Annotated in this window: 151 protein-coding genes, 1 tRNA gene, 3 pseudogenes and 1 riboswitch (1 of these 156 cut by a window edge); of the genes and pseudogenes, 74 read left to right on the top strand and 81 right to left on the bottom strand. The window is 73.3% G+C overall.

Annotated features, from left to right (window positions below; all coding sequences use genetic code 11):
* Positions 1 to 242: 242 nt before the first annotated feature.
* Both ACZ7GJ_RS01215 and ACZ7GJ_RS01210 read right to left on the bottom strand, forming a co-directional pair.
* A pseudogene (locus ACZ7GJ_RS01215) lies at positions 243 to 707 on the bottom strand (SRPBCC family protein); the annotation flags it as partial.
* Between the two features lie 108 nt (positions 708 to 815).
* Positions 816 to 1,349 (bottom strand): type 1 glutamine amidotransferase domain-containing protein, encoded by a 534-nt coding sequence (locus ACZ7GJ_RS01210; protein WP_470748179.1) that lies wholly within the window; start codon positions 1,347 to 1,349, stop codon positions 816 to 818.
* A 110-nt stretch (positions 1,350 to 1,459) separates the two neighbouring features.
* Between ACZ7GJ_RS01210 and ACZ7GJ_RS01205 the strand changes: the two genes are divergently transcribed.
* Together ACZ7GJ_RS01205 and ACZ7GJ_RS01200 are read left to right on the top strand one after the other, a co-directional pair.
* Entirely contained in the window at positions 1,460 to 2,305 is an 846-nt protein-coding gene (locus tag ACZ7GJ_RS01205) for a ribonuclease BN (protein ID WP_470748177.1), read from the top strand.
* Between the two features lie 104 nt (positions 2,306 to 2,409).
* Positions 2,410 to 2,598, top strand: coding sequence for a DUF6381 family protein (locus ACZ7GJ_RS01200; protein WP_365925160.1), 189 nt, complete (start codon positions 2,410 to 2,412; stop codon positions 2,596 to 2,598).
* 27 nt (positions 2,599 to 2,625) lie between these two features.
* Here the strand turns inward: ACZ7GJ_RS01200 and ACZ7GJ_RS01195 are convergent, their stop codons facing one another.
* Genes ACZ7GJ_RS01195 through ACZ7GJ_RS01180 form a run of 4 tightly spaced genes read right to left on the bottom strand, consistent with a single transcriptional unit; the run spans position 2,626 to position 4,994 of the window.
* Positions 2,626 to 2,808, bottom strand: a complete 183-nt coding sequence (locus ACZ7GJ_RS01195; protein ID WP_470748176.1) for a hypothetical protein — start codon at positions 2,806 to 2,808, stop codon at positions 2,626 to 2,628.
* A gap of 34 nt (positions 2,809 to 2,842) precedes the next feature.
* On the bottom strand, positions 2,843 to 3,877 hold the full coding sequence (locus ACZ7GJ_RS01190) for an NAD-dependent epimerase/dehydratase family protein (protein WP_470748175.1): 1,035 nt from the start codon (positions 3,875 to 3,877) through the stop codon (positions 2,843 to 2,845).
* 15 nt (positions 3,878 to 3,892) lie between these two features.
* Positions 3,893 to 4,450, bottom strand: a complete 558-nt coding sequence (locus ACZ7GJ_RS01185) for a hypothetical protein (RefSeq protein WP_470748174.1) — start codon at positions 4,448 to 4,450, stop codon at positions 3,893 to 3,895.
* A gap of 1 nt (position 4,451) precedes the next feature.
* Positions 4,452 to 4,994 carry a hypothetical protein gene (locus tag ACZ7GJ_RS01180; RefSeq protein WP_470748172.1) on the bottom strand — a complete coding sequence of 181 codons (543 nt, stop codon included), beginning with the start codon at positions 4,992 to 4,994 and terminating at the stop codon, positions 4,452 to 4,454.
* A 118-nt stretch (positions 4,995 to 5,112) separates the two neighbouring features.
* On the opposite strand from ACZ7GJ_RS01180, the gene ACZ7GJ_RS01175 reads away from it, so the two are divergent.
* Positions 5,113 to 5,352 carry a DUF6479 family protein gene (locus ACZ7GJ_RS01175; RefSeq protein WP_470748170.1) on the top strand — a complete coding sequence of 80 codons (240 nt, stop codon included), beginning with the start codon at positions 5,113 to 5,115 and terminating at the stop codon, positions 5,350 to 5,352.
* An 81-nt stretch (positions 5,353 to 5,433) separates the two neighbouring features.
* Here ACZ7GJ_RS01175 and ACZ7GJ_RS01170 read toward each other — a convergent pair whose 3' ends face one another.
* From ACZ7GJ_RS01170 to ACZ7GJ_RS01135, 8 genes are all read right to left on the bottom strand, one after another.
* Positions 5,434 to 6,435, bottom strand: a complete 1,002-nt coding sequence (locus ACZ7GJ_RS01170) for a TIGR03842 family LLM class F420-dependent oxidoreductase (protein WP_470748168.1) — start codon at positions 6,433 to 6,435, stop codon at positions 5,434 to 5,436.
* Between the two features lie 22 nt (positions 6,436 to 6,457).
* Positions 6,458 to 7,858, bottom strand: coding sequence for a dihydropyrimidinase (hydA, locus tag ACZ7GJ_RS01165; RefSeq protein WP_470748166.1), 1,401 nt, complete (start codon positions 7,856 to 7,858; stop codon positions 6,458 to 6,460).
* A gap of 17 nt (positions 7,859 to 7,875) precedes the next feature.
* Complete coding sequence (locus tag ACZ7GJ_RS01160) at positions 7,876 to 9,171, bottom strand: aspartate aminotransferase family protein (protein WP_470748164.1); 1,296 nt, start codon at positions 9,169 to 9,171, stop codon at positions 7,876 to 7,878.
* Positions 9,168 to 10,010, bottom strand: coding sequence for a nitrilase-related carbon-nitrogen hydrolase (locus ACZ7GJ_RS01155; protein ID WP_470748162.1), 843 nt, complete (start codon positions 10,008 to 10,010; stop codon positions 9,168 to 9,170). The genes ACZ7GJ_RS01160 and ACZ7GJ_RS01155 overlap by 4 nt, the downstream gene beginning before the upstream one ends.
* Positions 10,011 to 10,182: 172 nt before the next feature.
* Positions 10,183 to 11,790 carry a hypothetical protein gene (locus ACZ7GJ_RS01150; protein WP_470748160.1) on the bottom strand — a complete coding sequence of 536 codons (1,608 nt, stop codon included), beginning with the start codon at positions 11,788 to 11,790 and terminating at the stop codon, positions 10,183 to 10,185.
* A gap of 165 nt (positions 11,791 to 11,955) precedes the next feature.
* Positions 11,956 to 12,348, bottom strand: a complete 393-nt coding sequence (locus tag ACZ7GJ_RS01145; RefSeq protein ID WP_470748158.1) for a PPOX class F420-dependent oxidoreductase — start codon at positions 12,346 to 12,348, stop codon at positions 11,956 to 11,958.
* 10 nt (positions 12,349 to 12,358) lie between these two features.
* A complete protein-coding gene (locus ACZ7GJ_RS01140; protein ID WP_470748156.1) occupies positions 12,359 to 12,529 on the bottom strand; it encodes a hypothetical protein in 171 nt (56 codons plus the stop codon).
* A gap of 72 nt (positions 12,530 to 12,601) precedes the next feature.
* A complete protein-coding gene (locus tag ACZ7GJ_RS01135; RefSeq protein WP_365925631.1) occupies positions 12,602 to 12,853 on the bottom strand; it encodes a helix-turn-helix domain-containing protein in 252 nt (83 codons plus the stop codon).
* A gap of 64 nt (positions 12,854 to 12,917) precedes the next feature.
* Here ACZ7GJ_RS01135 and map point away from each other — a divergent pair, with 64 nt between their 5' ends.
* Positions 12,918 to 13,685 (top strand): type I methionyl aminopeptidase, encoded by a 768-nt coding sequence (gene map, locus ACZ7GJ_RS01130; protein WP_470748154.1) that lies wholly within the window; start codon positions 12,918 to 12,920, stop codon positions 13,683 to 13,685.
* Positions 13,686 to 13,694: 9 nt separating this feature from the next.
* On the opposite strand, the gene ggt is transcribed toward map, so the two are convergent.
* Positions 13,695 to 15,494 carry a gamma-glutamyltransferase gene (gene ggt / locus ACZ7GJ_RS01125; RefSeq protein WP_470748152.1) on the bottom strand — a complete coding sequence of 600 codons (1,800 nt, stop codon included), beginning with the start codon at positions 15,492 to 15,494 and terminating at the stop codon, positions 13,695 to 13,697.
* A 111-nt stretch (positions 15,495 to 15,605) separates the two neighbouring features.
* Between ggt and ACZ7GJ_RS01120 the strand changes: the two genes are divergently transcribed.
* Entirely contained in the window at positions 15,606 to 16,331 is a 726-nt protein-coding gene (locus tag ACZ7GJ_RS01120) for a hypothetical protein (protein WP_470748150.1), read from the top strand.
* Here ACZ7GJ_RS01120 and ACZ7GJ_RS01115 read toward each other — a convergent pair.
* From ACZ7GJ_RS01115 to ACZ7GJ_RS01055, 13 genes are all read right to left on the bottom strand, one after another.
* Positions 16,291 to 17,571 carry a cytochrome P450 gene (locus ACZ7GJ_RS01115; RefSeq protein WP_470748148.1) on the bottom strand — a complete coding sequence of 427 codons (1,281 nt, stop codon included), beginning with the start codon at positions 17,569 to 17,571 and terminating at the stop codon, positions 16,291 to 16,293. The two genes, ACZ7GJ_RS01120 and ACZ7GJ_RS01115, sit on opposite strands and share 41 nt — an antisense overlap.
* Before the next feature lie 145 nt (positions 17,572 to 17,716).
* The gene (locus ACZ7GJ_RS01110; RefSeq protein WP_470748146.1) at positions 17,717 to 18,451 is read right to left on the bottom strand and encodes a tyrosine-protein phosphatase; all 735 of its coding nucleotides are present in this window, start codon (positions 18,449 to 18,451) and stop codon (positions 17,717 to 17,719) included.
* 33 nt (positions 18,452 to 18,484) lie between these two features.
* Positions 18,485 to 22,165 carry an SAV_2336 N-terminal domain-related protein gene (locus tag ACZ7GJ_RS01105; RefSeq protein ID WP_470748144.1) on the bottom strand — a complete coding sequence of 1,227 codons (3,681 nt, stop codon included), beginning with the start codon at positions 22,163 to 22,165 and terminating at the stop codon, positions 18,485 to 18,487.
* A complete protein-coding gene (locus tag ACZ7GJ_RS01100; protein WP_470748142.1) occupies positions 22,162 to 23,289 on the bottom strand; it encodes an AAA family ATPase in 1,128 nt (375 codons plus the stop codon). Before ACZ7GJ_RS01100 ends, ACZ7GJ_RS01105 begins: the two co-directional genes overlap by 4 nt.
* Positions 23,290 to 23,361: 72 nt before the next feature.
* Entirely contained in the window at positions 23,362 to 25,419 is a 2,058-nt protein-coding gene (locus ACZ7GJ_RS01095) for a VMAP-C domain-containing protein (protein ID WP_470748140.1), read from the bottom strand.
* The gene (locus ACZ7GJ_RS01090) at positions 25,416 to 26,651 is read right to left on the bottom strand and encodes a hypothetical protein (protein ID WP_470748138.1); all 1,236 of its coding nucleotides are present in this window, start codon (positions 26,649 to 26,651) and stop codon (positions 25,416 to 25,418) included. Before ACZ7GJ_RS01090 ends, ACZ7GJ_RS01095 begins: the two co-directional genes overlap by 4 nt.
* A gap of 112 nt (positions 26,652 to 26,763) precedes the next feature.
* Positions 26,764 to 27,432 (bottom strand): O-methyltransferase, encoded by a 669-nt coding sequence (locus ACZ7GJ_RS01085; protein ID WP_470748136.1) that lies wholly within the window; start codon positions 27,430 to 27,432, stop codon positions 26,764 to 26,766.
* Positions 27,429 to 28,358: a hypothetical protein gene (locus ACZ7GJ_RS01080; RefSeq protein WP_470748134.1), complete on the bottom strand. Its 930-nt coding sequence runs from the start codon at positions 28,356 to 28,358 to the stop codon at positions 27,429 to 27,431. The genes ACZ7GJ_RS01085 and ACZ7GJ_RS01080 overlap by 4 nt, the downstream gene beginning before the upstream one ends.
* Positions 28,352 to 29,632, bottom strand: coding sequence for a cytochrome P450 family protein (locus tag ACZ7GJ_RS01075; protein ID WP_470748132.1), 1,281 nt, complete (start codon positions 29,630 to 29,632; stop codon positions 28,352 to 28,354). The genes ACZ7GJ_RS01080 and ACZ7GJ_RS01075 overlap by 7 nt, the downstream gene beginning before the upstream one ends.
* Positions 29,629 to 31,971: a beta-ketoacyl synthase N-terminal-like domain-containing protein gene (locus ACZ7GJ_RS01070; RefSeq protein ID WP_470748130.1), complete on the bottom strand. Its 2,343-nt coding sequence runs from the start codon at positions 31,969 to 31,971 to the stop codon at positions 29,629 to 29,631. The genes ACZ7GJ_RS01075 and ACZ7GJ_RS01070 overlap by 4 nt, the downstream gene beginning before the upstream one ends.
* Complete coding sequence (locus ACZ7GJ_RS01065; RefSeq protein ID WP_470748128.1) at positions 31,968 to 33,521, bottom strand: AMP-binding protein; 1,554 nt, start codon at positions 33,519 to 33,521, stop codon at positions 31,968 to 31,970. The genes ACZ7GJ_RS01070 and ACZ7GJ_RS01065 overlap by 4 nt, the downstream gene beginning before the upstream one ends.
* Positions 33,518 to 33,814 (bottom strand): hypothetical protein, encoded by a 297-nt coding sequence (locus ACZ7GJ_RS01060; RefSeq protein WP_470748126.1) that lies wholly within the window; start codon positions 33,812 to 33,814, stop codon positions 33,518 to 33,520. Before ACZ7GJ_RS01060 ends, ACZ7GJ_RS01065 begins: the two co-directional genes overlap by 4 nt.
* Positions 33,811 to 35,352 (bottom strand): HAL/PAL/TAL family ammonia-lyase, encoded by a 1,542-nt coding sequence (locus ACZ7GJ_RS01055; protein ID WP_470748124.1) that lies wholly within the window; start codon positions 35,350 to 35,352, stop codon positions 33,811 to 33,813. The genes ACZ7GJ_RS01060 and ACZ7GJ_RS01055 overlap by 4 nt, the downstream gene beginning before the upstream one ends.
* Before the next feature lie 265 nt (positions 35,353 to 35,617).
* Here ACZ7GJ_RS01055 and ACZ7GJ_RS01050 point away from each other — a divergent pair, with 265 nt between their 5' ends.
* On the top strand, positions 35,618 to 37,939 hold the full coding sequence (locus tag ACZ7GJ_RS01050; RefSeq protein WP_470748122.1) for an immune inhibitor A domain-containing protein: 2,322 nt from the start codon (positions 35,618 to 35,620) through the stop codon (positions 37,937 to 37,939).
* On the opposite strand, the gene tsaD is transcribed toward ACZ7GJ_RS01050, so the two are convergent.
* Together tsaD and ACZ7GJ_RS01040 are read right to left on the bottom strand one after the other, a co-directional pair.
* Entirely contained in the window at positions 37,936 to 39,006 is a 1,071-nt protein-coding gene (gene tsaD / locus ACZ7GJ_RS01045) for a tRNA (adenosine(37)-N6)-threonylcarbamoyltransferase complex transferase subunit TsaD (protein ID WP_470748120.1), read from the bottom strand. The genes ACZ7GJ_RS01050 and tsaD overlap by 4 nt on opposite strands.
* Positions 39,007 to 39,062: 56 nt before the next feature.
* Positions 39,063 to 40,082, bottom strand: coding sequence for a phosphatidylinositol-specific phospholipase C domain-containing protein (locus ACZ7GJ_RS01040; protein ID WP_470748118.1), 1,020 nt, complete (start codon positions 40,080 to 40,082; stop codon positions 39,063 to 39,065).
* A gap of 262 nt (positions 40,083 to 40,344) precedes the next feature.
* Here ACZ7GJ_RS01040 and ACZ7GJ_RS01035 point away from each other — a divergent pair, with 262 nt between their 5' ends.
* Positions 40,345 to 41,283 (top strand): trypsin-like serine peptidase, encoded by a 939-nt coding sequence (locus ACZ7GJ_RS01035; RefSeq protein ID WP_470748116.1) that lies wholly within the window; start codon positions 40,345 to 40,347, stop codon positions 41,281 to 41,283.
* Positions 41,284 to 41,777: 494 nt separating this feature from the next.
* On the opposite strand, the gene ACZ7GJ_RS01030 is transcribed toward ACZ7GJ_RS01035, so the two are convergent.
* Complete coding sequence (locus ACZ7GJ_RS01030; RefSeq protein ID WP_470748114.1) at positions 41,778 to 42,710, bottom strand: oxidoreductase; 933 nt, start codon at positions 42,708 to 42,710, stop codon at positions 41,778 to 41,780.
* A gap of 94 nt (positions 42,711 to 42,804) precedes the next feature.
* Positions 42,805 to 43,794 carry a winged helix-turn-helix domain-containing protein gene (locus tag ACZ7GJ_RS01025; RefSeq protein ID WP_470748112.1) on the bottom strand — a complete coding sequence of 330 codons (990 nt, stop codon included), beginning with the start codon at positions 43,792 to 43,794 and terminating at the stop codon, positions 42,805 to 42,807.
* A gap of 127 nt (positions 43,795 to 43,921) precedes the next feature.
* Between ACZ7GJ_RS01025 and ACZ7GJ_RS01020 the strand changes: the two genes are divergently transcribed.
* Genes ACZ7GJ_RS01020 through ACZ7GJ_RS01000 form a run of 5 tightly spaced genes read left to right on the top strand, consistent with a single transcriptional unit; the run spans position 43,922 to position 48,426 of the window.
* Positions 43,922 to 45,163: an MFS transporter gene (locus ACZ7GJ_RS01020; protein WP_470748110.1), complete on the top strand. Its 1,242-nt coding sequence runs from the start codon at positions 43,922 to 43,924 to the stop codon at positions 45,161 to 45,163.
* Between the two features lie 6 nt (positions 45,164 to 45,169).
* Complete coding sequence (gene cbiE / locus ACZ7GJ_RS01015) at positions 45,170 to 46,438, top strand: precorrin-6y C5,15-methyltransferase (decarboxylating) subunit CbiE (protein ID WP_470748108.1); 1,269 nt, start codon at positions 45,170 to 45,172, stop codon at positions 46,436 to 46,438.
* Positions 46,435 to 47,184, top strand: coding sequence for a precorrin-4 C(11)-methyltransferase (gene cobM / locus ACZ7GJ_RS01010; protein ID WP_470748106.1), 750 nt, complete (start codon positions 46,435 to 46,437; stop codon positions 47,182 to 47,184). Before cbiE ends, cobM begins: the two co-directional genes overlap by 4 nt.
* Positions 47,174 to 47,935 carry a cobalt-precorrin-6A reductase gene (locus ACZ7GJ_RS01005; RefSeq protein ID WP_470748104.1) on the top strand — a complete coding sequence of 254 codons (762 nt, stop codon included), beginning with the start codon at positions 47,174 to 47,176 and terminating at the stop codon, positions 47,933 to 47,935. The genes cobM and ACZ7GJ_RS01005 overlap by 11 nt, the downstream gene beginning before the upstream one ends.
* Positions 47,935 to 48,426 carry a hypothetical protein gene (locus tag ACZ7GJ_RS01000; RefSeq protein WP_365925754.1) on the top strand — a complete coding sequence of 164 codons (492 nt, stop codon included), beginning with the start codon at positions 47,935 to 47,937 and terminating at the stop codon, positions 48,424 to 48,426. Before ACZ7GJ_RS01005 ends, ACZ7GJ_RS01000 begins: the two co-directional genes overlap by 1 nt.
* A 308-nt stretch (positions 48,427 to 48,734) precedes the next feature.
* On the opposite strand, the gene ACZ7GJ_RS00995 is transcribed toward ACZ7GJ_RS01000, so the two are convergent.
* Genes ACZ7GJ_RS00995 through ACZ7GJ_RS00985 form a run of 3 tightly spaced genes read right to left on the bottom strand, consistent with a single transcriptional unit; the run spans position 48,735 to position 52,104 of the window.
* On the bottom strand, positions 48,735 to 50,222 hold the full coding sequence (locus tag ACZ7GJ_RS00995; protein ID WP_470748102.1) for a precorrin-2 C(20)-methyltransferase: 1,488 nt from the start codon (positions 50,220 to 50,222) through the stop codon (positions 48,735 to 48,737).
* Entirely contained in the window at positions 50,219 to 50,866 is a 648-nt protein-coding gene (locus ACZ7GJ_RS00990; protein WP_365925759.1) for a precorrin-8X methylmutase, read from the bottom strand. Before ACZ7GJ_RS00990 ends, ACZ7GJ_RS00995 begins: the two co-directional genes overlap by 4 nt.
* Complete coding sequence (locus ACZ7GJ_RS00985; protein ID WP_470748100.1) at positions 50,863 to 52,104, bottom strand: cobalamin biosynthesis protein CobG; 1,242 nt, start codon at positions 52,102 to 52,104, stop codon at positions 50,863 to 50,865. Before ACZ7GJ_RS00985 ends, ACZ7GJ_RS00990 begins: the two co-directional genes overlap by 4 nt.
* Before the next feature lie 200 nt (positions 52,105 to 52,304).
* Positions 52,305 to 52,432, top strand: a riboswitch (cobalamin riboswitch).
* 38 nt (positions 52,433 to 52,470) lie between these two features.
* On the opposite strand from ACZ7GJ_RS00985, the gene cobN reads away from it, so the two are divergent.
* From cobN to ACZ7GJ_RS00955, 6 genes are all read left to right on the top strand, one after another.
* Positions 52,471 to 56,088, top strand: coding sequence for a cobaltochelatase subunit CobN (gene cobN, locus ACZ7GJ_RS00980; protein ID WP_470748098.1), 3,618 nt, complete (start codon positions 52,471 to 52,473; stop codon positions 56,086 to 56,088).
* Positions 56,089 to 56,107: 19 nt separating this feature from the next.
* A complete protein-coding gene (locus ACZ7GJ_RS00975) occupies positions 56,108 to 56,581 on the top strand; it encodes a hemerythrin domain-containing protein (RefSeq protein WP_470748096.1) in 474 nt (157 codons plus the stop codon).
* Positions 56,582 to 56,689: 108 nt separating this feature from the next.
* Positions 56,690 to 57,493 (top strand): hypothetical protein, encoded by an 804-nt coding sequence (locus ACZ7GJ_RS00970; protein ID WP_470748094.1) that lies wholly within the window; start codon positions 56,690 to 56,692, stop codon positions 57,491 to 57,493.
* The gene (locus ACZ7GJ_RS00965; protein WP_470748092.1) at positions 57,493 to 58,422 is read left to right on the top strand and encodes an ROK family protein; all 930 of its coding nucleotides are present in this window, start codon (positions 57,493 to 57,495) and stop codon (positions 58,420 to 58,422) included. Before ACZ7GJ_RS00970 ends, ACZ7GJ_RS00965 begins: the two co-directional genes overlap by 1 nt.
* Positions 58,423 to 58,472: 50 nt before the next feature.
* Entirely contained in the window at positions 58,473 to 59,207 is a 735-nt protein-coding gene (gene aroD / locus ACZ7GJ_RS00960; RefSeq protein ID WP_470748090.1) for a type I 3-dehydroquinate dehydratase, read from the top strand.
* A gap of 23 nt (positions 59,208 to 59,230) precedes the next feature.
* Complete coding sequence (locus ACZ7GJ_RS00955; RefSeq protein ID WP_470748088.1) at positions 59,231 to 60,046, top strand: sugar phosphate isomerase/epimerase family protein; 816 nt, start codon at positions 59,231 to 59,233, stop codon at positions 60,044 to 60,046.
* A gap of 24 nt (positions 60,047 to 60,070) precedes the next feature.
* Here ACZ7GJ_RS00955 and ACZ7GJ_RS00950 read toward each other — a convergent pair whose 3' ends face one another.
* Positions 60,071 to 60,454, bottom strand: coding sequence for a hypothetical protein (locus ACZ7GJ_RS00950; protein ID WP_470748086.1), 384 nt, complete (start codon positions 60,452 to 60,454; stop codon positions 60,071 to 60,073).
* 189 nt (positions 60,455 to 60,643) lie between these two features.
* Between ACZ7GJ_RS00950 and ACZ7GJ_RS00945 the strand changes: the two genes are divergently transcribed.
* A complete protein-coding gene (locus tag ACZ7GJ_RS00945) occupies positions 60,644 to 62,875 on the top strand; it encodes a terpene synthase family protein (RefSeq protein WP_470748084.1) in 2,232 nt (743 codons plus the stop codon).
* On the opposite strand, the gene ACZ7GJ_RS00940 is transcribed toward ACZ7GJ_RS00945, so the two are convergent.
* The 7 genes from ACZ7GJ_RS00940 to ACZ7GJ_RS00910 form a co-directional block, all read right to left on the bottom strand.
* A complete protein-coding gene (locus ACZ7GJ_RS00940; protein WP_470748082.1) occupies positions 62,872 to 64,110 on the bottom strand; it encodes a GNAT family N-acetyltransferase in 1,239 nt (412 codons plus the stop codon). The two genes, ACZ7GJ_RS00945 and ACZ7GJ_RS00940, sit on opposite strands and share 4 nt — an antisense overlap.
* A gap of 83 nt (positions 64,111 to 64,193) precedes the next feature.
* Positions 64,194 to 65,465, bottom strand: a complete 1,272-nt coding sequence (locus ACZ7GJ_RS00935) for a YncE family protein (RefSeq protein ID WP_470748080.1) — start codon at positions 65,463 to 65,465, stop codon at positions 64,194 to 64,196.
* A 127-nt stretch (positions 65,466 to 65,592) separates the two neighbouring features.
* Positions 65,593 to 66,744 (bottom strand): XdhC family protein, encoded by a 1,152-nt coding sequence (locus ACZ7GJ_RS00930; protein ID WP_470748078.1) that lies wholly within the window; start codon positions 66,742 to 66,744, stop codon positions 65,593 to 65,595.
* A gap of 79 nt (positions 66,745 to 66,823) precedes the next feature.
* Positions 66,824 to 68,287 carry an NCS2 family permease gene (locus tag ACZ7GJ_RS00925; RefSeq protein WP_470748076.1) on the bottom strand — a complete coding sequence of 488 codons (1,464 nt, stop codon included), beginning with the start codon at positions 68,285 to 68,287 and terminating at the stop codon, positions 66,824 to 66,826.
* Between the two features lie 361 nt (positions 68,288 to 68,648).
* Complete coding sequence (locus ACZ7GJ_RS00920) at positions 68,649 to 71,054, bottom strand: xanthine dehydrogenase family protein molybdopterin-binding subunit (RefSeq protein WP_470748074.1); 2,406 nt, start codon at positions 71,052 to 71,054, stop codon at positions 68,649 to 68,651.
* 2 nt (positions 71,055 to 71,056) lie between these two features.
* Positions 71,057 to 71,662 carry a (2Fe-2S)-binding protein gene (locus ACZ7GJ_RS00915; protein ID WP_257553638.1) on the bottom strand — a complete coding sequence of 202 codons (606 nt, stop codon included), beginning with the start codon at positions 71,660 to 71,662 and terminating at the stop codon, positions 71,057 to 71,059.
* 2 nt (positions 71,663 to 71,664) lie between these two features.
* On the bottom strand, positions 71,665 to 72,561 hold the full coding sequence (locus ACZ7GJ_RS00910) for an FAD binding domain-containing protein (protein WP_385226450.1): 897 nt from the start codon (positions 72,559 to 72,561) through the stop codon (positions 71,665 to 71,667).
* A 254-nt stretch (positions 72,562 to 72,815) separates the two neighbouring features.
* Here ACZ7GJ_RS00910 and ACZ7GJ_RS00905 point away from each other — a divergent pair, with 254 nt between their 5' ends.
* The gene (locus tag ACZ7GJ_RS00905; RefSeq protein ID WP_365926330.1) at positions 72,816 to 74,495 is read left to right on the top strand and encodes a PucR family transcriptional regulator; all 1,680 of its coding nucleotides are present in this window, start codon (positions 72,816 to 72,818) and stop codon (positions 74,493 to 74,495) included.
* 166 nt (positions 74,496 to 74,661) lie between these two features.
* Positions 74,662 to 75,447, top strand: a complete 786-nt coding sequence (locus ACZ7GJ_RS00900) for a hypothetical protein (RefSeq protein WP_470748071.1) — start codon at positions 74,662 to 74,664, stop codon at positions 75,445 to 75,447.
* Positions 75,448 to 75,507: 60 nt separating this feature from the next.
* Here ACZ7GJ_RS00900 and ACZ7GJ_RS00895 read toward each other — a convergent pair whose 3' ends face one another.
* Positions 75,508 to 76,185 carry a GntR family transcriptional regulator gene (locus ACZ7GJ_RS00895; protein ID WP_470748069.1) on the bottom strand — a complete coding sequence of 226 codons (678 nt, stop codon included), beginning with the start codon at positions 76,183 to 76,185 and terminating at the stop codon, positions 75,508 to 75,510.
* Between the two features lie 109 nt (positions 76,186 to 76,294).
* Between ACZ7GJ_RS00895 and ACZ7GJ_RS00890 the strand changes: the two genes are divergently transcribed.
* Entirely contained in the window at positions 76,295 to 77,155 is an 861-nt protein-coding gene (locus ACZ7GJ_RS00890; RefSeq protein WP_470748725.1) for a (2Fe-2S)-binding protein, read from the top strand.
* 195 nt (positions 77,156 to 77,350) lie between these two features.
* Positions 77,351 to 78,424 (top strand): DUF2637 domain-containing protein, encoded by a 1,074-nt coding sequence (locus ACZ7GJ_RS00885; RefSeq protein ID WP_470748067.1) that lies wholly within the window; start codon positions 77,351 to 77,353, stop codon positions 78,422 to 78,424.
* A 65-nt stretch (positions 78,425 to 78,489) separates the two neighbouring features.
* Here ACZ7GJ_RS00885 and ACZ7GJ_RS00880 read toward each other — a convergent pair whose 3' ends face one another.
* From ACZ7GJ_RS00880 to ACZ7GJ_RS00865, 4 genes are all read right to left on the bottom strand, one after another.
* A complete protein-coding gene (locus ACZ7GJ_RS00880) occupies positions 78,490 to 78,870 on the bottom strand; it encodes an ATP-binding protein (protein WP_470748723.1) in 381 nt (126 codons plus the stop codon).
* Positions 78,871 to 79,063: 193 nt separating this feature from the next.
* Positions 79,064 to 80,806: a pyruvate dehydrogenase gene (locus tag ACZ7GJ_RS00875; protein ID WP_470748065.1), complete on the bottom strand. Its 1,743-nt coding sequence runs from the start codon at positions 80,804 to 80,806 to the stop codon at positions 79,064 to 79,066.
* A 78-nt stretch (positions 80,807 to 80,884) separates the two neighbouring features.
* Positions 80,885 to 82,441, bottom strand: a complete 1,557-nt coding sequence (locus tag ACZ7GJ_RS00870) for a protein phosphatase 2C domain-containing protein (protein ID WP_470748063.1) — start codon at positions 82,439 to 82,441, stop codon at positions 80,885 to 80,887.
* Positions 82,442 to 82,543: 102 nt separating this feature from the next.
* Entirely contained in the window at positions 82,544 to 86,320 is a 3,777-nt protein-coding gene (locus ACZ7GJ_RS00865) for a S8 family peptidase (protein ID WP_470748061.1), read from the bottom strand.
* A 196-nt stretch (positions 86,321 to 86,516) separates the two neighbouring features.
* On the opposite strand from ACZ7GJ_RS00865, the gene ACZ7GJ_RS00860 reads away from it, so the two are divergent.
* The 3 genes from ACZ7GJ_RS00860 to ACZ7GJ_RS00850 all read left to right on the top strand — a co-directional run bounded on the left by ACZ7GJ_RS00860 (position 86,517) and on the right by ACZ7GJ_RS00850 (position 88,517).
* Positions 86,517 to 87,494, top strand: coding sequence for a helix-turn-helix domain-containing protein (locus ACZ7GJ_RS00860; protein WP_470748059.1), 978 nt, complete (start codon positions 86,517 to 86,519; stop codon positions 87,492 to 87,494).
* Between the two features lie 24 nt (positions 87,495 to 87,518).
* Positions 87,519 to 88,001 carry a DUF456 domain-containing protein gene (locus ACZ7GJ_RS00855; RefSeq protein ID WP_470748057.1) on the top strand — a complete coding sequence of 161 codons (483 nt, stop codon included), beginning with the start codon at positions 87,519 to 87,521 and terminating at the stop codon, positions 87,999 to 88,001.
* Between the two features lie 138 nt (positions 88,002 to 88,139).
* A complete protein-coding gene (locus ACZ7GJ_RS00850) occupies positions 88,140 to 88,517 on the top strand; it encodes a PPOX class F420-dependent oxidoreductase (protein ID WP_470748055.1) in 378 nt (125 codons plus the stop codon).
* Positions 88,518 to 88,628: 111 nt separating this feature from the next.
* Here the strand turns inward: ACZ7GJ_RS00850 and rsgA are convergent, their stop codons facing one another.
* Complete coding sequence (rsgA, locus tag ACZ7GJ_RS00845; RefSeq protein ID WP_470748053.1) at positions 88,629 to 89,735, bottom strand: ribosome small subunit-dependent GTPase A; 1,107 nt, start codon at positions 89,733 to 89,735, stop codon at positions 88,629 to 88,631.
* A gap of 311 nt (positions 89,736 to 90,046) precedes the next feature.
* Between rsgA and ACZ7GJ_RS00840 the strand changes: the two genes are divergently transcribed.
* Entirely contained in the window at positions 90,047 to 90,445 is a 399-nt protein-coding gene (locus ACZ7GJ_RS00840; protein ID WP_470748051.1) for a VOC family protein, read from the top strand.
* Here the strand turns inward: ACZ7GJ_RS00840 and ACZ7GJ_RS00835 are convergent.
* Positions 90,379 to 91,110, bottom strand: a complete 732-nt coding sequence (locus ACZ7GJ_RS00835) for a helix-turn-helix domain-containing protein (protein ID WP_470748049.1) — start codon at positions 91,108 to 91,110, stop codon at positions 90,379 to 90,381. The two genes, ACZ7GJ_RS00840 and ACZ7GJ_RS00835, sit on opposite strands and share 67 nt — an antisense overlap.
* A gap of 23 nt (positions 91,111 to 91,133) precedes the next feature.
* Complete coding sequence (locus ACZ7GJ_RS00830; RefSeq protein WP_470748047.1) at positions 91,134 to 92,249, bottom strand: YihY/virulence factor BrkB family protein; 1,116 nt, start codon at positions 92,247 to 92,249, stop codon at positions 91,134 to 91,136.
* Positions 92,250 to 92,266: 17 nt separating this feature from the next.
* On the opposite strand from ACZ7GJ_RS00830, the gene ACZ7GJ_RS00825 reads away from it, so the two are divergent.
* From ACZ7GJ_RS00825 to ACZ7GJ_RS00755, 15 genes are all read left to right on the top strand, one after another.
* On the top strand, positions 92,267 to 93,922 hold the full coding sequence (locus ACZ7GJ_RS00825; protein ID WP_470748045.1) for an acyl-CoA dehydrogenase family protein: 1,656 nt from the start codon (positions 92,267 to 92,269) through the stop codon (positions 93,920 to 93,922).
* 338 nt (positions 93,923 to 94,260) lie between these two features.
* Complete coding sequence (locus ACZ7GJ_RS00820; protein ID WP_470748721.1) at positions 94,261 to 95,523, top strand: GAF domain-containing protein; 1,263 nt, start codon at positions 94,261 to 94,263, stop codon at positions 95,521 to 95,523.
* Positions 95,524 to 95,528: 5 nt separating this feature from the next.
* Positions 95,529 to 96,092, top strand: a complete 564-nt coding sequence (locus tag ACZ7GJ_RS00815) for a GNAT family N-acetyltransferase (RefSeq protein ID WP_470748043.1) — start codon at positions 95,529 to 95,531, stop codon at positions 96,090 to 96,092.
* Between the two features lie 109 nt (positions 96,093 to 96,201).
* Positions 96,202 to 96,285, top strand: coding sequence for a putative leader peptide (locus ACZ7GJ_RS00810; RefSeq protein ID WP_312847410.1), 84 nt, complete (start codon positions 96,202 to 96,204; stop codon positions 96,283 to 96,285).
* Between the two features lie 204 nt (positions 96,286 to 96,489).
* A complete protein-coding gene (locus ACZ7GJ_RS00805) occupies positions 96,490 to 98,202 on the top strand; it encodes a nitrite/sulfite reductase (RefSeq protein WP_470748041.1) in 1,713 nt (570 codons plus the stop codon).
* Complete coding sequence (locus ACZ7GJ_RS00800; protein WP_470748039.1) at positions 98,199 to 98,378, top strand: hypothetical protein; 180 nt, start codon at positions 98,199 to 98,201, stop codon at positions 98,376 to 98,378. The genes ACZ7GJ_RS00805 and ACZ7GJ_RS00800 overlap by 4 nt, the downstream gene beginning before the upstream one ends.
* A complete protein-coding gene (locus ACZ7GJ_RS00795; protein WP_365926295.1) occupies positions 98,375 to 99,106 on the top strand; it encodes a phosphoadenylyl-sulfate reductase in 732 nt (243 codons plus the stop codon). Before ACZ7GJ_RS00800 ends, ACZ7GJ_RS00795 begins: the two co-directional genes overlap by 4 nt.
* Positions 99,106 to 99,687 (top strand): adenylyl-sulfate kinase, encoded by a 582-nt coding sequence (gene cysC, locus ACZ7GJ_RS00790; RefSeq protein ID WP_470748037.1) that lies wholly within the window; start codon positions 99,106 to 99,108, stop codon positions 99,685 to 99,687. Before ACZ7GJ_RS00795 ends, cysC begins: the two co-directional genes overlap by 1 nt.
* A complete protein-coding gene (gene cysD / locus ACZ7GJ_RS00785; RefSeq protein ID WP_470748035.1) occupies positions 99,684 to 100,622 on the top strand; it encodes a sulfate adenylyltransferase subunit CysD in 939 nt (312 codons plus the stop codon). The genes cysC and cysD overlap by 4 nt, the downstream gene beginning before the upstream one ends.
* A gap of 2 nt (positions 100,623 to 100,624) precedes the next feature.
* Positions 100,625 to 101,983: a sulfate adenylyltransferase subunit 1 gene (locus ACZ7GJ_RS00780; protein WP_470748033.1), complete on the top strand. Its 1,359-nt coding sequence runs from the start codon at positions 100,625 to 100,627 to the stop codon at positions 101,981 to 101,983.
* 195 nt (positions 101,984 to 102,178) lie between these two features.
* Positions 102,179 to 103,297, top strand: a complete 1,119-nt coding sequence (locus tag ACZ7GJ_RS00775; protein WP_470748032.1) for an ABC transporter substrate-binding protein — start codon at positions 102,179 to 102,181, stop codon at positions 103,295 to 103,297.
* Positions 103,298 to 103,332: 35 nt separating this feature from the next.
* Positions 103,333 to 104,127, top strand: a complete 795-nt coding sequence (locus ACZ7GJ_RS00770) for an ABC transporter ATP-binding protein (protein WP_470748031.1) — start codon at positions 103,333 to 103,335, stop codon at positions 104,125 to 104,127.
* Complete coding sequence (locus tag ACZ7GJ_RS00765; protein WP_470748029.1) at positions 104,114 to 104,998, top strand: ABC transporter permease; 885 nt, start codon at positions 104,114 to 104,116, stop codon at positions 104,996 to 104,998. The genes ACZ7GJ_RS00770 and ACZ7GJ_RS00765 overlap by 14 nt, the downstream gene beginning before the upstream one ends.
* 5 nt (positions 104,999 to 105,003) lie before the next feature.
* Positions 105,004 to 105,759 (top strand): sirohydrochlorin chelatase, encoded by a 756-nt coding sequence (locus tag ACZ7GJ_RS00760; RefSeq protein WP_470748027.1) that lies wholly within the window; start codon positions 105,004 to 105,006, stop codon positions 105,757 to 105,759.
* 91 nt (positions 105,760 to 105,850) lie between these two features.
* Positions 105,851 to 106,147 (top strand): WXG100 family type VII secretion target, encoded by a 297-nt coding sequence (locus tag ACZ7GJ_RS00755; RefSeq protein WP_470748026.1) that lies wholly within the window; start codon positions 105,851 to 105,853, stop codon positions 106,145 to 106,147.
* Between the two features lie 19 nt (positions 106,148 to 106,166).
* Here the strand turns inward: ACZ7GJ_RS00755 and ACZ7GJ_RS00750 are convergent, their stop codons facing one another.
* The gene (locus ACZ7GJ_RS00750) at positions 106,167 to 107,168 is read right to left on the bottom strand and encodes a ketopantoate reductase family protein (RefSeq protein WP_470748024.1); all 1,002 of its coding nucleotides are present in this window, start codon (positions 107,166 to 107,168) and stop codon (positions 106,167 to 106,169) included.
* A 44-nt stretch (positions 107,169 to 107,212) separates the two neighbouring features.
* Here ACZ7GJ_RS00750 and ACZ7GJ_RS00745 point away from each other — a divergent pair, with 44 nt between their 5' ends.
* Complete coding sequence (locus ACZ7GJ_RS00745) at positions 107,213 to 108,070, top strand: aldo/keto reductase (protein WP_470748022.1); 858 nt, start codon at positions 107,213 to 107,215, stop codon at positions 108,068 to 108,070.
* Here ACZ7GJ_RS00745 and ACZ7GJ_RS00740 read toward each other — a convergent pair.
* The 7 genes and pseudogenes from ACZ7GJ_RS00740 to ACZ7GJ_RS00710 form a co-directional block, all read right to left on the bottom strand.
* Positions 108,063 to 108,722 carry a DUF4360 domain-containing protein gene (locus tag ACZ7GJ_RS00740; protein WP_470748718.1) on the bottom strand — a complete coding sequence of 220 codons (660 nt, stop codon included), beginning with the start codon at positions 108,720 to 108,722 and terminating at the stop codon, positions 108,063 to 108,065. The two genes, ACZ7GJ_RS00745 and ACZ7GJ_RS00740, sit on opposite strands and share 8 nt — an antisense overlap.
* Before the next feature lie 58 nt (positions 108,723 to 108,780).
* Complete coding sequence (locus ACZ7GJ_RS00735; RefSeq protein WP_470748020.1) at positions 108,781 to 109,425, bottom strand: DUF4360 domain-containing protein; 645 nt, start codon at positions 109,423 to 109,425, stop codon at positions 108,781 to 108,783.
* A 278-nt stretch (positions 109,426 to 109,703) separates the two neighbouring features.
* The gene (locus ACZ7GJ_RS00730) at positions 109,704 to 110,258 is read right to left on the bottom strand and encodes a DUF1697 domain-containing protein (RefSeq protein WP_470748018.1); all 555 of its coding nucleotides are present in this window, start codon (positions 110,256 to 110,258) and stop codon (positions 109,704 to 109,706) included.
* A pseudogene (gene mgt, locus ACZ7GJ_RS00725) lies at positions 110,255 to 111,525 on the bottom strand (macrolide-inactivating glycosyltransferase). The gene ACZ7GJ_RS00730 and the pseudogene mgt overlap by 4 nt, the downstream one beginning before the upstream one ends.
* Before the next feature lie 14 nt (positions 111,526 to 111,539).
* Entirely contained in the window at positions 111,540 to 112,838 is a 1,299-nt protein-coding gene (locus ACZ7GJ_RS00720; protein ID WP_470748016.1) for an ABC transporter substrate-binding protein, read from the bottom strand.
* Complete coding sequence (locus tag ACZ7GJ_RS00715) at positions 112,838 to 113,701, bottom strand: carbohydrate ABC transporter permease (protein WP_470748014.1); 864 nt, start codon at positions 113,699 to 113,701, stop codon at positions 112,838 to 112,840. The genes ACZ7GJ_RS00720 and ACZ7GJ_RS00715 overlap by 1 nt, the downstream gene beginning before the upstream one ends.
* A gap of 20 nt (positions 113,702 to 113,721) precedes the next feature.
* On the bottom strand, positions 113,722 to 114,726 hold the full coding sequence (locus ACZ7GJ_RS00710) for a carbohydrate ABC transporter permease (protein ID WP_470748716.1): 1,005 nt from the start codon (positions 114,724 to 114,726) through the stop codon (positions 113,722 to 113,724).
* 95 nt (positions 114,727 to 114,821) lie between these two features.
* Between ACZ7GJ_RS00710 and ACZ7GJ_RS00705 the strand changes: the two genes are divergently transcribed.
* Complete coding sequence (locus ACZ7GJ_RS00705; RefSeq protein ID WP_470748012.1) at positions 114,822 to 115,682, top strand: phosphotransferase enzyme family protein; 861 nt, start codon at positions 114,822 to 114,824, stop codon at positions 115,680 to 115,682.
* Positions 115,683 to 115,730: 48 nt separating this feature from the next.
* On the opposite strand, the gene ACZ7GJ_RS00700 is transcribed toward ACZ7GJ_RS00705, so the two are convergent.
* On the bottom strand, positions 115,731 to 116,450 hold the full coding sequence (locus tag ACZ7GJ_RS00700; protein WP_470748010.1) for an exonuclease domain-containing protein: 720 nt from the start codon (positions 116,448 to 116,450) through the stop codon (positions 115,731 to 115,733).
* Positions 116,451 to 116,555: 105 nt separating this feature from the next.
* A complete protein-coding gene (locus ACZ7GJ_RS00695) occupies positions 116,556 to 117,815 on the bottom strand; it encodes an SAV2148 family HEPN domain-containing protein (RefSeq protein WP_470748008.1) in 1,260 nt (419 codons plus the stop codon).
* 306 nt (positions 117,816 to 118,121) lie between these two features.
* On the opposite strand from ACZ7GJ_RS00695, the gene glgX reads away from it, so the two are divergent.
* Positions 118,122 to 120,236 (top strand): glycogen debranching protein GlgX, encoded by a 2,115-nt coding sequence (gene glgX / locus ACZ7GJ_RS00690; protein WP_470748006.1) that lies wholly within the window; start codon positions 118,122 to 118,124, stop codon positions 120,234 to 120,236.
* Here the strand turns inward: glgX and ACZ7GJ_RS00685 are convergent.
* Positions 120,221 to 121,504 (bottom strand): MFS transporter, encoded by a 1,284-nt coding sequence (locus ACZ7GJ_RS00685; RefSeq protein WP_470748004.1) that lies wholly within the window; start codon positions 121,502 to 121,504, stop codon positions 120,221 to 120,223. The two genes, glgX and ACZ7GJ_RS00685, sit on opposite strands and share 16 nt — an antisense overlap.
* Positions 121,505 to 121,613: 109 nt before the next feature.
* On the opposite strand from ACZ7GJ_RS00685, the gene treY reads away from it, so the two are divergent.
* Positions 121,614 to 123,860 carry a malto-oligosyltrehalose synthase gene (gene treY / locus ACZ7GJ_RS00680; RefSeq protein ID WP_470748002.1) on the top strand — a complete coding sequence of 749 codons (2,247 nt, stop codon included), beginning with the start codon at positions 121,614 to 121,616 and terminating at the stop codon, positions 123,858 to 123,860.
* Here the strand turns inward: treY and ACZ7GJ_RS00675 are convergent.
* A complete protein-coding gene (locus ACZ7GJ_RS00675) occupies positions 123,843 to 124,715 on the bottom strand; it encodes a LysR family transcriptional regulator (protein WP_470748000.1) in 873 nt (290 codons plus the stop codon). The two genes, treY and ACZ7GJ_RS00675, sit on opposite strands and share 18 nt — an antisense overlap.
* Positions 124,716 to 124,799: 84 nt before the next feature.
* Here ACZ7GJ_RS00675 and lpdA point away from each other — a divergent pair, with 84 nt between their 5' ends.
* Both lpdA and ACZ7GJ_RS00665 read left to right on the top strand, forming a co-directional pair.
* Positions 124,800 to 126,233 carry a dihydrolipoyl dehydrogenase gene (gene lpdA / locus ACZ7GJ_RS00670; protein ID WP_470747998.1) on the top strand — a complete coding sequence of 478 codons (1,434 nt, stop codon included), beginning with the start codon at positions 124,800 to 124,802 and terminating at the stop codon, positions 126,231 to 126,233.
* Positions 126,234 to 126,440: 207 nt separating this feature from the next.
* Complete coding sequence (locus ACZ7GJ_RS00665; protein WP_470747996.1) at positions 126,441 to 127,697, top strand: M14 family zinc carboxypeptidase; 1,257 nt, start codon at positions 126,441 to 126,443, stop codon at positions 127,695 to 127,697.
* Here ACZ7GJ_RS00665 and ACZ7GJ_RS00660 read toward each other — a convergent pair.
* Positions 127,687 to 128,151, bottom strand: coding sequence for a GNAT family N-acetyltransferase (locus ACZ7GJ_RS00660; RefSeq protein ID WP_470747994.1), 465 nt, complete (start codon positions 128,149 to 128,151; stop codon positions 127,687 to 127,689). The genes ACZ7GJ_RS00665 and ACZ7GJ_RS00660 overlap by 11 nt on opposite strands.
* Positions 128,152 to 128,228: 77 nt before the next feature.
* Entirely contained in the window at positions 128,229 to 128,792 is a 564-nt protein-coding gene (locus tag ACZ7GJ_RS00655) for an FHA domain-containing protein (RefSeq protein ID WP_470747992.1), read from the bottom strand.
* A gap of 112 nt (positions 128,793 to 128,904) precedes the next feature.
* Here ACZ7GJ_RS00655 and treZ point away from each other — a divergent pair, with 112 nt between their 5' ends.
* Positions 128,905 to 130,662 (top strand): malto-oligosyltrehalose trehalohydrolase, encoded by a 1,758-nt coding sequence (treZ, locus tag ACZ7GJ_RS00650; protein WP_470747990.1) that lies wholly within the window; start codon positions 128,905 to 128,907, stop codon positions 130,660 to 130,662.
* Positions 130,663 to 130,683: 21 nt separating this feature from the next.
* Here the strand turns inward: treZ and ACZ7GJ_RS00645 are convergent, their stop codons facing one another.
* A complete protein-coding gene (locus ACZ7GJ_RS00645) occupies positions 130,684 to 131,811 on the bottom strand; it encodes a M24 family metallopeptidase (protein ID WP_470747988.1) in 1,128 nt (375 codons plus the stop codon).
* Positions 131,801 to 132,664: a LysR family transcriptional regulator gene (locus tag ACZ7GJ_RS00640; protein ID WP_470747986.1), complete on the bottom strand. Its 864-nt coding sequence runs from the start codon at positions 132,662 to 132,664 to the stop codon at positions 131,801 to 131,803. Before ACZ7GJ_RS00640 ends, ACZ7GJ_RS00645 begins: the two co-directional genes overlap by 11 nt.
* Before the next feature lie 95 nt (positions 132,665 to 132,759).
* Between ACZ7GJ_RS00640 and ACZ7GJ_RS00635 the strand changes: the two genes are divergently transcribed.
* From ACZ7GJ_RS00635 to ACZ7GJ_RS00605, 7 genes are all read left to right on the top strand, one after another.
* Complete coding sequence (locus ACZ7GJ_RS00635) at positions 132,760 to 133,584, top strand: CTP synthase C-terminal region-related (seleno)protein (protein WP_470747984.1); 825 nt, start codon at positions 132,760 to 132,762, stop codon at positions 133,582 to 133,584.
* Between the two features lie 74 nt (positions 133,585 to 133,658).
* A tRNA-His gene (locus tag ACZ7GJ_RS00630) sits at positions 133,659 to 133,731 on the top strand.
* 103 nt (positions 133,732 to 133,834) lie between these two features.
* On the top strand, positions 133,835 to 134,986 hold the full coding sequence (locus ACZ7GJ_RS00625) for a sensor histidine kinase (protein WP_470747982.1): 1,152 nt from the start codon (positions 133,835 to 133,837) through the stop codon (positions 134,984 to 134,986).
* A 5-nt stretch (positions 134,987 to 134,991) separates the two neighbouring features.
* Positions 134,992 to 135,687: a response regulator gene (locus ACZ7GJ_RS00620; protein ID WP_470747980.1), complete on the top strand. Its 696-nt coding sequence runs from the start codon at positions 134,992 to 134,994 to the stop codon at positions 135,685 to 135,687.
* Between the two features lie 465 nt (positions 135,688 to 136,152).
* Complete coding sequence (locus ACZ7GJ_RS00615; RefSeq protein ID WP_470747978.1) at positions 136,153 to 138,237, top strand: RICIN domain-containing protein; 2,085 nt, start codon at positions 136,153 to 136,155, stop codon at positions 138,235 to 138,237.
* Between the two features lie 106 nt (positions 138,238 to 138,343).
* On the top strand, positions 138,344 to 138,979 hold the full coding sequence (locus tag ACZ7GJ_RS00610) for a hypothetical protein (RefSeq protein WP_470747976.1): 636 nt from the start codon (positions 138,344 to 138,346) through the stop codon (positions 138,977 to 138,979).
* A 191-nt stretch (positions 138,980 to 139,170) separates the two neighbouring features.
* Positions 139,171 to 139,659, top strand: a complete 489-nt coding sequence (locus ACZ7GJ_RS00605; RefSeq protein WP_470747974.1) for a TIGR00645 family protein — start codon at positions 139,171 to 139,173, stop codon at positions 139,657 to 139,659.
* A gap of 13 nt (positions 139,660 to 139,672) precedes the next feature.
* On the opposite strand, the gene ACZ7GJ_RS00600 is transcribed toward ACZ7GJ_RS00605, so the two are convergent.
* Positions 139,673 to 140,428 carry an alpha/beta fold hydrolase gene (locus ACZ7GJ_RS00600; RefSeq protein ID WP_470747972.1) on the bottom strand — a complete coding sequence of 252 codons (756 nt, stop codon included), beginning with the start codon at positions 140,426 to 140,428 and terminating at the stop codon, positions 139,673 to 139,675.
* A gap of 72 nt (positions 140,429 to 140,500) precedes the next feature.
* Between ACZ7GJ_RS00600 and ACZ7GJ_RS00595 the strand changes: the two genes are divergently transcribed.
* Positions 140,501 to 141,223, top strand: a complete 723-nt coding sequence (locus ACZ7GJ_RS00595; protein WP_470747970.1) for a hypothetical protein — start codon at positions 140,501 to 140,503, stop codon at positions 141,221 to 141,223.
* Here the strand turns inward: ACZ7GJ_RS00595 and ACZ7GJ_RS00590 are convergent.
* From ACZ7GJ_RS00590 to ACZ7GJ_RS00570, 5 genes are all read right to left on the bottom strand, one after another.
* Positions 141,210 to 143,270: a phosphocholine-specific phospholipase C gene (locus ACZ7GJ_RS00590; protein WP_470747968.1), complete on the bottom strand. Its 2,061-nt coding sequence runs from the start codon at positions 143,268 to 143,270 to the stop codon at positions 141,210 to 141,212. The two genes, ACZ7GJ_RS00595 and ACZ7GJ_RS00590, sit on opposite strands and share 14 nt — an antisense overlap.
* A gap of 241 nt (positions 143,271 to 143,511) precedes the next feature.
* The gene (gene msrB / locus ACZ7GJ_RS00585; protein WP_470747966.1) at positions 143,512 to 143,919 is read right to left on the bottom strand and encodes a peptide-methionine (R)-S-oxide reductase MsrB; all 408 of its coding nucleotides are present in this window, start codon (positions 143,917 to 143,919) and stop codon (positions 143,512 to 143,514) included.
* 22 nt (positions 143,920 to 143,941) lie between these two features.
* The gene (gene murC / locus ACZ7GJ_RS00580; protein ID WP_470747964.1) at positions 143,942 to 145,336 is read right to left on the bottom strand and encodes a UDP-N-acetylmuramate--L-alanine ligase; all 1,395 of its coding nucleotides are present in this window, start codon (positions 145,334 to 145,336) and stop codon (positions 143,942 to 143,944) included.
* A gap of 43 nt (positions 145,337 to 145,379) precedes the next feature.
* Entirely contained in the window at positions 145,380 to 145,847 is a 468-nt protein-coding gene (locus ACZ7GJ_RS00575; RefSeq protein WP_470747962.1) for an indole-3-glycerol phosphate synthase, read from the bottom strand.
* Positions 145,848 to 145,978: 131 nt separating this feature from the next.
* Positions 145,979 to 146,773, bottom strand: a complete 795-nt coding sequence (locus tag ACZ7GJ_RS00570) for a pyrimidine reductase family protein (RefSeq protein WP_470747960.1) — start codon at positions 146,771 to 146,773, stop codon at positions 145,979 to 145,981.
* Between the two features lie 84 nt (positions 146,774 to 146,857).
* On the opposite strand from ACZ7GJ_RS00570, the gene zapE reads away from it, so the two are divergent.
* The 5 genes from zapE (at position 146,858) to ACZ7GJ_RS00545 (ending at position 152,258) form a co-directional block, all read left to right on the top strand.
* The gene (gene zapE / locus ACZ7GJ_RS00565; protein WP_470748714.1) at positions 146,858 to 147,913 is read left to right on the top strand and encodes a cell division protein ZapE; all 1,056 of its coding nucleotides are present in this window, start codon (positions 146,858 to 146,860) and stop codon (positions 147,911 to 147,913) included.
* A gap of 62 nt (positions 147,914 to 147,975) precedes the next feature.
* Positions 147,976 to 148,404: an OsmC family protein gene (locus ACZ7GJ_RS00560; RefSeq protein ID WP_470747958.1), complete on the top strand. Its 429-nt coding sequence runs from the start codon at positions 147,976 to 147,978 to the stop codon at positions 148,402 to 148,404.
* Positions 148,405 to 148,634: 230 nt separating this feature from the next.
* A complete protein-coding gene (locus ACZ7GJ_RS00555) occupies positions 148,635 to 149,996 on the top strand; it encodes an alkaline phosphatase PhoX (RefSeq protein WP_470747956.1) in 1,362 nt (453 codons plus the stop codon).
* A gap of 433 nt (positions 149,997 to 150,429) precedes the next feature.
* Positions 150,430 to 151,320: a polyphosphate kinase 2 family protein gene (locus ACZ7GJ_RS00550; RefSeq protein ID WP_470748712.1), complete on the top strand. Its 891-nt coding sequence runs from the start codon at positions 150,430 to 150,432 to the stop codon at positions 151,318 to 151,320.
* A gap of 17 nt (positions 151,321 to 151,337) precedes the next feature.
* A complete protein-coding gene (locus tag ACZ7GJ_RS00545; RefSeq protein WP_470747954.1) occupies positions 151,338 to 152,258 on the top strand; it encodes a polysaccharide deacetylase family protein in 921 nt (306 codons plus the stop codon).
* Between the two features lie 43 nt (positions 152,259 to 152,301).
* Here the strand turns inward: ACZ7GJ_RS00545 and ACZ7GJ_RS00540 are convergent, their stop codons facing one another.
* The 3 genes from ACZ7GJ_RS00540 to ACZ7GJ_RS00530 all read right to left on the bottom strand — a co-directional run bounded on the left by ACZ7GJ_RS00540 (position 152,302) and on the right by ACZ7GJ_RS00530 (position 154,172).
* Positions 152,302 to 152,502: a hypothetical protein gene (locus tag ACZ7GJ_RS00540; protein ID WP_470747952.1), complete on the bottom strand. Its 201-nt coding sequence runs from the start codon at positions 152,500 to 152,502 to the stop codon at positions 152,302 to 152,304.
* 74 nt (positions 152,503 to 152,576) lie between these two features.
* A complete protein-coding gene (sigJ, locus tag ACZ7GJ_RS00535; RefSeq protein ID WP_470748710.1) occupies positions 152,577 to 153,482 on the bottom strand; it encodes an RNA polymerase sigma factor SigJ in 906 nt (301 codons plus the stop codon).
* Positions 153,483 to 153,497: 15 nt separating this feature from the next.
* Positions 153,498 to 154,172: an AIM24 family protein gene (locus tag ACZ7GJ_RS00530; protein WP_470747950.1), complete on the bottom strand. Its 675-nt coding sequence runs from the start codon at positions 154,170 to 154,172 to the stop codon at positions 153,498 to 153,500.
* Between the two features lie 71 nt (positions 154,173 to 154,243).
* Between ACZ7GJ_RS00530 and ACZ7GJ_RS00525 the strand changes: the two genes are divergently transcribed.
* The 5 genes from ACZ7GJ_RS00525 (at position 154,244) to ACZ7GJ_RS00505 (ending at position 160,101) form a co-directional block, all read left to right on the top strand.
* Positions 154,244 to 154,993, top strand: coding sequence for an aminoacyl-tRNA hydrolase (locus tag ACZ7GJ_RS00525; protein WP_470747948.1), 750 nt, complete (start codon positions 154,244 to 154,246; stop codon positions 154,991 to 154,993).
* A gap of 162 nt (positions 154,994 to 155,155) precedes the next feature.
* A complete protein-coding gene (locus ACZ7GJ_RS00520) occupies positions 155,156 to 156,460 on the top strand; it encodes an MbnB/TglH/ChrH family RiPP precursor modification enzyme (protein WP_470747946.1) in 1,305 nt (434 codons plus the stop codon).
* Positions 156,457 to 157,500, top strand: a complete 1,044-nt coding sequence (locus ACZ7GJ_RS00515) for a TIGR04222 domain-containing membrane protein (protein WP_470747944.1) — start codon at positions 156,457 to 156,459, stop codon at positions 157,498 to 157,500. Before ACZ7GJ_RS00520 ends, ACZ7GJ_RS00515 begins: the two co-directional genes overlap by 4 nt.
* 84 nt (positions 157,501 to 157,584) lie before the next feature.
* On the top strand, positions 157,585 to 158,370 hold the full coding sequence (locus ACZ7GJ_RS00510; RefSeq protein WP_470747942.1) for a TIGR04222 domain-containing membrane protein: 786 nt from the start codon (positions 157,585 to 157,587) through the stop codon (positions 158,368 to 158,370).
* An 81-nt stretch (positions 158,371 to 158,451) separates the two neighbouring features.
* A complete protein-coding gene (locus ACZ7GJ_RS00505) occupies positions 158,452 to 160,101 on the top strand; it encodes an alpha/beta hydrolase (RefSeq protein WP_470747941.1) in 1,650 nt (549 codons plus the stop codon).
* 99 nt (positions 160,102 to 160,200) lie between these two features.
* Here the strand turns inward: ACZ7GJ_RS00505 and hemQ are convergent, their stop codons facing one another.
* Positions 160,201 to 160,914 carry a hydrogen peroxide-dependent heme synthase gene (gene hemQ, locus ACZ7GJ_RS00500; protein WP_243331434.1) on the bottom strand — a complete coding sequence of 238 codons (714 nt, stop codon included), beginning with the start codon at positions 160,912 to 160,914 and terminating at the stop codon, positions 160,201 to 160,203.
* Between the two features lie 23 nt (positions 160,915 to 160,937).
* On the bottom strand, positions 160,938 to 162,410 hold the full coding sequence (hemG, locus tag ACZ7GJ_RS00495; RefSeq protein WP_470747938.1) for a protoporphyrinogen oxidase: 1,473 nt from the start codon (positions 162,408 to 162,410) through the stop codon (positions 160,938 to 160,940).
* Between the two features lie 140 nt (positions 162,411 to 162,550).
* On the opposite strand from hemG, the gene ACZ7GJ_RS00490 reads away from it, so the two are divergent.
* Together ACZ7GJ_RS00490 and ACZ7GJ_RS00485 are read left to right on the top strand one after the other, a co-directional pair.
* Positions 162,551 to 163,579, top strand: a complete 1,029-nt coding sequence (locus ACZ7GJ_RS00490; RefSeq protein WP_470747936.1) for a DUF4349 domain-containing protein — start codon at positions 162,551 to 162,553, stop codon at positions 163,577 to 163,579.
* A gap of 323 nt (positions 163,580 to 163,902) precedes the next feature.
* Positions 163,903 to 165,225, top strand: a pseudogene (locus ACZ7GJ_RS00485) (FAD-dependent oxidoreductase); the annotation flags it as partial.
* Positions 165,226 to 165,325: 100 nt separating this feature from the next.
* On the opposite strand, the gene hemE reads toward ACZ7GJ_RS00485, so the two are convergent.
* Complete coding sequence (gene hemE, locus ACZ7GJ_RS00480) at positions 165,326 to 166,390, bottom strand: uroporphyrinogen decarboxylase (protein ID WP_365920630.1); 1,065 nt, start codon at positions 166,388 to 166,390, stop codon at positions 165,326 to 165,328.
* Between the two features lie 91 nt (positions 166,391 to 166,481).
* Between hemE and ACZ7GJ_RS00475 the strand changes: the two genes are divergently transcribed.
* The 5 genes from ACZ7GJ_RS00475 to ACZ7GJ_RS00455 all read left to right on the top strand — a co-directional run bounded on the left by ACZ7GJ_RS00475 (position 166,482) and on the right by ACZ7GJ_RS00455 (position 173,160).
* Positions 166,482 to 167,138 carry a DUF3000 domain-containing protein gene (locus tag ACZ7GJ_RS00475; protein WP_365920628.1) on the top strand — a complete coding sequence of 219 codons (657 nt, stop codon included), beginning with the start codon at positions 166,482 to 166,484 and terminating at the stop codon, positions 167,136 to 167,138.
* A 321-nt stretch (positions 167,139 to 167,459) separates the two neighbouring features.
* The gene (locus tag ACZ7GJ_RS00470) at positions 167,460 to 168,122 is read left to right on the top strand and encodes a helix-turn-helix transcriptional regulator (protein ID WP_069922445.1); all 663 of its coding nucleotides are present in this window, start codon (positions 167,460 to 167,462) and stop codon (positions 168,120 to 168,122) included.
* A 157-nt stretch (positions 168,123 to 168,279) separates the two neighbouring features.
* Positions 168,280 to 169,563: an HRDC domain-containing protein gene (locus ACZ7GJ_RS00465; protein WP_470747933.1), complete on the top strand. Its 1,284-nt coding sequence runs from the start codon at positions 168,280 to 168,282 to the stop codon at positions 169,561 to 169,563.
* Between the two features lie 244 nt (positions 169,564 to 169,807).
* Positions 169,808 to 171,034, top strand: coding sequence for a thiolase family protein (locus ACZ7GJ_RS00460; protein ID WP_365920624.1), 1,227 nt, complete (start codon positions 169,808 to 169,810; stop codon positions 171,032 to 171,034).
* Entirely contained in the window at positions 171,031 to 173,160 is a 2,130-nt protein-coding gene (locus ACZ7GJ_RS00455) for a 3-hydroxyacyl-CoA dehydrogenase NAD-binding domain-containing protein (protein ID WP_470747931.1), read from the top strand. Before ACZ7GJ_RS00460 ends, ACZ7GJ_RS00455 begins: the two co-directional genes overlap by 4 nt.
* Before the next feature lie 75 nt (positions 173,161 to 173,235).
* On the opposite strand, the gene ACZ7GJ_RS00450 is transcribed toward ACZ7GJ_RS00455, so the two are convergent.
* The gene (locus ACZ7GJ_RS00450) at positions 173,236 to 174,201 is read right to left on the bottom strand and encodes an endonuclease/exonuclease/phosphatase family protein (RefSeq protein ID WP_470747929.1); all 966 of its coding nucleotides are present in this window, start codon (positions 174,199 to 174,201) and stop codon (positions 173,236 to 173,238) included.
* Positions 174,198 to 175,656: the 3' portion of a PIG-L family deacetylase gene (locus ACZ7GJ_RS00445; RefSeq protein ID WP_470747927.1), read on the bottom strand. Its footprint extends 509 nt past the window's final position; only the last 1,459 of its 1,968 coding nucleotides appear in the window; its start codon lies off the right edge, out of view — the gene reads right to left on this strand; it ends in the stop codon at positions 174,198 to 174,200. The genes ACZ7GJ_RS00450 and ACZ7GJ_RS00445 overlap by 4 nt, the downstream gene beginning before the upstream one ends.

The following is a 175,656-nucleotide window of genomic DNA, read 5'->3' as shown; positions in this document are numbered from 1 at the left end:
TGCCCCCTAAATGAAGCGTCCCCCCCCCCCCCCCCCCCCCCCCCCCCCCCCCCCCCCCCCCCCCCCCCCCCCCCCCCCCCCCCCCCCCCCCCGGGGCGGCGGAGGGGTCAGGCGCGGCCCGTGTCGTCCGGGTCGGTGAGGGGCACCTCGGCCGTCGTACCCATGGGGGTGCGGCCGGACGGCGTCGGCATCTCGGGCGGTCCGGCGCCGCGCCGCAGTCCCGCCCCGCCGGAGGTGGACCCGCCCGCGTCCGCGGGGGTGATCCGCCCGCGCCAGGCGCCGCTCTCCCGGCCGCGCTCCTCGATGAAGCCCTTGAACCGCTTGAGGTCGCCCTTGACCCGCCGGTCCAGCACTCCCATCGCGTCCCCGGCCTTCTCCGCCATGCCCTGGGGATCGAAGTCCATCGCCAGGCTGACCCGGGTGTGGGCGTCGTCCAGGCGCTGGAACGTCACGACCCCCTTCTGGTGCACGTCACCGCTCACCGAGCGCCACGAGATCCGCTCGTCGGGCAGCTGGTCCACGATCTCCGTGTCGAATTCGCGTGCGGCACCCGCCACCTTGGTACGCCAGTGGCAGTGGCTGTCGTCGATCTGGCGGACCTCCTCCACGCCTTCCATGAAGCGCGGGAATTCCTCGAACTGCGTCCACTGGTTGTAGACGCTGCCCACAGGAACATCGATGTCGATCGTTTCCTTCACCATGCTCACGGGGTGTCATCTCCCTGGGATCGGGCCGGCCGCTCGCCGGCCGAAACGCGCCTGCCCGCCCTGCCCCGCTTCAATCCGTACCGGGCATCGCACGCCCGTAGCGCAGCGTCAGGCGCCGAAGACGGTCAGGAACGCCTCGCAGAACGCGTCCAGGTCGGCCGGCCTGCGGCTGGTGACCAGGGTGCTGGGGCCCGCCCGGCAGACGTGGACCTGCTCGTCCACCCAGGTGCCGCCCGCGTTGCGGATGTCGGTGGCCAGGCTGGGCCACGAGGTCAGCGTCCGGCCACGGACGACATCGGCCTCGACCAGCAGCCAGGGCGCATGGCAGATCGCCGCCACCGGCCGGCCGGCCTCGAAGAAGCCGCGCGTGAAGTCGACCGCGGTCCCGCTCATCCGCAGCGCGTCGGGGTTCGCCAGTCCCCCCGGCAGGACGAGGGCGTCGAAGCTCTCGTCCGTACGGCCGGTCAGGACCCGGTCGACCGGGTACGTGCCGGCCTTGTCCAGGTGGTGCATCGCCTGGACCTCCCCCGGTTTCGTCGAGACCAGCCGCGGGGTCCAGCCGGCCCCGAGGACCGCCTTCCAGGGCCTGGTCAGTTCGACCTCCTCGACCCCTTGGGGCGCGGTCAGAAATGCGATGCGCACCGTACTCACGTCCCTTCCCATCGCGCCTGCCCGGTCCGTCCGGCTCCATGCCGGACGGACGAAGGATGTCCGGCGGGTTTGGGACGGCAGCTCCGGGACAGCCGCCAGGCATGAGTGCCGCAACGAGCGGCCCCGAGGGGCCCCGGTGGCTGTCGCCGGTCAGGCGGGTGCTCAGCGTGGTCCGCCGTACCCGGGCCGGCCGCCGCTGGGGGCGTGTGCGCGAACTGGCGCTGTGGCAGCGCTCGCTCGGGTTCGCCGCCCTCGGGTTCCTCACGCTGGTGCCGCTGCTGATCGTCGTATCGGCGGCCGACGCAGCCAACGGGCAGGGTTTCGCGCAGTGGCTCGGGGACGGGCTCGGCGTATCGGAGTCGGCCCGGCTGGAGATCGAGCGGCTCTTCGCCCTGCCCGGCCAGGCCTGGCGGACCACGACGGCGTTCGGCCTCGCGTTGCTGACCCTGTTCGGCCTGTCCTTCGGGACCGCTCTGCAGAACGGCTACGAGAGCATCTGGGACCTGCCCCCGGCCCGCTGGCGGGCCGGGTGGCGCCACGTGCTGTGGCTCGGCGTACTGATCGGAGTGCTCTACCTGTCGGCGGTCTCCCCGCCCTGGCGCGACTCCCCCGCCCGCGGCTTCGTCACGGTCGTGATCGGCACCCTGTTCTTCTGGTGGTCCCAGCACCTGCTGCTGGCGGGCCGAGTGCCCTGGCCGGCCCTGCTGCCCGGCGCGGTCGCCACCATGCTCGGACTGTTCGGCCTGCGGGTCTTCTCCCGCCTCGTCTTCTCGCCGCTGATCGCGTCCAGCGCCGTCACCTACGGTCCCTTCGGCACGGTCCTCGTCATCCAGTCCTGGCTCCTCGCCGTCGGCGTGGTCGTGTTCGGCGGCGCGCTCGTCGGCAGGCTGCTGAACGACGAGCGGGCGCGACGCCCGACCCCGGCGGCGGCGGACCGGGACGGCTGAGGCCCCTTCGCCCCGGCTGGACGGCCTGGGTGGCGGGCCCGACCGGGTGCTGTTTGGCTTGGGGTGACCACACTTCCCCCCCCACCCCCACCCGAGGACCGGTCATGAGCAACAACAGCGGGCCGAGCGAACGAGCCCGGGAGATGCGCGACAAGGCCGAGGAGCTGGAGCAGGCGGCCCAGCGCGCGACGGATCCCGCGGAACGGCAGCGGCTGAGGGACAAGGCCATGCGCATCCGTGAGAAGAGCGAGCAGCAGAACGGCCCGGGCAGCGGGACCATGGACCCCATGTAGGGCCCGTGTAGGGCCGCCCGGCCGTCATCACGTGTCGTCGTCGTGCTCGCGGGTCATGGCCCGCTCCTGCCGCCGCCTCAGCTCCTCGGGGGTCCGTCCGGGCACCGGCTTGCTGGCCTCGGGGTGCACCGGGTCCGGGCCGGGGTGCTCCTGCACCTGCTCCTCGCGGCCGATACCGGGCTCCTGGCGCTTGTGATCCATACCCTTCATGGCAATTGCTCCTTCGGTCGACGGCTACGCCCGCTCACGCTGCCGCGGGGGCCAGGGGCGGGGTATCGGCACCGGCTCCGCGGTGGAGGCCTTCGAGGAACTCCGCGACGGCCTCGGTGGCGGTGGTGGACGGCGCCCAGCCCAGTTCCTCGCGTGCCCGCCCGGCGTCGAGCAGGGGCAGGCGCAGGACGGCGTCGAGCAGTCCGGGGGCGGCCGGAACGAGGTGCATGCGCCAGGCCGCGGCGAGCGCGGCGCGGGCGGCGCCCGCGGGGAGCGGCACCGTACGGGTGTGCAGGAGGCGGGCGATGGCGGCGGTGTCCAGCACCGGGTCGGCCACCAGGTTGAACGGGCCGCGGACCGGGCGTACGACCGCTGCGCGGTAGGCCTCGGCGGCGTCGTCGGTGTGCAGGGCCTGGAACCGCAGGCCGGACACGGCGGGGAGCGCGGGCAGCAGGCCCGGCCGGATCAGGCGCCAGGGCAGGAGCGGGCCGGCGAAGATCCGGCGCTGTTCGCTCGCCGACTCCTCCTTGAAGAGGAACGCCGGTCGCATCCGGACCAGCCGGATGTCGGGGTGGGCGAGCTGGAAGCCGTCCAGGTAGCGCTCCAGGTAGGCCTTCTCGCGGGTGTAGGCGGCGCCCGGCCAGCCGTGGGTGGGCCAGGACTCGTCGACGGGGCGTCCGTCGTCGGGGCCCGGTGAGTACGCGCCCACGGACGAGGCGTGCACCAGGACCCGTACGCCGGCCCGGGCGCAGGCCTCGAAGACCCGGATGCTGCCCAGCACGTTGGTCCGCCAGGTGGCGACCGGGTCGTGAGTGGGCTGGAACCTCCAGGCGAGGTGGACGACGGCGTGCGCGCCCTCGAAGAGCTCGGTCAGCCCGCCGCGGCCGGGGTCGATGTCGGCCGCGGCCCAGCGCACGCCCGGGATGCGCAGGTCCGGCAGCCTGCGGGCGACGCCGAGTACGTCGGTGATCGTGGGGTCGGCTGCCAGGGCCCGTACCACGCTGGTGCCGGCGTTGCCGGTGGCTCCGGTGACGACGACCGCTCCCGGGCCGTTGAGGTGGGCGTTCATTGCGCGTCCGATCCGCTAGGTGGCCAGCAGGCGGTTGAAGAACGACCGGTACTGCTGGAGCGCGAGGCGCAGGTCGTCCGTGGCCGCATGGCCCTGGCTCCACTGGCCCTCCAGTTCCTGCTTGCGGGTGGAGAAGGTTCCCGCGAGCGTCTGCATCACCTCGGCGACGAGCTGGTCGGCCGAGCTGACGGCCGCCTGCGGGTCGTCCACGAACCGGCCCTGGACCTCGCTCCAGCGGCGGCGCAGCTCTTCGGCCTCGCCGGCGGGCAGCAGCGGTTCCTCGTCGGCCGCGGTGTCCTGGGCGGCCTCGCGGGTCTCGTCACCCTCGCGGACGTCGTCACCCTCGCGGACGTCGTCGCCTTGGCGGACGTCCTCGCCTGGGCGCATGTCCTCGCCCACGTCCTCCCGCTCGTCCTCCCGCTCGTCCCCGGAGTTGTCGTCCCAGTCGGCGGTGGCGTCGCCCGGGTACACGGCCGGCTCACGGGGCCGGCCGCCGCGGGCCAGGCTCTCGGTGGTCGGGCCGTCTCCCTCGCCGGTCCGGCTGATGCCCTGGTCGTTCTCTCGTTCCTGCATGTCATCGACCTCCTTGGGGGGCGAGCAGCTCCTCGAACAGGGCCCGGTAGTGCACCATGGCCCCGCGCAGCTCCTCCGTCGTGACCTGTCCGTCGCCGGTGCGCACGTTGACGTCGTGAGCGGCCCGGTAGTGCTGGAGCGTGCGGCCGTGGTCGACCGAGAGGTCGCGTACCCGTCCGCCGTAGTTCTCGGCGGGGTAGCCGCGTTCGCGCATCAGGCGGGACACCAGCTCGTCGGCCTGGGCGACCGCCCCTTCCGGCCGGTCCACGAAGCGTTCCTGCACCGCGTGCCAGTCGCTGGCGTACCGGGCCCTGCTTTCGGGGGACAACTCCTTGATGTCGAAGGAGTCGTGGCGCTGCTCCCGTGCGCGCAGCTCCTGGTCGGCGGCCATGTGCCCGCCTTCCGCTTCGACGGCGCGGTCGTATTCGGGACCGAACCGGCGGCGCAGGTGCCGTCGGCGCGAGAGCATCCACAGTCCGACCACGAGGGCGGTCAGTACGAGCGCCGACGGGACGAGGATCGCGACGAGCGTGCTCGTTGACATGGCGGGCCTCCACTTCCGGGGCCGTTGCATCGGCTCTCCGATTCGGATGGCGCGTGCCCGCGACCGCCCGCCACAAACCCCGGGGTGCAAAGCCCGGGACCGCGGGTAGACGCGGCCCGTGATCGCCTCACTGCCCCTCGCGGCCTCCGGTTCCCCGTCCCTCTTGCTGATCCTGGCCGGCGTGGTCGTCGCCGCGCTGCTGATCTGCGCGTTCTGGTACGGCAGCAGGCGCGCGGCGGCCCGCAGGGACCCTGGCGCGCAGCCCTCGGACCAGAACCCCGCGGCCCGGGCCCGCCAGGGTTCCTGGCAGACGCCCGACGACCCCGCGAACGGCCCCGACACCCGCCCGCGCCCTTGACCGCCACCCGCCTGAGACACCCGGCAGCACACGCGTCAGCGGCCCGCCGGGGTGTCCCGCGAGCCGTCGGGGCCGGCGGCGTCAGGCGTTGAGCGCGGGGATGATGTCGGCCCCGTACGCGTCGATCGTGGCCTCCTTCGCGTCGTGCATGTCGTAGACGGCGAACTGGTCTACGCCGAGGGCGCGCAGGGCGCGGAGCTTCTCGATGTGGGCTTCGGCGGGGCCCAGGAGGCAGAAGCGGTCGACGATCTCGTCGGGGACGAAGTCGGCCGAGGGGTTTCCGGCGCGGCCGTGGTGGCTGTAGTCGTAGCCCTGGCGGGCCTTGACGTACTCGGTGAGCTCGTCCGGGACCATGGAGGAGTGCTCGCCGTAGCGGGAGACGAGGTCGGCGACGTGGTTGCCGACCATGCCGCCGAACCAGCGGCACTGGTCGCGGGCGTGCGCGAGGTCCTCGCCCACGTACGCCGGGGCCGCCACGCAGATGGTGATCGCGGCGGGATCGCGGCCGGCTTCCACGGCAGCCTGCCGGACCGCCTTGATCATCCACTCCGTGAGGTAGGGGTCGGCCAGCTGGAGGATGAACCCGTCCGCCTTCTGCCCGGCCAGGGCCAGCGCCTTCGGCCCGTACGCCGCCATCCAGACGGGCAGTTTCCCGTCCTTGATCCACGGGATGCGGATCGGGTTGCCGTCCACCAGCGCCTCACGGCCCTCGGCGAGGTCGCGGATGACGTCGATGGCCTCGCCGAGGCGGGCGAGGGTGTTCGGCGCCCTCCCGGCCACCCGCATCGCCGAGTCCCCGCGCCCGATCCCGCACACCGTGCGGTTGCCGTACATGTCGTTCAGGGTCGCGAAGGTGGAGGCGGTCACCTCCCAGGTGCGGGTGCCCGGGTTGGTGACCATCGGGCCGACGTGCAGCTTCTGCGTGTTGGCCAGGATCTGGCTGTAGACGACGAAGGGCTCCTGCCACAGCACGGCCGAGTCGAAGGTCCAGCCGTAGCGGAAGCCGTTGCGCTCCGCGCGTTTCATGAGGCTGACGACCTGGGAGGCGGGCGGGTCGGTCTGGAGGACGAGGCCGAAGTCCATGCGGGCGGCTCCTATCGCGTGCTTACAGGTACTGGCAGGTGGAGCGGTGGATGAAGGCCCCGTGCCCGGCCCGGCCGGTGTACTCGCGCCGGTCGACGACGAGTTCGCCGCGCGAGAGCACGGTGTCGACGCGTCCGGTGATCCGCTTGCCCTCGTACGCCGAGTAGTCCACGTTCATGTGGTGCGTCTCGGCGGAGATGACCTGCTCGGCGTGCGGATCGTAGAGGACGATGTCGGCGTCGGAGCCCGGCGCGATCGTGCCCTTCTGCGGGTAGAGGCCGAACATCCGGGCCGGGCTCGCGCAGGCGATCTCGATCCAGCGGCGGCGGCTGATGTGCCCGTCCAGGACGGCCTGGTGGAGCAGGTCCATGCGGTTCTCCACCCCGGGGAGACCGTTGGGGATCTTGGAGAAATCACCCCGGCCCAATTCCTTCTGGCCGCGGAAGCAGAAGGGGCAGTGGTCGGTGGAGACCACCTGGAGGTCGTTCGTCCGCAGGCCCCGCCACAGCGCGGCCTGGTGCTCGCGCGGCCGCAGCGGGGTGGAGCAGACGTACTTGGCGCCCTGGAAGTCCGGCTCTTCGAGGTTGTCCGTGGAGAGGAAGAGGTACTGCGGGCAAGTCTCGCCGAAGACCGGCAGGCCCTTGTCCCGGGCGGCGGCGAGTTCGGCGACCGCCTCTTGCGCCGAGACGTGGACCACGTACAACGGGGAGCCGGCCACGCGCGCGAGCTGGATCGCGCGGTGGGTGGCCTCGGCCTCCAGGAGCACCTTGCGGACCTCGCCGTGGTGGCGGGGGTCGGTCTCCCCGCGCGCCAGGGCCTGTTCGACGAGGACGTCGATCGCGATGCCGTTCTCGGCGTGCATCATGATCAGCCCGCCGTTGTCGGAGGCCCGCTGCATCGCGCGCAGGATCTGGCCGTCGTCCGAGTAGAAGACCCCCGGATACGCCATGAACAGCTTGAAGGAGCTGACGCCTTCCTCGACGAGGAGGTCCATCTCCTTCAGGGTGTGCTCGTTGACGTCCGAGAGGATCATGTGGAAGGCGTAGTCGATGGCGCACTGGCCGTCCGCCTTGGCGTACCAGGCGTCGAGCCCCTCGCGCAGCGAGCGGCCGACGCCCTGCACGGCGAAGTCCACGATGGTGGTGGTGCCGCCCCAGGCGGCGGCCCGGGTCCCGGTCTCGAAGGTGTCCGAGGCGGAGGTACCGCCGAAGGGGAGCTCCATGTGGGTGTGCGCGTCGACCCCGCCGGGGATGACGTACTTCCCGCTCGCGTCGATCGTACGATCGGCCGTCCAGGCCGCGGCGGCGGCCGAGCCGTGCGCGGCGAGAGCGGCCACGCGTCCGTCCTCGATCAGGACGTCGGCGTGCAGTTCGTCGGCGGCGGTGATGACGAGACCGCCGCTGATCAGGGTGCGGATGCTCATGTTCGGCTCCCCCGTGGCTAGTTGAGGACGCTCAGGGCCTGTTCGAGGATCTCGGCGCCCTCTTCCGCCTCGGCGACGGTGAGGGAGAGGGGCGGCGCGATGCGCAGCACGCTGGTGTTGTGCCCGCCGCCCTTGCCGAGCAGCAGCCCGCCCGCGCGGGCGGCCTCCAGGACGGCGGCGGCCGCGTCCGGGTCGGCCTGGTCGGTGCCGGGCCGGGTCAGCTCCAGTCCGGCCATCAGGCCCCGGCCGCGGACCTCCCGTACGCCGGGCACGGTGGCGGCGATGGCGCGCAGCCGCTCCAGCAGCAGGCCGCCGACGCGGCGGGCGTTGCCCTGGAGGTCGTGCTCCAGCAGGTACGCCAGGTTCGCGACGCCGGCCGCCATGGTGACCGGGGAACCGCCGAAGGTGGAGATGGAGTTGGAGTCCAGGCAGTTCATCACCTCGGCGCGGGCCACGACCCCGCCGATGGACATGCCGTTGCCGATGCCCTTGGCGAAGGTGAGGATGTCCGGCGGGCCGTTCTGGGCGTGTGCCTGCCAGCCCCAGAAGTTGTCGCCCGTGCGCCCCCAGCCGGTCTGCACCTCGTCGCTGATCCAGAGGATGCCGTGCCGGTCGAGCACCTGGCGGAACGCCCCGTACAGGCCGTCGGGCGGCGAGGTGAAGCCGCCGACGCCCTGGATCGGCTCGGCGATCAGCGCGGCGACCCCGCCGCGGGCCTGGCCGAGGACGTCTTCCAGGTCCGCGACGGCCGCGGCGGTGAACTCGGCGTCGGACAGCGCCGCGAAGGGCCCCCGGGTGCGCACACCGCCGTGGACGTAGTACGTCTGGAGCGGCGACAGGCTCGTAGGGGACCAGCCGCGGTTGCCGGTGATGGAGACGGTGGAGAAGGACCGGCCGTGGTAGCTGTTGCGCATCGCCAGGATCTGGTTGGAGCGGCGGTACGTCGTCGCGAGCAGCAGGGCGGTGTCGTTGGCCTCGGTGCCGGAGGTGGTGAAGAAGACCCGTGCGTCGGGGATCCCGGACAGCGCGGCGACCCGCTCGGCCAGCTCGATCATCGGCCGGTTGAGGTAGAGCGTCGAGGAGTGGATGATCCGGCCGGCCTGTTCGGCGACGGCCTTGGTGACCTCGGGCAGCGCGTGCGCGGTCATCGTGGTGAGGATGCCGCCGAAGAAGTCGAGGTAGCGGTTGCCGTCGGCGTCCCAGACGTGGCGGCCCTCGCCGTGGGTGAGCTCGATGGGACGGTCGTAGTAGAGCGCGAGCCAGTCGGGCAGGACGGAGCGGTGGCGACTGTGCAGGGGAGTCGGGTTGGTCACGGCTGTACGAGCCCTCCGTAGGCGTCGGGGCGGCGGTCGCGGTAGAAGGCCCACTGGTCGCGGACCTGCTTGATCAGGTCGAAGTCGAGGTCGCGGACGAGGAGTTCCTCCTCCTTGTCGCTGGCGACGTCCCCGACGAACTGGCCGCGCGGGTCGACGAAGTAGCTGGTGCCGTAGAAGTCGTTGTCCCCGTACTCCTCCTGGCCGACCCGGTTGATGGCCGCTACGAAGTACTCGTTGGCGACGGCGGAGGCGGGCTGTTCCAGCTGCCACAGGTACGCGGACAGGCCCCGGGAGGTGGCGGAGGGGTTGTAGACCAACTGGGCTCCGGCGAGGCCCAGTGCGCGCCATCCCTCGGGGAAGTGGCGGTCGTAGCAGATGTAGACGCCGATGCGGCCGACGGCGGTGTCGAAGACGGGCCAGCCGAGGTTGCCCGGGCGGAAGTAGTACTTCTCCCAGAAGCCTTTGACCTGGGGGATGTGGTGCTTGCGGTACTTGCCCAGGTAGCTGCCGTCGGCGTCGATGACGGCGGCGGTGTTGTAGTAGAAGCCCTCGGACTCCAGCTCGAAGACCGGGACGACGATCACCATGCCGGTCTCGCGGGCGAGTTCCTGCATCCGCCGGACGGTCGGGCCGTCGGGGACGGCCTCGGCCCAGCGGTAGTGCTCGGGCTCCTGGACCTGACAGAAGTAGGGGGCGTTGAACACCTCTTGGAACCCGATGACCTTCGCGCCCTGGGCGGCCGCCCGGCGGGCGTGCTCCTCGTGTTTGGCGATCATCGACTCGGTGTCTCCGGTCCAGGTGGCCTGGACCAGTGCGGCGCGGACGACTTGGGCCATGAGCTGCTCCTCGCGACGGGAACACCGACTTCTACGCACGTAGACGGTGTGCGTAGGGAGTAGAACGTAGGCCTCGCCACGGCGTGGGGCAAGAGCGCCTTGCGCGGTTGGAGTAGTCGATCACGATACGACCGCGCGCCGACGTTTCAGGTCGGGACGCGGTCGTATCCGGTCAGGAGGAGGGCGGTTTCGCGACCCGCAGGGCGTGCACCAGGTCCCGGTGGTGCGTGCCGGGGAGGGCTTCGGCGGCCCGGAGCAGGCGGGGCCCGAACCACTGCGGGTCGCGGCGGGCCAGCCGGGCCGACTCCTCCGCGGTGCGCAGCCGTACGAAGGCGCCGAGCAGGGCGTCGGCCTCCTGGGTACGGCCGGCCGCGCCGAGCGCGAGGACGGCCTCGGCGATCTCCGCGGGGGGCCGGGCCGCGCCCTGGCGCAGCAGCGCGTCGCAGTCGGCGGCGCGGCCAGCTCCGCCGAGGACGGCGGCGGCCGCGGCGAGGTGCTCGGGCGGGAGGGAGGCCACCTCCCAGAGCAGGGTGGCCCAGTCGGCCGCGAGCCCGGCGCGGGCCAACTCCGCGGCGAGGGCAGGCAGTCGGCCGGCCGGCCAGGCGGCGGCCACGCAGAGCAGCGCGTGCGCCTCGCCGCTGCGCCCCTGGGCCCGTAGCGCGACCAGCCGGGCGACGAAGTCCCCGACGGCGGCGGCCGGGGGCGGTTCCGCCGGGTCCGGGGCGGGTTCGGGCTCCGCGGCCCGGGCGTGCCATGGCGCTGCCCCGCGCGGGGTCGAGTCGTGTTCGGGCCGGCCCGGTGCCTCTTGCTCCGCCCGGGGGCGGCCGAAGCGGGCCCCGCGCGGGGCCGCGGCGTGGCCCGGGCCGACCGGCGGCGCGGGGTCGGCCGGCGCCTCGGGGGCCGCGGCCCCCGCGTACCGGGCGCCGCCGACCCGCCGCGCCCCGCGCAACCACCGCCCCTCGGCCCGCCCCACCGGCTCGGCGCCCGCGGGCCCCCCTGCTTCCGGCCGGGCCGACTCACCCCCGTCGGGACCCGCCGGACCGGGCGCTCCCGCGCCGGCCCCGGGCCCAGGACCCACCGGGGCGGCCTCCCACGCACCCCCGGAGGCCGAAACCCCCGGCACCGGACCCGACTCCCACGCTCCCCCGGCCGGGACCGGGGTCCAGCCGTCCACGTCCGTCGGGGCCGCGCCCCACGGCGGGGCCGCCGGGGCGGGACTCGCGGCGGCGGGGTGGCCCACCGGCTCGGGCGCCGCCGCGCCGTGGTCATGCGCCGGCGCGGGCGTCGCGGCGGCGGGGAACGGCGGCGCGGGCGCGGCCGGGGCGGGGACCGGCGCCGGGATGGCTGCGCCGGGGCGCTGGCGCGGTACGCCGGTCAGGGGTTCGATGCCCGGCGGCGCCGCGAGGACCGTGGCCAGGCGGGCCGAGAGGTCCTGGTGCCGGGCAGCCGCGCGCAGCGCGTCGTCCCGGGTCCAGGACAGCTCCCGGGCCACCGCGTCGGCCTGCGCCCGGTCGGCCGCCTCGGCCAACTGCACGGAGAGCACGCGCAGGGCCGTCTCGGAGGCGGCCCGTTGCGCGGCGGCCGCCGACAGCAGGGTCCACAGCTCCTCCACCCCGCCCGGCAGCCGGTCCCACACCGCGACGGCGGCAGCCCGCAGCCGGGCCGCGTGCCGCGCCTCCCGCTCCGCGAACTCCGCACCCCGCGCGGCCGCGAGGTCGGCCAGTAGTGACTCCAGCACGTCCCACGGCGGCATCGCGGCGCCGTCCAGGCAGGCCCGCATACCTTCCGGGTCACGGCGCAGGAATTCCCCGTACCAGCCTGTCCCGGGATCCAGTCTTTGCGTCAACCCTTGCATATATCCAGCGAGTTGACCGATCACGAGCGAGGTCGCCGTCTCCATCCCCGCATTGCATCCCACCCGTGTTACGGGCGGGCTACGGGAGTCTCAAAGGTTGACGGCGAGTGAGACACCGATCGCGGTGTGCGGCCGCTTGCCCCGCCGGGCCACGGCGGCCGGCACGTCCACCGCCCAGAACTGCCAGGTGTACTTGCGGGACATGAGCCGACGCACCCGCAGCAGCCCCGCCTCGTCGAGCAGCCGGGCCTGCCCCTCCTCCACCGGCGCCCCTTCCACCGGGCGCCCGCGTACGTCGCAGGGGGCGACGGTGACCCGCCCGTTGTTGCGGATCCGCTTCACCTTCCAGGAATCGCTGCGCGTCCACACGTACAGCTCGCCGCCGTCCGCCACTGCCCACACCGGCGTTGCCACGGGCGTGCCGTCCTTGCGGAAGGTGGTGAGACTGACGTACCGCGCCTTGCCGAGTTCCTCAAGCGTCATGGCGCCGAGCCTAGGCGCCGCGCCCGCGCCGCCTCCCCTCGGGTCCACGCCTCCCGCTCCACGAACAAGGGTTGTCCGTCCCGGCCGGCGGCGTCTTCTCGACCAGCTCGCGGGTGTACGGGAGTTCCGCGCCCGTCCGCACCTCGCAGTGGTGCGCGGCCACCTCCAGGTCGGGCCCCATGGCCCGGAGTCGAAGGGGGCAGGGCGCCACGTCGGCCGCACTTCCGGCCCGGGCCCGCCCGAGCGGCGGGCCTCAGGCCGGGACGAAGGCGCAGCGGCGCATGACGTCGTCCAGGGAGAGCCCGAGGGCCTCGGCGAGGGCGGCGACGGTGAAGAAGGCGGGGGTGGGCGCCCGGCCGGTCTCGATCTTGCGCAGGGTCTCGGCGGAGAGCCCGGCGCCCGCCGCGACCTCGACCATGCTGCGGGCGCCGCGGGCCTCGCGGAGCAGGGCGCCGAGCCGCTCGCCGCGCTCGCGCTCTTCGGGGGTGAGGGGGGTACGGACCATGCCGCCATCCTACCCCGTACCCCAATAACTATCCCGGTAAAGTTATACCGGTATAGTTATTGGAATGGTGGAACTGAAAACGGAACAGTCGATCGACGAGATGCACGCCGCCGGCCGGGTGGTCGCCCGCGCCCTGGCCGCCGTACGGGAGAGCGCGCGGGTCGGGGTCTCCCTGCTGGAACTCGACGGGGCGGCCCGCGCCGTCCTGCGCGAGGCCGGCGCCTCCTCCCCCTTCCTCGGATACCGGCCGGAGTTCGCTCCGGTGCCCTTCCCCGCGGTGATCTGCGCCTCGGTCAACGACGCGATCGTGCACGGCATCCCCGACGCCTACCGGCTGCGCGACGGCGACCTCGTCAGCATCGACATCGGGGCGGAGCTGAACGGCTGGGTCGGCGACGCCGCCGTCAGCTTCACCGTCGGCCGGCCCGGCCCGGCGGACCTGCGGCTGATCGCCGCCGCCGAGGCGGCCCTCGCCGCCGGCATCGCCGCCGCCGTGCCCGGCAACCGCATCGGCGACATCGCCCACGCCGTCGGCACCGTCTGCCGCGCCGCCGGATACGGCATCCCGGACGGGTTCGGCGGCCACGGCATCGGCCGCACCATGCACGAGGACCCGGGCGTCCCCAACGAGGGCCCGCCGGGACGCGGCATGAAGCTGCGCCCCGGCATGGTCCTGGCGATCGAGCCGATGGTGATCGCGGGCGGCACCGACGACTACACCTGCGACCCCGACGGCTGGACCCTGCGCACCACGGACGGCACCCGCGCCGCCCACGCGGAACACACGGTGGCCATCACCCCGAAGGGCCCACGCATCCTCACCGCCCTCTAGAACCGACCCTCAGTACCTGCCGTGCGGGTGCACCACCATGGCCGAGCCGCCGCCGCGGCGGGCCGGTTCGGCGGCGGCGAGCCAGCGGCCGTCCGGCAGCCGCTGGACGCCGGTGGCCGCGCCGATCTCCGGGTTCTGGCGGAAGCCCTGGCCGAGGGCTTCCAGTTCGGCCCGGAGCGGGCTGTTCCACAGGCCCGGCTCCAGCTCGGTCGTCGTCTGGTTGCGCTGGCTGGCCCGCGGCGCGGCGATGGCGTCGCCCAGCGGCAGGCCCCGGTCCAGGTGCCCGAGCAGGGTCTGGAGCACGGTGGTGATGATGGTGGCACCGCCCGGGGAGCCCACCGCGAGGACCGGGCGCCCGTCCTCCAGCACGATGGTCGGGGACATCGACGAGCGCGGCCGCTTGCCGGGGCCGGGCAGGTTCGGGTCCGGTACGCCGGGGGCGGCCGGGGCGAAGGAGAAGTCGGTCAGTTCGTTGTTGAGCAGGAAGCCGCGGCCCGGGACGGTGATCGCGCTGCCGCCGGTGGACTCGATGGTCAGGGTGTACGAGACCACGTTGCCCCAGCGGTCGGCCACCGTCAGGTGCGTGGTGTTCTCCCCCTCGTAGGTGGTCGGGGCCGCCTGCCCGGTGTTCCCGCAGGGCACCGGCTCGCGCGGATCGCCCGGAGCCAGCGGGCTGGTCAGCGCCCGGGCCGGGTCGATGAGGCACCCGCGCGTGTCGGCGTACCGCTGGGAGAGCAGTTCCCGGGTCGGGACGGACTCGGCCGCCGGGTCGCCGACCCAGCGGCCGCGGTCGGCGAAGGAGATGCGCGAGGCCTCGATGAAGCGGTGCAGGTACTGCGTCTCGGACAGCTTCGAGACGTCGGTGCGTTCCAGGATGTTCAGCGCCTCGCCGACGGTGGTGCCGCCGGAGGAGGAGGGCGCCATGCCGTAGACGTCCAGGCCGCGATAGCTCACCCGGGTCGGGGCCTGCCGCTTGGTCCCGTACGCGCGCAGGTCCTCGGCGGTCAGGTCGCCGGGCCGGACGTTGCGGGTGGCCGCCGGGTTCACCGGGGGTTTGCGGACGGCGCCGACGATGTCCTCGGCGATCGGGCCGCGGTAGATCGCGGCGGGGCCCTTGCGGCCGATCTCGGCGTACGTGGCGGCCAGGTCGGGGTTCTTGAAGGTGGAGCCGACGACGGGGAGGGCGCCGCCCGGCAGAAACAGCTGCGCCGTGGCCGGGAAGTCCTTGAACCGGTCCTGGTTGAGCTCCGTCTGGGCCCGGAAGGTGCTGTCGACGGTGAAGCCGTCGCGCGCCAGTTTCTCGGCGGGCTTCAGGAGCGTGCGCAGCGGGCGGGTGCCCCAGGAGTCGAGTGCGCTCTGCCAGGTCGCCGGGGTGCCGGGGACGCCGACGGAGCGACCGCTGGTCTGGCCCTCGGCGAACGGGATGGGGACGCCGTTCTCCTGGAAGAGGGTGGCCGTGGCCGTCGCGGGGGCGGTCTCCCGGCCGTCGATGGTCTGTACGCGGCGGGACTTGGCGTCGTAGTGGACGAAGTAGCCGCCCCCGCCGATCCCCGCGGAGTAGGGCTCGGTGACGCCGAGCGCGGCCGCCGTCGCGACGGCGGCGTCCACGGCGTTGCCGCCCGAGCGCAGCACGGCGATGCCGGCCGCGCTGGCGTCGGCGTCGACGCTGGCGACGGCCCCGCCGTAGCCGACGGCGACCGGGACCTTGGCGGGGGTGGTGGCCGCCGGGGGCGGGGCCGCCGCGCCGGTGGTGACGAGCGCGGCGGCGAGCGCGAGCAGGGGTAACGTGCGGGCGGCGGGACGGTGCATCCGGACCTCCAGTCGCGGCCTGCCGGACCGTGCGTCAGGCCTAGGCTCGGCACTGTAACTTCCGTGCACCCCCCGCGTCAGGAGCACCTGGTCCGGGCTACCATCCGGCGCATGAACGACGACGTGCGCAACATCGTGCTCGGGGTGGTGGCGACGGCCGTCAGCGGTGGTTTCGGGTGGTTCACGCGGACCTACCTGTGGCGCCGCGCGCTGCGTCGCAAGCAGGCCTTCTTCGGGCTGCCGACCGGATCCGACTGCCTGTTCGTGGTCAACCGCCAGATGGGCGGGACCGATTCGTCGCTGCACCGCAACGACGCCTTCGCGCTGCTGGAGATATCCGCCCTGATCAAGGACTGCGGGGCGAACGTCCAGATCGTCACGCACGACACGGCCCGCCAGGGCTTCGGCGAGCGGGCCGAGTTCTGTATCGGCGGGCCCGTCTCGAACGCCCGCACGACGGCGCACCTGATGTCCATGCTGCCGGGCGTGCGGGTCGACGTCTCGTCCGAGCCCGGCCCGGACCGCGGGTCGATCGGCGTCGGCGGGGAGACGTACCGCTGGGAGAAGGGCACGGTCGAGTACGTGCTGCTGGCCCGGCTGACGGCGGGGCCGCGGACCCGGCCGGTGTTCCTGCTGTCGGGGCAGACCGCCAACAGCAATCAGGCCGCGGCCCGTTACCTGGCGCGGCACCACGAGCAGCTCGCCCGGAAGTACGGCGGCGACTCCTTCTGCGTCATGCTCAAGGTCGTCAACTCCGATGCCTACGGGCCGGACGTGACGGAGCTGGTCGCGGACGTCACGCGGGCGGCCCGGACACCCGCAGCGGCAGCCGTGTGATGCCGTTGATGAAGTTGGAGACCAACCGACGGGGTTCCCCGGTGAGTTCGGGGGCCGGCATGGCGGCGCACCACTCCTCGTAGAGGGTGCGCAGCTGGAGCCGGGCGAAGTGGGCGCCGAGGCAGACGTGCGGGCCGTCCCCGAAGGAGACGTGCGGGTTGGGCGTGCGGCCGAGGTCCAGGTGTCCGGGGTCGGTGAAGACGCGCTCGTCGTGGTTGGCGGAGGCGTGGAAGACCACCACCTTTTCCCCGGCCCGGATCCGCCGGCCGGCCAGCTCGGTGTCGGCGGCGGCGGTGCGGCGGAAGCTGAGCACCGGCGGGTGGACGCGCAGGAGTTCCTCCACGGCCCGGTCCATCGGGGCGCGCCCCTGGGCGAGTTGCCGGTACGCGTCCGGGGTGCGGGCCAGCGCGAGCAGGCCGCCGGGCGCGGCGGAGCGTACGGTGTCGTTGCCCGCGACGGTGAGCAGGAAGAAGGACATCTCCAGCTCGGCGGGTTCCAGCGGGGCGAGTGCGAGGGCGGTCATCACGTCCTCGCCGGGGTGGGCCCGCTTGTACGCGGCCAGTTCCCGGGCGTACCCGAACATCTCGCCGAGCAGGGCCGGGGAGCGCGGGTTGAGCGGTTTGCCGTCGGGGCCGGTCGGCGGGGTCGGGGCGTCCTCGGGGTCCTGGTAGCCGATGACCCGTACCGTCCAGTCCAGCAGCAGCCCCCGGTCGGCGGCCGGGATGCCCAGCAGGTCGGTGAGGTTCAGCAGCGCGTACTCGTCGGTGACGGTGCGCACCAGGTCGGCGGTCCCGTCCCGGGCTCCGTCGCGGGCGGCGCGCAGCAGCGTACGGGCCCGCTCGCGGACCCGGCCGGCGAAGGCGTCGACGCGCGCCGGGGTGAAGGCTCGGGAGACGAGCCGGCGCAGCCGCCCGTGGTCCGCGCCGGCCCCGCCGGGGTCCTGGTTGAGCATGGTGCGCCGCAGGAACGGCAGGTCGGCGGGGTCGGGGTCGCGGATCTGGGTGGCGCCGAGCCAGGAGGAGTACGTGCGGTGGTCGCGCAGGACGCGTACGACGTCGGCGTGCCGGGTGACGGCCCAGAAGCCGGGCCCGGCGGGCCAGCCCAGGACCTCGGGTTCGGGCTGCCAGGCCGCCGGGCGCGTGTCGCGCAGCAGGCGGTAGCGCTCGTGCGGGATGCCCCCGGCGTAGAGGCGCGGGTCGAAGACGTCGGGGGCGGAGGGGGCATCCGCGGCGTGGTCCATGGGGCCACGGTGACCGCGCCGGGCCCCGGCGGCAAGACGGCGTGCCCGACGCGGCACCGGGCGCGACGGGCGAACACTGCCCGGCCCGGCACTTGGGGGTGTCTGGCGGGTGTCCGCGACGCCGCGGACGCCCGCCAGACACCCCCTACGCGAGCAGCCGGGCCCTGAGCCGTTCCGTCGTCTCGGGGGTGATGCCCACGCGCTCGGTGAGGTACCGCGCCGGGGACCCGTAGCGCGCGGTGAGGTCCGCGAGGACGAGGGAGAGTACGGTCTGCGGCGCGCGGCCGTAGGCGGGCCACCCCAGCGTGCGATCGGGGTTGGCCGCCTCCCAGTCGGCCCGCAGCCGGGCGGTCGCGAGCTCCGTGAGGGCGAAGTCGGCCAGGATCTGCTCCTCGGGAACCCCGAGCAGGGTCAGGACGAAGGCGGCGATCAGCCCGGTGCGGTCCTTGCCGGAGGTGCAGTGGAACACAGTGGGGCCGGCGTCGGAGGCGATCAGTTCGAGGGCCTCGCGGATCTCCACCACGCCGTCCTCGACGACCTCGGCGAACCGGTCGGCGAGGTAGCGCCAGGGGTCGATGTCCGGGTCGATGGCGGCCTGGTCGTACGGCCGGTGCTCGATGCTGTGGTTGGCGTACGTGAACCGCTCCGCCTCCGGAACCCGGCCCTTGGCCTCGATCTCCCAGGGGTAGCGCAGGTCGATGACGGTACGGATGCCCAGCGCGAGGAAGCGGTCCCAGTCGGCGCCGCGCAGCTTGCCCAGCGAGTCGGCCCGGTACAGCGTGCCCCATGCGACGGTCCGGCCGTCGTCGGCCCGATAGCCGCCCAGGTCACGGAAGTTGTGCAGGTACTCGAACTCGACGTGGCGCTGACCGGCCGACATGTGCCCTCCCCGGGTATCGACCGTCACCGTATCTCACGCCTCGGGCGGCTCCTCATCGAGGAGCCGCAGGCTGCTGGTACCCGTGCGGGAGGTGAACGGCTCCCAGGTTCCCGGGAGCTCGGGGCGCCGCGCGAACCTGACGTCGGCGAACTGGGCGGACCCGGCGAAGCGTGCTTCGCGGAAGGTCGCCTCGCCCTCGAAGCCGGTGTCGGTGAAGGAGACGGAGTCGGCGAAGGCCGCCCGTTCGAAGGTCACCGTACGCTCGAACCGGGCATGGTCGAAGTGCACTTCGCCGTCGAATTCCGCATGGCTGAAGCCGACCGGACCTTCGAAGCTCGCGTCGCGCCACGACATCCGCTCGGCGAAGGTGGCGAAGTCGAAGTTCACAAGCCCCCCGAACCCGGCGGCCGTTGATGTGAGCGCCCGCTCCCAGCGGGTGTGCGCGAAGGAGGCGTCACCCGCGAAGAGGGTGCCCCGCAGGTCGGCCGGGCCGCGGAAGACGGCGCGCCGGAATCCGGCCGCCCGCACGAACCGGCTGCGGTCGAAGACGCATTCGTGATGGAACACGGCGGAGTTGAAGGTGGCCTGCCCGCTGAAGGTGGCCGCGGCGAAGACCGTGCGGCCCCCGAACTCGGCCCGATCGAAGGAGACCCGGTCGCCGAAGTAGGCCTCCACCGTGATCCAGTCGTCGGCGAAGTAGGCCTGGTCGAACTCCGCCCCGCCCGTCCGGATGACTCCGGTCACCGGGTCGAGCAGGGCTTCCAGCAGCCGCCCGAGCAGCCCGTCGTCGAAGGTGGTGCCCCGCAGGTCCACCGGCGAACCCGGTCCGAGCGTCTCGAAGTACGCCTCCTGTTCCTGCGCCTCCAGATGGGCCAGGCACCGGGTGTGTCCCGGCAGTTGGATGCCGATGCACCCGGTCGGATCCGCCTCCGAGGCCCCCTCACCGCAGTGCCGCCAGCCGAGGGCCTCCCGTTCGGGGAGCGCGTCGGCGTCCACCATGGCCCGCCCCACATCGCCGGGCCTGCCGAGCCACAGCCACCCGGGGGGCCCGCCCCCGTCCGGCTCCAGCCGGCGCATCAGGCCGGCGCCGAGGCGGCCGTCGCCCAGCCCGTTCAGGGGCTCGCCCAGCACGAGGTACACGCTGCCCGGCGCGGTCGGCCCCCGCAGCCGGTCCGTGAGCTGCGGATGCCGGGCCAGGCGGCGGGCGTCGGACACCGCCTGCCCCCTCGTGGCTTCCGCGTCGGCCCGGAGGTCACCCGTGGCGACGGCCGCTCCCAGGACGAGCGCCCACTGGTCACGCACCAGCCTCTCGACGATCGCCGGCAGTTCGGACACCATCCGCCCCGCTACGCCGAGAGCCCGGGGCCCGGTCATCGCGACGATCACGTCCCCGTCCTCCAGGGTGACCACCGGACTGGGCACGGCCGTCGCGGACACCACCCGGAGCAGTTCCATGAAGATGTCGTTGGTCACCAGACGACCGACCGGCCCCATCGAGACATCGGGGCGCAGCACCAGGCAGACCCCCGTCCCCGGGCCCCCCGCCCGGGGACGGTCGACGCGTTCCGGCACGGGCGGGGCCATGGCCGCGCGGAAGTCCGGCCGCTCCAGCAGCGCCCGCCCGGTGAGGTAGACCATGCGGTCGGGCAGGACACTGTGCACGATGCCGACCAGTTCCCCGCCCAGGGAGACCGGGGCGCCCGCGTAGTGGGTCCAGGGGTCCGGTTCGGCCGAGAGGCGGATGAGCTCGCCGTTGCGCTCGCCCGCGTGCGGGAGCGCCGCGCCGAACAGTGCGACGGGCTCCCCGTGGTCCGTCCATCCGTCGACGCGCAGCCGCACGAGCTGGTCCGGCGCTTCCGACTCTTCCGGCTCCGCCGCCCACACCGGATCCGACCAGGTCCCCGGATCGGCCAGGTCCTCCGAGGCCAGCAGCAGGAACACCCGGGGTGTCGCCTCGTCCCACCACACGGCGCGGCATGCGGTCTCCCGGTCGCCCGAGCGGACCCATGCCACGGCGCCCCTGCCCAGCCGGGCGTCGCCGACCGTCAGGACCATGCGGGGTGAGAGCAGTACGCCGACCTCCTGCGGCTCGGGCGCCGGCTCGAAGCGGACGCGCACCACCCCGTGCCGGGGGCCCGGGTCCGCGGCTGCCGGGCCGCCCGCCACGGCGAACGGCTCGGCCCCGGCGGGAACTTGGCGCCTGCCCCCGGCACCGTCGGTGACCCGGATCCCGTGGAAGTCCCGGACGGTGTCCCGGTTGCGGGACATGTACTCCCACACCCGGCGCCTGACCAACTCCCGTACCGCGGCCACGTCCCCGCGCAGCTGGGACCCGAGCAGGACTTCCCGTACGCCCGGCAGGAACTCGAACTCGGCGTCCTCCACCGCCTGCTCGGCGCCCCACGGGGCGAACAGCCCCCCGAGGGCGACCTCCGCGAGGTGCCCGTGCTCCGACTCCCGCAGCAGGGAGCGGCGTACGAGGGTCATCACCGGCAGGGTCAGCGGTACGGCGGCCAGGTGCGCGGCGAGTTGCTGCGCTGTCGGGGAGGCGCTCCCCCGGAAGCGTTCCACCACCTCCAGGGGGCTCTCCCGGTCCTGTGCCGGATCCGGGTCGCCCGGCGGGTTCTCGTACGTCGACCCCTGCGCGGGTTCCGCGTCCAGCCGCAGGCAGGCCAGCCGCCGCCACCGCCCGTCCCCGGAGACCACCCGTACCAGCCGGGCCAGGCTCCCCGAGGCGATCCCCACCACCGGAACCACGGGCCCGCCCCTGCGTGCGCGGCGGGCCACCGGGACCCGCTGCCAGGAGCGGGTGGCGGCGGCGGGCCGGTCCGCCCGTACGGCGAAGGGCACGGGCCGGACCGCGCCGCGCGTCCAGAGCCGCTCGGGCAGCACGTTCAGCACGGCCACGGCGTTGTGCGCGCACCAGTGCCGGAGCAGGCCCTGCAGCGGTGCCTGGCGCCAGCCTCCCGCCACGGTGTCGGAGAGCACGAGGATCAGCCGGCGCCCCGCCGGGTCGGACAGCTCCAGGGGGTTGCGGGGCGGGCCGCCGCGGCCGCGGGCGACCATCGGGGTGCCGCCGGGGGCGGTGCCCGTGAGCTGCCAGGTGCGCACGTCGCGGAAGACGCCGCTGCGGGTGAAGACCCCGCGCAGCTCCTCGACCAGGTCGGCCCAGAGCAGCATCGAGTGGTGGGTGTCGACGACCAGGGCCAGGTCCAGCCAGCGGCTCTCGGCCGGGCGCAGGACCGGGGTGGGCACCATCCGCTCGATGCTGCGTTCCACGGTGAGCTGCTCGTCCAGCTCCTCCCCCGGGCCGCCGATGGCGCGTCGGCCGACGGGGCGCAGGGAGCGCATCAGGCCGAGGGGGGCGTCGAGGGCGGCGGCGCGGGGCAGGCGCAGGGGCGAGCCCCGGCGCGTCCCGGCCGCACCGGCCGCGGTGTCGGCCGTGTCGGTGCCGGCCTGGACGACTCCGATGCCCGGGAAGAGCTGGACCAGCGGGTCGCCCTGGGTGACGGCGCCGGGCAGGTCACCGGAATTCCCGGCCTGTTGCCGGTAGGTGGAGGGGGCGTCGGCCGCCGGCGGCTCGGGTCCGACGGCAAGGGGATCCACCCGGGTGGCCAGCCACAGGATGTCGGCGATCTCCTCCGCCCCGACGCCGGGCCGCCGGCCCCCTTCCAGGGCGTCCTCGGCGAACGCCGCGAGCAACTTCTCGATCACGCGGAGGGTCCGGTGAGGTGGTGCATGACGGTGGCGAGGAAGCGTTCGCGGTCCCCGGGGGCCGACCAGGCGCCGGCCAGGCGGAGTTGGATGGCGTTGAGGAGCTGGTCGGTGGCCAGGTCGCCGTCGTCCGCGCGTTCGAGGAAGCTCTGGACGAGCTCCTGGTACTCCTCGTTGCCCTCGATGTCCACGCCGAGTCGGCCACGCACGATCCGGGCCAGCTTGTCCGGTCCCGGCGGGTCCAGGTGCAGGCGGACGCAGCGGCGCAGGAAGGCGGGCGGGAAGTCGCGCTCGCCGTTGCTGGTGAGGACGATGACGGGGAAGTAGCCGCACTGGACGCGGCCTTGGGTGATGCGGACGGCGGCGTCGGGGTCGTCGTCGGTGCCGATGGCGACGGTGGGGTCCTCCTTGGCGAGGCGGGCCAGTTCGGGGATCACGAATCCGCCGTCCTCGAAGACGGTGAGGAGGTCTCCGGGCAGGTCGATGTCGCTCTTGTCGATCTCGTCGACGAGCAGGACGCGCGGCCGGTCCTGCGCCAGCAGTGCGGTGCCCAGCGGGCCCAGACGCAGGTAGCGGGCGATCGAGGAGCCGCCCCCGGGCGGGACCCGGTCCGGGGCGGCCGCCGGATCGAGGGCCGTGGCGACAGCGCTGACGGCGCCGACAGCCGGGGCGGCCGCCGCCGCGCTGCCGGCGGCTGCCGACGGGGTGCGCAGCTGCTCCAGTCCCGCCTCCTGGAGCCGCCCGATGGCGTCGTACAGGTACAGCCCGTCGCGCAGGACGGTCCGGCTGGTGATGGGCCAGTGCAGTACCGGACCGAGGCCCAGGTCGGCGGCGATGCTGTACGCGAGCGTGGACTTGCCGACGCCCGGCTTGCCGGTGATGAGCAGCGGCCTGCGCAGGTGCAGGGCGGTGTTGACGACGTCCTTCTCCGGGTCGTCCGGTACGTATCCCTCGCCGCGCCGCCGGGTGCGCTCCCAGGCCGGCCCCTCGCACCCGGGCGGCGCGTAGCCCGGGTCGGGGATGCCGGCGAAGTCCCGCCAGGGCGGCGGCGGTCCGGCCTCCAGCCTGGTGCGGCGCTCGGCGGCCCCGCCGGTCCCGTGGTACAGCCACCAGTCCTTCGCCACTGCCTCTTCCTCCATCGTCGGGTGTAGCGGTCGGGATAGGGATAGGGATAGGGATCGGGGCCGGGATCGGTGTCAGGACAGGGGCCGGAGGGTGAGCTTGTCGTCGGGATCGTCCCACAAGAGCACCAACCGGTCTGCCCCCGGCGCCTGTTGACCGGTGTCATCGGCGCCCGCGGCGGCTCCGGCGGCCGCCCGGCGCACCTCCCGCACCCTGCCGGGCAGCGCGAGCACGTCCAGCGCGCCGGGTTCGGGGCGGCCGTCCGGCGCGAGCAGCTCCGCCAGTCCGCCGGCCGGGGCCGCGCCCCCGCCGGGCCGCCACACCATCACCGGTACCCCGCCTTCGAGTACGGCCTCCACCACCGCGCCGGTCCGCGCGGCGGTCGAGGTGTGCGCGAGGACGCAGGCGGGTGCCGCCCCGGCGCCCAGCTCCATCCCCAGGGCGTCGGTGGCCTCCGCGTCGGCGACCACGCGGACGGCTTCGGCGTGCCGGCCGCCCTGCGTGCACAGCCAGCGCCACTTCGTCCGCCACTCGGCGGCGCTGTCCTCGCGCTCCTGCGGGCAGCGCACGACCACCTGGTAGAGCTGCCCGAGGGCCCGGGTCCGCCCGGGTCCCCGGCCGCGCGGGACCGGCCACAGGTCGAAGTCCAGCTCCAGCAGCTCGTACGGCACGTGGAACTCGATCCGCTCCACCGCGTCGTACGGCCGCCCGGCCTCGGCCTCGCCGCCCAGGGCTCGCCCGACGCAGGCGAGTTGGCGTACGAGCTCCGCCCGTACGGACTCCAGCCGGACCGGCTCTCCCCCCGACTCCCAGATGTTCTCGGTGACTTCGCGCCGCAGCCACATCCGCGCCAGGAAGCCGTCCTCACCGCCCGGCGGGGTCTCCAGCCTGACGTGCAGGGTGGTCCGGCGCGGCGGCGGGGGCGGCGGCGGCAACGCGGGCAGGGCGAGCCGCTCGCGGGTCGCGTTCACCCAGCCGCCCAGACGGTCCGCCCAGACGGCGTCGGCCGCCCAGGCCCGCGCGGCGAGGAAGCGCACGAAGGGCACCGCGAGCGGCAGCCCGTCGCGGCCGCCCTGGCGCTCGTCGAGGTCCTGGGCCACCTCCAGCAGGGTCTCCCCCGGCAGGCCGCCGCGCACCGGCGTCGTACAGCCGGCCACCTTGAAGGCCCACGCATAGGCCTCGTAGGCGCATCTGGGCAGGTCACGGCCTAGGAAGAGGCCGCCGAGCTCGTCCCAGGCCCGCTGGTCCAGCCGGGCCGCGCGCGGCAGCGCGGCCCCGGGCAGGTCCTCGTCGAGGAAGGAGCAGGCGTCCCAGTCCCGGTCCACCAGGAACTGCGGCAGCTGCCAGCCCTCGCCGCGCTCGCGCAGCTCCTGGAAGCTGCGGTGGATGGACCGGGCGGCGTCGGCCAGCCCGGTGACTCCCTCGCGGACGGACCGCTGCCCGAGTTCGCCGAGCAGTGCCTCGGTGAACCGGCCGGCGGCGCGCTCGGAGTCGTTCTGCGCGGCCTCGCCCTCACGGGAGGCGTAGAGGCGGAACTGCCGGCGCCCCGGGACGGTGGCCCCGCCCCCGTAGTCGGTGCTGCCGAAGTTCAGGCGGGTGTCGCGGGGCGCGTCGACGCGGCAGGCGTCCACCAGGGCCGCCTGGAGCGGGAACCGGCGGCGGGTGACAAGGTCGGTGCGCCACCAGCGCAGCGCGGAGTCGAGGTTGAGGTGGCGGATCTGGCCGGGCAGCGCGTCGGCGCACGGCAGCATGAGCTCCCGGCTCCGGCCCAGATAGCCGTGGCCGGCCCAGAAGATCCACAGCAAGTCGCCGTCGCACTTGGGCAGTTCGTCGAGGAGCACCGATTTCACGTTCGCCTCGGTCGCCGGACGGTACGTGCCCTTCAGCGCGGCCAGGCCCGGTGAGGCCGCCCAGTCGAGCGTGTCGGGGTCGTCGAGCGGGGCCAGCAACAGCCGTACGTGGTCGGGCGGCACCTCGCCCGGCCCGGTCAGCCACTGGGCGAAGCGCAGGGCGTCGCGGGCCGGGCCGCGCAGGTTCCAGCCGTGGCCGATGTCATAGCTCTCGACCCCGGCGACCAGCGCGAAGGTGCGCCCGGGCCCCAGGTTCGGGGGCAGGAAGTCGGCCGGCCTCACCCGATCTCCGCCTCGGCCACCGCCTGTTCGATCCGCTCGTAGAGGGCTGCCTGTTTCCAGTAGGCGCTGTGGCAGGCGGGGAACGGCTGCCGACTCGTGATCCGGTGGTCGCTGACGCGGGGGTCTCCGGGGAAGACCGGGCTCGCGAGGTACGAGAGCAGGTCGTGGCGGTCGTAGACGTTGAGCCAGCGCGGGAAGGCGTACGGGAGTTTGGTGCCCGGCGAGATCCCGGTGAGGGCGCCGAGCTCGTAGAGGAAGGGAGCCTGCGAGCCGACGGTGACGAGGAGCCCCACTCCGGGGACGGGCTCCCCGCGGGCGGCGGCGAGGGCGAGCAGGTCCACGAGGGCGATGCCGCCGAGGCTGTGGCCGATGAGTACGGTCGGCCCCGGCTCGGCGCAGATCCGCGCGTGCAGGAACTCCCGCAGCTCCGCGCCCCGCGCCTGGTAGCGCAGGATGTCGCCGAGCGCAGGGGTGGCGTCGGCGGTGAGGGAGGGCCGCCAGGCGTTGAGGAGCGGCTGGGTGGTGACCCGCATGGCGAGCCGGCCCAGCACCGCGGCGGCGCGGGCGCCGGGCACCCGGGCGTCACCTCCGAGGCGGGTGGTGAGCAGTTCGACGAGCCGGTCGCGCTCCACGCCGGTGCAGTCGGCCTCGGCCCCCGCGGAGGCGAGTGCGGCTGCGGTCACGGCGCGGGCGAGGGCGGTGGCCAGCTCCCGGGCCTGCGGCTGCCCGGTGGCGCGCTCCCCGGCCCGGGCCGCCTCGGCCGAGGCGGCGGTGGCCTCCAGGGCGGCGGGGAACCCGGCGGCGAGGCCGGTGCCGTGCAGCAGCGCGGCCAGCTCGCCGCCCTCGGACGTACCCGGAGCCCCCGTCCCGCCCGGTAACTCCGCGAGCCGGTCCAGTAGTTGGAGCACCTGGATCCCGGCCGGCCGGACGCCGGGCATGTCGAAGCCCTCGCCGTCGGCCGGCCCGTCGTCCCAGCCCGCCTCGGCCAGCACCCGTACCTCGCACAGCGGGTCGGTGAGCAGCAGCGCCCATTCGGCGGTCTCGGCGTCCGCCGGATCGGGCGCGCCCGGACCTTCGGGGGCGCCCATGCCCGGTACGGAGCGGCCGCCGGCGCTCAGGGTGGCCCCGAACCGGTCGCCCCAGAAGCAGGAGTCCACGGCCGCGCCGGGGAACCGGGCGGTCAGGCCCGCCTTGACCAGCGCGAACAGCGTTTCGTGCCGATCGCGCCGCACCCCCGTACCGTGAACGAACAGAAAACGCATGGCGGCCCCGCCCCCTCGTACGCTCTTCCCCCGCTCGGCACGATAGCGCCGGACGGCGAATGGGGGGCGGGTATCGGCGAGTTCAGATCTTGCGGGCGATGGTGAGGCCGTCGGCGATCGGGAGCATGACGGACTCGACGCGGTCGTCGGCGCGGACGTGCGCGTTGAACTCCCGAATGGCCAGGCCGTTCCCGGTCGCGTCCGCGCGGACCGCCTCGCCGCCGTACAGGACGTTGTCGGCGAGGAGCAGCCCGCCGGGGCGCACGCGCGGTACGAGCTGGTCCCAGTAGGCGCGGTACCCGGTCTTGTCGGCGTCCAGGAAGACCAGGTCGACCACCGGTTCGGCCGGGAGCGCGGTGAGGGTCTCTAGGGCGGGGGCGATCCGCAGGTCGATCCGGTCGGCGACCCCTGCGGCCTTCCAGGCCTCCTGGGCGATGGAGGTCCACTCCTCGGAGATGTCGCAGGTGAGGACCTGGCCGCCGGGGGCGAGCCCCTCGGCGAGCGCGAGGGTGGAGTAGCCGGTGAAGGTGCCGATCTCCACGATCCGGAGGGCGCCGGTGAGCCGGGCCAGCAGGGTGAGGAGTACGCCCTGTTCGTGCGGGATCTGCATCTCGGCGGGGCCGCCCAGCGCGCGGGTGCGCCGGATCAGCTCCGTCTGCACCTCGCTCGGCGGCTCCGCCTGGGCGACCAGGTAGGAGTACACCTCGGGGGTGAGGGGCACGGTCTTGACCTCGTCCGCGGACCTGCTCATGTGTTGCGTCCCTTCGGGGGCTCGGGAATCCGGTGGATCTGGGGCGGTTCCTCGCAGACCGCCACCGCCACCAGGCGGGCGAGCGCCTCGCGTCCGAAGCGCTCGGGGCAGCCGTCGGGGAGGCTACCCAGGCCGTGCGCGCCGATGTCGGCCACACAGCCGGCCAGCAGGCGGACCAGTTGCGCCCGGTGGGCCGGACGGCACACGGGCCGCCGCTCCACCTGGAAGTGCGCGTCGTACAGCGCCTGTTCGGCTTCGGTCGGACGGTGTCCGGCGCTGCGGCCGGACTGCTGGAGGAGGGAGGCACCCTCGGGCACCAGGCGGCGGGCCACCGCCATGTGCACCCGCTGGTTGTCCCGGACCGCGCCGCCCAGCAGGGCGAGCAGGTGGGCCGGGTGACTGTCCCGGACGGCGCGCAGGGCGTCGGACACGGGGGCGTGGTCACGGGCCCATTCGCCGCTGAAGGCGGGATGGGCGGCGGCCATCCCGGGGCGCACCAGGGTGGCGTACTGCTCGGGGGTGCAGCTGCCGGAGTACAGGAACAGCACGGAGTAGACGTCGTACAGGGCTGTGGTCCAGGCGAGCAGCCGGGTCGTCGCCCGCTCCGTTGCGGCGGCCAGCGCGTGCAGTCCGGGCGGGAGCAACTGCCATACGCAGAAGGCCGCATGGTGGCCTGTGAGCCACCGGTGGCGGACCCGGTCGGCCTCGTCTGCGGGGGGCAGGCAGCCGTCGGGCGGGTTGCCCGAGAGGATAGCGCGCAGGGCGTCGAGTTCGGCGTCCAGCCGCTCCTGGCAGGAGGTGCGGCCGCAGGGGGCCGGGGCCTCCCCCGGCAGGGGCAGGATCAGCGGCACGTTCCCGCCCCCCGCCCCCGCGCAGCGGGAGTGCGGCAGGGCGGCGCGCAGGGCCTCGGTGGACGGCGTCACCACAGCGTGACCGGCAGGGATTCGAGCCAGTTCATGGTCATGCTGGGGCGGCGCCGGATGTCCTCGGCCGGTACGGCGAGGCGCATGTCCGGGAACCGGTCCAGGAGCTTGTCGTACGCGATCTCCAGTTGGGCGTACCCGACCTTCGAGCCCACGCAGCGGTGGGCGCCGTGGCCCATGCCGAGGTGCTGGCGGTCGGTGCGGGTGATGTCGAAGCGGTGCGGGTCGGGGAAGCGGCGCGGGTCGCGGTGGGCGGCCTGGAGCGCGAGGAGCAGGAACTCGCCCTCGGGGACGGTGGTTTCGCCGAGCTTCACCGGCTGGACGGTGTAGCGGGGGCCCACCGCCCGGAAGGAGCCGTCGTAGCGCAGGGTCTCCTCGACGGCGCCGGGCAGCAGGGAGCGGTCGGCGTGCAGCGCGGCGAGCTGTTCGGGGTGGCTGAGCAGCGCGAGCATCCCGTTGGCGAGGGCGTTGGCGCTCTCCATTCCGGCGATGAGCAACAGGAAGACGGTGGAGGCCAGTTCGTGCCTGCTGAGGGGGCTCGGTCCGGCGCGGCCGGCCACGAGCGTGGAGATCAGCCCGTCGGAGTCCGACGGGGCCGGGGGGCGGGAGCCCTGTTCGGCGATCCGGCGGTCCACGACGGCTTCGGCGTAGTCCGCGATGGTCGCGGACACGTCCCGTACCGACCGGGCACTGCCCTGGACCATCAGGAGCTCGAACCAGGCGCGGAAGTCCGAGCGTTCGCCCTGCCCGAGGCCGAGGACATGGGTGATGGCGTCGATGGCGAGGGGGTAGGTGAAGTCCGCGCGCAGGTCGAGCGGGCCGGGGCCGGCGGCGCACAGCGCGTCGAGCCTGCGGTCGGCGAGTTCGGCGAGGTGCGGCCGCAGGAGTTCGGTGCGCGCGGGGCTGAGGGCCTGCTGGGTTCCGTTCCGCAGCCGCTGGTGCTCGGGCCCATCGGAGTTGATCATGTTGTTGCGGATCCGGATGTTCACGTCCCGGCGCCGCTCGGGGTCGATCTGGTGGCGCTCGCGCAGGTCGGGGCGGCGCCATTCGTCCTTGCGGACGCCGGGGTGGGTGAGGGCGGCGCGGACGTCCTCGTAGCCGGGGACCACCCAGATCCGCTGCCCGCTGAAGCCGGTCACCGGGGTGGCCGGACCCAGGGCGCGCAGGGCGTCGAAGCGGGGGTGCGGGTCGTGGAAGAACTCCGGGGTGAAGAAGGCCGGTGGCGGGGCCAGGAGTGGCGCGGTCGGAGGTGACGCCGTCGGGGGTGACGCGGTCATGGTCGGGCCGGTGCCTTTCGATCGGTCGCGGCGCGTACGGCGACGGCCGCGCAGGTGCCGCCCCGGCTGCCGGCGGCGACGAGAGCGGACGCGGGGGCTTCGGTACGGGTGGTGGTCCCGGTACGGGCGAGCTCGGGGAGCGGGCGGCGGGTCCCGGTGAGCGGCCGGAGCCCGACGGCGGGGTCCGCGCACGCCTCCAGTGCCGCGAGTACGGCGAGCAGCGCGCCGGCCGCCTGGGTGTACCCGGTGGCGCCGCTGATGTTGGCCAGGGGCCCCGGGAGACTGGCCAGCGCGCGGGCCTCGGCCGCGTCGCCCGCGGGGTGGCCCCAGGCGGTGCCGTACAGGTGGCACGGCCGGCCGGCCGCGAGCCCGGAGCGGTGGGCGGCGCCGGCGAGGGCGCGCACCAGGGCGACGCCGGAGGCCTCCACGGCGCCGGGCCCCACGGGGGCTCCGCCGCCGCAGTGCCCGAGGACCCGGCCCAGCACGCGGGCGCCTCGGCGGGCGGCGTGTTCGGCGGACTCCAGCACCAGGGCGACGCCGGCGGGGGTGAGGACTCCCCCGTCGGCGTCCACGTCGTAGGGGCGGCCGGCGTCCTTGGAGAGCAGCCCGTGGTCGGCGAAGGCGGCGTGCAGGGCGGGGGCCGCCTCGTCGGCGGCGATGACGTACACCGTGTCGGCGCGGCCGGCGCGGATCAGGTCGGCGGCCTGGCCGAGGGCGAGGAGCCCGGAGGCGTCCCCGGCCGAGAGGACGGCGGCGGGGCCTCGGGCGCCGAGCGCGAGGGCGGCGTACCCGGCGGGCACGCCGGCCACCGAGTTGGGGGCGAGCAGCGGGCTCGGGGGCTGCCCCTGCGCGTGCAGCGCTGCCATGGCGGTGTGGGTGGTGACCGGGCCGGAGGCGGTGGCGATGACCAGCCCGGTGCGATCGGGGTCCGGGCGGTGCGCGAACCGCGCGTCGGCCTCGGCCTGCCGGGCGGCGGCGAGCACGATCCGCCCGAAGGGGTCGAGCCGGGGCCAGTCGGCGGGGTCGATGAGTGCCGCCAACTCGCCCTCGTCCAGCCCCACTCCACCCGGTACGGCCGCTCCGCTGCGCAGGTACGCGAGGAACCCGACGCGCCCGCACCCCGCCGGATGCACCACCCCGCCGCCGGTGACGACCACGTCCGCGGCGGGGGCCGTTGCCGCGGACCGGGGGGCCGTGGCCGCGGACCGGGGGGCCGCGGGTGCGTCGGCCGCCGCGAGGACCAGGGCGGCGTTCTGGCCGCCGAAGCCCGCCGAGGTGCTCACCGCGTACCGCAGGCCGGGGGCGGGGCGGGATGCGCCGGGGACGATGTCCCAACCGCCCTGCCGCTCCGTGGCGTTCAGGGTCGGCGGGAGGGTGCCGTGCCGGAGCGCGAGGAGGGTGATCGCCGCCTCCAGGGCTCCGGAGGCGCCCAGTGCGTGGCCGGTCTGCGATTTGGTGCTGCTGACCGGGGGCCGGCGGTCCCCGAACACCGCCTCCAGGGCCAGCAGTTCGGCGTGGTCGTTGGCGCGGGTGCCGGTGCCGTGCCCGTTGACGTAGCCGATCTCGTCCGGGTCCAGCCCGGCGTCGCCGAGGGCGAGGGCCACCGCCCGCCGCAGGCCCTCGCCCTGCGGGTGCGGGGCGGTGATGTGGTGGGCGTCGCCGGTGAGGGCGTGCCCCAGCAGGTACCCGTACGGCTCGGCCCCGGCGCGCCCGGCCGGCTCCAGTACGAGGAAGGCCACGCCCTCGCCGAGGCTGGTCCCGGCGCTGCGTCCGTACGGGGAGCAGGGACCGCGGTCCAGGGCCCGCCAGCTGTCGAAGGCGGCGAGCACGGAATCGTCCAGCAGGTTGACCCCGCCGGCCAGCACCGCGTCGGCCCGGCCGGTGCGGATCAGTTCGGCCCCGTGCGCGAGCGCGCAGGCCGAGGCGACGCAGCCGTTGACGAACACCTCCCGCGGCCCGGTCGCGCCGAGCGCCTCGGCGATGGCGTCGGCGGCGGTGTGCGGCCTGGACAGGGCCCGGTCGCGGTGCGCGGCGAGGTGGTGCGCGAAGTCGGGCGCCCCCCAGTCGGTGGAGCCGACCACGACGGCGACCCGCTCGCCCGGGGGCCCCGCCAGGTGCAGGCCGGCCGAGGCCCAGGCGGCCGTGGCGTGGTGGACGGCCAGCCGGACCGCCGCGTCGGGGCCGCCCTGGCGGGCCTGGTCGGGCAGCAGGCCGCACGTGTGGCGGGGCCCGCGGGCGGTGAGGCCGGGCGCACCCGCCGCGACGGCGGCCCAGACGGCCCCGGGGGTGTCCCCGAGGGAGCAAGCCAGGTGCATGCCGGTCACGGCCACCGTGCTCACGCCGTCACCCCCGACCCGGCGAGCGGCTTGCCGAGCGGCCCGCGCGGGATCCGGTCGACGAACCGGATCTGCCGGGGCGCGGCGCCCAGGCCGCGCGCGGTGGCCCGTACGCCGTCCTCCGTGAGCGGGCCGCCTCCGGCGACGAGCACGTCGTACGTCTCCCCGCGCAGCGGGTCGGCCGCGCGTACGCACGCCACGTCGGCCCCGGGCAGCGCCGCGCGCAGCCGGGCCGCGATGCCGTTGAGGTCGTGGCGAACCCCGTTGACCTTGACCAGGTGGGCGCGGCGGCCGAGGCGCAGGAAGCGCCGCTCGTCCAACGGCCGGACCAGGTCGTCCATCTCGTGGCTCGCGGGGTGGCTGCCGTCGGGGAGGGCGGACAGCCGGGGCCCCGACACGGTGAGCGGGACCTCCCCCGCATGGCCCTCCGGCCCCGCGAAGGTGACGTCGTCGAGCAGCGTCCACGCCCCGGCCGGGTCCCAGCCGGCCCGGTGGGCGACGGCGCTGGTCTCGGTGGAACCGAGCACCTCGACCATCGTGGTGCGCGAATCGTCCCGCAACGCCCATGCCTCCGGCGGGAGTTCGGCCGAGCTGTGCAGGAAGACGATGTGCTCGAAGGAAGCGAGCCAGCGCGGGTGCCGGGCCAGGATCCGGAAGGTCCACGGGATGGCGACGACCGCGATGCGGCGGGCGCCGGTCCGCGGCGGCGGGCAGTCGAAGGACGGCCAGAACCACACCGGCAGACCGGTCACGGCGGGCAGCAGCATGGTCGCCGAGGCGCCGTAGGCGTGCCGCGGCGGGGCGAAGCTCACGATGGCTCCGGGCTCGTACGGGCCGATCAGGCGGGCGAGTTGCTCGCTGTCGGCCCGCAGCCGGGCCCCGGCGAGGGTGCGGCGTACGGGGGCGCCGGTGGAGCCGGAGGTGTGGAAGACGTAGTCCCGCGCGACGAGCCCGTCCCGCACGGCGGCGGCCTCGGCGGGTCCGAGCCGGTCCCAGGGCAGATGCCACGGCAACTGCCCGCCCGCGCCGGCCGGTTCGGCCGCACGGACCGGGTCGACCGCACCGCCCGCGACGGCTGCACGGGCCGAGTCGGCCGCACCGACCGCGTCAGCCACACCGACCGCGTCAGCCGCACGGACCGGGTCGACCGCACGGGCCGCGTCGGCCGCACCGACCGCGTCAGCCGCACCGACCGCGTCAGCCGCACAGGCCGCGTCAGCCACACGGGCCGCGTCAGCCGCACAGGCCGCGTCAGCCGCACGGACCGGGTCGACCGCACGGGCCGCGTCGGCCGCGCGGGCCGAGTCGGCCGCACAGGCCGCGTCAGCCGCACGGGCCGGGTCGGCCGCACGGGCCACACCGACCGCGTCGGCCGCGCGGGCGGCTCCGACGGCACCGGCCGGCGGCGCCGGGGCCCCGTCCGCGGGGCTCCCGTCAGCCGGGGTCCCGCCCGCCGGGCTCGCATCCGCCCGGGAGCCGATGCCCGGTCGCTCCCACAGTGCGTCGAACGCGAGCGTCTCGTACGCCTGCGCGGCCCGCCCCGCCCCGCTCACCGCGCGCTCGCGGCCGGGCCCAGCAGCTCGGCCAGCCGGGCCGTCGCCGCGTCCAGGCTGGTGACGTCGGCGGTGTCCAGCGCCCCGACCTCCAGCCCGAACTCCTTCTCCAGCCGGGTCACGGCCTCCAGCTGCATCAGGCTGTCGTACGCCGCCGCGGGGAACTCCGCGAGCGGGGCTCCTCCCGCCCAGTCGGCGAGGGACTGCCCCAGGGCCCCTTCCAGCACGCGACGCACCCGCGGCGCCAGGTCGACGGCTCCCGCGGCGACGGCTGCGGCTTCGGCTTCGGTCATGGCTGCTGCTCCTCGAACTCGTCGGCGGACTCGTCGCCGAGGCCGTCCAGTACGTCGGCCGCCCGGCGGACCTCCTCGTCCAGCGCCCGGTCCGGGTCGACGGGCGCGATCACGGCGGCGAGCCGTTCCAGCACGGCCGCGCAGCGCGGGGCGCTCGGCCCGCGCCCGGAGCCCCGTACGGACAGGAAGGCGGCCTGCCGCAGGGCGACGGCCAGCGAGCCGTGCAGCCAGCGCAGCCGCTCCGCCTGGGCCAGTGCCGTCAGGGCGGCCTGGGTCCCGAAGGGGACCACGTCCTGGTTGTGGCCGTTGGTCGGCAGGCTCTGCACGGACGCGGGGACGGCCTCGCGGCGCATCGCGGCGACGGTGGCGGTCGCGGCGAGCTGTACGCCCTGCACCCCGTGCTGGCGGCCCGGTTCGGCGGCCAGCATGGGCGGGAGTCCGCCGTTGCGGTGCGGGTCGACGAGGAGGTCGAGCTGGCGTTCCGCGAGGTTGCCGAGCTGCGTCGCGGTCATGGACAGCAGGTCGGCGGCGAAGGCCACGGGCTGCCCGAAGAAGTTGCCGCCGTGCGCGACGAGGTCGTCCTCGGCGAAGAACAGCGGGTTGTCGCTGATCCCCGCGAGGTCGTCGCCGACGACCCGGCCGGCGTGGCCGAGCGAGGCGGCGGCCGCGCCGAGCAGTTGCGGGGTGCACCGGATGCTGTACGGCTCCTGCAGCGGCCTGCCGGGGGCGGGGACGGTGCCCGCCATGAGCTCGCGCAGGTCCGCGGCCGCCCGTACCGCGTCGGGGTGGCCGAAGGCGCGCAGCAGTTGCGGGGCGAGGAAGGCGGGGGCCGCGCCGAGCAGGTCGGCGAGGCAGGCGCTCAGCGTGAGGGCGGTGCGGTACGAGCGGTGCAGCCGGGCGGTGGCCAGCGCGGCCGCGGCGGCGGTCACCGAGGTGCCGTTGACCAGGGCGAGCGCGTCGCGGCCGTCGAGCTCCAGCGGGGTGAGCCCGGCCCGGCGCAACGCCTCGGCGGCCGGGAGGCGTTCGCCGCCGAGGTAGGCGTGGCCGTGGCCGCGCAGCGCGCGGGCGGCGTGGGCGAGCGGGATGAGGTCGCCGCTGGCGCCGACCGAGCCGTAGGTGGGGACGGCGGGCGCGAAGGAGGTGCGCAGGGCGGCGCGGAGTGCGTCCACCACCTGGGGCGAGACCCCGGAGCGGCCCTGGCACAGGGACCACAGGCGGACGGTGAGGGCGGCGCGGACGACGGCGGGCGGGAGGTCCTGGCCCTGGCCCGCCAGCAGGTGGTTGATCGCGTTGTCGCACTGGCCGGCGTGGTCCTCGCGGCCGGGGAAGGCGACGAGCGGTCCGAAGCCGGTGGTGGCGCCGTACACCTCGCGGCCGTCGTCCATGGTCCTGGCGGTGTAGTCGCGACACTCGGCGATCCGCCGGCGGACCTCGTCGTCGAGCACGAACTCGACGGGCCTGGCGGCCCGTTCGAGGGTGCCGGGGGTGAGCCGGCCGGCGAGCGGGATCGCGGGCCGGCGGGCGGAGTCGAGGAGCATCGCTCATCCCTGCGGGTCGGTCGGGAACGGCGTGTGGGGCTCACGCCGCGGGGCCCCTGGCCTGGGCGGACTGCCGTCGCCCGCGTCCGGGATCACCCGGCTGAATCAACGACGGTGCGGCCGGGGGGAAACGGCGCCGTGGCGGTGGTGTGACGCGCGGCCGCGCGGGCGGGGCGGGACGTCCGATCCGGACCCCTATCCATGACCTGTCACATGTGAAATATTACCGACGCTTCGACCCGAACTCCCGGAAAGGCCAGCCACCTTGCGCAGACTCGCTGCGGTGGGCGCGGCGATATCCCTCGCCCTCCTCGCCGCCCCCGCGCTCGCCGCCACCACTCCCCCGACCCCGCCCCCCGGCGGGCAGCAGCAGGCCGAGCACGCCGCCGCCCCGCCGCCCGCACCCCTGGAACTCCAGCGCCAGGCCCTGCGCCGCCAGGCCCTCGAATCCGTCGCGGCCGGCGGCCCCGAAGGCCTGCGGGCCGAGGCCGACGGCACGCTCCCGCGTCAGACCAAGGTCGGCAAGCGGTACGTCGAACTGGCCCAGGAGCGCAAGGACAAGGTCTTCGTCATCCTCGCCGAGTTCGGCGACCAGGTGGACACCACCACCGAGTTCGAGGGCAAGCCCCGGTTCGGCGGTACGCCGGGGCCGCTCCACAACACCATCGGCAAGCCCGCCAAGGAGGACAACCACACCCTGTGGCGCAAGGACTTCGACCGGTCCTACTACCAGCGCCAGTTCTTCTCCACCGAGCCGGGCTCCGCATCGCTGCGGGCCTACTACCGGCTCCAGTCGTCCGGCCGCTACGACATGGACGGCACCGTCACCGACTGGGTCAAGCTCCCCTGGAACGAGGCCCGTTACGGCACGGACAACTGCTCCGAGCCCGGCCAGTGCCGTACCAACTGGGACATGATCCGGGACTCCACGGACGCCTGGTACAAGTCCGAGCGCGCGAAGGGCCGTACGCCCGAGCAGATCAAGGCGCAGCTCGCCGAGTACGACGTGTGGGACCGCTACGACGCCGACCACGACGGCAACTTCGACGAGCCCGACGGCTATCTCGACCACCTGGTGGTCGTCCACGCGGGCAAGGACCAGACCTGGGGCGGCGGCACGCAGGGCAAGGACGCCGTCTGGGCGCACCGCTGGTTCGCCTACTGGAACCAGGCCGGCAGCGCGGGCCCCGCGGGGAACAAGGCGGGCGGCACCCCGGTGGGCGACACCGGCATCTGGGCGGGCGACTACCTGACCGGCGGGGAGAACAGCGGAGCCGGCCTGTTCGCCCACGAGTTCGGGCACGACCTGGGCCTGCCGGACATGTACAGCTCGGACGGGGACAACAGCGTCAACTTCTGGTCCCTGATGTCCTCGGGCTCCTACCTGGCCAAGGGGCCGGGCACGACGGGCGAGTTCCCGGGGGACCTCGACCCGTGGAGCAAGCTGCAACTGGGCTGGCTGGAGTACACGGAGGCCGACGCGGGCCGCAGGACGCGCGCCACGCTCGGGGTCTCCGCGTACAACACGGAGGATCCGCAGGCCCTGCTGGTACACCTGCCGCCCACGGTGACCAGGACCGACCTGACCGAGCCGTACGAGGGCTCCTCCCAGTGGTGGAGCGGCACGGGCGACTTCATGGACAACACCCTCGGCCGTACGGTGGACCTCACGGCGGTGGCCCCGGGCGACGGGGCGGCCCGGCTCGACGCACGGGTCTGGTACGACATCGAGCAGGACTTCGACTACCTGACGGTGGAGGCCTCCACCGACGGCGGGACCGTCTGGACGGCGCTGCCGGGCACCGTGAACGGGACGCCCATCGCCCCCAAGGGCGTGACCGGAACCTCGGCCGGCTGGACCCGACTGTCGGTCCCGCTCGACCGGTTCGCCGGCACGGCCGTCCAACTGCGGCTGCGCGTCACCTCGGACAGCAACACCCACGGCAAGGGCGTCACCTTCGACGACATCCGGATCACGGCGGGCGAGCAGGAGCTGCTGCGCGACGGCGCGGAGCAGGGCGCGAACGGCTGGACGGCCGTCAAGTGGTCGCGCACGGAGGGCCGTACGGGCAGCGAGCAGCACCCGCAGGCGTACTTCGTGGAGAACCGGCGCTACACCGGCTACGGGGCGCAGCTCAGGACCGGCCCGTACAACTTCGGCTTCACCGGGGACAAGGTGGAGTTCTACCCGTACCAGCAGGGTGTGCTGATCTGGCTCTGGAACACGGCGTACAGCGACAACACCACCAAGGCGCACCCGGGCGGCGGGATGCTGCTGCCGGTCGACGCCCGGCCCGAGCCGCTGAGGTTCGCGGACGGGTCGCTGCTCAACGCCCGCGCCCAGACCTTCGACGCCACGTTCTCGCTGCGCAGGAGCGACCGGATCGTCCTGCACAAGGCCGGCGTCCCGCTGGTGGTGCCGGCGCGGCCGGGGGTCTCCGTCTTCGACGACCGCCACGGCTCGTACTGGAACGCCGAGCTGCCGCAGGTCGGCGTCAAGGTCCCGGACACGGGGACCCGCATCACGGTACTGAAGGAGGCCTCGGGCGGGGCCCTGACCACCGTGCAGGTGAGCCCGTCCCCCTAGACCAGTGACGGCGTCGTCCGCGCCGCCGGGTTGAGCGAGGCGAACTCCAGCGGCGCGGACGGGTCGATGGTCAGGGCGTGCGGGGCCGGCTCCACGCCGGCCCGCACGAGCAGGTCGCCGATGGCCGCGATCATCGCCCCGTTGTCGGTGCACAGGGTCATGGGCGGCACCCGCAGCTCGATGCCGGCCGAGGCGCAGCGCCGTTCCGCCAGCTCGCGCACGCGCGAGTTGGCCGCGACCCCGCCGACCACCACCAGGGTACCGACCCCGTACTCCTTGCAGGCGGCGACCGCCTTGCGGGTGAGCACGTCGGCGACCGCCTCCTGGAGCGAGGCCGCACCGTCGGCGACCGGCGGCTCCTCGCCGCGCAGCCGGTGGCTCTCGGCCCAGCGGGCGGCGGCCGTCTTGAGCCCGGAGAAGGAGAAGGAGTAGGCGTACGGGTCCTGCGTGCGCGGCCCGCCGGTCAGCGGGCGGGGGAAGGTGACGGCCTTGGGGTTCCCGTCCCGGGCGGCGCGGTCGATGGCCGGCCCGCCGGGGTAGGGCAGGCCGAGGACGCGGGCCACCTTGTCGAAGCACTCGCCGGCCGCGTCGTCCAGGGTGTCGCCGAGGTGCAGGATCGGCTCGCGCACCAGGTCGCGTACGAGCAGCAGGGAGGTGTGCCCGCCGGAGACGATCAGCACCATGCAGGGCTCGGGCAGCGGCCCGTGCTCCAGGGTGTCGGCGGCGACGTGACCGGCCAGGTGGTGGACCCCGTAGAGGGGGATGTCCAGCGAGTAGGCGAGGGTCTTGGCCCCGGCCAGTCCGACCTGGAGTGCGCCGGAGAGCCCGGGGCCGGTGGTGACGGCCACCGCGTCGAGCTGGTCCATCCGCAGCCCGGCCTGGTCGAGGGCCTGGCGGACGACCGGGTTGAAGGCGTGCAGGTGGGCGCGGGCCGCGATCTCCGGGACGACCCCGCCGAAGCGGGCGTGCTCGTCCATGCTCGACGCGACGACGTGCGCGAGGAGCTTGCCGTCCCGCACGATGCCCGCGCCGGTCTCGTCGCAGGACGACTCGATTCCGAGCACCACCGGAGATCCCACCACAGCACCCTCACCCTTATTGCGACCAATGCGCAATAAGGGTACTAGCCGCGAGGCAGGACGGTGGCCAGGACCGAGGGCAGCGGGTACCAGTCGGCCGAGGCGATGGACGCGTGGCGCCCGGCCATCAGGGCCACGCGCTCGCGCGCCTGGGCCTCGGTGGGCCGGGTGCCGTCGATGGCCGGGGCGACGTTGTGGGCGTCGGTGGCGATCAGCAGGTAGTGGTTGCGGTCGTACCAGGCGGTGTCGATCGAGCCCCCCGCGTACGCGCTCGCGTCCCCGTCGAAGACCACGAACCAGGGCCGGATCGAGGCGTCGGCGTAGCGCCCGCGCGGGTCCCCCGCCTCGGCCCGGTGCACCGCCGGGAAGGCGGCGGCCTGGCCGAGACGGCCCGAGCCGGCGAGGGAGCGCAGGTGCTCGGCGTACTCCCGGTCGGTCCACAGCTTGTCGGCGCTGTTGCCCTCCTCGACGGTGCCGGGGATCAGCTCCACGAGGAACTTGCCCGCCATGTCGGCGCGGCCGGGCCAGGCGCCGGCGCGCGCGGCGGCGTCCAGGTCGGGGTACCCGGCGGCCAGCTGCCCGGGCCGGTAGAGGGCGTCGCCGAGCTTGGAACCGAGCAGCGCGTCGAGGTCGGCGGGGCCGCGCCCGAGGTTGGCGGCGAAGCCGTCCTTGAGCTCCATCTTGAGGATGACCGGGCGGTGGCCGGGGTGGGCGTCGTGCCAGCTGCGGATGTCGGAAAGGCATCCGGCGAGGTTCTGGTTGCGGGACTTGGTGCGCAGCTGGGCGGGGGTGGTGGCGTTCTCGCAGTTGTTGTCGTTGCCGAACGGGTTGTTGTGGGAGACCCGCCAGGAGCTGCCGAAGAAGTTGGTCCACACGTCGAGTTCGAGCATGGCCGCCCCGGAGTCCAGCGCGTCCGCGAAGTAGGGGTACTTGGCCTTCTCGTAGGCGTTGTGCACGCCGACGCCGGTGGATCCCGCGTAGGAGAGCCCGTCCGCCGCCCCGGCCGGGGCCGCGCCCAGCGCGAGGGCCACCGCCGCCAGACCTGCCGTTACCGCGCTCGTCATCCGGTTCCGCAATCTCATACTTTCGGCTCCCGTCGATCCCGTTGCCCCGGTCGGGCTCAAGTCGCCTGGAGAGTAAGCCAGTTGGGTGACACACGGAAGGACGGGGGATGGCGGCCGCGCGACTGTGAGGACGAACACGTTCCGCTTCCGGAACCTGTGTCTCCGCCGACCGCGTCGATCCGGGAAGATCGAACAAGGAGTCGGATCCGACTCCGCACCAATAGCCGAAGCCATGAGCCAGTCGCCGGAACGGGAGTGCCGCATGTCCACCAAGCCCCGCGGGCGGGCCGTGCGGGCCTCCCTGTTCGCCGGCATCTGCTGCGTCCTGCTCCTCGGCGGCGCCGGCTACGTGTGGGAGCTGCGCAGCATCGCCGCCTTCCTCGACGCCGGCGATCCCGCGACGGGCAGCTACCGGCAGGACCCCGGCGCCGCCGACGGCGCGGCCTCCGCCGTCCTGGACGGACTGGCCCAGGAGGGCCTGCCCCCGGGCGACGGCGATCCCGGCGGCTCCCCGGCGCACCGGGGTACCGCGCGGTGGCAGCCCTCCGCGCCGCTGGAGGCCCGGCCCGCCCCGGCCGAGCCCGCCGTCGGCGCGCTGTTCTCCCCCGGCGAGGACGGCGACCCCGACCACCACTGCTCGGCGAGCGTGGTCCACTCCCCCGGCGGCGACCTGATCGCCACCGCCGCCCACTGTGTGCACGACGGCGGCTTCCGCACCAACCTCGCCTTCGGGCCGGGCTACCGCAACGGCTTCCTCCCGTACGGGATCTGGGTGCCGACCCGGATCGAGGTGGACCCGCGCTGGGTGGCCCACCGGGATCCCGACCACGACGTGGCCTTCCTGCGGATGCGCCGCCCCGGACACGCCGGGCAGCGGCTGGAGGATGCCGTCGGGGCCGCCGAGACCATCCGCTTCGGCGCCGCACTGCCCGCGCCCGCCCGGCTGATGGGGTACCCGAACACGGCCGAGGAGCCGCTCGACTGCCGCAACACGGCCGTCGCCGACGGGCCCGCGCAGCTGCGGCTGGACTGCGCGGACGTACCCAACGGCACGAGCGGCGGGCCGGTGCTGACGGACGACCGCACGCTGATCGGGGTCATCGGCGGCCGCGACGGCGGGGGCGACGAGTGGACCTCGTACAGCAGCCGCTTCGACACCGCCGTCCGCGACCTCTACGAGCGCGCCGCCCGCGGCGGCTAAGGGGTGTCTGACGGATGTCCGTGGGGAAGGAGCGGCGTCCGGTGCGTGCTCTCGGCGTGCCGACCGGAAGCCCGCGTACTGGCCGTACTCGGGCTTCCGGTCGGTGCGGCGAGAGCGCGTGCCGGGCGCCGCGACGCCACGGACATCCGCCAGACACCCCCTAGTCAGGCCGGCGGTCGGGTCCGGCGGCGGCTGGGTGGTTGTCCGTATCGTCGTCCATGCCGCCGAGTCTCCCCGACCCCCCGGCCGCAGGTCGGCCCCCACCCGGGGCGCCCCGAGGCACCCCGGGGGCGGACGGGCTCACAACGGGGCGCCCGAGGCGGGCCCTCACGGGCGCACGAGGTCGACGAGGGTGGCACGCCCTGATCCTCCACACGCACCTGTACCCGTCCCTGTGCGGCCGCCCGGGCCGGACCGTCTCCGAGGTCGGCGCGGCGGAGGAGCGGCGGCCCGAGCGGGGATTCGTCATGGCGTGCTGGGCATGGCCTGGGGCCTCAGGGGGACAGGGGCGCGTACCGGACTCCTGTGAGCTTCTCGGAGGCGGCCCAGAGACGTTCGCCGGACTTGTCGTCCAGGGTCCACTTCGCCCGCCAGGAGCGCACGGGTGCCCCGCGCCAGCCGAGGCGCGGGCCGAAGAACTCGTCGGGCCGGACCCCGGGCGCGGTGGCCGCGTAGAGGGTGGGCAGCGCGCCGGAGTCCGCGGGCTGGGCGATGACGGAGTTGCCGAGCGCCATCGCGCGCGACAGGAGGGTGCGGCCCTCCTGCCGCGAGGCCCCGGAGTGCAGGTTGGTGGAGGCGTAGCCGGGGTGGGCGGCGGCCGTGACGAGGCCGTGGCCCGCGGCGGCGAGCCGGCGGGACAGCTCGTGGGTGAAGAGGAGGTTGGCGGTCTTGGAGCGGCCGTACGCCACCCAGCGCCGGTAGTTCCGTTCGCTGTCGAGGTCACTGTGGTCGATGTCGCCGAGCGCGTGGAAGCCGCTGGAGACGTTGACGACGCGGGCCCCGGGGGCCGCGGCCAGCAGGAGCGGCAACAGCAGTCCGGTCAGGGCGAAGTGGCCGAGGTGGTTGACCCCGAACTGCGTCTCGAACCCGTCGGCGGTACGCCCGAACGGCAGGGCCATCACCCCGGCGTTGTTGACCAGCAGGTCCAGGGCCGGGCGGCGCTGTCCGCAGTTCTCCGCGAACTCCCGTACGGAGCCCAGGTCGGCGAGGTCCAAGGACACGAACTCCACCTCGGCGCCGGGCACTTCGGCGCGCAGCCGGACCACCGCGGCCCGGCCGCGGGCGGCGCTGCGGCAGGCCAGCAGCACGTACGCGCCGCGCCGCGCGAGCTCCCGGGCGGCGATGTAGCCGATCCCGCTGTTGGCCCCGGTGACGACCGCGGTGCGGCCGCTCTGGTCGGGTATGTGCTCGGCCTTCCAGCCCGGCATGACCACTCCTCGCTGCTCGCTGCGCCTAGGGGGGTCTGACGGATGTCCGCGGCGTCGCGACGCTCCTTCCCCACGGACACCCACCAGACGCCCCCTAGTCGGCCTGTGCGTCCTCGCCCTGCTCGCTTCCCGTCGCCGCCGACACCAGTACGTCCCCGGCCGCGACCCGGCTGTAGAGCACCGTACGCCCCGTGCGCCGGCGCAGTACCAGCCCGGCGGCCAGGAGCACCTTCAGCTGTCCGGCCACCGTGCCCAGGCTCAGCCCCGTCAGCGCCACGAGCTGGGTCGTCGACTTCGGGCTCTCCAGCAGCACCAGCACCCGCGCCCGTACGGGGCCCAGCAGCCGGACCAGCGCGGCAGGCGCCCCGGCCGCGGCCGGCTGCGCGAGCTGCCCGTCGCACGGGTAGACCAGGGCGTGGCGGTGCCGCCCGGCCCACGAGACCCACCCGTGCCGGGTCGTCACCGGTACGAAGACCAGCCCGGCCTCCCCCGACAACTCCCGCGGCGGCCGGTCCTGCAGGTTGATCCGCAGCCTGCCCCCGCCGAGCCACGCCATGCCCGGCCGCATCCCGGACAGGGCCGCGGCCCATCCGCCGCTGCTCAACTGCGCCGTGCGGACCAGGATGTCGGCCTCGGCGACCCGGCGGCGGCGCTCCCAGTCGGGGCGCACGGCCTCCTGCCACACCCACTCCAGCAGCTCCGCCGTCCGCGGCCCGAGCCCCCGGGCGCGGGCGAGGGACTCCGGGAGCGCGGAGGCCGCGCGCAGGTCCGTACGGACCACCGCGTCGGGAGTGGCGCGGATCTGCGCGACCGCCTCCTCGAAGGGCCGCCCGTCCGGCGGCGGGGTGAGGAACCCGGCGAGCCACTGCCGCCCGAGCGCCGCCCGTACGAGCGCTGCGGTGGCGGGTTCCGCCGCCAGGTGGGCGCGGTAGTGCGGGAGCCGGTCGGCGAGCCAGGCCCGCTCGGCCGGGTGCGCGGGGCTGCGCCGCTCCAGCGCCATGAGCGCGGCCGTGGTCTCGGCGAGCGCCGACACCACGAAGCGGCTGCCCGCGAGCGCGTCGCTGTCGATCCGCCACCACCCCATGCCGCGTCCCGCCCTTCCGCCCGCACGCCCTGGCGTTCCGCCCGCCCCGATGCTTCGCCTGCGCCCTGAAGTTTCGTCTGTGCGCGAAAGATTAGGCGGCCCGCGGGCTGCGCCGGAAACTCCGCGCATGCCCCGGACCTACCGCGCCCTCGCGCGCACGCCCGAATTCACGCCCTTCTTCCTGGCCGCCGCCCTGCGCGTCGGCGCTTCCACCGTCAGCGGGCTGGCCCTCGCCGTCCTCGTCTACGACCGCACCCGCAGCCCGCTGCTCGCCGCGCTCAGCATGTTCGGGCCGTCCTTCACGCAGTTGCTCGGCGCGACCGTGCTGCTGTCCGCCGCCGACCGCACGGAGCCGCGCGCGGCCCTCGGCCGGCTCGCGGTGCTCACCGCGCTCGGCACCGCCCTGACGGCCGCGCCCGGCCTGCCGCTGTGGGCGGCGTTCGCGGTGCTGCTGGCCCAGGGGCTCGCCGACTCCCTCGCCGGCGGGGTCCGGTACGGGCTGCTCACCGAGATCCTGCCGCCCGAGGACTACCTGCTGGGCCGCTCGCTGCTCGCCGTCTGCACCGGGGTGACGCAGATCGCCGGGTACGCCCTCGGCGGGGTGCTGGTCACCGCGCTCTCCCCGCGCGGCGCGCTGCTCGCGGCCGCCGGGCTCTCGCTGGCCGCGGCGCTCGCCCTGCGGCTCGGCCTGCGCCGACGCCCGCCGCGCGCGGCGGGCCGGCCGTCCGCCGCGCAGACGTGGCGTACCAACGTCACCCTGTTCTCCGACCCGTCGCGGCGCACGCTGTACCTCGCGATGTGGGTGCCCAACGGACTGATCGTCGGCTGCGAGTCGCTGTTCGTCCCCCTTGACCCCGGGCACGCGGGGCTGCTGTTCGGCTGCTCGGCCGCCGGCATGCTCGTCGGGGACACGGTCGCCGGACGCTTCCTCGCGCCGCGGTGGCGGGCCAGGCTCGCGTCACCGCTGCGGCTGCTGCTCGCCGCGCCCTACCTCGTCTTCGCCCTGCACCCCGGCCCCTTCCTCGCGGCGGCCGCCGTCGCCCTCGCCGCCGTCGGATACAGCGCCGGGCTCCTGATGCAGGAGCAACTCGTCACCCTGATCCCGGACGGTACGCAGGGCCAGGCGCTCGGACTGCACTCGGCCGGGATGCTGACGGCGCAGGGGCTCTGCGCGGCGCTCGCCGGGGCGGTCGCCCAGTACACCTCCGCCTCCGTGGCGATGACCGCGCTGGCCGCGGCCTCGATCGTGGTCACCCTGCTCCTGGAGCGGGGACTACGGGCCAGTAGGCTGCGGGTCCGCTCCCTTCCTTCCCCGAGTGCTTCGGCGGATCCGTCCCCGAGCCGCTCTCCGAACCCTTCCCCGAGGTAGCCCGCAGTGAGCTCCGCACCACCCTCCCCACCCGTCACGGTCGTCGGCCTCGGCGCCGACGGCTGGGCCGGGCTCACCTCCGCCGCGCGGGCCGCGCTGGTCGGCGCGGAGGTCCTCATCGGCGGCCCCCGGCAGCTGGACCTGCTGCCGCTCGGGGAGTGCGCCGGTGAGCGGGTGGCGTGGCCGAGCCCGCTGCGGCCGGCCGTGCCGAAGCTGGCCGCGGAGCACGCGGGCCGCCGGATCGCGGTGCTGGCCAGCGGCGACCCGATGTTCTACGGGATCGGCCGCGCCCTGTCCGAGGAGCTCGGGCCGGAGCGGCTGCGGGTGCTGCCGCACCCCTCGTCCGTGTCGTACGCGTGCGCCCGCCTGGGCTGGCCCGTGGAGGACACCGAGGTGGTCACCGTGGTCGGCCGCCCGGTGGCCCGGCTCGCGGCCGCGCTGTACGAGGGCCGGCGGGTGCTGGTGCTGAGCGCCGGAGCGGCGACCCCGAACGAGATCGCCGCTCTGCTTCGAGAGCGGGGCTTCGGCCCCAGCAGGATGCGGGTGCTGGAACAGCTCGGCTCCGAGCGCGAGGACTCGTACGAGGGCCACGCGGACAGCTGGAACCACGCGCCCGGCGACCCCCTGAACGTGGTGGCCGTGGAGTGCCGCCGGGACCCCGCCGCCGGGGTGCCGCGGCTCGGCGCCGCCCCGGGGCTGCCCGACACCGCGTACGAGCACGACGGCCAGCTCACCAAGCGCCACGTCCGCGCCGCGACCCTGTGCGCCCTGGCCCCCGCCCCCGGCGAGCTGCTGTGGGACATCGGCGGCGGCTCCGGCTCCATCGGCATCGAGTGGATGCGGACGCACCCCTCCTGCCGGGCCGTCTCGGTGGAACGCAACCCCGAGCGGGCCGCGCGGATCTCCCGTAACGCGGCGGCGCTCGGCGTCCCCGGCCTGCGCGTGGTCACCGGCCCCGCGCCCGGGGCCCTCGCCGGACTGCCCGCGCCCGACGCGGTGTTCATCGGCGGCGGGCTGACCGCTCCGGGCCTGCTCGACGCCGTCTGGGCGGCGCTGCCCGCCGGCGGCCGGCTCGTGGTCAACACCGTCACCCTGGAGTCGGAGGCGGTCCTCACCGACCGCTACCGGCGCCACGGCGGCGAACTGGTGAAACTGGCCGTCGCGCACGCCGTCGCGGTCGGCGGTTTCACGGGCTGGCGGCAGGCGATGCCCGTCACCCAGTGGTCGGTCACCAAGCCCCACCCCAGCGAAGACGAAATGGATCAGACGATATGACCGTGTACTTCATCGGTGCGGGCCCCGGCGCCTCCGACCTGATCACGGTGCGCGGTGCGCGGACCCTCGCCGCGGCGCCGGTCTGCCTGTACGCGGGCAGTCTCGTACCGCGCGAGCTGCTGGCCGAGTGCCCGCCGGACGCCCGCCTGGTCGACACCTCGCAGCTGAACCTCGACGAGATCATCGCCGAGTGCGTACGGGCGCACGCGGCCGGCCAGGACGTGGCGCGGCTCCACTCCGGCGACCCCTCGATCTTCAGCGCCGTCGCGGAGCAGATGCGGCGCCTCGACGCGGCCGCCATCCCCTACGAGGTCGTCCCGGGCGTCCCGGCCTTCGCCGCGGCGGCGGCCGCGCTGAAGCGGGAGCTGACCGTCCCCACCGTCGGCCAGACCGTCATCCTGACCCGGATCGCCCAGCAGGCGACCCCGATGCCGCCCGGCGAGGACCTGGCCACGCTGGGCCGCAGCGGCGCCCTGCTGGTGCTGCACCTGGCCACCCGCTACGTCGACCGGGTCGTGGACGAGCTGCTGCCGCACTACGGGGCCGAGTGCCCGGTCGCGGTGGTCGCGATGGCCAGCCGCCCCGACGAGCTGATCCTGCGCGGCACGCTGGCCGACATCGCCGCCCAGGTGAAGGAGGCGGGGCTGGTCCGCACCGCCGTCATCGTGGTGGGCCGCACCCTGGGCGCCGAGCAGTTCCGCGACAGCCACCTGTACTCGCCCGAGCGCGACCGGCATGTCTGCTGACCCCGACCGCCCGCACGTCCTGATCCTGGGCGGCACCACGGAGGCCCGCCGCCTCGCGGAGGCCCTGGCACCGGGCCCGTACCGCGTGACGACCTCGCTGGCCGGGCGGGTCGCCTCGCCCGTGCTGCCCCCCGGCGAGATCCGGATCGGCGGTTTCGGCGGCGCCGAGGGCCTGGCCGCCTGGATCACCGGCCACCGGGTCACGCACCTGATCGACGCCACCCATCCCTTCGCGGAGCGGATGAGCTTCAACGCGGCCGGGGCGGCGGCGCTCACCGGGGTGCCGCTGCTGGCGCTGCGCCGCCCCGGCTGGGTCCCGGAGCCGGGCGACGACTGGACCTTCGCGGATTCGCTGGCCGAGGCGGCCGCCCTGCTGCCGGGGCTCGGGAGCAGGGTGTTCCTGTCCACCGGCCGGATGGGTCTGCACACTTTCGCGCACCTCACGGACACGTGGTTCCTGGTGCGTTCGGTGGACCGGCCGGACGCCCCGGTGCCGCCGCGCCTGGAGGTCGTGCTGGCGCGCGGCCCGTTCACGCTGGCCGACGAGCGCGAACTGCTCGCCCGCCACCGGATCGACGTACTCGTGACCAAGGACAGCGGCGGATCGGCCACGGCCCCCAAGCTGACCGCGGCCCGGGAGGCGGGCGCAGCGGTCCTCGTCGTCCGCCGCCCGCCGGTACCGGGGGGTGTCCAGGAGGTGGACTGCGTTCAGTGTTCCCAGCACTGGCTACAGGGCTCTAGGCTGCACTAATGCGCATACGTCTCTCGCTCGTCCTCGTCCTCGTCGCCGCCGCGCTCGTCACCGGGTGCGGAGAGAAGGCGTCGCCGAGCGGTTGGCAGCCCGACGACGCGCTGCAACGGGCCGACGAGGCCCTGGAGAAGGACGACGTGGCCCCCACCGTGAAGGTGCGTGGCACCGGCTTCCTCGCCGGCGGCCTGGACAAGACGCTGGAAACGGCCGGTGAGAGCCCGTTCCGGTTCGACATCACCTGTGACAGCGAGGAGAGCTCGCAGGTGAAGCTGACGATCTCCCGCGAGGGCGATCCGCGCTCGCGCTCGGTCGACGTGTCCTGTGCGGGCGAGGTCACCCGCCTGAACGTTCCGGCGGGCGAGCCGCTCGTGGTGCACGTCGAGCCGGCCGCCAAGGAGGGCTCGGCCCCGGCGGGTGTGATCGCCTGGCAGTTGGGGACCATCGCCCCCAAGGGCGTCAAGGGCTGCGCGGACGACGTGAAGGGCTGCTGAGCGGCTACTGAAGGGCTGCTGAGGGCTCACAGGACGGCGAAGGCCCCGGGGCAGTGCCCCGGGGCCTTCGCCGTGCCGGTGGCGCCGTCGGCGCCGTCGGCGCCTGTGCGCGCCCTTCAGTGCCGTCAGCGCCGCAGGTGCCCGTCAGCGACCGTCGGTGCCGTCAGCGCCGCAGACGCCTCTCGGTGCCCGTCGGTGCCTGTGCGCCCGTCGGTGCCTCAGCGCGTCCGTCAGGGGTGGCGGCGGCCCGTCAGCGCCCCAGGCGTCCGTCAGCGCCGCAGGTGCCGTCGGTCCCGTCAGCGCGTCCGTCACGGGTAGCGGCGCGGCGTCCAGGTGATCCTCGACCCGTCGGCGCGCTCCGTGATCCGGGTCTGCGAGGACCCGATCAGCAGGATCGTCCGCATGTCCACCTCGGACGGCTCCAGTTCGGCGAGCGTGACGACGCGGACCGACTGCGCCGGGCCGCCCACGTCCCGCGCGACGACCACCGGGGTCTGCGGGGAGCGCAGCTCCAGCAGCAGTTCGCGGGCCTGCGCCACCTGCCAAGTGCGGCTGCGCGATCCCGGGTTGTACAGGGCCAGCACCAGGTCGGCCGAGGCGGCCGCGCGCAGCCGCTCCGCGATGACCTCCCAGGGCTTGAGCCGGTCGGAGAGCGAGATGGTGGCGTAGTCGTGGCCGAGCGGGGCACCGGCCGCGGCGGCCGCCGCGTTGGCGGCGGTCACCCCGGGCAGAACGCGTACCGGGACGTCCTGGTACTCCGCCTGGGCGGACACCTCAAGGACCGCCGTGGCCATGGCGAAGACCCCGGGGTCGCCGCCGGAGACCACGGCCACCCGCTTCCCGCGCCGGGCGAGGTCGAGCGCGAACTCGGCGCGCTCCGACTCCACCTTGTTGTCGGAGCCGTGCCGGATCTGGCCCGGCTTCACCGGGACCCGGTCCAGGTACGTCGTGTACCCGACCAGCACCTCGGCATCGGCCAGCACCCGCCGGGTCTGCGGCGTGAGCCAGAGCGGCCCGGCCGGGCCGGTGCCGACGACCGCGACCTCGCCGGGCCCGGACGGCACGCTGCCCGGGTTGCCGATCCGGCTGGGCACGACGGCCACGGCGAAGTAGGGCACGCTGTCGGGGTCGACGTCCGCGAGGGAGCCGGTGCGCTCCCCGGCCATGGTGGCGCGCTCGACGTAGCGGGCCTCGGCGAGCCGGCCGCTGCTCTCCATCGCCCGCCGCACGGCGGGGAAGGTGCGGCCGAGCTTCATCACGACCGCCGAGTCGGTGGCGGCGAGGCGCGCGGCGAGCTCCTCCTCGGGCAGGGTGCCGGGCAGGATCGTCAGCACCTCCTCGCCCTCCACGAGCGGGGTGCCGAGCCGGGCGGCGGCGGCGCTCACCGAGGTCACCCCCGGGATCACCTCGGCCTCGTAACGGTCCGCGAGCCGCTTGTGCATGTGCATGTACGAGCCGTAGAAGAGCGGGTCGCCCTCCGCGAGCACGGCGACGGTCCGGCCGGCGTCCAGGTGTGCGGCGAGCCGGGCGGCGGAGGCCTCGTAGAACTCCTCCATCGCGCCCTGGTAGCCGCCCGGGTGGTCGGTGGTCTCGGTGGTGACCGGGTAGACCAGCGGCTCCTCGATGTGGTCCGCGCGCAGGTGCTTCGCGGCGATGGAGCGGGCGATCGAGCGGCCGTGGCGGGCGCTGTGGTACGCGATGACGTCCGCCTCCGCGATCACCTCGACGGCACGCAGCGTCATCAGGGACGGGTCGCCGGGGCCGAGCCCCACTCCGTACAGGCGTCCGGCGCTCATTCGGCCACGCTCGCGATGGCGTTGACGGCCGCGGCGGCCATGGCGCTGCCGCCGCGCCGGCCCCGGACGATCAAGTGGTCGAGCCCCGAGGGGTGTTCGGCCAGGGCGTCCTTGGACTCGGCGGCGCCGATGAAGCCGACCGGGACGCCGATGACGGCGGCGGGGCGCGGGGCGCCCTCCTCGATCATCTCCAGCAGCCGGAACAGCGCGGTCGGCGCGTTCCCGACGGCGATCACCGAACCCTCCAACAGGCCGCGGTCCCGCCAGACTTCCAGGGCCGCGGCGCTGCGCGTGGTGCCCATCTTCGCGGCGAGCTCCGGCACGGCCGGGTCGGACAGGGTGCAGATCACCTCGTTGTCGGCGGGCAGCCGCTTGCGGGTGACGCCGCTGGCGACCATCTGCACGTCGCACAGGATCGGCGCACCCGCCTCCAGTGCGGCCCGTGCGCGCAGCACGACGTCGGGGGTGTAACCGAGGTCCCGGGTCAGGTCGGTCATCCCGCAGGCGTGAATCATGCGCACCGCGACCTGGGCGACCGAGGCGGGCAGCCCGGAGAGGTCCGCCTCGGCGCGGATCGTGGCAAAGGACTGGCGGTAGATCGCGGCGCCGTCCTTCTCGTACTCGAACACGGTGTACTCGCTCATTTCTTCACTGCGTCTTCGGACACTCGGGGTTGGCTGCGCGCGTCGGCCAGGGCCGCGGCGAGTTCGTTCTGCGGCACCGGGCGCCCGTCGAGCAGGTACCCGTCCGGGGTGGCTACGAGATCGGCCCACGCGGTGCCGCGCGGATGCCCGCACCGGCGCTCGCACCCGGACCAGTGCACGGGCAGGGGTCCGCGCGCCCGTTCCGCGACGGCTCGCGCGTCGGCGCGTACGTCGGCGAGGGACTTGGCGCAGCCGGGCCTGCCGGTGCAGGCGGTGACGGACTCCCAGGGGCTGTCGGGCGAGGTGACCAGCCCGGCGGCGCGGGCGGCGGCGCCCGCGCCGGCATCGACGTCGATATCGGCACCGGCGGTGACGAGGATGCTGCGCCACGGCGTGATCCGCAGGTCGCCGGGCAGCTCGCGCCACTGGCCGGTGGCGAGCCGGCCGAGCGGGATCAGTACGCAGAGCGCGTCCGCGTGCACCCCGGGAGCGGGCGGGTCCGCGTACGGGCGGGGCGCGTCGGGCACGTGCCGGGCGCGGATGCCGCGCTCCTCCAGGCGGGCGGCGAACTCACGGGCGTCCAGGGCGTGTTCGGCGGGGAGTTCGGCGATCCGCCAAGCCCGGGTACCGGCGCCGGCCGCGGCGTCGAGGAAGTGCAGGGCCGCTTCGAGTCCGGCCGCCGCGGCGTCGGCGGCGGCCACCTCCACCGCGTCGGGCGCCGCGCCGAGCCGGACCAGGACCCGGCCGCCGGGCTGCGCGAGCAGGGCCACGTCGGGGTCGAGGGCGGCCACGTCCCCGCGCCCGTCGTCGACGGCGAACAGGAACCGGCCCGACAGGGCCGCCGCCTTGGGGTCCGCGCAGAGCGCCGCGTCCAGCGCGCGTACGGGAGCGGGGTCCGCCAGCGGGGTGGCGACGATGTTCCGGATCCGCTCGTGCGAGGGCGCGGGCAGCAGTCCGGCCGTGCCGAGCAGTTCGGCCAGCCCGGCGGCGCAGCCGTCGGTGAGGCCGCGCAACTGCACGTTGCCGCGCGAGGTGAGCTCCAGGTGCCCGTCCCCGAACCGGTCGGCCGCGTCCGCCAGCACGGCGGCCTGCGCGGCGCTGAGCAGCCCGCCGGGAATCCGTACCCGCGCGAGGAACCCGTCGTCCGCCGCGTGCAGGCGCAATGCGCCGGGGCAGGCGTCGCCGCGGTCCCGTATGACGGGTTCGTCCCGCGATGCGGCGGAGGGGGGCTGGGGCATGGCGGCGAGCATACCCACGATTCTCCGCCGGGCCCCTGTGTCGATCACCACCCCGAACCGGCCACGACCGGTCCCGCCGGTGTTTGCGGCGCGGGCTCCGGGGCAGAGGCCGGGACAAAGCCCCGGCGAGGGCGCCGCGGCCGGGCACCCCCGCTCCCGGCCAGGGCAAAGGCCCCCTAGGATGACCACCGGCGGCGCCGTACGGCCCGTCAATCGCCGAGGACGGCGACATGGGAGGAAGCCCGGTGCGAGTCCGGCGCGGTCCCGCCACTGTGAACCCCGCGGAGCGATCCGGGGGGTGAGTCAGGAACTCCCGCTGTCCTCACTGCCCGGGGCGCGGAAACCCCGAGGAAGGCCTGCCGCCGCATGATCCTGCTGCTGTCGACGTCCGACACCGATCTGCTCAGCGCCCGCGCGGCGAACACGGCGGACGGCCCCGTCCCGTACCGGTTCGCGAACCCCTCCCGCCTTCCCCTCGAAGACCTCCCCGGCCTCCTCGACGGAGCCGACCTGGTCGTCGTACGCCTCCTCGGCGGCCTGCGCGCCTGGCAGGACGGCCTCGACCTCCTGCTGGCCCCCGGCCAGACCCGCCCGGTGGTGGTACTGACCGGTGAACAGGCCCCCGACGCCCAGCTGATGGAGGCCTCGACGGTCCCGATCGGCATCGCGGCCGAGGCCCACGGCTACCTCGCGCACGGCGGCCCGGGCAACCTGGACCAGCTGGCCCGCTTCCTGTCCGACACCGTCCTGCTGACCGGCCACGGCTTCGAGCCGCCCGCCGCCGCCCCCACCTGGGGTCCGCTGGAGCGCACCGCGCGGAGCACCGCGGGGCCGCGGATCGCGGTGCTCTACTACCGCGCCCACCAGATGAGCGGCAACACCGCCTTCGTCCACGCGCTGTGCGAGGCCGTCGAGGCCCACGACGCGCAGGCCGTCCCGCTGTACGTGTCCTCCCTGCGGACCCCCGAGCCGGAGCTGCTGGCCGCGCTCGAAGGCGTCGACGCGGTCGTCACCACCGTCCTCGCGGCCGGCGGCACCCGCCCCGCGACCGCCTCGGCGGGCGGCGACGACGAGTCCTGGGACGCGGGCGCGCTCGCCTCGCTCGGCGTCCCGATCCTCCAGGCCCTGTGCCTGACGGGCTCGCGCAGCAACTGGGAGGAGAACGACGAGGGCCTCTCCCCCCTCGACGCCGCCACCCAGGTCGCCGTGCCCGAGTTCGACGGCCGTCTGATCACCGTCCCGTTCTCCTTCAAGGAGTTCGACGCGGACGGTCTGCCCGCCTACGTCGCCGACCCCGAGCGGGCGGCCCGGGTCGCGGGCATCGCCGTACGCCACGCCCGGCTGCGGCACATCGAGCGCCGCGACAAGAAGGTCGCGCTGGTCCTCTCCGCGTACCCCACCAAGCACTCCCGCATCGGCAACGCGGTGGGCCTCGACACCCCCGCCAGCGCCGTGGAGCTGCTGCGCACCCTGATCGCCGGCGGCTACGACTTCGGGCCCGTCGAGGACGTCCCCGGCCTGGTGTCGGGTGACGGCGACGAGCTGATCCGCGCCCTGATCGAGGCCGGCGGCCACGACCAGGACTGGCTCACCGAGGAGCAGTTGGCCCGCAACCCCGTCCGCATCCCGGCCGCCGACTACCGGCGCTGGTTCGCCCAGCTGCCGGCGGAGCTGCGCGAGAGCGTGGAGCAGCACTGGGGCGATGCCCCGGGCAACATGTTCGTGGACCGCTCGGCCAATCCCGAGGGCGACATCGTCCTCGCGGCGCTGCGCCGCGGGAACCTGCTCATCCTGATCCAGCCGCCGCGCGGCTTCGGCGAGAACCCGATCGCGATCTACCACGACCCGGACCTGCCGCCCTCGCACCACTACCTGGCCGCGTACCGCTGGATCCAGGCGCGTGCCGAGGACGGCGGCTTCGGCGCCGACGCGATGATCCACCTGGGCAAGCACGGCAACCTGGAGTGGCTGCCGGGCAAGAACGCGGGCCTGTCCGCGGCCTGCGCCCCCGACGCCGCGCTCGGCGACCTGCCCCTGATCTACCCCTTCCTCGTCAACGACCCGGGCGAGGGCACCCAGGCCAAGCGCCGCGTGCACGCCACCCTGGTCGACCACCTCGTCCCGCCGATGGCGCGCGCGGAGTCGTACGGCGACATCGCGCGCCTGGAGCAGCACCTGGACGAGTACGCCCAGATCTCGGCGATGGACCCGTCGAAGCTGCCGGCCATCCGCGCCCAGATCTGGACCCTGATCCAGGCCGCGAAGCTCGACCACGACCTGGGGCTGGAGGCGCGCCCGGACGACGACGGCTTCGACGACTTCCTGCTGCACGTCGACGGCTGGCTGTGCGAGGTCAAGGACGCCCAGATCCGCGACGGCCTGCACGTCCTGGGCGGCGCTCCGACCGGCCCGGCCCGGGTCAACCTGGTCCTGTCCATCCTGCGCGCCCGCCAGATCTGGGGCGGTACGACGGCCCTCCCGGGCCTGCGCGAGGCGCTGGGCCTCGACGAGTCCGCGGCCACCCGTACGACGGCCGACGAGGCGGAGGAGACGGCCCGCGCGCTCGTCCAGGCGATGGAGGACGCGCACTGGTCCCCCGAGGCGGTCGCCGCGGTGGCGGCCGGCCACTCGGCGGACGTCGCGGCGGTGCTGGACTTCGCGGCCCGCGAGGTCGTCCCGCGTCTGGCGGGCACGACCGACGAGATCGCCCACGTCGTCAGCGCCCTGGACGGCTCCTTCGTCCCGGCCGGTCCCTCGGGCTCCCCGCTGCGCGGCCTGGTGAACGTCCTGCCGACCGGCCGCAACTTCTACTCGGTGGACCCGAAGGCCGTTCCCTCCCGCCTCGCGTGGGAGACCGGCCAGGCCCTGGCGGACTCCCTGCTGACCCGCTACCGCACGGACAACGGCGAATGGCCGTCCTCCGTCGGGCTGTCCCTGTGGGGCACGAGCGCGATGCGCACCTCGGGCGACGACGTGGCGGAGGCGCTGGCCCTGCTCGGCATCCGCCCGGTCTGGGACGAGGCCTCGCGCCGGGTGACCGGCCTGGAGGCGATCCCGCTCGCCGAACTCGGCCGCCCCCGCATCGACGTGACCCTGCGCATCTCGGGCTTCTTCCGCGACGCGTTCCCGCACGTGATCGGCCTGTTGGACGACGCGGTCCGGCTGGCGGCGTCCCTGGACGAGCCGGCCGCGGACAACTTCATCCGGGCCCACGCCCAGGCGGACCTGGCCGAGCACGGTGACGAGCGGCGCGCGACCACCCGTATCTTCGGCTCGCGCCCCGGCACGTACGGCGCCGGCATCCTCCAGCTGATCGACTCCCGCGACTGGCGTACGGACGCCGACCTCGCGGAGGTCTACACGGTGTGGGGCGGGTACGCGTACGGCCGCGGCCTGGAGGGCCGGCCGGCCCGCGCCGAGATGGAGACCGCCTACAAGCGGATCACGGTGGCGGCGAAGAACACGGACACCCGTGAGCACGACATCGCGGACTCGGACGACTACTTCCAGTACCACGGCGGCATGGTGGCCACCGTCCGCGCGCTGCGGGGCACGGCCCCCGAGGCGTACATCGGCGACTCCACCCGCCCCGAGACCGTCAAGACCCGCACCCTGGTCGAGGAGACCAGCCGCGTCTTCCGCGCCCGCGTCGTGAACCCGAAGTGGATCGAGGCGATGCGCCGCCACGGGTACAAGGGTGCCTTCGAGCTGGCGGCGACCGTGGACTACCTCTTCGGCTACGACGCGACGACGGGTGTGGTCGCGGACTGGATGTACGACAAGCTGACCGAGACCTACGTCCTGGACCCGGAGAACCGCGCCTTCCTGGAGGAGGCCAACCCCTGGGCCCTGCACGGCATCGCGGAGCGCCTGCTGGAGGCGGAGTCGCGCGGGATGTGGGAGAAGCCGGACCCGCAGGTCCTGGAGGCCCTGCGCCAGGTGTACCTGGACACGGAGGGCAACCTGGAGGGCGAAACCGACTGATCCGTCCAGACTTGACCGCATGTGCCACTACTGCGGTTGCCGCGAGATCCCACTGGTCAAGGAGTTCATCGCCGAGCACGAGGCGGTGACGAACGCGGCGGGTGACGCGCTGCGCGCCCTGGACGCGGGTGACCTGCCCAGGGCGCGCGCCCTGGTGTCGGACATGACGGCCGTCCTCCTCTCCCACTGGAAGGGTGAGGAGGACGGCCTGTTCGACGTGATGAAGCAGGACTCCGAGTACGCCGGATACATCGCCGACCTCGTCGAGGAGCACCGCGAGCTGGCGGCGTTCCTCGCCGGTGCGGACCTTGCGGACCCGGCGGACGCCACCGCGCTGCGCAAGGCGGTCGACGAGCTCCACCACCACATCGCCAAGGAGGAGGACGGCCTCTTCCCGGCCTCCCTCACCGCGCTCACGGGCGACGAGTGGGACACCTCCATCGCGGCCTGGCGCGCGGCCCACCCCGGGCGCGATCTGCGCCCGGCGGGATGACCGTCCCGCCGGGGCTCCCACCTGGGAGGTCCTGCCGTAGCCAACTCCCGTACGCCTGACTATTGTTGCGGACGTCGACACGAGTGGATCTTCTGAACGGGGCGGGCGATGCGGGGGCAGCCGGAGGACGACGGCGAGTCGGCGGTCGAATGGCTCAAGCTGGTGCTCGCGGTGGTCACCCTCGCGGCCCTCACCGTCATCTACTTCCTGCTGCCGCCGCCGGAGAGGTCCGGTGCGGGCGTCGACTTCGTCAGGGCCTGCCTCCCCAACGTCATCACCGCGCTCGTGGTGTTCCCCGTGCTGTTCGTCGTGCTCCGCCCGATCCGCCGGCGCGACGAGGACCGCCTGACCCGGGTCATCCAGAACGGCATCGGAGCCACCGAGGCGGGCATCAAATTCCCGGACGATGTGAGCGGGACCGTCGATTTCATTCGCGAGATCGTCTCCAAGGAACCGTCGCAGCGGGTGGTGGACATCGAGATACTCGCCTTCACCGGCGGTACGTTCACCACCGCCCTGCTCAGGGACCTCGTACAGCAGAACCCGAACCGGCTGAACATCACGATGCGGTCGATCGACTTCTCGCTGGCCGACGGATCGCAGTTCCCGGCCCACTGGGAGCGGGAGGAGGCCGAGACGGTGGAGCGGCTCAAGGCGCTGTGCCGGGGAAAGTCGGGGCTGCAGATCTGGCACTATCCTTCCTTTCCCTTTCTGCTGGGTCTCGCGATAGGACGGTCCCACCTCCTCGTGACCTTCCCCTCCTGGGACCTGCGAACGGGGCGGCTGGCCGACAAATCGCTTGAATACCGCTACTACGGCCGGAGCTCGCGCACGGAGCACCTCTTCGAGCTCTTCGAGAACTGGAGCCGGCAGCCGGGCCAGGTCCTCGTGCACGAAGAACCCCAGGCGTAGTGCCGCGCGACGCAATGGTGATCTCGGTCGACGCCGGCAAGACGAAATTCCTCGTCGGCGCATTCACCGGGGCACTGGAGGAAGTCGAGCGGCGGCGCATCGCGGTGACCACGGCCGCCGAGACCGTGGCCGCCCTGGAATCCCATCTCGCCGCTCTCTTCGAACGGCATGCCGTGGCCGGTATCGGCCTTTCCGTTTTCGGCCCGCTGGAAACGGATCCGGGCCGCGCGGAATTCGGTGCGATCGTCGGGAGTTCCGAACCGCAGTGGTCCGGCGTGAACCTGCCGGCGCTCCTGTCCCGGAGATTCCGGGTGCCGGTGTACTTCGACTTCGACGTCGCTGCCGCCGTATCGGCGGAAGCGCGTCATCAGACGCCCGAGTCCGACGGATTCGTCTACCTCTCGATCGGAACCGGGATCGGCGGGGCCTTTTGCCCTCCCACCGGAGCCGCCGCCCCCGCTCCCGGCGTCCGGACCGATCCCCCGCAGCTCGGTCACATGCAGCTGGCACGGGAATCCGACGATCCATATCCAGGCAGCTGCCGATTTCACGGAAGTTGTTTCCAGGGGCTTGCCTCCGGGCAGGCAATTTTCGGCCGCTGGCAGGTACCGGCGGACGAGCTTCCCGCTCATCACCGGGCGTGGGACCTCCAGGCGAGATATATTGCGCGGGCCTGCACAAACCTTGTATACTCCTCCCCGTTCACCACGGTTCGCGTCGGATCAGGTATCTCGCAAGTACCCGGACTGATCGCCCGATCGAATGATTACCTCCGCAGATTCATGAACGGTTTCCCGGAAACCCTGTGCAGGGAAACATTCGGAAGTGATGTCATCCAGCGCGCGGTGACCGCTCCCGATTCCTCACTCATCGGTGCTGCAATCCAGGTCACCGAAGGGAGCGGATTGAAATTCGCTCCCCCTCGGTGATCGGTGACGTACGGGACATGTCCAGGAATTGCAAAGGCTGTGACGAGAAAATGAACACCATGCGGAACCTGCTCGACGCCGAGATCCCCCTCGTCGCCGTGAGCTTCGGGGACGAGGACTCCGAGCGGCTCGCGCAGGAGGCTCAGGCCGCCGGCGTCGATGTGGCGGAACTGCGCGTCGACAGGTTCTCGCGGACGGACCCGGGCCACGTCCTGGAGCAGGTGCGCGCCTTCAAGTCCATGCCGATCCTGGCCACCCTGCGCTCCCGGCACGAAGGCGGCGAGTGGGACGGCAGCGAAGAGGAGCGCCTGGAACTCTTCCGCGCCGTCGCCCCCGAGGTCGAGGCCGTGGACATCGAGCTGTCGTCCCGCGGAATTCTGCCGGACGTCATTGCCTCCGCCCACGAGAACGACGCCCTCGCGATCGTCTCGTACCACAACTTCGAGTTCACCCCGGAAACCGAGGAACTCGAAACCGTCATCGCCGAGGCGAAGAACGCCGGCGCCGACGTCGTCAAGGTGTCCACGATGGTGGCCTCCGAGAGCGATGTGAAGCGCCTTGCTTCGCTGCTGCTGAAGGCGGGCGCCGACACCCGGCTGATCGTCATCGCGATGGGCCCGGTCGGCGCCGTCTCCCGGGTCTTCTTCCCCGCCCTCGGCTCCCCGATCACCTACTCCTTCATCGGGACCAGTTCCGCCCCGGGCCAGCTCGACTTCTCCGAGACCTTCCGGCTGCTGCGCACCTTCTACCCCGCTTTCGACGAGCGGAAGACCGCCCTGTCGTAGGCGCTGAAATGTAGGCATCGACCATGGGAGCTGTCGTTATCCGTCCACTGACGATCAGTTCGCTCACGCTCGGCGAAGCCCCTTTCCGGGAGCGGATCCGGGCGGCCGCCTCGGCGGGTTTCAAGGCCGTCGGACTCAGTGTCGAGGCCTACCGCGAAGCCCGCCGCAGCGGACTCGGCGACGATGCCATGCACGCGGTTCTCGCCGAACACGGGATCGCGCTCGGCGAGGTGGAATTCCTCAGCGACTGGGCACCCGGCACCGGTGCGGACATACCCTCGGCGAAGGAGCGGACCGCCTTCCACATCGCCCGGACCTTCGGCGCCGACCACATCAACGTCGGCCTGTTCGAGCCGACGCCCATGGAAGTCATGGCCGACGGCTTCACGGCACTGTGCGAGCGGGCCGGCGCCCTGCGGATCGCCCTGGAGTACATGCCGTTCGGCTCGGTCCCCGACCTGCCCACCGCCTGGGAGCTGGTACGCCGGTCCGGCCGGCCCAACGCCGGTCTCGTGCTGGACGTATGGCACTGGGTGCGCGGTGCGACCCGCGCCGAAGACCTCGCCCCCGTGCCGCCCGGGCGGATCTTCACGGTCCAGCTGTGCGACGTGGGTCCCGATCCGCTGGCCGACATGCGCCAGGAGTCCCTCCACCTCCGGCTGGTTCCGGGCAGCCGCACCCGGGCCGCGCAGGACCTGCTGGCGCTCCTGGCCCGGCACGGCGTCAGGACCGGGATCTCGGCCGAGGTGATGTCCGACGCCCTGCTGGCCCAGGGCACCGAGGCGACGGCCCGCGCCGTGTTCGCCGGAACCCGCGCGGTGCTGTCCGGCCGCTCCTGAGCACGCGCGCTCCTTCGCGCCGCGCTACACGTGCCGGACGACCCGATAGATCGTCTGAGAAGCGGGTGCCGGGTGCGGGGCCTTGTTCCAGCCGATCTCCTCGGCGCGCTTCTCGATCGCCTCGTGTGCGGCGTGAGCTGCGGCTTCGTCCTCGAAGAAGGCGACAGACAGTCCGTTGCCAGTGACGGGATCGACAAGGTGATACGCGCCATGGACGCCGGGTACGGCGGCTGAAGCATCCAGCACCCAGTCACGGTCATCAGTCGGCATCGGTTCCCACACGGCCACCCTCGCGATCATCACTGCCTCCGTCTCGCTGGTCTGAGCCTCCAGGATGAAGCAACCTTCGTGAGAGCGCTCGATCGCGACATACTTCTTGGCTCCGGGCCGAGCAGGTTCACCGATCACGCGCCGATCATGCCATCAGGCCCCTGAACAGGCAGATTGCCCGACAGCCCTTAGCCCCCGTCGGGCCTGCACGTAGCAGAACGCTGCCTGCATCACCTGAAGCGGTGAACTCCCCCATATCCCGGGGCCACCGGGGGTAGTGGCCATGCTGATCTCAGCGAGACAGACGGACGAAAGGCCGACCCCGCCGTGACGCAGCCGTTCCAACTGCCGGATTTCTACGTGCCCTATCCGGCGCGACTCAACCCCCACCTGGAAGACGCACGCACCCACACCAAGCGGTGGGCGCGCGACTTCGGGATGCTGGAAGGTTCCGGCGTCTGGGAGGAGAGCGACCTCGACTCGCACGACTACGCCCTGCTCTGCTCGTACACCCACCCCGACTGCGACAGCCGGGTGCTGTCCCTGGTCACCGACTGGTACGTGTGGGTGTTCTTCTTCGACGACCACTTCCTGGAGACGTACAAGCGCTCCCAGGACCGCCGGGGCGCCAAGGCGTACCTCGACAGGCTCGCCGCGTTCATGCCGATGGACCTGGCGGACGGCTTCCCCGAGGCCACCAACCCCGTCGAGGCCGGGCTCGCCGACCTGTGGGCGCGGACCGTGCCGGCCATGTCGACCGCTTGGCGGGAACGATTCTCCGAGTCCACGAAGAACCTCCTCAACGAGTCGATGTGGGAGCTCGCCAACATCGACATCGGGCGGGTGGCCAACCCCCTGGAGTACATCGAGATGCGCCGCAAGGTGGGCGGCGCCCCCTGGTCCGCCGGCCTCATCGAGTACGCGTCCGCCGAGGTCCCGGCGCGCGTCGCGCACTCGCGCGCGCTCGGCGTGCTGCGCGACGCCTTCTCCGACGCCGTGCACATCAGGAACGACATCTTCTCCTACCAGCGCGAGGTCTCCGACGAGGGTGAACTCTCCAACGCCATCCTGGTGTTGGAGACCTTCCTCGGCTGCACCACCCAGGAGGCCGCAGAGGCCTCCAACGACCTCCTGACCTCCCGGCTCCAGCAGTTCGAGCAGACCGCGCTCGTCGAACTCCCCCAGCTCTTCGCCGACCACGCGATGGACCCGGCGGAGATCGCGGCCGTCCTCGCCTACACCAAGGGCCTCCAGGACTGGCAGTCCGGCGGCCACGAGTGGCACATGGTCTCCAGCCGCTACATGAACGAGGGGGCCCGCGCCACCGCGCCGCTCAGGCTGCCCTTCCTCCCGGCCGGACCCGGCACCGCCGCCCTCGACATCCGCTCGCTCCTCGCCCCCCGCGCCCTGGACCTGCGCCGCCGGTCCTTCACCCACGTCCCGTTCGAGCGCACCGGCCCGTCCGTCATCCCGGACATCCGCATGCCGTTCGCCCTGCGGATCAGCCCGCACCTGGACACCGCCCGCGAGGGCTCGGTCGCCTGGGCCCGCCGGATGGGCCTGCTCGACCCGCAGCCCGGCGACCCCGGCTCCGCGATCTGGAGCGAGGCGAAGCTGCGCGGCTACGACTTCGCGCTGTGCTCGGCGGGCATCGCCCCCGACGCCGCCCCGGAGGCGTTGCTGCTCAACGCCTGCTGGCTGACCTGGGGGACGTACGCCGACGACTACTACCCGGCGGTCTTCGCCCGGTCCGGGAACCTGACCGCCGCCAAGGCGGCCACCGCACGGCTCATCTCGATGGCCCCCGTCGACCACTCGGAACAAGCGGTCCCGGTCACCGCGATGGAACGTTCACTCGCCGACCTGTGGGTGCGTACCAGCCAGGACATGGCCCCGCCGGTACGCGCCGAGTTCCGGGCCACACTCGTGAGCATGCTGCAGAGCTGGGTGTGGGAGATGGAGAACCAGATCCACCACCGCATCCCGGACCCGGTGGACTACGCCGAGATGCGCCGCCACACCTTCGGCTCCCACCTCACGATGTACCTGTGCCGGCTCGGCAAGGCGGGCCGGGGCATCCCGGACGAGATCTACGCCTGCGGCACCATCCGCTCCCTGGAGAACGCGGCGGCCGACGCCGCCTGCCTGATCAACGACATCTTCTCCTACCAGAAGGAGGTGGAGGTCGAGGGCGAGGTGCACAACCACGTGCTCGTCACCCGGAACTTCTTCGACATCGACTACCCGCAGGCCCTGCACATCTGCCACTCCCTGATGGCCCGGCGCATCGAGGAGTTCGAGCACATAGCCGCCGGCCAGCTGCCGCTGCTCTACGACGACTGGCAGCTGGGCACCGCGGGGCGGGCCGGAATCGACGCGTACGTCGGCGAGTTGCGGGACTGGCTCGCCGGGATCCTCAACTGGCACGAGAAATGCCACCGTTACCGCGAGGAGGACCTGTACCCGTCGAGTGACCGGCTTTCCACCGCCGTATGGAGCTCCGGCTTCGGCATGTCGGCGGCCAGGATCCCGCAACTCGCCCGACGCTGGGGGCGCTAGAACTCGTCCGAGGTGTGCGGCAGCGGACCCCCGCCCAGGGCGTCGTCCAGCGCCGCCGCCGCGCCGGGCGTGTGCTCGGCCACCAGCCCGGCCGCGACCAGGTCGGCGGCCCGGGTCCCGCCGAGGTAGCAGGCCGCGAGCTCCCGTACGTCCAGGGACAGGTCCGGGCTCTGCCCGGCGGGCTCGTACACCGCCCCGTGGGGCCCCGCCTTCAGCCGGTAGCGCCCCGCGTTGGCGGGCAGCCGTACGTCGGTCAGTTCCAGTACGAGTTCCACGGGCGCGGCCCACGAGCGCGCGGTCAGTGCTGCCCGTACGTCGACCAGGCGCAGCCACAGCGCCGGGTACGCGCCGGTGACCCGTACCTGGTCCCGGTCGGCGGCGAAGTGCAGCAGCGGGTCGTCGGCCGGGCGTCCCCACGCCAGGACCCTGCCGGTGAGGTCGAGGGAGGCCAGGCAGTCCCACAGGGCGGCGGCCACCTGCGGGCTGTCCGCCTCCAGCTCCTCGACCCGGACCAGCCCGGGGGTGTGCCCGGGCCCCGCCGCGCTCCCGGACTCCGGCTTCGTCCGGTACAGCGCGTAGCCCGCGATCGGCCGGCCCGGGTCCCCCAGGGCGATGATCCGGGGCGGGCTCAACTCCTCGTCCTCCTCGTCCTGTTCGCACAGCCAGGCCTCGGTCCAGCGCGCGGCGTCGCGGGTGGGCCGGCCGGCCCGGGCCGAGCGGGCCGCCTCGTGGTACGGGCCGATGACCGCGAGCGCGGCCTCGGGGTCGACCAGCCGCAGCGGGCGCCGGTCCCGGTCGATGCGCAGGGCCAGCGGCCGGGTGGAATCGATCTCGACGGTGACGCCCTGGGTGGCCGACCCGTAGCCGAAGCGGCCGTAGATGGCGGCCTCGGAGGCCCACAGCGCGGCGATGGGGCTGCCCGCGGCCCCGGCGCCGCGCAGCAGCTCGCCCATCAGGCCGGTCAGCACGCCGCGGCGGCGGTGCGTGGGGGCGACGGAGACGAAGGTGACCCCGGGGCAGGACAGGTCCGCCCCGGGCACCGACAGCCGGAAGTCGTGCGCGGCCATGAAGCCGACCAGTGCGTCCGCGTCGTAGGCGCCGATGCGCGTGCAGGTGCGGAGCATCGCACGGTGCCGCTCGCGGACCTCCTTCTCGGGACGATGGTGGAAGACCAGGTAGGCGAGCTCCAGAGCGCGGTCGATGTCTGCCTCGGGTACCTCACGGATGTCCACCATGATCGGCAGACTAATCGGTCATCGCGGACCGGTCACCTCATAATGGCCCGATCCGCATGGCCCGATCTGCCCGAGTGATCTGTTCAGCGCCCGCTCACCGGGCCGGTCCAGCCGGCCGGAACGTGGCCGATGCGGATCCGCTGCGGATGGTCGCCGACGGGTACGGAGACCCGCTTGGTCCCGGTGGCGAAGTCGATGGCGGTGATCTGGTCGGTGCCGCTCTCGGAGATCACGCAGCCCGTGCCGTCGCCGTCGACGGTGGCCCAGTACGGCTTCGAGGCGGGCACCAGCGGCCCCTCGGTGAGGGTGGCGCGGTCCACGACGGTGACGTAGTCGTCCATGGTGCCCGCGATGCAGAGCTTGACGCCGTCCGGGCTCATGGACATCCCGTGGTGGCGGGAGTCGTTGACCCAGGTGGTGCGGTCGGCGCTGGTGGCGGGGTTCTGGGGCAGGGTCTTGATCCGGGTGATCCGGTCGGCGGCGACGTCGTACTCGACGAACCCGCTGAAGAACGACACCTGGAAGTAGAGCTTCGATTCGTCGGGGCTGAAGGAGACGGGCCGCACCGCGTCGGACAGGTCGGAGCGGCCGAAGGCGTTCAGCCGCTCGCGCATGTCGAGCACCCGGACGGTGCGGAAGGTCTGCGCGTCGACGACGGTGATCTTCCGGTCGCCCTTCGTCCAGTCCAGCCAGGGCGCGTCGAGGGCGGAGGTGACGTCACCGATGGAGCTGTTCCACAGGAAGCGGCCGTCGCGGGTGAAGGTGTTCTCGTGCGGCTTGTCGCCGGTGGCGAAAGAGCCGACCTGGCGGCCGGTGGCGATGTCGAGGACGTGCACGGTGTTGGCGGTGGAGGCGGAGACGGCGACGCGGGCGCCGTCCGGGGAGACCGCCATGTGGTCGGAGCGGTAACCGGACACCGGGAAGCGCCAGTTGATGCGACCCGTCCGTACGTCGATGGAGACGACGTCGGCGAAACTGGGGCGGGAGGCCACGACGGCGGAGCCGTCCGGGGTGGTGTACATGTCGTCCACGAACTGGTCGTGGCCCTCACCGGCGGTGGCGCGGATGCCCAGGAAGTAGCCGAGCTTGATGGGGTTGAGGTAGATCTCCCGCAGCCGCTCGTCCTTGTCCGGGATGACGTTGATCCGGCCCACCTTGGCGAGGTCCCCGGTGGAGGCCACGACATCCGCGGTGCCCTCCCAGTTGTTGCCGACGAACAGCACCTCGCGCAGGCCGGGGGCCTCGCCCGGCGCGGGGTCCGGCGCGGGGCCTGCCGCGAGGGTGCCCGCGGCCAGCGCGCAGACGGCGAGAAGCAGGCGCAAGGGGGTGCGGGGCGTGCGTAAGGTCCGGGACATCCGCTCAACTCCGTTATCAAGAAGCGCTGTTACCGGCCGGTAAAATAGACGGGACAGCTGAAGGGCGCAACCCTCACGGGGTGCGCCCTTTGCTCACTTCTTCACCGCGCTACGGCAGCGGACCTCTTCAAGCGACGGAGCCGATCCGGCTGACGGCCGTGTTCGCGGGGTCCGGGTGGATCGGGATGTGCGCGCCGGTCAGGGCGGCGCCGCTGCCGCCGCGCCGGTTGGCGACGATCTCGGCCGCGATGGACAGCGCGGTCTCCTCCGGGGAGCGGGCGCCGAGGTCCAGGCCGATCGGGGAGCGCAGGCGGGCCAGCTCCAGCTCGGTCACGCCGACCTCGCGGAGCCGCTTGTTGCGGTCCTCGTGGGTGCGGCGGGAGCCCATGGCACCGACGTAGGCGACAGGCAGCTTGAGGGCCATCTCCAGGAGCGGGACGTCGAACTTGGCGTCGTGGGTGAGCACGCACAGGACGGTACGGCCGTCGACCTCGGTGCTCTCCAGGTAGCGGTGCGGCCAGTCGACGACGATCTCGTCCGCCTCGGGGAAACGGTTCTTCGTCGCGAACACGGGCCGCGCGTCGCACACGGTCACCCGGTAGCCGAGGAACTTGCCGATCCGCACCAGGGCGGAGGCGAAGTCGATGGCGCCGAACACGATCATCCGCGGCGGCGGGACGCTGGATTCGACCAGCACCTTGAGCGGCTCTCCGCAGAGCCTGCCGTCGGCCCCGATCTCCAGTACACCGGTCCGGCCGGCGTCGAGCATGGCGCGGGCCTCTTCGGCGATGGTGCGGTCGAGCTCGGGGTGTCCTCCGAGTCCGCCCTCGAAGGCGCCTTCGGTACGGACGAGCACCGCGCGGCCCATCAGCTCGGCCGGGCCCTCGGCGATCCGGGCGACCGCCGCCGCCTCCCCGCGGGCGGCGGCGGCGATGCCCGCCGCGAACACCTCCCGTTCGGGAGAGCCCACGGGGACCGGGGTGACGAGGATGTCGATGATCCCGCCGCAGGTCAGGCCCACGGCGAAGGCATCGTCGTCGCTGTAGCCGAAGCGCTCCTGGACGGTCTCGCCGTCCTCCAGCGCCTGGCGGCACAGCTCGTACACCGCACCCTCCACGCATCCGCCGGAGACCGAACCGATCGCGGTGCCTTCGCCGTCGACGGCGAGCGCCGCCCCGGGCTGCCGGGGCGCGCTCCCGCCGACCGCCACGACCGTGGCGACGGCGAAGTCACGTCCCTGCTCGACCCACCGGTTCAGTTCCTCGGCGATGTCCAGCATTGCGGCCTCCTCGGAGGGTTCGGTCTCCAGTATCGGATACGTGGAGGGTGCGGTTTGGTACGGATCAGGTCCGCCCGGGTCAGCCGACCCCGAGCCAGCCCTCGATCGGGTGCAGGGCGTAGAAGACCACGAAGATCGCGGTCAGACCCCACATGAAGGCGCCGATCTCACGGGCCTTGCCCTGAGCGATCTTGATGGCGACGTACGCGATGACACCGGCGGCGACACCAGCGGTGATCGAGTAGGTGAACGGCATGATCACGACGGTCAGGAAGACCGGGATCGCGGTCGCGCTGTCGGCCCAGTCCACGTGGCGGGCGTTCTGCATCATCATCGCGCCGATGACGACCAGGGCCGCGGAGGCGACCTCACCCGGGACGATCTGCGTGATCGGGGTGAAGAAGAGGCAGGCGGCGAAGAACAGGCCGGTGACGACGGAGGCGAGACCGGTACGGGCTCCCTCACCGACGCCGGTGGCGGACTCGACGAAGACGGTCTGGCCGGAGCCGCCCGAGATGCCACCGATGGCGCCACCGGCACCGTCGATGAACAGGGCCTTGGACAGGCCCGGCATGCGGCCCTTGTCGTCGGCGAGCTTGGCCTCGGTGCCGACGCCGATGATGGTGGCCATCGCGTCGAAGAAGCCGGCCAGGACCAGGGTGAAGACGATCATGCCGACCGTCATGTAGCCGACGTCGCCCCAGCCGCCGAAGGAGACGTCACCGAAGAGCGAGAAGTCCGGCATCGAGACCGCGGAGCCGCTGAGCTCCGGCGGGCCGCTGCGCCAGGCCTTCGGGTCGATGTCCGCGATGGCGTTGACGATCGCGGCCAGAACGGTTCCGCCGACGATGCCGATCAGGATCGCGCCGGGAACCTTGCGTGCCTGCAGCATGAAGATGGCGAGCAGGGTCAGGCAGAAGATGAGGACGGGCCAGCCGGCGAGCTCGCCGACGGAGCCGAGCTGGACAGGGGGACCGAATTCCGGGCCCCGGCCCACGAAGCCGGCCTTCACGAGGCCGATGAGGGCGACGAACATGCCGATGCCCATGGTGATGGCGTGCTTGAGCGCGAGGGGAATCGCGTTCATGATCATCTCTCGGAGGCCGGTGACGACCAGGAGACAGATCACGACGCCGTAGACCACGCACATGCCCATGGCCTGCGGCCAGGTCATCTGGGGGGCTACCTGCGAGGCCAGCACGCCGGACACGGAGAGGCCGGCGGCGAGCGCGAGCGGCACCTTGCCGACGAAGCCCATGAGGAGCGTCGAGACGGCCGCGGCGAACGCCGTGGCGGTGATGATCGCCGAGGTGGCCATGGTGGCACCGTCGACGTCCTTGCCCGAGAGGAGCAGGGGGTTGAGCAGGAGGATGTACGCCATGGCCATGAAGGTCGTGATACCGCCACGGACCTCGTTGCCGACGTTGGAGCCTCTGTGCGTTATGTGAAAGTACCGGTCGAGCCAAGATCGGCCTGCGGGGGTACGAGAGCCGTCGCCGGCCTCTTCCGCACTGGTCTTGGGCTCCACAGACGATTGGGTCATGGTGCCTAACTCCCAAGGTTCAAAGGGGCACCCGCATAAAGATTGGAGACGCGGGATTTGGGAAACTGCGTTTGGCTGCACGACCCGGGGTGACGGCCCGAGGCGACGCGAATGTTCACTGCGTGTACTGCGGGTACTGCGGGGGTTTTGCGGTACTGCCGGCGGCACCGGGGGTGTTGGGTGCCACCAAGGGTTGTTGCGGGGGTACTGCCGGTGAAACGGACCGCGAGCGGTGCGGTACTTCGAACTCCGGACTTCGTGCTCCGGGCGGTGGGACTGGCAAGTGTGACGTTCCCGTGTCACACCGCCCGGAGAGTCTTTGGGGGGTCCGGGGGCCTCTCGGCCCCCGGACCGCGCCGTCCTAGAGGGTGCCGGTGAGGGCTTCCGGACGGATCGGCGTCTTGTTGAGCTCCAGACCGGTCGCCTGCCGGATCGCCGCGAGGACGGCCGGGGTGGACGAGAGGGTCGGGGCCTCGCCCATTCCGCGAAGGCCGTACGGCGCCTTCGGGTCGGCGAGCTCCAGGACGTCGACCGGGATGGTCGGGGTGTCGAGGATGGTCGGGATCAGGTAGTCCGTGAAGGAGGGGTTGCGCACCTTCGCGGTCTTCGGGTCCACGATGATCTCTTCCATGATCGCGACGCCCAGGCCCTGGGTGGTACCACCCTGGATCTGGCCGACCACGGAGAGCATGTTCAGCGCCTTGCCGACGTCCTGGGCGGTCGCCAGCTCGACGACCTTGACGAGGCCGAGCTCGGTGTCCACCTCGACGACCGCGCGGTGCGCGGCGAAGGTGTACTGGACGTGGCCGTTGCCCTGACCGGTGACCAGGTCGAACGGGACGGTCGGGTGGTGGCGGAACTCGAGTTCGAGGTCGATCGCCTCCTCGCCCTCCAGGATGTCGGCGATGTCCGCGAGGACCTCGCCGCCGTCGGTGACGACCTTTCCGCCTTCGAGCAGCAGCTCGGCGGTGGCCCAGGCCGGGTGGTACGAGCCGTTCTTGCGACGGCCGATCTCCAGCAGGGCCTCGCGGACGGCCTCACAGGTGTTCTTCACCGCGCCACCGGTCATGTACGTCTGCCGCGAGGCGGACGTGGAACCGGCGGAGCCGACCTGGGTGTCGGCCGGGTGGATGGTCACCTGCGTGACGCCCAGCTCGGTACGGGCGATCTGCGCGTGGACGGTGATACCGCCCTGGCCGACCTCCGCCATGGCCGTGTGGACCATCGCGACGGGCTCGCCGTTGATGACCTCGAGGCGCACGCGGGCGGTCGAGTAGTCGTCGAAGCCCTCGGAGAAGCCGACGTTCTTGATGCCGACCGCGTAGCCGACGCCGCGGACGACGCCCTCACCGTGGGTGGTGTTGGACAGACCGCCGGGCAGCGCGCGGACGTCCGCGCCCTCGCCGGCCGACTCCCACTGGCGCTCCGGCGGCAGCGGGCGGGCCTTGACCCGGCGCAGCAGCTCGGCGACGGGCGCCGGGGCGTCCACGACCTGGCCGGTGGGCATGATCGTGCCCATCTCCATGGCGTTGAGCTGGCGGAACTCGACCGGGTCCATGCCCAGCTTCGCCGCGAGCTTGTCCATCTGGGCCTCGTACGCGAAGCAGGCCTGGACGGCGCCGAAGCCGCGCATCGCGCCACAGGGCGGGTTGTTCGTGTAGAGCGCGATCGCCTCGATGTCGACGTCGTCGATGACGTACGGGCCGACGGAGAGGGAGGAGGCGTTGCCCACGACCGCCGGGGAAGCGGACGCGTAGGCGCCGCCGTCCAGGACGATCTTGCACTTCATGTGCGTGAGCTTGCCGTCCTTGGTGGCGCCGTGCTCGTAGTAGAGCTTCGCCGGGTGGCGGTGCACGTGGCCGAAGAAGGACTCGAAGCGGTTGTAGACGATCTTGACCGGCTTGTTCGTGGCCAGGGCCAGGAGGCAGGCGTGGATCTGCATCGAGATGTCTTCGCGGCCACCGAACGCGCCACCGACGCCGGAGAGCGTCATGCGGACCTTCTCCGGCGGCAGGCCCAGGACCGGGGCGATCTGCTGGAGGTCCGAGTGCAGCCACTGGGTGGCGACGTACAGCTCGACACCGCCGTCCTCGGACGGCACGGCCAGGCCGGACTCCGGGCCGAGGAAGGCCTGGTCCTGCATGCCGAAGGTGTACTCGCCCTCGACGATGACGTCGGCGCGCTTGCGGGCCTCTTCCACGTTGCCGCGGAGGATCGGCTGGCGGTGCACGATGTTCGGGTGCGGGACGTGACCGATGTGGTGGTCGTCGCGGCCCTCGTGGATCAGCGGCGCGCCCTCGGCGAGGGCGGAGGCCTCGTCGGTGACGAGCGGCAGCTCACGGTAGTCGATCTTGATCTTGGCGGCCGCGCGGCGGGCGGTCTCCGGGTGGTCGGCGGCCACGAGGGCGACCGGCTCACCGTGGTGGCGTACCCGGCCGTTGGCGAGAACCGGGGTGTCCTGGATCTCCAGGCCGTAGTTCTTCATCTCGGCCGGCAGGTCGTCGTACGTCAGGACCGAGTACACGCCGGGCATGGCGAGCGCCTCGGAGATGTCGATGGAGACGATCTCGGCGTGGGCGACGGTGCTGCGCAGGGTCTGGCCCCACAGCATGTCCTCGTGCCACATGTCCGAGGAGTACGCGAACTCACCGGTGACCTTGAGGGTGCCGTCCGGGCGGAGCGTGGACTCGCCGATGCCGCCCTTGGTGTGCTTCTGGCTGACGTTCGTGGGAGCGCCTGCGGGCACGGTACGGGTGTTCTGGGCCATGGTCAGACCGCCTCTGCCTGACGGGCGGCCGCGAGGCGGACCGCGTCGAGGATCTTCTCGTAGCCCGTGCAACGGCACAGGTTGCCGGAGAGGGCCTCACGGATGTCCTGGTCGGACGGGGAGGAGTTCTCCTCCAGCAGCGCGTCGGCCTGGACCAGGAGGCCCGGGGTGCAGAAACCGCACTGGACGGCGCCGGCGTCGATGAACGCCTGCTGGATGTTGGAGAGCTCGACGCCCTCGCCGGTCTGCGAGTCGCCCGGCTTGGCCTGCCACTGCTTGGCCGCGTCCAGGGACACGCCCTTGCTGCCGCAGCCGCCGCCGGTGCCGCAGGCACCGCCGTGGCCGTGCTCCTCGCGCTGCTTGGCGAACTCCGCCAGGCCCTCGACGGTCACGACGTCGCGACCCTCGACCTGACCGGCCGCGACCAGACACGAACAGACCGGCACGCCGTCGAGGCGGACGGTGCAGGAACCGCACTCGCCCTGCTCACAGGCGTTCTTCGAACCCGGCAGGCCCAGGCGCTCGCGCAGGACGTAGAGAAGGGACTCGCCCTCCCACACGTCGTCGGCTTCCTGCTGGCGACCGTTGACAGTGAAATTGACGCGCATGATTACGCAGCCCCTTCAAGCGAGCGGCCGTTGTTCGAACCGCGGTACTGCTCCCACGTCCAGACCAGCTGGCGGCGAGCCATGATGCCGACCGCGTGGCGGCGGTACTTCGCCGTGCCGCGGACGTCGTCGATCGGGTTGGCCGCGCCGGAGGCGAGGTCACCGAACTGCTTGGCGATCGACGGGGTGATGACCTTGCCGGACTCCCAGAAGCCGCCCTCTTCGAGCGCGGCGTTGAGGAACTCCTCGGCGGCCTTCGCACGGATCGGGGTCGGCGCGGCCGAACCGATGCCGGTACGGACCGTCCGGGTCTCGGGGTGCAGCGCCAGGCCGAAGGCGCAGACGGCGATGACCATCGCGTTGCGCGAGCCGACCTTGGAGTACTGCTGCGGGCCGTCCGCCTTCTTGATGTGGACGGTCTTGATGAGCTCGTCGGCGGCCAGCGCGTTGCGCTTGACGCCGGTGTAGAACTCGTCGATCGGGATCAGGCGAGAACCGCGTACGGACTCCACCTCGACCTCGGCACCCGCCGCGAGCAGCGCCGGGTGGGAGTCGCCGGCCGGCGACGCGCAACCGAGGTTGCCGCCGACGCCGCCGCGGTTGCGGATCTGCGGAGACGCGACCGTGTGCGAGGCGAGCGCGAGACCGGGCAGCTCCGTGCGGAGGTTTTCCATGATCTGCGTGTACGGGACGGAGGCGCCCAGACGGACCACGTCCTCGCCGACCTCCCACTCCCGCAGCAGACCGATGCGGTTCAGGTCCAGGAGGTACTCCGGCCGACGGTGGTCGAAGTTGATCTCGACCATTACGTCGGTGCCACCCGCAATCGGCACAGCTGTGGGGAACTCGGCCTTAGCGGCGAGCGCCTCCTCCCAGCTGGCGGGGCGAAGGAAGTCCATGTGCGGCTCTCTTCTTCTTAATCGGGTCGTTCACTTCAAGCCAGTGGGCCCAAAGGCCCTCGACTGGTCGTTCACGTGCTGTTAACGCGGTGTGGAGTCAGTACACAAGCCGCGCGTCCCCCGGGTGCAGTCACCGAAACCATGAAGGAGTTGGCTGGCGACCTCCCTCGTCTTGTAGATTCGTATGAAAGGCAGGATGCAACGACCTGCCCGATTTCCAACGGCAACATTCGAGACAGATCGGCGGCGACATCATGCGGCTGCGCGCACTGCTGGAAACCGAGGCGCTGGGGCTGCGGCTGCTGGGCGGCGAGGACGAACTCGACCGGACGGTCCGCGGGGTCATGACGACCGACCTGAGGGATCCCAGCCGATACCTCACCGGGGGCGAGCTCGTCCTCACCGGCCTGGCCTGGCGGCGGAATTCAGCCGACTCCGAGCCGTTCGTACGAATCCTCGCGAGCGCGGGCGTCGCCGGCTTGGCGGCCGGCGAGGCGGAGCTGGGAGACATCCCCGACGATCTGGTATCAGCCTGTCGGCGCAATCGGCTGCCGCTGTTCGCCGTCAACGAAGACGTTGCATTCGCCACCATCACCGAGTACGTCGTGCGGCAGGTCTCCGGCGAGCGCGCGGGCGATCTCGCGGCCGTCGTCGACCGCCACCGGCGCCTGATGACCTCCGGTCCTGCCGGTGGCGGACCCGACGTCGTGCTGGATCTGCTCACCACGGACCTCGATCTGCGGGCCTGGGTGCTGTCCCCCACCGGCCGCCAGATCGCCGGAGCGGGTGAACCGCTGGCACCGGGCGTGTGCGCGGCCTTGGCCAGTGAGCACCTCGCGGCGGTCCGGACGGGCCGCAGGGGGCCGCACAGGATCTCCATCCAGGGTATTACCTACTCGCTCTTCCCGATCAGGGGACATGGCCGCGGCCCGGCCGCTCCGGCCTCCCGCGACGTGCGCGAGAGCGTGCTGTCGGACTGGCTGCTGGCCGTGGAGGCCGACGCCGGGGACTGGCCCGCGGAGCGGCTGGACCTGCTGCAGGGCGTGACCCAGCTGATCGCCGTCGAGCGGGACCGGCGCGACGCCGCCCGTACGGTGCGGCGCCGGCTCGCCCAGGAGGTGCTGGAGCTGGTCCAGACGGGTGCCCCGCCCGCCGAGATCGCCGCCCGCCTGCGGGTGGCCGCCCCGGTGCTGCTGCCCGGGCTGGGCGCCGCCCCGCACTGGCAGGTCGTGGTGGCCCGGGTGGACTGGGACGGCGGGGACATCCCCGGCGGCCCGGTGGCCCAGTCGCTGCTGGAGGAGATCCTGGTCGACCCGTCCGTCTCGGGGCCGGAGCCGTCCGACCGGATCGCGGTGGCCCATGCGGGTGACGAGGCCATCGCCCTGGTGCCGCTGCCCTCCCTGTCCGGGGACGGCGGCGAGGACAAGGGCCCGGACTCGGCGCTGCACGCCGACGAGCTGCTCGCGTCCGTACGGGAGCCCCTGCAGGCCGGTCTCGCCGACGACGGCCGGCTCACCCTGGGCGTCAGCGCGGCGGTGCACTCCGCCGAGGGGCTGCGCGGGGCGCTGGAGGAGGCCCGGCACGCCCGCCGGGTCGCCGCGGCCCGTCCGGGCCGGGTCTGCGCGGCCGGGCACCACGAGCTCGCCTCGCACGTCCTGCTGCTGCCGTTCGTGCCGGACGACGTGCGCCGGGCGTTCACGGCCCGGCTGCTGGACCCGCTGCGGGACTACGACCGCCGCCACCGGGCGGAGCTGATCCCGACGCTGGAGGCGTTCCTCGACTGCGACGGCTCCTGGACCCGCTGTGCGACGCGGCTGCACCTGCACGTCAACACGCTGCGCTACCGGGTCGGGCGAATCGAGCAGTTGACGGGACGTGACCTGTCCAGACTGGAGGACAAGCTCGACTTCTTCCTGGCACTGCGCATGAGCTGAGAAGATCCCGCTGCGGCGCGGACGGGGGTCGGGCAGGGGCGGCTGATGATCCGTCCGGACTTTGTGAAAGAGTTCACCCGACCCCTTGGCCGAAGCCGCCGATCCGTGCTCTCATTTCGCCCCAGGGCTCAACGACGTGCTGCTTGGTTGCTTTGGGGAGGGCAATGTGGCGGATACCGCCATGTCCGGTGCCGGAACTACCGGGGGAGACGACCCCCTCCAGCGGGCGATATGGCGGCTGCGCTCCCGCGGCTGTTGGACCGACGCGGCGGCGCTGCTGACGCCGCACATCGGCAATGCCGCCGACGCGGGCGCCGCGGTCCAGCGCACCGCGCTGCTGGTCGAGCGGTGCCTGTTCACCGGCCAGGGCTGGGCCGAGGCGGAGGATGCCCTGCGCGTCGCCGAAGCGGTGGCCACGAGCGACGACGAACGCGGTGCGGCCGCCTGCGAGCGGGGCCACCTGGCGTACGCCGCCACCGTGCTCGGCGTACGGGACCGGGCCGACGAGGCCCGCTCGGCCCTGGGCAGGGCCGCGGCGCTGCTGTCGCCGGGGTCCCGCACCAGGCCGCTGCTGGACTTCCGCCGGGGCCTGGTCGCGGAGCACCTCGCCGACGCCCCCCAGTCGGCGCTGCCGGCGTACCGGCGGGCGCACGCGGGGGCGGCCGCGCACGGCGACACCCTGCTGCTGTCCTTCACCTGGCGCCACCTGGCCGCGCTCGCGTTGCGGGACGGCGAGGTCGCGGAGGCGCGCAAGGGCTTCGCGGAGTCCCTCCGCATCCGGGAGGACCTGGGCTTCCTGGTCGGCACGGCCCCGGCGCTGGCCGCCCTGGCCGAGGCCGAGCCGGAACCGGAGGCGACGCGGCTGCGCGCCGAGGCCCGGCGCCTGTTCCACCTGCTGGGAGGCATCCCGACCTGGCTTGCGGACCAGCTGGCCCCGTCGCCCGCCGCCTAGGGAGCGTACGTGCCAGGCCCCGCCGGCCAGACGGGACTTTGACGACACGACCTGGGCGGCTCAGGCGCAGACGCCCCGGAAGTGCTCCCGTACGAGGGATTCGACCACCGGGAGGTCGCGGGCGACCAGCGCCTCCAGCAGCGCCGCGTGCTCGGCCGCATCGGCGACGAGGTCCGCCCGCCGCACCCGCGGGGTGCCCGGGAGGGGCCACTGCGCCCGCCGGTGGAGCTCCTCGGCCACCTGGACCAGCTGCTGGTTGCCCGCCAGGCTCAGCACCGCCCGGTGGAAGGCCCGGTCCGCCTCCGCGTACCCCGCCAGGTCCCCCGTCGCCGCCGCCTCGGCGGTGGCGGCGGCCGCCGGGCGCAGGTCCGCCCAGGTCTCGGGGGCGACCGTACGGGCCAGCCCGAGCATGACCGGGACTTCGAGCAGCGCCCGTACCTCGGCCAGTTCCGCCAGCTCCCGCGCGGTCCGGACCAGTACGCGGAAGCCGCGGTTCGGGAGGCACTCCACGGCCCCCTCCAGCGCCAGCTGCTGCATCGCCTCGCGCACGGGCGTCGCGGAGACCCCGAAGCGCTCGCCGAGCGCCGGGCCCGAGTAGACCTCCCCCGGCACCAGCTCGCCGTCGACCAGCGCCGCGCGCAGGGCGTCGAGGACCTGCCCGCGCACCGAATGGCGCACCACTTTGCGGGTCTGTGCCGGTACCCGGGCTCGGGCCGTGTCGTGCACTCGGTCCTCCAACGGGTCTCGACCTGCTCCGAGGATACGGCCTGACCGAGATCGGGTAAGGTAAGGCTAACCTGTTAACGATCGCGTGATTCGGTGGTCCGTCATGGCCGTCACGACCGTCATGGCCGTCAGCACGTCCGCCCCGGCCGGCTCTCCGGTGGCGGACGCGTACGCGCGCCTGACCCTGGCGTACAGCGGCCTGCGGGTCGATGAGCTCTCGGCGCACGAACCCTCCCCTCGCGGTGCGGGGTGGGTCGGCGCGGACGAGCTCGCGGCCGGCGGCGCGGCGCTGGACGCCTTCCTCGACTGGGACGACGCCCAGGTCCTGCGGGACTACGGCAGCCGGGCCCGGCCCGACGTGGTCGCGGGCTTCGGCCTGCACCGCTACGCGTGGCCGGCCTGCCTGCTGATCACCGTCCCGTGGTTCCTGGCCCGGCGCGTGCCGCGGCTGCCCGCCGCCGACGTCTCCTTCCACCGGACCCTCGGCCGGATGGCGGTCCGCCCCGGCACCTTCGCCTGCCTCCCGGACGACCCGGCGGCCGGCCTCCCCGGGGCCCGGGTCGTGCCCGACGAGGAGGCCCTGCGCGCCGAGGTGCGGGCCGCGGTGGCCGAGCACCTCGGTCCCGTGCTGGAAGGTTTCGCCCCGCGCATGCGGCGCGGGCGGCGCGCACTGTGGGGCATGGTGACCGACGAGGTCGTCGAGAGCCTCTGGTACGTCGGCCACCTGCTGGGCGACGGCGAGGAGGCCCGCGCCGTGCGGGAGCTGGAGCTGCTGCTGCCCGGCGCCACGGCCCCGTACACCGGCGGCGCGGGCTTCCGCACGCTGCCGGGCCCCGACGACCGCGGGCTGTCCACCCGCGACCGGGCCGCCTGCTGCCTCTTCTACACGATCCGCCCCGAGGACACCTGCGTCACCTGCCCGCGCACCTGTGACGCGGACCGGATCTCCCGGCTCACGGCCGCCACGGCCGCCACGGACTGAACCCACCCGTACGGCTGACCGTAATCGAACTCAACCCGGCCTCTACGAGCGGGAGTTCGAACCACAACACCCTATCCGGCGGGCCCCGCCCCCCGATGGCGTCCACTTGGCCCGAAACCCGCATGCGGCGGCGACCGGCTGCGCCACTATGGCGCCGGAAGGCCGCATACGCGAGGCAGAGGCAGGGACATCCGCATGAGACTGACCGACATATCGCTGGACTGGCTGCTGCCCGGCAGCCTGCTGATCCTGGGCGTACTTGCGGCAGTGGCGGTACTGGCCCGGGGCAAGCGCGAAGGCGAGAAGGCCGCGGTGGCCGAGGACAGCTGGGAGCGCAGCGAGGAACGGCGGCGGCGCAAGGAAGCCGTCTACGGAACCGCCTCGTACGTGCTGCTGTTCTGCTGTGCGGCGGTCGCCGCCGCACTCTCCTTCCACGGACTGGTCGGCTTCGGCCGGCAGAACCTCAACCTCTCCGGGGGCTGGGAGTACCTCGTCCCCTTCGGGCTCGACGGCGCCGCGATGTTCTGCTCGGTGCTCGCCGTCCGCGAGGCCAGCCACGGCGACGCCGCCCTCGGCTCGCGCATGCTGGTCTGGCTGTTCGCGGGCGCGGCCGCATGGTTCAACTGGGTGCACGCGCCGCGCGGCGTGGGACACGACGGGGCCCCGCAGTTCTTCTCCGGGATGTCGCTCTCGGCCGCCGTGCTCTTCGACCGGGCACTCAAGCAGACCCGCCGGGCCGCGCTGCGCGAACAGGGCCTGATCCCGCGGCCGTTGCCGCAGATCCGGATGGTCCGCTGGCTGCGCGCTCCCCGGGAGACCTTCGGCGCGTGGTCACTGATGCTGCTGGAGGGGGTGCGCACCCTCGACGAGGCCGTGGACGAGGTACGCGAGGACAAGAAGGAGCGGGAGCAGGACCGCCACCGCAGGCGCGAGCAGCACCGCCTGGACCGCGCGCACATCAAGGCACTGGGGCGGCAGAACCGGGCGTTCGGCCGCGTGGGCCGGGGCCGTCAGGTCGACATGCCGGGGCTGGCCCCCGGAGCGGGCTCCGCGCCGGTCGGCGCGGAGCCGGCCATAGCGGAATCGGGACAGCTGCCCCTTCGCCGCCGGCCCTCCCTGCAGGCCGTGACCGGAACCGAATCGGCTGACGTGACGGGTCTGACGGGTCCCCGGACGGTGGACCTCACCGCCGAGGACGACACGCAGACGCTTCCCCGACTCGACTCCCTGGAGCGCAAACTCAAGGACCTGGAGCAGCAGTTCGGCTGAGCCGGCGCTGGTCCGGCCCTGGTCCGGCCCTGAGCCGGAACGACCCCGCGGGGCCCGCCTGCCAGTCAGGCGGGCCCCGCGTCGCACGCGCCGTCCAGCTCGAACCACACCACCTTGCCGCCGCCCATCGCGAGCGCGTCCACTCCCCACGCGTCGGCGAGCGTCTGCACCAGTACCAGCCCCCGGCCGTGCGTACCGTCGTCGGCGGACGGTACGTGCTGCCGGGGGCGGCGTGCGGCGTAGTCCCGGACCTCCACTCTCAGCCGGTCGGCGGCGAGCCTCGCGGACACTTCCGCCCCCTGGTCGGTGTGGACGAGCGCGTTGGTCACGAGTTCGGTGATGAGCAGCTCCGCCACTTCGGCGGCATCGGCCCGGCAACGATGTCGCATCAACTCCCGTAAGGCCCGTCGCACTTCGCCCACCGCCTTCAGGTCGGCCCGGCGCACGCTGCGGATGATCTCCAGCGCGTCCACCGGCCCGCCGTTCCCTCCGGACGGTTCGCGCTGCACCGGCCGCCCCCTTCCCCAGAGCTTCCCGCTCTTCGCCCCCACCCGCACGGCGATGTACCTCCCGTGTGCATTGCTCTCGAACAGGCCTACGGGATGCATGCCCGCCGGGGGAATCCGCACTCCTGCGGGCTTATGGGCGCGGTACGTTGCGGAGGTTGGATCGAGCCATCTGGATCATCCGGCCCACCCCGCCGTCCAGCACGATCTTGCTCGCGGACAGTGCAAAACCGGTCACCATCTCGGCACTGATTTTCGGGGGGATGGACAGGGCGTTGGGGTCCGTCACCACGTCCACCAGGGCGGGCCCCTTGTGCTTGAAAGCGTCCTTCAAAGCCCCTGTGAGCTGCTTGGGCTTCTCCACGCGGACCCCGTACGCCCCCGCCGCGCGCGCGATGGCGGCGAAGTCGGGGTTCTTATTCGTCGTTCCGTACGAAGGCAGGCCGGAAACCAACATCTCCAGCTCGACCATGCCGAGGGATGAGTTGTTGAAGAGGACCACTTTGACGGGCAGGTCGTACTGCACCAGGGTGAGGAAATCTCCCATCAGCATGGAGAAACCACCGTCGCCCGACATCGACACCACTTGACGACCGCGGTCGGTGAACTGTGCGCCGATGGCCTGCGGGAGGGCATTGGCCATGGAGCCATGGCTGAAGGAGCCGATGATGCGCCGCTTACCGTTCGGGGAAAGATAGCGCGCCGCCCACACGTTGCACATGCCTGTATCCACGGTGAACACCGCGTCCTCGTCGGCCAGTTCGTCGAGCACCGCGGCCACGTACTCGGGATGGATCGGCGTGTGCTTCTCCACCTTGCGCGTGTAGGCCCTCACCACCCCCTCCAGTGCGTCCGCGTGCTTCTTCAGCATCCGGTCGAGGAAGCGGCGGTCAGTCTTGGCCTTCACGCGGGTGTTCAGGGCGCGCAGGGTCTCCCGTACGTCGCCCCAGACCGCGAGGTCGAGCTTGGAGCGGCGGCCCAGGTGCTCGGGCCGGATGTCCACCTGCACGATCTTCACGTCGTCGGGGAGGAAGGCGTTGTAGGGGAAGTCCGTGCCGAGCAGGATCAGCAGGTCGCACTCGTGGGTGGCCTCGTAGGCCGCGCCGTAGCCGAGCAGCCCGCTCATGCCGACGTCGTACGGATTGTCGTACTGGATCCACTCCTTGCCGCGCAGGGCGTGCCCCACCGGGGCCTTGATCCGGCCGGCGAACTCCATGACCTCGGCGTGCGCCCCGGCGGTGCCGCTGCCGCAGAACAGGGTGACCTTGTCCGCTTCGTCGATCAGCCGGGTCAGCTTCTCGATCTCGCCCTCGCCGGGCCGCACCGTCGGCCGCGCGGTCACCAGCGCGTGCTCGACCGCCTTGTCCGGCGCCGGCAGGGAGGCGATGTCGCCGGGCAGCGAGACCACGCTGACCCCGCTGCGGCCGATGGCGTGCTGTACGGCGCTCTGCAGGAGCCGGGGCATCTGCTTGGGGTTGGAGATCAGCTCGCTGTAGTGGCTGCACTCACGGAACAGCTGGTCGGGGTGGGTCTCCTGGAAGTAGCCGAGGCCGATCTCGCTGGAGGGGATGTGCGAGGCGAGCGCGAGGACGGGGGCCATGGAGCGGTGGGCGTCGTACAGGCCGTTGATCAGGTGGAGGTTGCCGGGGCCGCAGGAGCCCGCGCAGGCGGCGAGGCTGCCGGTGATCTGCGCCTCGGCGCCGGCCGCGAAGGCGGCGGTCTCCTCGTGCCGGACCTGGATCCACTCGATGCCACCCGTCCGGCGGATCGCGTCGACGACCGGGTTCAGGCTGTCCCCGACGACTCCGTACATCCGCCGCACGCCCGCGCGCACGAGGATGTCGACGAACTGCTCCGCCACGTTCTGTTTGGCCATGGAGGGGGCGCCCTTTCCGGTCCGGCTGTGCGGCTGCCTCTGCCGTGTGCGCCTCCCATCCACGCATGCCCCGGGCGGTTACGCCTCCCAGACCGCGGCGGCCGTCCGGTCGTCGGCGTACCCCTTGAGCCGGAGCTGGGCGTCCGCGAGGAAGGCCGCGAGGCCCGGCGGCTCCCCCTCGGACCAGCGCGCCGCGAGCTCGGCGGCGAGCAGCCCCTCCTCGCGCATGGGGTCCGCGAGACCGCCCGAGCAGAGCAGCACGGTGTCGCCGGGGCGGGCCACCGAAGCCCGGAAGAGGAACGGGATCCCGCCCTCCGCGCCGGTGGCCTCCTTGCCCGGGTCCTCGTCCGGGCCGGCCGGCTCCAGGTCCTGCCAGCGCCCGTCGCGCAGCCGGAACAGCCCGCCCGCGCCGGCGCCGAAGGCGACCCGGGTGCGGCACTGCGGGTCCACCGGCAGCAGCAGCCCGCGCAGCCCCGCGGTGTACGCGGCCTCCTCCAGGCCCAGCTCGGCGGCGCGGGCCCGCAGCCGCCCGTAGCCCCGGTCGGTGAGCCGCTGGAGCCCGGAGCGCAGGGCATCGCGCCGCCCGGCCCGGATGTCGTCGGCCAGCCGCTCCTGGCTGCGGCCGACGGCCGCGGCGACCGTACGGCACACCTCGGCGGCGGCCGCCGCGGCCCCCGGGGCGGCCCGGTCGCCGCCGGCCAGCGCGACCAGGACCAGGGCGTCGGGGCCGCTGCCGAAGCGGGCGGTGAGCAGGAAGTCCCGGCGGGCCTCGCCCCGGAAGCGGGCGGAGTCCCCGCGCAGGGAGGCGGCGCGCAGGGTGTAGCTGCCGTAGCGGGCGCCCTCCAGGACCGTGTCGGGGGTCATCGCGTCGAGCGCGGCCGGGTCGGCGGCGGGCAGGGCCCCGGGCTCGGCGGCGTAGGTCGGGGCGCGGTCGCCGAGGTGGCGCACCTCGGGGCGCTCGCGCGGGTCCGGCGGCGGCTCGGCGGGGGCGGCGGGAGCCGTCGGGGCGGCGGCCGGGGGCGGGACGGGCACCGCGACCGTCTCGGCTTGGGGCCGGGTCGCGGGAGCCTCGGGGGCGGCAGCAGCAGCGGGCGGCGGCGGATCGGCGGCCCCGGCGGGCTGCCCGGGCGGCGGCCCCCAGCTCCACACGGGCAGTTCGGCGGGGGCGGCGGGCGGCTCGGGCTCCTCCACGGACGGCGCCGGCGGAACCGCCACGTCCCCCAGGGCGTACCACGTCGGCCCGCCCTCGCGCGGGTCCCGCGGCGGCGGCAGCAGCGGCCCGGGCGGCGGAGGCGGGGACGGAGACGGAGACGGCGGGGGCGGTACGGCCTCCTGCCGGGGCCCCGGCAGCACGGACCCGGCGCGCCACCGGTCCGCGGCCCCGGTTGCGGCCGCCGGTGGCGCTCCCGCTGGAGACTCCGGTCGCGCTACTCCTCCCGCCACTGCGGCGTCCGCGGAGTCCGGCGCGGGTCCCGGCCCGGGCGCCGGGTCCGTCACCAGCACCGCCGCCGAGCGGAAGCGGTGGTCCAGGGTGTCGGTGTCGCCCGGGTCCCCGGGGGCGGAATCCGCCCCCGGGTCCGGGTCCTCATAGAGCTTCTGCCACCAGTCGTCCGCGCCCGCGCCCTGCTGACTCATGCCCCTATTGTCGGCCTCCGACCCGGGCGGAAAACGCCGAATGCACGAAAAGGGGCCACCGGACCGCCGTCCGGTGGACCCTTCCCGCTCCAGTCGTACGACCTAACGGATGTCGTACGCCCGCGCTACCGTCTGGGTGACGGAAGCGCCGTTCGTGTCGGTCAGCTCGACCTTGAGCGTGACCGGCTTTCCGGAGGCGCCGGCGTGGTCGACGGTCGCGGTCCACTTGCCGCCGCGCTCGCTCACCTTCGCCTCGGTCCAGTTCTCACCGTCGTAGGAATACGACAGCTTCGCGGACTTCAGCGCGCCGGGCGCGTAGCCCGCGTGCCCGGTGGCGCTCAGGCCGATGCTCTGGCCGTCGGCCGCCGCCACCGTCTTCATGCCGTCCAGGGGGGCCGCGTACCGCGGGAAGAGGACCGGCAGACCCTGGGAGTACGCCGACGCGTCGAGCTTCGAGGTGAAGCCCCAGGTCGTCTGTACCGCGGTGGACCGCTGCCAGACGCGCGACGGCGGGCCGATCTTCTCGATGGACTGGGTCAGTTCGTACCGGCTTTCCTCGGCCGGTACCTCGAAGACCCCGAACGGGTACCAGCTGTCCCCGATGACCTCGCCGTTGCGCTTGAGCTGGAGCCCGCCGATGTCGCCGAAGGAGCCCGGCTGCGCGTAGTGGCCCGAGTCTCCCCACATGGCGGGGGCGAAGCCGATCAGGCCGCCCTGCCGCTCGGCCGCCAGGGCCTCCTTGCCGGTGCGGTCGCGCGGGGCGACCGGCCCGGTCACACCGTCGTACCAACTGGCCCTGCTCTTCTGGCCCTTGGTGTAGGTGCGCTGCTCCCCGGTCATGAACTCGCCCCAGGGGAAGCTGCTGGAGAGGATCTGGTCCCAGGCCGTGTCCCCGGCGGTGTAGTACTCCGTCCGCCTGCCGGGGGCCGCGACGGTCTCGATGCTGCCGAAGTAGACCGCGCTGCCGATGGGCCGGTAGGCGGCGGCCAGGTCGACGAAGTCGGCTGCCACGCCCATGGAGTTGTAGGTGGACTCCACCTGTCCGAGCTCGCGGTCGCGCACCTTGTAGGTGTGGTCGCCCTGTACCTGCCCGGTCTCCGGGAAGGCGAGGGAGTAGACGTACGGGCTCTTCGCCGTGCCCTTCCAGGACAGCGAGACCTTGCCCGCCGCCAGCCTGTCCAGCAGGGCCCTGCCCTCGGCGGCCTCGACGGCCAGCGCGGGCAGCACGCTCGCGAAGCCGGTGGAGGGGACCCAGCGGCCCGGGGTCTCGCGGTGGGCGAGCACCGCCTTGGCACCGGCCGCCTTGGCGTTCTGGGCCACCTCGTAGAGCGCGCCGTCCGCGGCCTTGACCAGGGCGATCGCTCCCCGGGCGCCGGCCGCGGCCAGTTCCTCGGGGGTGCCCGCGCCGGCGTCGACCAGGGGCGCGGTGCCGGTTCCGTCGAGGTTCTCGCTGCCGGTGGTCGCGGTGATCGGGTGCAGGACCGGGCCCCCGACGGCCTTCAGCTCGGTGAGCACCGGCGCCGCGGCCCGCCAGTAGCTGCCGAACTCGAACTCGCCCTCCTTGGCTCGGCCTTCGACCGAGGCGTAGTAGCCGCGGATGGTCCGGCCGCCCATGGCGGTGCCGGCGTGCAGCCACACGCCGTCCCAGCTGCGGGCGAAGCCGAGGGTGGTGTTGCGGGCCTCCAGCGGCTTGTCGCCCTCGATGCCCAGGCGCCCGGCCTTGCGGGCGTCCAGCACGATCACGGTGTCCTTCTTCACCTCCACCTGCGGTCGGCCCAGGTAGGTGATCGAGTCGAACATCGGGTACTCGCCGCTCTCGCCGGCGTCCGGGGTGCCGACGAAGGCGGAGAGGAAGTACGAGCCCGGGCGCACCCGGTAGACCTGGTCCGCGGCGCCGTCGTTGAAGCGGCGCTCGCCGCTGGCGTCGTCGGTGCCGATGACGTCCAGGGACGAGGGTCCGGCGGCCGGCCTGCCCGCGCGGTCGACGAGCTTGACCCGCAGGGTGACCGTCTGCGGCTCCACGTAGAGGGAGAAGGGGGTGGAGACGCGCACGCCGTTCGCCGTGGCGACGACGCGGCCGGTGACGTCCCCGTACTGGGAGCGCTCCAGCTTCGCGGACGGGTCGAGGGCGAGCGGCACCTTGAGGGTGGCGCCGGCCGGGACGGTGACCGTCCGCTTGTCGAGCCGGGCGACCTGGCTGCGGACGGCCGAGCCGTCGTTGCCGGTGACCTTCTCCACGGAGAGGTTCAGCGTGACCGGCGCCTTGCCCGTGTTGGTGTAGGGCACCTCGACGCTCGTGCGGTCGCTGCGGTCCTGCGGCCAGTTGTACGTGCCGCCCTGCACGGCGGGGGCGCCGGTGACCGTGGCGTCGAGGGCGGCCCTGACGTCGAGGCGGCCGCCGCCGGTCTCCCGTACGTCACCGGGGACCGCGGTGTTCGCCGAGCCGACCAGGGCGGCCTTGACCTGCTGCCCGGTCCAGTCGGGGTGGCGCTGCTTGAGGATGGCGGCGGCTCCCGCGACGTGCGGGGTGGCCATCGAGGTGCCGGACATGCCCTGGTACGCGTACACCCCGCGGCCGCCCATGGCGGCGGCCGAGATGCCGACGCCGGGGGCGGCGATCTCGGGCTTGAGGGTGTGCTGGAGGCCGGCCGGGCCCCGGCTGGAGAAGACGGCCGTGGTGTCGTCCCGGTCCACGGCGCCCACGGTCAGCGCACTGGCCGCGCAGCCGGGCGAGGAGACCGTGTTGTTGCCCGGGCCGGAGTTGCCGGCGGCGATGACGAACAGCGGGCCCTGCTGGGACAGCTTCTCGGCGGCCGCGGCGAGCGGGTCGTCGCAGGCGGTCTGGGAGGGGTCGCCGAGGCTCATCGAGACCACATCGGCCTTGGCCTCGACGGCCCACTCCATGCCCGCGATGATCCACGAATCCAGGCCGTAGCCCTGGTCGTTCAGGACCTTGCCGCTGAGCAGCTCGGCGCCGGGGGCGACACCCTTCTTGGCGCCGCCGCTCTCCGCGCCGGATCCGCCGACGGTGGAGATGGTGTGGGTGCCGTGGCCCTGCCGGTCGGCGTCGGTGTCGGAGTCGGTGAAGTTCTTCGACCCGGCGACCCGGCCCTTGAGGTCGGGGTGTTCGAGGTCGGTGCCGGTGTCGAGGACGGCGACCTTGGTCCCCTTGCCGTCGTATCCGGCGGCCCAGGCGGCAGTGGCGTTCACCTGCTTGGTGGACCGCTCCAGGTTCGCCTGCACCTTGCCGTCCAGCCACAGCTTCTTCAGCCCGCCGGGCGCCGCGGAGCGGGCGCGGGCGTCCACGGCGGCGCCGGTGACCTCGGCCCAGAAGTCCGCGGCCCGCTCCTTGTCGGCGGCGAGCGCTACACCGCCGATGGAGCCGAGGACGCGGGTGCGCTCGGCGCCGCGGGGCGCGGGCGGGGCGCTGCGCGCGAGGTTCACCGAGCCGTCGTAGACCGCGATGAGCGGGAGCTTCTTGGCGTGCGCGTCGTCGTAGCCCTGCCGGATCAGGCCGGTGACGTTGAAGAGCTCCTCGTCCACCCTGCCCGCGGCGAGGGCCTTGGCCGCGCTCTGCGGGTAGACGTAGAGGTCCTTGCCCGACTGGCGGGTCTGCACCAGCGGCTGCGAGCCGTCCTCGCGGGGCATCGCCGTGGCGGCGGTGCGTCCCGCGGCGTCGGTGGAGACCAGGATCCGGTCACCGGTGACCAGCGTCACCGTGACGGGCGCGGAGGGCTGCTTTCCAGCCGCCTCGCTGCCCACGACCGGTCTTCCGTCCGGCGCTCCGTCGCGCGGCTGTGCCGCGGACGGGCCGATGGCGGTGACGGCCAGGACGGCCGAGACGGCCGCTCCCAAAGCCGTACGCGATATCGGACGCATCGCTCTCCCCAGGTGAATTCCGGCCAACTACTGCATTGCACGGCAAAGGCGCCGCGTAAATGGCTTCTGGCCAGCGGATGTTGGTGCTGCGGTGGCGTCACCTTGGCAGAGAGACGGGGGGTGCGGCGATGATGTCCGCGGCGGGTTTGCGCCGTGGCCGCTTCCCGCCAGGAACGGTCGAAAGGTGGGGGGACGGATGCTGAGCGCGATAGGCCTCGACGAGGGCCAGGAGTCGGCGTACCGCGCGCTGGTGGCACTGGGGGCGGCGGAGGTGCCCGACCTCGCGCACCGGCTGGCCCTGCCGGTGCCGCAGACGGAACGGGCCCTGCGGCACCTGGAGCGGCAGGGGCTCGCGGCGCAGTCCTCGGCCCGGCCGGGCCGGTGGGTGGCGGCCCCTCCCGCGGTGGCGCTGGGCGCGCTCCTGACCCAGCAGCGGCACGAGCTGGAGCAGGCGGAACTGGCGGCGGTGCTCCTGGCGGAGGAGTACCGGGCGGAGGCGGCCGAGCCGGCCGTGCACGACCTGGTGGAGGTCGTGACGGGCGCGAGCGCGGTGGCGCACCGCTTCCACCAGCTCCAGCTCGGCGCGGTCGAGGAGGTGTGCGCGCTGGTCACCGGCCGGCCGCAGGTGGTCACGGGTACGGACAACGAGGCGGAGGACCGGGCCGCCGTACGGGGCGTCGCGTACCGGGTGGTCATCGAGCGCGAGGTGCTGACGACGCCCAGCGGGATCCGGGAGGCTTCCACGGCGCTCGCCCGGGGGGAGCGCATCAGGGTGACGGGGCAGGTGCCGACGAAGCTGGTGATCGCGGACCGGACGCTGGCGATGGTGCCCCTGACCGCGCGGGGCGCGGAGCCGGCGGCGCTGGTGGTGCACGCGTCGGGGCTGCTGGAATCGCTGATGGGCCTGTTCGAGGCGGTGTGGCGGGAGGCGCTGCCGCTGCGGCTGGGTTCCACGGGCCACGCGGAGGAGGGCGACGGCGGCCCGGACGAGACGGACCTGGAGGTCCTGTCCCTGCTCCTGGCGGGGATGACGGACGCGAGCGTGGCGAAGCACCTGGAGCTGGGGCTGCGGACCGTACAGCGTCGGGTCAAGGGCCTGATGGAGCTGTCCGGGGTGACGACGCGGCTCCAGTTGGGCTGGCACGCGTACGAAAAGGGCTGGGTGGCCCGGTAGCCGCCGGTCGGGCAGGCTGGGCAGATGGGTCTGCCTCAGCTGCTCCTGGTGGGGCTGGTGCTGCTGCTCGGGGTGGTCGGGGTCCTGGTCCCGGGTGTGCCGGGGACCTGGCTGGTCTGGGCGGGGCTCATGTGGTGGGCGCTGCACGAGCGGTCGGAGGTGGCGTGGATCCTGCTGGTCTCGGCGACGGCCCTGCTGCTGGTGGTCCAGGCGGTGAAGTGGCAGCTCCCGCCGAGGCGGCTGCGCGGCGTCGGCGTCACCCCCCGGATGGCGGCGTACGCGGGTGCGGGCGCGGTCCTGGGCTTCGTACTGGTGCCGGTCGTGGGGGCCGTGCCGGGCTTCGTCGGCGGCATCTACCTGTGCGAGCGCCTGCGCCTGGGCACGCACGGCGAGGCGCGGGCGTCGGTCCGCACGGTGATGCGGGCGGTGGGCACGAGCGTACTGGTGGAGCTGTTCGCGTGCCTGCTGGCGGTCGGGGCGTGGGTGGGCGCGGTGGTGTGGTCGTAGGCGATCGCCCTGGGGAGTGTCGTCAAAGTGGCGTCGGCCGCCCGAAGGACGGGGCCGCCGGCCAGACGGGCCTTTGACGACACGACCTAGGACCCGCGCCCGATGCGCGGGGCCGGGGCGGCTGCGAGGGTGGGCGGTATGACGGACTTCAAGGGGTTCAGCGAGACGGAGCTGGCGTACCTGCGCTCCCAGCATCTGGGGCGGCTGGCGACGGTGGACGCGGCCGGGCAGCCGCAGGCGAACCCGGTGGGGTTCTTCCCGCAGGACGACGGGACGGTCCTGGTGGGCGGGATGGCGATGGGCACGACGAAGAAGTGGCGCAACCTGGCCGCGAACCCGCGGCTGTCCCTGGTCGTGGACGACCTGGTCAGTACCCGCCCGTGGCGTGTCCGCGGGATCGAGATCCGCGGCCGCGCCACGCTGGAGGTCGGCCCGCACACCCTGGGCCCGCACTTCAGCCCGGAGGTCATCCGCATCCACCCCGACCGCGTCCTGTCCTGGGGCCTCGACACCTGACGCTTGCGGAAAGGCCGTGTCCGGGGAAAGGCCGTGTCCGGGGAAAGGCCGTGTCCGGGTGCCCGCCGGGGCGGCCTGAGCCGCGCCGGCGGGCACCCCGGACGGGTCGGGTCAGGCGCGGCCGTTGCGCTTGGCCGCGTAGTTCGCGCGGCCTTCCGCCGACTTCATGCGCCAGTCCCGGGCGAGCTCCGCGCGCAGCCGCGCGTCCGTCTTCGCGACGATCCGCTGGTTCTCCCGGAGCAGCTTGCGGTAGCTCTCCAGCCGCCGCTCGGGCAGTTCGCCCGAGTCCAGGGCCGCCAGCACCGCGCAGCCCGGCTCCGCCTCGTGCGCGCAGTCGTGGAAGCGGCACTGCTCCGCGAGGTCCTCGATCTCCGAGAAGACCTGCCCGACGCCCGCCTCCGCGTCGTAGAGCCCGACGCCCCTCAGCCCGGGGGTGTCGATCAGGACGCCGCCGCCCGGCAGGACCAGGAGGTTGCGGGTCGTCGTGGTGTGGCGGCCCTTGCCGTCGACCTCACGGGTCTCCTGGACCTCCATCACGTCGTCCCCGAGCAGTGCGTTGGCCAGCGTGGACTTGCCCGCGCCGGAGATGCCGAGGAGCACGCTCGTACCGCCCGAGACCACCGCGGCGAGCACGTCCGTGCCCTCCCCGGTGTGCGAGGAGACGGTGAGCACCTGGACGCCCGGCGCGGCCGCCTCGACGTCCTGGACCAGGTGCCCGAGGGTGACCGGGTCCGGGACGAGGTCCGCCTTGGTCAGGACGACCAGCGGCTGCGCCCCCGATTCCCAGGCGAGCGCGAGGAACCGCTCGATACGGCCGAGGTCCAGTTCCACGGCGAGCGACACCGCGATGATCGCGTGGTCGACGTTCGCGGCGAGGATCTGCCCCTCGGACCGCTGGGATGAGGTGGACCGTACGAAGGCGGTCCGGCGCGGCAGGTACACCTTCACGTAACGCGGATTGCCGTGCGCCTCCACCACCGCCCAGTCTCCGGTGCAGATGACCCGGAGCGGGTCGTGGGGGGTGACGAAGGCGGTGTCGGCGCGGACGATTCCGTCCGCCGTCATGACGTCGCACTGGCCGCGGTCGACCCGTACCACCCGGCCGGGCACGAGGCCCTGCTCGGTGTACGGGGTGAACTCGGACTCCCAGGCGTCGTCCCAGCCGAAGGGGGCCAGAGCGTGCGAGAGGGAAGCCTGCGGGAAAGAAGAGAAAGACAAGGGAAACCCTTCACAGGGTGGCCCCGGCGGCGTGCGCTGCTACAGAGCGCGAAAGAAGAGAGAGGTCAGCCGGAGACCACAGAAGTGACATTGATGGTCTTCTGAGTGCGGGCAACGCCCTGCGCCATGACAGTCATCAATGAACTCACCTCCGGGTCGTACGACGTGCCGACCGATGTGCCGACATGCGGTTCCGCGCCGACCGGCGGGAACGACCACACCGTAACAAGCCCGTTGGGACGGACGCCACTTCTTTTTCCACGTCCGATTCCTTCAAGACCTGCGGCCGTCCCCGCTCCTAGCCTGGCGGCATGACTCCCCGACTCGACATGATCGGCCTGGTCGTCTCCGACATGGCCGCCTCGCTCGCCTTCTACCGCCGCCTCGGGCTGGACGTCCCGGCCGAGGCCGACGCCCAGCCGCACGTCGAAGCCGTACTGCCAGGCGGGCTGCGGATCGGCTGGGACACGGAGGAGGTCATCCGCTCCTTCGACCCGTCCTGGACCCGGCCCGCCGGTGACGGCCGGGTGGGACTGGCCTTCCTGTGCGACTCCCCCGCCGAGGTGGACGCCCTGTACGCCGAGCTCACCGCCGCGGGGCACGCGGGCCACCTCAAGCCCTGGGACGCCTTCTGGGGCCAGCGCTACGCCGTCGTGCTGGACCCGGACGGCTGCGGGATCTCGCTGTTCGCGGCGCTCGCCGCCGCGTAGGCCGCCGGCGTGGTCCCGGCCAGCGCCCGCACCTCGCGGGTGTAGTGCGCCTGGTCGGCGTACCCGGCGCGGTGCGCGACCTCCGCCGGGGGCAGCCCTCGGCGGGCCAGGGCCAGCGCCCGCTGGAGCCGCAGCACCCTGCCCAGGGTCCGCGGGCCGTACCCGAACGCGTCGAGCGAGCGCCGGTGCAGCTGGCGCTCCCCGAGGCCGACCGCCGCGGCGACGGCGGCGACCGCCTCCCCCGCGCCGAGCCTGGCCGCCACCTCCGCGGCCAGCGGGTCGGGCGGTCCGCTCAGCGCGGTGCGGGCGCGGGCCAGCTCCTCCAGTCCCGCGCGGGGGTCCCCGTACGAGGCGATCCGCTCGGCGAGGCGCCGTACCTCGGGGCCGGGCCACAGTTCGGCCAGCTCCACCCGCCGGTCGCGCAGTTCCCGGGCCGGTACGCCGAGCAGCGCGGGCGCGGTACCGGGAGCGAGGCGGACCCCGGCGAAGGCGGAGCCGGGCACCTCCCCGGCGGGGTGCGGCCCGGTGTCGGGTCCGGCGACCAGCAGCCGCCCGTCCACCCAGAGCAGGTCCATGCACCCGTCGGGCAGCACCACGCCGCCCGCACCGCCGGCGCGCCACAGCACGGCCCCGGGAACCAGGCGCGAGCGGTGTTCCTCGTACACGGACATCACGCTACGCCGCGGTATCAGTGCTTGCGCAGGCGCGAGTGGTAGTCCTCGGGCGGAAGGAAGTTCGACCAGCGTTCGGGGAACTCCGAGGGCATGCCGCCGTCCTCGTCGTCCTCCGACTCGCCCTCGGCCAGGGCCCGCCAGGCGGCGGCCCGGGCGACGAGCTGGGCGGCCTCGGCCTCGCGGGCGCGCTCGTTCGCCTCGCGCGCCGCGGCCGTGGCGACCGAGGGCCAGACCCGGTCGATCGCGGCGTTGACGGCGGCGCCGACGAGGACCGCGAAGGCCGAGATACCGATCCACAGCAGGACGGCCACCGGCGCCGCGAGGGAGCCGTAGATCGTCGGCCCCTCGACGGTGTTGGTGAGGTAGATCCGCAGCAGGAACGAGCCGAGCACCCACATGGCGAGGGCCACGAGCGCGCCGGGCACGTCCTCGATCCACGGCGAGCGCACGGGGACGGAGACGTGGTAGAGCGTCGTCAGGAAGACGATGGACAGCAGGGTGACGGTCGGCCAGTAGAGCACCGCGATCACGCTGGTGCCCCAGGGCACCAGGCGTACGACGGCGTCGGGCCCCACCACCATCAGCGGCAGCACGACGGCGCCGATCACCAGTGCGACCACGTAGAGCACGAAGGCCAGCAGCCGGGTCTTGACGATGCCGCGATGCCCGTCGAGCCCGTACATCACGGTGATGGTGTCGATGAAGACGTTCACGGCGCGGGAGCCCGACCACAGGGCGAAGGCGAAGCCGAGCGAGATGAGGTCGGGGCGTCCGCGCCCCGTGACGTCGTCGAGCATCGGCCTGGCGATGTCGTTGACGCCCCGGTCGGACAGCACCGTGCCGACCGCCCCGAGGATGTTCTCCTCGATGCTGGCCACCGTCGTCTTGCCCGTCCAGCCGTCCACGTAGCCCAGCAGGCCCAGCAGGCCGAGGAAGAGCGGGGGCAGCGAGAGGAGCGTGAAGAAGGCGGCCTCGGCCGCGAGCCCGAGGATCCGGTACTCGATGCACGAATTGACGGTGTCCTTCAGCAGCAGCCAGCCCATCTTCCGCTTCGAGACGTTGCGGTAGAGGGCGCGGGCCCGATGGAGCCGTCCTGGGATCCGCTCGGGTGTTTCTTTTGCTGGCTGCACGTCCTTACGGTATCGGCATGGCAGCCACCACCCACACAGTCACCAACCAGGCCCCACCCCTTGTGGGCTACGACGTCTACGCAGGCGACCGGGCCCTCACCGAGGGCGTGGAGCGGCATCTCGCGGGCGCGGACCCCGAACTCCTCGGCGGGGTAAGGCAGGAGCTCACCGACCTCGGACGGGCCGCGGGCTCCGCGCAGGCTCAGCTCTGGGGTGCGCAGGCGAACGAGAATCCGCCCAAGCTGCGCACGCACGACCGTTACGGCAACCGGATCGACGAGGTGGAGTTCCACCCGGCCTGGCACCGGCTGCTGGGGCACGCCGTGTCGGCGGGGCTCACCGACGCGTGGGGGCGGCCGGCCGGTCATCTGCGCCGCGCGGCCGGGTTCTTCGTGTGGTCGCAGGCGGAGGCGGGGCACGGCTGTCCGGTCTCGATGACGCACGCGGCGGTGCCCGCTCTGCGGACCGATCCGGAGCTGGCCGCCGAATGGGAGCCGCGGCTGACCTCGCACGTGTACGAGGAGGGCCTGCGGCCGGCCGGGCAGAAGGCCGGGGTGCTGTTCGGCATGGGGATGACGGAGAAGCAGGGGGGCAGCGACGTACGGGCGAACACGACGGCGGCGGTGCCGCTGGACGCTCCGGGCGAGTACCTGCTGACGGGTCACAAGTGGTTCTGCTCCGCGCCGATGTCGGACGGGTTCCTGGTGCTGGCGCAGGTCGCTCGGGGCGGGAAGGACAACCTGACGTGCTTCCTGGTGCCGCGGGTGCTGCCGGACGGGACGCGGAACGTGTTCGCGATCCAGCGGCTGAAGGACAAGCTGGGCAACAAGTCGAACGCTTCGAGTGAGGTGGAGTTCGACGGGACGTGGGCGCGGCGGGTGGGCGAGGAGGGCCGGGGGGTGCGGACCATCATCGAGATGGTCGCCGCGACCCGGCTGGACTGTGTGATCGGTTCGGCCTCGCTGATGCGGCAGGCGCTGACGCAGGCCGTGCACCATGCGGAGCACCGCTCTGCTTTCGGAGCACCGCTCATCGACCAGCCGCTGATGCGCAACGTGCTGGCCGACCTCGCCCTGGAGTCGGAGGCCGCCACCACGCTGACCCTGCGCCTGGCGGCCGCGTACGACGCGGGGACCGAGCAGGAGAAGGCCTTCCTGCGGCTCGCGGTGCCCGCCGCGAAGTACTGGGTGACCAAGCGCTGTACGCCGATGGTCGCGGAGGCCCTGGAGTGTCTGGGCGGCAACGGCTACGTCGAGGAGTCCGGCCTGCCCAGACTGCTGCGCGAATCCCCGCTGAACTCCATCTGGGAGGGTTCGGGCAACGTCCAGGCCCTGGACGTACTGCGCGCCCTCCAGCGGGAGCCGCAGGCGCTGAACGCGTTCCTCCAGGAGGTCGGGCTGGCCCGGGGCGCCGACCACCGGCTGGATTCGGCCATCAAGAACCTGCTGACGGAGCTCGCCGATCTGGACGGCATCGAGGCGCGGGCCCGCCGGGTCGTGGAGCGCATGGCGCTGGTGCTGCAGGGCTCGCTGCTGGTGCGCTGGGCCCCGCCCGAGGTGGCGGACGCGTTCTGCGCCTCACGGCTGGGCGGCGACTGGGGCGCGGCCTTCGGCACGCTGCCGCACAGCCTCGATCTGGGGGCGGTGGTGGAACGGGCTCGGATCACGGGCTAGCGGAAGTCCCCAAACCGCCACGAGCCGGGATCCGGACCCGTTGACCTGGAGCAGAGGTGGCGCCGCGCCGACTCGGCACCACCCCTGATCCGAGAAGCCCCGAGGAGGAGCTGCCACGCCGCTCAGCGACGTCCGGACAGTTTCGGTCGACCGACCGGGACTTGGCGAGAGTTGCATACCGTTGCAACCTTTGAGTCGGAACCACCCGCCGTTCGTGCCAGGGAAGCGGCACGAACGGACCGCCCGGGCGGCATCCGCTGTAGGTCCTTGTTCCGCACGGGGAGGTTCCGGTGGCCAACACCGCACACAACGCGGTCGATGTGGCGCGCATCTCGGCCATGGACGCGCGGGAGGCCGCGCGTCTGCTCAAGGGAGTACGGGCGGCCGCGCTGGCGGGCTGCCGGCCTCCGGCGGCCCCGCGGCCGGAGATCGCCGAGTCCTGGCGCCGCATGCTGGCAGGCGGGGTGCACCCGGACCGTGACGCGCGCTCCCGGCTGCTGTCCGCCGCCGAGACCGAGGAGCGGCGGCAGACCTCGCCGCTGCGCGACCTCCTGCCGGTGCTGCGCGAGGGGCTGCTGCCCGAGCTGGACGATGCCCTGCACATCATGGTCGTCGCCGACGCGGACGGCCGGCTGCTGTGGCGGGAGGGGCACTCCTCGATCCTGCGCAAGGCGGACCGGCTCGGCTTCGCGGTGGGCGCCGACTGGGACGAGGCGGTGGTCGGCACGAACGGGGTGGGCACCGCCCTGGTGACCCGGCGGCCGGTCCAGGTGTTCTCGGCGGAGCACTTCGTCTCCAGCCACCACGACTGGACCTGCGCGGGGGCTCCCGTACGGGACCCCAGGGACGGGCAGCTGCTGGGCGTGATCGACGTCAGCGGGCCGCTGGCGACCATGCACCCGGCGACGCTGGCGTGGGTGAGCTCGGTGGCCCGGCTCGCCGAGCGGGAGCTGCGGGTGCGGCACCTGGAGTCGCTGGAGCGGCTGCGGTGCGTGGCGGCCCCGCTACTGGCCCGGTTCCCGGGGCGGGCCCTGGCGGTGGACCCGAACGGCTGGACCGCGGCCGTGACGGGGCTGGCTCCGGCGGACCGGATCCCGCTGCCGAAGTCCTTCGGGCCGGGCCGGGTGTGGGTGCCGCAGCTCGGCGACTGCCTGGTGGAGCCCCTGCCGGGCGGATGGCTGCTGAGCGTGACGGAGGAGCGCCGGGACGCGGCGGCCGCGCGGGTGGTGCTCGACCTCAGCCGGGCCGGGTCCTGCTCGGCGACGGTGTACGGGGCGGCCGGGAGCTGGTCGCAGGAGCTGAGCCCGCGCCATGCCGAGCTGCTGTTCCTGCTGGCGGAGTCGCCGCGGGGGCGGTCGGCGGCGGAGCTCTCCGCGGAGCTGTTCGGCGACCCGACGCGCACGGTGACGGTGCGCGCGGAGCTGTCGCGGGTGCGCCGCCACCTGTCCGGGGTGCTGACGCACCGGCCGTACCGCTTCGCGGAGGACGTGGAGGTGGAGCTGATCCGCCCCGAGGACCCCGCGGCCCTGCTGCCGCACTCCACGGCGCCCGCGGTGATCAGGGCCCGCCTGGGCCGGACGGGGCCGGGCATGATTCGCTGAGCTCCATGAGCACCATCACCCTCACCACCTGGTCCCTGGAAATGACCTCGCCGCAGGACCTGGTCCCGGCGGCCGTTCCCGGCCCGGAGATCACCGTCGCCCGGGCGGAGGTCCCCTCGCCCGAGTTCAGCCGCTTCCTCTATGCCTCGGTGGGCGGCGACATCCACTGGACGGACCGGCTGTCCCTGACCCGGGCGCAGTGGGTGGAGCAGCTGGGGCGGCCCGGCGTGGAGACGTGGGTGGCGTACGACCGGGGCACACCGGCCGGGTACGTGGAGTTCGACCCGCAGCCGGACGGTGTGGTGGAGATCATGTACTTCGGCCTACTGCCGGACTTCCGGGGGCGCCGGATCGGCGGGCACCTGCTGTCGGTGGGCATCGCCCGGGCCTGGTCCCTCGCAGAGCGCTGGCCCGAGCTGGAGCCGACCCGGCGGGTGTGGCTCCACACGTGCAGCCAGGACGGCCCGACGGCGATGGACAACTACCTGCGCCGCGGCTTCAAGCTGTTCCGTACCGAGACGGAGCCCAAGGAGGACACCCCCACCCCCGGCCCCTGGCCCGGCGCGTAGGGCCCTCCAGGGGGTGACCCCCGTCACCCCATCCCATGATCCGAGACGACATCGTCCGCATCATGGACAGTAGTGGACTCCTCCAATCGCCCCATGACACGCTTCCGCCATGAACGGAGCTGGAATTGCCTTGGTGAGTCGGCGGCACGTCGACCTCGGCCGCATGTCCAGCGCCATCTGTCCGGCGCGCTGACGGAACCAGCCACCGCCGCACAGCGCCTCCACGCAGCCGTCGTGGACGCGCCACCACTCGCAAGCCCCCTGTAGGCCGATCACCGCCCTGAGCACCGGCACAACCGGAAAAAGCGGCGGCGATCAGCCACACCCGCTCCGCGCCCAGGGGTCACGCCGCCCTCCCCTGCCCCCGCCTTGAGCCGCCGAAGAAGGACGTACCGCCATGGCCGCCACCACCGAACCGACCGCAGCAGCCGCGCCCGCAGCCGCCGCCGCGCGCCGCAAGACCGGCCGTCACCGCGGTGAGGGCCAGTGGGCCGTCGGACACCACACGCCCCTCAACGGCAACGAGCAGTTCAAAAAGGACGACGACGGTCTCAACGTGCGGACACGCATTGAGACGATCTACTCCCAGCGCGGGTTCGACTCGATCGACCCCAACGACCTGCGCGGCCGCATGCGCTGGTGGGGCCTCTACACCCAGCGCAAGCCCGGGATCGACGGCGGCAAGACCGCGATCCTGGAGCCGGAGGAGCTGGACGACAAGTACTTCATGCTGCGCGTGCGCATCGACGGCGGCCGGCTGACCACCGAGCAGCTCCGCGTCATAGGCGAGATCTCCGAGGAGTTCGCGCGCGGCACCGCCGACCTCACCGACCGCCAGAACGTGCAGTACCACTGGATCCGGATCGAGGACGTCCCGGAGATCTGGCGCCGTCTGGAGGCCGTCGGCCTCTCCACCACCGAGGCCTGCGGTGACACGCCCCGCGTCATCCTCGGTTCGCCCGTGGCCGGCATCGCCCAGGACGAGATCATCGACGGCACGCCCGCCATCGATGAGATCTACCGCCGCATCGTGGGCAACAAGGACTTCTCGAACCTGCCCCGCAAGTTCAAGTCCGCGATCTCCGGCTCGCCGCTGCTCGACGTGGCGCACGAGATCAACGACATCGCCTTCGTCGGCGTGAACCACCCCGAGCACGGCCCCGGCTTCGACGTCTGGGTCGGCGGCGGTCTCTCCACCAACCCCAAGCTCGGCGTGCGCCTGGGCACCTGGGTCTCGCTCGACGAGGTCCCGGACGTGTACGAGGGCGTCATCTCGATCTTCCGCGACTACGGCTACCGCCGGCTGCGCACCCGCGCCCGCCTGAAGTTCCTCGTCGCCGACTGGGGCCCGGCCAAGTTCCGCCAGGTCCTGGAGGACGAGTACCTGGGGCGCAAGCTGACCGACGGCCCCGCGCCCGAGCAGCCCAGCGGCCAGTGGCGCGACCACGTCGGCGTCCACCAGCAGCAGGACGGCCGCTTCTACGTCGGCTTCGCGCCCCGCGTGGGCCGCGTCGACGGCGCCACCCTCACCAAGATCGCGGACGTGGCGGAGCAGCACGGCTCCGGCCGCCTGCGCACCACGGCCGAGCAGAAGATGGTCGTCCTCGACATCGAGGCGGACCGCGTCGACTCGGTCGTCGCGGCCCTGGAGGCGCTGGACCTGCGGGTCAACCCGTCCCCGTTCCGCCGCGGCACGATGGCCTGCACCGGCATCGAGTTCTGCAAGCTGGCCATCGTCGAGACGAAGGCGCGCGGCGCCTCGCTGATCGACGAGCTGGAGCGCCGCCTGCCGGACTTCGCCGAGCCGCTCACCATCAACATCAACGGCTGCCCGAACGCCTGCGCACGTATCCAGGTGGCGGACATCGGTCTCAAGGGCCAGCTGGTCCTGGACGACGACGGCAACCAGGTGGAGGGCTACCAGGTCCACCTGGGCGGCGCCCTCGGCCTGGAGGCCGGCTTCGGCCGCAAGGTCCGCGGCCTCAAGGTCACCTCGGCCGGTCTGCCCGACTACGTCGAGCGGGTCGTCAAGAGCTACGAGGAGCAGCGCGAGGACGGCGAGCGCTTCGCGGCGTGGGTCGCCCGCGCGGACGAGAAGAGCCTCTCGTGAGCGAGCGCGCCGCACCGTTCTACTGCCCGTACTGCGGCGACGAGGACCTGTTTCCCAACGAAACGGGTCACGGCGCGTGGGAATGCCGGGCCTGCAACCGAGCCTTCCAGCTGAAGTACCTCGGACTACTGGCCCGGGGCGTTCAGTCCAACAGCGCGGGAGGGGACGAGATATGACGACGACTCAGGAAACCCGGGAAGAAGTTCACGGGAGCCGGGGGACGCGCGACCTCAAGGCACTGGCCGAGCAGGCGGGCCGGGACCTGGAGGACGCCTCCCCCCTGGAGATCCTCACCTGGGCCGCCGAGACCTTCGGCCGGAAGTTCGCCGTGACCTCCTCCATGGAGGACGCGGTCGTCGCCCACCTGGCCTCCCGCGCCTTCCCCGGCGTGGACGTGGTCTTCCTCGACACGGGCTACCACTTCGAGGAGACCATCGGCACCCGCGACGCGGTCGAGGCCGTGATGGACGTCAACGTCATCACGCTCACCCCGCGCCGGACGGTGGCCGAGCAGGACGCCGAGTACGGCCCCAAGCTGCACGACCGCGACCCCGACCTGTGCTGCGCACTGCGCAAGGTCAAGCCCCTGGAAGAGGGCCTGACCGCGTACGAGGCGTGGGCGACGGGGCTGCGCCGCGACGAGTCCCCGACCCGGGCGAACACCCCGGTGGTCGGCTGGGACGAGAAGCGGCAGAAGGTCAAGATCTCCCCGATCGCCCGCTGGACCCAGGACGACGTGGACGCCTACGTGCTGGAGCACGGGGTGCTCACCAACCCGCTGCTGATGGACGGTTACGCCTCCGTCGGATGCGCGCCCTGCACCCGCCGCGTCGCGGAGGGCGAGGACGCACGGGCCGGCCGCTGGGCCGGTCGGGCCAAGACCGAGTGCGGACTGCACGGCTGATGACCGAACTCGACGAATCTACGGAGACACAGCAGATGAGCGTGAGCGACCAGGGCGCCACCGTGTGGCTGACCGGGCTGCCGAGCGCGGGCAAGACCACCATCGCCTACGCGCTGGCCGAGCGGCTGCGCGCCGAGGGCCACCGCGTGGAGGTCCTCGACGGCGACGAGATCCGCGAGTTCCTCTCGGCCGGCCTCGGTTTCAGCCGCGAGGACCGGCACACCAACGTGCAGCGGATCGGCTTCGTCGCCGAACTGCTGGCGAGCAACGGCGTCAAGGCCCTCGTGCCGGTGATCGCGCCGTTCGCGGACAGCCGCGAGGCCGTCCGCAAGCGGCACGCCGCCGAGGCCACCTCGTACCTGGAGGTCCACGTGGCCACCCCGGTCGAGGTCTGCTCGGAGCGTGACGTGAAGGGCCTGTACGCCAAACAGGCGGCGGGCGAGATCTCCGGTCTGACCGGGGTCGACGACCCGTACGAGGCACCGGAGTCCCCGGACCTCCGTATCGAGTCGCACACGCAGTCCGTGCAGGAGTCGGCCTCGGCCCTCCACGCGCTGCTCACCGAGAGGGGTCTGGCATGACGACCACCGTCGCCCACCTGCACGACGAGACCGACGCGCCGTACGCGCTGTCGCACCTCGACGCCCTCGAATCCGAGGCGGTGCACATCTTCCGCGAGGTGGCGGGCGAGTTCGAGAAGCCGGTGATCCTGTTCTCCGGCGGCAAGGACTCCATCGTCATGCTGCACCTGGCGCTCAAGGCGTTCGCGCCCGCACCGGTCCCCTTCACGCTCCTGCACGTCGACACCGGGCACAACTTCCCCGAGGTCCTGGAGTACCGCGACCGCACCGTCGCCAAGCACGGCCTGCGCCTGCACGTCGCGTCCGTCCAGGACTACATCGATGCCGGCAAGCTGCGCGAACGCCCCGACGGCACCCGCAACCCCCTCCAGACCGTCCCGCTCACCGAGGCGATCCAGCAGCTGAAGTTCGACGCCGTCTTCGGCGGCGGCCGCCGCGACGAGGAGAAGGCCCGCGCCAAGGAACGCGTCTTCTCCCTGCGCGACGAGTTCTCCCAGTGGGACCCCCGCCGCCAGCGCCCCGAGCTGTGGCAGCTCTACAACGGCCGCCACGCCCCCGGCGAGCACGTCCGCGTCTTCCCCCTCTCCAACTGGACCGAGCTGGACGTCTGGCAGTACATCGCCCGCGAGGGCATCGAACTGCCCCAGATCTACTTCGCCCACGAGCGCGAGGTGTTCTCCCGCAACGGCATGTGGCTCACCGCCGGCGAATGGGGCGGCCCGAAGGAGAACGAGACCACCGAGACGCGTCTCATCCGCTACCGCACCGTCGGCGACATGTCCTGCACCGGCGCCGTCGACTCCGACGCCGCCACGCTGGACGCCGTGATCGCCGAGATCGCCGTCTCCCGGCTCACCGAGCGGGGCGCGACCCGCGCCGACGACAAGATGTCCGAGGCCGCGATGGAAGACCGCAAGCGCGAAGGGTACTTCTAGAAATGACCAGCACCACCGAGCAGTTCGCCGATCTCTCGGCGACCACCCTGCTGCGCTTCGCGACCGCCGGTTCCGTCGACGACGGCAAGTCCACCCTGGTCGGGCGGCTGCTGCACGACTCCAAGTCGGTCCTGACCGACCAGATGGAGGCCGTCGAGGCGGTGTCCCAGGCCCGTGGCCAGGACGCCCCCGACCTCGCGCTGCTCACCGACGGCCTGCGGGCCGAGCGCGAGCAGGGCATCACCATCGACGTCGCCTACCGCTACTTCGCCACCGCGCGCCGCCGCTTCATCCTCGCCGACACCCCCGGGCACGTGCAGTACACCCGCAACATGGTCACCGGCGCCTCCACCGCCGACCTGGCCGTGGTGCTGGTCGACGCCCGCAACGGCGTCATCGAGCAGACCCGCCGGCACGCGGCCGTCGCCGCGCTGCTGCGGGTCCCGCACGTGGTCCTGGCCGTGAACAAGATGGACCTGGTGGGCTACCAGGAGTCCGTCTTCGCGGCCATCGCCGAGGAGTTCACCGCGTACGCCTCAGACCTGGGCGTCCCGGAGATCACCGCCATCCCGATCTCGGCCCTGGCCGGCGACAACGTGGTGGACCCGTCCGCGAACATGGACTGGTACGGCGGCCCGACGGTGCTGGAGCACCTGGAGACCGTCCCGGTCAGCCACGACCTCACGGCCTGCCCGGCGCGTTTCCCGGTGCAGTACGTGATCCGGCCGCAGACCGCCGAGCACCCGGACTACCGCGGCTACGCCGGCCAGATCGCCTCGGGCGTGCTGCGCGTCGGCGAGGCCGTGACCGTCCTGCCGTCGGGGCGCACCTCGGTCATCGAGGGCATCGACGCACTGGGCACCGGTCTCGGGTCGAGCACAGCCGTGGACATCGCATGGGCCCCGCAGTCCGTGACGGTGCGTCTGAAGGACGACATCGACATCTCGCGCGGCGACCTGATCGCGCCCACCGCGAGCGCCCCGGCCACCACGCAGGACGTCGAGGCGACGGTCTGCCACGTGGCGGACCAGCCGCTGGCCGTCGGCGCCCGGGTGCTGATCAAGCACACGACGCGCACGGTCAAGGCCATCGTCAAGGAGATCCCCTCGCGGCTGACCCTGGACGACCTCTCCCAGCACCCGAACCCGGGTCAGCTCGTGGCCAACGACATCGGCCGCGTGGTCGTCCGTACCGCCGAGCCGCTGGCGCTCGACGCGTACGCCGACTCGCGCCGTACCGGGTCCTTCCTGCTGATCGACCCGGCTGACGGAACCACCCTGGCGGCGGGCATGGCGGGCGAGTCCTTCGCCTCCAAGGCCGAGACCACCGTTCAGGCGGACGAAGAAGGCTGGGACTTCTAGTCATGCTTGCCGACATCTACTCGACCTTCGCCAAGGAGGGCGGCCGCGTAGGCAGCGGCCACCTGGGCAGCGGCCAGGGAGGGGTGGCGCGATGTGCGCGATGACCGCCCCCGCCCCCGACGAGCCGTACCTGCCCCCGTCCCCCAGACGAAGCCCCGCGCCGTAGACCACGGCGCGCCGAGAGGAAGTCCTCCCGTGCCTGCCACCCGTACCACCCTGCGCCGCGGTCTCGCCGCAGTCGCCGCCCTGCCCCTCCTGATCGGCGTGCTCGCCTCCTGCGGCTACGGCTCCCAGGCGGAGGACAAGGGCGACAAGAAGTCGAACGCCCCCGCCACCGACGGCAAGAAGCTGTCGGCTTCCGAGGTGCGCATCGGGTACTTCCCGAACCTGACCCACGCGACCGCGCTCGTCGGCCTCCAGGAGGGCCTGATCGAGAAGGAGCTGGGCGGCACCAAGGTCAAGCCGCAGTCCTTCAACGCCGGTCCGTCCGAGATCGAGGCCCTCAACGGGGGCTCTCTCGACATCGGTTTCATCGGCCCCTCCCCCTCGATCAACGGCTACGTGAAGTCCAAGGGTCAGAATCTGCGGATCATCTCCGGCTCGGCCTCCGGCGGCGTGAAGCTGGTCGTGAACCCGGACAAGATCAAGACCCTGGACGATCTCAAGGGCAAGAAGATCGCCACTCCGCAGAAGGGGAACACGCAGGACGTCGCGTTCCTCAACTGGATCTCGGAGAAGGGCTGGACGGTCGACTCGGAGTCCGGCAAGGGTGACGTGTCCGTCGTGCGGACGGACAACAAGGTGACCCCGGACGCCTTCAAGCAGGGCTCGATCGACGGGGCCTGGGTGCCCGAGCCCACGGCCTCCAAGCTCGTCTCCGACGGCGGCTCCGTCCTCCTCGACGAGACGGCGCTGTGGCCCGACAAGAAGTTCGTGATCACGAACGTCATCGTGTCCCAGAAGTTCCTCAAGGAGCACCCCGACGTCGTCGAGGCCGTACTGCGCGGCACGGTGAAGACCAACGAGTGGATCAACGCCAACCCCGACAAGGCCAAGGCCTCGGCGAACGCCAAGCTCGCAGCCGAAGGTGGCAAGCCGCTCGACGCGAAGATCATCGACCCGGCGTGGCCGAGCATCGCGCTCACCGACGACCCGCTGGCGGCAACGCTCAAGACCCAGTCGGAGTGGGCGGTCAAGGCCAAGCTGATCGAGCAGCCCGACCTGGCCGGTATCTACGACCTGACGCTCCTGAACAAGGTCCTCAAGGCCGCGGGCAAGCCCGCAGTCTCCGACGCCGGCCTCGGCGCCAACTAACCCCTCAGTCCAGCACATCCCAGGAGGTGACGACCATGGCCACGACACTCGCCAAGGCTGCCGAGACCGCCGTAGCGCAGCATGCGCACGCCGCCCGGATCGAGCACGTCTCGAAGTCCTTCACGGGACCGGCCGGATCGCAGCTCGTCCTGGACGACATCAGCCTCGATGTCGCTCCCGGAGAGTTCGTCACCATCCTGGGGGCCTCCGGCTGCGGCAAGTCCACCCTGCTCAACCTGGTCGCGGGACTGGACAAGCCGTCCGCGGGATCCATCCAGACCCCCGGCGGGCGTCCGGCGCTGATGTTCCAGGAGCACGCGCTGTTCCCGTGGCTGACCGCGGGCAAGAACATCGAACTCGCCCTGCGCCTGCGCGGGGTGACCAAGACGGACCGCAAGGCGGAAGCCGAACGCCTGCTGGAACTGGTCCGCCTCGGCGGCGCCTACGGCAAGCGGGTCCACGAGCTGTCGGGCGGTATGCGCCAGCGCGTGGCCCTGGCCCGGGCGCTGGCCCAGGACAGCCAACTCCTGCTGATGGACGAGCCGTTCGCGGCCCTGGACGCCATCACCCGCGATGTGCTGCACGGTGAGCTCACCCGTATCTGGGACGAGACGAACCTCTCCGTCCTGTTCGTCACCCACAACGTGCGCGAGGCCGTGCGCCTGGCCCAGCGCGTGGTCCTGCTCTCCTCACGCCCCGGCCGGGTCGCCAAGGAATGGACCGTGGACATCCCCCAGCCGCGCCGCATCGAGGACGCGGACGTCGCCGAGCTGTCCCTTGAGATCACTGAACACCTGCGTGGGGAGATCCGCCGCCATGGCCAGCACTGACACAAAGGCGAAGACCGAGGACCTGGCCGGTCTCGAAGCCGGCCTCGACGCCCTCGACGCCGTCCAGACCCACCGCACCCCGATCCGCGAGGTCCTCGTCAAGAAGGTCCTCCCCCCGGTCCTGGCCGTCGGCCTCGTGCTGCTGGTGTGGCAGGTCCTCGTCGCCGCGAAGGTCACCGAGGAGACCAAACTGCCCCCGCTGTCCGCGGTGTGGGACAGCCTGACCACCATGTGGCTCCAGGGCACCCTCCTCGACGTCATCTGGACCAGCGTCTCCCGCGGCCTGCTCGGCTTCCTCCTCGCCCTGGCCATCGGCACCCCCCTCGGCCTGCTCGTCGCCCGCGTCAAGTTCATCCGCGCCGCGATCGGCCCCATCCTCCAGGGCCTGCAATCCCTGCCGTCGGTGGCCTGGGTCCCGCCCGCCGTCCTGTGGTTCGGCCTGAATGACGCGATGATGTTCACCGTCATCCTGCTCGGCGCCGTCCCCTCCATCGCCAACGGCCTGGTCTCCGGCATCGACCAGATCCCCCCGCTCTACCTCCGCGCCGGACGCACCCTGGGCGCCACCGGCCTGCGCGGCGCCCGACACATCGTCATGCCCGCCGCACTGCCCGGCTACCTCGCGGGCCTGAAGCAGGGCTGGGCCTTCTCCTGGCGCTCCCTGATGGCCGCCGAGATCATCGCCTCCTCCCCCGACCTCGGCCTGGGACTCGGCCAACTCCTGGAGAACGGCCGCAACAACATCGACCTCCCCGGCGTGTTCCTCGCCATCATCCTCATCCTCGTCGTCGGCATCGCCATCGACCTCCTCATCTTCAGCCCGATCGAGCGGTGGGTCCTGCGCAGCCGCGGCCTCCTGGTCAAGAGCTGAGTCCCGTGTCCCGCGCACTTCTGGTCATAGCCCACGGCAGCCGCGACCCGCGGCACGCCGCGACCGTGCACGCCCTCACCCGGCGGGTCCGGGCGCTGCGGCCGGGGCTGCGGGTCGAGACGGCCTTCCTCGACTTCAACACCCCGACGGTGGGGCAGGCCCTGTCCTCGCTCCACCTGTCGGGCGTACGGGAGGTCGTCGCCCTCCCGCTCCTGCTGACCCGGGCCTTCCACGCGAAGTCCGACGTCCCGGCGGTGCTGGCCGAATCGGCCGCCCGCCTCCCGGGCCTGTCCGTCGCACTGGCGGACGTACTCGGCCCGTCCCCGCTCCTGGTCTCGGCCCTGGAGCGCCGCCTCGCCGAGGCGGGCATCACAGCGGCGGACCGCGCCACCACCGGTGTGGTGCTCGCGTCCGCCGGATCCACAGACCCGGAGGCGATCGCAGTGATCGCTGAAATCGCGCGGGAGTGGCGGCACACCGGTTGGTGCGCCGTGCGGCCTGCGTTCGCCTCCGCTGCCCTTCCCCGTACTGAGGACGCCGTACGGGCCCTGCGCGCCGAGGGCGCCCGCCGCGTGGCGGTGGCCCCGTACGTCATCGCGCCCGGCCGCCTTCCCGACCGCATCGCGGCTGGCGCGGCCGAGGCGGGCGCCGATGTGGTGGCCGGTGTCCTGGGGCCCTCCCCGGAACTGGCCCGGCTGCTGCTGCGCCGCTACGACGCGGCGCTCGCGGCGCCGGCCCGCCTCCCCGCCCTGGTGGCCTGATCCCGATTCCGCATGTGCCGACCCCCCTCCGCGAATCGAGCACGCGCGCCATAATGGCCCGCACGTACGGGAGTCGGAGCCGGGGGCGGGCATGCAGAACGCTGATCTCTCCGTGGTGGCGGACGAGCTGACGAAGCTCGCCGATGCCCTCCACGTCATGCAGGGCCGCCTGGAGAAGCAGACCGAGCGGACGGACGCCGTCGTCGCCGGGATCGGTGCGGGCTGGGGCGGGCCCACCGCCACCGCCTATGCCCGGCTGCACCAGGGCGTGGCCGAGGACGCCGTCCGGATCCGCCAGGTACTGGTGCTGCTCGAACAGGCCACCCGGCTCGGCCGCGACGGGTTCACGGAGCAGGAGCTCGACGTGCTCGCGAGGGACCTGGCCTGACCCGGCGGGACGCCCCCTCCTACGCCCTGGCCTCGGCCTCGTCGGCCAGGGCCGTCAGGTCGGCGATGGACATCGCACCCGGCGGCAGGGACTCGCGGGCGAAGATGTTCGCCGCGTGGCGCAGGACGTCGTTCACCGGGGTCGCCACCCCGTGCAGGCGGCCCAGCAGGCAGATCTCCCCGTTCAGGTAGTCCGCCTCGATCGAGCCCGTGCCCCGGTACAGGGACTGCCACGAGGAGCCGCCCCGGATGCCCGGCGGCGGCTCGACCTTGCCGCCGCGGGCCGCCGCCTGCTCGGCCTCGGAGACGTAGTCGATCCCGGCGGCGTCGAAGGCGGCCTTGCCCTCCCGGATCGCCCGCAGCAGCAGCGCCGCCTTCGCCGGGTCGGGCTCCGGGCCCGTGGTCGCCTGGATCGCGTTGCTCAGGTTGCCGAGCAGCTTCGCGTACTTCCACCGCATCACGTCCTCGACCACCGGCGCCTCGAACCCGGCCTTCTCCAGGTCGGCCGAGATGGCCCGGGCCCGCGCGTCGGCGCCGCCGGCGGCCAGTCCGATGTGCAGGATGCCCGTCAGCGGGGCGCACTTCGCGGAGACCACCCCCGGCTCCAGGAAGTCCGCCGGCAGCCATACGCAGAGCCCGTACACGCGCGCGAAGCGCCGTAGGGCGAGCCGTTCGCTCTCCACGCCGTTCTGCGCGCACAGCACCGGCAGCCGCTGCGCGGCCGTGCCGCCGCCCGCGACCTCGGCGTCGCCCCACGCGTCGAGCGCGGCGACGGCGTCCTGGGTCTTCACGGCGAGCAACAGCACGTCGTCGGGCCGCAGTTCGCCCAGCTCGGCCGGATCGGCCACCACGGGCAGCCGGTGTACGGAGGTCCCGTGCACGGTCGTGAGGCGCAGCCCGTCGGCGCGCAGGGCCTGCGCGTGTGCGCCGCGCGCGACGAGGACGACCTCGGCGCCCGTCTCCGTGAGCCGTCCGCCGATGCTCGCGCCGATCGCACCGGCGCCGATGATGATGTAACGCATACCCGGAGCCTGGCACATCCGCGGCCGCGGGTTACCTTCGGGCCATGGCTGATCTCAACGAGATGTACCTCCTCGGCGGCGACCTCCCCGTACGGCGGCTCGGGCTCGGCACGGGCGGCCTGGTGGGCGCCGGCTACTGGGGCCCGCGCGGCAGCCGCGCCGAGGCCGGGGCCGTGTTGCGCACGGCGGTCGAGCGGGGCGTGACCCTGATCGACACCGCCGACAACTACGGCCCCGACCTGGCCGAGGAACTCATCGCCGAGTTCCTGTACCCGTACGGGGACCAGCTCGTGGTCGCCACCAAGGGCGGGGTGGTGCGCACCGGCCCCGACCAGTGGCACGTGGCGGGCCGGCCGGAGCAGTTGCGCGCCATGTGCGAGGCGAGCCTGCGCCGGCTGCGGGTGGACCGGATCGGCCTGTACCAGCTGCACCGCTTCGACGGGTCCGTCCCGATGGCCGAACAGCTGGGGGCGCTGGCCGAGTTGCGGGCGGAGGGCAAGATCCGGCACATCGGCCTCGACACGGTCACCGCGGGCGTGCTGCGGGCGGCGCTGGAGCTCGTACCCGTGGCCGCGGTGCAGAATCCGTACAACCTGCTGGACCGCTCGTCGGACGAGGTGCTCGCGCTGTGCGAGGCCCGGGGGATCGCCTTCCTCCCGTACTACCCGCTGGGCAGCGGCGCCCTGACCCGGGATCGCGCGGCGGCCGTGACGGCCGTGGCGGCGGAACACGGGGTCGGTCCCGGCCAGATCGCCCTGGCCTGGCTGCTCCACCGCTCCCCGGCCCTGTGCCCGACCCCGGGCACCGGCTCCCCCGCCCATCTGGCGGAGAACCTGGACGCGGCCACGGTCCGCCTCACGCCGCGCGAGCTGGCCCTGCTGGACGCGCTGGGCACTACCTAGGAGGCGGGCACACCTGCCAGGCGAGGTGGTAGAGGGTGCTGACACTGGCGTCGGTGGAGTCCATGGCCATGAAGCTGGTGGCCGCCGGGCCGGAGGTGCCCGCATTCACGCGCAGTTCGGTATTGATGTTGAAGTTGCGCTTTTCTCCGCAGGGCGCCCAGACGAGATCGGCGTACTCCGTCTTGTCGCTCGTTTGCCAGCTGTCATTGAGCGGACCGTTGAAGTGGTGGGTCCGCTGGGAGGTCTGGGGCATTCCCTGGAAATAGTAGTTCGCCCGTTCCTGACCCCATGCCCCCCGCTGGAGGAATGCGAATCCGCGGTAGTCCGCCTGGAGGATGGCGTAGGTGAAGCCCGAGGGTACGTGAACGCGGAGATTGAGCTGGCAGTTCTTGCGGAACGCGGTGGGCGGGGCGCCGGGGCCGACCTGCGCGAGGTATTCACTGTAGGTGACCGTGAAGGCGGTGTTGTCCGGGGCGACGGCCACCTGGGCGGTGCCTTCGCGGCAGCCGGATCCGTTCACCGTGGCGAGCTCGATCACGATCTTGTCCGGCGGCACGGTGATCAGCGGGCCGGGGCCGCCGGCGGCTCCGGCCGGCGTCGCCGTGCCGATCAGGGCGGCGGCGGCCGCGGCGGTGAGCAGGGTACGGGGCAGGGAAGGGGACATCGTTGTCACTCCTGGCCATGAGTCGGGTTCCTGCGCTCGCTCGGTGTCAGACGGCGGTGCATTGCCTCCAGGCGAAGTGGTAGACCGTACTGACGCTGCCGTCCGTCGAGTCCATGCTCATGAGGCTCAGAGCCTGCGGGTTCGACGTGCCCGCGTAGACGCGCAGTTCGGTGTTGACGTTGAGGTTGCGCTGCTCACCGCACGGCGCCCAGGCCAGGTCCTCGTACTCCGTCCGGTCGGTCGCCTGCCAGTTGTCCGTGTACGGGCCGTTGAACTGGTGGGTCGTGCGGGCCGTCTGGGCGGAGCCCTGGAAGTAGTAGTTCGCGCGTTCCTGTCCGAAGGCCCCGCGCTGGAGGTGCGCGAAGCCGCGGTAGTCGGCGCGGGCGATGGCGTAGGTGTACCCCTGGGGGACGTTGATCCGGAGGGCGAGCTGGCAGTTCTTGCGGAACTCGGCCCCGCCCGCGCCGGCTCCTGCCTGCGCCAGGTAGTTGCTGTAGGTGACCGTGAAGGCGGTGTTGTCGGAGGCCGCGACCACGTCCGCGGTCCCCTGCGGACACCCCGAGCCGTTGATTGCGACCACGTCGACCGTAATTCTCCCGGGCGGCAGGTACGCGGCATCGGCCTGGGCGGGTGCGGCCAACGCCGCTAATGCCGCCACCACCGCGCCGACGGTCAGTCTGCGGAGCGCCATAGTGTTTTCTCCATTCGTGCGGACGGGCACCGAATTCGGCATGCACATGCCACCACGAACGGAGCGGGACCGGTAAGGACGTGATACGGCCAACGGCCCCCCGCCGCATTTCCTGGCCTGTTCCCGCAAGGCCCGCGACCGGGCGGCCGCCCCCTCAACAGCCCGCCTGCGGTCCGGACGCCCGCCACCGGCCGGCCTCGGGGCGGGAAGATGACCGGAATGCTGGCCTCAGGGGCGCGGGCCGGGCGGGGAACCTCGCGCGGCACCGCGCGCGGCGCTCAGGCCCCCGTCAGCTCGACGAGCTTGACGACCGTGTTCCAGTTGCGGGTCGTCACGTCGAGGCCCTTCACCAAGGCCGGTTTGGCCAGCGCCTCGCCCAGTTTGGAGCGGCCGAGGCCGTCGGGGGCGTAGAGGTAGAGGACGCGGTCGCCGAGGCGGAACTCCTCCGGGAGGAAGTCCGCCGCGGCGAGCGCGGCGAAGCGGTCCGCGCCGGGCGGTTCGGAGAAGAACGTGGCGTGCAGTTGTCTGCCCTCCAGTTCGGCGGCGGGGAAGGGGCAGGCGTCGGCGACGGCGCGCAGGTGGTCCCCGTCCACCACCAGGCACGGCACCGGGAAGCCGAAGTGCGCCTCGATGGCCGCTTCCAGCTCCCGGGCCAGCGCCGTCGGGTCGGCGTTCGTACTGCTGAAGACGGCGTTGCCGCTCTGCAGGTACGTCTGCACGTCGCCGTGGCCGAGCGCCTCCAGTACGGAGCGCAGTTCCGCCATGGGGACCTTCTTGTGCCCGCCGACGTTGATGCCGCGCAGCAGTGCCGCGTATTTCTTCTTGTTCGTCATGGCCGCACACTAGGGCGCGGCCATGACAGTTCGGCCTCGATGAGGTCTGCGGCCCGGCGCGTGCCGCCCTCGGCGGCCATCTGTGCGCGGATGGCTTCGGAGCGGGCGGCGATCTCGGGTTCGGCGACCAGTTCCAGGACCGCCGCCCGCAGGGTCGCGGCGTCGGCCTCCTCCATGGGGACCTGCCGGGCCACGCCCAGCGAGACCAGCATCTCGGCGTTGCCGAACTGGTCGACGGCCTGCGGGACGGCGACCATCGGGGTCCCGGTGGCCAGCCCCTCCTGGCTGCCGCCGGCGCCCGCGTGCGTGATGAAGGCGTCCGCCTGGCCGAGGATGTCCAACTGGGGAACCCAGCGGTGGACCTCGACGTTGGCGGGGATCGCGCCCAGATCGGCCTCGTCCGTGAACTTGCCGATCTGCAGGACGACGTACCAGTCGGGGAGGTCCGCGAAGGCGTCCATGCAGGCCCGGTAGAAGGCGGGCTGCTTGGTGAAGGCGGAGCCGAGCGAGACGAGCAGCAGCTTCCTGCCCTCGGCGGCCGGCGGGCGCTGCCAGGTGCCCTGCGTCGCGCTGCGGTCGCCCTGGCAGGACCCGACGAAGGTGTACACGGACCGGTCGACCCGGTCGGCGTTCGGCTGGAGCACCTCGGGGATCAGGACGATGCTGCGGCGCGGGCGGCCCTGGAAGCGGTCCACCTGGTCGTCGAGGCCGTTCGCGGTGAGCCAGGCGGCGAAGTCGGCGTAGTACGCCTGCCCGCGCTCGGAAGCCTTCAGCTCGGCGAACATCGGTCCGGCCACCTCCTCCTCGTACCCCTCCCAGGCCACCAGGTTCGGGGACAGGGAGACGGCGGGGACCCCCCAGCGGTGGGCGAGCACGGGAGCCGGGTAGGCGGTGATGTCGTGGATGACGAGGTCGGGTTCGTCGCCCTGGAAGGCGGCCGCGAGCTGCGGGAGCGCCTGGCGGGCGTCCTTCAGGAAGGGTTCGAGGTGGTCGATGAGCTCGCTGCCCCAGGCCTCGGGGTCGTCGTCCGTGGGGAGGATGGAGTTCCAGATCACCGGCTCGGCCCCGGTCTCCGCGATCTTCTCGGCGAAGGCGGCGGGGATGGCGTAGCTGACCCGGTGGCCGCGGGCGACGAGTTCCCGGATCACTTCGATGCTCGGGTTCACGTGCCCGTGGGCGGCGATGGAGAACATGGCGATGTGCGCGGGCTTGGCAGAGGCTGTGGTCATGCCGCGACTGTAACGAGACGATACGTCTCGTGCAACATTATTTCCTGGCCCCCTACCGCTGATACCGGGCCAGCACCCGGTTGCCGTCCTTGACCAGGCGTTTCTCCAGTTCTCCGAGGTTGATGGCGCCGCTGTAGAACTCCTGGAGCGCCGGGGTCGCCACCTTGTCCTTCCATTCCGGGTAGCCGCGGACCGACTGCGCGGGCGCCGGGTGCAGCCGGTCGGCCAGGGCCGCGCCGGTCGCCCAGCCCAGCTCCGGGGTGCGCAGGGCGGGGTCGGCCAGCGCCTGCGTACCGGTGGGCAGCATCCAGTCGCCGCGCGCGAGGCGGACCATGTTCGCGGGGCGCAGCAGGAAGTCGATGAAGGCGGCGGCCTCCTTCTTGTACGGGCTGTCCTGCGCGATCGAGAGGGTCTGCGGGCTCACTCCCTGGGCCGTCCCGTCCACACCTGCCGGGGGCGGCAGCACCTGCCACGCGAAACCGGGCGGGGCCTGCCGGACGATCTGCTGGCGGTAGGAGAAGCCGAGCGGCACCATCGCGTACTTGCCGCCGAAGAAGCCGGGCAGCGTGTCGGAGCCGCCCATCCCGAGGGTGGCGCGCGAGGCGCTGTGGTCGGTGTCGACCTGCGCCCGGATCGTCTCCGGGACCACGGCGTCGCCCTCGGCCCAGCGGATGTCGACCTTCCCGTCGGGCCCGCGTACGAAGAGCCGGCCGCCCGCGGACAGGCTCAGGTTGAGGGTGGCGGAGACGGGGTCCTTGAGCGGCCAGGCCACCCCGTACCGCCCCTCTGCGGTGAGCCGTTTCGCGGCCGTGCGGAACTCCGCCCAGCTCCAGGGGGCTTCGGGGGTCGGGATGCGGATGCCGGAGTCGCGCAGCAGCGCGGTGTTGGCCATCAGGACCCGGGGCTCCTGGAGGAAGGGCACCCCGTAGACCCCGCCCGCCACGGTGGTGGACTCCCAGCTGCGGGCCGGGATGTCGGACTTGAGGCGTTCGGAGAGCAGCGGCCGCAGGTCGGCGAGGTAGCCGCCGTACGCGAAGTCGGCCAGGTCGTCGGAGGCGTCGTGGATGACGTCGGGGGCCTCGCCTCCCTCGAAGGAGGTCAGCAGTTGGTCGTGGACGCTGCTCCAGCTGCCCTGGACGTACTGGACCTGGATGTCGGGGTGGGCGGCGTTCCATTCGGCGACCAGGGCCTTGTTGGCTTCGACGGACTCCTTCTGCCAGGCCAGCGACTGGAACCGGATCCTGATCTTCCCGTCGGCCCCGGTACGGGCGGACCCACCGCCGGAGCAGCCGGCCACGAGCAGGAGCAGCCCGGCGACGGATGCGGCGAGGGCCTTGCGGAAGCGGGCCATCAGTTCTTCACCGCCCCGGCCAGCATGCCGCCGGCGATCCGCTTCTGGATGATCGAGAAGATCACCAGCGACGGCAGGGTCGCGAGGAACGCGGCCGCGGCGAGCGGGCCGAGGTCGGCGGCCCCCTCCGCGCCCAGGAAGTGGGTCAGGACCACCGGCAGGGTCTGCCGGTCGGGGGTCTTGAGGAGGACGAGGGCGAAGAAGAACTCGTTCCACGCGGTGATGAACGAGAAGAGCGCGGTGGCCACGATCCCGGGCGCCAGCAGGGGCGCCACGACCGAGACCAGCGTGCGCAGCCGCCCGGCCCCGTCCATCGCGGCCGCCTCCTCCAGTTCCGGCGGCACGGCCCGGACGTACCCGGTCAGCATCCACAGCGCGAACGGCAGCGACCAGACGACGTAGACGAGGATCAGCCCCGGCACCGAGTTGATCAGGTGCAGGTTCTTGAGCACCAGGAACAGCGGAATGATCACCAGCACGAAGGGGAAGGCCTGGCTGACCACGACCCAGCCGGTGGCGGCGGTGGCCAGCCGGCCCCGGTGGCGGGCCAGCACGAAGGCCGTCGGGGTGGCCAGCAGCACGGCGACCAAGGACGCGCACACGGCGGCGAGCAGGCTGTTCAGCGCGGCCTGCAGCAGCGGCTGTTCTGCGAAGGCCTGGCGGAAATTGCCGAGGCTCGGATCCTTCGGGACCCAGGTGGGGTGCAGGCTGCCCAGCTCGCGCGGTGGCTTGAAGGCCGTCGAGAGCAGCCAGAGGAAGGGGAAGGCGAGGAAGACGAGGTAGGCGGCGAGCGCCAGGTACTGGGCGGCGCGCGCGGAGCGCCCGCGGCGGGTGCTCGCCGCCCTGTTCACTCCTCTGTTCACTCCTCTGTTCACCGCTCTGCTCACTGCTCGTCCCCTCCCTTCAGCCGGCCCGCGAGGTACACGGCGAGCAGGACCGAGATCACCGCGACCATGACGCAGCCCATGGCGGCGGCGTATCCGAACTGGCCGTAGCGGAAGGCCTCCTCGTACGCGAAGAGCATGGGCAGCCGGGTGCGGCCGCCGGGCCCGCCGCCCGTCAGCACGTAGACCAGGGCGAAGGAGTTGAAGTTCCAGATGAAGTTGAGGGCGGTGACGGAGAGCGCCACCGGCCTGATCGCGGGCCAGGTCACGGTCAGGAAGCGGCGCCAGGCCCCGGCGCCGTCGAGGGCGGCGGCCTCGTGGAGTTCGTGCGGGGTGTTCTGCAGGCCCGCGAGCAGGGCGACCGTGGTCTGCGGCATGCCGGCCCAGACGCCGACGACGATGACGGCGGGCAGGGCGGTGGCCAGACCGCTCAGCCAGTCGGTGTCCCCGCCGAGGCCGAGGCCGGACAGCGTCCCGTTGAGGACCCCCGCGTCGGGGTGGTAGACGAGCCGCCACATGATGCCGACGACCACCTCGGGCATCGCCCAGGGGATGATCGCCAGCGCCCGGGCCAGGCCGCGCAGGCGCAGGTTCTGGTTGAGCAGCAGCGCGAGGCCCAGCGCGAGGAGGAACTGCGGCACGGTGACGCCGATGGCCCACACCAGGCCGATCCGGAAGGACTCCCAGAAGAGCCGGTCGTGCAGCAGGTCCTGGAAGTTGAGGCCCCCGACCCACTGGGTGGGCGAGGTGCGGCCGGACTGGGAGTCGGTGAAGGCCAGGGCGATGCCGTAGAGGAGCGGGCCGACGCTGAGGATCAGGATCGGGATGAGCGCGGGCAGGACGAGGAACCAGACCCCGTGATCGGCGCGAGCGGCGTCACCGCGCGGCCGGCGGCCCCGGCCGCTTCCGGTCTTGCGGTCGGCCCGGCGGCGCGCCGGGTCCGTGACGGCTGAGGCCACATTTAACCGCCTTCCGGGTGGATCATCCGGATCCGCCCCGATCATCGTGCGCAGGGCCTGACGGCGCGTCAAGACAGCGCACACCAGGATGCGAGACTTGGCGGATTCACGACGATCGGGCGAAGGGCGGGGCGGGCGGCATGGACGAGGCGCAGGCCAGGGACGTACTGACGGCGGCGGGCCTGACCGGCGGCTCCGCGGCACCCGAGCTGATCGCCTTCGGCGAGAACGCCGTCTTCGGCGTCGGCGACCTGGTGGCGAAGGTCGGCCGGGAAGCGTCCCTGCTGCCCCGCGCCGAGCGGGAGCTCGCCGTGGCGGGCTGGCTCGCCGGGTCCGGGGTACGGGCGGTCCGCGCGGCCGAACCCGAGCCGCGCCTGGTGGACGGGCACCCGGTGACCCTGTGGCACCGGCTCCCGGAAGCGGTCCGCCCGGCCGGCCCGGAGGACCTCGCGGTACTGCTGCGGCAGCTCCACGCCCTGCCCGCACCGCCCTTCGCCCTGCCCCCGCGCGACCTGCTGGGCGGGGTCGAGCGCTGGCTCCGGCTGGCCGGCGGGGCGATCGACCCTTCGGACGCCGCGTACCTGCGGGCCCGGCGCGACGGCTACGCCGCCGAGGTCGCCGCCCTCACCCCGCACCTGCCGCCGGGGCCGGTCCACGGCGACGCGCTCCCCCGCAACGTCCACGTGGGTCCGGACGGCCCGGTCCTGGTCGACCTGGAGACGGTCTCCGGCGACCTGCGGGAGCACGACCTGGTGGTGATGGCACTCGCCCGCGACCGGTACGGCCTCCCGGCCGACCAGTACGCGGCCTTCACGAAGGCGTACGGCTGGGACGTGCGCGACTGGGAGGGATGCGCGGTCCTGCGCGGCGCCCGCGAGACGGCGAGCTGCGCCTGGGTCTCCCAGCACGCCCCCGCCAACCCGAAGGCCCTGGCCGAATTCCGCCGCCGGGTGGCGTCCCTGCGCGAGGGGGACCGGGAAATGCGCTGGCACCCCTTCTGAATCCGGGGGCGGAGCTTCCGAATCCGGCGGCGGCGGAGCGGCGGAGCGTCAGGCCGGTATGAGCCCGCGCAGCGGCCACGCCGTGTCGATCACCGCGTCCGGGGTGCCCTGTCCCCGCAGGTACGCCTGGAAGTCCCGGGCCCAGCGGGCGTGCCAGGTGCCCTGCCGGCGGTGCAGGTCCGCCGGGGTGAGCGCGGCCACCTCCGGGTGGCGGGCGGCTATCGCCCGGGCGACCCCGACCGCGGCCAGGGCGTCCGCCCCCGCGTCGTGCGCGGAGTCGAGGACGACCCCGTACACCCCGCACACCGCCTCCAGGGTCCGCTTGCCGCGCCGGTAGCGGTCCACGGCCCGGTCTATGGTCAGCGGGTCCACCACCGGCCCGGTCTCCGCGCCGTCCAGCCGCTCGGCCAGCGAGGGCAGCCCGTGCCGGGCGAGCTCCGCCGCCAGCAAGGTCAGGTCGAAGGCCGCGTTGTACGCGACGACGACCGCGCCGCCGCGCCAGTGCTCCACGAGCGCCGCCGCGACCTCCTCCGCCACCTCCCGGGCCGGCCGCCCCTCGGCGACCGCCCGCTCGGTGCTGATGCCGTGGATCGCCGACGCCTGCTCCGGGATCGGTATCCCCGGATCCGCGAGCCATCCGCGCCGCTCGCGCACCTCGCCGCCCCGCACCTCGACCAACGCGGCCGTCACGATCCGCGACTCCCCCGGCTCCGTGCCGGTCGTCTCAAGGTCGAACCCGATCAGCACACCGCCGTGCCAGTCCCCCATGTCTCGCCCCTCCCCCGTACATCCACGTCCGCGTCCGCGTCCCCGTGCCTTCGGTCAACGACTTTCAGCCTGCCACGGGGCACTGACAGTCCGGCAGCGGCCCCCTCAGGACACCGGGCGGGAGTCCTCCCACACCGACTCGAATTCCTCCCGGTAGGTCGTGAAGAGCCCGTGGTCGGCGTCCTTCGGCACCCCGCGCCCGCCGCCGCGCAGGACCAGGACGGGGGATTCCATGCCGCGCGCCCGGCGCAGGTAGGACTGGACCACCGCGATGCCGGAGGACTCCCCCTCCACCAGGTAGGCCGTGAAGCGGGGGGTCTCGTCGAAGACGTGGATGTCGAAGCGCGACGGGTCCCGCAGCCCGGCCCGCACCCGGCGCACGTGCAGGATGTTCATCTCCACCGAGCGGCTCAGCTCGCCCTTGCGCAGGCCGAGCTCCCGCTCGCGCCGCTTGACCGCGCTGCTCGCCGGGTTCAGGAACAGCAGCCGCACCCGGCAGCCGGCCTCCGTGAGCCGGACGAGTCTTCGGCCGGAGAAGTTCTGCACCAGCAGGTTCAGCCCTATGCCGATCGCGTCGAGCCGGCGCGCGCCCCCGAACAGGTCCTCCGCCGGCAGCTGCCGCTGGAGCCGTACCCGGTCCGGGTGGACGGAGATGACGTCCGCGTACCGGTCGCCCACCAGGTCCTCGACGGCGTCGATCGGCAGCCGGTCCGCCGCCGGGGAGCCCCCGCCGCCGCCCAGTACGTCCAGCAGCCGCGCCGAGGCGCGCTCCGCCTGTTCCAGCACGGGGCGCGACAGGGCGCGGTTGCGGGAGACGACGTTGCGCGTGACCTCCAGCTCGTCGAGGGCCAGCTCGATCTCGCGCCGGTCGTCGAAGTACGGCTCGAAGCACGGCCAGTGCTGGACCATGAGCTCGCGCAGCTGCGGCAGCGTCAGGAAGCTCAGCACGTTGTCGTCGGCCGGGTCCAGCAGGTAGCCCTTGCGCCGGCTGACCTCGCGCACGGCGACGGCCCGCTGCACCCACTCCTGTCCGGCGGGTCCGGCGGCCGCGACCACCCAGTCGTCCTCGCCGTGCACCGGCTGGTAGATGGGCCGCAGCACCGCGCCGACCACCGACCGCAGCCGCTGCTCGATGAGATTCAGCCAGATGTACGCACGACCCGCGCGCTGGGCCCGCGTACGGACCTCGCTCCACGCGTCGGCGCCCCAGTCCAGCTCCGCCCCGGCCCGTACGCTCCCGGCCGCCGGCGGGGCCAGCGACACCGCCCCGGCCGGCACCCCGCCGGGGGCCCCGCCCACGGCGTCCGCCGGGCCGCCCTCGTGACTGCTGTCACCAGGGGGCAGCTCCAGACCTCCCGAGGTCACCCGTGCACCGCCTTCTGCGTCTGGACGCCCGTCTCCAGTGATCACGGAAGGGTACTCCGCGCGCGCCGCCCGATGCAGCCCGATGGCCCGTACACCGGCTGTCCGTTGACCCATTATCCGATGCGCGCATTGTCCACTGACCCGCCTATCAGCTCTCCGGGTCACCCGGTAGGACCATCTCAAGTCCCCGCGCCGGGCCCCTCTTTCGGGGAAGATCTGCCAGTGACGTGGTCCACCCGGATCAGCCCGAATCATCGGCCCGAAAGCCGAGCACGCCCGATGCACCGAAGGGAAGAGTCGTTATCTATGCAGGTCTGGCCGGGACAGGCGTACCCCCTCGGCGCCACTTACGACGGCGCCGGCACCAATTTCGCGGTCTATTCGGAGGCCGCCCGACGCATTGAGCTGTGCCTGCTGCACGACGACGGCTCGGAGACGGCGGTAGAACTGCGCGAGACCGACGCCTTCGTCCGGCACGCCTACCTGCCGGGGGTGATGCCGGGCCAGCGCTACGGATTCCGGGTGCACGGCCCGTACGAACCCGAGCGCGGGCAGCGCTGCAACGCGGCGAAGCTGCTCCTGGACCCCTACGCGCGGGCCATCGCCGGCAGGGTCGACTGGGGCGAGCAGGTGTACGGATACCACTTCGGCCGGCCGGACTCGCGCAACGACCTGGACTCGGCCCCGCACAGCATGAGCTCCGTCGTGGTCAACCCGTACTTCGACTGGGCCAACGACCGGCCGCCGCGCCACGAGTACCACCACACCGTGCTCTACGAGGCCCATGTGAAGGGCCTGACGATGCGCCATCCGGACCTGCCCGAGGAGTTGCGCGGCACCTACGGGGCGCTCGCGCACCCGGCGGTCATCGGGCACCTGGTCAAGCTCGGGGTGACGGCGCTGGAGCTGATGCCCGTCCACCAGTTCGTCAACGACCACCGGCTCGTGGACGACGGGTTGAGCAACTACTGGGGCTACAACACGATCGGCTTCTTCGCCCCGCACAACCGCTACGCCTCCGGGGACCGCGGCCAGCAGGTGCTGGAGTTCAAGTCGGCGGTCCGGGCCCTGCACGAGGCGGGGATCGAGGTGATCCTGGACGTGGTCTACAACCACACGGCCGAGGGCAACCACCTGGGCCCGACGCTGTCCTTCCGGGGGCTCGACAACGCCTCGTACTACCGCCTGGCGGAGGACCCTCGGCACTACACGGACACCACGGGCACGGGCAACTCGCTCCTCATGCGCTCGCCGCACGTGCTCCAGCTGATCATGGACTCGCTGCGCTACTGGGTCACCGAGATGCACGTGGACGGCTTCCGCTTCGACCTCGCGGCCACCCTGGCCCGCCAGTTCCACGAGGTGGACCGGCTGTCCTCGTTCTTCGACCTGGTCCAGCAGGATCCGGTGGTGAGCCAGGTGAAGCTGATCGCCGAGCCCTGGGACCTGGGCGAGGGCGGCTACCAGGTGGGCAATTTCCCGCCGCTGTGGACCGAATGGAACGGCAAGTACCGGGACACCGTGCGGGACCTGTGGCGCGGGCAGCCGCGGACCCTCGCCGAGTTCGCCGGGCGGCTGACCGGGTCCTCCGACCTCTACCAGGACGACGGCCGGCGGCCGCTGGCCTCCATCAACTTCACCACCTGCCACGACGGTTTCACCCTGCACGACCTGGTCTCGTACAACGAGAAGCACAACGAGGCGAACCGGGAGGGCAATCGGGACGGCGAGACCCACAACCGGTCCTGGAACTGCGGGGTGGAGGGGCCGACGGAGGACGCCGACGTCCTGGAGCTGCGGGAGCGCCAGATGCGCAACTTCACGGCCACGCTGATGCTTTCGCAGGGCGTGCCGATGATCAGCCACGGCGACGAGTTCGGCCGCAGCCAGGGCGGCAACAACAACGCCTACTGCCAGGACAACGAGCTGTCCTGGGTGACCTGGCCGGAGCCCGGCAAGCCGTCGCCCGCCCTGCTGGAGTTCACCCGGCGGATGGTGTGGCTGCGGCGCGAGCACCCGGTGTTCCGGCGGCGCCGGTTCTTCCACGGGCGGCCGGTGGAGGGGACGCACGACGAGCTCTCGGACATCGCCTGGTTCACCCCGCACGGCGAGGAGATGCGGGCCCGCGACTGGCAGGCGCAGCACGCGCGGGCGCTCACGGTGTTCCTCAACGGGGAGGCGATCTCGGAGCCGGGCTCGCGCGGGGAGCGGATCACCGACGACTCCTTCCTGCTGATGTTCAACGCGGGCGCCGAACCGCAGGACTTCACCGTCCCGGCGGGGCACGGGGCGCAGTGGCGGGTGGTCGTCGACACGGCCCGGGCGCAGGTGATGCCACCCGGCACCGGGCCGCAGTACGCGGCCGGCGACCGGGTGGCGCTGACGGGGCGGAGCCTGGTGGTGCTTCAGCGCCCGGCGTAGGCGGTGTCCCCCACGGCCGGCGAGGCGCTCGGCCGGTCGGGGGCGTGGGCCTTGGGCGCGTGCGTGCGGGCGGCCGGTACCCGCGTGAAGAGGGCCAGGCCCAGACACAGCGCGGCCGCCCCCACGGCCACGGCGAAGGCGGCGGACGGCCCGTAGGACTCGGCGAGCCGTCCTGAGAGCGGCAGCGCGAGGGCCTGCCCGGCGACCAGCGAGCTGGCGGCGAAGGCCATCGACTCGGCGAGCCGGGCGGGCTCCACGGCCCGCTCGGTGAGTGCGAACGCGGTGATCAAGTGCGGTGCGTAGGCGGCGCCGAGGACGGTGACGACGGCGTACAGCGGCCACAGGCTCTCGGTGAAGAGCAGCGGTACCGAGAGCACCAGCGCGGCGCCGGTGGCCGCCCGCCAGCGCAGCCGCAGCCCGAAGCGGGCGGGCAGCGCGCCGAGGGCGAGCCCGACGACGGCGCTGACGACGCCCATGGCGGCGTACACCACGGCGGCCTGCTCGCGCACGCCCAACTCCATGGTGAGGGCGGCTATTCCGGCCTGGCAGGCGCCGAACATGGCGCCCTGGAGGGCGAGGGAGCCGCGTACGGAGTACACGACGCCCGGCGGCCGTACGCGCACCGGGGCGTCGACGGCCTGCTGCGCGGGGGCCCCGGCCGAGACGGCGGCGGTCGGGTGCAGCGCGAAGGCGGTGCCGAAGACGGCGACGAGGACGGCGGCGCCGCCGAGGGCGACGGCGGGGTGCGCGACGATCGAGGCGATCCCGACGAAGGCCGGGCCGAGGACGAAGGAGACCTCGTCGAGGGTGCCTTCGAGCGAGTGGACGGCGCCCACCACGCTCTCCTCGGACCTGGCGCGGTGCGCCAGCGCCACGGACCGGGTCCGGGCGAGCGGCCCGATGAGCGGTACGGAGGCTCCGGTGACGGCGCCGATGGCGGCGAGCGGCACGGTGTCGAGGTGGGCGAGCGCCCCGGCCACCAGAGCAGCGGTCGCAACGGAGTTGAGCGCGGCGGCGGTGAGCACGACGCGCCGCTGGCCGTGCCGGTCGGCGAGCCGGCCGAGGACGGGCCCGCAGAGGACCTGGCCACAGGAAAGGGTGCCGCCGACAACGGCGGCGGTGGCGATCGAGCCGCTGGTCTCGGCGACCAGCAGCACGCTTCCGAACTGGGACATCGCGACGGGCAGTCGGGCGAAGAAGGAGACGAAGGGGAGTAGGGGCCCGGTCAGGGCGATGACTTTTCGATAGGTGTTGACGGTTCCAACCACTTGAGCGACGTTAACCCGGTGCAGTCACCCGGATGCATTGGGTAATGGCACGGAATCCGGCAGGGTGGGTACGTACGTTCTCATGAGCCAGTCGTACGCAGGTCATGAATTGGAATCTGACGTTCCGGCCGCTGTCGTCCCGGCGTCGACCTACCGCCTCCAGCTGCGCCCGGAGTTCCCCTTCGCGGCGGCCGGGGAAGCCGTCCCGTACCTCGCCGCGCTCGGCGTCTCGCACCTGCACCTCTCTCCCGTACTGGAGGCGGTGCCCGGCTCGGCGCACGGCTACGACGTCACCGACCACTCGCGGGTGCGGGCGGAGCTGGGCGGCGAGGCGGGCCTGCGGGCGCTCGCGGGAACCGCCCGCGCGCACGGGCTCGGGCTGGTCCTCGACATCGTGCCGAACCACATGGCGGTGCCCTCGCCGCTGCGGCTGAACAGGCCCCTGTGGGAGGTCCTGCGGGACGGGCCGGGCTCGCCCTTCGCCCGCTGGTTCGACATCGACTGGGAGGCGGGCGGCGGGCAGGTGTTGCTGCCGGTGCTGGCGGGCCCCCTCGCGCAGGAGGAGCTGAAGGCCGACGGCGGCGTACTGCGGTACGGGGAGCTGGAGTTCCCGCTGCGGGAGGGCACCGCGGGCCTGGAGCTTCCCGAGCTGCTGGCCGCCCAGTGGTACCGCCCGGCGTGGTGGCGCGAGGCCCGAACCTCGCTCAACTACCGCCGCTTCTTCACGATTTCGGAGCTGATCGGGGTCCGCGTCGAGGACCCGGAGGTGTTCGCGGCCACCCACGCCAAGGTGCTGGAGCTGGTCCGCGACGGGGTGGTGGAGGGACTGCGGATCGACCACGTGGACGGGCTCGCGGACCCGGAGGGGTACCTGCGGCGGCTGCGGGCGGCGGCGGGCGGGCGCTGCTGGGTGGTGGTGGAGAAGATCCTGGCCCGCGAGGAGCGGCTGCCGCCCGCCTGGCCGGTGGCGGGGACCACCGGGTACGACGCACTGCACCGCGTGGACGGGGTGTTCACCGACCCGGCGGGCACCGGCCGCCTCGCCGACCGGTACCGGGAGCTCACCGGCCTGCCGGGCTGGGCGCAGACGGCCGAGGCGTGCGCCCGCACGGTGCTGACCGGCGACCTCGCGGCCGAGCTGGCGGCGCTCCAGCGCCGGGCCGGGCCGGAACTGTCCGAGGCCGTACGGGAGTTGCTCATCGCCTACCCCGTCTACCGCCCCTACCCCGGGGAGGCCGGGCTGCCGGCCGCCGCGCTGGCGCGTGCGGCCGCGCGGGCCGGCGCCGACCCGGTGGCCGGCGTAGGGGAACTCCTGCTGGGGGACCCGGAGTTCGCGGCGCGCTTCGCCCAGACCTCGGCGGCCCTGCGCGCCAAGTCCCTGGAGGACCGGGCGTTCTACCGGTACGCCCCGCTGCTGTCGGCCACCGAGGTGGGCGGGGAGCCCGGGGATCCGGCGGTGCCGGTGGCGGAGTTCCACGCCTACTGCGCCGCTCTTGCCCGGGACTGGCCCGGGACCGGGACCGTACTGTCCACGCACGACACGAAGCGCAGCGCGGACGTGCGGGCCCGGATCTCGGTGCTCTCGCAGGACCCGGAGCTGATGGGCGCGCCGGCCGGGGCGGATCCCCAACTCGCCTGGGTGGCCCGGCAGACCGCGCTCGGGCTCGGCGAGGTCCCGGAGCGCGCCGAGCGGCTGGAGCAGGCCCTGCTCAAGGGCGTCCGGGAGGCGGCCCTGCACACGAGCTGGACCGAGCAGGACGCGGCGTACGAGGCCGCGGTCGGGCAGTACGCGCGCGCCGCCCCGGCGGACGCGAACCCGCCGGCCGCCTTCGCCGAGGCCGCGCGCGCGAACCAGCTCGGCATGGCGCTGCTGCACCTGGCCATGCCCGGGGTCCCCGAGGTGTACCAGGGCGCGGAGACGGAGTACCGGGCACTGGTGGACCCGGACAACCGCCGCCCGGCCCGCTTCCCCCGCGAGGAACTGGCCCGGCTGGACGCGGGGGCCGCGCCCCGGGGCCCCGCGCAGGAGAAGCTGGCGCTCACCGCCGCGCTGCTGCGGCTGCGCCGCAGCCGCCCCGGGCTCTTCGCCGGGTACGTCCCGCTCACGGCCCGGGGCCCGGCCGCGGAGCACTGCGTGGCCTTCGCCCGCTCGGCCGGGCTGGTGGCGGTGGCGACGCGGCTCTCGCACCGGCTCGCGGGCGCGGGCGGCTGGCGGGACACCGCCCTCGCGCTGCCGCCCGGGCGGTGGACCGCGCTGCTGCCCGGGGCCGCGCGGAAGGCCCCGTACAGCGGCGAGGTGGCGCTGGCCGAACTGCTGCGGGAGCGGCCCGTCGCGGTACTAGTGCACCGGGAGTAGCTCGGCGAAGGCCGCGGCCGCGCCGGTCAGGGGGGCCCGGGAGAACACGGCCAGGGGGCGGTGCCACGGCGGATCGAGGGAGAGCAGCACGCAGTCCTCGCCGATGGCGCCGCGGACCATGTGGGCCGGGGCCACGACGATCCCGACCCCGGCGGCGGCCATCCGTACCGCCGTCGAGGTGTGCTCCGTACGCAGCACGGTGCGCGGGGTGAAGCCGGCCGTGCCGCATGCCCAGTCGAGGAACGCCTGGCCCTGGATGGAGGGTTCCATCGCGCAGCGGATCCAGTCGCGGTCGGCGAGTTCGGCGAGCCGGACGGCGCCCCGCCCGGCCAGCGGGTCGTCGAACGGCACCACCAGTACGAGCTCCTCCCGCCCGACCGGGAGCACCGGGCCGCTCCACTCCTTGGGCTCGGGCCCCACCGCGAGGTCGGCGACCCCGCGCTCCAGCTGCTCCTCCAGGGCCTCGGTGGACCCGTACTCGCGCAGCACCAGCGCCACCCCCGGGTGCAGGGCCCGCCAGCGGGCGGCGACGCCCGGGAGCAGGCCGACGGCGACGGCGTGGACGGTGGCGACGTGCAGTTCCCCGCCGACCGCCCCGGCGGCGGCCCGCGCGGCGCGCTCGGCCTGGCGGGCGCTGCGGACCGCGAGCTGGGCGTGCGGCAGGAAGGCGCGGCCCATGGGGGTGAGCCGCACCCCGCGCGGCAGCCGCTCCAGCAGCTCGCCGCCGACGGACCGCTCCAGCGCCTTGACCTGGTGGGAGAGGGCTGGCTGGGTGACGTAGAGGGCTTCGGCGGCCCGGGTGAAGGAGGACTCCTCCACCACGGCGAGGAAGTACTCCATCTGACGCAGGCTCATGGTCGGGAAGCATAAAGAACGTGCATGGCAGCGAGACGATCATTGCCTTGGATCCGCGGCGGGGCCCGCGTCCATGCTTGATCCATGACCAACTCAGCGGCGATATCAGTGTCGGTGTCGGAATCGGTGGACGTGATCGTGATCGGCGGCGGTACGGGCGGCTACAGCGCCGCCCTGCGCGCCGCGGCCCTCGGCCTGACGGTCGTCCTGGCCGAACGCGACAAGGTGGGCGGCACCTGCCTGCACCGCGGGTGCATTCCCAGCAAGGCCATGCTGCACGCGGCCGAACTGGTGGACGGCATAGCCGAGGCGCGCGAGCGGTGGGGGGTGCGGGCGAGCGTGGAGTCCGTGGACTGGTCGGCGCTGACCGCCACCCGCGACGACATCGTCTCGCGCAACCACCGGGGCGTGGAAGGGCACTTGGAGCACGCCGGGGTGCGCGTGGTGCGCAGCGGCGCGCGGCTGACGGGGCCGCGGTCGGTACGGACCGAGGACGGGCGGGAGTTCACCGCGGCCCGCGGGATCGTCCTTGCGACCGGGTCCCGGCCGCGCCTCCTGCCCGGCCTGGACCCCGACGGGCAGACCGTGGTGACCAGTGACGACGCCCTCTTCGCGGCGGGCCTGCCGGCTTCGGTACTGGTGCTCGGCGGCGGGGCGATCGGCGTGGAGTACGCCTCCTTCCACCGCTCGATGGGCGCGGAGGTCACCCTCGTCGAGGCGGCGGACCGGCTGGTCCCGCTGGAGGACGCGGACGTGTCCCGGCACCTGGCGCGCGGCCTGAAGAAGCGCGGGATCGACGTACGGACCGGGTCCCGGCTGGAGGGCGTGGAGCGGCTCGCGGCCGGAGGGGTACGGGCCACCGTGCGCACCGCGCGCGGCGAGCTGCGGGAGCTGACGGCGGAGCGGCTGCTCGTGGCCGTCGGCCGGGTGCCCGTCACCGACGGGCTGGACCTGGCGGCGGCCGGGCTGGCCACCGACGAGCGGGGGTTCGTGGCGCCGGCGGACTGGGCGCGGCTGGAGACCGCGGTCCCGGGGATCCACGTGGTCGGCGACCTGCTGCCGCCGCCGTCGCTCGGGCTGGCGCACGCCTCCTTCGCGGAGGGGCTGCTGGTGGCGGAGACCCTGGCCGGGGTGGCGAGCCCGCCGGTGGACTACGCGGCGGTGCCGAGGGTCACGTACTCGGCGCCGCAGACCGCCGCGGTCGGGCTGACCGAGGCGCAGGCGCGGGCGGGGGCGTACGACGTGGTGGTGCACTCCATGCCGTTGACGGCCGTCGCCAAGGGGATGGTGCACGGGCAGGGCGGCACGGTGAAGGTGGTCGCCGAGCGGGGCGGGCGGGTGCTGGGCGTGCACCTGGTCGGGCCGCACGTGTCGGAGATGATCGCGGAGAGCCAGCTGATCGTGGGCTGGGAGGCGGAGCCGGGGGATGTGGCCCGGCACATCCATGCGCATCCGACGCTGTCGGAGGCGGTGGGCGAAGCCTTCCTCACCCTCGCGGACCGCGGGCTGCATTTCTGACGCGCCCGTCGGCCTCCCGGGCTCTGCCCGGACCCGGTCCTCAAACGCCGGACGGGCTGCGGGCAATCCAGCCCGCCAGCAGGCGGCATCAGCCAAAATCCAGCCGCGCCGGCGTTTGAGGCGCGGGGGCGCGGGGGCCGGGCCCCGGAGGGAAGTGCGGGGCGTGGGGAGCAGTAGGCGGTGGGCCCGGCGGGCATGGCATGTTCTGTGACCCTCATCCGTGACATGTGCTACCCCACCCCCCACGAACTCGCCCTGGCGGCCCGCGCACTCGCGGACGAACACCCCGCCCTCGTCCGCCTCCGCCAGGCCGGCGCCTCCCGCGCCGGGGAGCCGCTCTGGCTCCTGTCCGTCGGGGGCCACGACCGCCCCCACGGCGTCCTCGTCGTCGCCGGCGCCCACGCCAACGAGCCCGTCGGCGGCGCCACCGCCCTCGCCCTGGCCCGCCGCGTCCTCCACGACCCCGCACCCCGCGCCGGCTGCGGCTGGCACTTCCTGCTCTGCGCCGACCCGGACGGCGCGGCCCTGCACCGCACGCCCCGCCCGTACTCCCTCCTCGACTACCACCGCAACTTCTTCCGGCCGCCCGGCCCCGAACAGCCCGAGTGGGCCCCGTCTTTACTGCCCCCGGACCGGCTGCCGCCGGAGACCCGCGCCCTCACCGCCGTCATCGACGAGCTGCGCCCCGTCCTCCAGGTCTCCCTCCACGGCACCGACCTCGGCGGTTCCTGGGTGCAGCTCACCCGGGACATACCCGGTCTCGCCGAGCCCTTCGCCAAGTCCGCCGCCGAGCTGCGCATCCCGGTGGAGACCGGCGCCTCCGACGCGGCCGGCTGGCCCTCCCCCGGACCCGGGATCTTCGTCATGCCCCAGCCCGGCACCCCGGCCGCCGGCGCCTTCCACCCGGAGGACACCCGGCTCAGCACCTGGTACCACGCCCACCGGTACGCCGGCACGACCGCGATCGTCGAGGTCCCGATGTGGGCCTCCGACCTGGTGGACGACCCGGCCCCGCACCCCGACCCGCGCGGCGCCCTGCGGATGCTGGCCGGGCGGCTCACCGAGGAGGCGGCCCGGGTCGCCGTACTGCGGGACGGGATCCGGGCCGCGGACCCGGTGACGGCCCCGCTGCTGCGCGCGGTGGACTGGACGCTGGCGCTGATCCCCCGGATCGCCGTCGAATGGACGGGCTCCGGGGCCCCCGCCGAGGCGACCTCGGCGTCCATCGGGAGCATCGACGCCTTCGGGCGGCGGCTGTCGCTGCGCGCCGCGGCGATGCTGCTGCGGGTGCTGCGGGCCCAGGGGCATCCGGCGGCCTCCGGGGTGGACCGGCTCGTCACGGGGTGGTGCGGGGAGTTCGCGGCACGGTTCCAGGCCCGGTGGGTGCCGGTGGCCACGCAGGTGGAGCACCAGTCCCGGATCGTGCTGGCGGCGTACGAGAGACTCGCGGCGGTCAGCCGGTGACCGGCAGGGCGTACCGGCGCTTGGGCCTGCCGGTCGCGCCGAGCCGGTCGTAGAAGCGGATCGCGCCTTCGTTCCAGTGGGGGGTCTGCCATTCGACGTGTCCGAGGCCCTGCTCGCGGGCGAGGCCGGCCACGCCCTCCATCAGGGCGGCGCCGAGACCGTGGCCGCGGGCTTCCTCGGCGAGGTAGAGGCAGTCCATGTGCAGGTAGTGGCGGGCGTCCCAGAAGGAGAACTCGGCCGAGCAGGCGGCGTACCCGGCGACCTTGCCGTCCGGGGTCTCGGCGAGCAGCGCCCACACCCGGGCGCCGTCGGCGAACAGCTGCGGTCCGAGCCGGTCGGCGAGACCGGCCGGGCGGGGCGCGGCCTGCTCGTACGCGATGTGCTCGTGCATGAGCTCGACCAGGCGGGGCAGGTCCTCGGGGCGTGCGGGGCGCACGACGGGCATGTGGTCCATGTACGCCATCCTGCGCGCCGGACCCGCGCACCGCACCGGCGGGGTGGGCCCCGGCCGTCCGCGACCGGGTCCCGTACTCAGCTCGCGGACAGCCGGAACGACATCCGGCCGAACCCGATCTGGTCCCCGTCGCGCACCACGGCCGAGCCCGTCACCCGGCGGCCGTTGACCGTGGTGCCGTTCGTCGAGCCCAGGTCCGTCACCACCCACACCCCGTCGCGCATGCTCAGCTCGGCGTGCGCCCGCGAGACGGTCTCGTGGCTGAGCCGGAGCCCGTTGCCCGGGTCGCGGCCGATCCGCAGCGGGCCGGCGCCGGGGTGCGGCAGCAGCAGCTTGGGCAGCTTCTCGGCGGCCCAGGCCCGCCGTACGCCCACCGACACGGCGGACACCCGTCCGACCCAGCCGAACAACCGGTGGGTCCACGGGCCTTCGGCGGCATCGCGCCCCTGGAGGTCGGCGGTGAGGACCGCGAGGTCCTCGGAGCGCCGGGCGATCAGGGCGAGTTCCATCCGGCGCAGAAACGTGTCGTGCGACAGCTTGCCGAGCGCGGCTCCCTCCCTGAGCTGGCCCAGCGCCCGGTCGCGCTCGGCGTCGGAGAGCCGCGGCGCGGGGTAGGCGGAGAACTCGAAACTGGACGTCACAGGGTGATTGTCGGCCCGTCAGGGCCGGAGTGTCCAGAACTCCCCCGCCGTGCCCGGAATGATGGGCCGGACAGGCATGCTGGGGTACCGCCGGCAGACGAGGGGACCGTCCGTGCAGTTCGAGGTGTGGGCACCGCTGACAGGTCGGGTCGCCATGCGGCTTGACGATGCCGCGTACGACATGGCGCGCGACCCGGACCGGGTCGGCTGGTGGGTCGCCGAGGCCCCCGCCGCCGACGGGTCCCGGTACGGATTCCTGCTGGGGGACGCGGTGGACGCCGGTGGACCCCTGCGCCCCGACCCCCGCGGGCGGCGGCTGCCGGACGGTCCCGACGGCCCCTCGGCGGTGGTCGACTTCCGCTCCCTCACACCCCGGGCCCCGTCGCCCCGCACCCCGCTCCAGGACGCGGTCCTGTACGAGCTGCACATCGGCACCTTCACCCCCGAGGGCACCTTCGATGCGGCCGCCGACCGCCTCGGCCACCTCACCGGGCTCGGCGTCACCCACGTCGAGCTGATGCCGGTCTGCTCCTTCCCCGGCCGCCACGGCTGGGGGTACGACGGGGTCGCGCCCTGGGCGGTGCACGAGCCGTACGGGGGCCCGGCCGGTCTCGCCCGGTTCGTGGAGGCGGCCCACACCGCCGGGCTGGGCGTGGTGCTGGACGTGGTCCACAACCACCTCGGCCCCTCCGGCAACCACCTCCCGGCCTTCGGGCCGTACTTCACGGACACCCACCACACCCCCTGGGGTGCGGCGGTGAACCTCGACGCGCCCGGCTCGGACGAGGTCCGCTCGTACCTCATCGGCAGCGCCCTCGCCTGGCTGCGGGACTACCGGATCGACGGGCTCCGGCTGGACGCCGTGCACGCGCTCGCCGACGGGCGGGCACTGACCTTCCTGGAGGAACTGGCGGCCGCGGTCGACGAACTCGCCGCCGAGACCGGCCGGCCGCTGTTCCTGATCGCCGAGTCCGACCGGTGCGACCCGCGCACGACCACCCCGCGCGCGGCCGGCGGCCTGGGCCTGCACGCCCAGTGGAACGACGACTTCCACCACGCCCTGCACTGCGCGCTGACCGGTGAGTCCCAGGCGTACTACGCCGACTTCGCCGAGGCCCCGCTGGCCGCGCTCGCCAAGACGATGACCCGGGCCTTCTTCCACGACGGCACCTGGTCCTCCTTCCGCGGCCGCCACCACGGCCGGCCGGTGGACCGCGGCCGCACCCCCGCACACCGCTTCCTGGGCTACACGCAGACCCACGACCAGATCGGCAACCGCGCGCTGGGCGACCGGCTCGCCGCCTCGCTCTCCCCCGGGCTGCTGGCGTGCGCGGCCGCGCTGGCGCTGACCGGGCCGTTCGTGCCGATGCTGTTCATGGGCGAGGAGTGGGGCGCGGGCACGCCGTGGCAGTACTTCACGGACCACCCCGACCCGGAGCTCGCCGAGGCGGTGCGCACCGGCCGGCGCCGGGAGTTCGCGGCCCACGGCTGGAAGGCCGAGGAGATCCCGGACCCCCAGGACCCGGCCACCCGGGACCGCTCCTGCCTGGACTGGGCCGAGCCCGGCCAGGCCCCGCACGCCCGGCTGCTGGACTGGTACCGCACCCTCATCAGGCTCCGCCGCACCCACCCGGACCTGCGCGACCCGGACCTGGCCGCGGTCCGGATCGCGTACGACGAGGAACGCCGCTGGCTGACCTACCGGCGGGGCGACGTCCGCGTGGTGGTGAACCTCGACCGGGAGCCGGCGACCATCGCGCTGGGCGGCAACGGGGTGCGGGTACTGGCCGCCTGGAACCCCGCCGACCACCCGGGTCCGGACGGGCGGATCCACGTACCGGGCGAGTCGGCGGTGGTCCTCGGTCCGTGACGGACTGCCCCGGATCCCGCGCTACTCGACGATCGCCATCTCGCGGGGCGCGTGGTTGAAGCTGCGGCCGCCGTCCTCGGTGACCGTGACGATGTCCTCGATGCGCACCCCGAACCGGCCGGGGAGGTAGATGCCCGGCTCCACGGAGAAGCACATGCCGGGGACCAGCGGCTGCTCCTCGCCCTCGACCATGTACGGCGGCTCGTGCGTGGTGACCCCGATGCCGTGGCCGGTGCGGTGGATGAACCGCTCGCCGTAGCCGAACTCGGTGATCACCGCCCGGGCCGCCCGGTCGATGTCCTGGCAGGCGGCGCCGGGCCGGACGGCCGCCACTGCGGCCTGCTGGGCCTCGCGGACGATGTCGTGGACGCGCTGCTCCTCGGGCGTGGGCTCGCCCACGTGCACGGTGCGGGAGATGTCGGAGCCGTAGCCGTGCTTGAGGCCGCCGAAGTCGAGGACCACCATGTCGCCGCGGCGGATGACGCGGTCGCCGGCCTCGTGGTGCGGGTTGGCGCCGTTGGGCCCGGAGCCGACGACGGTGAAGTCGACCTGGGAGTGGCCGTGGACGCGCAGCAGCGCGGCCAGGTCGGCGGCGACGTCGCTCTCGCGCCGGTCGGCGAAGGGGACGTGCAGGATCTGCGCGTACGCGGCGTCGGCGGCCTCGCCCGCCGCCGCGAGCCGCGCCAGTTCCCGCTCGTCCTTGACGGCCCGGAGCATGGGCAGGGCGTCGGTCAGCGGTACGTAGGAGGTGGTCGGCAACTCCCGCTGCAGGCCCAGGAGGTGCAGGGCCCAGGTGTTGTCGCTGACCCCGAACCGCCCGGCCACGTCCAGCAGCGGGGCCGCCGCGGTGTACGGGCTCTTCCCGTCGGCCCAGTCCCGCAGGGTCAGCGCGGCCGCGCCCGGCGCCTTGGCCGCGTCGGGGGCCTCCAGCGCGGGCACCACGAGCACCGGGTCCTGCCCGGCGGCGAGCACGAGCAGGGTCAGCCGCTCGGTGTCGACGGGCCGGTACCCGGTGAGGTGCGCCAGGTCGGGCCCGGGGGCGATCAGCAGACCGGCCAGTCCGGCGTCGGCGGCGCTCTGCGCGGCCGCGGCCATGCGGGCGGCGTAGTCGGCGGAGGTGAAGGCATCGGATTCCACGTCAGATTCCATACGGGGATCCTCCCGTGAGCCGTGCGGCGAGCGCAGCGGCCGCGCCGGACGAACCGCCGGGCGCGAGGAGTTCCGTACGGTGCACCAGGCGCGGCCCGGCCAGCGGTACGACGGCCCCCGCGGCGGGCCCCGCGGCGGCGGCCCGGGCCACCCGCAGCGGCAGTACGACCAGGCCGTGCCCGGCCGCGGCGAGGGCGCACAGGGCGTGCAGGTCGGTGCCCTCGTAGCGCAGGGCCGTCCGGGCCCCGGGCGGCGGCGCGCCGATGCCGGGGGCGTCGATCCAGCGCGCGTCGGCCAGGTCGCCGAGCCGCAGCTCCTGCCGACCGGCGCACGGGTGGCCGGCCGGGAGCAGTACGGCCAGCGGCTCCTCCGCCACGCGCGTGACGGTGAGCGGGGCCACGTCGGTCAGCCGCAGCGGGTCGCTGGGCGCGGCGAGCCCGTCGACGAGCCCGAGGTCGCAGCCGCCGGTGGCGACGGCGGCCGGCACCTCGGCCGGCGGCAGCACGTGCAGGGTGACCCCGGAGGCGGGCAGGGCGGCGAGCAGCCGGGGCCCGACGGACAGCGGGGAGGCGGCGAGCGCGACCCGCCCGGGCGGCGCGGCGGCCAGCCGCAGCACGTCGGCCCGGGCCGCGTCGAGGCGCAGCAGCAGCGGTGCGGCGTGCTCCAGCAGCCGCACCCCGGCCGCCGTCGGGGCCACGGGCCGCCGGGTGAGCAGCTCGACCCGCAGGTCGCCCTCCAGCGCGGCGATGTGCTGGGACACCGCGGACTGGGTGTACCCGAGCTCGCGTGCGGCGGCCGAGAAGGAGGCGAGGCGCGCCACGGTGGTGAAGGTGCGGAGCAGGTGTGGATCCATGCGCCCAGCTTGGCAGCTGTGCATCAGTGCTGCTTATGGAGTGTGCAGGAACAATCGTTGGCGCTGAACCCGGTCCCGCCCACAAGATGATCCACATGACCGCCGCAGACATTCCGCAGACCTCGAAGATCGCCCGCATCGCCCTCGTCGGCGACCGCTCCCCGCACGTCACCTCGCACGTCCGGGTCCCGCTGCTGCTCGACTCCCTCGCCTCCCGCGACGCCCTCGCCCTCGACGCCTACTGGATCCCGACGGCCGACGCCGAGGACTGGACCGCCTCCGGCGCGCTGGCCGGGTTCGACGGCGTCTGGGTGCTGCCCGGCAGCCCGTACGCCAGCGAGGCCGGGGCGCTCGCCGCGATCCGGGTGGCGCGGGAGGAGGGGATCCCCTTCCTCGGCACCTGCGGCGGCTTCCAGCACGCGCTGCTGGAGTACGCCCGCTCGGTGTGCGGGCTGGCCTCGGTCGCCCACGCCGAGAACGACCCCGGCGCCGACGCCGAGGACGCGCTCATCGCCCCGCTGGCCTGTTCGCTGGTCGGCCACCAGGGCCTCGTACGGGCCGAGCCCGGGTCCCTCGCCGAGTCCGTGCTCGGTGCCGAGCAGTCGATGGAGCACTACCACTGCAACTACGGGCCCGGGCCGCGCCACCTGCCGGCGCTGACCGAGCACGGGCTGCGGCTGTCGGGGCACGACGAGGACGGGCAGGTGCGGATCGCCGAGCTGCCCGGACACCCCTTCTTCCTGGCCACCCTCTTCCAGCCCGAGCTGTCCGGGGACGGGACCAGGCCGCACCCGATCGTGCGGGCCTTCGCCGAGGCCGCCGTCGAACACGCGGCCGGGCGCGCGGCCTCAGGCGCCACCGGGCGCGCCGCCGCGCCGGTCCTGGTGCACGCCGCCTCACCGGCCGCTTCGGCGGAATAACGCGTCGCAGGACCACCCCGCTGATCGGCTATGCTGTGCATGCACATCGAACGGGTGGTCCGCCGCCCGTCGTGGTGGGTGTAGCTCAGTTGGTAGAGCACCTGGTTGTGGTCCAGGTGGCCGCGGGTTCAAGTCCCGTCACTCACCCTGTTGGTCCCGTGGGGGGTACGAGGTTTTCCTCGTACCCCCCACGGGCTTTTCGCGTGTCCGCCGTCCGCCGTCCGCAGCCCGTGCCGAACTCAGGATTTCCATGAGCCCGAATGCCGTGCGCCGCGAGAGGTTCCCCGCGCTGCTGCTCGCGGCGGGCTGCCTCCTGGTGTGGGCGCTCGACCTGATCACCGTGGCCGAGCCCCGCGCGTGGACCGTCCTCACCTCCGGCGCCGCCGTCGGCGCGGTGGCCCTCCTGCCCGGCCGCTGGACCCGGCTCTCCCTCGACGGGCGGGCGCTGCTCGCCGCCGCCCTGTCCCTCGCCGTCACCGCCGCGCTGCTGCTGCCGGACTGGGGCACCGGCGGCAGTTGGGGGGTGCTGGAGTCGGCCGCACTGCTGGTGCTGCTGGCCCGGTGCGCCCGACACACCGCCCCGCGCCGGGTGGTCGCGCTGTGCGTGCCGCTGTGGGTGGCGGCCGCCGCGGCGCCGCTGCGGATGCCGAGCGACGCCACCGCGGAGACCGCCGCGTTCGCCCTGACCCTGGCCGCGGCCGGGGCCGCCGGGTTCGGCGGCTACCTGCGGATCCTGGACCAGCGCCGGGCCCGCGCCGTCGCGGCCGTACGGGAGCACGAGCGGCACGAACTCGCACGCGACCTGCACGACTTCGTGGCCCACCACGTCACCGGGATCGTCGTCCAGGCGCAGGCCGCGCAGGCGATCCGGGAGACCGCCCCCGAGCGCCTCGACCCGCTGCTGCGCTCCATCGAGCAGGCGGGCGCCGAGACGCTGGGCTCCATGCGCCGGCTGGTCCGCGTACTGCGGGAGCAGGACTCCGGAAGCGTACGGCCGCAGGACCTGCCGGCCGAGCTGAGCCGGCTCGTCGCGGACCGGCCGGGGGCGGTGCTGGAGCTGTCGGACGCGGCACTGCGCGTGCAGCTCGCCCCCGAGGTGGAGACCTCGGTGCACCGGCTGGTCCAGGAGGCGCTGACCAATGTGACGCGGCACGCCCCTGGCGCGCGGTCCACCCGGGTGCGGCTCACCGCCGACGGCGGACGCCTGACGGTCGAGGTCCTCAACGACGCCGGGACGGCCCGGCGCGGCCACACCCCGCCCGGCGGTCGCGGCGGACTGGGGCTGATCGGGCTGCGCGAACGGGTCGAGGCGGTGGACGGCGAACTCGCCGCGGGCCCGGCGGAGGGCGGCGGCTGGCGGGTGACCGGCGTGTTCCCGGTCCTGCCCGGCCTGGCAGGATAAAAGCCATGAAGAGGGATATCCAGGTACTTATCGCCGACGACCAGGAGATGGTCCGCACCGGCTTCGCCCTGATCCTGGGAGCACAGGACGGCATCGAGGTGGTCGGCGAGGCCCGCGACGGCGCGGAGTGCGTGGAGCTCGCCCGGCAGCTGCGCCCGGACGTCTGCCTGGTCGACGTACGGATGCCCGGCCTGGACGGGATCGAAGTCACCCGGCAGCTGGCCGGGCCGGGGGTGGCCGATCCGCTGCGGGTGGTGATCGTCACCACCTTCGACCAGGACGACTACCTGTACGGGGCGCTGCGCGGCGGGGCCTGCGGCTTCCTGCTCAAGGACGCCGGCCCCGCGCTGCTGGTGGAGGCCGTACGGGCGGCCGCGCGCGGGGACGCGCTCATCTCGCCGGCCGTCACGGTGCGCCTGCTGGAGCGGCTCGGCGGCCACCCGGCGGATGCGCCGCCCACGGCGGGCGGGGCGGGTACGCCGGGACGGCACCCGCTCTCGGAGCGCGAGCTGGACGTCGTACGGCTGGTGGCCCGCGGGCTGACGAACCAGGAGATCGCCGACGGGCTCTTCGTCTCGCTGTCCACGGTCAAGACCCACCTGGTCTCGGTACAGGCCAAGCTGACGCTGCGCAACCGCGTGGAGATCGCCGCCTGGGCCTGGGAGACGGGCACCGCAACCCCGTCCGGCCCGACCGCCTGACCCGTGCCCGGCCGGGGCGGCCATCGGCGGCGCCGGTTCCCGAGCCCGCCGCGGGACACGGAGTGTGTGCACATGGCGGGCGGGGGCCAGGCCGGCCGCCCCCGCACGAGGCGACGAAGGGCGCGCTGGAGTTGGCGGGTCCTGACGCGTCCTGACGGTTCGTTACGGGTCGTGACGGGGTCAATTCGACAGGTAGTAATTAGATGAATCCTCGACTGAATTCCCGTCAATAAACCTGAACCGATTATTTCGATTCGATAACTACGCCACGATAAAGGCCTGGACCATCACCTCAAGGGATGCTCAACTCCCTTGATTTCATTGGCAATTGAGTGTTCGTCAAATCAGACCTATAGGTAACGGAATGATTTCTTGACGCACGCTCCCCTTTGTCCGAATTTTCCGCCGCATCCGTCTGGCAGGCTTCCGCGCACCCAGTCACTCCGATCACGATTTGAGGTGCGCATGACAGGACGTCGCAGACGGCGGGAACACCGGCGCAAACCGCGCCGGTTCATACTTCTCACCGCCGCCACGGCCACGGCGGCGGTGATCGCCGCCGGCATCGCCTACTCCGGAATCGGCGACGGCGCCCAGGCGGCGGCGCCCGCACAGGCATCGGGAGCGGCCGCCGACGCCGCACCGGCCGCCGCGCCCGCCCGGGACGAGGAGCCGGACGCCCTCACGGGCACGCCCGCCAACGACGACGGGCGGGGCATGGTCTACAACGGCCTCCAGGCCGCCCCGCAGGGCGACCGGTGCATCGGCGTCTACCGCACCGCGGCCGGCTTGTGCACCCACGGCCCCGACGCCCCGCCCAAGGGCGTCGACATCAAGAAGGACATCGCGCCGGCCGTCGCCACCACGGCCGAGGCGGCCGATCCGGCCCGCCCCGCGGCCGAGGACCCGGCCGCCACCCAGGACGGCGGGCGTCCTCAGGACGCGCCCGCCGCCGCCGACGCCGGAGCCGCCAAGGGTGCTGCCGCCGCCGCGCCCGCGCCCGGCCCCGGCACCGCCGCGGCCGGCGACAAGGCCGTCGCCGCGGGCCCCGCGGGCCAGACCGTCCAGTGCGACGGCGACGGCAGCACCGGCAACCGCGTCCAGGTCGTGTACGTCCACGGCCCCGGCCGGGACCGCTTCTCCGAGTACGTCGCCTCGTTCCGCAAGTGGGCGGCAGACGCCGACCTCATCTACTCGACGAGCGCCCAGGAGACGGGCGGAGTACGCCACATCCGCTACGTCACGGCCGCCGACTGCACCCCGACCGTGCTCAACATCGAGCTCCCCGACTCGGCCCTGGCCGAGTTCAGCGCGACCAACGCCGCGCTCGCCGGCAAGGGCCTGGACCGCCGGGACCGCAAGTACATGATCTTCGCGGACACCAAGGTCTACTGCGGCATCGGCACCTTCAACGGCGACGAGCGGCCGGGCCAGGCCAACCAGAGCAACTTCGGCCCCTCCTACGGCCGTACGGACTCCGGCTGCTGGGGCGGCCACACCGCCGCGCACGAACTGGGCCACAACCTGGGCGCGGTCAACAACAGCGCCCCGAACACCAGCCGCGGCGCCCACTGCACCGACGAGTTCGACGTCATGTGCTACTCGGACACCCCGTACTACCCGCAGATGCGCAACATCTGCACCAACCAGGCGGCCGAGAACATCCTGGACTGCAACCACGACGACTACTTCCACACCAGCCCGAAGGCCGGCAGCTACCTGGCCACGCACTGGAACATCGCCGACAACCAGTTCCTGATGCGGAACAAGGGCGGCGGCGGGGGCGGCACCGACCCGAACCCCAAGCCGACCCCGACGCCGACCGCGAAGCCCACGCCGACCCCGACCAAGAAGCCCACGGGCGGACCGGCCGTGACGGCCGGCCAGATCCGCTCCGACTCCGTCGTGGTGAGCTGGCCCAAGGTCGAGGGCGCCGCCTGGTACCAGGTGCTGCTGAACGGCAAGCACCTGACCTGGGTCCAGTCCCAGGTGCTGCGGATCTACAACCTCCAGCCCGGCACCTCCTACTCCGTCGCCGTCTCCGTGCGCGACGGCGCCGGCCGCGACAGCGGCGCCGGCCAGGCCGCGTCCTTCCGTACGGCAAGCACGGACGGCGGGACGACCACCCCCGGCAGCCGCTACGTGCTCGGCAACGGAAGCACCGGCATGGCGGCCGAACTGTGGGGCGGCCGCAGCGCCGACGGCACCGTGCTCGTCGGGTCCCGTGCCAACGGCTACGCGCAGCAGCAGTGGTACTTCGACGACGCGGGAGACGGCCGGGTCCGCATCCGCTCGGCGGCGTCCGGCAAGTGCCTGCAGCCGGGCGGCGCGCCCTCCGCGGGCATGTGGGTCGCCCAGCGGCCGTGCGGCTCGGACGATGCGCAGTCCTGGCGGCTGACGTCGCGGGGCGGCGCGGTGACCGTCACGGACCCGGGCGGCGGCTTCGCCCTGACGGTGAGCAAGCGCCCCTACTACGGGACCTGGCTGCTGGAGCTCCAGCGCGCCGACGGTGGCGCGGCCCAGCTGTGGACCGTACAGAAGGCCGGTTAACCGGTTAACCGGGTAACCGGCTGACCCGCCCGACCCCGGCTGGACGGCCGCCTCCCCCGGCCGTCCAGCCGGCCCCTCCCCTCACCCCTCCCGGAGCACAGCGACGATGCACAGACGAACCGCTTTCCCGGCCGCCCTGACCTCCCTGGGCGCACTCGGCCTGATCCTGCTGTCCCCCGCCGCGGCGCACGCGCACGGCGACACCGTGAAGGTGGTGGTCACCGGCCAGCGGGCCGGCCACGTCACCGCGGACATCACCTGGGAGAACGACGGGGACGCCGTCGACACCGCGGTCGCCGCCACCGTGAACGCGGTCAGCGTCGACGGCTCCCGCACGCTCGGGCCCTGGCGCCTGGTCCGCGATCCGGCCGCGCCGCCCGCCGGGTGGAGCACGGCCGAGACGCTGCCGCCCGGGTCCTGGAAGGTGAGCGTGGACGTCGGGTTCCCGGCCCTTGGCCACGGCGACCGCGAAGTGGGCGTACCCGTGGTGGATCCGGCGCCGTCCACCGGCGGCCCGGCGGCGACCGCGACTGCGGCTCCGGCGTCGACCCCGGCCCCTGCGCCGACGCCCACGCCCACGCCCACGCCGACAGCGACGCCGGCCGCGAGCCCTGCGACCGAACCCGCCGCCGCGGACCGTACCGCTGCCTGGTGGACCGCGGCCGGGGTCTGCGTGACCGCCTTCGCCGGCGCGGCCGTCGGCGTACTGCTGCGCCGCCGCAGGGCGCGCAGGCGCCCGTAGGACCCCGGGGGTAGTCCGATCGGTGGAGGCCGGGCGGGACTTCCGTACCTCCGGCCGAGGTCTTCGGGCCGGGCCGGAGGGCAGTCTGGAAGGGTCTCGTGACCTGCCGACGAAAGCCCCGAATGACCCCCGCGACTCCCCCGACTCCCGTCAGAACCTCCCCCACCCCCGGCCACCGCATCGGTGCCGTGATGTTCCTCAGCCGGTGGCTGCAACTGCCGCTGTACCTGGGCCTGATCGTGGCCCAGGCGGTCTACGTGTGGATCTTCCTGAAGGAGCTCGCCCACCTCGTGGGCGACATCCGCACCCTGGACGAGACCGGCACCATGCTGATCGTCCTCGGCCTGGTCGACGTGGTGATGGTCGCCAACCTGCTGCTGATGGTGATCGTCGGCGGGTACGAGACCTTCGTGGCCCGGGTCGACCTCAAGGACCATCCGGACGAGCCGGAGTGGCTGAGCCACGTCAACGCGAACGTGCTGAAGGTCAAGCTGGCCACGGCCATCATCGGGATCTCCTCGATCCACCTGCTGAAGTCCTTCATCGAGATCACCAGGCCCAACTGGCACTGGGAGCAGACGATGTGGCAGGTGATCGTGCATCTGGCCTTCATCGTCTCGGCCATCGCACTCGCCATGATCGACCGCCTGCTCCCCAAGGCCGAGGACCACACGACCTAGGGCCGCGTAGGCACTAGCTGCGCAGGAAGGCCTCGATCTCGGTGGCGAAGGCCACCGGGGTCTCGTGCGGCGGGTAGTGGCCGGCGCCGGGCAGGGTGCGGATCCGGCAGTTCGGGTACCAGACCTGCCAGGTGGCGCGCATGACCTCGGCGGTCAGCGCGAGGTCGTACTCCCCGACGAGCACCAGCACCGGGACGGTGTTGCCCTTCACCGCGGCGGACAGGTCCAGCGGCTGCCAGCTCGCCAGGTACCCGGCGAAGGCCTCGGGCCGGGAGACGTCGAGGGAGTGCGCGACCATGCGCCCCAGCCAGTGCCGGCTCGTGCGGTTGCCGGTGACGAGGTCGAGGATGGCGCGGCGGTTCTCCGCGTTTCCGGAGGCGCCGTAGAAGAGCGCGTGGGTCGCGTCGTCCATCTCGTACGGGGCCGCCGGGACCGGAGTGACGCCGATCAGCTTCTCGATCCGCTCGGGGGCGCGGACCAGGACCTGCTGGGCCGCCTTGCCGCCCATGGAGTGGCCGAGGAGGGAGAAGGTGTCCCAGCCGAGCTGGTCGGCCAGTCCGAGGACGTCGTCGGCGATCTCGGGGAGGCTGTAGCGGCCGGGGACCTCGCGGCGCTCGCCGTAGCCGCGGTAGTCGAGGAAGGCGTACGAGAACTCCTGCGGGTCCAGGTACTCCAGTACGGAGCCCCAGTTCGCGGAGGTGCCGAACCAGTCGTGCAGCACGATGACGCGGACGGGTCCGGTGCCGATCCGGCGGTGGGTGATGGCCATGCGTTCTCCCTCGGTGACGGGCGGGCGGATAGCGACGCCGTACGTTCTGCCCACGGGGCCTACCATCACACCGTGATACCGACATCGGGCCCGAAGCCGTTGGAGATGGGGGACTTCTTCCGGACCGACGGTGCCCGCCACCCGCACCACCCCCGGACGTACACGGTCAGCGCCCCGGCGGAGATCGCCGAGGTCCGGGCCGTGAGCCCGTACGACCCGCACGCCGAGCACCCCACGGACCCCTACGACGGCGGACCGCTCGGATGCATGTGCGGGGAGGGGTGGATCCCGCCGCCCGCCACCCCGGAGCTGGTGCACCTGCTCGACCCGCTCTCCCCCGACGGGATCCCGGCCCGGCACCGGGCCCGGTGGGCGGCCGCGGCGCCCGCGGGGCTGCGCGCGTACGCCGAGGCCCTCGCCGGGGGCGAGGAGGAGCCCGACCTGCCGCGCGGGGTTCCGCTGAGCGTGGTGTTCAGCTGGCTCGGCTGCGTACGCGAGGAGCCCCGGGACGCGGCGTGGCTGCTCGCCGAGCGGGCTCCGGGGCGGCTGCTGGCCGGGCTGCCCACCGAGGAACTGGCCTGGGGCGTACGGGAGACGGACCGGGCCGGGCTGGACGCGGCCGTGCGGTTCTTCGCGAGCGAGGAGTTCACCACCCGCCACCCCAAGCGGCGCCGGGTCCCCGACACCGCGCGCGACCTGCTGCTCCGGCACGCGCGCAGCCACCGCCCCGGCGACCTCGCGGTCCTGGAGCGGCGGCTGCTGCGTACGCCGGACGACCGCGTCAGACGGTCCTGAGCGCCGGGTCGGAGACGCCCGGGGCGCCCGTCTCGACGTGGCCGGCGAAGCGGCGCAGGAAGGTGGTGTCGGCGTCGGAGACGACCTTGACGTCGTACCAGCGGCCCGTGGTGCGCAGGTCGACCGTGTGGGCGACCGTGGCGCCGGGGTTGACCTTGAAGGTCTGGGCGGCCCCGCCGTAGTCATTGGTCACCGTGAGGTTGACGGCGGCGCTGCCGGAGTTGGTCAGGGTGAGGTCGAGGTTGCCGGTGGCGTCCGCGTGGCGGGCGGTGACCTCGGGTCCGGCCTTCTTGGCCGGGCCCTTCCAGGTGCGCAGGAAGCCGTTCGGGCCCCAGACCGTGAGGTTGATCTGGTTGCCGGTGGAGCTGCTGGTGCTCCAGGTGTCCGACAGGGTCTTGCCCGCCTCGACCGTGTAGGGCCAGGGGCCGTCCGTACGGTTGCCCGAGGTGCTGTGGAAGTGGGCGCCGAGGGACGGGCCGCTGGAGAAGGTCAGCGTGAACTTGCCCGTGGAGGTGGTCGCCCTGCCGTCCACGTAGGGGGTGTAGCGCAGCGCACGCGTCGGCTTGCCGCCCGCTTCCTGCTTCGGCAGGGTGCCGGTGGCCGGCGGGACGGGGTGGTAGGACGGGTGGGTGTTGTGGTCCGGCGGTATGTAGCCGGCGGTGGAGGGCAGGGACGCCGGGGAGGCGTCCGCCTGCGTGAAGTCGAAGGCGGAGGTCAGGTCCCCGCAGACGGCGCGGCGCCACGGCGAGATGTTGGGCTCCTGCACGCCGAAGCGCTTCTCCATGAAGCGGATCACGGAGGTGTGGTCGAAGGTCTCGGAGCAGACGTAGCCGCCCTTGCTCCACGGCGAGACCACGATCATCGGGACGCGCGGACCGAGCCCGTAGGTGCCGGCCGAGTAGCCGCCGCCCCCGGCGTACAGGTCCTTCGACACGTCGGCGGTGGACAGGCCCCAGGCCGAGGAGGCCGGCGGGTACGGGGGCACGACGTGGTCGAAGAAGCCGTCGTTCTCGTCGTAGGTGATGAAGAAGGCGGTCTTCGCCCACACCGCCGGGTTCGCGGTGAGCGCATCGAGGACCTGCGAGATGTACCAGGCGCCGAAGTTGGTGGGCCAGTTCGGGTGCTCGCTGAAGGCCTCGGGGGCGGCGATCCAGGAGATCTGGGGCAGGGTGCCGCCCACCACGTCGGCGCGCAGCTTGTCGAAGTAGCCGTCGCCCGCCTTGACGTTGGTGCCGGTACGGGCCTTCTCGTACAGGGCGCTGCCGGGCTGTGCGCCCCGGTAGCTGTTGAAGTACAGCAGCGAGTTGTCGCCGTAGTTGCCGCGGAAGGCGTCGCTGATCCAGCCCCAGGAGCCGGCGGCGTTCAGGCCGTCGCCGATGTCCTGGTAGACCTTCCAGGAGACCCCGGCCGCCTCCAGCCGCTCGGGGTAGGTCTTCCAGCCGTAGCCCGCTTCCTGGTTGCCGAGGACCGGGCCGCCGCCGACGCCGTCGTTGCCCGTGTAACCCGACCACATGTAGTAGCGGTTGGGGTCGGTGGCACCGATGAAGGAGCAGTGGTAGGCGTCGCAGACGGTGAAGGCGTCCGCGAGCGCGTAGTGGAACGGGATGTCGTTCCGCGTCATGTACGACATGGTGGTGGCCGTCTTGGCGGGCACCCACTTGTCGTACTTGCCGTTGTTGTACGCCTGGTGCCCGCCCGCCCAGTCGTGGTTCAGGCCCTCGACGAACTGCATCCCCAGGTCGTTGACCTGCGGGTTGAAGGGGAGGATGTCCTTCGTTCCGTTGGACTGGTAGAAGACGGACTTGCCGTTGTCCTGCAGGACCGGACGCGGGTCGCCGAAGCCCCGTACGCCCTTCATCGCGCCGAAGTACTGGTCGAAGGACCGGTTCTCCTGCATGAGCACGACGATGTGCTCGATGTCCTGGATGGTTCCGGTGCTGCCCTGCGCCGGAATGGCGGCGGCCCGCGCGATGCTCTCGTTGAGCATCGCGGCGGCGGCACTGCCGCCCGCGATCTGCAGGAACCTACGGCGATTCAGTTCTGCCATGACGTGACGACCTCTATGGGGTGAGGGGGGTGTCGAGGGGCGCCCCAAGAACAGCGCCCCCGTCGTACCGGCTGGAGTTCCTTTCGTGACACTGCGCCGTACACCTGGAGAACGGAAGACCTCCCGCACCGATTCGTGCCCCGCACACCCCTCCTGTCTCCGGGGTCCGACCATGCCGAAGGGCCGGCTCCGCGAAGCGGAACCGGCCCTGGTGCGGTCGGCGGTGGAGCGGCTCGCCCGATCAGCCCTCGGTGGGGTGCAGGCGCAGGGAGATGGAGTTGATGCAGTAGCGCTGGTCCGTCGGGGTGGGGTAGCCCTCGCCCTCGAAGACGTGGCCCAGGTGGGAGCCGCACTTCGCGCAGAGGACCTCGGTGCGGACCATGCCGTGGGAGACGTCCGACTTCAGTTCGACCGCCTCGGAGTCCTTGGGGTCGAAGAAGGACGGCCAGCCGCAGTGCGACTCGAACTTCTCCGTGGAGCGGAAGAGCTCGGAGCCGCAGGCGCGGCAGGCGTAGACGCCCTCCGTCTTGGTGTCCGTGTACTCACCGCGGAAGGCGGGCTCGGTGCCGGCGAGGCGCAGCACCTGGTACTCGGACGGGGTCAGCTCCGCCTGCCACTGCTCGTCCGTCTTCTCGACCTCGTACGACATGACTCTCCCGCTCCTCGTGTCTTCAGCTCGACAGGCGGGCGAGGATGGCAGGACCGAGGTCCGTGACGTCGCCCGCGCCCATCGTGAGAACGAGATCGCCGGGCTTGGCCATTCCCGCGATGACCTCGGCGACGGCGCCCTTGTCGTGCTCGGCGGCGACGTCGGCGCCCGCGGTCCGGGCGGCCGCGATGATGATCTCGCTGGTGACGCCGGGGAGCGGGTCCTCGCGGGCGGGGTAGATGTCCAGGACCACGGAGGCGTCGGCGAGCGCCAGGGCCTGGCCCATCTCCTTGCCGAGCTCCTGGGTGCGGGAGAAGAGGTGGGGCTGGAAGACGACCAGGATGCGCGAGTCCCCGGCGGCGCCGCGGATGGCCTCCAGGTCGGCGGTCATCTCGGTGGGGTGGTGCGCGTAGGAGTCGATGACCTGTACGCCGGCCGCCTCGCCCTTGAGCTGGAGGCGGCGCTTGACCCCGGTGTACTTGCCGAGGGCCGAGGCGAGGTTGTGCGCCGGGATGCCGAGGGCGACGCCGGCGGCCAGGGCCGCGACGGCGTTGTGCGCGTAGTGGCGGCCGGGCACGGAGACGGTGAAGGTGAGCATCCGGCCGTCGATGACGACGGTGACCTCGCTGGTCAGGCCGCGCGGGGTGATCTTCGTGATCCGGACGTCGGCCTCGGGCTCCTCGCCGTACGTGACGACGGTGAGGCCCTCCTGGCCGCGGACCCGGCCCGCGATCTCGGCCGCGCCCGCCTGGCCGTGGGCGACGACCAGGGTGCCGCCGGGCTCGATCTTGCCGACGAAGGTCTCGAAGGACTCGTAGATCTCGTCCATCGACGCGTAGTTCGCGTGGTGGTCGAGCTCGGCGTTGAGGATGATCGCGACGCGCGGGGTGTACTTGTGGAAGCTGCGGTCGCTCTCGTCCGCCTCGGCCACGAAGATGTCGCCCTCGCCGTGGTGGGCGTTGGAGCCGGGGGCGTCCAGGTCGCCGCCGATGGCGTACGAGGGGTCCAGGCCCAGGGCCGACAGGGACACCGCCAGCATCGAGGTGGTGGTGGTCTTGCCGTGCGTACCGGCGACCGCGATCGGCCGCAGCCCGTCCATCAGGCCCGCGAGGGCGTCGGAGCGGTGTACGACGGGGATCCCGAGCTCCGCGGCGCGGGCCAGCTCGGGGTTGTCGGCGCGGATGGCGCTGGAGACGACCACGCAGGTGGCGTCGTCGGCGAGGTGGCCGGCGGCGTGCCCGATGTGCACGGTGGCGCCGTGGGCGCGCAGTGCCTGGGCGGTCTCGGAATCACGGGCGTCGCTGCCGGCGACCTTCGCGCCGCGCTGGGCGAGGATCTTCGCGATGCCGGACATGCCGGCGCCGCCGATGCCGATGAAGTGGGGCCGTTCCATGGCGGTCGGCAGGCCGGGCTTCATTCAGGTCGCTCCAGGATCGAGTACGGGTTCAGCCGCTTACACCCTATTCCTTGTGGGCGAAGAGCTTGAGCACCGGAACGCCGACCTTGTGCCGGGCCCGGGAGGCCCAGTCCCGGTGGAAGAACTCCTCCACGTAGTGCGGGGCGGTCAGGACGATCACCTCGTCCGCGCCGGTCTCCTCCACCACCGCCTTGAGCTTGTCGAGGGGGTGGTCCTCGACGATCTGCCCGACGGCCTTCGCGCCCTTCTTGCGCAGGGCCTCCAGGGAGTGTTCCAGGGCCTGCGCGGCGGGGCCGAGGGCGGCCGCGCCCTCGGGTTCGTCGCCCTCCCGGATGGCTTCGGGGAGCTCACCGAGCGCGACGTCGTCGATGGCGCGCAGCAGCCGGTCCCGGTCGCCGCGGGGCTGCATGAGGACGACGAAGGAGACCGGGTCGTCTCCGTGAAGGGTGGTGACGAAGTCCACGTCGACGGGGGTCAGCGGCTGCTCGATCATCAATACGCTCGTGAACACGGACGCCCTCTCCTTCGTGGGCCGAGGCCGACCGGCCCCTGCGGAAACCATCCTGCCCCGCTGTCGCACGGGGCCTGCGGATGTATATGTGCCCAGCGGAAGCTAAGCGGAACGACAAATTCCGCGTCTTGTCAGATCCGACGGTAGCTCGTGAAGAGGAACCCGGCCTCTTCCAGTACGCAGGCCGGTGCGAGCCGGTGCGGAACCGTGACGGAGGGGCCCACGGAGATCCGCTGGGCGTCTCCCGCCGTGAGGGTCGGCGAGATCGTCAGGCACAGCTCGTCCAGCGCGTCGGCGGCCACGAACTGGCCCAGCAGCCTCGGCCCGCCCTCGATCAGCTGGCGGCGCAGCCCGCGCTCGGCAAGGCCCCGTACGGCACGGACCGGGTCCACGCCGGCGCCTTCGCCCGCCAGCACGACCTCGACCCCGGCCGCGCGGGCCTGCGCCACCCGGTCGGCAGGGGCGCCGGCACCCGTGACCACCAGGGTGGGGACCAGCGGGGAGGTGAACAGCGGCAGCGAGAAGTCCAGGTCCAGGCTCGCGGTGACCACGGCGATGGCGGGTGCCGGGCCCTGTCCCGCGGCCTCGCGGCGGGCCGCGAAGGCCTCCCGGGCCCGTGCCGGGCGGTAACCCTCAAGGCGAACCGTTTCCGCGCCCACGACCACCACATCGGCCAGCGCCCGCAGGGTGCCGAAGATCCGCATGTCGGTCTCGCCGGAGATCGGCTGCGAGCGGCCGTCGTGCTGGGCGGCTCCGTCCAGCGTCGAAACCATGTTCGCCCGCAGCCAGTGGCCGTCCGGGCCGATCGCCGGGTAGGCGTACGCCTCGGCGAGCTCGTCCAGCGACCACTCGCGGTCGGCCGGATCCTCGGCCGAGGCCGGGTCAAGCGCTGATGTCTGATCGGTCACAGGGAACAGGCGTCGCATCGGTGCAGTGTGCCACGGCCCGTAGAGTTGAGTGCTGTGTCAACATCACTCTCGCCCTCCGGATCCCTCTCCGGCCGGCCGCCGATAGCCGACGCGGGGCCCCAGGCCCTGTGCGCCCGCGAGCCGCGGGTGCCCGCCGAACGGCTGGTGGCCGAGATGGTGCCGCCGCCCCGCTTCGACTCGGTGCGCTTCGACACGTACGACCCGGACCCGACCCAGCCGAGCCAGGCCGAGGCCGTCACGGTGCTCAGCGGCTTCGCGGCCGGTCTGGGCGGGGCGCACGCGACCGGGGCCGGCAAGCGCCGCTGGTTCGCCAAGAAGCCGGCTGCCCCGACCGCCCCGCGCGGGGTCTACCTCGACGGCGGCTACGGCGTCGGCAAGACCCACCTGCTGGCCTCCCTGTGGCACGCCACCCCGGCCGAGCCCGCGCTGAAGGCCTTCGGCACCTTCGTGGAGCTGACCAACCTGGTCGGCGCGCTCGGCTTCCAGCAGACCGTGCAGACCCTGGGCGGGCACCGGCTCCTGTGCATCGACGAGTTCGAGCTGGACGACCCGGGCGACACCGTCCTGGTGTCCTCGCTGCTCAGCCGCCTCGTCGAGCAGGGCGTGGCGCTGGCCGCCACCTCCAACACCCTGCCCGGCAAGCTGGGCGAGGGCCGGTTCGCGGCCGCCGACTTCCTGCGGGAGATCCAGGGGCTGTCCGCGCACTTCCGGCCGCTGCGCATCGACGGCCAGGACTACCGCCACCGGGGCCTGCCGGAAGCACCGGCCCCGTTCTCGGACGAGCAGGTCGCCAAGGCCGCGTACGCGACCCCCGGCGCGAGCCTCGACGACTTCCCCGGCCTGCTGGAACACCTGGCCCGCGTCCACCCGAGCCGCTACGGCGCCATGACCGACGGCATAGCGGCCGTCTGCCTGACGGACGTCGGCCCGGTCCCGGACCAGTCGACGGCGCTGCGGCTGGTGGTGCTGGCGGACCGCCTGTACGACCGCGAGATACCGGTGCTGGCATCGGGCGTCCCCTTCGACCGCCTGTTCAGTGACGAGATGCTGAACGGCGGCTACCGCAAGAAGTACTTCCGCGCCATCTCGCGGCTCACCGCGCTGGCGCGCGACGCGAAGCCCCTGGTCTCCCAGTAGGTTTGGGGACGCCGGCCCGTTCCCACGGGCCGGCCGTTTCCACTTCTGCGAAGGGACCCACCATGGCTGCCACACGCAACGCACACGCCGTCTGGGAAGGCGACCTGTTCGAAGGCAAGGGCGTCGTCACGCTCGACTCGTCCGGCCTCGGCAGCTACCCCGTCTCCTGGCCGGCGCGGACCGACGAGGCGGCCAACGGGCGCACCAGCCCGGAGGAGCTCATCGCCGCCGCGCACTCCAGCTGCTTCAACATGGCCTTCTCGAACGGTCTGGCGAAGGCGGGCAACCCGCCGGCCAAGCTGACCACCTCGGCCGCGGTCACCTTCGTGCCGGGCAAGGGCATCACCGGGATCCACCTCACCGTCGAGGGCGACGTGCCGGGGCTGGACAACGACGCGTTCGTCGCCGCGGCCGAGGACGCGAAGCAGAACTGCCCGGTCAGCCAGGCCCTGACGGGCACGACGATCACGCTGAGCGCGAAGCTGGTCTGACGATTCCCTGGCCGGGGGCTCGGCGGGGTCGGTGGTACGGCTCCGCCGGGCCCGTGCCGGGTGCTTGGCGGGGTCCGTGGTTCGGCTCCGCCGGGCGGGGCGGGTCCGGGGCCTGGGTGGGGTGCCGTCCCCGGACCCTCACGGCGCGGCGCGGCGCGGCGGGCCAGTGGTGACGGGGCGGCGTGGTACCACGGGCCGGTTGTGTCCTGTCACACCGCCGGGAGTCGCCGATGTCCCTCACCCGACGCAGCCTGCTCACCGCCGCCGGCGGCGGCATCGCCTTCGGCGGGGCGCTCACCGCGCTCTTCGCCGGGCCGTCCGGCGCCGCCCCGGCCGCCCGGGGCTACGGCCCGCTCGTGCCGGACCCGGCCGGTCTGCTCGACCTGCCCGCCGGGTTCGGCTACCGGGTGCTCTCCCGCGCCGGCGAGCCGCTGCGCTCCGGCGAGGGCCCCGTACCGGCCAACTGCGACGGCATGGCCGCCTTCGGTATCGGCGCCGGCACCGGCCGCGGCGGCGTACGGCTGGTCCGCAACCACGAGAACCGCACCACCGCCGCCCTGCGCGTCCCGGCGGTCGAGGGACTGACCTACGACCCCCACGCGCTCGGGGGCTGTACGGTCCTCGAACTCGACCCGGCCGGGCGGGTCACCTCCGAGCGCGTCGCCCTCGCCGGCACCGCCGTCAACTGCGCGGGCGGGCGTACGCCCTGGAACACCTGGCTGACCTGCGAGGAGACCGAGGACCGGGCCGGCACCTCCGGCTACACCCAGGACCACGGCTACGTCTTCGAGGTCGACCCCGCCGACCCGCACCGCTCGGGCGCGGTACCGCTCACCGCGATGGGCCGCTTCGCGCACGAGGCCGTCGCGGTGGACCCGTACCGCGGGGTCGTGTACCTGACCGAGGACGCCTTCATCGAGCCCTTCGGCCTGTTCTACCGCTTCCTGCCCGAGCGGCCGCTCGGCGGCCTGGGCTCACTGCGGGTCGGCGGCGCCCTGGAGGCCCTGCGCGTGCCGGGGCTGGCGAACCTCGCCGTGGTGGACCGGCCCGGGGCGGAGTTCCCGGTGGAGTGGGTTCCCGTACCGGATCCTTCGGCGGCCGTGACCCCCCTCCGGCTCCAGGACTTCGGGCCGGGCGGGATCACGCACGCGCAGAAGCTGGAGGGCTGCTACTGGGACGGCGGCGGTGTCCACTTCGTCTCCAGCTACGCCCGCAGCCGCGAGGGCTCCCCCGCCGACCACCACGGCCAGGTGTGGTTCCACGACCCGCTGCGCGGGCGGCTGCGGCTGGAGGTGGTCTTCGGCCCGGCCTCGGACGTCCAGTTGCCCGGGGACTCCCCCGACAACATCTGCCTGGCCCCGGACGGCGGGCTGATGGTGTGCGAGGACGGCGGGGGCGCGCAGTACGTGTTCGGGGTGGCCCTGGACGGCGAGGTGTACCCGGTGGCCCGCAACGCCGCCGACATCGGGCGGCCCGGGGCCCCGGAGTGGGGGGAGTTCGCCGGGGTGACCTTCTCCCCCGACGCCCGGACCATGTACGTCAACGCCTACCAGCCCGGGACCACCTTCGCCGTGACCGGGCCCTGGAGGTAGGACCGCGGGCCCTGTCGGGGCTGCCGTCCGGCCCTCGTGATCCGGTCTTTCGCCACGTCGCGTTCCCGTTCGATCTGCTGGAGGATCGAAGGGAGCCGACGGAGCGAGGTAGGTAGCGGTGGCCAAGAAGGACGGCGCGGAGCGGGGCGCGAAGAAATCCACGAAGGAGCCCGGGAAGAAGTCCGCCAAGGAGCCCGGGAAGAAGTCCGCCAAGGAGCCCGGGAAGAAGTCCACGGAGAAGGCGCAGAAGAAGGCACAGAAGAAGGCACAGGAGCAGGCGGCCGAGTCCGCAGGGTCCGCCAAGTCCTCCGGGTCCGCCGGGTCCGGCCCGAAGGCCGAGGCGTCGAAGGAGTCCCCGGCGGCCGCACCCGCGCCGAAGGGCAACGCTGAGGCCGGGCAGGCCAAACCGGTCTCGCTGCGCGAACTGCTGCGCATCTCCGCCGAGCGGCCCGGACCCGCCAAGGGCGCCCGCAGGGCCGGCCCCGACACCCCGCTGGGCCCGCTGCTGCGCGTCCCCGCCGGCGAGCGCGTCGACCTCGCCGCCCTCCACCCCGCCGCGACCCCGGCGGGCCCCACCGACAAGGCGGCCGGCGTGGCGGCCACCGCCCAGCTGGCAGATCGGCTCGCCTCCCTCCAGGAGCGGCTCTACGCCGCGAGCACCGCGGGGGACCGCCGCCGCGTCCTGCTCGTGCTCCAGGGCATGGACACCAGCGGCAAGGGCGGCACGGTCAAGCACGTGATCGGCCTCTTCAACCCTTCCGGCTGCCGGATCAAGGCCTTCAAGGCGCCCACCGCCGAGGAGCAGAACCACCCCTTCCTCTGGCGCGTCATGAAAGCTCTGCCCCAGCCGGGCGAGATCGGCATCTTCGACCGCTCGCACTACGAGGACGTCCTCATCGCCCGCGTCCGCGAGCTGGTGCCGCGCAGTCAGCTGGGGCGCCGCTACGCGCAGATCAACCGGTTCGAGAAGTCCCTCGTGGACGACGGCGTGACCGTTGTGAAGGTGTTCCTCCACATCAGCTACGAGGAGCAGCGCAAGCGGCTGCTGGAGCGGCTGGACAACCCGGACAAGCACTGGAAGTTCAGCCCGGGCGACATCGCCGAGCGCGCCGCGTGGCCCGCCTACCAGCAGGCGTACGAGCTGGCGCTGGAGCGGTGCTCCACCGGTGTCGCGCCCTGGTACGTCGTTCCCGCGGACCGCAAGTGGTACCGCAACTGGGCCGTCAGCAAACTGCTGCTGGAGCACCTGGAGGGCATCGCTCCGCAGTACCCCGAGGGTGACTTCGACGTGGACGAGTGCCGCGCACGGCTACTTGCCACATAGTCATATATTTTGCCTATGTGACCATCTCAGCGCGTAGAGCGGCGGCCCTGGCCGCCGCCGCAGCTCTCAGTGCCGCCCTCGCAGGATGCGGGGGCGGCACCGGTACGTCGGACGCCGGCAGCCAGGCCCGCATGGGCACCCCCGCCGCCCCCGCCTCCGCCCCGGCTTCCGCTCCGGCCGCCGCGACCCCCTCCGCACCCTCCGCTCCGCCGTCCCCGCAGCCGGGCCCGCCCGGCAAGGCCCCGACCCTGGCCCCCGGCCCGAACGGCCTGACCCCGGTCTTCGAGCGGGCGAAGCAGCACACCGACAAGACGGTGGCGCTGACCTTCGACGCCGACATGACCTCCGACCAGGGCCCGCGCGCCGCGGGCGGCGAGCGCTTCGACAACCCGCAGCTGATCTCCACGCTGCGCACGCTCAAGGTGCCCTCGACCGTCTTCATGACGGGCCGCTGGGCCGAGGAGTACCCGGACCAGGCGAAGTCCATCGGCACCGATCCGAACTTCGAGATCGCGAACCACTCGTACAGCCACCACGCCTTCAAGTCCCCCTGCTACGGACTCCCCGCGCTCGACGGCGCCGCGGCCCGGGCCGACGTGGACAAGGCCTTCGCCGCCTTCCGCAAGGCGGGGGCCGTCAACACCGTCCCCTACTTCCGCTTCCCCGGCGGCTGCTACGACGACCAGGCACTGCGGGCCCTGACCGCCGCCAAGGTCACGGCGGTCCAGTGGGACGTGGTCAGCGGGGACGCCTTCGCCAAGGACCCCGACGCGGTGGCCGAGCAGGTGCTCGCCGGGGTGAAGCCCGGCTCGGTGGTGGTCATGCACTGCACGCGCAGCGCCGCGCCGGTCACCGAGGAGGCCATTCGCAGAATCGTTCCGGAGCTGCGCAAGCGCGGCTACCGCTTCGTGAAGGTGTCCGAGCTCATCGGGAAGTGAACCGGGGCCGGGCCCAGGTTCCGGCTCCGGCTCCGGCTCCGGCTCAGCCGGAGCAGGCCGTGCGCTGCGCTTCCTGCCACTCGCACACCGGGCACAGCACCACGCCCGGGGTCGCGACCCCGTACTCGGTGGGCTTGCCGCACTCCAGGCAGTCGGCGTACGGCGGCCCGGGCACGCGCCCGGCCGGGGCCGCCGGCGTCGCCGGGGTGCGGCAGTACGACTCGCTGCGCTCGGGCTGCTCCATGCGTACGAGCGTACTCGGGGCCGCCGCCGGGCGCGGCAGCCCCGAACCGAGTGAAAAGAACGACCCGCCGGGCCTCAGGCCTCGGCGTCGGCCAGGCCGAACCCGCGCAGCCGGTGCGGGTCCGCGATCACGTCGATGGCGAGGATCTTCCCGTCCGCGACGATGAAGGCCATGATCGACATCGGGCGGCCCTCGACGACCACCGTGACCCCGGCGGCGCCGTTGATCAGCGCCGGGCGGGCGTACGGCGCCACGCTGCTGAACGTGACCGCCTGTCCGGCCACGGTCCGCGCACCCTCCAGTACGACCGTGAGCCCGGACCGGGCGGCGCCGCCGTCGGAGCGCAGTACGACGTCCGGGTCGAGCATGGCCACGAGCGCCTCGAAGTCCCCGTCGCGCGTGGCGGCGAAGAAGGCGTTGACGACCTGGCGCTGGCGGGCAAGGTCCGGGTCCGGCGGCGGCGCCTGTCCCTGCACCCGGCGGCGGGCCCGGCTCGCGAGCTGCCGGGTGGCGGCCGGGGTCTTGTCGAGCAGCGCGGCGATCTCGTCGAACGGCACGGCGAACATGTCGTGCAGTACGAAGGCGAGCCGCTCGGCCGGTGCCAGGGACTCCAGCACCACCATCAGCGCCAGCCCGACCGAGTCGGCCAGCAGGACCTCCTGCTCGGGGTCGATCACCTCGCCCCGGGTGATCAGCGGGTCGGGCATCCGGGTCCCCGCGGGCTCGCGGGACTCGTCGAGGGAGTCCTCGCGCCGCGTCTCGCGCGAGCGCAGCAGGTTCAGGCACACCCGCGCGACGACCGTGGTGAGCCATCCGCCCAGGTTCTCGACGTCACTGGTATCGGTGCGGTCGAAGCGCAGCCAGGTGTCCTGCACCGCGTCCTCGGCCTCGGTGATCGAGCCGAGCATCCGGTAGGCCACCGCCTGGAGATGGGCCCGGTGCTCCTCGAAGCGGGCCGTGAGCAGGAGGCTCTCGTCCACCATGTCGGTTCCCATTCAGTGGGCCGCGGTGGTCTCGGTGACCTCGCTCGGGCGGACGATGACGAAGCCCTCGCCGCTCAGCTTCAGCTGGACGGCCTCGCCGGAGCCGCCGCGGATCATCGAGCCGACCGACTGGGAGCGGTGCAGACCGGTCTCCAGCCGGGCGCTCCAGCCGACCACCGCGTCGGTGTCCACGAACACCGGGGACTGCGCGGTGACCGGGATGATGATCGGGCTGCCGTCGCAGACGACGGCGAGCTTGCCGGTGCCGGTGAAGAGGCTGTTGAAGAGGCCGCCGCCGGTCATGCCGGCGCCCTTCACCATCTTGATCTCGTAGGCCAGGGTCGAGTCGAAGCACAGGACGTTGCGGCCGTTGATGGTCAGGGCGTCGCCGGGCTCGAAGTCGATGATGAAGCAGTTGCCGGCCTGGTGCGCGAACCAGGCCTCGCCCTGGCCGCGCACGGACATCAGCGCCAGGCCCTCGCCGGTGACGGCGCGCTTGAGCATGCCGCCTATGCCCTGGCCCTTGCGCTCGAACTGGAGGTTGCCGCGGAAGGCGACCATCGAGCCCTGGCGGGCCAGCATTTCACCGTTAACGGTGTACTTCACGGACTTGGCGTTCTGCAGGCTCATCCCGGGAGCGGCAGACGGCTGGGCCAGGTTCTCGGACGCGAAAAGATCACTCTTCATGGGGACGATCCTCACCTGGCCGGGACCCCTGCGGCATCCTCCTGAAGGCGGAGGCTGGCATCCTTGGCCGGATGAGCAGCCAGCACACGAACGACACCACAGCCGTACCGGCGGTCGGGGCCGACAGCCCCTTCCGCCAGGAGCACGCCCTGCGCGACGAGGCGCCCCAGTTCGTCCTGCCCCTGGTCGTACGCATCGAGAAGGCCGAGCCGCCGGCCCGCACCGATGCGCTGGAGACCGCGGCGCGCGCAGTGCTGGTGCTGCTGAGCGACGAGCGGGCCGCCGGCGAGGGCGAGTGGGCCGAGGCCGTACGGGACTGGCAGGACGCGCGGATCCGCAAGGTGGTGCGGCGGGCCCGCGGGGCGGAGTGGCGCAAGGCCGGCACGCTGCCCGGCATCACGGTGCACGGTGACACCTCGGAGGTACGGGTCTTCCCGCCGGTGCCCTTGGACGGCTGGCCCAAGGAGCTCGCCAAGCTCCAGGTGTCGGGCACCGACCTGGACGACCCGCAGGCGCCCGCCCCGGTGGCGGACGGGACCGTGGTGCTGTGGCTCAACCCGGACCTGGAGATGTCGGCCGGCAAGGCGATGGCCCAGGCCGGGCACGCCGCGCAGCTCGCCTGGTGGGAGCTGACCGGCGCGGAGCGGGCCGCCTGGCGGGAGTCCGGCTTCCGGCTGGCCGTACGGACCGCCGCGCGCGAGCGGTGGGCGGAGCTGGGCGGGAGCGGGCTGCCGCTGGTGCGGGACGCGGGGTTCACGGAGATCGCTCCGGGCAGCGCCACGGTGGTCGCCGACCACCCGGCCCTGCGGGCGCGGCTGTAGGGCCCGTCGTCGGGGTCCCGCCCGGACGCGGGTCCGGCCGGGAACCTCAAATGTTGCTCTGAACGTCCCCTCCGACGGTTGGCTCGACTCCGTCCGGGCCATGACATCGGCACATGGACCGATCAGTACCGTCGAGGATCGACGAGGGGGGGGCGAGGGGACATGAAGCCCATGGCACACCTGGGGGTGGGCATCGGCTGGCGGCCGGAGATCGCGGAAGCGGTCGAACGGCTGCCGGACCTGGACTGGGTCGAGGTGGTGGCCGAGAACATCTGCCCGGGACACCTGCCGGCCTCGCTGCTGCGGCTGCGCGAGCGCGGGGTCCGCATGGTGCCGCACGGCGTCTCGCTGGGGATCGGCGGCGCGGACCGGCCGGACGCGGAGAAGCTGGCCGCGCTCGGCGAGCGGGCGGTGGCGCTGGGGGCGCCGCTGGTTACCGAGCACATCGCCTTCGTACGGACCTCCTCGCCCGAGCTGGAGGCCGGCCACCTGCTGCCCGTGCCGCGGACCCGGGACGCGCTGGACGTGCTCTGCGAGAACGTGCGGATCGCCCAGGACGCGCTGCCCGTGCCGCTGGCGCTGGAGAACATCGCCGCCCTGGTCTCCTGGCCCGGGGAGGAGCTGACGGAGGGGCAGTTCCTGTCCGAGCTGGTCGAGCGGACGGGGGTGCGGCTGCTCATCGACGTGGCCAACCTGCACACCAACCGGGTCAACCGGGGCGAGGACCCGTCGGCCGTGCTGGACTCGATCCCGCTGGAGGCGCTCGCTTACGTCCACGTGGCGGGCGGGGTGCAGCGGGGCGGCGTCTGGCACGACACCCACGCGCACCCGGTCCCGCCGGTGGTGCTGGACGTCCTGGCGGAGCTGCGCCGGCGGGTGGACCCGCCGGGGGTTCTGCTGGAGCGGGACGACGACTTCCCGCCGGAGGCGGAGCTCGCGGACGAACTGCTGCGGATCCGGGGCGTGGTCGGCGCCGGGTCCGGGGCCTCCGATGGCGGAGCCCGGGCCACCGCGGCGGAGTCCACAGCGGCCGAGTCCGCAGCGGCCGTCGACACCGGCCCGGCGCGGATCCGCGTACGGCTGGAGCAGGGCGCGCTGCTGTCGGCCCTCGTGGCCGGGACGCCCGTGCCGGAGGGCTTCGACCGGCAGCGCGTACGGGTGCAGTCGCGCGCGCTCGCGGCCAAGCGGGCCGGGGTCGTGGCCAGGCTGGCGCCCGAGCTGCGCGAGATCCTGGGCGGCGAGGAGCCGTACGTCGAGGCCTTCCTCGGGTACGCCCGGCACCGGCCCATGACGGCCGGCTACCGCCGCGACGCGCTGAACTTCGCCGAGCACCTGCTGATCCGGGACCTGCCCGCCGATCCGGCCGCCCGCGGGCGGCTCACCGCCTGGTGGCAGGACCGGGCCGGGGCGCGGCCGCCGCGCCGCATCGTGCGCTGGGCCCGGGCGCTCGCGGGGAGGGCGGCATGACCCTCCTCGCCCTCGCCGTCTGGATCGGCGTCATCGTCTCCACCGTCCTCCTCTTCCGCGGCCTGGCGCGCTCGCGGCCGGCCTCCCGCGGGCCCGCGCCGCGGCTGCACGACCTGTCCGAGGCCGCGTTCATCGCGGGCGGCCCCGGCAACGTCGTGGACACCGCGCTCGTCTCGATGCTCGTGGACACCCGGATGGTGGCCGGCGGCGGCCCCGGGATCGTCCAGGTACGCCCCGGGGCGCGGGCCGCCGACCCGACCGAGCGCGCGGTGCTCCAGGCGTACCGGGACGCACCCTCGGGGTGGCTCTACCAGGTGCGGTACGCCGCCATGCTCGACCCGGCCGTCCAGGAGGTCGGGGACGCACTGGCCGCCCGCGGGCTGATCTCCCCACCCGGTTCCGGGCGCAGGTGGCGCCGCTGGGGCGTGGCCCAGGCGGTGGTGTGCGGGGTGCTGGTGCCGCTGTCGCTGCCGCTCACCTTCCTCGCCATCGTCCTGGACTCCGCTTCCCCGGTCCCCTTCGCCGTGATGGTGTTCCCCGTTCTGGTGGGCGGAACGGTGATGGGCGCCGCGGGCGCCGCGCGGGCCGGGCGGCGGGTCACCCCGGCGGGGCAGGCCGCGCTGCGCGAGATCCGCGCCCACTACCTGGGCGACCGGACCCCGCACGTCCAGATGGCGCTGTTCGGGCTGCGCGGACTGCGCGACCCGTACCTGCGGCAGCAGCTCGTGCCCGCGGCCCGCGGCACCCGGCTGGCGGCAGCCCAGTCCCGCTCCCGGCCGACGCGGCACCACACCGGCTCCGACACGCCCTGGTCGGCGGCGGGCGCGGAGCTGATCCCGGTCGTCGTCTGGTGCGCCGGCAGCGGCTCCGGTTCGAACGGCGGATCCCCGGGCGGCGGCTGCGGCTCCGGTTCGAGCTGCGGGTCCTCCGGCAGCAGTTGCGGCTCCTCTTCGAGCAGTTGCGCGAGCAGCGGTTCGAGCTGTTCCAGCAGCTCCAGTTGCGGTGGTTCGTCCAGTTCCAGCTGTAGCAGCAGTTCCTGACAGTCCATCACGGGCGGATCACGAGGTGCTCACACATCGGCAGCACCCCGTACCCGGATCATCGGCGTCCTATAAAAAACGATCATGTTCTGGGTCCTGTTCCTCCTCTTGGCCTGGGCAGGGGTGCTGATCTCGTGCACCCGCCTCCTGAGAGCGGCCACCGAAGCCGCGGAGCCCGTCTCCGTCGGCGCCATCACGCACCACCACGACGAGCTGAGCCTGTACGAGGCCGCCTATCTCGCGGGCGGCCCGCGGCGGGTGGCCGAGCTGACGCTGCTCTCCATGCAGCGCCAGCGCCGGCTGCTGCTCGCCCACACGGGCTGGGCCACCGTGCTCGACCCGGTCGGGCGCGATCCGCACGAGCGGTCCGCGCTGGTCGCGTTCGGGCCCGACGGGCAGTCCCCGGTGGCGTCCATACGTACGGCCGTGGCCGAGGACGCGGCCGTACGGGCCCTCGCGGAGCGGCTCGGCGCGGCGGGTCTCGCGCCGGCCGGCGGGGCCGCGCGGGGAACGTACGGGGCGATCCGGTCGGTCCGCCGGGCCGCCGCGCTCGTCCTCGCCATGGCGGCGGCCGCGTTCTGCGTACCGGTGGACGGGACCTCGGCCGGGATGCTGCTGAGCTGGTTCGCGCTGCCGCTGCTCCTCGCCCTGGGCTGCCTGGCCATCGCACGCTTCGAGGGGCACCGCGACTCGCCCTGGGCCTCCCCCGACGGGCAGCGGCTGCTCGTCTCGCTGGACCGCGAGCGCGGCCGCGAGGGCTCCCTGACCGCGGTGGCCGTGCGCGGGCTCGGCGCGGTCGGGGACCCCGGGCTGCGGGCGGCCCTGGAGTACGGCGGGCGGGGGTCGCTCCCGCGGCAACGGGGGGATTGAGGGCGACACCCGACGGTGATCCTTTACAGGGGCGCGACCCGAGCCTTTCATCGGACCAGCCGATGAGATGGGAGGGCCGTCATGCGGACGAAGCTCGTACGCCGCGCAGCCGCCGCGGCGGCCCTCTGCCTCACCCTGTGCTCCCCCGCCCCCGCCCGCGCGGCCGAGCCCCCGATGCCGGATCCGGAGTCCGCCGAGAGCGCGGCGGCCGCCGCGGGTGCGGAGAGCGCCGCCCGGGCGGCGGCCGCCGCCGGCCTCGACTTCGGCCCCTGCCCCGACGTCGAGGGGCTCGGCTCCCCCGTCGCCTGCGCCGACCTGCGCGTCCCGCTCGACTACGCCCGACCCGACGGCCCGCAGCTCTCGCTCACCGTCAGCCGCATCGCGGCGACGGGCGGCGGCGACCACAAGACCGCCCGCCAGGGCTCCCTCGTCCACAACCCCGGCGGCCCCGGCGCCTCCGGCATGTTCTTCCCGCTCGTGGCCGACCTCCCCGAGTGGAAGCGCGTCGCCGCCGCCTACGACCTCATCGGCTACGCCCCGCGCGGAGTCGGCCGCTCGGCCCCGCTCTCCTGCCAGGACCCCGCCGAGTACGCCGCGGCCCCCGCCCAGGTCCAGGGCGACCCCTCCCCGGAGTACAAGCGGGAGCGCGTCGCCGCCGCGCAGGCCTACGCCCGGGGCTGTGCGCGGCGGGCCGGCGCGGACCTCGCGTACTACACGACCCTGAACAACGTCCGCGACCTGCACGTCCTGCGCGCCGCGCTCGGCGAGCCGAAGCTGAACTTCACGGGTGCCTCGTACGGCACCTACCTCGGCGCGGTCTACGCCACGCTCTACCCGGGCCACGTCCGCCGGATGGTCTTCGACTCGGCGGTCAACCCCGATCCGGACCGCATCTGGTACCGCAACAACCTGGAGCAGGCGCCCGGCTTCGAGCGCCGCTGGGCGGACTTCCGCGCCTGGGCGGCCCGCCACCACGACACGTACGGCCTCGGCGCCACCCCGCAGGCCGTGCAGGCGAGCTACGAACGCGTCCGGACCGCGGTGGCCCGCACTCCGGCGGGCGGGGTCGTGGGCACCGGCCAACTGCACTCCGCGTACCTGCGGGCCGCGTACTACGACGAGGTCTGGCCCGGCCGTGCCGCGGCCCTGGCCGCCTTCCTGCGCGGCGATCCGGGCCCGCTCGTCCGGCTGGCCGGGCCCGACCCGGACTCGGCGGCCGAGGGCGAGAACGCGAAGGCGGTGTACACGGCGGTGCTGTGCAACGACGCCGACTGGCCGGCGGACTGGGAGACCTGGGACCGCGACAACACCGAGCTGGCGCGCACGGCCCCGTTCGAGACCTGGGCCAACGCCTTCCTCAACCTGCCGTGCGCGTACTGGCCGGTCCACGCCCGGCAGCGGCCGGTGGCGGTGGGGGCGCAGCCGGCCGCGCTCCCCCGGACGCTCGTCGTCGCGGCGGAGCGGGACGGGGCGACCCCCTACCCGGGGGCGCTGGAGCTGCAGCGCAGGCTCGGCGGCGGGGCCGCGCTGGTGACGGAGGAGGGGGCCGGCACCCACGGAGTGTTCGGCGGACGCAATGACTGCGTGGACCGTCACGTGGAGCGGTATCTGCTCACAGGTGACACCTCGGGGTGGCGTGTCACGTGTGCGCCGCATCCGGAGCCCGCACCGGTGTCGTTGGACGACCGGGCAGCGAGCGCCCGCAGGGCGCTGCTGCCGCCAGTCGTCTGAACTTCCGGGCGGGATCTCCGGCTGCGTCGTTTCGGGGGCAGGGCCTCCCGATCCACCGGAGGACGGTCAGTCCTCCGGCTCTTCCCCCCAGGGGAGGTATCAGGCGAGTCCGGCCACCAGATCGGCGACGGACTTGCGGCGCCCGGTGTAGAAGGGCACCTCTTCGCGGACGTGCATACGGGCCTCGGAGGCGCGCAGGTGGCGCATGAGGTCGACGATGCGGTAGAGCTCGTCGGCCTCGAAGGCCAGCAGCCACTCGTAGTCGCCCAGCGAGAAGGAGGCGACGGTGTTGGCGCGCACGTCCGGGTAGCCGCGGGCCATCATGCCGTGGTCCTTGAGCATGCGGCGACGGTCCTCGTCGGGCAGCAGGTACCAGTCGTAGCTGCGCACGAAGGGGTACACGCTGACGTAGTCGCGGGGCGTCTCGTCGGCCAGGAAGGCCGGGATGTGCGACTTGTTGAACTCGGCCGGACGGTGCAGGGCCATGTTCGACCACACCGGCTCCAGCGCGCGGCCCAGCTTGGTGCGGCGGAACAGGTTGTACGCGGTCTGCAGCTCGTCCGAGGTCTCGGCGTGCCACCAGATCATGATGTCCGCGTCGGCGCGCAGGCCGGAGACGTCATAGGTGCCGCGGACGGTGATGTCCTTGGCGGCCAGCTGGTCGAACAGCTCCTGGACCTCGTCGGCGAAGCCGGCGCGGTTCTCGGGCAGGACGTCCTTCAGCTTGAAGACGGACCACAGGGTGTAGCGGATGACCTCGTTGAGGTCCTTCGCCTTCTTCCCCGCGTTGGGAATCTTCTCTGGTGCAGTCATGTGCCTATTGTCCCGTGTGCCGATCAGTGGTCTGTGCCAGGGGTGCCCAACGTGGCCATCACCACGTCCGCGGCCCTGCCGGCGCTCGCGATGCACGCCGGGATGCCCACCCCGTCGTAGAGCGCACCGCACACCGCGAGGCCGGGGACCGCGGCCACGGCGGCCCGGATCCTGGCCACGCGATCGAGGTGGCCGACCGGGTACTGGGGCAGGCCGCCGTCCCAGCGCGTGACGGTGGACGCGATCGGCCGGGCCGCGAGGCCCACGGCCTCGCCGAGGTCGCCGAGCGAGACCTCGACCAGCTCCGCGTCCTCGCGCCCGAGGTCGCCCTCGTCGCCGTGGCGGCCCACCGAGGTGCGCAGCAGGAAGAGGTCGGGATCGGCCCCGGCCCAGGACCACTTGTTGCTGGAGAAGGTCGACGCCTTGATGGTCCGGCCGTCCACGGGCGGTACGAGGAAACCGCTCGCGCCGCCGCCGGTGACGGAGGCCGGCAGCTCGGAGCGCCGGAAGGCCATGGTGACCAGCGCCATGGACGCGTACTCGACCCCGCGCAGCTCGGCGGCCGCCGCGGGCGCGAGCCCGGCCAGCAGCCGCGCGGCGGGCCCCGCCGGGGTCGCCAGGACCACGGCGTCGGCCTCGACGGCCTCCGCGTCGGTGACGACCCGCCAGCCCTCGGCGGTACGGGTCAGCTCGCGCACGGGGGTGTCGGTGGCGATCCGGGCCCCGGCCGCCCGGCAGGCCTCGGCGACGGCGACCGGGAGCCGGCCGATGCCGCCGTCGATGCCCGCGAAGACGGGGCCGGCCTGCTGGGGCTGGCGCGCCGCCCGGCGCTGCAGTTCCCGTACGCCGTCGCCCAGTGAGGGGTGCGTGCGGGCGGCCTCGAAGAGCTGGGGCACGGCGGCCCGCATCGAGATGCGGTAGGCGTTGCCGGCGTAGACCCCGCCGAGCAGGGGTTCCACGAGCCGGTCGACGACCTCGTGGCCCAGCCGGGCGGCGACGTACTCGCCGACAGCGACGTCCTCGCCGATCTCGGCGGGCGGCAGGGCGCGTTCGGCCCCGATCCTGGCCAGCCCCTCGGCGGAGAGCACCCCGGAGGCGGCGAGCGGCCCCAAGTCGCCGGGGACGCCCATGACGTGGCCGCGCGGCATGGGCCGCAGCGCACCGCGGGTCCACAGGTGGGCGGTGGCGGTGGCGGGCTGCTGGAGCGCCTCGCCGAGGCCCACGGCGCGGGCGAGTTCGAGGGCTTCGGGGCGGCGGGCGAGCACGGATTCGGCGCCGAGGTCGACGGGGGCGCCCGCGAGTTCGCCCGCGAACAGCTTGCCGCCGAGCCGCGGGCCGGCCTCCAGGAGCGTGACGCGGGCGCCGTCGGCGAGCAGCCGGTGCGCCGCGGCGAGGCCGGCGATGCCGCCGCCGATGACGACGACGTGGCCGGTGCCGCGGCCGGGGGTGTGGCCGGGCCCGGTCGGCCGATCCGTACGCGTGTCCGCTTCGTGCATGGACACATCGTCTCAGACCGATCACCGAGGCCGGACCGTGACCGCTTCGGGATCCCCTCGGAACCACCGGGGCGAAACCGGCGGCGGGACCCTGTACGTCAGAACGGCGACATCAGCCGCATTCCCGGGGGGTATCAGCGATGCACACCCAGTACAGACGTCGTTCCGCGGCGGCCCTGGCCGCCCTCTCGCTGGCCGGGGCGCTCGCGCTCACCGGCTGCTCCGCCTCCGACCAGGCCGCCGGCCGGGCCGACGCCAAGGCGGCGGACGTGGCGGCGCCCCGGCCGGAGGGGGAGGCGGCGAAGGGCGCCCCGGGTGCGGCCGCGGCACCCGCCGCACCGGACGGCAAGAACCAGCAGCAGGCGCCCGCCGCAGCCCGTGCGCAGATCATCCGTACGGCGACGCTGCGCGTCGAGGCGGCGGACGCGCAGAAGGCCACGGCCGCGGCCCGGACGGCGGCCGAGAACGCGGGCGGGTACGTCGGCAACGAGACCACCAACCGCGATGCCGACGGCCGGATGACGTCGACCGTGACCCTGCGCGTGCCCGGCGACCGCTTCGACGCGGTGCTCGGCGCGATGGAGGGCAGCGGGAAGCTGCTCGACCGCAAGGTCGAGGCGCAGGACGTGACCCAGAAGGTCGCGGACGTCGACAGCCGGGTCAAGTCGCAGCAGGCGAGCGTGGCCCGGGTGCGCGAAATGATGGAGAAGGCCACGGGGCTGGGCGAGGTCGTCACCCTGGAGAGCGAGCTCAGCAAGCGCCAGTCCGACCTGGAGTCGCTGCTGGCCCAGCAGACGGCGCTGAGGGACCAGACCTCACTGGGCACGATCACGCTGACCTTCGCCGAACCGGCCAAGCCGGTGCAGCAGCCCGAGAAGAAGAAGGAGAAGGAGCCGACCTTCCTGGGCGCCCTGGAGGGCGGCTGGAACGTCTTCACCAAGATCGTGCGGTACCTGACGGTGGCGTTCGGCGCGCTGCTGCCGTTCGCGCTGACGGCCGGGATCGTGGTGCTGGGCCTGCGGCTGCTGCGCAAGTGGCGCCCGGCGCGGCCGAAGACGGGCCTGATCCGCAAGCGGGTCCCGGCGGCGCGCCAGGGTTGGCCGGCGGCGGACCCGGCCGACCCGGCGGACCCGGCGGACCCGGCCAACCCGGCGGACGTCCGGCACTGAACACGCATTCGCACGTAGCGTGGTCGGCGGCCGCGGTGTCGACGACGGAGGACGGTACGGGCGATGGCGACGGAACGACTGGTGGTGGTCGGCGGTGGGGGGGGGGGGGGGGGGGGGGGGGGGGGGGGGGGGGGGGGGGGGGGGGGGGGGGGGGGCGGGGGGGGAGGGGGGGGGAGGGGGGGGGGAGGGGGGGGGGGGGGGGGGGGGGGGGGAGGGGGGGGGGGCGCCGCCCCCCCCCCCCCCCCCCCCCCCCCCCCCCCCCCCCCCCCCCCCCCCCCCTCTCCACCCCCCCCCCCCCCCCCCCCCCCCCCCCCCCCCCCCCCCAGGCCCGGCGGCTCAGGGGCCCGGCGGAGCTGGAGATCGTGGCCTTCGAGCGGGGGCACTTCACCTCGTACTCCGCGTGCGGGATCCCGTACTGGATCGGCGGTCTGGTCGCGGAGCGGGACGAGCTGATCGCCCGCACCCCCGAGGAGCACCGCGCGCGGGACATCGACCTGCGCACCCGTACCGAGGTGCTGGAGCTGGACCTCGCCGGGTCCCGGGTCCGCGCCCGCGATCTGGACACCGGATCCGAATCCTGGACGGGCTACGACAAGCTCGTCCTGGCGACGGGCGCCCGCCCGGTCCGCCCGCGCCTGCCGGGCATCGGGGCGCACGGGGTCCACGGCATCCAGACCCTGGACGACGGCCAGCGCCTGATGGACACCCTGGGGCGCACGCGGGGCCGCCGGGCGGTCGTCGTCGGCGCCGGCTACATCGGCGTGGAGATGGCGGAGGCCCTGGTCGGGCGGGGCTACGAGGTCACCGTGCTGCACCGCGGGGAGCAGCCGATGGCCACGCTCGACCCGGACATGGGCGCCCTGGTGCACCGTGCGATGAACGCGATGGGAATCCGTACGGTCTCCCGCGCCGAGGTGGTGAAGATCCTCACCGACGAGGAGGGCCGGACCCGCGCGGTGGCCACCGCGGCGGGCGAGGAGTACCCGGCGGACGTGGTCGTCCTCGGCATCGGAGTGGAACCGCGCACCGCCCTGGCCCGCGCGGCGGGCCTCCCGCTCGGCTCCTCGGGCGGCATCCTCACGGACCTGTCGATGCGGGTCAGGGGCCACGGGAACGTCTGGGCCGGCGGCGACTGCGTGGAGGTCCTGGACCTCCTCTCCGGCCGCACCCGGCACATCCCGCTGGGTACGCACGCCAACAAGCACGGCCAGGTCATCGGCTCGGGCGTGGGCGGCGGCTACGCGACCTTCCCCGGGGTGGTCGGCACGGCGGTCAGCAAGGTCTGCGACCTGGAGATCGCCCGTACGGGCCTGCGCGAGCGCGACGCGCTGGAGGCGGGCCTGCGGTTCGTGACGGCGACGATCCGCTCGACGAACACGGCGGGGTACTACCCGGGGGCGGCGGAGATGACGGTGAAGATGCTCGCGGAACGGCGCACGGGCCGGCTCCTCGGCGTCCAGATCGTCGGCGGCGCGGGCTCCGCGAAGCGGGTGGACGTCGCGGCGGTCGCCCTCACGGCGGGCATGACCGTGGACCAGGTCATCTCCCTGGACCTGGGCTACGCCCCACCGTTCTCCCCGGTCTGGGACCCGGTCCTGGTAGCGGCCCGCAAAACCGCCGCAGCAGTCCGCACCGCGGGAGCCTAGGCGCCGGGCCGCGCCTCGGCCCGCGCCGCCCGAGGGGGACGACGCCGGGCCCGTGCCGTGTCGTGCACGGCACGGGCGCGGCGGCTCGATCCTGCCCGGCTCAGCGGGCCGTGCGGGTGTGGACGTAGTCCACCAGGCGGGTCAGGGCGTCGGGGTTCGTCGTCGGGAGGACGCCGTGGCCCAGGTTGAAGACGTGGCCCTCCAGGCCGGCCGCGGCCGCGAGGACCTCGTCCGTCTTGGCCTCGACCGCCTCGGGGGTGGAGAAGAGGACGGCCGGGTCCAGGTTGCCCTGGAGCGCCTTGCCGGGGCCGACCCGGCGGACGGCCTCGTCGAGCGGGACCCGGTAGTCGACGCCCATGACGTCCGCGCCGGCCTCGCCCATCAGGCCGAGCAGCTCGCCCGTGCCCACGCCGAAGTGGATGCGCGGGACGCCGTAGGAGGCGACGGACTCCAGGACCTTCGCCGACGCCGGCATCACCGAGCGGCGGTAGTCCGCCGGGGCCAGCGCGCCGACCCAGGAGTCGAAGAGCTGCACCGCGGAGGCGCCGGCCTCGATCTGGACCTTCAGGAAAGCGGAGGTGATCTCCGCGAGGCGGTCCAGCAGGTCGGCCCACAGCTCCGGGTCCCCGTACATGAGGGCCTTGGTGTGCTCGTGGTTCTTGGAGGGGCCGCCCTCGACGAGGTAGCTCGCGAGGGTGAAAGGTGCACCCGCGAATCCGATCAACGGCGTGGAGCCCAGTTCACCCGTGAGCATGCCGATCGCCTCGGTGACGTACGAGACGTCCTCCGGGGTGAGGTCGCGCAGCTGTGCGAGGTCCTCGCGGCGGCGGATCGGCTGGGCGACGACCGGGCCGATGCCCGGCTTGATGTCCAGGTCGACGCCGATGGCCTTCAGCGGGACCACGATGTCGGAGAAGAAGATCGCCGCGTCCACGTTGTGGCGGCGCACCGGCTGCAGCGTGATCTCGGTGACCAGGTCGGGCCGCATGCACGATTCGAGCATCTGCGTGCCCTCGCGCACCTTGCGGTACTCCGGGAGCGAGCGCCCCGCCTGACGCATGAACCACACGGGAGTGTGCGGCACCGGCTCGCGCCGGCACGCCTTGAGGAAGGCGGAATCGTACGTCTGGCTCGGCGTGCCCGTGGGGCGGGTGTTGGCGCTCACGACTCAAATCTTCGCACGTATGAAGAAGTGCCCGGCCCGGCGCGGGTGTCCCTGCGCCGTACGGGCGTCCGGTGCGCCTAGTCTTCCCCGCATGGCTGCGGCTCAGGGACGATTTTCAGATGGCGCTGACGGTATGGACAGCGCGAAGGAGAGCTCCGTCCCGCTCCCGTTCCGGCGGGCGGTCGACGGCTTGAAGAAGGCACGGCTACGGCCGGGGATCGAGATCGACCCCACGAAACCGCCACAGAGGCTGGCGCCCCACGCCTACGCGCTGGAGGCGGCGGTCGTGGACGGGGAGGAGGACCTGGCCGACGGCCGGCTGATCCTGCTCCACGACCCGGTGGGGCACGACGCCTGGCAGGGGACCTTCCGGCTGGTGACGCTCGTACGGGCGGAGCTGGAGCCGGAGATGGCCGTGGACCCGCTCCTCCCCGAGGTGTGCTGGTCCTGGCTGACGGGGGCGCTGGACGCGCGCGGGCTGACGTACGGGGAGGCGAGCGGAACCGTGACCATGGCGAGCTCGCACTACTTCGGCGGGCTCTCCGAGCGGCGGCCGGCGACCCAGATCGAGATCAGGGCCTCGTGGACGCCGCGCGAGGGGGTGGGCGGGGTGCCCGACACCTCGGCGCACCTGGCGGCCTGGTGCGAGCTGCTGTGCCAGATCGCCGGGCTGCCTCCGGTGGGGCCGACGGAGACGGTCACGGGAGTGGTCTCCCTGCCACAGCGACGGGGTCCGCACCACCCGTAGCACCACCCGTAGGTGTGAAGCCGGCGGGGCCGCCGCGCGGCGGCGCCGCCGGGACCCCTGGAGGGGTCCGTGTGGCGGGGATCGACCGATCGGGGCCGCAGTGGCTTGCCGGAACCCCCTGGAACCCGGCATCTGTTGCGGGCTTCTGATCACCCGATGATCGATCGTGCGTCCGAATTGCCCGAATTGTTACTCACCAAATCGTGATCATTCCCTAAAGCCGGGCGGGTGACGTGCCGAAGGAGTCAGTGACCATCCGCACGGTTCGCACCGGCTTCCTTCCCCGAGCCGGCCGTCCCGCCACTCCCCCAGGAGGCCTAGGTGTCCGTTCTTCTCGAGCAGCCCGCAAGCCTGGTCGCCTACCGCCCGAACAAGCCGACGGCCATGGTCGTCGTGGCCGACCCGCGCGTCCGTTCCACCGTGACCCGCCATCTGTGGGCCCTCGGAGTACGTGACGTGATCGAGGCGTCGTCCATCGCGGAGGCCCGCCCCCGCGTCGGCAGCCCGCGCGACATCTGCGTGGCCGACGTACACCTGCCCGACGGTTCCGGTCTCACCCTGCTCTCCGAGACCCGGGCCGCCGGCTGGCCGAACGGCCTGGCCCTGTCCGCCGCCGACGACATCGGCGCCGTGCGCAACGCCCTCGCGGGCGGAGTGAAGGGCTACGTCGTCACCGGTACGCGGACGAACATCGGGCTCCCCTCCCGGCCCGGCGCCGCCCCCATCGGCGCTGCCGCCGCCCGTATGCACCGCCGCCCCCCGGGTGCCCCGAGCCACCCGGGCGGCTACCGAGAGCTCTCCGGCCGCGAGGTCGAGGTCCTGCGCCTCGTCGCGGAGGGCCAGTCCAACAAGGCCATCGGCGTCTCGATGGGCCTGTCCGCCCTGACCGTCAAGTCCCACCTCGCCCGGATCGCCCGCAAGCTGGGCACCGGCGACCGGGCCGGGATGGTCGCCGTCGCACTCCGGACCGGGATCATCCACTAGGCCCCGTACGGACCGACGGGTCCCCGGCCCCCGCCCCGCCCGGAAACACCCGGGCGAACTCCCGGGGAACCCGGGGAAACGTCCGCACTTCCCCCTCGCGCCCGTCGCCGGAACGCTCCGGCGACGGGCGCGCCGTATCCACGGATACCCTTGAGCGGTGACCGACGCCCAAGAGACCGCAGCAGACCTGCGCACCACCACCGGGGGCGGCCCCCCGGACGACGTCGATATTCCGTCCGATGGGCTGCCGATCCCCTTGCTGGAGCCCCGCGAGGGGATCCCTCCGGTCGTCGCCGACGCGGACGCGCTCGCCCGGGTGGTCGCGGCCTTCGCCGCGGGTACCGGACCCGTCGCCGTCGACGCCGAGCGCGCCTCCGGATACCGCTACGGCCAGCGCGCCTACCTCGTACAGCTGCGCCGCGAGGGCGCGGGCTCCGCGCTGATCGACCCGGTGGGCTGCCCCGACCTGTCGGCACTGGGCGAGGCCCTGTCCGGCACCGAGTGGATCCTGCACGCCGCCACCCAGGACCTGCCCTGCCTGCGCGAAATAGGCATGGTGCCCACCTCCCTCTTCGACACCGAGCTGGCCGGCCGCCTGGCGGGCTTCCCCCGGGTCGGACTCGGCGCGATGGTCGAGAGCGTCCTCGGCTACGCGCTGGAGAAGGGGCACTCCGCCGTCGACTGGTCCACCCGGCCGCTGCCCGAGCCGTGGCTGCGCTACGCCGCGCTCGACGTGGAGCTGCTGGTGGACCTGCGGGACGCGCTGGAGAAGGAGCTGGACCGGCAGGGCAAGCTCGACTGGGCCCGGCAGGAGTTCGACGCCATCGCCGCCGCTCCGCCCGCGCCGCCGCGCAAGGACCCGTGGCGCCGGACCTCCGGCATGCACAAGGTGCGCCGGCGCCGGCAGATGGCCGTCGTACGCGAGCTGTGGGAGTCGCGGGACCGGATCGCGCAGCGCCGTGACGTGTCGCCGGGCAAGGTGCTGGGCGACGCCGCGATCATCGAGGCCGCGCTCTCCGTCCCGCTGAACGTGCACGCGCTGTCCGCCCTGCCCGGCTACGGGCAGCGGATGGGCCGGCGCCAGCTGGACCAGTGGATGGCCGCCATCGACCGGGCGAAGGCCCTGCCCGAGAACGAGCTGCCGCAGCCGGGTGCGACCCCGGCCGGTCCCCCGCCGCCGCGCTCCTGGGCCGACAAGGACCCGGCGGCCGCGGCCCGGCTGTCGGCGGCCCGGGCCGCCGTCTCCGAACTGGCGGAGGGGCTGAACCTGCCGCAGGAGAACCTGATCACCCCGGACACCGTCCGCCGGCTGTGCTGGGAACCGCCGCAGCGGCTGGAGGCCGACGCGGTGGCGCAGGCGCTCGCGGGCTACGGCGCCCGCCCGTGGCAGATCGAGCAGGTCACCGACGCGCTGGTCACCGCCCTGGCGGCCACCGCCTGAGGTCCGCGCACCCCGCGCGCAGCCCCCCACGAGCCCCCGGCCCCAGCCGGGGGCTCTGCTCGTATCCGCCTCAGGCCGGGCTCAGGCGGCCGGGGGCAGAGTGTGACCTTCGCCGCTCCGGCCGGAGGGGGTGTCCACATTGGTTACCCGCAAGTAGCATGGGGCAGGTGAGCGCGCGCTCAGTGGCATTCGCCGAGCGCGCCCCCGCGCAGCAGTGCACACCCGCACCTGGAGGAGAGCCAACGTGCCTCGTACCGTCAGGGACGTCGTCTTCGTCGACGGCGTCCGCACCCCGTTCGGCAAGGCGGGCCCGAAGGGCATCTACCACGAGACCCGCGCCGACGACCTCGTCGTGAAGGCGATCCGGGAGCTGCTGCGCCGCAACCCGGACCTGGACCCCGCGAAGATCGACGAGGTCGCCATCGCCGCGACCACGCAGATCGGCGACCAGGGCCTCACGCTGGGCCGTACGGCCGGCATCCTCGCGGGCCTCCCGCAGTCCGTCCCGGGCTACTCCATCGACCGCATGTGCGCCGGCGCGCTCACCGCCGTGACCGCGGTCGCGGGCGGCGTGGCCTTCGGTGCGTACGACGTCGCCCTCGCCGGCGGTGTCGAGCACATGGGCCGCCACCCCATGGGCGAGGGCGTCGACCCGAACCCGCGGTTCGTCTCCGAGAAGCTGGTCGACGAGTCCGCCCTGTTCATGGGCATGACCGCCGAGAACCTGCACGACCGGTACCCGACGATCACCAAGCTCCGCGCCGACGAGTACGCCGTGCGCTCGCAGGAGAAGGCCGCCAAGGCGTACGCCGACGGCAAGATCCAGCAGGACCTGGTCCCGATCTCGGTGCGCAACACCAACGAGGCGGCCGGTGAGACGGGCTGGGGCCTGGTCACCACCGACGAGCCGATGCGCCCGGGCACCACGCTGGAGAACCTGGCCGGCCTGAAGACCCCGTTCCGTACGCACGGCCGGGTCACCGCCGGCAACGCCGCCGGTCTCAACGACGGTGCCACCGCCGCGATCATCGCGTCCGAGGACTTCGCCCGGGAGAACAACCTCCCGGTCAAGATGCGCCTCGTCTCGTACTCCTTCGCGGGTGTCGAGCCGGAGGTCATGGGCTACGGCCCGATCCCGGCCACCGAGAAGGCCCTCGCCCAGGCCGGCCTGTCCATCGAGGACATAGGCCTGTTCGAGGTCAACGAGGCCTTCGCGGTCCAGGTCCTCGCGTTCCTGGAGCACTACGGCATCGCCGACGACGACGCCCGGGTGAACCAGTACGGCGGCGCCATCGCCTTCGGCCACCCGCTCGCCTCCTCGGGCGTGCGCCTGATGACGCAGCTGGCCCGCCAGTTCGAGGAGCAGCCGCACGTCCGCTACGGCCTGACCACCATGTGCGTCGGCTTCGGCATGGGCGCCACGGTCATCTGGGAGAACCCGCACTTCAACACCGAGGGAGACTCCAAGTGAGCACCACCACTGAGCTCCTGAAGGGCGCGGCCGAGCTGTTCCCGGACGAGGTCGTCACGCAGGCGCACGTCCGCCACCTGGACCTGCCCTTCGGCGCCGGGCGCTTCGCGCTCGTCACGCTGGACAACGGCCTGGACCACACCAAGCCGACCACCTTCGGCCCGCAGTCCCTCGCCAACCTGAACGCGGCGATCGACCAGGTCGAGCAGGAGGCCCTCGCGGGCTCCATCGTCGGCGCGGGCATCACCGGCAAGCCCTTCATCTTCGCGGTCGGCGCCGACCTCAAGGGTGTCGAGCTGCTGAAGAAGCACGACGAGGCGCTCGCCATCGGCAAGGGCGGCCACGACGTCTTCAAGCGCCTCGCGGCGCTCGCGGTCCCGACGTTCGCGTACTACAACGGCGCGGCGATGGGCGGCGGTGTCGAGGTCGGTCTGCACTGCACCTACCGCACCGTCTCCAAGGCCATCCCGGCCTTCTCGCTGCCCGAGGTCTTCCTCGGCCTGGTTCCGGGCTGGGGCGGCTGCACCATCCTGCCGAACCTGATCGGTGCGGACCGCGCGGTCTCGGTGATCATCGAGAACTCGCTGAACCAGAACAAGCAGCTGCGCGGCAAGCAGGTCTTCGAGCTCGGCATCGCGGACGCGCTGTTCGAGGGCGCGGACTTCCTGGAGCAGTCGCTGCTCTGGACCGCGAACGTGCTGAACGGCACCACCGAGGTCGTACGGGCCGACGTGGACCGCGCCGAGGGCTGGGACGCGGCGGTCGCCCGCGGCCGCTTCATCGCGGACTCCAAGGTGCACGGCGCCGCCCCGGCCGCCTACCGCGCGCTCGACATCATCGAGGCTGCCAAGGACGGCGACCTGCAGAAGGGCTTCGACGCCGAGGACACCGCGCTCGCGGACCTCATCATGGGCGGCGAACTGCGCTCCGGCATCTACGCCTTCAACCTGGTCCAGAAGCGCGCCAAGCGCCCGGCCGGCGCCCCGGACAAGAACCTGGCCCGCCCGGTCACCAAGGTCGGCGTCGTCGGCGCGGGCCTGATGGCCTCGCAGCTGGCGCTGCTCTTCCTGCGCCGCCTGGAGGTGCCGGTGGTCCTCACCGACATCGACCAGGAGCGCGTGGACAAGGGCGTGGGCTACGTCCACGCCGAGATCCAGAAGCTGCTCGGCAAGGGCCGCATCAACCAGGACAAGGCCAACCGCCTGACCGCCCTGGTGACCGGCGTCCTGGACAAGGCCGAGGGCTTCGCGGACGCGGACTTCATCATCGAGGCCGTGTTCGAGGAGATGTCCGTCAAGCAGAAGGTGTTCGCGGAGGTCGAGGCGGTCGCCCCGGCGCACGCGATCCTCGCCACCAACACCTCCTCGCTGTCGGTGTCGGAGATGGCCTCGAAGCTCCAGCACCCGGAGCGCGTGGTCGGCTTCCACTTCTTCAACCCGGTCGCGATCCTCCCCCTGCTGGAGATCGTCCGCGGCGAGCAGACCGACGACGCCTCGCTGGCCACGGCCTTCGGTGTCGCGCGGAAGCTGAAGAAGACCGCGGTCCTCACCAAGGACGCCCCGGCGTTCGTCGTGAACCGCATCCTGACCCGCTTCATGGGCGAGATCCAGAACGTCATCGACGAGGGCACCCCGGTGGTCACGGCGGAGAAGGCCATCGAGCCGCTCGGCCTGCCGATGTCCCCGCTGGTGCTGCTGGAGCTCGTGGGCCCGGCGATCGGTCTGCACGTGTCCGAGACCCTGAACCGCGCCTTCCCGGAGCGCTTCACGGTCTCCCCGAACCTGGCCGCCGTCGTCAAGGCCGGCAAGCGCGGCTTCTACGTCTACGATTCCGGCAAGCCGGAGCTGGACCCCGAGGTCGCCGCCCTCCTGGTGCAGGGCGATGTCGTCCTGACCGAGGAGCAGGTCCGCGACCGCGTCCTGGACGCGGTGGCGCAGGAGATCGGCCTGATGCTGGAGGAGGGTGTCGTGGCCGAGGCCCAGGACATCGACCTCTGCCTCATCACGGGCGCCGGCTGGCCCTTCCACCTGGGCGGCGTCACGCCGTACCTGGACCGCGAGGGTGTCTCCGAGCGTGTGAACGGCAAGAAGTTCCTGGCCCCGGGCCAGGCGAGCGTCCCGGCGTAACGGGTCGCACCGAGCACGAGTGAAGCGGGCCGTACGGGATCCTTCCCGTACGGCCCGCTTCGCGTTCTTCCGACATCACTTGAGGAAGCGGAAGGACCCCTCGTAGAGCACGTGGTCGGACTCCGGGAAGACCTCGGTCCGCCCCGTGGGGCTGTTGAAGTGCGCCTCCGTGGCGAAGATGTAGTCGATCTTCCGCCCGTCGTCCGCGGTCGGCGCGCCGTTGCGGCACCGGGTCACGGCCGGATCGTCGCAGCGCACCCCGCCGGCCGCGCCCTGGCGGAACCACTCCCGGTCGCTCTCGTCCGCCTCGATGAACCGGCCCCGCGGCTCGTAGGTGTCCTTCTCCCCGCGCGTGTGCGAGTAGAGCCCCGCCAGCGGGGCCTCGTTGGGCTGCTGGTTCAGGTCGCCCGCGAACACCACCGGCACGTCCGGCGGGAACAGTTCGGCGTCGGCGAACCACTCCTGCGCCTGCACGAGCTGGTCCGGCTCGGTCCCGGAGTGCGCACCGCACAGCACGACCCGGCGGAACTTGACCGTCGTGGGCGCGCACAGCACGCCGCGGCGCACCCGCTCGGCGCGGCCCTGGGCCACGTACTCCTCCGAGGTGCTGGCGAAGGGCCGGTACTGCGCCGGGGCCGTCAGCGGCTCGCGGGAGAAGACCGCCAGCCCGTACGAGCTGTCGGAGCCGCAGGCGGGCACGTTGTCGTGCATCTGCGCGTACGCCCCCTCCATCCGCCACCCGCGCACGGAGAGCAGCGCCTGGAGCGCCACGAACTGGGCGTGGCAGATCTCGTTGACGCTCAGCAGGTCGGGCGTGCGGAACTGCACCTGCTCGGCGAGGCGCGCCAGGGAGGTCCCGACGCCCGTGCTCCCTCGGTTCGAGCAGTTCTGGGCCGCCCCGCAGATGTTCCACTCCATCACCCGCAGCAGTTCCCCGGGAGGCTCCGCCTGCTCCTTCACCGTGCCGCTGCGCAGGAGCAGGCCGACGAGGGCCAGCGGAACGAGCGCGAGGGCCAGCGCGAGCTGGTACCGGCGTCTCATACGGTCACGGCGGGCCCCAGCGAGCTGCCGGCCTCCGGTACGAGCTGGCGCCGGACCCGCAGCCGGCCGTCGATGCCGATGACCGCGGCGACCAGGGCCCCCGCGGCGTCGTAGGCGAGGGAGGGCGACTGCGCGAACATGTCGCCGCTCTCCCGCCAGCGGGTGCCGGACGCGTCGACGTCCTGCTCGGGCAGCGACACGCACAGCCGGCCGCCCGAGCTGCGGTGGGCCAGGTACGCCTCGCGGGCGCCGCGCCGCGGGGCCCATACGGCGGCGACCGCGCCGGTGCCGCCGGCGCCGCCCAGCGAGGCTCCGGCGCCGGGCCAGCGGCCGTTCTCGTGCTGGCGGTAGGCCATGACCTGCTGGGTGCCGGCCTCCCGGTAGTAGAGGCAGACCCGGCCGCCCCCGGAGTCCACGGCGTTGATGCCGCCGGTGGCGACGGTGCCCGTGGACAGGGAGCCGTCGTGGGAGAAGGGGCCGCCCACCTCGTTCTGGTACCAGCGGGACACCGAGCCCTTGCCGGGCACGTACACCTCGACCGTGCCCAGTTCCTTGGTGACCGCGATGCCCGCGTCCTGCATGAAGCCGCCGCCCAGGCTCTGCCAGGGCTCCCAGCCGCCGAAGCCGTCCTGGCGGCGCATGGAGATGCCCTGGGCGAAGTCGCGGGCGAAGACGTACAGCCGGCCCGCCCCGTCGACGGCGGCCATCGGGACGCCCAGCTCGCGCTGGCGGCGCAGGTCCTCGTGCGCCCAGTCCGGGTTCTCCAGCGACTGCCAGCCCGTGAAGCCGCTGCCGTCCGGGCTCTGCTGCGTGTGCACGAGGTCGACGGTGACGGTGCCGTTGTCGGCCGTGCGGCGGCGCAGCGCGACCACGTGGGCGGGCCCGCCGGGGGTACCGGCCACCGCGAGGGACGGGGAGATCCAGTCGTCGCCGAGCATGAAGGGGCCCTGCCACTCGCCGGTGGCGGGTCCCGTCTCGGTGTAGAAGGCGAGCCGGCCGCTGAGGACGACGTAGGCGTTCAGGCGTCCGCCGGGACCCAGCCGCAGCCAGTCCGCGGTGGGCGAGAAGCGGTAGGCGCTGCTGCGCATGTGCGTACTGCGGTACGGGTTGGTGCCCAGCTGGCGGTCGCCGCACTGGTGGCAGGTGCCCTGCGGGCAGTGGTCGGAGCCGAGGCCCATGTACACGGAGAGGTAATCGGCCTTCTCGGCCATCTCCATGACGTCGAGGTTCTGCCCCCAGAACCGGTTGGCGTACGCGCGGTAGTACTCGACGACCGGGACGCGCTCCGCGGTCTCCCGGTGGCGCGCCAGGGCCGCCACCGCGAACTGCGTGATGACGGTGTGGTCGAGGTGGTCGGACATCACGAAGTCCTGCTTGCCGCCGTCGTGCTCGGGGTCCGGGTCCATGGTGCGGACGGTGGTGGCCCCGGTCTCGGCGAGCAGCGCGGCCAGACCG

It is taken from the genome of Streptomyces sp. NPDC037242, from assembly GCF_055604165.1.
The sequence above is the reverse complement of the archived record's forward strand: the minus strand, read 5'-3'. Positions and strand labels throughout refer to the sequence as shown.

Excerpts from the sequence above, each read along its gene's own strand:
- ACZ7GJ_RS00525 (WP_470747948.1), top strand. The coding sequence starts at position 154,244 with ATGAGCAGCCAGCACACGAACGACACCACAGCCGTACCGGCGGTCGGG.
- ACZ7GJ_RS00530 (WP_470747950.1), bottom strand. The coding sequence starts at position 154,172 with ATGAAGAGTGATCTTTTCGCGTCCGAGAACCTGGCCCAGCCGTCTGCC.
- hydA (WP_470748166.1), bottom strand. The coding sequence starts at position 7,858 with ATGAGCATCCGCACCCTGATCAGCGGCGGTCTCGTCATCACCGCCGCC.
- ACZ7GJ_RS00930 (WP_470748078.1), bottom strand. The coding sequence starts at position 66,744 with ATGCTGGACATCGCCGAGGAACTGAACCGGTGGGTCGAGCAGGGACGT.
- hemG (WP_470747938.1), bottom strand. The coding sequence starts at position 162,410 with ATGCACGAAGCGGACACGCGTACGGATCGGCCGACCGGGCCCGGCCAC.
- ACZ7GJ_RS00660 (WP_470747994.1), bottom strand. The coding sequence starts at position 128,151 with ATGGACCACATGCCCGTCGTGCGCCCCGCACGCCCCGAGGACCTGCCC.
- ACZ7GJ_RS01190 (WP_470748175.1), bottom strand. The coding sequence starts at position 3,877 with ATGAACGCCCACCTCAACGGCCCGGGAGCGGTCGTCGTCACCGGAGCC.
- cysD (WP_470748035.1), top strand. The coding sequence starts at position 99,684 with ATGACGACCACCGTCGCCCACCTGCACGACGAGACCGACGCGCCGTAC.
- ACZ7GJ_RS00605 (WP_470747974.1), top strand. The coding sequence starts at position 139,171 with ATGTTCCTCAGCCGGTGGCTGCAACTGCCGCTGTACCTGGGCCTGATC.
- ACZ7GJ_RS01040 (WP_470748118.1), bottom strand. The coding sequence starts at position 40,082 with ATGACGAGCGCGGTAACGGCAGGTCTGGCGGCGGTGGCCCTCGCGCTG.
- ACZ7GJ_RS00505 (WP_470747941.1), top strand. The coding sequence starts at position 158,452 with ATGCGGACGAAGCTCGTACGCCGCGCAGCCGCCGCGGCGGCCCTCTGC.
- ACZ7GJ_RS00795 (WP_365926295.1), top strand. The coding sequence starts at position 98,375 with ATGACGACGACTCAGGAAACCCGGGAAGAAGTTCACGGGAGCCGGGGG.
- ACZ7GJ_RS01060 (WP_470748126.1), bottom strand. The coding sequence starts at position 33,814 with ATGACCGAAGCCGAAGCCGCAGCCGTCGCCGCGGGAGCCGTCGACCTG.
- ACZ7GJ_RS00925 (WP_470748076.1), bottom strand. The coding sequence starts at position 68,287 with ATGACCCAATCGTCTGTGGAGCCCAAGACCAGTGCGGAAGAGGCCGGC.
- ACZ7GJ_RS00700 (WP_470748010.1), bottom strand. The coding sequence starts at position 116,450 with ATGGGGGACTGGCACGGCGGTGTGCTGATCGGGTTCGACCTTGAGACG.
- ACZ7GJ_RS00910 (WP_385226450.1), bottom strand. The coding sequence starts at position 72,561 with ATGGACTTCCTTCGCCCCGCCAGCTGGGAGGAGGCGCTCGCCGCTAAG.
- ACZ7GJ_RS01155 (WP_470748162.1), bottom strand. The coding sequence starts at position 10,010 with ATGGCCCAAGTCGTCCGCGCCGCACTGGTCCAGGCCACCTGGACCGGA.
- msrB (WP_470747966.1), bottom strand. The coding sequence starts at position 143,919 with ATGTCGTACGAGGTCGAGAAGACGGACGAGCAGTGGCAGGCGGAGCTG.
- ACZ7GJ_RS00510 (WP_470747942.1), top strand. The coding sequence starts at position 157,585 with ATGTTCTGGGTCCTGTTCCTCCTCTTGGCCTGGGCAGGGGTGCTGATC.
- ACZ7GJ_RS00915 (WP_257553638.1), bottom strand. The coding sequence starts at position 71,662 with ATGCGCGTCAATTTCACTGTCAACGGTCGCCAGCAGGAAGCCGACGAC.
- ACZ7GJ_RS01180 (WP_470748172.1), bottom strand. The coding sequence starts at position 4,994 with ATGTCAACGAGCACGCTCGTCGCGATCCTCGTCCCGTCGGCGCTCGTA.
- ACZ7GJ_RS01150 (WP_470748160.1), bottom strand. The coding sequence starts at position 11,790 with ATGCGGGCCTGCCTGGACGGCGCCGCGATGCCGCCGTGGGACGTGCTG.
- ACZ7GJ_RS00815 (WP_470748043.1), top strand. The coding sequence starts at position 95,529 with ATGAGCACCATCACCCTCACCACCTGGTCCCTGGAAATGACCTCGCCG.
- ACZ7GJ_RS00870 (WP_470748063.1), bottom strand. The coding sequence starts at position 82,441 with ATGAGTCAGCAGGGCGCGGGCGCGGACGACTGGTGGCAGAAGCTCTAT.
- ACZ7GJ_RS00975 (WP_470748096.1), top strand. The coding sequence starts at position 56,108 with ATGTGCCACTACTGCGGTTGCCGCGAGATCCCACTGGTCAAGGAGTTC.
- ACZ7GJ_RS00615 (WP_470747978.1), top strand. The coding sequence starts at position 136,153 with ATGACAGGACGTCGCAGACGGCGGGAACACCGGCGCAAACCGCGCCGG.
- hemQ (WP_243331434.1), bottom strand. The coding sequence starts at position 160,914 with ATGACTGCACCAGAGAAGATTCCCAACGCGGGGAAGAAGGCGAAGGAC.
- ACZ7GJ_RS01035 (WP_470748116.1), top strand. The coding sequence starts at position 40,345 with ATGTCCACCAAGCCCCGCGGGCGGGCCGTGCGGGCCTCCCTGTTCGCC.
- ACZ7GJ_RS00920 (WP_470748074.1), bottom strand. The coding sequence starts at position 71,054 with ATGGCCCAGAACACCCGTACCGTGCCCGCAGGCGCTCCCACGAACGTC.
- ACZ7GJ_RS00475 (WP_365920628.1), top strand. The coding sequence starts at position 166,482 with ATGGCTGCGGCTCAGGGACGATTTTCAGATGGCGCTGACGGTATGGAC.
- cobN (WP_470748098.1), top strand. The coding sequence starts at position 52,471 with ATGATCCTGCTGCTGTCGACGTCCGACACCGATCTGCTCAGCGCCCGC.
- ACZ7GJ_RS01030 (WP_470748114.1), bottom strand. The coding sequence starts at position 42,710 with ATGCCGGGCTGGAAGGCCGAGCACATACCCGACCAGAGCGGCCGCACC.
- ACZ7GJ_RS00850 (WP_470748055.1), top strand. The coding sequence starts at position 88,140 with ATGACGGACTTCAAGGGGTTCAGCGAGACGGAGCTGGCGTACCTGCGC.
- ACZ7GJ_RS00625 (WP_470747982.1), top strand. The coding sequence starts at position 133,835 with ATGAGCCCGAATGCCGTGCGCCGCGAGAGGTTCCCCGCGCTGCTGCTC.
- ACZ7GJ_RS00810 (WP_312847410.1), top strand. The coding sequence starts at position 96,202 with ATGAACGGAGCTGGAATTGCCTTGGTGAGTCGGCGGCACGTCGACCTC.
- ACZ7GJ_RS01145 (WP_470748158.1), bottom strand. The coding sequence starts at position 12,348 with ATGACGCTTGAGGAACTCGGCAAGGCGCGGTACGTCAGTCTCACCACC.
- ACZ7GJ_RS00885 (WP_470748067.1), top strand. The coding sequence starts at position 77,351 with ATGAGACTGACCGACATATCGCTGGACTGGCTGCTGCCCGGCAGCCTG.
- ACZ7GJ_RS00555 (WP_470747956.1), top strand. The coding sequence starts at position 148,635 with ATGTCCCTCACCCGACGCAGCCTGCTCACCGCCGCCGGCGGCGGCATC.
- ACZ7GJ_RS01055 (WP_470748124.1), bottom strand. The coding sequence starts at position 35,352 with ATGCTCCTCGACTCCGCCCGCCGGCCCGCGATCCCGCTCGCCGGCCGG.
- ACZ7GJ_RS00640 (WP_470747986.1), bottom strand. The coding sequence starts at position 132,664 with ATGGATCCACACCTGCTCCGCACCTTCACCACCGTGGCGCGCCTCGCC.
- lpdA (WP_470747998.1), top strand. The coding sequence starts at position 124,800 with ATGACCAACTCAGCGGCGATATCAGTGTCGGTGTCGGAATCGGTGGAC.
- ACZ7GJ_RS01120 (WP_470748150.1), top strand. The coding sequence starts at position 15,606 with ATGAACGACGACGTGCGCAACATCGTGCTCGGGGTGGTGGCGACGGCC.
- ACZ7GJ_RS01140 (WP_470748156.1), bottom strand. The coding sequence starts at position 12,529 with ATGGGGCCCGACCTGGAGGTGGCCGCGCACCACTGCGAGGTGCGGACG.
- ACZ7GJ_RS00820 (WP_470748721.1), top strand. The coding sequence starts at position 94,261 with ATGGACGCGCGGGAGGCCGCGCGTCTGCTCAAGGGAGTACGGGCGGCC.
- ACZ7GJ_RS00720 (WP_470748016.1), bottom strand. The coding sequence starts at position 112,838 with ATGGCCCGCTTCCGCAAGGCCCTCGCCGCATCCGTCGCCGGGCTGCTC.
- ACZ7GJ_RS00825 (WP_470748045.1), top strand. The coding sequence starts at position 92,267 with ATGGCAGCCACCACCCACACAGTCACCAACCAGGCCCCACCCCTTGTG.
- ACZ7GJ_RS00935 (WP_470748080.1), bottom strand. The coding sequence starts at position 65,465 with ATGTCCCGGACCTTACGCACGCCCCGCACCCCCTTGCGCCTGCTTCTC.
- ACZ7GJ_RS00840 (WP_470748051.1), top strand. The coding sequence starts at position 90,047 with ATGACTCCCCGACTCGACATGATCGGCCTGGTCGTCTCCGACATGGCC.
- ACZ7GJ_RS00540 (WP_470747952.1), bottom strand. The coding sequence starts at position 152,502 with ATGGAGCAGCCCGAGCGCAGCGAGTCGTACTGCCGCACCCCGGCGACG.
- ACZ7GJ_RS01075 (WP_470748132.1), bottom strand. The coding sequence starts at position 29,632 with ATGACCGCGTCACCCCCGACGGCGTCACCTCCGACCGCGCCACTCCTG.
- ACZ7GJ_RS00770 (WP_470748031.1), top strand. The coding sequence starts at position 103,333 with ATGGCCACGACACTCGCCAAGGCTGCCGAGACCGCCGTAGCGCAGCAT.
- ACZ7GJ_RS01135 (WP_365925631.1), bottom strand. The coding sequence starts at position 12,853 with ATGGTCCGTACCCCCCTCACCCCCGAAGAGCGCGAGCGCGGCGAGCGG.
- ACZ7GJ_RS01205 (WP_470748177.1), top strand. The coding sequence starts at position 1,460 with ATGAGTGCCGCAACGAGCGGCCCCGAGGGGCCCCGGTGGCTGTCGCCG.
- ACZ7GJ_RS00705 (WP_470748012.1), top strand. The coding sequence starts at position 114,822 with ATGGACGAGGCGCAGGCCAGGGACGTACTGACGGCGGCGGGCCTGACC.
- ACZ7GJ_RS00520 (WP_470747946.1), top strand. The coding sequence starts at position 155,156 with ATGAAGCCCATGGCACACCTGGGGGTGGGCATCGGCTGGCGGCCGGAG.
- ACZ7GJ_RS00805 (WP_470748041.1), top strand. The coding sequence starts at position 96,490 with ATGGCCGCCACCACCGAACCGACCGCAGCAGCCGCGCCCGCAGCCGCC.
- ACZ7GJ_RS00610 (WP_470747976.1), top strand. The coding sequence starts at position 138,344 with ATGCACAGACGAACCGCTTTCCCGGCCGCCCTGACCTCCCTGGGCGCA.
- ACZ7GJ_RS00515 (WP_470747944.1), top strand. The coding sequence starts at position 156,457 with ATGACCCTCCTCGCCCTCGCCGTCTGGATCGGCGTCATCGTCTCCACC.
- ACZ7GJ_RS00710 (WP_470748716.1), bottom strand. The coding sequence starts at position 114,726 with ATGATCGGGGCGGATCCGGATGATCCACCCGGAAGGCGGTTAAATGTG.
- ACZ7GJ_RS01170 (WP_470748168.1), bottom strand. The coding sequence starts at position 6,435 with ATGGACTTCGGCCTCGTCCTCCAGACCGACCCGCCCGCCTCCCAGGTC.
- ACZ7GJ_RS00735 (WP_470748020.1), bottom strand. The coding sequence starts at position 109,425 with ATGGCGCTCCGCAGACTGACCGTCGGCGCGGTGGTGGCGGCATTAGCG.
- ACZ7GJ_RS00645 (WP_470747988.1), bottom strand. The coding sequence starts at position 131,811 with ATGGAATCTGACGTGGAATCCGATGCCTTCACCTCCGCCGACTACGCC.
- ACZ7GJ_RS00600 (WP_470747972.1), bottom strand. The coding sequence starts at position 140,428 with ATGGCCATCACCCACCGCCGGATCGGCACCGGACCCGTCCGCGTCATC.
- ACZ7GJ_RS00985 (WP_470748100.1), bottom strand. The coding sequence starts at position 52,104 with ATGCCCCAGCCCCCCTCCGCCGCATCGCGGGACGAACCCGTCATACGG.
- ACZ7GJ_RS00635 (WP_470747984.1), top strand. The coding sequence starts at position 132,760 with ATGACCGCCGCAGACATTCCGCAGACCTCGAAGATCGCCCGCATCGCC.
- ACZ7GJ_RS00560 (WP_470747958.1), top strand. The coding sequence starts at position 147,976 with ATGGCTGCCACACGCAACGCACACGCCGTCTGGGAAGGCGACCTGTTC.
- ACZ7GJ_RS00970 (WP_470748094.1), top strand. The coding sequence starts at position 56,690 with ATGCGGGGGCAGCCGGAGGACGACGGCGAGTCGGCGGTCGAATGGCTC.
- ACZ7GJ_RS00865 (WP_470748061.1), bottom strand. The coding sequence starts at position 86,320 with ATGCGTCCGATATCGCGTACGGCTTTGGGAGCGGCCGTCTCGGCCGTC.
- ACZ7GJ_RS00875 (WP_470748065.1), bottom strand. The coding sequence starts at position 80,806 with ATGGCCAAACAGAACGTGGCGGAGCAGTTCGTCGACATCCTCGTGCGC.
- ACZ7GJ_RS01185 (WP_470748174.1), bottom strand. The coding sequence starts at position 4,450 with ATGCAGGAACGAGAGAACGACCAGGGCATCAGCCGGACCGGCGAGGGA.
- ACZ7GJ_RS00765 (WP_470748029.1), top strand. The coding sequence starts at position 104,114 with ATGGCCAGCACTGACACAAAGGCGAAGACCGAGGACCTGGCCGGTCTC.
- ACZ7GJ_RS00745 (WP_470748022.1), top strand. The coding sequence starts at position 107,213 with ATGGCTGATCTCAACGAGATGTACCTCCTCGGCGGCGACCTCCCCGTA.
- ACZ7GJ_RS01200 (WP_365925160.1), top strand. The coding sequence starts at position 2,410 with ATGAGCAACAACAGCGGGCCGAGCGAACGAGCCCGGGAGATGCGCGAC.
- ACZ7GJ_RS01000 (WP_365925754.1), top strand. The coding sequence starts at position 47,935 with ATGCGCATACGTCTCTCGCTCGTCCTCGTCCTCGTCGCCGCCGCGCTC.
- aroD (WP_470748090.1), top strand. The coding sequence starts at position 58,473 with ATGAACACCATGCGGAACCTGCTCGACGCCGAGATCCCCCTCGTCGCC.
- ACZ7GJ_RS00905 (WP_365926330.1), top strand. The coding sequence starts at position 72,816 with ATGCGGCTGCGCGCACTGCTGGAAACCGAGGCGCTGGGGCTGCGGCTG.
- ACZ7GJ_RS00675 (WP_470748000.1), bottom strand. The coding sequence starts at position 124,715 with ATGAGCCTGCGTCAGATGGAGTACTTCCTCGCCGTGGTGGAGGAGTCC.
- ACZ7GJ_RS00855 (WP_470748057.1), top strand. The coding sequence starts at position 87,519 with ATGGGTCTGCCTCAGCTGCTCCTGGTGGGGCTGGTGCTGCTGCTCGGG.
- ACZ7GJ_RS00570 (WP_470747960.1), bottom strand. The coding sequence starts at position 146,773 with ATGCGACGCCTGTTCCCTGTGACCGATCAGACATCAGCGCTTGACCCG.
- ACZ7GJ_RS00780 (WP_470748033.1), top strand. The coding sequence starts at position 100,625 with ATGACCAGCACCACCGAGCAGTTCGCCGATCTCTCGGCGACCACCCTG.
- glgX (WP_470748006.1), top strand. The coding sequence starts at position 118,122 with ATGCAGGTCTGGCCGGGACAGGCGTACCCCCTCGGCGCCACTTACGAC.
- ACZ7GJ_RS00890 (WP_470748725.1), top strand. The coding sequence starts at position 76,295 with ATGGCCGTCAGCACGTCCGCCCCGGCCGGCTCTCCGGTGGCGGACGCG.
- ACZ7GJ_RS00995 (WP_470748102.1), bottom strand. The coding sequence starts at position 50,222 with ATGAGCGCCGGACGCCTGTACGGAGTGGGGCTCGGCCCCGGCGACCCG.
- ACZ7GJ_RS00490 (WP_470747936.1), top strand. The coding sequence starts at position 162,551 with ATGCACACCCAGTACAGACGTCGTTCCGCGGCGGCCCTGGCCGCCCTC.
- ACZ7GJ_RS00590 (WP_470747968.1), bottom strand. The coding sequence starts at position 143,270 with ATGGCAGAACTGAATCGCCGTAGGTTCCTGCAGATCGCGGGCGGCAGT.
- ACZ7GJ_RS00750 (WP_470748024.1), bottom strand. The coding sequence starts at position 107,168 with ATGCGTTACATCATCATCGGCGCCGGTGCGATCGGCGCGAGCATCGGC.
- ACZ7GJ_RS01110 (WP_470748146.1), bottom strand. The coding sequence starts at position 18,451 with ATGTCGGCCGGTCAGCGCCACGTCGAGTTCGAGTACCTGCACAACTTC.
- ACZ7GJ_RS00755 (WP_470748026.1), top strand. The coding sequence starts at position 105,851 with ATGCAGAACGCTGATCTCTCCGTGGTGGCGGACGAGCTGACGAAGCTC.
- ggt (WP_470748152.1), bottom strand. The coding sequence starts at position 15,494 with ATGCACCGTCCCGCCGCCCGCACGTTACCCCTGCTCGCGCTCGCCGCC.
- ACZ7GJ_RS00730 (WP_470748018.1), bottom strand. The coding sequence starts at position 110,258 with ATGACGAACAAGAAGAAATACGCGGCACTGCTGCGCGGCATCAACGTC.
- ACZ7GJ_RS01020 (WP_470748110.1), top strand. The coding sequence starts at position 43,922 with ATGCCCCGGACCTACCGCGCCCTCGCGCGCACGCCCGAATTCACGCCC.
- ACZ7GJ_RS00860 (WP_470748059.1), top strand. The coding sequence starts at position 86,517 with ATGCTGAGCGCGATAGGCCTCGACGAGGGCCAGGAGTCGGCGTACCGC.
- cobM (WP_470748106.1), top strand. The coding sequence starts at position 46,435 with ATGACCGTGTACTTCATCGGTGCGGGCCCCGGCGCCTCCGACCTGATC.
- ACZ7GJ_RS00450 (WP_470747929.1), bottom strand. The coding sequence starts at position 174,201 with ATGAGACGCCGGTACCAGCTCGCGCTGGCCCTCGCGCTCGTTCCGCTG.
- map (WP_470748154.1), top strand. The coding sequence starts at position 12,918 with ATGGTGGAACTGAAAACGGAACAGTCGATCGACGAGATGCACGCCGCC.
- ACZ7GJ_RS01025 (WP_470748112.1), bottom strand. The coding sequence starts at position 43,794 with ATGGGGTGGTGGCGGATCGACAGCGACGCGCTCGCGGGCAGCCGCTTC.
- murC (WP_470747964.1), bottom strand. The coding sequence starts at position 145,336 with ATGAAGCCCGGCCTGCCGACCGCCATGGAACGGCCCCACTTCATCGGC.
- ACZ7GJ_RS00955 (WP_470748088.1), top strand. The coding sequence starts at position 59,231 with ATGGGAGCTGTCGTTATCCGTCCACTGACGATCAGTTCGCTCACGCTC.
- ACZ7GJ_RS01085 (WP_470748136.1), bottom strand. The coding sequence starts at position 27,432 with ATGAGCAGGTCCGCGGACGAGGTCAAGACCGTGCCCCTCACCCCCGAG.
- ACZ7GJ_RS00620 (WP_470747980.1), top strand. The coding sequence starts at position 134,992 with ATGAAGAGGGATATCCAGGTACTTATCGCCGACGACCAGGAGATGGTC.
- ACZ7GJ_RS01115 (WP_470748148.1), bottom strand. The coding sequence starts at position 17,571 with ATGGACCACGCCGCGGATGCCCCCTCCGCCCCCGACGTCTTCGACCCG.
- ACZ7GJ_RS01005 (WP_470748104.1), top strand. The coding sequence starts at position 47,174 with ATGTCTGCTGACCCCGACCGCCCGCACGTCCTGATCCTGGGCGGCACC.
- ACZ7GJ_RS00940 (WP_470748082.1), bottom strand. The coding sequence starts at position 64,110 with ATGGTGGACATCCGTGAGGTACCCGAGGCAGACATCGACCGCGCTCTG.
- cysC (WP_470748037.1), top strand. The coding sequence starts at position 99,106 with ATGACCGAACTCGACGAATCTACGGAGACACAGCAGATGAGCGTGAGC.
- ACZ7GJ_RS00990 (WP_365925759.1), bottom strand. The coding sequence starts at position 50,866 with ATGAGCGAGTACACCGTGTTCGAGTACGAGAAGGACGGCGCCGCGATC.
- ACZ7GJ_RS01195 (WP_470748176.1), bottom strand. The coding sequence starts at position 2,808 with ATGAAGGGTATGGATCACAAGCGCCAGGAGCCCGGTATCGGCCGCGAG.